This window comes from Planktothrix serta PCC 8927 (assembly GCF_900010725.2).
Taxonomy (GTDB): domain Bacteria; phylum Cyanobacteriota; class Cyanobacteriia; order Cyanobacteriales; family Microcoleaceae; genus Planktothrix; species Planktothrix serta.
Genome location: NZ_LR734871.1, coordinates 56168 through 221358 on the forward strand (window position 1 = coordinate 56168; position 165191 = coordinate 221358).

At 39.7% G+C, this 165191-nt stretch carries 140 protein-coding genes, 1 tRNA gene and 2 pseudogenes; 70 read left to right on the forward strand and 73 right to left on the reverse strand.

Annotated elements, in window-relative coordinates:
* Positions 1-1133: WD40 repeat domain-containing protein (locus tag PL8927_RS13565; protein ID WP_197047412.1), on the forward strand; the 1133-nt coding region annotated here is incomplete at its 5' end.
* Positions 1134-1213: 80 nt separating this feature from the next.
* Here the strand turns inward: PL8927_RS13565 and ureC are convergent.
* From ureC to PL8927_RS13585, 4 genes are read right to left on the reverse strand one after another with little or no spacing between them, the layout of a single operon-like run.
* Entirely contained in the window at positions 1214-2932 is a 1719-nt protein-coding gene (gene ureC / locus PL8927_RS13570) for an urease subunit alpha (protein WP_083622349.1), read from the reverse strand.
* Positions 2929-3615: a DUF4276 family protein gene (locus PL8927_RS13575; protein ID WP_083622351.1), complete on the reverse strand. Its 687-nt coding sequence runs from the start codon at positions 3613-3615 to the stop codon at positions 2929-2931. The genes ureC and PL8927_RS13575 overlap by 4 nt, the downstream gene beginning before the upstream one ends.
* A complete protein-coding gene (locus PL8927_RS13580; RefSeq protein WP_083622354.1) occupies positions 3612-4790 on the reverse strand; it encodes an AAA family ATPase in 1179 nt (392 codons plus the stop codon). Before PL8927_RS13580 ends, PL8927_RS13575 begins: the two co-directional genes overlap by 4 nt.
* A gap of 49 nt (positions 4791-4839) precedes the next feature.
* Positions 4840-5220, reverse strand: coding sequence for an urease subunit beta (locus tag PL8927_RS13585; RefSeq protein WP_083622357.1), 381 nt, complete (start codon positions 5218-5220; stop codon positions 4840-4842).
* Between the two features lie 178 nt (positions 5221-5398).
* On the opposite strand from PL8927_RS13585, the gene PL8927_RS13590 reads away from it, so the two are divergent.
* Positions 5399-5821, forward strand: a complete 423-nt coding sequence (locus tag PL8927_RS13590; protein ID WP_083622359.1) for a DUF433 domain-containing protein — start codon at positions 5399-5401, stop codon at positions 5819-5821.
* 117 nt (positions 5822-5938) lie between these two features.
* Positions 5939-6337: a hypothetical protein gene (locus tag PL8927_RS13595; protein WP_156093195.1), complete on the forward strand. Its 399-nt coding sequence runs from the start codon at positions 5939-5941 to the stop codon at positions 6335-6337.
* A 119-nt stretch (positions 6338-6456) separates the two neighbouring features.
* On the opposite strand, the gene PL8927_RS13600 is transcribed toward PL8927_RS13595, so the two are convergent.
* From PL8927_RS13600 to bchB, 4 genes are all read right to left on the reverse strand, one after another.
* A complete protein-coding gene (locus tag PL8927_RS13600) occupies positions 6457-6663 on the reverse strand; it encodes a superinfection immunity protein (protein ID WP_197047413.1) in 207 nt (68 codons plus the stop codon).
* A 236-nt stretch (positions 6664-6899) separates the two neighbouring features.
* On the reverse strand, positions 6900-7460 hold the full coding sequence (locus PL8927_RS28990; protein WP_083622363.1) for a type II toxin-antitoxin system Phd/YefM family antitoxin: 561 nt from the start codon (positions 7458-7460) through the stop codon (positions 6900-6902).
* A gap of 21 nt (positions 7461-7481) precedes the next feature.
* Positions 7482-7880: a hypothetical protein gene (locus PL8927_RS13610; RefSeq protein WP_231506009.1), complete on the reverse strand. Its 399-nt coding sequence runs from the start codon at positions 7878-7880 to the stop codon at positions 7482-7484.
* Positions 7881-8183: 303 nt separating this feature from the next.
* Positions 8184-9710, reverse strand: a complete 1527-nt coding sequence (bchB, locus tag PL8927_RS13615; RefSeq protein WP_083622367.1) for a ferredoxin:protochlorophyllide reductase (ATP-dependent) subunit B — start codon at positions 9708-9710, stop codon at positions 8184-8186.
* 341 nt (positions 9711-10051) lie between these two features.
* Between bchB and PL8927_RS13620 the strand changes: the two genes are divergently transcribed.
* From PL8927_RS13620 to PL8927_RS13630, 3 genes are read left to right on the forward strand one after another with little or no spacing between them, the layout of a single operon-like run.
* Complete coding sequence (locus tag PL8927_RS13620) at positions 10052-10498, forward strand: DUF29 domain-containing protein (RefSeq protein WP_083622370.1); 447 nt, start codon at positions 10052-10054, stop codon at positions 10496-10498.
* A gap of 14 nt (positions 10499-10512) precedes the next feature.
* Positions 10513-10959 carry a DUF29 domain-containing protein gene (locus tag PL8927_RS13625; RefSeq protein ID WP_083622372.1) on the forward strand — a complete coding sequence of 149 codons (447 nt, stop codon included), beginning with the start codon at positions 10513-10515 and terminating at the stop codon, positions 10957-10959.
* A gap of 13 nt (positions 10960-10972) precedes the next feature.
* Positions 10973-11419, forward strand: a complete 447-nt coding sequence (locus tag PL8927_RS13630) for a DUF29 domain-containing protein (protein ID WP_083622375.1) — start codon at positions 10973-10975, stop codon at positions 11417-11419.
* A 734-nt stretch (positions 11420-12153) separates the two neighbouring features.
* On the opposite strand, the gene trmB is transcribed toward PL8927_RS13630, so the two are convergent.
* Entirely contained in the window at positions 12154-12792 is a 639-nt protein-coding gene (gene trmB, locus PL8927_RS13635; RefSeq protein WP_083622377.1) for a tRNA (guanosine(46)-N7)-methyltransferase TrmB, read from the reverse strand.
* Positions 12793-12823: 31 nt separating this feature from the next.
* Positions 12824-13864, reverse strand: a complete 1041-nt coding sequence (gene csaB / locus PL8927_RS13640) for a polysaccharide pyruvyl transferase CsaB (RefSeq protein ID WP_083622379.1) — start codon at positions 13862-13864, stop codon at positions 12824-12826.
* Positions 13865-13995: 131 nt separating this feature from the next.
* Here csaB and PL8927_RS13645 point away from each other — a divergent pair, with 131 nt between their 5' ends.
* The 13 genes from PL8927_RS13645 to PL8927_RS13705 all read left to right on the forward strand — a co-directional run bounded on the left by PL8927_RS13645 (position 13996) and on the right by PL8927_RS13705 (position 28961).
* A complete protein-coding gene (locus PL8927_RS13645) occupies positions 13996-14310 on the forward strand; it encodes a DUF2499 domain-containing protein (protein ID WP_083622381.1) in 315 nt (104 codons plus the stop codon).
* Positions 14311-14367: 57 nt separating this feature from the next.
* A complete protein-coding gene (locus PL8927_RS13650; protein ID WP_083622385.1) occupies positions 14368-14664 on the forward strand; it encodes a DUF3593 domain-containing protein in 297 nt (98 codons plus the stop codon).
* Positions 14665-14669: 5 nt separating this feature from the next.
* Positions 14670-15890: a phosphate/phosphite/phosphonate ABC transporter substrate-binding protein gene (locus tag PL8927_RS13655; RefSeq protein ID WP_083622388.1), complete on the forward strand. Its 1221-nt coding sequence runs from the start codon at positions 14670-14672 to the stop codon at positions 15888-15890.
* A gap of 78 nt (positions 15891-15968) precedes the next feature.
* A complete protein-coding gene (locus PL8927_RS13660; RefSeq protein ID WP_231506010.1) occupies positions 15969-16562 on the forward strand; it encodes a hypothetical protein in 594 nt (197 codons plus the stop codon).
* A 108-nt stretch (positions 16563-16670) separates the two neighbouring features.
* Positions 16671-18833: a serine/threonine-protein kinase gene (locus tag PL8927_RS13665; protein WP_083622389.1), complete on the forward strand. Its 2163-nt coding sequence runs from the start codon at positions 16671-16673 to the stop codon at positions 18831-18833.
* 92 nt (positions 18834-18925) lie between these two features.
* On the forward strand, positions 18926-19744 hold the full coding sequence (locus PL8927_RS13670) for a tetratricopeptide repeat protein (RefSeq protein ID WP_083622391.1): 819 nt from the start codon (positions 18926-18928) through the stop codon (positions 19742-19744).
* A 137-nt stretch (positions 19745-19881) separates the two neighbouring features.
* Positions 19882-20400, forward strand: a complete 519-nt coding sequence (locus tag PL8927_RS13675) for a cyclic nucleotide-binding domain-containing protein (protein ID WP_083622393.1) — start codon at positions 19882-19884, stop codon at positions 20398-20400.
* 117 nt (positions 20401-20517) lie between these two features.
* The gene (ribD, locus tag PL8927_RS13680; protein WP_083622395.1) at positions 20518-21600 is read left to right on the forward strand and encodes a bifunctional diaminohydroxyphosphoribosylaminopyrimidine deaminase/5-amino-6-(5-phosphoribosylamino)uracil reductase RibD; all 1083 of its coding nucleotides are present in this window, start codon (positions 20518-20520) and stop codon (positions 21598-21600) included.
* A gap of 8 nt (positions 21601-21608) precedes the next feature.
* Positions 21609-22211, forward strand: coding sequence for a hypothetical protein (locus tag PL8927_RS13685; protein WP_083622397.1), 603 nt, complete (start codon positions 21609-21611; stop codon positions 22209-22211).
* A gap of 100 nt (positions 22212-22311) precedes the next feature.
* On the forward strand, positions 22312-25038 hold the full coding sequence (locus PL8927_RS13690) for an ATP-binding protein (protein WP_083622399.1): 2727 nt from the start codon (positions 22312-22314) through the stop codon (positions 25036-25038).
* Between the two features lie 108 nt (positions 25039-25146).
* Entirely contained in the window at positions 25147-25536 is a 390-nt protein-coding gene (locus PL8927_RS13695; protein WP_083622401.1) for a response regulator, read from the forward strand.
* A gap of 58 nt (positions 25537-25594) precedes the next feature.
* Entirely contained in the window at positions 25595-27538 is a 1944-nt protein-coding gene (locus tag PL8927_RS13700; protein ID WP_083622404.1) for a response regulator, read from the forward strand.
* A complete protein-coding gene (locus PL8927_RS13705) occupies positions 27522-28961 on the forward strand; it encodes a diguanylate cyclase domain-containing protein (RefSeq protein ID WP_083622406.1) in 1440 nt (479 codons plus the stop codon). The genes PL8927_RS13700 and PL8927_RS13705 overlap by 17 nt, the downstream gene beginning before the upstream one ends.
* Here the strand turns inward: PL8927_RS13705 and PL8927_RS13710 are convergent.
* Positions 28945-29967 carry a cysteine hydrolase family protein gene (locus PL8927_RS13710; RefSeq protein WP_083622409.1) on the reverse strand — a complete coding sequence of 341 codons (1023 nt, stop codon included), beginning with the start codon at positions 29965-29967 and terminating at the stop codon, positions 28945-28947. The genes PL8927_RS13705 and PL8927_RS13710 overlap by 17 nt on opposite strands.
* Before the next feature lie 281 nt (positions 29968-30248).
* On the opposite strand from PL8927_RS13710, the gene PL8927_RS13715 reads away from it, so the two are divergent.
* The 7 genes from PL8927_RS13715 (at position 30249) to secA (ending at position 41081) form a co-directional block, all read left to right on the forward strand.
* Entirely contained in the window at positions 30249-31970 is a 1722-nt protein-coding gene (locus PL8927_RS13715; protein WP_083622412.1) for a hypothetical protein, read from the forward strand.
* A 73-nt stretch (positions 31971-32043) separates the two neighbouring features.
* Complete coding sequence (locus tag PL8927_RS13720) at positions 32044-33321, forward strand: ATP-grasp domain-containing protein (RefSeq protein WP_083622414.1); 1278 nt, start codon at positions 32044-32046, stop codon at positions 33319-33321.
* Between the two features lie 121 nt (positions 33322-33442).
* Entirely contained in the window at positions 33443-34474 is a 1032-nt protein-coding gene (locus tag PL8927_RS13725) for a sulfotransferase domain-containing protein (RefSeq protein WP_083622417.1), read from the forward strand.
* Between the two features lie 54 nt (positions 34475-34528).
* Positions 34529-35296 (forward strand): sulfite exporter TauE/SafE family protein, encoded by a 768-nt coding sequence (locus tag PL8927_RS13730; RefSeq protein ID WP_083622420.1) that lies wholly within the window; start codon positions 34529-34531, stop codon positions 35294-35296.
* A 62-nt stretch (positions 35297-35358) separates the two neighbouring features.
* Positions 35359-36195: a DUF3050 domain-containing protein gene (locus PL8927_RS13735; RefSeq protein WP_083622423.1), complete on the forward strand. Its 837-nt coding sequence runs from the start codon at positions 35359-35361 to the stop codon at positions 36193-36195.
* Between the two features lie 195 nt (positions 36196-36390).
* Entirely contained in the window at positions 36391-38160 is a 1770-nt protein-coding gene (locus PL8927_RS13740) for an ABC transporter ATP-binding protein (RefSeq protein ID WP_083622426.1), read from the forward strand.
* A 137-nt stretch (positions 38161-38297) separates the two neighbouring features.
* Positions 38298-41081 (forward strand): preprotein translocase subunit SecA, encoded by a 2784-nt coding sequence (gene secA / locus PL8927_RS13745; RefSeq protein WP_083622429.1) that lies wholly within the window; start codon positions 38298-38300, stop codon positions 41079-41081.
* Positions 41082-41305: 224 nt separating this feature from the next.
* Here secA and PL8927_RS13750 read toward each other — a convergent pair whose 3' ends face one another.
* Complete coding sequence (locus PL8927_RS13750; RefSeq protein WP_083622432.1) at positions 41306-41992, reverse strand: manganese catalase family protein; 687 nt, start codon at positions 41990-41992, stop codon at positions 41306-41308.
* 209 nt (positions 41993-42201) lie between these two features.
* Complete coding sequence (locus PL8927_RS13755; RefSeq protein ID WP_083622435.1) at positions 42202-42387, reverse strand: hypothetical protein; 186 nt, start codon at positions 42385-42387, stop codon at positions 42202-42204.
* A 375-nt stretch (positions 42388-42762) separates the two neighbouring features.
* Between PL8927_RS13755 and PL8927_RS13760 the strand changes: the two genes are divergently transcribed.
* Both PL8927_RS13760 and PL8927_RS13765 read left to right on the forward strand, forming a co-directional pair.
* Positions 42763-48153 (forward strand): trifunctional serine/threonine-protein kinase/ATP-binding protein/sensor histidine kinase, encoded by a 5391-nt coding sequence (locus PL8927_RS13760; protein ID WP_083622438.1) that lies wholly within the window; start codon positions 42763-42765, stop codon positions 48151-48153.
* A 63-nt stretch (positions 48154-48216) separates the two neighbouring features.
* Positions 48217-48426, forward strand: coding sequence for a hypothetical protein (locus PL8927_RS13765; protein WP_083622441.1), 210 nt, complete (start codon positions 48217-48219; stop codon positions 48424-48426).
* Here PL8927_RS13765 and PL8927_RS13770 read toward each other — a convergent pair.
* The 3 genes from PL8927_RS13770 to PL8927_RS13780 all read right to left on the reverse strand — a co-directional run bounded on the left by PL8927_RS13770 (position 48421) and on the right by PL8927_RS13780 (position 51772).
* Positions 48421-49014, reverse strand: coding sequence for a DUF6658 family protein (locus PL8927_RS13770; RefSeq protein ID WP_083622444.1), 594 nt, complete (start codon positions 49012-49014; stop codon positions 48421-48423). The genes PL8927_RS13765 and PL8927_RS13770 overlap by 6 nt on opposite strands.
* Positions 49015-49355: 341 nt before the next feature.
* Positions 49356-50219, reverse strand: coding sequence for a universal stress protein (locus PL8927_RS13775; RefSeq protein WP_083622446.1), 864 nt, complete (start codon positions 50217-50219; stop codon positions 49356-49358).
* Between the two features lie 71 nt (positions 50220-50290).
* On the reverse strand, positions 50291-51772 hold the full coding sequence (locus PL8927_RS13780; RefSeq protein ID WP_083622449.1) for a SulP family inorganic anion transporter: 1482 nt from the start codon (positions 51770-51772) through the stop codon (positions 50291-50293).
* Positions 51773-52358: 586 nt separating this feature from the next.
* Between PL8927_RS13780 and PL8927_RS13785 the strand changes: the two genes are divergently transcribed.
* Both PL8927_RS13785 and PL8927_RS13790 read left to right on the forward strand, forming a co-directional pair.
* Positions 52359-53357: a PRC-barrel domain-containing protein gene (locus tag PL8927_RS13785; RefSeq protein ID WP_083622452.1), complete on the forward strand. Its 999-nt coding sequence runs from the start codon at positions 52359-52361 to the stop codon at positions 53355-53357.
* A 295-nt stretch (positions 53358-53652) separates the two neighbouring features.
* The gene (locus PL8927_RS13790) at positions 53653-55059 is read left to right on the forward strand and encodes an ammonium transporter (RefSeq protein WP_231506011.1); all 1407 of its coding nucleotides are present in this window, start codon (positions 53653-53655) and stop codon (positions 55057-55059) included.
* A 169-nt stretch (positions 55060-55228) separates the two neighbouring features.
* Here PL8927_RS13790 and PL8927_RS13795 read toward each other — a convergent pair whose 3' ends face one another.
* Complete coding sequence (locus PL8927_RS13795; protein ID WP_083622455.1) at positions 55229-56164, reverse strand: serine hydrolase; 936 nt, start codon at positions 56162-56164, stop codon at positions 55229-55231.
* 72 nt (positions 56165-56236) lie between these two features.
* Between PL8927_RS13795 and PL8927_RS13800 the strand changes: the two genes are divergently transcribed.
* Together PL8927_RS13800 and PL8927_RS13805 are read left to right on the forward strand one after the other, a co-directional pair.
* On the forward strand, positions 56237-56965 hold the full coding sequence (locus PL8927_RS13800; protein WP_083622457.1) for a C40 family peptidase: 729 nt from the start codon (positions 56237-56239) through the stop codon (positions 56963-56965).
* 13 nt (positions 56966-56978) lie between these two features.
* A complete protein-coding gene (locus tag PL8927_RS13805) occupies positions 56979-57989 on the forward strand; it encodes a lysylphosphatidylglycerol synthase transmembrane domain-containing protein (protein ID WP_083622460.1) in 1011 nt (336 codons plus the stop codon).
* 200 nt (positions 57990-58189) lie between these two features.
* Here the strand turns inward: PL8927_RS13805 and PL8927_RS13810 are convergent, their stop codons facing one another.
* Complete coding sequence (locus tag PL8927_RS13810; RefSeq protein ID WP_197047414.1) at positions 58190-58879, reverse strand: N-acetylmannosamine-6-phosphate 2-epimerase; 690 nt, start codon at positions 58877-58879, stop codon at positions 58190-58192.
* Between the two features lie 157 nt (positions 58880-59036).
* Positions 59037-60935: a hybrid sensor histidine kinase/response regulator gene (locus tag PL8927_RS13815; RefSeq protein WP_083622463.1), complete on the reverse strand. Its 1899-nt coding sequence runs from the start codon at positions 60933-60935 to the stop codon at positions 59037-59039.
* A gap of 172 nt (positions 60936-61107) precedes the next feature.
* On the opposite strand from PL8927_RS13815, the gene PL8927_RS13820 reads away from it, so the two are divergent.
* A complete protein-coding gene (locus PL8927_RS13820) occupies positions 61108-62415 on the forward strand; it encodes a CBS domain-containing protein (RefSeq protein WP_083622466.1) in 1308 nt (435 codons plus the stop codon).
* A 2-nt stretch (positions 62416-62417) separates the two neighbouring features.
* On the opposite strand, the gene sbcD is transcribed toward PL8927_RS13820, so the two are convergent.
* Positions 62418-63641: an exonuclease subunit SbcD gene (sbcD, locus tag PL8927_RS13825; protein ID WP_083622469.1), complete on the reverse strand. Its 1224-nt coding sequence runs from the start codon at positions 63639-63641 to the stop codon at positions 62418-62420.
* Positions 63642-63916: 275 nt separating this feature from the next.
* Here sbcD and mgtE point away from each other — a divergent pair, with 275 nt between their 5' ends.
* From mgtE to PL8927_RS13840, 3 genes are all read left to right on the forward strand, one after another.
* Positions 63917-65326: a magnesium transporter gene (gene mgtE / locus PL8927_RS13830; RefSeq protein ID WP_156093196.1), complete on the forward strand. Its 1410-nt coding sequence runs from the start codon at positions 63917-63919 to the stop codon at positions 65324-65326.
* Positions 65327-65408: 82 nt separating this feature from the next.
* A complete protein-coding gene (locus PL8927_RS13835; RefSeq protein ID WP_083622472.1) occupies positions 65409-66053 on the forward strand; it encodes a hypothetical protein in 645 nt (214 codons plus the stop codon).
* Between the two features lie 397 nt (positions 66054-66450).
* The gene (locus PL8927_RS13840) at positions 66451-67755 is read left to right on the forward strand and encodes a glutamate-5-semialdehyde dehydrogenase (RefSeq protein ID WP_083622475.1); all 1305 of its coding nucleotides are present in this window, start codon (positions 66451-66453) and stop codon (positions 67753-67755) included.
* 392 nt (positions 67756-68147) lie between these two features.
* Here the strand turns inward: PL8927_RS13840 and PL8927_RS13845 are convergent, their stop codons facing one another.
* The 34 genes from PL8927_RS13845 to rplC all read right to left on the reverse strand — a co-directional run bounded on the left by PL8927_RS13845 (position 68148) and on the right by rplC (position 89950).
* A complete protein-coding gene (locus tag PL8927_RS13845; RefSeq protein WP_083622478.1) occupies positions 68148-68351 on the reverse strand; it encodes a hypothetical protein in 204 nt (67 codons plus the stop codon).
* A 163-nt stretch (positions 68352-68514) separates the two neighbouring features.
* Positions 68515-70215, reverse strand: coding sequence for an ABC-F family ATP-binding cassette domain-containing protein (locus PL8927_RS13850; protein ID WP_083622481.1), 1701 nt, complete (start codon positions 70213-70215; stop codon positions 68515-68517).
* A gap of 217 nt (positions 70216-70432) precedes the next feature.
* Complete coding sequence (locus tag PL8927_RS13855; protein WP_083622484.1) at positions 70433-70840, reverse strand: response regulator; 408 nt, start codon at positions 70838-70840, stop codon at positions 70433-70435.
* Between the two features lie 215 nt (positions 70841-71055).
* Positions 71056-72165: a peptide chain release factor 1 gene (gene prfA / locus PL8927_RS13860; protein ID WP_083622487.1), complete on the reverse strand. Its 1110-nt coding sequence runs from the start codon at positions 72163-72165 to the stop codon at positions 71056-71058.
* 196 nt (positions 72166-72361) lie between these two features.
* Positions 72362-72589, reverse strand: coding sequence for a 50S ribosomal protein L31 (rpmE, locus tag PL8927_RS13865; RefSeq protein WP_083622490.1), 228 nt, complete (start codon positions 72587-72589; stop codon positions 72362-72364).
* Between the two features lie 87 nt (positions 72590-72676).
* Complete coding sequence (gene rpsI, locus PL8927_RS13870) at positions 72677-73087, reverse strand: 30S ribosomal protein S9 (protein WP_083622493.1); 411 nt, start codon at positions 73085-73087, stop codon at positions 72677-72679.
* Positions 73087-73545 carry a 50S ribosomal protein L13 gene (rplM, locus tag PL8927_RS13875; protein ID WP_083622496.1) on the reverse strand — a complete coding sequence of 153 codons (459 nt, stop codon included), beginning with the start codon at positions 73543-73545 and terminating at the stop codon, positions 73087-73089. The genes rpsI and rplM overlap by 1 nt, the downstream gene beginning before the upstream one ends.
* 562 nt (positions 73546-74107) lie before the next feature.
* Entirely contained in the window at positions 74108-74914 is an 807-nt protein-coding gene (gene truA, locus PL8927_RS13880; RefSeq protein ID WP_083622499.1) for a tRNA pseudouridine(38-40) synthase TruA, read from the reverse strand.
* A gap of 160 nt (positions 74915-75074) precedes the next feature.
* Positions 75075-75425, reverse strand: a complete 351-nt coding sequence (rplQ, locus tag PL8927_RS13885) for a 50S ribosomal protein L17 (RefSeq protein WP_083622502.1) — start codon at positions 75423-75425, stop codon at positions 75075-75077.
* 138 nt (positions 75426-75563) lie between these two features.
* The gene (locus tag PL8927_RS13890; RefSeq protein WP_197047420.1) at positions 75564-76523 is read right to left on the reverse strand and encodes a DNA-directed RNA polymerase subunit alpha; all 960 of its coding nucleotides are present in this window, start codon (positions 76521-76523) and stop codon (positions 75564-75566) included.
* Between the two features lie 134 nt (positions 76524-76657).
* The gene (rpsK, locus tag PL8927_RS13895) at positions 76658-77050 is read right to left on the reverse strand and encodes a 30S ribosomal protein S11 (protein WP_083622508.1); all 393 of its coding nucleotides are present in this window, start codon (positions 77048-77050) and stop codon (positions 76658-76660) included.
* 93 nt (positions 77051-77143) lie between these two features.
* Positions 77144-77524: a 30S ribosomal protein S13 gene (rpsM, locus tag PL8927_RS13900; RefSeq protein ID WP_083622511.1), complete on the reverse strand. Its 381-nt coding sequence runs from the start codon at positions 77522-77524 to the stop codon at positions 77144-77146.
* 283 nt (positions 77525-77807) lie between these two features.
* The gene (gene rpmJ / locus PL8927_RS13905) at positions 77808-77921 is read right to left on the reverse strand and encodes a 50S ribosomal protein L36 (protein WP_071782548.1); all 114 of its coding nucleotides are present in this window, start codon (positions 77919-77921) and stop codon (positions 77808-77810) included.
* A gap of 104 nt (positions 77922-78025) precedes the next feature.
* Complete coding sequence (gene infA / locus PL8927_RS13910; protein ID WP_008191178.1) at positions 78026-78250, reverse strand: translation initiation factor IF-1; 225 nt, start codon at positions 78248-78250, stop codon at positions 78026-78028.
* 312 nt (positions 78251-78562) lie between these two features.
* Complete coding sequence (locus PL8927_RS13915) at positions 78563-79135, reverse strand: adenylate kinase (RefSeq protein WP_083622513.1); 573 nt, start codon at positions 79133-79135, stop codon at positions 78563-78565.
* Positions 79132-80439, reverse strand: coding sequence for a preprotein translocase subunit SecY (gene secY, locus PL8927_RS13920; protein WP_083622516.1), 1308 nt, complete (start codon positions 80437-80439; stop codon positions 79132-79134). The genes PL8927_RS13915 and secY overlap by 4 nt, the downstream gene beginning before the upstream one ends.
* A gap of 103 nt (positions 80440-80542) precedes the next feature.
* Positions 80543-80995, reverse strand: coding sequence for a 50S ribosomal protein L15 (gene rplO, locus PL8927_RS13925; protein ID WP_083622519.1), 453 nt, complete (start codon positions 80993-80995; stop codon positions 80543-80545).
* A gap of 39 nt (positions 80996-81034) precedes the next feature.
* Positions 81035-81574, reverse strand: coding sequence for a 30S ribosomal protein S5 (rpsE, locus tag PL8927_RS13930; RefSeq protein ID WP_083622521.1), 540 nt, complete (start codon positions 81572-81574; stop codon positions 81035-81037).
* 81 nt (positions 81575-81655) lie between these two features.
* Positions 81656-82018 (reverse strand): 50S ribosomal protein L18, encoded by a 363-nt coding sequence (rplR, locus tag PL8927_RS13935; RefSeq protein WP_083622524.1) that lies wholly within the window; start codon positions 82016-82018, stop codon positions 81656-81658.
* 3 nt (positions 82019-82021) lie between these two features.
* Positions 82022-82570, reverse strand: coding sequence for a 50S ribosomal protein L6 (rplF, locus tag PL8927_RS13940; protein ID WP_083622526.1), 549 nt, complete (start codon positions 82568-82570; stop codon positions 82022-82024).
* Between the two features lie 112 nt (positions 82571-82682).
* Positions 82683-83084, reverse strand: a complete 402-nt coding sequence (gene rpsH / locus PL8927_RS13945) for a 30S ribosomal protein S8 (protein ID WP_083622529.1) — start codon at positions 83082-83084, stop codon at positions 82683-82685.
* 22 nt (positions 83085-83106) lie between these two features.
* Complete coding sequence (gene rplE / locus PL8927_RS13950) at positions 83107-83652, reverse strand: 50S ribosomal protein L5 (RefSeq protein WP_083622531.1); 546 nt, start codon at positions 83650-83652, stop codon at positions 83107-83109.
* Between the two features lie 154 nt (positions 83653-83806).
* Positions 83807-84160: a 50S ribosomal protein L24 gene (gene rplX / locus PL8927_RS13955; RefSeq protein WP_083622533.1), complete on the reverse strand. Its 354-nt coding sequence runs from the start codon at positions 84158-84160 to the stop codon at positions 83807-83809.
* Entirely contained in the window at positions 84160-84528 is a 369-nt protein-coding gene (gene rplN / locus PL8927_RS13960) for a 50S ribosomal protein L14 (protein ID WP_072719720.1), read from the reverse strand. The genes rplX and rplN overlap by 1 nt, the downstream gene beginning before the upstream one ends.
* Before the next feature lie 74 nt (positions 84529-84602).
* Positions 84603-84860, reverse strand: coding sequence for a 30S ribosomal protein S17 (gene rpsQ, locus PL8927_RS13965; protein ID WP_083622535.1), 258 nt, complete (start codon positions 84858-84860; stop codon positions 84603-84605).
* A gap of 78 nt (positions 84861-84938) precedes the next feature.
* Complete coding sequence (gene rpmC, locus PL8927_RS13970) at positions 84939-85145, reverse strand: 50S ribosomal protein L29 (protein ID WP_083622537.1); 207 nt, start codon at positions 85143-85145, stop codon at positions 84939-84941.
* Positions 85146-85202: 57 nt separating this feature from the next.
* Complete coding sequence (gene rplP / locus PL8927_RS13975) at positions 85203-85628, reverse strand: 50S ribosomal protein L16 (protein ID WP_083622540.1); 426 nt, start codon at positions 85626-85628, stop codon at positions 85203-85205.
* 72 nt (positions 85629-85700) lie between these two features.
* Complete coding sequence (rpsC, locus tag PL8927_RS13980; RefSeq protein ID WP_083622542.1) at positions 85701-86429, reverse strand: 30S ribosomal protein S3; 729 nt, start codon at positions 86427-86429, stop codon at positions 85701-85703.
* 95 nt (positions 86430-86524) lie between these two features.
* Positions 86525-86884 carry a 50S ribosomal protein L22 gene (rplV, locus tag PL8927_RS13985; RefSeq protein ID WP_083622545.1) on the reverse strand — a complete coding sequence of 120 codons (360 nt, stop codon included), beginning with the start codon at positions 86882-86884 and terminating at the stop codon, positions 86525-86527.
* Positions 86885-86940: 56 nt separating this feature from the next.
* Entirely contained in the window at positions 86941-87219 is a 279-nt protein-coding gene (gene rpsS, locus PL8927_RS13990; protein ID WP_083622547.1) for a 30S ribosomal protein S19, read from the reverse strand.
* Between the two features lie 124 nt (positions 87220-87343).
* Positions 87344-88207, reverse strand: coding sequence for a 50S ribosomal protein L2 (rplB, locus tag PL8927_RS13995; RefSeq protein WP_083622549.1), 864 nt, complete (start codon positions 88205-88207; stop codon positions 87344-87346).
* A 105-nt stretch (positions 88208-88312) separates the two neighbouring features.
* Entirely contained in the window at positions 88313-88618 is a 306-nt protein-coding gene (locus PL8927_RS14000; protein WP_083622552.1) for a 50S ribosomal protein L23, read from the reverse strand.
* The gene (gene rplD / locus PL8927_RS14005) at positions 88608-89246 is read right to left on the reverse strand and encodes a 50S ribosomal protein L4 (RefSeq protein ID WP_083622554.1); all 639 of its coding nucleotides are present in this window, start codon (positions 89244-89246) and stop codon (positions 88608-88610) included. Before rplD ends, PL8927_RS14000 begins: the two co-directional genes overlap by 11 nt.
* Positions 89247-89260: 14 nt before the next feature.
* On the reverse strand, positions 89261-89950 hold the full coding sequence (gene rplC / locus PL8927_RS14010; RefSeq protein WP_083622556.1) for a 50S ribosomal protein L3: 690 nt from the start codon (positions 89948-89950) through the stop codon (positions 89261-89263).
* Positions 89951-90643: 693 nt separating this feature from the next.
* On the opposite strand from rplC, the gene ndhN reads away from it, so the two are divergent.
* From ndhN to PL8927_RS14060, 10 genes are all read left to right on the forward strand, one after another.
* On the forward strand, positions 90644-91120 hold the full coding sequence (ndhN, locus tag PL8927_RS14015) for an NAD(P)H-quinone oxidoreductase subunit N (protein ID WP_083622558.1): 477 nt from the start codon (positions 90644-90646) through the stop codon (positions 91118-91120).
* 146 nt (positions 91121-91266) lie between these two features.
* Positions 91267-92553 (forward strand): circadian clock protein LdpA, encoded by a 1287-nt coding sequence (gene ldpA, locus PL8927_RS14020; protein WP_083622560.1) that lies wholly within the window; start codon positions 91267-91269, stop codon positions 92551-92553.
* A 34-nt stretch (positions 92554-92587) separates the two neighbouring features.
* Entirely contained in the window at positions 92588-94327 is a 1740-nt protein-coding gene (locus PL8927_RS14025) for a R3H domain-containing nucleic acid-binding protein (RefSeq protein ID WP_083622562.1), read from the forward strand.
* A 98-nt stretch (positions 94328-94425) separates the two neighbouring features.
* Positions 94426-94629, forward strand: a complete 204-nt coding sequence (locus PL8927_RS14030; RefSeq protein WP_083622564.1) for a four helix bundle protein — start codon at positions 94426-94428, stop codon at positions 94627-94629.
* Between the two features lie 115 nt (positions 94630-94744).
* Positions 94745-96316 (forward strand): CheR family methyltransferase, encoded by a 1572-nt coding sequence (locus tag PL8927_RS14035; protein WP_083622566.1) that lies wholly within the window; start codon positions 94745-94747, stop codon positions 96314-96316.
* 77 nt (positions 96317-96393) lie between these two features.
* A complete protein-coding gene (locus PL8927_RS14040) occupies positions 96394-97482 on the forward strand; it encodes a chemotaxis protein CheW (protein WP_083622568.1) in 1089 nt (362 codons plus the stop codon).
* Positions 97483-97602: 120 nt separating this feature from the next.
* The gene (locus tag PL8927_RS14045; RefSeq protein WP_083622570.1) at positions 97603-99048 is read left to right on the forward strand and encodes a methyl-accepting chemotaxis protein; all 1446 of its coding nucleotides are present in this window, start codon (positions 97603-97605) and stop codon (positions 99046-99048) included.
* A gap of 74 nt (positions 99049-99122) precedes the next feature.
* Entirely contained in the window at positions 99123-101621 is a 2499-nt protein-coding gene (locus PL8927_RS14050) for a hybrid sensor histidine kinase/response regulator (protein ID WP_083622780.1), read from the forward strand.
* 66 nt (positions 101622-101687) lie between these two features.
* Positions 101688-102776, forward strand: coding sequence for a chemotaxis-specific protein-glutamate methyltransferase CheB (cheB, locus tag PL8927_RS14055; protein WP_083622572.1), 1089 nt, complete (start codon positions 101688-101690; stop codon positions 102774-102776).
* 74 nt (positions 102777-102850) lie between these two features.
* Positions 102851-103600, forward strand: coding sequence for a hypothetical protein (locus PL8927_RS14060; protein ID WP_083622575.1), 750 nt, complete (start codon positions 102851-102853; stop codon positions 103598-103600).
* Between the two features lie 138 nt (positions 103601-103738).
* On the opposite strand, the gene PL8927_RS14065 is transcribed toward PL8927_RS14060, so the two are convergent.
* On the reverse strand, positions 103739-104758 hold the full coding sequence (locus PL8927_RS14065; RefSeq protein WP_083622578.1) for an ABC transporter ATP-binding protein: 1020 nt from the start codon (positions 104756-104758) through the stop codon (positions 103739-103741).
* Positions 104759-105282: 524 nt separating this feature from the next.
* Between PL8927_RS14065 and PL8927_RS14070 the strand changes: the two genes are divergently transcribed.
* On the forward strand, positions 105283-105951 hold the full coding sequence (locus PL8927_RS14070; protein WP_083622782.1) for a response regulator transcription factor: 669 nt from the start codon (positions 105283-105285) through the stop codon (positions 105949-105951).
* An 811-nt stretch (positions 105952-106762) separates the two neighbouring features.
* Positions 106763-113608: a hypothetical protein gene (locus PL8927_RS14075; RefSeq protein ID WP_083622582.1), complete on the forward strand. Its 6846-nt coding sequence runs from the start codon at positions 106763-106765 to the stop codon at positions 113606-113608.
* Between the two features lie 231 nt (positions 113609-113839).
* On the opposite strand, the gene PL8927_RS14080 is transcribed toward PL8927_RS14075, so the two are convergent.
* A complete protein-coding gene (locus PL8927_RS14080) occupies positions 113840-115084 on the reverse strand; it encodes a tRNA nucleotidyltransferase/poly(A) polymerase family protein (protein ID WP_083622586.1) in 1245 nt (414 codons plus the stop codon).
* Positions 115085-115193: 109 nt separating this feature from the next.
* Here PL8927_RS14080 and PL8927_RS14085 point away from each other — a divergent pair, with 109 nt between their 5' ends.
* The 7 genes from PL8927_RS14085 (at position 115194) to PL8927_RS14115 (ending at position 126598) form a co-directional block, all read left to right on the forward strand.
* Positions 115194-115445 carry a Ycf34 family protein gene (locus tag PL8927_RS14085; protein ID WP_083622589.1) on the forward strand — a complete coding sequence of 84 codons (252 nt, stop codon included), beginning with the start codon at positions 115194-115196 and terminating at the stop codon, positions 115443-115445.
* A 126-nt stretch (positions 115446-115571) separates the two neighbouring features.
* A complete protein-coding gene (locus PL8927_RS14090) occupies positions 115572-117314 on the forward strand; it encodes a serine/threonine-protein kinase (protein WP_083622591.1) in 1743 nt (580 codons plus the stop codon).
* Between the two features lie 16 nt (positions 117315-117330).
* Positions 117331-117993: a tRNA (adenosine(37)-N6)-threonylcarbamoyltransferase complex dimerization subunit type 1 TsaB gene (tsaB, locus tag PL8927_RS14095; RefSeq protein WP_331281823.1), complete on the forward strand. Its 663-nt coding sequence runs from the start codon at positions 117331-117333 to the stop codon at positions 117991-117993.
* Positions 117994-118221: 228 nt separating this feature from the next.
* A complete protein-coding gene (locus PL8927_RS14100) occupies positions 118222-119145 on the forward strand; it encodes an undecaprenyl-diphosphate phosphatase (RefSeq protein ID WP_231506012.1) in 924 nt (307 codons plus the stop codon).
* A gap of 76 nt (positions 119146-119221) precedes the next feature.
* Positions 119222-120550: a TIGR03279 family radical SAM protein gene (locus tag PL8927_RS14105; RefSeq protein ID WP_083622596.1), complete on the forward strand. Its 1329-nt coding sequence runs from the start codon at positions 119222-119224 to the stop codon at positions 120548-120550.
* A 105-nt stretch (positions 120551-120655) separates the two neighbouring features.
* Positions 120656-125650, forward strand: coding sequence for a PAS domain S-box protein (locus tag PL8927_RS14110; RefSeq protein ID WP_083622598.1), 4995 nt, complete (start codon positions 120656-120658; stop codon positions 125648-125650).
* 3 nt (positions 125651-125653) lie between these two features.
* On the forward strand, positions 125654-126598 hold the full coding sequence (locus tag PL8927_RS14115; RefSeq protein WP_083622600.1) for a diguanylate cyclase: 945 nt from the start codon (positions 125654-125656) through the stop codon (positions 126596-126598).
* A gap of 11 nt (positions 126599-126609) precedes the next feature.
* Here PL8927_RS14115 and PL8927_RS14120 read toward each other — a convergent pair whose 3' ends face one another.
* The 4 genes from PL8927_RS14120 to PL8927_RS14135 form a co-directional block, all read right to left on the reverse strand.
* Entirely contained in the window at positions 126610-127572 is a 963-nt protein-coding gene (locus PL8927_RS14120) for a TIGR03885 family FMN-dependent LLM class oxidoreductase (RefSeq protein WP_083622603.1), read from the reverse strand.
* Positions 127573-127595: 23 nt separating this feature from the next.
* Complete coding sequence (locus PL8927_RS14125) at positions 127596-129233, reverse strand: alpha-amylase family protein (protein WP_083622605.1); 1638 nt, start codon at positions 129231-129233, stop codon at positions 127596-127598.
* A 60-nt stretch (positions 129234-129293) separates the two neighbouring features.
* Positions 129294-129689: a sensory rhodopsin transducer gene (locus tag PL8927_RS14130; protein ID WP_083622608.1), complete on the reverse strand. Its 396-nt coding sequence runs from the start codon at positions 129687-129689 to the stop codon at positions 129294-129296.
* A gap of 256 nt (positions 129690-129945) precedes the next feature.
* Positions 129946-130596 carry a hypothetical protein gene (locus tag PL8927_RS14135; RefSeq protein ID WP_083622610.1) on the reverse strand — a complete coding sequence of 217 codons (651 nt, stop codon included), beginning with the start codon at positions 130594-130596 and terminating at the stop codon, positions 129946-129948.
* A gap of 306 nt (positions 130597-130902) precedes the next feature.
* On the opposite strand from PL8927_RS14135, the gene PL8927_RS28030 reads away from it, so the two are divergent.
* The gene (locus tag PL8927_RS28030) at positions 130903-131397 is read left to right on the forward strand and encodes a DUF6335 family protein (RefSeq protein ID WP_197047416.1); all 495 of its coding nucleotides are present in this window, start codon (positions 130903-130905) and stop codon (positions 131395-131397) included.
* Between the two features lie 1237 nt (positions 131398-132634).
* Positions 132635-135430 carry a hybrid sensor histidine kinase/response regulator gene (locus PL8927_RS14145; RefSeq protein WP_083622612.1) on the forward strand — a complete coding sequence of 932 codons (2796 nt, stop codon included), beginning with the start codon at positions 132635-132637 and terminating at the stop codon, positions 135428-135430.
* A gap of 33 nt (positions 135431-135463) precedes the next feature.
* Here PL8927_RS14145 and PL8927_RS14150 read toward each other — a convergent pair whose 3' ends face one another.
* Positions 135464-135874, reverse strand: a complete 411-nt coding sequence (locus PL8927_RS14150) for an allophanate hydrolase-related protein (RefSeq protein WP_083622615.1) — start codon at positions 135872-135874, stop codon at positions 135464-135466.
* Positions 135875-136157: 283 nt separating this feature from the next.
* Between PL8927_RS14150 and PL8927_RS14155 the strand changes: the two genes are divergently transcribed.
* Both PL8927_RS14155 and PL8927_RS14160 read left to right on the forward strand, forming a co-directional pair.
* Positions 136158-137399, forward strand: a complete 1242-nt coding sequence (locus PL8927_RS14155) for a Zn-dependent hydrolase (protein ID WP_083622617.1) — start codon at positions 136158-136160, stop codon at positions 137397-137399.
* Between the two features lie 71 nt (positions 137400-137470).
* A complete protein-coding gene (locus PL8927_RS14160; RefSeq protein WP_083622619.1) occupies positions 137471-138451 on the forward strand; it encodes an aldo/keto reductase in 981 nt (326 codons plus the stop codon).
* Positions 138452-138584: 133 nt separating this feature from the next.
* On the opposite strand, the gene PL8927_RS14165 is transcribed toward PL8927_RS14160, so the two are convergent.
* Entirely contained in the window at positions 138585-139007 is a 423-nt protein-coding gene (locus tag PL8927_RS14165; protein ID WP_083622621.1) for a putative toxin-antitoxin system toxin component, PIN family, read from the reverse strand.
* Positions 138998-139255 (reverse strand): hypothetical protein, encoded by a 258-nt coding sequence (locus PL8927_RS14170; protein WP_083622622.1) that lies wholly within the window; start codon positions 139253-139255, stop codon positions 138998-139000. The genes PL8927_RS14165 and PL8927_RS14170 overlap by 10 nt, the downstream gene beginning before the upstream one ends.
* 739 nt (positions 139256-139994) lie before the next feature.
* Between PL8927_RS14170 and PL8927_RS14175 the strand changes: the two genes are divergently transcribed.
* From PL8927_RS14175 to PL8927_RS14190, 4 genes are all read left to right on the forward strand, one after another.
* The gene (locus PL8927_RS14175; protein WP_083622624.1) at positions 139995-141365 is read left to right on the forward strand and encodes a CmpA/NrtA family ABC transporter substrate-binding protein; all 1371 of its coding nucleotides are present in this window, start codon (positions 139995-139997) and stop codon (positions 141363-141365) included.
* A gap of 119 nt (positions 141366-141484) precedes the next feature.
* Positions 141485-142333, forward strand: coding sequence for a nitrate ABC transporter permease (gene ntrB / locus PL8927_RS14180; RefSeq protein ID WP_083622626.1), 849 nt, complete (start codon positions 141485-141487; stop codon positions 142331-142333).
* Between the two features lie 72 nt (positions 142334-142405).
* On the forward strand, positions 142406-144412 hold the full coding sequence (locus PL8927_RS14185; protein ID WP_083622628.1) for an ABC transporter ATP-binding/substrate-binding protein: 2007 nt from the start codon (positions 142406-142408) through the stop codon (positions 144410-144412).
* Positions 144413-144570: 158 nt separating this feature from the next.
* Positions 144571-145425 carry a nitrate ABC transporter ATP-binding protein gene (locus PL8927_RS14190; RefSeq protein ID WP_083622630.1) on the forward strand — a complete coding sequence of 285 codons (855 nt, stop codon included), beginning with the start codon at positions 144571-144573 and terminating at the stop codon, positions 145423-145425.
* Positions 145426-145579: 154 nt separating this feature from the next.
* Here PL8927_RS14190 and PL8927_RS14195 read toward each other — a convergent pair whose 3' ends face one another.
* A complete protein-coding gene (locus PL8927_RS14195; RefSeq protein WP_083622631.1) occupies positions 145580-146551 on the reverse strand; it encodes a LysR family transcriptional regulator in 972 nt (323 codons plus the stop codon).
* 482 nt (positions 146552-147033) lie between these two features.
* Here PL8927_RS14195 and bicA point away from each other — a divergent pair, with 482 nt between their 5' ends.
* Together bicA and PL8927_RS14205 are read left to right on the forward strand one after the other, a co-directional pair.
* On the forward strand, positions 147034-148761 hold the full coding sequence (gene bicA / locus PL8927_RS14200) for a bicarbonate transporter BicA (protein ID WP_083622634.1): 1728 nt from the start codon (positions 147034-147036) through the stop codon (positions 148759-148761).
* A 130-nt stretch (positions 148762-148891) separates the two neighbouring features.
* Positions 148892-148963, forward strand: a tRNA-Gly gene (locus PL8927_RS14205).
* Positions 148964-149000: 37 nt separating this feature from the next.
* Here PL8927_RS14205 and PL8927_RS14210 read toward each other — a convergent pair.
* The 3 genes from PL8927_RS14210 to PL8927_RS14220 are packed head-to-tail and all read right to left on the reverse strand — an operon-like array spanning position 149001 to position 151780.
* Positions 149001-149681 carry a response regulator transcription factor gene (locus PL8927_RS14210; RefSeq protein ID WP_083622637.1) on the reverse strand — a complete coding sequence of 227 codons (681 nt, stop codon included), beginning with the start codon at positions 149679-149681 and terminating at the stop codon, positions 149001-149003.
* Positions 149678-151132, reverse strand: a complete 1455-nt coding sequence (locus PL8927_RS14215) for a sensor histidine kinase (RefSeq protein ID WP_083622641.1) — start codon at positions 151130-151132, stop codon at positions 149678-149680. Before PL8927_RS14215 ends, PL8927_RS14210 begins: the two co-directional genes overlap by 4 nt.
* A 36-nt stretch (positions 151133-151168) precedes the next feature.
* Positions 151169-151780: a cysteine dioxygenase family protein gene (locus PL8927_RS14220; protein ID WP_083622643.1), complete on the reverse strand. Its 612-nt coding sequence runs from the start codon at positions 151778-151780 to the stop codon at positions 151169-151171.
* A 194-nt stretch (positions 151781-151974) separates the two neighbouring features.
* Here PL8927_RS14220 and PL8927_RS14225 point away from each other — a divergent pair, with 194 nt between their 5' ends.
* Positions 151975-152583, forward strand: a complete 609-nt coding sequence (locus PL8927_RS14225) for a YHS domain-containing (seleno)protein (RefSeq protein WP_083622645.1) — start codon at positions 151975-151977, stop codon at positions 152581-152583.
* 234 nt (positions 152584-152817) lie between these two features.
* Here the strand turns inward: PL8927_RS14225 and arfB are convergent, their stop codons facing one another.
* The 5 genes and pseudogenes from arfB to PL8927_RS14250 form a co-directional block, all read right to left on the reverse strand.
* Positions 152818-153234 carry an alternative ribosome rescue aminoacyl-tRNA hydrolase ArfB gene (gene arfB, locus PL8927_RS14230; protein WP_083622648.1) on the reverse strand — a complete coding sequence of 139 codons (417 nt, stop codon included), beginning with the start codon at positions 153232-153234 and terminating at the stop codon, positions 152818-152820.
* 333 nt (positions 153235-153567) lie between these two features.
* Positions 153568-154650 carry a DNA methyltransferase gene (locus tag PL8927_RS14235; protein WP_083622650.1) on the reverse strand — a complete coding sequence of 361 codons (1083 nt, stop codon included), beginning with the start codon at positions 154648-154650 and terminating at the stop codon, positions 153568-153570.
* 392 nt (positions 154651-155042) lie between these two features.
* Positions 155043-156784, reverse strand: a pseudogene (gene ltrA, locus PL8927_RS14240) (group II intron reverse transcriptase/maturase).
* Positions 156785-157424: 640 nt separating this feature from the next.
* The gene (locus tag PL8927_RS14245) at positions 157425-157715 is read right to left on the reverse strand and encodes a hypothetical protein (RefSeq protein WP_083622654.1); all 291 of its coding nucleotides are present in this window, start codon (positions 157713-157715) and stop codon (positions 157425-157427) included.
* 279 nt (positions 157716-157994) lie between these two features.
* Positions 157995-159524 carry a carboxypeptidase M32 gene (locus tag PL8927_RS14250; RefSeq protein ID WP_083622656.1) on the reverse strand — a complete coding sequence of 510 codons (1530 nt, stop codon included), beginning with the start codon at positions 159522-159524 and terminating at the stop codon, positions 157995-157997.
* Positions 159525-160017: 493 nt separating this feature from the next.
* Here PL8927_RS14250 and PL8927_RS14255 point away from each other — a divergent pair, with 493 nt between their 5' ends.
* From PL8927_RS14255 to PL8927_RS14270, 4 genes are read left to right on the forward strand one after another with little or no spacing between them, the layout of a single operon-like run.
* Positions 160018-160713 carry a hypothetical protein gene (locus PL8927_RS14255; RefSeq protein ID WP_083622659.1) on the forward strand — a complete coding sequence of 232 codons (696 nt, stop codon included), beginning with the start codon at positions 160018-160020 and terminating at the stop codon, positions 160711-160713.
* Between the two features lie 46 nt (positions 160714-160759).
* The gene (locus tag PL8927_RS14260) at positions 160760-162658 is read left to right on the forward strand and encodes a hypothetical protein (RefSeq protein ID WP_083622662.1); all 1899 of its coding nucleotides are present in this window, start codon (positions 160760-160762) and stop codon (positions 162656-162658) included.
* 40 nt (positions 162659-162698) lie between these two features.
* Complete coding sequence (locus tag PL8927_RS14265) at positions 162699-164120, forward strand: DUF1802 family protein (RefSeq protein WP_083622788.1); 1422 nt, start codon at positions 162699-162701, stop codon at positions 164118-164120.
* A 41-nt stretch (positions 164121-164161) separates the two neighbouring features.
* The gene (locus PL8927_RS14270) at positions 164162-164764 is read left to right on the forward strand and encodes a cyclin-dependent kinase inhibitor 3 family protein (RefSeq protein WP_083622664.1); all 603 of its coding nucleotides are present in this window, start codon (positions 164162-164164) and stop codon (positions 164762-164764) included.
* A gap of 238 nt (positions 164765-165002) precedes the next feature.
* On the opposite strand, the pseudogene PL8927_RS28035 reads toward PL8927_RS14270, so the two are convergent.
* Positions 165003-165191 (reverse strand): annotated as a pseudogene (locus PL8927_RS28035) (alternative ribosome rescue aminoacyl-tRNA hydrolase ArfB); the annotation flags it as partial.

A 165191-nucleotide genomic window follows, 5' to 3' on the forward strand; every position in this document is an offset into this window, starting at 1 on the left:
TAGATGCAGAAGGAAAGGTAATTGGAGTTAATGGAATTGTTCAGTTAGGTACGAATCCTGACAAAATTGTTTCCGCCGGAATTCCGATTAATTATTTTTCAGATTGGCGAAAAACGGCGAGATTATCTTCAATTCCAACTCCCCCAAATAATTCTGCACCTATTACAACTAATCCCGATCTCAATTCTTCTCCTTCACCCTCAAACTCTTCTAATACAATAGCTGCGGTGAATAATTCTTTTACTTTAGCCACCACTTTAACGGAAGAGTCAGGAGAAATTTTAGCCTTAGCTTTATCCTATCCTTATATTATTGTTGGGAATAGTAACGGAAGCCTTTCGATTTGGAATATTACCACCAGTGGACTGACTCGAACTTTACCCGCTCATCAAGGTTCTATTCCTAGTATTACCCTGAGTCAAGATCGTAAATATTTAGTCACTGGAGGTGAAGATGGATTGATTAAAATTTGGGATTTAGCCATCGGATTAGAATCCCCTACTTTACCCTTAATTAAAACGATTTCAGCCCATAATAATCCCGTTTTAGCTGTTGCATTGAGTCCCGATGGTAAAAAAATTGCGAGTGGAAGTTGGGATAAAACAATTAAACTTTGGGATGCGGAAACAGGTCAACTTTTAAAAACTTTTATCGGACATGAACAGTTAGTCGATGCGATCGCAGTCAGTCCCGATGGTAAAATTTTAGTCAGTGGCAGTAAGGATAGTAGTATTAAACTCTGGAATATCGAAACCGGGGAATTAATTCGTACCTTAAAAGGTCATGAATTATCCGTTTTATCCCTAGCTATTAGTTCCAATGGTGAGATTTTAGCCAGTGGAAGTGCTGATGGAACTATTGCTTTATGGAAGTTAAAAACAGGTCAACCCATTCGTCGTTTAAGTGGTCATACTGATGGGGTTTGGTCAATTACAATCACCAGTGATAGTAAAACCTTAATTAGTGGAAGTTGGGATAAAACTGTGAAACTTTGGGATTTAGCAACAGGTCAATTAAAAGGAAATTTAAAAGGGCATTCTGGTTATGTCAATGCTGTTAGTATTAGTCCCGATGGTAAAACCTTAGTCAGTGGGGGATGGGATGGACAAGTAAAGGTTTGGAAGCATCCTTAATCTTAACTAAAAGCTAAATTTTCGACGGCTATAATTCTAGGTTAGGTTAAGAAACAAAACCTAACCTAAAATCTCAAAAATTAAAACAAGAAATAACGCTGCGCCATCGGTAAAACCTCCGCAGGTTCACAGGTTAATAATTGCCCATCGGCTTTGACTTGATAGGTTTCAGGATCAACATCAATTTTCGGTAAAGCATGATTTAATTTCATATCGGCTTTACTAATATTTCGAGTTCCTGAAACTGCGACACATTGTTTTTTTAACCCTAATTGTTCAGGAATTTTTGCTTCTAAAGCTGCTTGAGAAACAAATGTTAAAGACGTAGATGAAATTGCTTTTCCAAAACTCCCAAACATCGGACGACCATAGACAGGTTGAGGGGTCGGAATACTCGCATTTGCATCCCCCATTTGCGCCCAAGCAATTAACCCGCCTTTAATGACTAATTCCGGTTTAACTCCAAAAAAAGCGGGTTTCCATAAACATAAATCCGCTAATTTTCCTTCAGAAATTGACCCCACATAATTAGCAATTCCATGAGTAATAGCCGGATTAATAGTATATTTAGCAATATAGCGTTTTACCCGAAAATTATCATGGGTTGCTTGAGTGTTTTCAGGGTCAGTTAATATCCCCCGTTGCACTTTCATTTTATGGGCGGTTTGCCACGTTCTAATAATCGTTTCTCCCACCCGTCCCATCGCTTGAGAATCAGAAGCAATCATACTAAATGCCCCTAAATCATGCAAAATATCTTCGGCGGCAATGGTTTCTCGACGAATTCGAGATTCAGCAAAAGCAACATCCTCTGGAATATTGCGATCTAAATGATGGCAAACCATCAACATATCCAGATGTTCTTCTAAGGTATTCATCGTATAGGGACGAGTGGGATTTGTAGAAGAAGGTAAGACATTTTTCTGACCACAAACCTTAATAATATCGGGTGCATGACCGCCTCCAGCCCCTTCGGTATGATAGGTATGAATTACCCGATTTTTAAACGCTTCAATGGTCGTTTCTACAAATCCAGCTTCGTTTAAAGTATCCGTATGAATGGCAACTTGAATATCATATTCATCGGCAACTTTTAAACAAGTATCAATTGCTGCTGGCGTAGTTCCCCAATCTTCATGTAGTTTTAAACCCATCGCCCCCGCCACAATTTGTTCCACTAAACCTTGGGGTTGACTACTATTTCCTTTGCCTAAAAATCCTAAATTCATCGGAAAAGCTTCCGCCGCTTCTAACATCCGATAAATATTCCACGCCCCCGGAGTACAAGTGGTGGCATTTGTTCCCGTGGCGGGGCCAGTTCCACCCCCGATCATTGTCGTAATTCCTGATGCAATGGCAGTCTCTATTTGTTGAGGACAAATAAAGTGAATATGGCTATCAATTCCCCCGGCGGTGAGGATCATTCCTTCCCCTGCGATCGCTTCTGTGGCAGGGCCGATAATAATATCAATATGATCTTGAATATAGGGATTTCCTGCTTTGCCAATCTTATAAATTTTTCCATCTTTTATCCCCACATCTGCTTTAACTATCCCCCACCAATCTATAATTAAAGCATTCGTAATCACTAAATCAACAGCCCCATCCTCACGAGAAATCGGAGACTGTCCCATCCCATCCCGAATCACTTTTCCGCCCCCAAATTTTACCTCATCCCCATAGGTTGTATAGTCCCTTTCCACTTCAATAATTAATTCCGTATCCGCTAACCGAATGCGATCGCCCACCGTCGGCCCAAAGGTTTCTGCATACGCTTGTCGATCCATTTTATAACTCATAAGTCTTCCTGGGGTAATGATAAGTTTTCTAGGAATTCAACGAAGGGTTTAAAGCATTGAGGACATCTTTCAGCAATATCCTGATAATTAGCTTGTCCTAAAATCAACGCTGAATCAACTGTTTTTTGATAGGTTTTATTATACGCTTTAAATAATCTTTCAACAATTCTACTCGGTGGCTGATCATGATTTTGCTCTTCTACGGGAATTGTCCAAGAAATCAAGAAGTTCTGCTCCTTTTTCAAGCCTAGACGGTTTCTGAGTTGATTTTCCGAGGCTAACACTAAGGCTTCTAGGTCATGTTTGTAGCAAAAGACTTTAAACCTTTGTTTTAATCGATGATCTTCTATTGCTTTTTTTGTTAATTCCTGTTCAAATTGATTAATAATTCCTTCCTTAAGTTCATCATAAGTTGTATGGGGAAACCCTATATTTTTAGGATATAAATCGGGAATAACAACAACAATTGCTTGGCAATCATTCTGTAAGATAGAAATCGCTTTTTTAGGAATCACTTCTAAAAGTTCTTTTTTAGCATTTCCACCTCTTTGATTATCACTACCTTTGGCTGCAAAGAATTCAATTTTAATTCCTTGGATTTCCTGATTGTCAATTAAATCTTTTAACAGGGATTCCATTGCTAATTTATCTGACTTTCCTTCTACATAAACAATCACCTTCATATCAGTTGCTCCAATTCATCAGAACGATGTAATTTTTCAATTTCATCGGTTCCAAAATCTTCTAAAATATCGGTTAATACCTTAAAATTACTAGGCTTTATAAATTTTGCTTCTCCCTGTTCTTTACGCATCACGGCAATTTTAGATAAATCAAACTGACTTAGGAAATAGGAAGAATGGGTTGCTAACAAAATTTGAGTCCGTTCTGATGCTTTCTCAAACAGTCCTGCTAAAATAGATAATGTCCGGGGATGTACTCCTTGATCCGGTTCATCAATACAGATTAAACTGGGAGGATTAGGATGTAAACAAAGGCAAACCCAGCAAATCAAACGTAAAATTCCATCGGATAAATCCGCTAAACTAATAGTTTCATCAACTCCCTTTTCTTGCCAAAATGCAATAACCTCGCCAGGGCCACCTCGCGCTTTTACCATTAAATTTTTAAACCCTGGAATCATTAATCTTAAAAACAACTGCAATTCATTAAAAATTTCTTGATGTTCTGTTTGTAAATAAAATAAAACAGAACTTAAATTTCCTGCATCTTCATGAAGAATCGGTTCCTGCTCAATTAACACTGATTTACGGATTTTTTGATTAGCAATATTAAAAGAGCTATAAAATCTCCAATTCTGAATATATTCTCTCAAATCGAATAATAATTCTAAACGTGGATTAGTGATTGTACTTAAAGCTAGTTGATTGCGTTTAGATTGAATATCCTGCTCAATTATTGTGTTTTCAAACCTCCCCGTATCTGGATTTTGAACTTGTCCTTGATTCCCTTGAATATCCATGAAAATATAAGGGTTTTTATATTGATCGCTATAGGGTTTAGAGGAAACAACTTTTTCATAGGTAATTTGTGTTTTCCCCACAGGGCCCATTAGTTCACCTTGATAGAGCATAGAAACAGGTCTATTGATATCAATTTCTAAGTTCCATGTAAACTTTTCTGGCCCGGTCAGATGAAAAATTTGTTGACCGATTGATCCCTCTATAATTTCAGTGGGTATCTCTCGATACATACCATCTCGGAGAAATTTCAAAAATTCAAACAAACTGGATTTTCCAGCCCCATTAGCACCTACAATCACTTCCAAAGATTGAAAGTTAGCTTGAAAATCTTTAAAAGGACGATACCCTTTAATGTTAATCGATAATAATCTCATAATCAAGATTTCCTGAGACAATCAATCATACAACTTTCACTCATCTATTCTACTTTTTTTTACTTTTTTTGGTTTTATCTTTCTCTTTCTTAGATTTTTTCTCGGAGGGTTCTGATGGAATAGCTTCTAGTTGACCTTCCACTAACCCATTAAACCCATATATTTCTCGACTTCCAGCCATTGTCACTAACTCAACTTCCTGTTCATCTCCGGGTTCAAATCTAACCGCAGTTCCAGCCGGAATATTTAACCGCATTCCTTTGGTTTTTTCTCGTTTAAATTTCAGGGCTTCATTAACTTCATAAAAGTGATAATGTGAGCCAATTTGAATTGGGCGATCGCCTGTATTCCCCACTTTAACCTTTAAAGTCGGACGACCCACATTGAGTTCAATTTCACCTGCTTTAACAATCAGTTCACCTGGAATCATTTGTTTTGTCCTCTGATGATGATTAACATTCCTAATCGAATCATTATTATACAAGAATTATATCCCATTGAAAACATCCCTTGATATCATTATCTAGGATTAGTCCTCAATTAGCAAGAATATAGGGATAAAAATAGATTGACAGCAAGATTTTATTGATTTACAATATAAATTAGCTATGGTATCAATACTAACATTTTTTAAAAGAATGAATGCTCAACAGTTAGAAAAACAACTCAATAATTTAAAACCTGCTGAAAAACTGCAATTGATTCAAACCCTGGCTCAAAATTTAAGTGATGATTTTTTACCCAAAGAAACCTCTGAACCTGACTCAATTGCTAATGTGGGGCGTGTTCCTATTCCGGTTTGGAAATTAGTCGGTTATCGCCGTTTAGGTTGGAGTGATTTACAAATCTTAGAAAACTTTCCGCATTTACAAGCTGAAGATTTACAAACCGCTTGGAACTATGCAGAAAGTTACCCAAATCAGATCAATCAAGACTTAGAAGTCTATCAACAGAATCAACCTTTATCCGTGAATGATTCCCCTTGGGATGAACTTATAAACTTGATTGATCGTTGTACTGTTGATACCTGAATTACAGATTTAGCTGAACAATATGATCATTAATAAGCCTTACTTGTCATTTTGAAAGTAGCGAAGTGCTTAAGTGTAATGTTTTGTATCCTGTAATAATTAATTATTTAAAAATCAGTGAAAACACGCATGACAAGTTTTGTAAACTATGCTTATAATAGTCGAGGACGTTACAATACTATCTTAAAAACTATGATAGAAGCATTAAATATAACTATGTTTTCACACATTATAGGGATTTTTCCAATTATCTTCGGTGGATTGGGAAGTTGCTCTAATCCTAATCCTGTACAGTGGTTGCTCATTATTTCATTAATTGGTGCTTCTGGCCTATTAGCTGTTGCTAGTAGCTCTGCATTTGTAGCTGTAGCTGCTACAATGATTCCTATGATTATCGCAGGTGAAACTATTGCAGACATATTAACAGCAATTACAGGTAGTGTTGCTGTATCAGCAGGAGGGTTAGAAATTTTAACTGGATTGGTTTTGACTATAAAAAATATGCTAGGTTGCTAAGTCAGACAAGAATTAAATTTTATACCCAAAAGTTTATTAATCAATCAAAGTAGGTGCGTGCGGCTTCGCCTTACGCACCCTACTTGAAATAGAGGATATCAAGCCTAAAATTTGTTCAATTAGTCTTTTTCATTAGTGGCTGACCAAATCAGCGCTATAAACCATCCGATAACTGTCCATCCTAAAAAGATGTTGAGCAAAAATATCGCGGTTGTATTTCTTTTGGACTTAAACAGAGCAATAATCCAGGGAAGAAAATACAATACTAAGGAAACTCCCACAGTTATAAGTTGTTCTGTACTCGTCATGTTCTCAATATCGTTCATCAATCGCTCCTAAAACAAAAGTTTAACTTATGCTAAAACAATAATATATTATTTTTTTTTATAGCCAAGCAAGTTTTTGTAGGGTGCGTAAGCACAGCGCACGCACCAAAAATTTGTTAATTAATAAAAGTCGGTGCGTGTGGCGAATTTTCAGTTATTGAATTTACCCATAAATTAATTCCGCCTGACGCACCCTACGAGTTTTTTAAGGATGCGATCGCGTAGCCCCTACAATTCTAATAATTTTTTGTTCCAATCGTTTGTTTTTCATTTTCTAAATGAGCAGTTGCTATTAAATGATTTAATTCCTCTATCGCCATTAAAACCACACTTTCCCCTTCGGGACGATTAATAACAATAATATCTCGATTCGCCACAACTTGCTCACATAATTGAGTGATATTTTCCCTAGCATCTTCCCAAGAAATTTGATTAAATTTCATCAGATTTAGCTTTAGTTTCTCCTCTAATTTAGCCGGATCAGTAAAAACTTGATGGAAATGACTACTAAAATAAACTACTTCATAATTAGGGTATAATTCCTGATTTAACTGTTTCCATAAACTTAATCCTTCCCATTCAAAACGTTCTACTTCTTCCGGTGTAACTTCAGGAGAATCAGAAGGATCAGCTAAGTTTAATCGAGCTTCAAAAGCATCAGCCCAATTATACAAACGTTGAATGGTTTCTTGAGTTAAAGGTAAAGATTCTGGATCTAAATCACCCACTTGATCAGGTTCATTCCACCATAAGGGATAACATCCATAATCTGTCATTAGTCTAATTTTTTTAGGCATATAATTCAACCTCTATAAAGATTATTTTGGTTTTGTTCTCGGATTTGCCCCTACAATATATCCATTATTACCTATTGTAACTGCAATATATTTAATCTCACCCTTATGAATAAATTGATAAACTGGACGGGGGTTAACAGTGTCCCTACCTTGGAAACTAACAATGCTTCCTTTGGTAATTGCTCCCATAACAACATCAACAATTTCATCTGCATTAATTCCTATTCTAGCAAATTGATCGGCTTTCGCTAAAATATGCTGTAAACCTCGGTTTTCATCTCCCGTTTCTAAGAATACAATTTGATCATCCGCACATTTAGTGATTCTTACAATCTTTTCAGGATTATGCTTGATTTCTCTGGCTTGAAGTTCTGCAATTAAGGCAGATCTTTCAGTTTCATAATCTGGCGTTTGAGTCAAGGGCTTACCTACTATAATGTTAAAAATATACAAGAACATTATAACCGATTAAAAAGCACCCTCAAACTTTTATTAATCAATCAAAGTAAAGTAGTAGTAGGGTGCGTAAGCACAGCGCACGCACCAAAAGTTTATTAATCAATCAAAGTAAAGTAGTAGTAGGGTGCGTAAGCACAGCGCACGCACCAAAAGTTTATTAATCAAAGTAAAGTAGTAGTAGAGTGCGTAAGCACAGCGCACGCACCAAAAGTTTATTAATCAATCAAAGTCGGTGCGTGCGGCTTCGCCTTACGCACCCTACAATTAGGCTCCGACGGCTTCTTTGGCCGCATACATCACTTCTAACGAAATTTCGTTTAAACCTCGTTCACGGGCAAATTTTTCGGTATTGCGTTTAACTTTACCCCGAACAAACCCAGGAATTTTATTCAGTTCGGCTTGGGCTTCTTTTGTCCAATTCAAATCAGATCCCGCAGAAATTCCTTTGGTAATCACTTCTTTGGTATCGTGTCCGCCAAAGATTTCTAAGAGGTGATCTTCCATTCCCAAGGTAAACGAATTATAGATTAAATCCGTCAGTTGATTCGTTCCTTCATAGCCTAAAAAGGGTTTATAACCGATGGGGAAATTCTGAATATGAATGGGGGATGCAATCACACCGCAGGGAATATCTAAACGTTTCCCAACGTGGCGTTCCATTTGAGTTCCAAAAATAGCAGAAGGTTCAATTCGAGCAATCATATCTCCGATTTGAGCGTTATCTTCACTAATCAGAACTTCATCGCAATATTCACTCACTTGTTCTTTAAACCAATCGCCATCATATTTGCAATAGGTTCCGGCACAAACGACATGAATTCCCATTTCCCGCGCCAGAATTTTTGTCATTGCGGCAGCATGGGTATTATCCCCAAAGACAACGGCTTTTTTTCCGGTTAAATTCTGACAGTCAATGGAACGGGAAAACCAAGCGGCTTGAGATACATACAGGGTTTGATTATCAATATATTCGCTATAATCAACATCAGCCCCTTGAGCATTAATCACTTGTTGAATTTTGCGAATACAACGGGCTGTTTCCACGACTCCCATCGGCGTAATATCAACACAAGGCGTGCCGAATTCTTCTTCTAAATACTTTGCCGCCATTAACCCTAATTCTCGATAGGGAACTAGGTTAAACCAAGCGCGAGGCAGGTTTTTTAAGTTGTGAACTGATGCTCCTTCGGGAATCACTTCATTAATTTCAATCCCTAAATCTACCATTAACCGTTTTAACTCGGTACAGTCATGATGGTTATGGAAACCGAGGGTAGAGATTCCAATAATATTAACGGAAGGTTTTTCGGTTTTGCCTTCAGGAATATCGCCTTTTTTCTTGGCTTTTTCCAGATAAAACTGAACGATTTGTTGTAACGTCCGGTCAGCGGCTTGCAGTTCATTGAAGCGATAATGATTAACGTCGGCTAACATAACATCGCCTTTAGAATCCAGTTGAGCGCGTTCAACAAAATTGTGTAAATCTTCTTGTAAAATACTAGAAGTACAGGTAGGAGTTAATACAATTAAATCGGGGTGTTCTTCTTGATCTTTTCTAACAATATTATCAACCACTTTTTCTTGAGAACCCCGTGCTAAAACGTTGCGATCTACAACACTCGCAGTAACGGGTGTATAGTCCCGTTCCCGTTCTAACATAGACCGCATCACGTTGAAGTAATCATCTCCTAAAGGGGCGTGCATGATGGCGTGAACGTTTTTGAAAGAACTCGCAATCCGAAGAGTGCCAATATGGGCAGGGCCAGCATACATCCAATAAGCCAATTTCATAGCGTGATTCTCCGTTGATGGGTGATTAGGATAGGCTTGTTTATGTTCTCAGAAATTGTGCTGATCGTGAGTCGTATTTATACTCAGCGATCGCATCCAGAAACCGGGTTTCTCAGCCCTAAATCTTGATTTTAGACCCTAGGGGAGAACTAGAAACTCGGTTTCTTAAATCTATATCAGCATTTATTTTGACACTAAAACAATAATAATGTTGTTTAATTGCAATGATTCTTAAATTTTGAGCAATATTTTGTTAAATTCTATCTAAATGTTAAGTTAAATCCCAAAGACTTGACATAAAATTACAAATATGATCTGAGTTATTTCTATATGAGGGAAAAATGCGAACATCAGAAGATTGGGAATGGTTAGCGGCGAGTTCTGAATATTTAGCGGCGATCGCAGTTCAAGAGTTATTAGAGGAAAAAAAATTAATGGAAGCAACAGAAGGGTTAGCGGTTTTAATTGAATCTATAGGAAAATCTAAGAAATTAGCCTTAAAAAGTCAATTAACCCGGTTAATGATGCACATTATTAAATGGAAATGTCAACCAGAAAAACGGACTCCCAGTTGGGAAACTACGATTATTTCCGCCAGAGATGAAATTGCCGATATTCAGGAAGAAGTTCCTAGTTTAAATCGAAATTACCTAGAATCAATTTGGGAAACTTCTTTTAAAAAAGCAGTCAGACAAGCGGAAAGTGAAATGAGCAAAAGATGTCAATTAATATCTTTATCTTGGCAAGAAGTGTTTGAACAAGAATATACTTTATTTGATGACCATTAAATTCAGGAGTAATTATGCGAACATCAGAAGATTGGGAATGGTTAGCAGCGAGTTCTGAATATTTAGCAGCGATCGCAGTTCAAGAGTTATTAGAGGAAAAAAAATTAATGGAAGCAACAGAAGGGTTAGCGGTTTTAATTGAATCTATGGGAAAATCTAAGAAATTAGCTTTAAAAAGTCAATTAACTCGGTTAATGATGCACGTTATTAAATGGAAATGTCAACCGGAAAAACGGACTGGGAGTTGGGCTGTTAGCATTCGTTCAGCCCGTCAAGAAATTGCTGATATTCAAGAAGAAGTTCCCAGTTTAAATCGAAATTTTATTGAGTCAATTTGGGAACAATGTTTTAAACGATCAATTAAAGATGCTGAGGATGAAATGGGTAAAAAATGCTCGTTAATCTCTTTATCTTGGCAAGAAGTATTTGAAGACGAATATAGTTTATTTGATTATAATTAAGGAGAAGGGGTTTATGTCAACTCAAATGGATTGGCAAGATCTAGCCATGAGTTCTCATTATCTGACGGCTTTGGAAGTTAAAAACTGTTTAAAACAGGGAAATATTATGGAAGCTACAACAGGGTTAGAAGCGTTAATTGAAGCAATGGGACGATCTGATAAACGAGCATTAAGAAGTCAGTTAATTCGGTTAATGGCTCATGTTATTAAGTGGAAATGTCAACCCAAAAAAAGGAATTCTAGTTGGTCAACAACAATTTTATCAGCCCGGAATGAAATTGAAGCAATTCAGGAAGATACACCCAGTTTAAACCAAAATACTATTGATTCAATTTGGGATAAATGTTTTGAAAAAGCGGTTAAAGAAGCGGAAACAGAAATGAATCAAAAATGCTCATTAATCTGTTTATCTTGGCAAGAAGTATTTGAAGAAAAATACAGTTTGTTTGATGAAAATTAACCGTGTAGGGTGCGTAAGCGAAGCGCACGCACAAAATCAACAAAATTGAAAGCAAAAACCTAATAATTTTTAATACTAATTAAGGCGGGTTACATCGCACAAAATCAACAAAATTGAAAGCAAAAAACCTAATAATTTTAATGCTAATTAAGGCGAGTTACATCGCACCAAATCAACAAAATTGAAAGCAAAAATTCTGAGGATTTTGAAGGCTAATTAATGGGACGGGTATCCCCAGGGCTGTTTCAAAGTCGGATCTAAAATGCGATCGCTGCTCAGAAGAAAGGGCGGGTTTAGGGAGATAATTACTGATCATTAAAGCTTGTCTCGGAACCCGCCCCTACGGTTTAATTGTGGATTATTGCTCAGATGCGATCGCTAAACCTTTGATCTGGGGCAAGTTTTAGACAACATTTAAACAGAAAATATCAAAACTGTTGAAATCATTCTCCTTTTCTTTACAGAGAAAGGCTTTTAGAGTTTAGCGATGCCGCAAGGCGGCGGCTACGCCATCGCATTTTAGATCCGACTTTGAAATAGCCCTGCGGGTATCCCAGCAAATAAACTTAATTTAAAGCAAAAATTCTGAGGATTTTGAAGGGTAATTAATGGTGCGTGCGCTGCGCTTACGCACCCTACGGGGATTTCCTGAATGTAGGGTGTAAAAAGTATTTTATGATCCAAATTTTTGCAGAAAGCTTGACACGAGTGGATTATAAGCGGGCGTTATCACCCTAAGTACAGGAGAGCCTAAATAATGCTCGATAAACTGGTTCATTTCGTTCTAAAGTTGACTGTTCTCGTTCTGTGAGAACCGGAAGGGGATTTTCAGCTAACCAGTCTTTTTCAGTGCGATAAAACGCCGAATGTTCAGCAAAGCGATCGCACATTTCTCTAGCCACTTCTTCAACATCCGACTGTACAAATACTTCTCCCCCTTCCCCTAAATAACGAGCTAAATTATTTACTAATTTCGGTTGAACGACTCGCCGCTTTTGATGCCGTTTTTTAAACCAAGGATCAGGAAATTGAATACTCACCCGTTTTAAAACTCCAGAGGGTAAGGATTCTAAAATCGGTTCAATTGAAGTATTAGCATTACAAAATAAATAATGTAAATTGGTTAATCCTTGTTGATCTCGTAAAATATTGGCTTCATCTACTAAGGTTTCTCGAATTTCTAAGCCTAAAAAATTCCCTTGGGGTTGTAATTGAGCACATTGCCATAAAAATCGACCTTTCCCGCAGCCAATATCTAAATGAAGGGGTTGATGCAAATTAACATAAATCTTAGACCAGTCGGGAGGAATAACCGGGGTTTGATATTTTTGTCCCAAAGGATTAACGTGTTGACGAACTCGAACGCGAACCATAAATTAATTACTGAAAAATGAACAAAATCGTTTAATTGAATTGGGAATACAGCAATTCTTGATGAACTTTTGCACGATCCACTAAAAACTCAATTTTTCCCTTTGATAAGGGATCATCATTAGCATAACAATCGATCCAAGTTTTACTGATAACATTCGGATCATTCGGGAGTTGATCAATTTCCCATCCGGGTAATTCTAATTCTTCCATTAAACGGCTAACTTTAGGATCATAACTCAGCGCAAAACAGCGACATTCTTCCGTTGCTGCCATAATTAAACTATGAAATCGCATCCCAATGACGAATTCAACTCCCCGAAATACACCTTTTAATTCTCGCGGATCTTCTAAGATTAAAACCTGACTATTTCCAGGTAGGGCTTGATGGAGAATTTGAGCGATCGCTAAGTCTTGAACAGGTTGAAACGGAATCAATAAAATAAACGTCTGGGTTGCTTTTTGAAACGACACTAACGCCCGAACAATTAACGATAACCGTTCTGCTGTAAGTTGGGGATGGGGTCGCAACGTTAAGGCCACTCTGGGGGCGGGTAAATCCCACAACCGATCTACAGGTCGAGAGTCCAAGGCCCAAACCGGATCGGGAGCGAGGGTAAAGGGAATATTCCAGTCAGACAATAATCTGGCTGAACCCGAATCCCGCACACTGACGACATTACAGCGAGAAAAGGTTTTTTTTGCCAACCCTTGAGAAATAGAACGGTTCAAGGGGCCAATACCCTGCGCCCAAGCGATCGTTTTGAGTCCCATCTGTTGCGCCAATCCCATCAATCCCCCATAATAAAAAGGACTGATGGCGCTGGTGACATCTTGCATTAGGCTGCCTCCTCCCCAAATCAAGCCATCGGCGCGACGGAGGGCGTTGAGGACTTGTAGGCCATTCATGCGATCGCAGACTTCCACCTGATAATGATTTTGGGTTTGGGTCGGATTTCCAGACAGGACAATGGGTTCAACGGTAGGCGGTAGCATTTGCAACAGCGATGCTAACAAGGCTTCATCCCCACCATTGCCTTTTCCATAATATCCACTACAAATCACCCGTTGCATGGCTTACCGTCCCTCCCCCGATTCCCCTTTTTAACTCGACATCTAACTTTATATGAGATTGCACACTGATTAAATTAACATAAATATCGGACTGAAATCTTAATTAACTTCCTGTTATCGATTGTCAAATTATGCACGCTTTATCGATTCCGACTTGGATCATTCATATTTCGAGTGTGATTGAATGGATCGCCGCGATTTGGTTTATCTGGATTTATGGAGAACTGACTCAAAATCGAGCTTGGTGGGTTCTTTCCTTTGCCATGTTACCGTCTTTAGTCAGCGCTATGTGTGCCTGTACCTGGCATTATTTTGATAATCCGGCATCCTTAGAATGGTTAGTAATGCTACAAGCAACCATGACCGTTGTAGGAAATACTACCCTTTGTGTGGCGGCGTGGTGGATTTGGCGCAATGCAAATTCAGTTAAAAATATAGGCAAATAGTCTATATTTAGCTTGATTCTAAATCAATCCTGTATTCCCTCTAATTGTTGATCAATGATGTTATCAAAAGACACCTTATTTGCTGTTTCTCTGTTTCCCTATTTAGGGTTTTTGTGGTTCTTAACTCGTTCGGGACAAATGCCTCGTTTAGCGTTAATTGGATTCTATGGAACCTTAGTGTTTGTTGCGATTACAATTCCAGCCGGAATTTATGCAAAAGTTGTTTTGGGGGAAGCTTTAGCCAATGTTGATTGGTTACATGGTGGCGCTGAGGTTTTTTTAACCCTGTCTAATATTTTACTGGTTTTAGGCTTTCGTCAAGCGGTGATTGAAAAACAATCCTCCCAGCAATAACCAATATGGGTTCTTACAAAACTAAAACTCACCAAACCGTTGTTTTAATTCTTAGTGCCATCTTAAGTTTATCTTTATTTGGCATTATGGTTTATCTGTTTGTTAATCCTAAAAATGGTTTAATTCCCTTAGTTTTTTCAGGAAATAAAAACCCGATGAACCGTTTAGAGGCAAATTCTCTGACCATTGGAATATTAGGAAAACCAGAGGATTATACCCCATTAGTTGAATATTTAAAACAACAGTTTGGTGATCAGGTAACGATTACTATTGATGGCAACTTACAAACATCTTACCAGGAGGCAAAAAACAAACTAGCGGATCAAAAATGGGATATTGTCTTTACTCTTTCCCCGATGATTTCTGTGGCGGCTAAAGATAACAGATATGATTGGGTTGCGCGAATGTTTCCCCAATCTTCTCCCTATTATCAATCGGCATTATTTGTTAGAGATAATAGTCCAATTCAGTCTATTTCTGATTTTAAAAATACCACCGTTATTGCTTTAGGAGATTTTAATTCCGCCTCTAGTTTTTATATGCCTACTTATGATTTATTTGGCAAATCTCTCCAGGTAACAATGGGACATCGAGGAGAAATGATTCAAGAATTAGTGAAAAGTGGAAAAGCGGATGTTGGTGCTGCTGCTTATGAAGCGGTTAAAAACGATCCGAGTTTTAGGATTATTCATATTAGCAGAAATATTCCAGGTTCAGGCGTATATCTGTCTCCTAATTTGTCAGATAATGATCAAAAAGCGATTACCCAAGCGTTAGTTAATGCACCTGAAAAAATTCAAAAAACAGCGAATTATGGTATAGATAAAGAACCCGATTTTTCTTACTTTATCCAAATCAGTCAGAAAGCAGAAGAAGTCTTAAAATGTGCTGATTTTACTCGAAATCCCGTTAATTTTTTCTGTTCTCAAGCAACAACTACGAGTCGAAGTCCTCTAACAACAACCTTCACTGAAATTGTAGGAACTGTTAATGGTTTAACTAAAGTAGAAAATCAAATGACTCGATTAACATTACAAGCAAAAGATCAAAGGATTTATTATGTTTTCCTCACCCCTGGGATTTTGAATCAAATTCCTAATGCGGGAAGTGGGTTAAATTTACAAAATAAAACCCTGAGCATTACAGGCGTTATTCCTCAAAAGCAACCCCATAAAATTGATAAACTTGTGATTACTGATTCTAAGCAAATCAAGGTTTTAAACTAACTAAAGCCTAATTTCTAAAAGTATTAATAAAATTAATTCCCCAAATCAAACCAGAGGAGGTTAACTATTATTTTAAAATTGTTCTTAACAGGTTTATTACCTATTGTTCTCTCTCCTGAAACCTATTATCCACCCATCATCTGTTTTTCTTTAGGAGAAAGCCAAATCATTACAGTTAACATTATCCCCGATTTTTCCCTTCCTAAAATTCCTCAAATTACCCCTCCTAAAATAGACCTTGACCAATGTAATGAAATTCCTGATGGCTATGGAATTCCTGGGTTTCGACCTGGTATTGATAAAAATAAAGTCTTTCAGATGTTTGGGACTCCCACCGGAACAACAACAGGATATTGGCCTAATACCCAAGCTGTGTTTTATGATTTAGTTCCCAACCGTGTTAGTGTCGGCTTTTTATTTGATCAAAAATCAGGAAAATTACGACAAACTGAAGCCGCTTTTTCTCAAGAAGTTGATTTTCAAACGATTTTATTCACCCTTAATAGTATGTCCGGTTGTCGCTTAAACCCCAGCTTAGAAGCGGGGTTAAAAAGCGTTCATAACCGTCAAAGCCAGTATTATTTATTTGGAGTTGATTCTCTCAAAGGTATTATTGAACGCGATCAATCTGATCGAATTTATATTGGAATTTGGGAAGCGGATTTACATTAACTCGCTTAACCCAAAAGCTAAATTATCCTTAAGATTTGGATTAATTTTAATTTGATCAGCTAATCTAATAAAATCCGTTAAAACTGTCGGTACTAATCCCTAAATCCGATGAGTTATTGTCTAAATCCCTATTGTCGAGCACCTCAAAATCCTTCAGGGATAAACGTTTGTCAAACCTGTGGTACTACGTTAGTTTTAAAAGAACGTTATCGTGCTGTACAGGAACTTGGAGGAGGAGGTATGAGTCGCACCTTTTTAGCCGTTGATTTAGATCGGTTCAATACCTCCTGCATTATTAAACAATTTTCGCCTCAATCTCATAAAACTTCCCTAATTCAACAAGCCATTGAACGCTTTAATCAAGAAGCATTACGCTTGAAAGAATTAGGATCTCATCCTCAAATTCCCGGCTTATATGCCTATTTTGAACAAGAACAACACCTCTATTTAATTGAAGAATGGGTAGAAGGGAAAAATTTACTCCAAGAATTAAATGAAAACGGCGCGTTTAGTGAAGATAAAATTATTCAACTCTTACAAGATATTTTACTGATTTTACAATTTATTCATCAACATCAAATCATTCATCGAGATATTAAACCCGATAATATTATTAGAAGAAAAACAGATAAAAAATTAGTTTTAATCGATTTTGGAATTGCCAAACATAGCCTCAATTTAGTTCAACCCCACACAGGAACCTTAGCAGGAACGATTGGTTATGCACCGTTAGAACAAATGCGAGGAGGAAAAGCCTATCCAGCGAGTGATTTATATAGTTTAGGGATGACTTGTATTCATTTACTCACTCAAATTCCTCCTAATCAATTATTTGATCCTTTTAGTGGGGAATTAATTTGGCGATCGCATCTCCCTGACCTCAATCAAAACTTAAGTCTTCAATTAAACCAAATATTAGATAAATTACTCAAAGATTTAGTCAAAGAACGTTATCAAACTGTTGAGGAAGTTTTACAAGATTTAGAACCCAATCAACAGCAACCTATAACTCCACTTCAGATTAACACAGCCATCCCGCCACCTTCCCCTTTAAATATTATCGTAGCGACTGAACTACAAGCTATTACTTCCCACCGCTTTGATCAAAAGCATCTATTTTTTACTGCTAACCCGATATCCTTCTCATCCCATAATTCCTTATTAAAAGAGCAAAATTCTGTCTTACCTTATGCTGTCAATTCTAGCTTGATAGCGACTCTAAACCCTCCCTTATTTCCCGATAAATTTATCCCAAAAACTGAAATTAAATTCAAACCCCTATTTCCCATTTCCTCAACTCCCTCTCATCTTTCCCTAGAATGTATTAATAGTTTATCCGGTCATCAAGATACCATTCAAGCCTTAACAATTGGCCCCAATGGATATATTTTAGTCAGTGGAAGTCAGGATAAAACCTTAATAATATGGAATTTAAAAACCGGACAATTATTATATCGATTAAGGGGTCATGAAGCTGCCATTTGTGCTGTTGCTATTAGTCCTAATGGTCGTAAATTAGTCAGTGGCAGTTTAGATCGAACTTTAATTTCATGGAATTTAGATAAAAGAGCGATCGCCGACCGTTTTTTTAGTCATTCAGGTTCCCCCTATAGTCATCGGGATGGTGCTGTTTATGCCGTTGCTTATAGTCCCGACGGTTGTATTATTGCCAGTGGTAGTGAAGACCATAGTATTAAACTTTGGAATCAAAGAAACGGCGAATTACTTTATCGTTGTTCTGAACATTTAGAGGGAGTTTTATCGGTTCAATTTATCAATAATTCTATTCTAAATCAATCTTTAGGAAATGTCAATAATATTCATGCTTATCATCATTTTTTTGTCAGTGGAAGTAGCGATGGAAAGATTAAAATTTGGCAATTTAATCGTTTAAAAAGTCTACAAACCTTAACGGGACATTTAGATCAAGTTTCTTCAATTTTTGTGAGTCCAACTCAACCTTTATTAGTCAGTGGAAGTGCTGATCATACCGTCAAATTGTGGGATTTGAACACCGGAGAATTAATCAAAACCTTAACCCAACATTCCGATCGGGTTTCATCAGTTGCCATTAGTCCCGATGGTAAATGGTTAGCGAGTAGCAGTGGCGATGGTACAATTTATCTTTGGGATATCAGTCAACCTCACCACTTAGGAATTTTATCCCATCGTTTAGAGGGATATCCTCCGATTATTTTCAGTCCTGATAATCAACGGTTTATTTGTTGTGGAGAAGATGCTCAAATTAAGGTCTGGAAATTCAAGGTTTGACAGGAAGGAAAGCAATTTTTTAGGTGTGCTGAGATCTAACGCTGAATATTTAGGATAAAATAGGAAACGAAATTAATCGGAGTATTGATCAGATGGGATATTCAATTGACGTTCATCAATCTAACTTTGAGCAGGAAGTTGTTAAAATTTCCTATGAAAAGCCTGTATTAGTAGACTTTTATGCAACTTGGTGTGGCCCTTGCAAAATTTTAAAACCGATTTTAGAAAAATTGGTAACAGAATATGATTTTATTTTAGCGAAAGTTGATATTGATCAAAATCCCGAATTAGCGAGTCAATATCAAGTTGAAGGAGTACCCGATGTGAGAATTGTTGATCAAGGGGAAATACAGCCGGGTTTTGTAGGAGCATTAACGGAAGCACAAATTCGGCAAACTCTCAGTCAACTGAATTTAAAATCTAATTTTGACCAGAGTTTGGAAGGGGTAAAAATTGCGATCGCTCAAAAGAATTTCCCCGAAGCAAAACAATTATTTGATCAATTATTTTCTCAATATCCTGATCGTCCTGAAGTGGTTTTAGAAGCAGCTAATTTTTTAATCGCTCTTAACCAACTTGAAAACGCCGAAAAACTGTTAAAGACAATTGGAGAAGATCAGCGAGACTTTTTTCAAAAAGCTCAAGCTTTGAAACAATTAATCCAATTCAAAAAAGATGCTATTACTTTGGGGGATAGCGAATTGGAACAGAATTATGCAAAAGCTTGTCAATTCACTTTAGCTGAAGAATACCCAGAGGCTTTATCTTTATTTTTAGAGATTGTAAAAACGAATCGTAAGTTTAAAGAAGATGGAGCCAGAAAAGCGATGTTGACTATTTTTAACTTACTAGGAGATGAACATCCCCTCACTAAAGAATATCGCAAACAATTGATGTTACAATTATATTAAGGGAGAGGGAACAGGGAACAGGGAACAGGGAACAGGGAACAGGGAACAGAAAAGAAGCCGTTTGATTTTTTTTGATTAAATAAACGTTAATTTAAAGGCTTCTGAATAGATTATTTAAAAAAAAAATTAATACATTTATGACAAATGCTTTACTGATTTTAGGGGAATTAAGCGATCGGGATATAGACTGGATGGTTACAGAAGGTAAACGAAAAACCATTCAAGCTGGTGCAATTCTGATCGAAGAAGATCAACCCTTAGATGCTCTATATATTGTGTTGAGTGGAACTCTAAGTGTTTCCGTGGCTACATTAGGAAATCAAGTTGTCGGAAAAATTGGTAGCGGTGAGGTTTTAGGAGAAATGTCTTTTGTGGATGGACGTTTACCTTCGGCTACGGTAAAAGCGGTTGAAGATTGTTGTGTATTATCTATTTCCAGAACTATTTTATCGGAAAGATTAGAAGAGGATGTCTTATTTTCTTTGCGGTTTTATCGAGCAATTACTAAATTTTTATCTTCTCGTTTACGCGCAACTGTCAACAATTTTAGCTATGAAGAAAACGCCAATTTATTATCTGTCCAAAACAGTCAAAACGCTATAGAAACTGAGCCGGATTATCGTTTAGATTGGATTATGCAACGTTTAAGCGGATAATATAGCAATCCGTGTAGGGGTTGGGTATCCCAAACCTCTTTGCGCCTGGGTTGGGATACCCAACCCCTACAGATTTTTTTGATAACTTAATTAGGATTGCTATAGATATTTTTTAATATGACCCTAAATTTTGATCAACAAATGATGCAACACTGCTTACAATTAGCGCGTCAAGCATTAGGAAAAACTGCACCCAATCCCTTAGTCGGGTGTGTTATTATTCAGGATAAAAAAATTATCGGAGAAGGGTTTCATCCGGGGGCTGGTCAACCCCATGCGGAAGTTTTTGCTCTGAGAAATGCCGGAGAACAGGCGCAGGGAGCAACGGTTTATGTTAATTTAGAACCTTGTAATCATTTTGGGCGAACTCCTCCCTGTACAGAAGCTTTAATTCAAGCCCAAGTTGCTAAAGTTGTGGTGGGAATGGTTGACCCCAATCCCTTAGTTTCAGGAACAGGAATTCAACGCTTAAAAGAGGCTGGAATTGAAGTTATTGTTGGCGTTGAAGAACAAGCTTGTCAATCCTTAAATGAAGCATTTATTCATCGAATTTTACATCATCAACCCTGGGGAATTTTGAAATATGCGATGACATTAGATGGAAAAATTGCTACCACAACGGGTCATAGTTCTTGGGTTACGGGAACAGAAGCCAGACAGAAAGTTCATCAATTGCGAGTAGCTTGTGATGCGGTTATTGTAGGAGGAAATACCGTCCGACGAGATAATCCTTGGCTAACAACCCACGAAGCCGGAGAACCGAACCCATTGCGAGTGGTAATGAGTCGAACATTAAACTTACCCAAAGCAGCCCATTTATGGGACACTCAGGATGTGAAAACTTTAGTTATAACAGAGGAGGGTGTAAATCCAGATTTCCAACAGTTTTTGCAGAATAAGGGGGTAGAGGTAGCGGAATTGTCGCCCTTGACACCTGCCCAAGTCATGGCTTATTTGTATGAACGTCAGTTTTTATCGGTGCTGTGGGAATGTGGGGGAAACCTCGCCGCTAATGCTATTGCAGATGGTAGCATCCATAAAATTTTAGCGTTTATTGCTCCTAAAATTATTGGGGGAAAAATAGCACCTTCTCCCGTGGGAGATTTGGGATTTACCCTAATGACAGAAGCGCTTTCTTTAGAACGAATAACCTGGGGTTCTGTAGGCTGTGATTTTTGGATTGAAAGTTATTTATCTTAAAGTTAATTATGAGCGAAATTGCCCTATTAAGTCTCATGGTCAGTAGCCTAGGGATTGATGCGGTTTTACTCGCAAGTTGGATCTGTTCCATACAAACTGATGTAGAATTAGAACAGGAGGAGGAAGAAACATTGACTCGCTACGACTCAGAAGATACCAAACAAATGCCTGTAAAATCTATACAACCTAACGGTTATTCTAACGCCGAATCTCCTGAGCATTTAGTTCGGGAATGGGAGTATAAAATTGTGCGGGCTAATCGAGATGTATTTCGGAATCCAACTATCTTTAAACGGTTATGTCAAGAAGAAGCAGAAATGGGTTGGATTTTAGTGGAAAAATTAGATGATCGACGGGTTAGATTTAAGCGTTCAAGAGGACTAGATCATTCAGAAAATCCCTATCAAATTAAAGCTGATCCCTATCGTTCAACCTATGGAACTTCGAGTAATTTAGCTTCTTGGTTAACGGTATTTGCTTTTATTTCTGCCATTATTTTACCCGCTTATTTAGGATTTTCATTAGTTGCTATGACGTTTAATAAATCCTCTCAAACTTCTCCTACAATCATGCAATCTCCCGAACCTGAACTGGCTCCTTCTTCTCGTTAAAACGTCCTCAAAACCTTTCTAATCATTACCACTAACCTCACCCTTACCCTTTTTTAGGGTTTGGGGAGGTTAATAGTTTTACTCTTTTCTGGTCAGAATAATGTTACTTTTACTCTGGAATCAATTTGTAGCCAAAACGATTGGTAAACTTCCGTTAAGGACGGTTTTAATTTTACCTTTTGTTGTACAAATTACCGCTACGGTTGGATTAGTAGGTTATTTTTCGTTTAAAAATGGGCAGAAAGCTGTTGAAAATTTAGCCCAACAGTTAATGAATCAAGTTAGCGATCGCGTCCAAGAAAATTTACAGTTTTTTTTAGAAACTCCCACTCAGATTAACCAAACGAATTCTAATCAAATTAAATTAGGTTTTTTAAACACAACGAATTTATATCCTTGGGAAAAATACCTTTGGCGACAAGTTCAATTATATCCTGATATCACTTTTATTGCTATTGCGACCAATCAAAATACACAACGGTCAGGTGAAAAACTCCTGAATGGGAATTTCCAAGTTAATGTTGTTGGGGATGATGTCGGAAATAATTTCTATGCTTTTAAACTCGATCCTTTAGGAAATCGAAACCAAGGTAAATTAATTAAAAAAGACTATGATTTACGTCAGCATCCCACTTACTTAAAAGTGATTAAAGAACGCCGAGGTTCCTGGAGTAATGTATTTGTTTCGATCTTAGAACCTAGCTTATTAATTAGTGCCTTAGAACCGATCTACAATCAGAAACAAGAAATCGAAGGAATTTTTCTAGCCACCTTACGCCTTGATCAAATTATTACTTTTCTAAAAGGCTTAAAAATTGGAAAATCAGGACAAGTTTTTATTCTTGATCCTGAAGGTCATTTATTAGCTAGTTCTACGGGAGAGCAACCGTTTAGAAAAATTGAAAGTCAAAATCAACTCTTTTTGGGAATAGAAAGTAGAAATGACATCACCCAATCAGCTACACAACAATTATTGAGAAATTTTAAAAGTCTTCATAAAATTGATCAGCCCACAAAAATTGATTTTTCGATTGATCAAGAAAAATATTTTTTAAATGTTATTCCTTTTACCGATAACAAAAAATTAGAATGGTTGATTGTTTTAGTCGTTCCTGAAAATGATTTTTTGGATGAAATTAAAGCCAATAATCGAACAACGTTACTCTTATGTTTAGTCACTTTAATTGTGGCAATTACGATGGGGATTTTAACAGCTAGATGGGTAACATTACCCATTATTAAACTGAATATAGCGTCAAAAAATATAGCCGCCGGACAATGGGATCAAGCTTTAGAAACTAATCGCCAAGATGAATTAGGAGAACTGACCCGTTCTTTTAATTATATGATCCAACAATTGCAAACTACTTTGACTCAAATGCAAGAACTAAATCAATCTTTACAAATTAGTGAACAACGCTATGCGAGTTTAGCTCAAGCTGCTCCCGTGGGAATTTTCCGCACGGATATTGAAGGAAATTTTATCTATGGAAATGACCAAAATTTTGCCATGATGGGTCTGAGTCCAGAGGAAACGATGGGGATGGGTTGGACAAAAACGATACACCCAGAAGATCGAGATCGTACCCTTTCAAGTTGGTTAGAATTTGTACAAAAAGACGTTGCTTTTCAGTGTGAATATCGTTGTATTAGACCCGATGGAACTACAATTTGGGTCTATGGAAAAGCACTAGCTGAACGAAATACTGCGGGTGAAATTACAGGATATGTCGGCACAATTACCGATATTACTTCTACCAAAGAAGCCGAACGTATTCTCGCTGAATATAACCAAACTTTAGAACGTCAAGTTCAAGAACGGACACAAGAATTATCTCAGGCACTTCAACAGTTAAAAGCCACCCAAAGTCAACTAATTCAATCGGAAAAAATGGCAGCATTAGGGCAATTAGTGGCAGGAATTGCCCATGAAATTAATACCCCATTAGGGGCGATTCAAGCTGCTATTAATAATAACAATCAAGCTTTGATTGAATCTTTAAGCGAATTACCTAAACTCTATCAAAAACTAGATCTAGATCAACAATATTTATTTTTTAGTTTGTTAGCGCGATCGCGTGCCAATCCTCAACAACTTTCCACCAGAGAACAACGTGAATATAAACGTCAACTCAATCAAGTTTTGAAAGATTATCAAATAGAATCTCCCCGAAAAATAGCTGATATTTTAGTAGATATTGGCATTTATCAGCATCTGGAATCGATTTTACCTATTTTGCAACATCCCGAACAAGAATGGTTATTAACTTTAGCCTATAATCTAGCGAGATTACAACGGAATAACCAAACAATGATCACCGCCATTGAACGAGCTTCTAAAGTAGTTTTTGCTCTCAAAAGTTATGCCCGTTATGATAACAGTAATCTTAAACAATCGGTGTTAATTACTGAAGGAATTGATACGGTTTTAGAACTCTATCATAATCAACTCAAACGCGGTATAGAAGTGAATCGTCTTTATCAAATTACCCATCCCCTAGACTGCTATCCTGATGAATTGATGCAGGTGTGGACAAACTTAATTCATAATAGTATTCAGGCGATGAATGGTAAGGGAAATCTCAAGATTTTAGTCCAAGAAGAAGAGACTGAGTTTGTTGTTCAAATTACTGATTCGGGCGGTGGGATTTCGGCTGACATTCAAGACCGAATTTTTGAGCCCTTCTTTACAACAAAACCCAGGGGAGAAGGTAGTGGTTTAGGCTTAGATATTGTTAAAAAGATTATCGACAAACATCAAGGTCAGATCAGCGTTCAAAGTCAACCGGGAACCACAATTTTTAGAATTTCTTTACCTCGCTCCTAAACCTGTTAAAGGTTAGACAATAAAATTTATGTTAAAATTAATAAAATCTGATCCTAAAGCAGGAATTAATATCCTAGAATTTAGTTAAAATCAGGTACAGGAGCGGCGATGGTAGAAAAGGCAATTCTCTGTGTTGATGATGAACAGTTTATCTTGGAAAGTATCCTCGAACAACTGAAACGGCGATTTGGAAATGAGTATATCTATGAAGGAGCAGAAAGTGCTCCCGAAGCCTTAGATATTCTGGAAGATTTACAAGAGGAGGCAATTGAAGTATTAATTATTGTTTCTGATTGGTTAATGCCTGAAATGCGAGGGGATGAATTTTTAATTGAAGTCCATCGTCGGTTTCCTAAAATTATTAAAGTCATGTTAACTGGACAAGCCGACGAAGAAGCGATACAACGGGCGGAAAAATTTGCTAATTTATATCGTTGTATTTATAAACCTTGGACGGAAGAAGAATTAGCACAAACCATTGCCTCAGCCTTGGGATAAGCACAGAAATTTTCCTGTTTTTATTTGTTTTATTCATCTCGATTATAACCTCAAAATAATGGATCAACAACTGGCAATTTTATGTGTAGATGATGAACCCGTAATTTTAGAAAGTCTTAAAGAACAACTCAAACGTCATCTTCCTGAACATTATGAATTAGAATCGGCAGAAAGTGGGGAAGAAGCCTTAGAAGTAATTGCCGAATTACATCAGGAAGGGTTGGAAGTGGCGTTAGTAATTTCTGATCAAATTATGCCCGGTTTACAAGGGGATGAGTTATTAATTAAAATTCATCAACATTATCCCCAAATGTTAAAAATTATGCTCACAGGACAGGCCGATATTCAATCCGTTGGTAATGTGGTGAACCAAGCCAGTCTCTATCGTTATATTAGCAAACCTTGGGATGAAACCGACCTGATTTTAACCGTTCAAGAGGCATTGCGATGCTATACTCAAGAGCAGAAACTTTTAGAACAAAATCAAAAATTACAAGAACTTAATATACAATTACAACAGTTAAATATTTCTCTGGAACAAAAAGTAGCAGAACGAACAGTGCAATTAGAACAAGCGAAACAAGCGGCTGAAGTTGCTAACCAAGCTAAAAGTACCTTTTTAGCTAATATGAGTCATGAATTGCGATCGCCTTTGAATGCGATTTTAGGTTTTGCTCAACTGATGAATCGAAGTACAAGCCTTTCTCCTGAACATCAAGAACAAGTTGAGATTATTTTACACAGTGGAGAACATTTATTAAATTTAATTAACCAACTTTTAGATTTAGCTAAAATTGAAGCCGGGAAAATTACTCTGAATGAAGCTAATTTTGATCTCTATCATCTGCTTCAGGATTTAGAGGATATGTTTTCTCTCAAAGCCCAAAATCAGAACTTAGCCTTAACCTTTACCTGCTTGGAAACCGTTCCTCAATATATCTGTACGGATGAAATTAAACTTCGTCAAATTTTAATTAATTTGCTCAATAACGCCCTAAAATTTACCCCAGAAGGAGGAGTTTCTGTAACTGTCAATTGTGAACAAATTGAACCGCCACAAGTCCGACTCATTTTTGCAGTTAAAGATACAGGAGTAGGAATTTCCCCTGAAGAAATTAATCAATTATTTGAGGCTTTTAGTCAAACTCAAATGGGACGAAAATCTAATGAAGGAACGGGGTTAGGTTTATCAATTAGTCAAAAATTTGTACATTTAATGGGAGGTAAAATTCAAGTCGATTCCCAAAGGGGAAGGGGGACAATATTTAGCTTTGATATTCAGGCAAAATCCCTTAAAAATACTCATTTATCAAGTCAATTTTCTCAAAAGCGAGTCATGGGTTTAGCTCCGAATCAACCCGCCTATAAAATATTAATTGTTGATGATAAATTTTCCAATCGTAAATTATTAATCCAATTGCTGAAACCCTTAAAATTACAATTAAAAGAAGCCTCGAATGGTCAAGAAGCCGTGGAAATTTGGCAGGAGTGGGAACCCGATTTGATTTTAATGGATATGATTATGCCGATTCTGAATGGTTATGAAGCGACGAAACAAATTAAAAGTAGCTTAAAAGAACGTGTTCCGGTGATCATTGCCATTACTGCTAGTGTTTTAGAAGAACAAAAAGTGCAGGTACTCTCTATGGGTTGTGATGATTTTGTTAGGAAACCCTTTCAGGAATTTCAGATTTTTGAGATGATAGAAAAATATCTAGGTCTTGAATATATTTACTCGGAGGAAACCCCCCTAAACCTTTTAAATCCGTCAAACTATGTTCTCAGCGATGAAAGTTTTAAGGGAATGTCCTCTGAATGGATAGATGAACTTTATCAAGCGAGTCTTGACTTAGATTATGATTTAGTTTTAGATTTGATTCAAGAAATTCCCTCGGAACAAGCTGATCTGTCTCAAGCGTTAATGGATTTAGTCTGTAATTATAGAGTTGATCAAATTTTTAACTTAATTGAACAAATAAAGATTCATGAATATTCGACCTAAAAAAGAACAACCGGGTGGTATTTTAATTATAGACGATAAACTTGAGAACTTAAAGGTTTTATCAGAAATTCTCAAGCAACAAGGCTATAAAATTCGTCAAGCTGTCAATGGAATATCGGCGTTAAGAGCCATACAATCTTTTCCCCCTGATTTAATTTTATTAGATATCAAAATGCCCGAAATGGATGGGTATGAAGTTTGTCAAAAACTGAAACAAGATGCTCAGACTCAGGAAATTCCGATTATTTTTATTAGTGCTTTAAATGAAGTCTGGGATAAGGTAAAAGCCTTTCAAGTAGGCGGAGTCGATTATATTAGTAAACCGTTTCAAGTGGAAGAAGTAATTGCCAGAATTGAAACGCAGTTAATTATTCAAAGACAGAAAAGACAGTTACAAGCAGAAATAGAATACCGTCAAGCACAGGAAGAACGGTTAAAAGTCGAAATTCAACACCGTCTAGCCAAAGAACAACAATTAAAAGAAGAAATTATCCGGCGCAAAGAAACTGAAGAAATTTTATATCAATCTCGCGCTTTAATTCAAAGTGTTTTAAATACTTCAATGGATGGAATTGCTGCTTTTCAGGCTGTCCGAGACACATTAACAGGACAAATTATTGATTTTCGCTGTTTAGTTGTAAATCCAATTATTAGCCAAATTTTAAACAAAGATCGCTCTAATTTAATGGGTAAAATTATTTTAAAAAGATTATTAAAAAAAATAGATGTCACCCTATTTGAAAAGTTCGTTCACTTGGTAGAAACTGGAATTCCTTTAATTGATGATATTTTTTATCGAGGCAAAAATACTCAAGGTTGGTATCATTTTATTGCTGTGAAGTTAGGGGACGGATTTTCGATTGCTATTCGAGATATTACCGAACGAAAACAGATAGAACTTGATTTATCTCGTTGGGCTAAATTAGATGGGTTAACCGGAGTTGCAAACCGTCATTATTTTGATCAATTTTTAAATCAAGAATGGCTGAGAAATCAACAGGAAAAACAACCGATTTCCTTAATTTTATGTGATGTTGATTATTTCAAAGCCTATAACGATACCTATGGTCATTTAGAAGGAGATGATTGTTTAAAAAAAGTGGCTAAAGCCATTGAGCAAGTAGTTCAACGTCCAGGGAATTTACTCGCTCGTTATGGGGGTGAAGAATTTGTTATTATTCTCACCCAAACTAATCTTTTAGAAGCACTGCAAATTGCCACAGAAATTCAAGCTTCTATTCAAGCGTTAAATATTCCCCATGCTCAATCTCAAGTCAGTGATTTACTCACAATAAGTTTAGGAATATCGAGTTTAATTCCTACAAAAGAAAACTCAATTCAAGTATTAATTAAAGGAGCAGATGAAGCCCTATATGAAGCCAAACAAAAAGGCAGAAATCGCATTATTACGAAAGTAAACTAAAAGATTGAATCATCTGCATCCCTGCTGCGACGAACCGTTGAAATGCGCTATTAGCTTGTTCTGTATAATCCACAATACCAGGGATCACCACCGGAGAGGTACAATCTTCTAATAAATAAACCTTTTGAGCTAAATTAGAATCTCTGGCTTGAATTTCTGTTAATAAATTATCAACCGTCCAAGCCACACAATGACTTTTGGCTTGACCCGCAATCAAAATTCGATCAAATGTTAATATCTTTTCAATTAATGCTATATTTTTAGGCGAGATCATATTTCCTTCAACATCTTCTAAAACTTCCGGTTGCAAAACCGAATAATTTTCTGTTAAGGGATGATTACCTTTGATCTCAAATTGAACTTGAGAACACCGAGATATTGTATGAAAAAATAAAGCTTCTTCAACGGCTGAAACTAACCCATGACCGATCCCCCCTAACATCGAATGATAGGGCCATATCGTCAAGGGATATTGACCTTTTGCCGCTAAGGTTTGGGCATAATATAAAGCGTGTTTTTCTAGGGTTTTATAATTTCCTGCGGTAATACTATTGGCTACTTTTGGATTAACTTTCCAGATCTGATTTTGAATATCCTCAACCGAAATTAAAGTTGCAGGTGTGGGATGTTCCCCTTGTTGATTAATCCAAAAAATCGGATGAAAAATTTGCAACGCCGTATGAGTATCCATCGTGGCAACAATCTGAGTGATTTGGTTTAAATTCCGATAGATAAACTCACATAATCTAATATTATCTTCTACTGCACCGTTTCCTGATCTTCCACCAACAAATAATTCAAACTCAGGAATACAAAAAGTGTTTTGAACATCAATTAAAATTAAACAAGTTTTAAGCTGATCTTGACTCGCAGGTTGAATTCCATACTGTTTTGCCCATTGTTCCGCTTCATCAGCCCGAATTTGATAGGGAACACGCCAAACTTCCCCGACTCGCTGCGGTTGAAAATGGGGAGGAATGGGTAAACTATTGAATGCTGCTTTCATTAGTGATCCGTTAGGTGGGAAATGAAACTTTATTATAAAATAAAAGATAATGATAGTTTTCCTGAAATATATTGAGCTATAAATGAAAGGTGAATTCTGATGATTAGGTTTCTTAATTTTTTCTTAACCCATTAATATTAACAAAAATTAACATAATTTTGAATTGGTAAAATACTTCATCCGTATAATTAAATAATTAAATCAGGATATTCGCCAAAACTTTTTGGCTTGATGATCAATTAATTATCCACCCTAACGATAAAAAAATAAAGGTGAAAACGATGCCAACAACCACTGAGATCAAAAGTCCCAGAACTGCTGAAAATGATTTACAGGGAGGGAACCCACACGGAGCCGATCCCAGCGAGGCAAATCTGAGTAATGAAATATTAACCGATCAATTGCCTCCAGAATTGCTGAGTGCTTATCGAGGCATGACTCAAAGCGCATCTCTGTTGTATGGAGTTCCTAATATTTGGGAATCCTCAGAAGTTCAGTACGATCCGGCTCGATCTGTTCCTGACTCTGTACGACGGTATAACACCCCTGACAAACAGCGAACCCAAAAGCTTGCGATCGCAATTCATGATATTTGTAAGGAGTTCGCTACAAAACCGCAAGTATCAGTTGAGGATGAAGGCGGTGAATTTTTGCTCAAAGGATTCCTATATTTGCAAATTCTGATTAAATCAATTACTGCTACTGATTTTATTCTGGGTCTAGGTGGAAAAGCAATAGTTGAACGGGGGGCTCAACGCTCAGAGCGCAAAGGTGAACTGAGCGCCATTTTGCAAAAAATACAAGTAAGCGAATCTAGTTTGGACTGGACAGATCTCAGCAATGATGAACGTTTTTTAATGGCGGCTCTTTCCGTTTTTGCCCTAAAAGGTAGTGATAAAACCATAGAAGAAATTAACCGAACCGTTGACCCCGTGCATCTGCCATTAGAATTAGCAAAACGCTTATCAATTTTAGAAGTAAACCTCAAGCAAGGCGATTGTTTTCTAGGTTCTGGAAGTCAACTTCTGGCTAGTATTACTCGTTATCCAGAATTCCAAAATCAAATGCAGCAGGTTTGTCGTCTAACATCGATTCATATTTCCCAAGGACTGCGGAAGGAACTATTTTTACCAGAGGAAATCATGATTCCTGATCCTTCAACACTGCGGATGGCCGCAGATGTACTTGGTATTAGTCCCAGCATTAACCTCTCTCAAGCTGATCAAGAAACAAAACGACACATTTTTACAGAAGTTATTCAACGCTTAGGTAGCCTTGATCAAGCCGTTGCACGGGTGATGAAGCTAATTACAAATGAATTTTGTGATGATTTTACCGTGATGCAACGAACAAAGAATCGTCCCTGGCAAGTCGGTGATACGATTATGGGTTTTGCTTGTATTTTAGGAGTACCTTGGCGCATTGACTCCTACTGTGCGGCGGTTGATCCGGCTAAAATTAAAGCGGGTGATTTAAAAATGATTCCTGTTGAGGCTAATAAAGCCCCTGAACAGATTTGGCAACGCCGACCCGAAGATTTACAGGATTCGTTACAAGATGGTGATAGCCAACGTTTAGCCGTCTTGCGCGAACGCCAAGCCTGTATTCGACTGGAGCAGAAAATCAAGTTGGAGGGTGTAGCTCCCACAGCACTTAATGATGAAGAACTGAGTTTACTGCAATCAGCCGCAAAGCGTTATCAAAGTCGATTGTGGGTTTATAATCAGGGTGCTGTTGCTGCCGGAAAGCAGACTTCCATCAATGGACTCAACCTGATTTTTAATGCCTCTTTCGATGCCACTGGGGATATCAACAACCAACCTCACGCCATCTCAGGAATACAAAGTGGTATCCGAATTCCCTTTGGTAATATTGGCAATATTCGCTTCTGGAATGAGGCTCGGCGTCCTGAATGCGAAATGGGCTTAGGACATATCCCCATTACCAAGGCTTACACCTTGATCATTCACGAACTTTATCAAGCTGCAACGGTTGACGGTTGATTGTTGACAGTTGGCGGTTGACGGTTGACGGTTGACTGTTAACCGCCCTTAAAGATAGTTACCCTCAAGAATAATGACTCAAAAATACATTCTCTATATTGGAACCCGCTCTGTCAATTTAGAAAGGGATGCAGAAATTAATGCGGCTCGTAATAACGGACTGGATATTGTTTTAGCAGATAGTGCGATCGCAGATTACAAAGCTTATGAGTTAACCCATTTAATTCAAACACCCCTCACGGATGAGGATCAAGCATTTAACGATATCTTGGCTTATGTTAAACAGCATGATCTTCAAATCGCAGGGGTGATCGGATGGACTGATCCCATTGTTGCTTTGGTAGCGAGATTATCAGCAGCCTTGGGTCTTCCGGGTACCTCCCCAGATCTAGCCCATAATGTTCGTAATAAAGCGAATACCCGTCGCCTTTTTGAGCAATATCTCCCAGAAGCTAACCCAGTTTTTGCGATTGTAAATGATAAAAATAGCATCTGGGATGCTATTGAAAAAGTTGGTTTTCCCTGTGTTTTAAAGCCGCCAGGTTCTTCTTTTGGACGGGGGATTTTTAAAATTCGTTCTGCTGAAGAAGCCGAACAACAGATTGCTAATTTTTATCGAACTGTTCGACCTGAAAATGATCCAACTTATGGCTTTTATCAACATGAGTTTATTGTCGAACAAGAACTGATTGGAAGTGAACACTCCGTTGCGGGTATGGTTGTTAATGGTCAGCCGATTATTCTTTCAATTGTTGATAAAGAAAACGACTTGACGCTTCCAATTCAGTATCAAAATATTACGCCATCTTTATTATCCACTGAAATTCAATACAAAATTGTTGAGATGGCAAAACAGGCTATTCCCTTAACCGGAATTAATTGGTGTGGATTTCACATTGACATGATGGTTGTTAACGATCAACCTAAAATTTTAGAGATTGGCGGTAGGTTAGGAGGTGAATGTATTAACTCTCATCTGATTCCCCTGTCTAATCCTGCTTTAAATCCCTACGATTGCATCATGGAAGTGATTCAAGGACAGAATCCCTTTACAAAAGATGAGTATTATCAAGATACCATGTTTAGAGCGGGGTTAAGAGCATTACTTCCACTCCAACCGGGATGTATTTCTTCTATTAATGGCATTGATGCAATTAAAACCCATCCCTGTTTTCGAGAATTTACGCAATTACGTTACGTTGGAGATCAAGTTTATTTACCTGCTGAAAAGTTTAACAGTTATGTCCTTGGATATGTTGTTGCCCAATGTGAGCAAACGCAAGACATTGGAGAGATTCTTGAAGCGATCGCCGATCTTTTGGATGTAAAAGTTATTCCACCTGGAGCTTAACACTTGAAAGACAGAAACAGAAACGTCCGTAAACAACATTTAGTATGACAGGGGAAAATTTGTCATTCTGAGTGAAACGAAGAATCTCTAAATTTAGTATTCTATTAGGATTAACACCAAAATGGAGCAAATTGTTGGCTTAACGCCCACCCTAATTCATTTAAAAAAACCGCATCCGTTAGTGCAATGGTGCGATTTGAGTAATATCGTTTTCTCCGACCCATTTTTTAATCAAACAATAGCCCGTTGTCTTCGTGAAGATCCCAGCCGTTTACGGTTTCAAACTCAGTTAGACGCACTGGCTGATTTATATGAAATTAACCCAGGTTTGAAACCCACTGGATTTATTTTTCATATCTCAAAATGTGGTTCAACTTTGGTTTCTCAAAACCTCTCTAAATTACCTCAGAATCTGGTCATTTCTGAACCCGCCCCGATGAATTCAATTTTGATCACCGATTTGGTTGGTATCTCTGAAGAAGACAGAATTAAGTGGTTAAAATTACTCGTTAGTGCGTTAGGACAACAGCGACGGGAGACGGAAACCAACTACTTTATTAAATTCAAAAGTTGGAATATTAGGAAACTCAGCTTAATCAAAAAAGCATTCCCAGATGTTAAGTGGGTTTTCGTTTATCGTAACCCAGTTGAAGTCATGGTTTCAGTGCTGAAAGCACCTGCGGAATGGATGGATCTTAAGAGTAACAATGTTACCGATGATCCGATCTGGACAGATCTTAAAAATACCCCTGGAATTTGTGAAAGTATCACGGGTTTTTCTGCATCGGAAATTGAACAGATGACCTCTGAGGAATACTGTGCTAGGATGTTAGCTAGTTTTTGCCAAATTGCTCTCCATAACGCAGATCACAATACTTTAATGCTGAACTATAATCAGCTACCAGAGGCTACATGGTCTTCTGTTTTAGACTTTTTTCAAGTTAATTTTTCCGAGGAAGAAAAAGAGCGGATGCGTGACACATCACAGCTTTACTCAAAAGATCCAACAAAGAAAAGGGTTTTTGTTAATGATAGTGAAGCCAAGCAAAAACAATGTTCAAAGGAAGTTCAGGAAATGACAAACCAGTGGTTAGATGAATTGTACAAAAACCTTGAATTATACCGATTAGGATTGTATTCCCAACAGACTTAATTGTGGAAGAGGGCGAGAAAACCTCGCCCCTACAGTAGTCGGGTTTCATAAGCCATGAGTTTTATCCAAGCTGGTCTTCTGTTTCTAATTGGCTGCGTCTGTGGCGTTTTGAATTCGATTGCGGGGGGTGGTGGCATCATTATTTTTCCCACACTGATCTTAGCAGGTCTACCCGCTATCACTGCCAACGCCACAGGGACAATCATTTCCTTACCCGGTCATCTCGTTGCTGCTGTTGCTTACCGCCAAGAATTGCAGAGGGAGAAGTCACTTTGCGGGCTCTTGATTAGTGTCGGTCTGCTGGGTGGTGCCTTGGGTGCCCTATTGCTTCTCTGGCTTCCAGCCAACCGTTTCGACCAACTCGTCCCCTATTTGTTACTGGTGGCCATGTTGCTGTTTAGCTTCAATGACACAATTACAGCGCGAGTGTTAGCAAACTCCAAAGAAACCAACCCAGACCAAAGGAAAAATTGGCTGAAAGTGGCAATTCTACAGTTTATTGTAGCAATTTATGGAGGATTTTATGGCTTGGGTATCAGCTTCTTAATCCTTGCGACCTTACAAATTCTGGGGGTGAAGGATATACAGTTAATCAACGGCCTAAAACTTCTGCTGATTAGCTGTATTTATAGTTTAGCCACAGCTATATTTATTAGGTCTGGAATCGTCGCTTGGGAGCAAGGACTCGTCATGATGGCTGGAACAATAATCGGGGGTTACATGGGGGCTAAATATGCTCGTCAGCTACAGCCAAAATTAATGAAACAGTTGATAACAATTATTGGTTATTCAATAACTTGCTATTTTTTTATGCGACCCTAAGCATTGACCTGATATAATCAGGTGAGTTTTAAATGTTGAACTAACTAAAGGTTCATTGATCAATGAGTCATTTAACAAATTCCGAAAATCCTGTGATTCAAGATACATCTATTCCCCCAGAAATAGATCCCTACTTGCAACTGACTGAAGAACTTTCTCCCCTGCGTAACGCGCTGATAAACCATCCAGTATATGAACAACTCAATGATGTTTTAGCGGTGCGTATTTTTATGGAATCCCATATTTTTGCTGTTTGGGATTTTATGTCACTGATCAAAACATTGCAACGTCGATTAACCTGTATTGATGTTCCTTGGCTTCCTCCTAAAGATATTCTTTCCGCTCGGATGGTTAACGAAATTGTACTACTTGAAGAAACAGATGAACCCATCCCAGGGGAATACATTAGCCATTTTGATCTTTACCTAGCGGCGATGGCAGAAATTGGAGCGAATACAAATCCAATTCGGTCTTTTATTCTTTCTCTTGAGCAAGGTTGCTCTGTTGAACAAGCTATAGCACCTTTACTGATACCCGAATCAACAAAAGAGTTTGTTTTGTATACTTTACAAACAACAACCCTATCTAATCACGAAATTGCTGCTGCTTTTCTACTCGGTCGAGAGGATATTATTCCCGCTATGTTTAGACGGATTATCACCTATTTTGAGAGTTCCAATGCTCTCAGTTGTAATTCGTTACGTCTTTATCTTGAGCGTCATACCTTTCTCGATGAAGACCAACACATCCCGATGGGAAAAAAACTGCTCAAAAATCTTTGTGGTCGTGATCCTTTGATGTGGAAGCAAGCTATAAATTCTGCTCACAGTGCCCTTAACGCACGCTATTCTCTTTGGAGTGGGGTATCTCAATTGATTCAAGCAACATCAATCAAATGATCCCCCCTAACCCCCCTTAACAAGGGGGGAACAGGAAATCAAAGTCCCCCTTTTTAAGGGGGATTTAGGGGGATCTAATCTCGGCTGTAATCAGGGGTTTTCGGCTGAAGTTGACACCTATGGGTTTCCTCGCCCTCTTCTTAGCTTAAGTCCTGAAGGATTTCTATTTCAACAGTCTATTTCTTAATAATTGTAATGTCTAAAATAATTCATCCTTTAAAACGTCTTCTCCAGTATGCTCGTCCCTATCAAAAAACAATAGGGTTAGCAACAGTTTATTCAATTTTAAATAAAATCTTTGATTTAGCTCCTCCAGTATTAATTGGCTGGGCGGTTGATGTTGTCATTAACCCCAAAACTTCTTTTTTAGTCAACTGGGGAATTCAAGGAGCGTTTAATCAACTGTTAATTTTATCGATATTAAGTTTAATCATCTGGAGTTTAGAATCGGTTTTTGAATATGCGTATAAAATTCTCTGGCGGAATTTAGCCCAAACCTTACAACATGATTTAAGATTAGACGCTTATGGGCATTTACAAGAATTAGAATTAGCCTATTTTGAAGAACGCAGTAGCGGCAGTTTAATGTCGATTTTAAACGATGACATTAATCAATTAGAACGATTTTTAGATATTGGGGCGAATGAAATTATCCAAGTGATTACAACGGTAATTGTGATTGGAGCCGCTTTCTTTATTTTAGCACCCACTGTGGCATGGTGGGCAATGTTTCCGATGCCGTTTATTGTTTGGGGTTCGGTTTGGTTTCAAAAATTACTCGCCCCTCTTTATGCAGATGTTCGGGAAAAAGTGAGTTTACTGAATGGACAATTAGCGAATAATTTAGGCGGGATTACAACCATTAAAAGTTTCACAGCCGAAAACTATGAAAGTCAACGGATAAATTATCATAGTGAAGCCTATCGCCAAAGTAATAAACGGGCTATTACCTTATCTTCTGCTTATGTTCCCGTGATTAGAAGTTTAATTTTATTTGGATTTATTGCAACTCTATTATTAGGCGGTCTACAGGTTACTTCAGGACAGTTAGCCGTTGGAACCTATAGCGTTTTAGTGTTTATTACCCAACGGTTATTATGGCCGTTAACCCGGTTAGGCGATACCTTTGATCAATACCAACGGGCGATGGCTTCTATTAACCGAGTGATGAATTTATTAGATACACCAATTGAAATTCATCCGGGGGATATTGCCCTTTCGGTTGATTCAGTTCGCGGAGAAATAGAATTTAAAAATATCTATTTTTCCTATAAAAATCGCTATCCGGTGATTCAAGATTTATCCCTAAAAATTCCCGCCGGGAGAACTATTGCCATTGTCGGTTCTACGGGATCGGGAAAAAGTACCTTAGTTAAATTATTATTGCGATTGTATGAAATTAATGCCGGGGTAATTACCTTAGATGGTATTGAATTAAATCGTTTGAAATTAGAGGATTTACGGCAAGCTATTGGGTTAGTGAGTCAGGATGTTTTCTTGTTTCATGGAACCGTTGCTGATAATATTGGTTATGGAACCTTTGATGCGTCTTTAACCGAAATTATTGAAGCTGCTAAAGTAGCAGAAGCCGATGAATTTATTAACGATTTACCATCAGGATATGATACAATAGTTGGAGAACGGGGTCAGAAATTATCCGGCGGACAACGACAACGCATTGCGATCGCTAGAGCCGTGTTAAAAAATCCTCCGATTCTCATCTTAGATGAAGCCACTTCTGCGGTGGATAATGAAACCGAAGCCGCCATTCAACGTTCCTTAGAAAAAATTACCAAAAACCGGACAACAATTGCCATTGCTCATCGCCTTTCAACGGTTAGAAATGCCGATTGTATTTATGTAATGGAACACGGTAAATTAATCGAATCAGGAACCCATGAAAACCTCTTAGAACAACCGGGTATTTATGCGGGTTTATGGCGGGTGCAGTCCGGTTTAAATTAGGCTGTGTGGAACAGGCATCTTGCCTGTTAACCTGTTAATTAGGGTATCAAGTTAACAATACCGAACCAGGGAATGCTAGAATAAACAATGATTTATTCAAACTCTATAAATTTTCGTAACCATATCCTGTTCTTGCCATGTTAAAAGCTCTGTTGGGTGATCCGAATGCGCGTAAACTTAAAAAATATCAGCCTCTTGTCACGGATATCAGCATTTTAGAGGAAGAAATTCAAAGCCTCTCGGATGATCAGTTGCGGGCCAAGACAGGAGAATTTAAGGAAAAACTCGCTAAAGCTAGAAATCGAGACGACGAAAACCAAATCCTCGATGAAATTCTCCCCGACGCCTTTGCGGTAGTCCGAGAAGCCGGAAAACGAGTTTTGGGGATGCGACATTTTGATGTCCAACTCCTCGGCGGTATAATTCTACACACCGGGCAAATTGCCGAGATGAAAACGGGGGAAGGAAAAACCCTGGTTTCCACCCTTCCCGCCTATCTCAACGCCTTGGCTGGAAGAGGGGTGCACGTCATCACCGTTAACGATTATCTCGCTCGTCGGGACGCAGAATGGATGGGACAAATCCATCGCTTCCTGGGCCTGAGTGTGGGACTCATCCAGCAAGATATGAGTCCCGACCAACGCAAGAAAAACTACAACTGTGATATTACCTACGGGACAAACAGTGAAATGGGGTTTGACTACCTGCGCGACAACATGGCAACCTCAATGGATGAAGTTGTGCAGAGGGTGTTTAACTATTGCATTATTGACGAAGTAGACTCGGTTTTAGTCGATGAAGCTCGGACACCGTTAATTATTTCTGGTCAAGTTGAACGTCCGAGTCAAAAATATATGCGGGCGGCGGAAGTTGCTCAAATGATGGAAAAAGAAGAACATTATGAAGTCGATGAAAAAGGCCGTAATGTTCTGATGACCGATGAAGGATTTGCCAGAGCAGAAGAACTGTTTGGCGTTCAAGATTTATATGATCCTAATGATCCTTGGGCACACTTTGTTTTTAATGCCTTAAAAGCCAAAGAATTATTTATTAAAGACGTCAACTATATTATTGGCAATGGGGAAGTAATTATCGTTGATGAATTTACCGGGCGGGTAATGCCCGGTCGTCGTTGGAGTGACGGGTTACACCAAGCGATTGAAGCTAAAGAACGGGTCGAAATTCAACCGGAAACTCAAACTTTAGCGACGATTACTTATCAAAATTTCTTCCTATTATATCCCAAATTATCGGGGATGACCGGAACGGCAAAAACTGAAGAAGCGGAATTTGAACGCATCTATAATCTGCAAGTTACCATTATTCCGACAAACCGGATCACCGGCCGTCAAGATTTACCCGATGTCGTCTATAAAACTGAAGAAGGAAAATGGATTTCCATTGCTGAAGAATGCGCCGATTTACATAAAGAAGGTCGCCCGGTTTTAGTGGGAACAACTAGCGTTGAAAAGTCAGAAATTCTTTCTAATTTATTACAACAACGCAAAATTCCCCATAATTTATTAAACGCTAAACCGGAAAACGTAGAACGGGAATCGGAAATTATTGCCCAAGCTGGACGCAAAGGAGCGGTAACTATTTCAACTAACATGGCAGGACGGGGAACGGATATTATTTTAGGGGGGAATGCGGAATTTATGGGACGGCTAAAAATGCGCGAGTATTTGATGCCAAAAATTGTTAAACCTGATGATGAACGGGAATTAGCAGTAGTGGGTGTACCCGGTAGTCGTCGTCCGGCGGCGCAAGGGTTTGATATGAATAAAAAACCCAAAACCTGGAAAATAGCAACCCAATTATTCCCCACAGAATTATCGAAATCCACTGAACAAAAGCTTAAAGAAGCGGTTGATTTTGCCGTAGGGGTGCATGGAGAACGCAGCTTACCGGAATTACAAGCGGAGGATTTATTAGCTGTGGCGTCGGAAAAAGCCCCGACCTCTGATCCGGTAATTCAGAAATTCCGCGAAGTCTATAACCAGATTGTTAAAGAGTACGAAAACTTCAGTAAACGGGAACATAATGAGGTTGTAGAATTGGGGGGACTTCATGTTATTGGAACGGAGCGTCACGAGTCTCGACGCATTGACAATCAACTGCGGGGACGAGCCGGACGTCAAGGCGACCCCGGTTCAACGCGATTTTTCCTGAGTTTACAGGATAATTTATTACGAATTTTTGGAGGCGATCGCGTAGCCGGATTAATGGATGCGTTTAATGTGGATGAAGATATGCCCATTGAGTCTCGATTATTAACGCGATCGCTCGAAAATGCTCAACGAAAAGTTGAAACTTACTATTACGATATCCGTAAACAAGTCTTTGAATATGACGAGGTAATGAACAACCAACGGCGGGCAATTTATGCCGAACGTCGCCGGGTTTTAGAAGGGCAAGATTTGAAAGAACAAGTGATTAAATATGGGGAACAAACGATGGATGATATCGTAGAAGCCTATATTAATCCTGATTTACCTTCAGAAGAATGGGATTTAGAAAGTCTTGTTAGTAAATCGAAGGAATTTGTTTATCTTTTAGCCGATTTAACCGCCGATCAATTTGTGGATTTATCAGTGGATGAAATTAAAACCTTTCTCCATGAACAATTACGCAATGCTTATGATTTGAAAGAAAATCAAGTTAATCAAATTCGCGCCGGGTTAATGCGGGAAGCAGAACGCTTTTTTATTCTGCAACAAATTGATACTTTATGGCGGGAACATTTACAACAAATGGATGCCCTGCGTGAGTCCGTAGGCTTGCGGAGTTATGGACAAAAAGACCCCTTAATCGAATACAAGAGCGAGGGCTATGAATTGTTCTTAGATATGATGACGGATATTCGCCGAAATGTCATCTATTCCATGTTCCAATTTCAGCCTCAACCGATGACGGCTTAGGGTTTTGAGTCGGTTTTGGAATTTCTTCCGATTTTAATTTTTCACTTTTTTCTTGACATCCCCAAATAATCGTGTATATTTGAGGAGTGTGAGGAGTGAAGTCTGAAAAGAAAAAGCATCTGGGGTCGAAACTCGGCCAGACTCCCAGATGCTTTTTCTATTAATAATTCTGCCAAAAATGCTTAAAATTCGAGGGTTTTCAGCCAGCCAAAAGTCTGACAGAATTAATGACTGGCTTGGGGCTCAGGAATATATTGAAAATCGGGTTCCGAATTCCAAGGGCCGCGACTATCTTGACCGTTACTAGAGAGATTATAGTAAATATTAACCGTATCGTCAGGTTTAATATTTCCAAATAACGGATCAGTTAATTTCCCTAATGAATCTAAGGCTTTCATAAACATTTTGGTGTGGGAAATTTCACGGGTTAATAAATACACTAAGGTATCTTTTGTACCGGGGTCAGGAGCCAATTTAATTAACGCTTCATAGGTTTGTCGTGCCCCTGCTTCTGCCCCAATATTCGCCCGTAAATCTCGAACAACATCCCCACCTTCATTCACATAGGCGGCTGTCCAAGCTTGACCTTGAGAATCTAATAAATGGGGGCCCATTCCCCGGACTGTAAATAAGGTACTTTTAAAAGCTTCTGTTTGATCCACATTTTTGGTATGGGCTTCTATCAGTTTGCCCACCATTTCTAAATGCCCAAATTCTTCAAGGGCAATGTCTTGAAGCATATCTTTAATCCCGGCATTTTCCACATGAAATGATTGCACCCAATATTGCAATGCTGCCGTTAATTCACCCGTTGCACCCCCAAATTGTTCGAGAAGTAATTGGGCAAAACGAGGATTCGGCTCATCAATCTTGATTGCTTTTTCAATCGGTTCTTTCTTATGAAAAAACATGAAGTTCTCCTAGTAGAATCAGCCAATAAAACTCAGAAATCACATTAAAAATTGCTAAAATGTGTTCTATCTATGGAGTAGTGTATCAACTTCCTCTTGACCTAACCTCTGTCTCAATACCGAGTTAAATTTTTCCTGATTTATACCCAATGAAAGAGGATGGTTTGATCCATCATCCCTTGGTAATACGGTCTTGACAGGGGTGATTTTCAAGGCAAATCTCCGGGTTCAGAATTAGGTTTTCCTTCCTTCAAAACCATGAAAATTGAACCCCAAACATAAAAAATCCCGGTTACTAATAACAACAGCATTAAGGGGGCTAAACCCGCAAACGGAGTGATCACCAGCATTAATAACAAACTGAACATTAATAGAGGAAACGCTTGATTTTTCATCGGAATTTTTTATAAACTTCTAATCAGTTTGTCTGAAATTAATCCAATTCCCCTCTATCTATTGGAAGAATCCTGGTACAACTAGAGTTTGTTATAAATCTTAAATTTTATTAACTATTCTTTTTTATCATCCTCTTGTTTTTAATCTCTTTCTGCTCTCAAATCACGCTAGAATAGAAACAATCTGTTATGATCCTCATACTCCCTAGGATGATCCGTGCAACTATCAGGTTAATATAAGTTCAGTCCCTAAAATCACTCACAGAACCTAATCCTTTAAGGTGTAGCATCTCTCATGTCTGGGTTATATTGATCTTTTTATTTATCACTAAAGCTTAACAAACTCACCCTAAATCAGTGCATAAGGAAACCAATATGATTGCTTTGCCGGGATATCAAATTTTAGCACAAATCTATGAAAGTATTAACTCCGTTGTTTATCGAGCGATTCGAGAAAAAGACAACTTACCCGTAATTTTTAAAGTGCTCCAAGGCGACTTTCCGCCTCAATCTGATCTCCAGAAATATGAGCGAGAATATAAAATCCTGCGCCAGTTTAATTTAGACAGTGTGATTAAAGTTTATGAACTTCAAACCTATCAAAATACATTAGTCATGACCTTAGAAGATTTTGGCGGAGAATCGTTAAAAATCTTACTATCTACCCAAAAATTTACCCTTTTAGGATTTCTAACAATTGCGATTAAAATTGCTCAAGGATTACGAGAAATTCATGCAGCCAACTTAATCCATAAAGATATTAATCCCTCTAATATTGTTTTTAATCCTGCCACCGGACAAGTTAAACTGATTGATTTTAGCATTTCCAGTGGATTAACTCAAGAATCTTTACGCCTGCATCAGCCTCAAAATTTAGAAGGAACTCTCGCCTATATGTCTCCAGAACAAACGGGAAGGATGAACCGTTCTGTAGATTATCGGACAGATTTTTATTCCTTGGGAGCAACCTTTTATGAACTATTAACTCAACAGGTTCCTTTTCCTACCACAGATGCAATGGAAGTGGTACACGCTCACCTCGCTAAACAACCTGTTCCTCCCCATGAAATTAACCCTGAAATTCCCCCAATTATTTCTCAAATTGTGCTGAAATTACTCTCGAAAACTGCCGAAGAACGCTATCAAAGCGCCTGGGGATTAATTGCAGATTTAGAACAGAGTTTAAAACAAGTTCAAACCACAGGAACCGTCAGCAATTTTCCATTAGGAATGCAGGATATTTCTAATCAATTTAAAATTCCCAAAAAACTCTATGGTCGAGAAACTGAGATTGATGCCTTAATGCAAGCCTTTGACCGGGTGAGTCAAGGGAACATTGAAATGATGTTAATTGCCGGATATTCTGGCATTGGAAAATCAGTTTTAGTTCAAGAAATATCTAAATCAATTGTTAACAAAAAAGGCTATTTTGTTAGTGGAAAATTTGACCAATTTCAACGCAGTATTCCCTATTCTGCTTTAGTGAGTGCTTTTTCTGAACTCGCCAGATTAATCTTAAGCGAAAGTCAGCAGCAATTAGATCAATGGCGGGAAAAACTCTTAGGAGTTTTGGGGCCAAATGGACAAATTATTATTGATGTAATTCCCGAAATTGAACTGATTATCGGCCCTCAACAGACGGTATTAGAATTAGGTTCTGCGGAATCTCAAAACCGTTTTAATTTAGTCTTTCAAAACTTTATTCGTCTGTTTTGCCAAGCCGAACATCCTTTAGTAATTTTCTTGGATGATTTACAGTGGGCTGACTCAGCAACTCTGAAATTAATCAAATTAATGTTAATGGATGATTCCACCTCCTATTTATTTTTAATTGGTGCTTATCGAGATAATGAAGTCAGTCCCACCCATCCGTTAATGATGATGTTAGAGGGGCTAAAATCCGAGTCCTTTACCTCAGAAACCGAACCACAAGCTAATCGCTTAATTCATGAAATTCATTTAACGGCTTTAAATTTAGAGCAAGTTACTGAACTGGTGGCGGATACCTTACATAGCGATCGCAACACCGTTCTACCCTTAGCAGAATTAGTCATCAGAAAAACTCAAGGAAATCCATTTTTTGTGAATGAATTTCTCAAAACTCTATATCAAGAAAAACTCCTCCATTTTAATTCAGAACGCATTGCTTGGCAATGGAGTTTGGCAGAAATTCAAGCCCTCGATATTACCGATAATGTCGTTGAATTAATGATTGGAAAACTCCAGAAACTTCCCCAGGAAAGTCAACAAGTTTTACAATTAGTCGCCTGCGTTGGGAATCAATTTGATTTAAACACCTTATCGTTAATTTATGGCAAAGAATCCCTCGGCACTTTTCGAGATTTATTACCCGCTTTAAAAGAAGGTTTAATTAAACCTTTGTTCGATGCTGACAATTTAGAACCCGAACAAATTAATCCCTATTTAGTCTTAAATTATAAATTTCTCCATGATCGAGTCCAACAGGCTGCCTATTCCTTAATTGCTGACTCTCAAAAACAATTTGTTCACCTCACTATCGGTCGGCTATTACTAGCAAATACACCGCCTCAATATTGGTTAGAACGGGTTTTTGATTTAGTTGATCACCTCAATGTCGGTCGGTCTTTAATTACAGATGAACAAGAAAAATTGCAACTGGCAAGTTTAAATTTAGAAGCCGGAAAAAAAGCAAAAGATGCCACTGCTTATAGTGCCGCCCGGGAATATTTAATGGCAGGAATTGAAATTTTACCCGGTGAAATTTGGATTGAACATTATCCTTTAGCCTTTTCGCTATATCGAGAACAGGCAGAAGTTGAATACTTGAATGGGAATTTTGCTGAAAGTGAAACCCTAATTCAATTAATTTTAGAACAGTCTCAATCAATTTTAGAAAAAGCCGAAGTTTATAATCTTCTCCTGATTCAATATACCTTACAACTAAAGGATGAATCTGCCATCAATGCCGGGACAAAAGCCTTAGCTTTATTTGGGATAGAGTTACCCACAGAAAATCTACAAACGGTAATTCCCCAGGAATTAGAGTCTTTACAAAACTCCCTAAATATTAATAATTTATCTGCTTTATTGGATCAAAATTCAATTGTAGAACCCGATAAAAAAATTATTTTAAAATTACTCAATAATTTAGCACCTCCCGCCTATGTAAGTAATCCTAGTTTATGGACAGTTATTATTCTCAAAGGCGTAAAAGTTTCTATTGAATCAGGTTACACTTCAGAAGCCGGATTTTTCTATGCGACCTATGGAATTTTACTCGCCGCACTCTTTGGTCAATATCAAACTGCTTATGAGTTAGGTCAACTGGGATTAAAATTAAATAAAAAGTGGAATTATCCGATTTATAAAGTATCAGCATCCTTAATTAGTTGTCTCAACTATTGGTTAGAACCCCTTAAAAATTCAAACGTCTTGGGTCATGAGGGCTATCAATCCGCTTTAGAATCAGGAGATTTACAATATGCAGGTTATTTGTTAAATAATCAATCCTTGAATTTAATGGCGCAAGGGGTTAACCTGCCTAAATTCTTAGTTGAAGTTAAAAATTATTTGAAATTTGGCTATAAAACCGAAAATCATTTAGTGATTGATAGCTTAACGGGACTGCGAGGAATTCTGCTCAATTTAATCGGTGAAACTGCTAATTTAGTATCCTTTGATAGTCCCGAAATTACCGAATCTGATTATATTAATAATAGCCAACAAAAACAAAAATTCTATTCTCTGTGTCTTTATCAAATTTTAAAACTGCAAGTGTTATATTTATATGGAGAAGTCGAACTCGCCTTGGAATTAACCTGGGAAATAGAAAAATCTCTGCAATTTATTCAAGGTTTAATTTCGGTCACAGAATATTATTTTTATTCTTCGTTGGTTTTCATCGCCAATTTAGATCGAATTTCGGCATCGGAACAAGAACAATTTTTAGAAAAAGTTAAAACTAATCAAGAAAAATTCAAAACTTGGTCAGATAACTGTCCCGCAAATTTCTTGCATAAATATCTTTTAGTAGAAGCTGAAATCGCTCGATTTTCTCAACGTTCCTTTGAAGCAATTGATTTATATGAACAAGCCATTTCTACAGCCCAAGAAGCCGGATTTATTCAAAATGTTGCCTTAAGTCATGAACTAACTGCTAAGTTCTGGATGAATCACGATAAATTAAAATATGCTAATATTCACCTGCGAGAAGCTTATTATAGTTATCAACGTTGGGGTGCAATTCGTAAAGTCGAACAGTTAGAAACTCAATATGCTCAACTCAAACATTTAGCCTCTCTCAAACCTTCCTTATTTGAAGCGCAATCTATTACCCTAAATACCTCTCACGGTAGCCGTTTAGCTTTATTGGATTTAAGCACGGTGATTAAAGCGTCCCAAGCCATCTCGCGTGAAATTGTTTTAGAACGATTGTTAGCAAGCTTAATGAAAATTGTGATTGAAAATGCCGGGGCGCAAAAAGGGTTTTTAATTCTATATCAGGGGGAGCAATTAGTAATTGAAGCGGAAGCTTCAACGAATTTAGAAGACGTGATTGTACATCCCAAAATTCCGGTTGAAACCTGCAACTATTTACCCTTGACTGTAATTTATTATGTGGAACGAACAGGTCAAGATGTAGTGTTAATGAATGCCACACTGGAAGGACAGTTTACCCATGATATTTATATTAATACTCATCAAGTTAAATCGATTTTATGTACACCGATTATTAGTCAAGGCAAACTCTTAGGAATTTTATACTTAGAAAATAACTTAACGGCTGGAGCTTTTACTTCCGAACGAATTGAAGTTTTAAACTTACTTTCTTCTCAAGCTGCTGTTTCCTTAGAAAATGCCTTGTTATATGCCTCCGTTGAAAATAAAGTTCAAGACCGTACCCAAGAAATCAACGAGAAAAATTTACGTTTAGAACAAACTTTAAACCAATTGCAACATACCCAAGCCCAATTAATTCAAAGTGAAAAAATGTCTTCTTTAGGACAAATGGTAGCCGGAGTTGCCCATGAAATTAATAATCCTGTTAGTTTTATTTATGGTAATCTCACCCCCGCCAGTGAATATGTTCAAGATTTATTACGATTAATTCAAGTCTATCAACAAGAATATCCTCAACCTAATCCCTTAGTTGAAACCACAATTTCCGAGATTGATTTAGAGTTTTTAGTTGTAGATTTACAAAAACTATTAGTCTCGATGAAAGTAGGAGCCGAACGCATTCGTAATATTGTTTTAAGTCTGCGAAACTTCTCTCGTTTGGATGAAGCCGAGATGAAACCTGTAGATATTCATGAAGGCATTGATAGCACCTTAATGATTTTACAACCTCGACTCCGGGCTTCTACCCATAGTGCAGAAATTGAAATTATTAAAAACTATGGTCAACTGCCAAAAATTAACTGTTATGTGTCTCAATTGAATCAAGTTTTTATGAATATTATTAGTAATGGAATTGATGCTTTAGAACATCGTCGCCATCTGATGAATCAGGCTGATTTCCCCCCCACTATTATTATTTCTACTGACTTAATTGAGAATAGTAAAGTTCAAATTTCCATTTCCGATAATGGTTCCGGCATGAATTCAGATATTTTACAACGAATTTTTGATCCCTTTTTTACCACAAAACCCGTCGGTAGTGGGACGGGCTTAGGTCTATCGATTAGTTACTCAATTATCGTCGATCGTCATCAGGGCGAGATGAGTTGCAATTCTACGCCCAGCGAAGGCGCGGAATTTATCATCCTCATCCCAATCGATTAGAAATTTTGGGGACTGAACGTTGGCACTTGATGACACGGGTGTAAAAATTAAAATACAAAAACAATGGGAAAAAAAGTGATGAAATTTATCAACCGTGTCAACTTCAAAAAGGGTAAGTCAGTGTTTATGAAAAATCCCCAGCTTTTGGTTGACTGGGGAAAGCGCGAATTGAGAACGTGCGATAGTATTTATAATTTAACCGGACAAGATTTGCTGACACATCTACCTTTAGATAGATATGGCAACAAAGTTGATTGTTTGGCCAATTTATAGGGATTTATCGATCGCCCGTCCCGCATCTTCTGCTTTTTCTTGGAGGTGTTGAGCACCCTTAGAAGCCTGACGTTTAAGACCCATTGAGGTGTCTTCTGCCTGATTTTTGGCTGTATCTAGGGCATCTTTGGTGTTATTTTTGACGTTCCGCATACCTCGTTTGGTGCCTCCCATCCAATCGTCCGCGACTTCACTGGCAGACTCACCGACTCTTTCGGATAAATCTTTCACCCGTTCTGGCAAAGGCTTGCCATTTTTATAATTTTCGACGAATTCTTGAGGGTTGTTGACTTTATTGATATTAGATTTTGCACTATCAATTAATGCTTTAGCTTTGGCATCTGCTTTAGGGTTGGAGACGTCGGTATCGCTGTAAGGATACATTCCCCCTTTCTGTTTGTCTTGAACTGGGTGATAAAGTTCCTTTTTGTATCCTTGCGTTTCATTGTAACTCGCATTGTCAGACACCTGAGCAGTCGGAGTTTTATTACTACAAGCGGTACTGATCAATAGTAATACTCCAGCTAAAAAGACACCCATAATACTTTTTAGGGAAACTGAGCGCAGGGCTTCAATTAATTTCTTCATTTTTATTACTCCTAAACTAGCCTTAAAACAATTGAATTTGTTTTTATTACTCTCTTAGCTTAAAAAAAATCAAAGCTTTGAACCTCTAACTCAGGGATGAATTTTGATGAGTTCCTAAAATCCGATTCTACTCATTTCGGTTTAAATAAGATTAAAACCCGATTCTATCGAGTTTGTGTTAATCCAACTTATTTAATTAAGGGAAAAACGTAGAATTTGATGGATTTTATTTTTTTAAACATCTATCTAAAGTAATAATTGGGATGAAATTGACCTCAGATTTAGAGGCAACTCTGGGGTGATGTCTAGTTAAAGTTGCGGTCAGTTTAATGCTATTAATGTTAGCGGAACAGCAACACGGGAATATGGCTACTGCGGAGAATTTGAGCCGTTGTACTACCGATAACCAGATGACGAATGCGGCTATGTCCATAAGCCCCCATCATCAGCAGACTGATGTTATTTTCTTCTGCATACTGAGCGATCGCAATTTCTGGATTACCCTCTACAATGCAACAAGTTGGCTCAAACCCTGCCTTTTGTGCTTGTTGTTTGACATCATAAATTTGAGCTATTGCCGTTTCATCTTCTGAACTTTTAGCAACCGTAATAATATGCAATTCTAAGCCATTAAATACCTTGGAATTTCCCAGAAATTCTATAATTTTTTCACAGCTTGCACTACCATCATAGGCCAGTAACAACCGATAAATAGGCTGATATTGGCGAGAGGTAATTAAACAAGGTTTATGACTAGCACGGACAATTCGTTCCAGATTTGCCCCCAAATGTCCAGAGGCAAATTCCGCAGTTTCTCCTCGTTTTCCCAAAATAATTAAATCGGTTTGAGCTTCAAATTCATGCAAACAATCAACTAAAAATCCGGTTTCATGAATCAACTTAACTTCCTGAACTCCATAACTAGAAAGCACTTGATTTGCATTTTGTAAAATCAGTTTAGCCTGTTGATGGTTTAGTTTAGCTTTTTCCCGTTCTAATGCCACTAATTGATTCAGGAGGGCATCAGAAGCATCGATACCAATACTCCCACTTAGATTTTTAGCTTTTGCCGCCGTCTTATCCCTTGTATCGGTGACATACAGAACGTCTACACTTGCTTCTAATCGAGTTGAAAACCAGGCTGCATATTGATAGCTACTTTGAGAAAAAATAGAGCCATCAGTACATAATAAAATTCGTTTCATTTTGATTTGTCTCCGTTTTATTTGAATAATCGACAATGGAGCCGATACTGATAACTGAGCAATAATAACTGTTAATGACCTGGCATTTTTTCTGTTGCATCAGGTTGATTGTGAATCCCTAATTTCTCGATTAAAGTAGCACTGGCTTCATTGAGCCCTACCAATTCCACATCAGCCCCAGCCCGACGAAATTTGATCACGACTTGATCAATTGCAGCCACCGCCGATTGATCCCAAATATGGGCATAGCTAAAGTCTAGGGTGACTTTTTCTAGTTCTTCGTGAAAGTCAAAATTTGCTAAAAAATCATCAACAGAAACAAAGAAAATTTGACCTGCAATTTTGTAGGTGCGGTGCATCCCATCAGGACTCAAGAGTTGATCCACAAACACCACTTTAGCAATTTTGCGGGAGAAAAAGACCGTACTCAAAGCAATACCAGCCACAACTCCGATCGCTAAATTATGACTAAAAACGGTAATCAATACTGTTGTAATCATGGCGGCAGTTTCACTACGCGGAATCTTTTGAATCTGTCTTAAAGATGACCAATTAAACGTTCCAATGGAAACCATAATCATCACCGCAACGAGGGCAGCCATCGGAATTTGCCGTACCCAATTCCCCAAAGCCAAAATAAAGAAAAGCAGCAAAATCCCGGCACTAAATGTTGATAAACGTCCCCGTCCCCCAGATTGAATATTAATCACCGATTGTCCAATCATGGCGCAGCCAGCCATTCCCCCGAAGAAACTGGTAATAATATTAGCAATTCCTTGTCCTTTGGCTTCTTGATTTTTATTGCTGGGTGTATTGGTTAATTCATCCAACAAAGAAGCTGTGAGCAAGGATTCTAAAAGCCCAACAATTGCCAAGGTAATCGCGTAGGGAAAAATAATATTTAGGGTTTCTAAATTCAGAGGAACTTGGGGAATTAAAAAAGGCGGAAAAGTTGTTGGTAAATCTCCCATATCCCCAACAGTGGGAACCTTAATTCCAGTAATCAGAGAAATTGCGGTTATTGTAATAATTGCTACTAATGGCGAGGGCACAATTTTAGTTAATCGGGGTAGCAAATAAATAATTGCTAAAGCTGCTGCTGTCATCACATATACAGCAAAAGGAACATTGGTCAGTTGGGGAAGTTGGGCTAAAAAAATTAAGATGGCTAGGGCATTCACAAAGCCTATCATCACCGCACGAGGAACATATTTTAACTGTCGTCCCAACTTTAGCCAGCCAAAAATAATCTGAATTATTCCAGTCAAAATACCCGCAGCAAATAGATACTGTAAGCCATGATCTTTGACTAGAGAAATCATCAGCAGTGCCATGGCTCCAGTAGCAGCAGAAATCAATCCCGGTCGTCCCCCACAGATAGCAGTAACTACGGCAATGATAAATGAACTATATAGTCCGACTTTGGGGTCAACTCCGGCAATAATAGAAAAAGCGATCGCTTCTGGAATTAGGGCCAGTGCAACAACTGTTCCCGCTAAAAGATCACCTCGAACATTAGAGAGCCACTCTCGTTTCCATGCTGTAATATTCAATTTCCCTCCGTTAGACAATCAAATGTTTAAAGCCCCCTTGGATCATTTTGGTGATCACAAAGTTGACTTATCGCTATCATCAGTAATTAAAATTTCTCACTCAGGGAGAATAAAATTGTTGCCTAGTCTGCTTTTCTAGATTTGCTCTAAACAACCCTTGAAGAGATGTTCCCCATTTTAGGGTGGACAGGTTTGCTTGAAGCTAGATTTAAAAATACTGGCGAACATTAACATAGCTAAGGTATAAAGATTTCTAAGATGCCCAAATTTTAGATTTGATTGGGTTCAAAAAAGCATACCATCAAACCCAAGTAGATCGCTATCACCGATTGGCATGATCTCGGACGGATGACGGAAATTTGGGTCTAACTATATAATTAAGGCAGCAGATTAGCCATGCTCTACCCCCTGATAGGAACCAAAAACGAAATATTCTGATAGCATCAAAGAAGAGTGGATCATGGGTGGACTATCCACCCCCAGTAGAGGAAACCCGAAAAACTAATGGCATGGATACGCATCTACACCATTAGAATTTGTAGAGTAATCTGTATTTTAACAGTTAAAACTGAAATTCGCTATTAGCATGACATCTGAACATATCCGCCAACGCTCCGAAATTCTCGGCACTCAAGTAATCACCCGTGACAGAGGTAGACGACTTGGGATCGTCAGTCAGTTATGGGTAGACGTAGATCAGCGTGAAATTGTAGCGATCGGAATCCGCGATAATATTCTGGCGATCGCTGGAATGCCAAAATTTATGTACCTGAGTAGTGTCCGCGAAATCGGTGACGTAATTTTGGTGGATGATGATACCGTCCTCGAAGAAGACGTGGATGTAGAAGCCTACAGTACCCTGATCAATAGTGAAGTGATCACCGAAACGGGAGAACCGTTAGGGCGAGTCCGAGGGTTCAGATTTGATACCCGTGATGGCAAATTAGAATCCTTAATTATCGCCTCCATTGGTCTACCTCAAATTCCTGAACAAGTGATTAGCACCTATCAATTGTCCATTGAGGAAATTGTCAGTAGTGGCCCTAATCGCTTAATTGTATTTGAGGGTTCAGAAGATCGTTTACAACAGCTTTCTGTCGGTTTGTTAGAACGTTTAGGCTTAGGGGAAGCTCCTTGGGAAAAAGAAGAAGAGGGAATGTATTATCCGCCAACGGTTAAACCCGCTAACCAGTTAGGAACTGGGCTACCCCAAACCCCTCCCCAACGAGCGGGTCGCGCCCCTGCTGTGGCTCAGGAAGAAGCTTGGGACGAAAACGATGCTTGGGAAGAACATCCCGCCCCTGTTCAACCCCTGCGTCAACCCCAACCGATTTATGATGACTATGAAGAAGAGGATAACTGGGGCGATGTCGAACGGGATGAGGATGATCGCTATCGAGAACGGGAATTAGTTCCCATTGACCCTCCCCGTCAAGATCAAAAGCTCTACGCCAGAGAATTAAACTATGAATACGAAAATGAAGTAGATGCTAACGCTTGGAATGATGACGAAACTCCTCAACCCTATCAACCCCCCCGAATTAATATTCCAGAGAAGAAGAAAATGCCGGAATATGAGGAGTAAGACACCCGATTTAACAGGCAAGATGCCTGTTCCACACACCTGTTAACTAATCAACAAAAAACCCCCGGCATTTAGCTGGGGGTTAACTATCAGGGTGCATCTGATTTATTTATTCTCTAAGTTGGGAAATAATCCGGGTATTTTCCCAAAAGCTACTCTTGACGGTCTTCAGCAACGGTTAAAAAATTTTGATTCCCAGGATTTTGTATTTTAGAATACAGAATGACGATAAGAGTCAATGGGCAAAATACTAATTCATCTATTCAAGAGTAGTGGGTTATAGGGAAAGAGTAACGTGCTGAAAAAATTATTGATCGTGGGATTAGTTGCATTAGCTCTTTTGGTTGGGCCTTTGACGGGAACAGCCTGGGCGCAAGAGGCAGTAGAAAACCCCATTAATGTAGGGGATACAGCATTTATGCTGGTTTCTGCTGCCTTAGTGTTGTTTATGACACCAGGGTTAGCTTTCTTTTATGGTGGATTAGTGCGATCGCGCAACGTTCTCAACACGATGATGATGAGCTTCATCTTGATGGGAATTGTGGGTGTGACCTGGGTATTCTGGGGATATAGCCTCGCTTTTGATGTCTCTACTCCCGTCTCAGCAGGCTTTGGCCAAGGGATTGAACAGTTTATTGGCGGATTAGATTGGGTATTTTTAAATAAAGTCACAGCCGATGCGCCTGACCCCATTGGCTATGCCGGAACCATCCCCCACCAGTTATTTATGGTGTATCAGATGATGTTCGCCATCATCACCCCGGCCCTAATTTCTGGGGCGATTGTAGAACGGATGAGTTTTAAAGCTTATTTTTGGTTTGTCTTATTGTGGTCTACGTTCGTTTATTCTCCCTTAGCCCATTGGGTTTGGGGTCGGGGTTGGTTACAAGCCATTGGTTCCTTAGACTTTGCGGGTGGAACGGTGGTTCATATCAGTTCTGGTGTCTCGGCGGTGGTTATCGCTTGGATGATTGGCTCTCGTAAGCATTTTATGGTGCTTCCCCATGTTCCCCATAATGTTCCTTTTGTGCTGTTAGGAATTGGGATGTTATGGTTTGGCTGGTTTGGCTTTAATGCGGGTAGTGCTTTAAGTGCAGGTTCTTTAGCGACCGTTGCCTTTGTCGCCACGATGGTCTCAACCTCAGCCGGAGGGTTGACTTGGGCAATTGTGGAATGGATTTTACGCGGTAAACCCACAGCCGTTGGTACTGCTAGTGGTTTCTTAGCAGGATTAGTGGGTGTTACTCCCGCAGCCGGATTTGTTACTCCCGTTGGTGCAATTTTAATCGGTTCTATCACTGCCGTTTGCTGTTTCTATGCAGTCAGTTGGCGGGTGAAATTACAATTTGATGATTCTTTAGATACCTATTCTGTTCATGGCGTCGGTGGAACTGTTGGCGCTATTTTAACCGGAGTTTTTGCTACAAAAACTGTTAACCCTGCTGGATTAGATGGACTTCTGTATGGAAATCCAGGACAATTAATTCCTCAAATTATTGGGGTGATTGCTACTTATATTTTTGCAGCGGCTGGAACTTTTGTGATCATGAAAATTCTCGGTTCCGTGATGGAACTACGAGTTAAATCGATGGTCGAAGAACAAGGTTTAGATATTGATCAACACGGTGAAGAAGGGTATGGTGAAGACTTTGCTTCTGGTTTAAGTTTTGCGACTGAAACTTATACAAGAAAAGAAGGTTAGTTTCTAGCTATAGGAGGGAACAGGGAACAGGGAACAGGGAACAGGGAACAGGGAACAGGGAACAGGGAACAGGGAACAGGGAACAGGGGGAAATAACAATTCCCAATTCGTAATTCGTAATTCGTAATTCGTAACTCGTAATTCCTAATTCCCAATTCCCAATTCCCTACTATAAAGTTTTCATCGCTTCCACAACCTTTTGTGAAATAAAAGGCAACATTTCTTGATTTTTACTTTGAGCTTTTCCTTCTGTAAATACAACTAATATATAAGGTCGAGTAGCAGGAAGTTCAATATAAGCCGCATCATGACGAACTTGACTGGTATGTCCTGCTTTTGACCAGATTTTTGCAGTTTTAGGCAATCCATCTCCTAAAAAACCATTGACTTGATTCTCTGGATTTTCTGCTAAATCAGTGGGGTCAAGACTGCGTTTAATTAACTTCATCATTTGCAAGGAAGCAATAGAAGAAACCGCAACACCGCCGATAATACTATGCAATAATCGAGCCGTTGCATTTGTTGTTAACATATTGCGATTTTCCATTAATTCCCCTAAAAAAATTCGTTCTCGACCATAAGCGCCGTCACACCAGGTTTTTTGATTAACATTAATCGATTCAAATTCCGGCCAGTTGAGGGTTTGCAAATAACGGTTAACTAAATTGCGTTGACTTTTCCAAGTTTCAAACGGCCCTGTAGATAATTCTGGCCCGCTTGTGCTTCCCGTTAACACATCCACTACTAAACTGGTGGCATCATTACTAGAATCAATGATCATATCTCTAGTTGCTCGTTCCAATTCTGGGGTTGTTCGTAACATCCCCTTTTCTTTCCATTCAAAAACAGCCACCAGATAAAATAATTTCACAATACTGGCGGGATAAATTCGTTCAATTCCGCGATAGTTAAATCCCCGAACAGGATATTTCCAAAATTCTTCCGGGGTTAACGCGCCTCCGGTATTGACAGAAATCGGGGGGTCATAAACTAACCAGGTTATCGCCAATTGATTTGCAGCTAAACCTGGAAATTGTGTGCGCGTTGCATCTATAATGCCTTTGCCAAGGGTTTCTAATTGTTCATCGGAATGGAAAAAAGTCATTTCGGTTGACAGTTGACGGTTAACAGTTGACAGTTGACAGTTGACACCTATTCCTCTATCGGCTTATCTAAGATGGTTGAATGTTTATCAAATCCGATTGAGTATTCCTGTAGAGAGAATTTAGATCTCTATGATGCGACCGAGTGCCAAACTTTAGCAACACAAGCGAGGAAAGGTCGTCATTTACGTCTATTTCCTGAACCCCAAAATCATATTAGTAATTCACCCAGTATTTTAGTACAATTATGCGAAGATGATTATACTGCTTGGTTAACCACTTCAGATCGGAATCAGCTAGAGATTGCTACTCAACCCTATCAAGCCCAAATTTGGTCAGAAGATCAAATTCAAGCTGCAATTCCCCAGATTATTCAGTTTACACAAGCCGCAATGGCAATCCCCAATTATTACCTTTGGGGAGGAACAGTCGGCCCTAATTATGACTGTTCGGGTTTAATTCAAGCTGCGTTTGCTGCGGTCGGAATTTGGATACCCAGGGATGCTTATCAACAGGAAGCCTTTACAAAATCAATGGCTTTTAATCCTGAACAATTAGATTTTTCTTGTCTTCTCCCCGGAGATTTAATATTTTTTGGAACAGCCCAAAAAGCCACTCATGTTGGATTGTATCTCGGAGGAGGAGAATATATTCACAGTTCAGGAAGAGAACACGGTCGGAATGGAATTAAAGTTGATATCTTATCACCCGAAGGAGATGCCTGTATTCAATATTATTTTCAACACTTGCGGGGAGCAGGGCGAGTTATTGGTAGTTATCAACCTGCTTCTGTATTTCATTAATTAGGACGCTAAAATGCAACCCACAAAAATTAAAATTCAGCCCTCCCAGCCTTTGGTAGAACCTCAATCCTCTGGAGGTTTATTTAAACCCATTAAAGTTATCCTCGGTTTCTTAAAACCTTACTTAAAATGGATGATTTTAGGGGGGACGTTATTTTTCTTGGCTGCTAATTTTAGAACCCATTGGCAAGCTATTTCAGAAATTGAAATCACTTCAACGGGATGGATGTATCTTTCCTTAGCCTTATTGGTGACGCTTTTGGCTCACCTTTGGTCGGGATGGGTTTGGTTAATTATTATTCGGATGTTCAAACAACCCGTTAGAACCCGTTGGGGATTACAAGTTTATTTAATCACAAATATTGCTAAATATCTACCCGGAAATATTTGGCATTTTTATGGGCGAATTGTAGCGATGAAGGATTCGGGTGTGGCTCTGGGAGTTGCAACTTTGAGTGTATTACTCGAACCGTTAATGATGGCAACAGCAGCATTAGGAGTGGCTTTAATTAGCTATCATAGCCCCTTTTGGATGTTGCAAATTCTCGGTTTAATTGCTTTGGGAATTGGGATTCATCCTCGAATTTTAAACCCTATTCTTAAATATTTAGAAAAATCAAAATTAAAAAAGAAACCGCCTAATCTCCCCGAACCTCCTTTCTGTCAATTAGAGTCTTATCCGATTAAACCTCTCCTCGGAGAAGTGGGATTTATTGGATTAAGATGGTTAGGGTTTATGTTCACTTTATTGGCATTACAGCCCCTGCGTTTTGATCAGATTCCCCTATTATTAGGTGCTTATAGTTTAGCGTGGTTATTAGGGTTAATCATTCCGGGTGCACCAGGAGGATTAGGGGTGTTTGAAGCCACGGCTTTAGCCTTATTGAGCCATCAATTTTCTACTCCTATTTTATTAAGTGCGATCGCTTTTTATCGTTTAGTCAGTATTATCTCTGAAACCGTGGCTGCATTATTAGCACAATTAGATCGAAAATTCTTCGACAATTCTCATCCCATTCAATAAGATGGAACAGGCATCTTGCCTGTTATGTTATCAGAAACCGGGTTTCTTCAACGAGATTTCTGTTATTCAGCAAAGATTAAGACAGAAACCCGGTTTCTTATTCCCTACTATCTGTCAGCGATTTTTCCTAATATCAGAAACCGGGTTTCTTCAACGAGATTTCTGTTATGCAGCCAAGATTAAGACAGAAACCCGGTTTCTTATTCCCTGTTATTAATAGCTTTTTGATACGCTTGAACAAGGAGATCAATTCCTGTAATCGCCGTTCCAACAACTACTGAATGGGCTCCTAAAGTTAAGGCTTTTTTAGCCATTTCGGGTGAGGAAATTCCGCCTTCACAAATAATAGGAACTTGCAACTGATTAACCATTTGGGTTAATAAATCAAAACCGGGAGGAGATTGATCTTGGGTGGCTTTTGTATAACCATATAAGGTGGTTCCCACACAATCTGCACCCGCTAATTCTGCTTCTATAGCAGCCTCTAAACTATCTACATCCGCCATCACCAATTTGCCTAATTCTTGATGAATTTTGGCAATTAAATTCTTAACCGTTTCTCCTTGGGGACGTTCGCGGAGGGTGGCATCAATGGCAATGATATCAGCCCCCGATTTTGCGATCACTACGGCATCTTCAAATCGAGGTGTAATATATACATCAAACCCCGGAATTTGTTGTTTCCAGAGTCCAATAATCGGTTGAGAAACCCGTTGACGCACCGCTTCAATATGCTGAGGAGTATCAATTCTCACCCCTACAGCACCTCGATTAATAGCAGCTTTAGCCATAGCTGCAATCACAATAGGATCATGCAAAGGAGAATCAACAGGTGCTTGACAGGACACAATTAATCCGTGAGTTAATGTTAACAAAAGATCAGATTTCATGGTTAAAAATAAACCCTAAAGGACAAAAGTTGTTAATATAGCAATCCGTGTAGGATTTGTGAAAAAATTCTGTAGGGGTTTGGTCTCCAAACCCTCTTTATATCTGGGTTTGGAGACCAAACCCCTACGATAAAATATTACAACCTATTTAGGACTGCTATATCATTTTATTGAGTAACTCATCCGGTTGAATTGGTTTTGTTAAACAATCATAATTTTTAAAAGCGGAATTAAACTTAGATTCAGAATAACAGCTTTCATGAGTTAATGCTAAAATTTTCATCTTTTGGGTGTGGGGTTGATGATGGAGTTGCTTCAGAATTTCATAACTGACTTGTCCCGGTAAATTCAGGTCAATAATTACCGCATCCGGTTGTAATAATTCAATTTGTTGAACGGCGGTAAACCCTTCCATTAACCAAACCATTTGATATCCGGCGGCGGTTAATAAATCACAAATTAAAGTCGCGGTTTCTTCATCCCGTTCAATTAAAACACACTTGCGGTGAGGAGAATTCAGAAACCGGGTTTCTGTCTTAATCTTGGCTGAATAACAGAAATCTTCTAGAGAGGTTTTAAAGGAGGATTCAGTCATTTTACCTTGAGATTTTTTAGAGATCAAGGGTAAAGCGGGTAAATGTACTGTAAAGATTGAACCCACTCCAATTGTTGATTGAAATTGAATCACGCCGCCATGTAATTCTACTAATTGTTTTGTTAAAGCTAACCCCAAACCTGTACCTCCATACTGACGATCATAACTCGAATTTAACTGCTGAAATTTTTCAAATAAAAGGGATTTTTTATCATCAGGAATGCCGATCCCTGTATCTTCAACTTGCAAAATAGCAATATTATTCTCTACTTTTAGTTTCAAAGTGACTTGTCCCCCATCTGGCGTGAATTTGAGCGCATTTTCTAATAAGTTAAATATAATTTTTTGAATGCGCTTTCGATCTCCTGTAAACCGAGTTTGATTTGATTTAAGTTTCAGATCAATCGTGAGATTTATTTGCTGAGTTTGAGCTTTTTCTTGAAAACTTTTTAACGTTTGGCGCACTAATTTGGATAGAGAAAATTCACTAATTTGGAGAACAGTTTTTCCCGCTTCTACTTGAGATAAATCCAAAATATCATTAATCAATTCTAATAACTTTTCCCCACTATCATGAATTATTTTTAAATAGCGCTGTTGCTTATCGGGGGACATTTGTTGATTAGTTTGTTGTTCTCCTGAGTAACGTAATAATGTTTCGGAAATTCCAATCACACAGGTTAAGGGGGTGCGTAATTCGTGGCTCATCGCTGCTAAAAATTGGCTCTTAGCCCGGTTTGCGGATTGGGTTCCTAATAAAGCATCCTGAAGGGCTTGGGTTCGTTCTCGGACTCGTTGTTCTAGGGTTTGTTTTTGTTGTTGAACTTGAGCATAAAGTTGCGCCTGGTGAATCGCAATTGATAAGTGTTGGGTAATTTGGTTTAAAAACCGTTTTTCCATTGTTTCCCACTGACGTTCTTCTAAACATTGATGAGCAATTAATAAACCCCATAATTCCTCCTGAACAACAATCGGAACGACTAATATTGATTGAACTTGAAATTGTTTTAAAAACTCAATCAAACAAGTGGAGGAATGATAAGCTTCTTCAAGATTAGAAACGGATTGAATCAAGCCTTGGCGATATTTATTCTGAAAATCACACCCATATTTTAAACAATACTGATCTTCGGATAAATTTAAAACCGAAAGAATCTGATCACAAGAACGCGCTTCGTAGGTAACTTTTCCGAGAGGACTCCCTAAAGCACCTTTTCTAAGGGACTTGGGTTGTTTTTTTGTTGTTGTTTCTCCTTCAAAATCAATCCTATCTGTCTTTAATATCGATGAGTGGTGTATATTAAATTGATAGATTAACAACCGATCCACTAATAAAAATTGGCGCAACTGCTCAACCGCCGTTGACAAAATCACCGATAAATCCAAACTCTGGCGAATCTGAGTTGTGACTTGATTCAGGAGTCGCTCTTGTTGAAGCTGCTGATATAGGGGATCGTCCACAGGCTTATATAATCGTCATTCTAAGGAATAAGGGGAGGAAGAAACAAAGCAAAAAGATTGTAGCCATTTTTGTAGCTATTAACAAGTTTATGATTCTAAACTTGACAGAAAAGTCTTACCTGATCAGTATGATCTTGGAATAACCTCTGTTTGCGTTGAACCGCCAAAATGAATGAGCAGCCAATCTCCCATAACTTTCGATTCTACCTTAGCTTATGTCCTTTCTCATGACTTTCAAGTCAGTTCTACCACTTTAGGACTGATTGTTGCTAAGAAGTTCGCCCAAAACCCTGATTTACCTGGAGTGATTGTCATGGATGGGGATCACTTTTTAGGGATGATTTCACGCGCAAAGTTTCGAGAACAGATGAATACCCCGCAGCGAGAAAATGTTTATTTCAATCGTCCAATTCAGATGCTTCTCGATTATCTCAGAATTCCTGCTTTGATGCTGGATCAAAATTGTAAGATTACCAATGCTGTCAATAGTGTATTAAATCGAGCTAAAGAATTGATTTATGAGCCGATTGTTGTGGTTTTTGAAAATAATATATTTCGGATTCTGGATGTTCAAGCTTTGTTGTTAGCTCAAAATCAACTCTTAAATTATTCTCAGAATATAATTCAACAACAACAATCTCAAATTGAAAAATCTTTTCAAGGGATTGAAAAGGAAAAAAACAAACTTAAAGAGTATAGTAAATATTATAAAGATAAACAGGAATTTGTTAAAAAAAATTATGAGGATTTTTTAAAAGTTAAGCAGCAAGAAATTTTTGAAACCGCCCAAAAAATCACTGAAATCAACGAAGACTTTTTACAAATTAGTCAGTTAGTAATTACCGAAACTAGCAAATCTTTTCATTCAATTTTTTTAAATACCCATTCTATCAATGCTAATACCAATCAAATTAAAGAGATTAGCGAATTGATTTCTAAAGATTTAGAATCGATTGACTCAGCTTGTAATTTAAGTGGTAAGATTCTTCAACAAATTCGTCATCTGGCTGTACAAGCATCTATTATCGCCTATCAATCTCAATCAGCCCCCCAAGGATTTAGTAGAATTAATGCAGAAATTAATCAAATGCTCAATCAAATTTTAAATGTGAATCAGCAGATGAACAAAGTTGCTAATCATTTTAGATTTCATGTTCAAAAGCTTCAAGATATTTCTGAAAGTGAAACCAGTATCGCTCGCTCTATTCTCCTGAAAGTAGAACGAGCAGAAATGGTGGTTAAGGAATTAGAACACCTGATTGATAATTATGACCCAAATTTGATTGTTTTAATCGTAGAACAAGCGAAAAATATTAGTCCTGAATTGATTCCAGCCTTCGCTCCTAAACTAGAAAAATTAGAACTTTCTCCCGAAGAAAACCTAACTTCAGACTCAAATCCTCAACATTTAATTGGGTTAATTGAACGCACCTTAAAACACCGAAATCATTCTCATTCTTCTCAAGGATCTCAAGAATAATTCTATTTTTCTCCCGCTAACAAAAGTTGAGCGGCTTCCATCATTTCAGATTGAATTAAGCCCAAATCTTCTCGACTCGTTAAATAGGTTTTTAAAGCTTCTAAAGGATCAATACTACTTCCCCCATCCAATTCAGGTAAACGGGGTCTCGCTAATTGACTCACTAATTCCGGTTGAATAGTATAGGTGTGTGCGCTACTTAAAAGCTGATGCAATTCGGCGGTATTAATCAAATCTAATTGATCTGAACGCAGTTGATAAATTAAGCGGACAACGGCTTCTTGAATCTGATGTTTTTGAATCGCCTTAATTAATATTTGTTGGGGATCATCGGTTTTAGAAAGATCAACTTTAATCGTACAAAAAGCCCGGACAGGTAAGACACAAAACTCCCATTTGACTTGACCTTTTTCAATTTCAATTAATACAAATCCTTTATCCTCTTTCTCTTCACTGAAATCAACTCGTTCAATACTCCCTGGATAAATCACAGGGGGATCATTCGTCCGGTTGAGATTTTGATGTTTGTGAACATGACCTAATGCTACATACTCAAAACACGATCGCGTTAATAACGAAAGCGGAATATTAAATCCTTTACCAACCGCTAAAAATCGTTCCGCCCCTAAATTCGCTTTATCTGCCATTAAATGGCCTAATAAAACCGTTGGTAATTCAGGATTTAAACGCCGAATTTCTCCCTCTAACGCAACCGTTAAACGATCAATTAACAGTTGATTCACCGCTTCTAAAGATAGTCCTTCGGTTTCAGGACGAGTTAATAGAGTTGAACGAGTTAACCAAGGTAAAGTAATCACTTGAATAGCGCCATTTCGAGTTGAAATGGTATGGGTTTCTAAGCTATCACCCACCACAAACCCTGGAACCCCTAAAGTCCGATAAATTCCTAAACTAGCACCTCCCTGTCCCTGAGAATGTTGATCATGATTTCCGACTAATAAAACCGTCGGAATTTCTGCATCTACTAACCGCCGAAATTGTGCCGCAAAAGCTTGTTTAACATAAGGAGCAGGAGTCGCATCAGGAAAAGCATCTCCTCCAAATAATACTAAATCAACGGGTTCTGCGATCGCCCGATCAATACAACGTCCCAAGGTCGCCTTAAAGTCCTCTAAGCGAGTATTTAACCCGGTTTCAGGATTAATTCGTCCATGGGAAAAACTACTCCCTAAATGAATATCCGAAAGATGCAATATTTTAACCATTGCTGAGTCTACTTAAACTGATTAATTCTAGTATAATCGTCCTGGAGATAATTGTGATTTAAAATATAGGGATAATCGAGCGATCGCCCTGAATCAAACAGCTTTTATACCCAACAAAGATGATTTTCTGCCATTGAATTGATCCTCGATAACCCCATCAAAGGGGAAAAGGTTTTAACTGCTTTAATTTTTAACTGTTTTATGCTTTGGACAAAACAACAATCACCTGTTAACCCCTAACGCTTTAGACTGAATGGAGAACCGTTTTAGGAGGGATGCCTTTGACTGAAGCCAATCACTCGATACCCCCAGCGTCAACAATCTCTCGCAAAGAGTTACGCGAGTTAGTGCGGACGCAACTGCAAATGTTACTGGAAATAGGGGACTTGACGGCGGCTAAAAGCATTCTCAAACCTGTACAACCGACGGACATCGCTGAAGCCATCGAAGGTTTACCCGAAACTATGCAGGTGATTGCTTTCCGTTTGCTGTCTAAAGATGAAGCCATCGAAGTTTACGAACAGCTTGACTCCAGCGTCCAACAATCCCTGTGCGAGAAATTCAAGCGCCAAGAAGTCATCGACATTGTGGATAAAATGTCGCCGGACGACCGAGCGCGTTTATTTGAGGAGTTACCCGCCTCGGTAGTGCGCCGCATCGTGGCGGAGTTAAGCCCCACAGAACGTCAATCTACGGCGTTGCTATTGGGCTATGAAGCGGGAACCGCCGGACGGATTATGACGCCGGAGTATGTTTCGCTGAAAGAATATTTTACCGTTAGCCAAAGTTTAGAACGAATTCGCAGTTTAGCCCATGTCACAGAAACGATTTATTCACTCTATGTTACGGACTCAGATCGGCGCTTATTAGGAATTTTATCATTGCGAGATTTAGTTACGGCCCAACTGGATCAAAGTGTCGGTGAAATTATGAATCAGGATATTGTTTCTGTACAAACCGACACCGATCAAGAAGAAGTAGCTGATATTATTCAACGGTACGATTTTTTAGCAATTCCAGTTGTCGATAGTGAACGGCGATTAGTGGGAATTATTACCGTTGATGATGTGTTAGATATTATTCAACAGGAAGCGACGGAAGATATTTATGCTTTGGGGGGTGTACAAACCGATGGTGATAATTATTTTCAGGCAAACTTGCTCACAATTGCCCGGAGACGGGTGGTTTGGTTGTTAGTTTTACTGTTAACAAATAGTGTAACAGGTTCAATTTTGAAAAGTCAGCAAGATCTGTTACAACAGGTTGTAGCCTTATCGTTTTTTATTCCTTTACTAACGGGAACAGGAGGCAATGTGGGGGCACAATCTTCTACCGTTGTGATTCGGGGGATGAATACCGATGAAATTCGGGCAATGGGGCCATTACAAGTGATTGTACGCGAAGGATTAGCCGGAGCGTTGTTAGGTTCAATTTTAGGAATTTTAGCGACAATTTGGGCGGCTATATTTGTGGTACAAGGAAATTTATCCGTTGCTTTAGCGGTGGGGATCAGTTTAGTAGCGATTTCTATTTTAGCATCGGTGGCGGGTTCATCTTTGCCGTTTTTATTCCGTTCATTAAAATTAGATCCGGCTTTAATGTCTGCACCGTTTATTACAACGGCTGTTGATGTTTTAGGGGTTTTGATTTATTTTAATTTAGCTCGATTGATTTTGCAAATTTAGGGGAAATTATCATCGGAATTTTCCAAGTTGATTCCCCTGATCAAGCTAAAAATATTATTTAACTTAAATTGAGATTACTAATATGTTAAGTCAGAAACGATGGCCTGAAATAGTTGAATTGATTTTGATTATTGCTGCAATTATTGGTTCTTTTAGTGTGTTAAGCGGACAAGCCGTAACCTATGCTTTGATTCCGGGATCTTTAGCTTTAGGATTAAATTGGTTAAATCGCCAATTATTAGCTCAACAAACTCGGAAAAGTGCCACAAATACAAAAAGTTTAGTTCAGCAACATCAAGCGGATTTAGATCAATTAATGACTCAGTTACAGACTACAATCAATACTTTAAATATTTCTTCAGGACTGGCTTTTACTCCTAATCCTCAATTGGCTCAGGAATTACAGTCTTTAATGATCGTGATTCAAAATCTTTTAGAACGTCAAAATTTATTAGAAAAAACTTTAAATATGATGCAATCAGAGTTAGAAATTATTGTTCAAACTTTCCAAAAACGCCCAGAATTAGAACAAATCAATAGCTTAACTCATGTAATTGTCGATCTGCAACAATTTATTAATCAATTACCCCAATGGGGAAATTTACAACAACATCAAATGAACGAACTACATCAAAAAGTTGAACAATCACTACAACAACTTTCCGCAGAAATTGCTAACATTCCTAACCAAATTGAACAAGAAATTAAACGACAAGTCAATTCATAATTGAGAGTTGATGCTTAATACTATGATTTCTTAGTTAAAATGCGGAACTAACCGAAGGGAAACAACTGTTACCGCCGCTATCAGTTAGGGTTTAGCCAGCCGTTATCCTCATGAGAAAATTCAGAGGATTTCTATTTGATGCTACCCATCCTTTAAGGGATGCCTTTGTTAACCTCTACAAATATAGCAGTCCTAAATAGGTTGTAATATTTTATCGTAGGGGTTTGGTCTCCAAACCCTCTTTGCGCCTGGGTTTGGAGACCAAACCCCTACANAATGGAGGAGGGACACAAGCCCCTACTCCCCTGTTCCCTGTTCCCTGTTCCCTGTTCCCTATTCCCTGCTATATCATAAAAAATAGTAATTTTTTTCCAGATTTAGGGGTTAAATTTTAACAATGACAGTTTCAGAAACTCGTTCTATTCCTCTGGTTGATCTCGCTGCAAAAACTCGGTTAGCGGCGCAAAAATTAGGAATATTATCAACAGCAGAAAAAAATCAAGCCATTGAAGCGATCGCTCAAGCCTTAGAAGCAGCAGCACCGGAAATTATTGCAGCCAATCAAGCCGATTGTCACACCGCAGAAGCCGAAGGAATTCCCAAACCGTTATACAATCGCCTTAAATTTGATGCCACTAAATTAAATAGTACAATTACGGGATTACGAGACGTTGCTAAATTGCCTGATCCGGTGGGAGTGGTACAAATTCATCGAGAATTAGATCAAGGATTAACGCTTAAAAGAATCACTTGTCCGTTAGGAGTTTTAGGAGTAATTTTTGAAGCCCGTCCTGAAGCCGTGATTCAAATTTCAGCTTTAGCAATTAAATCAGGAAACGGGGTAGTTTTAAAAGGCGGAAAAGAAGCCATTAATTCCTGTCAAGCCTTAGTAAAAGCAATTCGTCAAGGATTATCCCAAACGGCTGTTAATCCTGATGCGGTGCAACTGTTAACCACACGGGAAGAAATTTTAGAATTATTGCGATTAGATGATTATGTTGATTTAATTATTCCGCGTGGTTCTAATTCTTTCGTTAAGTTTGTTCAGGATAATACTCGAATTCCAGTATTAGGTCATGCTGAAGGGATTTGTCATGTTTATATTGATAAATTGGCGGATATTAAAAAAGCCATAGCCATTACCGTTGATTCTAAAACTCAATATCCTGCCGCCTGTAATGCCGTAGAAACTTTATTAGTTCATCAAGAAATAGCCTCTCAATTTTTATTAGAAGCGGTAACAGCCTTACAAGCTAAAAATGTGGAATTGCGAGGAGATGCTAAAACTTTAGCAATTGTTAATATTAAGTCTGCGACGGAGGAAGATTGGTTAACGGAATATACCGATTTAATTTTATCGATTAAAATAGTCGAGAATTTGGAAGCTGCGATCGCTCATATTAATACCTACGGTTCCGGTCATACCGATGTCATTGTAACAGAAGATCAAGCAGCTGCAAATACCTTTTTAAATCAAGTGGATGCGGCCGGAGTTTTCCATAATTGTTCCACTCGTTTTGCCGATGGATTTCGTTATGGTTTCGGTGCAGAAGTGGGAATTAGTACCCAACAAATGCCTCCCCGCGGCCCCGTTGGTTTGGAAGGATTAGTCACTTATAAATATCAAATTGTTGGGGATGGACATATTGTAGCAAGCTATTCCGGCAGTAACGCTAAACCATTTACCCATCGAGATTTATAATATAGGAGAGAATAGGCAATAGATGTAGGGTGCGTAAGCGAAGCGCACGCACCAACAATCAACAGTTAAAAATCAACCCTCCACACCCCATTTAATGGCTATGGATATTATTATTTTGTTTTATCTAATTGCTTTTGAATTGGGTTATTGTCTATTATATAATTTTTTAAAAAAATGCGATCGCATTCCTGAACTTACTTATAAGCACCCCCTCTATAATCGATCTCATAAACCCTTAACTCATCATCTTGAATGTTACCACCAAGACACAAAGACACAAAGAAGTTGTAAATTAACCTACTCATTGCTATAACTCTTTTAATTTTTGTCTAATTTTTTCTTGTTCCTTTTTAGATAAACTATTTAAAAATTTAACAGAATTTTTACTCAATTTAACTTTCATTGTTTACCCATGTCGTCATATCAACGAAATCCTGCTCATCATATTTTTCTGGGGAATCAAATTTTTTAATAATTTCCTTCATTTCTTGATCACTCACATCAGGAATTAAAACTTGCATTAACGAGAGACGTTCTTCTCTAATAACTTCTCGAATGCTTTCTTTCATCAATTGTTTTAAGGTTTCCATTTCCATAATTTTAGAAACTATATTGTAAACTAGGTCTAATTTTATTTTACAGTACAAAGGCTGATTCTGAAAGTGTCAATCAAGAGCGATCGCACAACTTCAAGAAACCGGGTTTCTAATTAAGGGGGTTGGGGGGGATCATCTGTAGCGTTGATAATTGGATTTCATATTATTTCCCTTTAGCCTTAGTTTTTTTCTTCGCATCCTTAGCCGCCTTTTTAGCTGCTTTCTCTGCTTCCAATTTAGCTAAACGCGCTTGTTCTTTTTCTTCTTCCAGTTTATCGAGATAATAATGATAATCCCCTAAATAAACCCGAAACTCTCCATCTCGAATTTCAACGATTTTATTAGCAACACGAGAAATAAAATAACGGTCATGGGAAACAATTAAAACCGTCCCATCATAATGTTGTAGAGCTTCCTCTAACATTTCTTTTGCGGGAATATCTAAATGGTTTGTGGGTTCATCTAAAATCAAACAATTCACAGGTTGAAGTAATAATTTCGCTAAGGCTAAACGGGCTTTTTCCCCTCCACTTAAAGCATTAACCTGTTTTAAAACTGTATCTCCACTAAATAAAAACCGCCCTAATAAGGTTCTAACTTCTTCATTTTTCCAGTCGGGAACTTCATCATGAATAGTATCCATCACGGTTTTTTCTAAATCTAAAGCCTCCGCTTGATTCTGTTCAAAATACCCCGGAATCACGTTATGTTGTCCTAAAGAAACCTCTCCTTCTGTGGGTGCTTCTAAGCCCATAATTAAACGCAGTAACGTTGATTTTCCGCAACCATTCGGCCCTAAAAAGGCAATGCGATCGCCTCGTTCAACTAATAATTCTGTCCCTAAAAATAAGATTTTATCATCATAAAAATGAGTTAAATCTTTAATATTAACCACTTCTCGACCACTTCTCACCGCCACCGGAAATCGAAATTTCAGGGTCGGAGATGAATAACTGGGGGCTTCAATTCGTTCTATTTTATCAAGTTGTTTTTCTCGGCTTTTGGCTTGGGTACTGCGGGTCGCACTGGCGCGAAATCGCTCTACAAAAGCCTGTTGTTTTTCTAACTCTTTTTGTTGCCGTTCATAGGCACTTAATTGAGCTAATTCAGCTTCTTCTTTTTGTTGTAAATAAGCCGAATAATTTCCTAGATAAGTTTTAGAAACACCCTGTTCTGTTTCCACAATTTGAGTACAAAGACGATCTAAAAATTCGCGGTCATGGGAAACAATCACCATCGGTGTTGTTAACCCTTTAAGATAGGTTTCTAACCATTCAATGGTTTCTAAATCTAAATGGTTTGTGGGTTCATCTAATAATAATAAATCCGGTTCTTGAAGTAAAATTTTTCCTAAACTCATTCGCATTTGCCAACCTCCACTAAAAGCGCTAACTAAGCGATCGCCATCTTCCGAATCAAATCCCATTTCGGGTAATATTTTCTCAATTTGAGATTCTAATGTATATCCTCCAATGGCTTCCAATTCTCGATGTAAACGATCTAATTTTTTAATTAATTGATCTAACTCCTCTGGAGTTGCGGTTTGCATTTCATGTTGCACTTGAGTCAAAGATTCATGGATCTGATTTGCGGCTTGAAACACTGTCCAAAATTCTTCCCGCACCGTATGAGTCGGGTTAACTTCAAATTCTTGAGTTAAATAGGCAATTTTCAAACTTGATGGTCGAATAATTTCCCCAGAGGTCGGTTCAATTTCCCCCGCAATAATTTTTAATTGGGTTGATTTTCCGGCTCCATTTACCCCAACTAAACCAACGCGCTCTCCCGATTTTACTTCCCAGTTAATATCTTTAAGAACTAAACCCGTAGAATAGATTTTACTAATATGTTCAAGTCTTAACATTATCAATCTCCTTTAGATAGCCAGGGAACAGGGAACAGGGAACAGGGAACAAGCCCGATCAAGTATTTGTAGCAAACATTTAAGAACTTCATATTACCTTAATAAATTCAATCAATTTTAATTGTATTTACCCCCAGTGGCAGGATTTTATTAGGGATAAAATTTGAGCAAAACAAATCGGTGATTTCCATGTTTTTGAACAATTTAAGTCTAGTGGTTAATCACGTCCTTGTTTAGTGGCTTTATAGATTTCTACTGCATTTTGAATAATGGCTTTAAAAGCTTCAGGCTCCCAGGGCTTAGTAATACACTTAAAGATATGAGCCGATGTCATCGTTTCCGCATCGAGATCTAAAGCATCTTCCGAATAACCCGTCAGTAGAATCCTAATTGTATCAGGGAAAAGCTGGGTGACTCGGCTTAAAAATTCAATTCCCGTCATTTCAGGCATACTTTGATCAGAAATAATCACCGCCATTTCTCCTTCCTTATCGAGAATATCCATCGCTCCTGATGGACTATCGGCTCTAAATACCTGAAATTCCCGCCGAAATGTCCGATAGAGCAGATCGAGATTATCTCGCTCATCATCAACCACCATAAGTTTTAGTTTGCTTTCAGGCATACCTTGATCTCTATGCAACTAAAAAATAAAATTAGATAAAATCCTGGGTTCAAGAGTGCAGCCCGGAGCATAAAAAATTCACTGTAACTGTTATTCTATCTTAATCGGTAGAGTGTAAAAAAAAGGCGAGACTCAAACAAGTTCTCGCACTTTCTACAGAAATGGCTTACTCTATCCTGAACCCGATCACAACATAAAAGCCAAAACCGATTTGATTACACCGAAACTGGATTAGATGTGGAGTTCGCTAATTCAGCTAACCGTTCTTCTTGATCTTTAACAATACAAGCACTGAGTACACTGTCCAAACTTCCTTCCAAAAACGTACTCAGAGGGAAGTTTTCGCCTAAGCGATGATCAGTGACTCGATTGTCTTTATAGTTATAGGTACGAATTTTTTCCGAACGTGACCCCGTTCCCACCTGGGAACGTCGCATAGAAGTTACAGCTTCCTGTTGTTCCCGCAGTTTGGCTTCATACAACTTAGCGCGTAAAATTTGCATCGCCCGTTCTCGGTTTTTTAACTGACTCCGTTCTTCTGTACAGAAAATCCGAATCCCCGAAGGTTTGTGGAACAGGTCAACAGCCGTTTCTACCTTGTTCACATTTTGGCCACCAGCACCCCCAGAACGAGCCGTGGTCATCTCAATATCCTTGGCGTCAATAGCGATTTCCACTTCATCAACTTCAGGCATTATAGCCACCGTTGCGGTGGAGGTATGAACCCGACCCCCGGCTTCCGTTACCGGAACTCGTTGAACTCGATGAACCCCAGCCTCAAACTTGAGTTTACTGTAAACGCTGTCCCCTTGGATTTCTAAAATTGCCTCCTTAAAGCCACCCATATCGGCGACGGACTCACTGACCATACTCACCCGCCAGCCTTGGCTTTCGGCATATCGGGTGTACATTCGCACTAAATCCCCCGCCCAAATACTCGCTTCTTCCCCTCCTGTTCCCGCCCGAATTTCCAGCATGACGTTTTTATCATCGTTGGGGTCACGGGGTAGTAACAAGACTTTCAGGAGAATTTCCAGCTGACTAATTTTAGTTTCCAAATCAGCCACTTCCAAGCAAGCCATTTCCCGCATTTCGGGATCATCTCCGGCTTCCTTCATGACTTGACGAGAGCCTATAAGTTCTTCTTGAGCAATTTTCCAGTCCTGATAAGCTAAAACAATTTCTTCCATGGAGGAGCGAGCCATCGCCACCCGTTGAAATTCATCGGGGTCAGAAGCAATATCAGGATCAGCTAAACGCAGGGTTAATTCGTTGAAAGTTTGTTCAATAGATTTAAGTTTATCGACAAGATAAGCATCAGCCATGATCTCAGTTGTCCTTTGTCAGTGTCAGTTCTCAGAAATTCAAAATTTAGCCGTTCAGGTTATCTAAACCGACTCAGGGGCTAAGGAGGGCTGAATCCAGCTTGAAATCAGCCGTATTTGCCCTGCCTGAGTTGAAAAAGTCAGTTGTCAGCAGAGAAAGCCACAGACAATTGACCACAGACAAACGACAACCTCGCTATTCCTGGGATTGCTTATCATCGATCATGCCGTATTTCCGCAGGAAGCGTTCAACTCGTCCTTCGGTGTCTAGAATTTTCTGAGTTCCGGTGTAGAAAGGATGATTTCCTGACCACACATCAACATAAAGCCGAGGCTGAGTGGAACCAACGGTTGTGACTAATTCACCGTTGCAATAGACTTCAGCCTCTGGATACCATTCAGGGTGAATACCAGGTTTAGGCATGGTTTTGATCTGCTAAATTCTACAAGGTCTTTGATAATCATTTTAACGGGGATTAGCCCCGGATTAGACGGTAAACCCAGTAGGGGTTTAACGTTTGGAGTATTGAGGTGCTTTACGCGCTTTGCGTAAACCATATTTTTTCCGCTCTGTAGCACGGGGGTCACGGGTTAAGTAACCTTCAGTTTTGAGCGGTTTGCGGTTATCCGGGCTGAGTTCACACAAAGCACGGGCCACACCTAAACGGATGGACTCGGCTTGACCCGTTAAACCTCCCCCTTTGACACTGACTAAAATATCATATTCATTTTCCAGGCCTAGGGTGTCTAGGGGAGCTTTGGCAGCAGCCAGATAGCCCATGTTGTATTGCAGATACAACTCGCCTTCTTTGCCATTAATCGTCAATTTGCCCGTACCAGGGACGAGGCGAACTTGAGCCACAGAGCATTTACGACGGCCAGTTCCCCAGTAAACGGCAGCGCCAGTATCAGTTGCTTGCATTAATTACCTCCTGTTGGAATAGTATTGATTGTTAAGGTTTCGGGTTTTTGAGCTTGATGAGGATGATCCGGCCCTGTGTAGACTTTGAGTTTAGTAAACAGGTTCCGTCCCAGGGCATTTTTGGGCAGCATCCCCTTAACGGCTTGCTCAATAATTCGTTCCGGTACACGGGCCTGCAATTTGTCAAAAGTTTCGATTTTCATGCCCCCCGGTCTACCGGAGTGACGGCGATACAGTTTTTGAGTCCGCTTTTTACCCGTCACTTGAATTTTTTCCGCATTCACAATAATCACAAAGTCACCTGTGTCTATATGAGGGGTGTAAATGGGTTTATTTTTTCCCCGAATAATGCGAGCGACTTCGCAGGCTAAACGACCTAAGCGTTGGTCAGCCGCATCAATGACATACCATTTCGGTTCTAAGGAAGCTTCCGAAGGAAGGAAGGTTTTTGTGCTCATTCTTGATTGTCCTTAAGTTTAAGATTGACACTCTCGGCGCGTAAACGCGCGGAGATTCTTAATTCAGCAACTGACCTTTAAGCACCGTATCTCTTTCGAGCAATACTCAAACCTTTCAATCGTGAAAAGTCACCAATTGACGAGCCTGACTTACGGCAACTCCAGAGGGTCTATCTCCAAAAGCTTACTAGGATACGACCTAGAGTTTGGGCGTGCCCCGCCCTACCTTAATTGCTCAAACCCAATTATGTGTTTTCTGGTCATGAGAATGCGTTGATTCTCGCTTCTGTGTTTTACAAGGTTTTCGCTACCCTTGTTGTTACTCTCAAGGAGTTTTCAGGTTCGAGGGTGCCGACTAAAAGCCGCTTCACAACCGCCCACCTTGGGGATTTCAACCATCTTTATCTTAATCCAAAGCCGATGCTCAAAGCACGGGGTTTTAGACCCAAATTCTCGATAAATCGGGTGTCTGTTGTCTGTTGTAGGGGCGGGTTCATCAGAATTTTGGTGCTTTACACATAGATCTCACTAAACCCGTCCGTACCCGTCAACCGTCAACACCTCAACCAACAACAAATTTAGGAAAGGTATCAAACCAAATGTCGGGATCAAAGGGAAACTCTGGATAACCGACACGCAAGAGGCAAAGGCCTTGGGCGGGGGCTGCATATTTAACGAGTTCTCGCCGTTCTTCAGCCCAGATGTCTCGAAATTCCTCTAGGGATCGTTCCCCGTTGCCCACCTGTACCAGCAACCCCACTAACAGCCGCATCATTCCATATAAAAATCCACTGGCTTGTACTTCAATATGGATGAAGGGTTCTTGGCGTTGACAACTGACGAACTGTACATCTACCCAAGCATGGGGGCGGGATGTGCCACTGCGTTGAAATGCAGATAAATGGTGATATCCCAGTAACTGTTCTAAGGCAGCTTGGATTAACTGTTCATCCAGAGGATGATGATAGTAATGCCAAGTGAACGGACGGACAAATAGGTTGGGTCGAGCATCTGTATACAGGGTGTACCGATATCGACGCCATTTTGCCGAAAACCGAGCGTGCCAAGAGGAGGGAACGGAGGCTGATGCCCGAATTAACACATCCTCTGATAAGCGGTTGTTGAGAATGGTCGCCCAACGATAAGCCGGAATATAGTCCGGTGCCTGAAAGTGCGCCACTTGAGCCGCCGCATGAACTCCCGTATCTGTGCGACCCGCCCCGTGCAGTGTCACGGGAGTTTGAGTTACCGTTGCGATCGCGGTTTCAATTTCCTGCTGTACTGTGCGTTGATTCGGTTGTCGTTGCCAACCTTGAAAGTGAGTTCCCTGATACTGAATCACCAAGGCAATACGCTGTTGATCCATCACATAAATCAGTTGTCAGTCAACAGTTATCAGTTATCAGTTAAGACGTTATCAGTCATCAGGTAAGAATTAAAAATAGCTCATTAACTCTTAACTCCCGCACTGATAACTGTTGACTGTTAACTCTTACACTGATAACTGTTAACTGATTACTGATTACTGATTACACCAATTCAATAATTGCCATGTCTGCATTATCTCCCCGACGGCTTACTGTTCTAACAACACGGGTATAACCCCCATTGCGCGAGCCATAACGTTCTTGCGCCCCATCAAATAAGGCATGAACCAGTTGTTTATCATAGATATATCCCATGGCTTGGCGACGGGCAGCTAGGGAGCCGTCTTTAGCCAGGGTAATCATTTTTTCCGCTTCTGATTGTACCGCTTTCGCTCTAACTTTAGTGGTGGTGATTCGGCCATGACGAATCAGTTCGGTCGCCAGCGATCGCAGTAACGCTTTACGCTGATCAGCAGGTTTGCCCAGTTGGGGAACACGACAACGATGACGCATAATTACCTTGAGGTAGAAAATGATTGAGTGGGTTTTATCAGTTATCAGTTATCAGTTATCAGTGTAAGATTTAAGAGTTATATTTTCTCTTTAACTGATTACTGATTACTGATTACTGAATTCGGTCAAACTGACTTCTCAAGATGATGAAGCCGTGGATTTAGAGGCTCGTTCTTGAGGTAGCGTAATTCCTAAGCGTTTTTGTAACGCTTCGATCACTTCTTCCGCAGACTTCTGACCGAAGTTTTTAATTTCTAATAGGTCTTCTTGAGTATAATCTCGTAAGTCTGCGACTGAGTTAATTTGGGCGCGTTTGAGACAGTTGTAAGCTCGAACCGACAACTGTAGTTCTTCAATCGGGATTTGGCTGGTGGGATCAATATCATCATTCAGGTCACTTTTAATCGATTCCAGCGTGATATCTTTCAACGGGGTGAACAAGTCCACCAGAATTGTCGAAGCTTGGCTGAGGGATTCTTGGGGTGTGAAACTCCCATTTGTCCAAATCTCCATGATCAGGCGGTCTTTTTCTAAAGACCCACCCACCCGTGCATCCTCAACGGTATAATTCACTTTCCGTACAGGCATAAACACAGCATCAATTTGGAGAAAATCCAAAGCCATTGCTTCATCCCGGTTGCGCTCAACGGCTCGATACCCCGTACCCTTGTCAACTTGGAATTCCATTTCCAAGGTTGCTCCTGGAGCCAGAGTAGCGATATATTGGTTTTTGTCTACAACCTCAACTTCTGGAGGTAAATTAAAATGACCCGCCGTTACCGTCGCTGGGCCTTGGACGAGTAAGCGGCCAATTTGTTTTTGATGGGTATAGCTCTTGAGTACAACTTCCTTGAGGTTGAGCAGAATTTCCAAAACATCTTCTCTTACCCCTGGAATCGTTGCAAACTCATGATTAACACCAGCAACCCGTACTGATGTAATGGCTGTTCCTTCTAAGTTCGAGAGTAAAACCCGTCTTAGAGCATTGCCAACCGTTGTCCCTTGACCCCGTTCCAAAGGTTCCAAGACGAATTTCCCGTACTGACTCCGGTCTGTATCAGTGCTCGATTCAATACACTCAATCTTAAACTGCGCCACCGATGGACCTCCCTTCTCCATTGAACCCCAAAATGAATTGACAATATCAGGTAGAGAATGAAACCCTAGGGAGTGTTCATTCTTCCTAGAAGAGACGCGAGATTCCGCGCCTGTAACGTTCATGAGCGCTGTAATTAAACGCGGCGTCGTTTGGGGGGACGGCAACCATTATGGGGAATTGGAGTAATATCTCGAATCAGGGTAATTTCTAAACCAGCCCCTTGCAGCGCCCGAATCGCCGTTTCTCGACCTGCACCTGGCCCACTGACCATGACTTCTACTTGACGCATTCCTTGATCATTAGCTCGGCGTCCGGCATTTTCTGCTGCCGTTTGAGCGGCGAAAGGAGTTCCCTTTTTTGCCCCTTTAAATCCCGTAGACCCGGCGGAAGCCCAGGAAATGACCTCTCCATTGGGGTCAGTAATCGTTACAATCGTATTGTTGAAGGTGGATTGAATGTAGGCTACCCCATTCGGAACGTTACGTTTTTGCTTTTTAGGCCCTGTTTTTTTCGTTTGTCGCGCCATAGTAATCTCGTTTACAATTTTCGCATTCGGTGAGTTTAAGAGACCTGCTGGTCTTAAATCAGCAGTTCTTGTCGGTTGAAACGCCCTGGCTATTTATTTCTTGGCCGCAGCTTTTTTCTTACCAGCAACGGTACGGCGAACACCCCGACGGGTTCTAGCGTTCGTTCTCGTGCGCTGACCCCTCACAGGCAGACCTAAACGATGGCGACGCCCTCGATAGGTGCCGATATCCATGAGGCGCTTGATGTTCATCGCCTCCATCCGTCGCAAATCCCCTTCCACCTGATACAGTTGAATGGCTGCCCGTAGGGCGGCAACATCAGCATCATTTAGATCTTTAATCCGGGTATCAGGATTGACACCCGTGTCTTTGAGAATTTGTTGAGACCGTGAAAGTCCAATTCCAAAAATGTAAGTTAGACCGATTTCAACACGTTTATCTCGTGGAAGGTCTACTCCGGCTATCCGTGCCACAATGAACGTCTCCCTTTAAAATGTACAACCACGACAATGCCTAAATCATGCAGTAAAATGATAGGCAATTAGTTGATCCCCAATCTGCTGAATGGCTTGGGCTACTTGGCAGGTTGAAGCTACTGTACTGATTTCAACTGCACACTCTTTCACGTTGGAAGGAATGATCTTGTAGCTACTCCTTAAGACTTAACAAGGGATGGAGGCTTGTTCAAGTGTAAACTTGAAGCACAGCATTTTAAGTTGTTGAGTCTGTTTCCCATTCTCAGGACGACCTAGGTTATTAGCCTTGGCGTTGTTTATGCTTGGGGTTAGAACAAATCACCATTACCCGCCCTCGACGACGGATAACGCGACATTTTTCACAAATCTTGCGGACTGATGCTCTAACTTTCATGCCAATTTGAGCGACACTACAACAAATTTATTATTATATCACTGAAAGCCTGATTTTTATCTAGTTTAACCCTTACCCCAAAGGCTAAGGGATAAGATTTCAATCTATTTTTTCCGTAGACGATAGGTGATTCTGCCTTTGGTCAAGTCATAGGGGGTTAATTCAACTTTGACTCGATCTCCGGGCAGAATCTTAATATAATTCCGACGAATTTTTCCAGAGATATGCGCCAAGACATTAAACCCATTATCCAAATCTACGCGAAACATAGCATTGGGAAGGGATTCAGTGACTGTCCCTTCCATTTCAATGAGATCTTGTTTAGCCAAGTTGTTTTTACCTCAATTCAACAATCTATCCCCTCGATCAACCAATGACCGAGATTTGCTCATCTGATGATGTTCAGAAATCCGAGTTTAAACGCATTTCTTAACATATTTTATCAAAAATTCGAGCGTAATCTCTGTTTTTTGTCAATCTCTTGGTTGTAATTTTTATTCAAACCGAGGGTAAACAAACGGGTGAGGGGAGATGTTGACTTGACTTTATTAGTAACTTCAGCCCGATCACTTCCAACTTAGCACTCCTAGCTGAGGATGACTGCCAAAAATTACTAAAACTTTCTGGCTCAAAAAGATTTCCTAAGCAGAAACAACCTGTCTCAACTCCTGAGTAACTTCATCCATAGAACGATTACCGTCAATATGGTGAAGTTGCTGGCGTTCCCCATAGTAATCAATTAAAGGAGCCGTTTGTTCCCGATACACTTGTAAACGGTGACGAATGATTTCCTCATGATCATCCTGACGTCCTCTAGCCAATAATCGCTCTACTAGAATCTCATCAGGAACATCCAGATTAATCACCCGAAGCTCTCTCGCCTCTTTTTCAGCTTGGCTATCCCCAGGGAGTACAGTCGTTGCCACAAAATCAGCTTGAAAAACATTTCGGGGAAACCCGTCTAAAACCCAACCGTTTTGAGCATCGGATTGTTCCAGTCGATGCTGCACCATATCCAAGATCAGTTGATCAGGAACCAATTCGCCGCGTTCCATATAGTCCTTGGCTTTTTGACCCAGATCTGTTTCTTGAGTAACATGGGCGCGTAAAATTTCACCCGTTGAGATATGAGGAATCTCAAAACTCTCAGCGATTATCGCTGCTTGAGTGCCTTTACCTGCCCCTGGAGGGCCGAGAAAAATCAACCGCACTATTTTTTCACCATTCCTTCATATCGTTGAGAAATCACATAGGTTTGCACCTGTTTAGCCGTATCAATCGCTACCCCGACCAAAATCAGGAGAGAGGTAGCTCCAAAGCCTCGAAAAGTCGGGACTCGTGTGGCACTCTCAACAATGGTTGGAATAATGGCAACTAAACCTAAAAAGATAGCGCCCAAAAACGTCAAGCGATTTAAAACTCGCTCAATGTACTCACTGGTGGCGCGACCTGGACGAATACCGGGAACACTAGCACCCATTTTCTTCAGGTTCTGTGCCATATCTACAGGGTTCATAATTAATGAAGCGTAGAAATAGCTAAAGAACACAATCAAAAACAAGTAGAAAAGGGCATACACCCAAGGCGTTGAACCACTAGGCGTGAGAGCCGTTGCAATTTGAATCAGAATCGGATTGTTCGTAAATTGAGACAAGGAGGCAGGCAAGATCAATACCGCCGAGGCAAAAATAATCGGCATCACACCCCCTTGATTTAATCGCAGAGGCAGATAGCTGGTTTTTTCTCGGTATAATTTCCGGCCAACTTGACGACGAGCCGAAACAATCGGAATTCGCCGAGTCCCTTCCTGAACAAACACAATCCCAACAATCATCGCCAGGAAAACGATTAACAGCAGAATCACCCGACCGACAATTGCCTGATCACCGCTTTGAGCTAACTCAAAGGTATTTCCTAGGGATGTGGGTAATACTGCCACAATTCCTAGAAAAATCAGTAAAGAAGCACCATTCCCAATTCCGCGTTCAGTGATCAGTTCCGAGAGCCACATCACAAACATCGATCCCGCCACTAGAGCCAGAACGACTTGAACTTGGAACAGGGGGCCAGGATTATTCGCAAAGGGATTAATCCAAATGGCAATTCCCACGCTTTGTAATACGGCCCAGCCTAATGCCACATAGCGAGTAATTTGGGAAATCTTGCGCCGTCCGGCTTCTCCCTCGTTTTTCTGGAGATCTTCGAGACTCGGTAAAGCAGCCGTCATCAATTGCATGATGATGGAGGCATTAATATAGGGCAAAATTCCTAGGGCAAAAATTCCCAGAGCCGAAAGTCCGCCTCCAGAAAATAAATCGAGAAATCCAATTAACGGACTACCTTGAATAGCCCCCGAAAAACTGGCGCGATCAATACCTGGAATCGGGAGGAATACACCTACACGCACCAGGATGAGTAAGCCAATGGTGACTAAAATCCGACCTCTTAGACCAGCAGCTTGTGCCATCTGCAAGAAGGTTTCCTGTGCAGTTGGCGCTTTGTCTCGACTAACGACCATGAAGGACTACCTCAATCAGTAATCAGTAATCAGTTGTCAGTTGTCAGTTGTCAGTTAAAGATCAACAGTCAACAGTCAACAGTCAACAGTCAACAGTCAACAGTCAACTATTTCCTGATAACTCACAAGTCCCGCCTGCGGCTTCAATTTTGGTACGGGCACCTTGAGTAAAAGCAGCTGCTTCTATCCGTAGAGCCACATTCAGTTCCCCATTCCCCAAAATTTTCAGAGGGCCACGACTTGCGGTCAGGAGTCCTGCTTCTAGTAAGGAAGCTAGAGTCACCTCTGTATTTGCAGACAGGGATGCCAACTGACATACATTAATCGTAGTGTACTGTTTCCGATTAACGACAGGGAAGCCCTTGAGTTTAGGAAGACGTCGATATAAAGGATTTTGACCGCCTTCAAAGCCGGGGCGAGTGCTGTGACCGGAACGAGAGTTTTGACCTCGCATCCCTTTACCACAGCTTGCACCTTGACCAGCAGAGATCCCACGACCTAGGCGACGACCGCGTTTGCGAGAGCCCGGTTTGGGTATAGCATCGTTGAGTCTCATGATTGCTTATACTTAAACAGTTTCAGATGGTTAACGGAATTAAGCGTAAAGATGCTCAATGGGAATTCCCCGCTCTTTGGCAACATCCGCGAAGGTTCGTAATGATTGCAAAGCGTTAATTGTGGCTCTGGCATTATTCAGAGGGTTGCTAGAACCGAGTTGTTTCGCTAAGATATTGCGAACGCCAGCCAGTTCTAAAACGGTACGCACGGCTCCCCCGGCAATTACCCCTGTCCCTGGAGCAGCCGGACGCATCATGACTTGAGCGCCTCCTCCTGCACCGTTGACGGGATGGGGAATTGAATTAGCTTTGGTTAAGGGAACCTCGACAACGTTTTTACGACCGTCAGCGACCCCTTTTCTCACGGCTCCAATCACATCGGCGGCTTTACCGACACCGACACCGACTTGGCCTTTTTCATTGCCGACAATCACCACAGCCCGAAAGCTGAGTTTTTTACCGCCTTTTACCACTTTAGTCACACGACGGATTTGGACAACCCGTTCCTGCCACTCGACTTCTTTTTCTTTGGTGCGGCTACCTTTTTTGCTGTTGCGCCGCTGTTGCTGCTCTGCCATATTTTTAATATCCTGATCAACATTGAGATGTTAACTATTGACCGTTAACGGTTAACCGTTAACCGTCTACCGACAACCCAATTAGAAGTCTAAGCCAGCTTCTCGGGCTGCATCAGCTAAGGCTTTGACGCGGCCGTGATAGATATATCCGCCCCGATCAAAAACCACTTTTTTGATCCCCTTAGCGACCGCGCGTTCAGCAATTAATTGACCGATTTTCACCGAAGCATCGCAGCTTGAGGCTGATAAATCTTCCGATTTAAAACCGGGTTCGACAGTAGAAGCGGCTGCTAAAGTATGCTGTTTCGTATCATCAATCACCTGCACATAAATATGCTGGTTGGAGCGAAACACCGCTAATCTTGGCCGTTCAGCCGTTCCAAACACCTTAACCCGAACTCGCCGATGACGACGATCGCGGGATTCTTGACGAGTTAGTTTCATAATTTATTTTTTCCCACCCTTACCAGTTTTACCAGCTTTGCGTCTGACCACTTCGCCTTGATAACGAATGCCTTTACCCTTATAGGGTTCTGGGGGACGTACAGCACGAACGCGGGCTGCGGTATTACCGACAATTTCTTTGTCAATCCCGCTAATAATGACGTTAGTGTTGTTTTCAACAGCAACGCGAATACCTTCCGGGGGTATGATTTCCACAGGTTTGCTGTAACCCACGTTTAAAATCAGGTTTGTACCTTGCACGGCTGCACGATAACCGACCCCTTGGATTTCTAAGCGACGTTCAAAGCCATTGGAAACCCCTTCAACCATATTGGAAACCAGGGTTCGACACAGACCATGACGCTGACGAGCGGTGCGAGACTCGGAAGCCCGTTTGACATTGACGGTTTCTCCTTCCTGTTCCACCACCACTTCCGGGGGGAGTACACGCGAGAGTTCACCCTTGGGGCCTTTAACCGTAACCTCTTGACCATTAATGGTGAGGGTGACTTGCTTGGGTACAGAAATTGGACGTTTACCAATTCTAGACATAGTTATCTCATTTGTTGGTACTTAAACTGTTGAGGTGTTGACTTTTAGCCGTCGGCTGTTGAGGTGTTGACTGTTGACTGTTGGCCGTTAACCGTCAACCGTCAACCGTCAACTACCAAATGTAACAAAGCACTTCACCACCAAGTCCTTGGCGTCGAGCTTCGCGGTCAGTCATTACACCATGAGACGTGGAAATAATCGCCACGCCAATACCACCTAATACGCGAGGGAGTTCTTTGCGGTTGCGATACACTCGCAAACCCGGTCGGCTGACTCGCTGTAATTTTTGAATGGTGGGAGCCTTGGTTTTGGAGTTGTACTTGAGAGAGACAACCAAGAATTTTTTAATGCCTTCGCCTGTTTCTTCAAAATCTGCAATAAAGCCTTCGTGTTTTAGAACTTGGGCAATACTACGAGTCATTTTTGTAGCAGGAATTTGTGTAGTTTGATGCCGCGCCATGCAAGAATTGCGAATGCGCGTCAACATATCCGCAATGGTATCGTTTGCCGCCATAGTTTCCTCGTTACTTTACTCCTCAGTTGTCCCGGAAGGGCATTCCCATTTCTTTGAGCAAGGCTCGCCCTTCTTCATCGGTTTTAGCTGAGGTGACAATTGCAATATCTAAGCCTCGAATTTGATCAATACTGTCATAACTAATTTCAGGAAAGATCAGTTGTTCTCGGACACCCAAACTGTAGTTACCCCGACCATCAAAACTTTTGCCACTAACACCCCGAAAGTCACGAATCCGAGGCAGGGATAAATTGATCAGTCGGTCTAAGAAGGCATACATCCGTTCTGAACGTAGAGTTACCATCACACCAACGGGCATTCCTTTGCGAATTTTGAACCCCGCAATGGCTTTTTTGGCTCGTGTAACCACGGGTTTTTGTCCCGTAATTACCGCCAATTCACTAATGGAGGACTCTAAAGCTTTGGCGTTTTGAGAAGCTTCGCCTAAACCCCGGTTGATAGTGACTTTAACAATCTTAGGAACTTGATGGATATTCTCATAGTGGAATTGCTCCATCATTTTGGGGACGATTTTGTCCAAGTAGACAGTCTTGAGTTTAGCTACCATAGTTGTTGCTCTTTACGAATCCTGGGCTTGGTCAGGATAGTTGATCGTTGACAGTTGGAATTACGAATTACGAATTACGAATGGGTAATGGGTAATGGGTAATGGGGGTAATGGGCAATTCCCTGTTCCCTGTTCCCTGTTCCCTGTTCCCTCTTTAATCAATAATTTCACCCGTTTTTTTCAGCATTCTCACCTTGCGTCCGTCTTCAGTAAAGGTGTAAGACACCCGACTGGCTACGTTTTCTTTGGTGGAATACAGCATCACGTTAGAACTATGAATCGGAGCTTCAAAGGTCATAATTCTGCCAGATTCGCCTTCTTGGCGGGGTTTAACGTGCTTAGTTCTGACGTTAACTTCCTTGACCACGACTTTACTGGCTTTGGGTAGAACCCGCAGGATTTCTCCGACTTTCCCCTTATCGCTCCCGGTAATCACTTGCACAGTGTCACCTTTTTTAACGTGCATTTTATAACGTTCGGGTCGATCGGATGTGGTTTTTTTGGACATTAAAGAACCTCCGGTGCAAGAGAAACAATTTTCGTGAAATTTTTATCCCGTAGTTCCCGCGCTACAGGGCCAAATACACGAGTACCTCTGGGATTACCATCTGCGTTAATAATCACAGCCGCATTGTCATCAAACCGAATGCTCATGCCGCTATCCCGACGTAAACTATGACGAGTACGGACAATGACAGCCCGAACCACATCGGATTTTTTCACCGCCATATTGGGAATAGCATCCTTGACCACCGCAATGATGACATCGCCGATTCCACCATAGCGACAGTTGCCGCCTTTTAAAACGCGAATACACATTAATTTTCGTGCACCGCTATTATCAGCAACATTGAGGATCGTTTGGACTTGAATCATAGTTTTATTTTTCCCCCTCTCAAGTATTACTATTCTTTATAAAAACGTAATGGGAGGGACAGCCATGGCCGTCTCTACAGATTAGTTTTTCCACTACCGCTTAGGATTTCGACCACATTCCAGCGTTTTGTTTTACTTAAAGGGCGAGTTTCGGAAATCCGAACTCGATCCCCTTCTTGACATTGGTTGTTTTCGTCGTGGGCTTTATATCGTTTAGTTTTAACGACAATTTTGCCGTATTTAGGATGGGGAGAACGGTTTTCGACCGTCACAACCACTGTTTTATCCATCTTGTTACTAACGACTAAGCCAACTCTTTCTTTTACTGCCATAGTGCAAGTCTCTTCAAAAAGTGAATGTTTGGGAAAATCCAGAATCCAGAAATTGATTATAAATCTAAATTCTCCTTCTTACTCCCCCTGCAATTGGCGCTCCCGTTCCACCGTTTTTAATTGAGCTAAACGATGGCGCGTATGCTTAAACTCATGGGGTTTTTCTAAACGCCCTGTCGCTTTCAGTAAACGGAGGTTAGCCAGTTGTTTTTTGACTTCTAAGATTTGCTGGGACAGTTCTTCATCATTTAACTGTCTCGCTTCTTCGATTTTAGGAAAAGACATAATTGAGTCCTTTAGGATTGACAGTTAACCGTTAACCGTTAACCGTTAACGACACATTTACAGAGCTTCTTCCTCAACGGAACGGGCAATAAATTTGGTTTTAATCGGTAATTTAAACGCCGCTAACCGCATCGCTTCCCGGGCAATTTCTTCCGAAACCCCAGCAATTTCAAACAACACCCGACCGGGTTTGACCACAGCCACCCAATATTCAGGTGCTCCTTTCCCAGAACCCATCCGGGTTTCAGCCGCCCGCATGGTTACAGGTTTATCTGGGAAAATCCGAATCCAAATTTTGCCACCCCGACGAATATAACGAGTCATCGCTCGACGAGCCGCTTCAATTTGGCGAGAGGTAATCCAACAGGGTTCTAAAGCTTGCAGTGCAAAATCACCGAAGTTTAGATCATTACCGCGAGTCGCTAGACCTCTCATGCGACCCCGCTGTTGTTTGCGGAACTTTGTTCTTCTGGGACTTAACATGATCGAATCAGTTATCAGTTATCAGTTATCAGTTATCAGTTATCAGTAAATAGATAACGGACAACAATTTCTTTATCCTTCGTTAGAACGGTCGTCATATTTTTGACGACGAGGTTGCCGATTACGACGGGGTTGAGTCGTCGGTGAGGCAGCGACCTCTTCCTGTCCCGGAATAATCTCTCCCTTAAAGACCCAAACTTTAACACCCAGAATGCCGTAAATTGTCAACGCCGTACAGTAGGCGTAGTCAATATCAGCCCGCAGGGTATGCAGAGGGACTCTACCTTCGCGTGTCCATTCTGTCCGGGCAATTTCTGCCCCATTCAACCGACCACTTACCTGGATTTTGATCCCTTCAATTCCAGCCTTCTGCGCCCGCGTAATCGCCTGACGCACCACCCGACGGAAGGAAACCCGTTTTTCCAGTTGTTGGGCGATATATTCACCAATCAAAGTAGCATCGGCATCAACCCGTGCCACTTCTACAACGTTGATCCGAATTTGGCGATTATTACCCAGTTTTTTCTGGAGGCCTAGGCGCAGAGATTCAATCCCTGTACCCCCACGACCAACCACAACACCGGGTCTAGCCGTTTGGACTTCTAAATCAATTTGATCCGCTTTGCGTTCAATTCGGACTTTGGAAATCCCAGCGTTATGCAGTTCTTTGCGAACAAACTCCCGAATCGTATAGTCTTCCTGTAACAGTTCAGGATACTGTTTAGAATCAGCAAACCAACGGGATCTGTGCTCTTGGGTAATTCCCAGTCGAAACCCAACAGGATGAATTTTTTGTCCCATAGCAGATTAAGGATGAGGTATTTTGATGAATTTTGATTCTCCCGCGAGAATAGAATTTAGACGTTTCTTGCCATTCCAGGATGTCCTGATCGCCCTTAGCTATCCGCTTGAGGGGCCACAGCAACAATAATATGACAAGTCGGCTTGCGAATTTGGTAGGCACGGCCTTGGGCGCGAGGTCTAAACCGTTTAATGCAAGGCCCTTGATCGGCGTAAGCCTGAGAAATCACTAAATCCTTTGGATCTAAGCCAGAATTGTGTTCGGCGTTAGCAACCGCCGAGCGCAAAACCTTGAGAATCGGTTCACAAGCCCGATAGGGCATGAATTCCAAAATGATCAAAGCTTCTCGGTAGGATCGTCCCCGAATCTGATCCAAAACTCGTCGTACCTTGAAGGGTGACATCCGAATGTAACGGGCGATCGCTTTTACTTCGGAGCTAGTATCTATAGCCATAGTTCATTTTAATTCCTAGTAGGCATTCAATGGAATTGAATGGCAATGCAACTATCCTAACGGCGGGCTTTTTTATCACTTTTAGCGTGACCTCGGAAGGTACGAGTGGGAGCAAATTCTCCTAATTTATGACCAACCATTTGTTCAGTAACGAACACAGGAACGTGTTGTCTGCCGTTATGGACGGCGATCGTATGACCCACCATTTGGGGGATGATCGTGGATGCCCTTGACCACGTTTTGATCACTTGTTTCTCTCCCTTGGCATTTAATTTTTCAACTTTGCTCAGGAGATGATCCGCTACAAATGGGCCTTTTTTGAGTGAACGAGACATAGTTAATTTGTTGTCGGTTGTCAGTTGTCAGTTGTCGGTTAATCAGGAATCAGCAACAGTCAACAGTTAACAGTCAACAGTTAACAGTCAACAGTCAACAGTCAACAGTCAACAGTCAACAAGATTAAGTTTGCCGTCCACCTTTACCCCGTTTCGAGGATTTACGACGACGACGAACAATTAAAGCGGTACTCCGTTTTTTCTTGTTGCGGGTCTTCGCACCTAAGGCGGGTTTACCCCAAGGCGTAACCGGGCCAGAACGACCAATCGGTGCCCGTCCTTCTCCACCACCATGAGGGTGATCCACCGGGTTCATGACGCTACCGCGAACTTCAGGACGACGACCTTTCCAACGGTTGCGACCCGCTTTACCGATACTGATGTTTCGAGCATCAATATTGCCGACTTGTCCAATGGTGGCGTAGCATAGAGCCGGAATCTTCCGTTGTTCGCCAGAAGGCAGTTTCAGGGTGACATAGTTCCCTTCTTTAGCCATGACTTGAGCCGTTGTTCCCGCAGCCCGAACGATTTGTCCGCCTTTACCGGGGATTAATTCGACGTTATGTACTTCTGTCCCTAACGGAATTTTCGATAGGGGCAGAGCATTGCCGACTTCGATGGGGGAGTCAGGGCCAGAAACAATCAGGGTTCCGACTTTGAGTCCTAGCGGGTGCAAAATATAACGCTTTTCACCATCGGTATAATAAACCAGGGCAATCCGCGCATTACGGTTGGGATCGTATTCAATCTCAGCGACTTTGGCGGGAATATTGTGCTTATCCCGACGGAAATCAACAATTCGATACAGTTTTTTGTGTCCGCCACCCCGATGACGACAGGTAATCACGCCTCGGTTATTCCGTCCTTTATCCCGGTGTTTGGAAACCGTTAAGGAAGGTTCCGGTTCAGAACGAGTAATCTCGGCAAAATCGGAAACAGTATGTTGGCGAGTAGCGGGAGTATAGGGTCGGTATGAACGAATTCCCATATTTGATCCTTAGATTCTAAACACATTGGTTGAGGTGTTGACAGTTGACGGTTGACGGTTGACTGTTAACCGACAACAGACAACAGACAACGGACAACAACCTTTCTACACATCTGGGAACAGGACTTTCCGCAGGGGGTCTCCATCTACTAGGGTGATGATTGCCCGTTTGTAGCCAGGTTTGTACCCAACAAATTTACCAACCCGACGACGTTTGCGTGGCGGAATATGGGTATTAACAGCTTTGACTTTAACGGGAAATAACAGTTCAATGGCTTGTTTGATCATCGGCTTAGTCGCCTTGCGATCAACATCAAACGTAAACTGATTCAGTTCCATTAACATCGTGGCTTTTTCAGTCACAATCGGACGCTTCACCAAATCAATCAGATCGCCGGGATTATACTCCATCTCCGTAAACCTCCTGAATTTTGGCGAGGGCCGCAGCCGTTGTTATAATTTTGTCAGCAGCCAGAACGTCATAAACGTTGAGGCTATCAGCCAAGCACATTCTCAGTTTCGGGATGTTGCGACCCGATAAATAAATATTGGGTTGTTTCTCGGCTAACACCAATAAAACTTTAGATTCGGGTTCAATTCCCCAACGGGTCATCGCCGATACTAAGTCTTTGGTTTTGGGTCGAGAAAACTGATCCGCAAATTCTTCAACCACAATTAGATCTTCAAATCGGCTTTGAAAAGCAGTTCGCAGGGCTAACTGTCTTTCTTTGCGGTTCATTTTTTGGGAATAGTCTCTGGGTTTGGGCCCAAAAATCACCCCACCGCCTCGCCACAAAGGAGAACGAATCGAACCCGCCCTAGCACGGCCTGTTCCTTTCTGACGCCAAGGTTTCCGACCACCCCCCCGAACTTCAGCACGGGTTTTGGTGCAGGCTGTGCCTTGACGAGCATTCGCCATTTGCCGAACTAAGGCTCTATGGACAATGTGACTGGCATTTTCTTCGGATGCTACTTTCAGGTCAAGGGTCGCTTGTCCTACGCTTTCACCCTGCCAATTTCGGACTACACAATCAACCATGGTTGTTTCCTCCTCTACTTGCCACCGACTATGTTAGCGGGTGCGATACTCAACAAACCGCCGGGTTTGCCAGGAACAGCCCCTTTTACTAACAGCAGGTTACGTTCAGGATCGACACGCACAACGATTAATTTGCGAGTGGTGACTTGGCTGGCTCCGTATTGTCCGGCCATGCGTTTCCCAGGATAAACCCGGCCTGGGGTGGTTCCAGGGCCGATAGAACCGGGCTGACGGTGGTTTTTTGAACCATGAGCCATAGGGCCACGTTTAAAGTTATGGCGTTTTTGATAACCGGAGAAGCCACGACCCATGCTGGTTCCACTCACATCTACCAGTTGTCCTGGGGTGAACATATCAGCTTTGAGTTGTTGGCCTAATTCAAAGTTTCCGGCTTCATTGACGCGGTACTCTTTAAGGTGGCGCATAGGAATGCCGCCAGATTTGGCTAAATGTCCCTGTTCCGCATTGCTGAGATACTTATTGACCTCTTTGTCGGGAGATTTTTTTGTATTTAGCTTGCGTTTTTTATCAGGAACTTCACCGTACCCTAATTGGATGGCGGTGTAGCCGTCCGTTTGTTTGGTTTTAATCTGGGTAACAATGCAAGGCCCTGCTTGAATGACGGTGACGGGAATCGCTTTCCCGCTTTCGACTTCAAACACTTGGGTCATGCCGACTTTTGTGCCGAGGATACCTACAGACACTTAAACTAGCCTCTCTTTTCTACGCATTACAATAAAGTTTGGATCGACCGTGAGGAAGAATCCCCTTGCTGAAAACCCACAAGACCTTGATTAAAGATGAGTTGTGGATGTTTAAACACACCAAAACAGTCTCCCGCCATTAAAGGAGGATAAACCCTGGGGAGCTTAGAACGCTTTCCGGCTATCAACAAGTTTTAAGCGGTTTGTGGATCGAGGATTGCCCTCGATACTGCTTTTATGTCGCTGGGACTTGAGCAGCAAGCTACTCAGTATCCTTTCCTGACCGGTTGTTAAACCTTATGCAGATCACTGGGCTTACGCCGAATTTGTGTAGGATTTAACGTCAGTAGGGTGCTGTTTCCTTGCGGATTCGGCTTCACTGATTTCTGTCCAATCACTGACTCCTTGAGGGTGAACACCGTTAACGCGATGTTCTCACCGCCGGGAAAATCAGTCTTTTGGAAGTCAACAGCATTTGCCCGATTAGCGACAATTTTTGATTGTAGGGTAATTTTAACAAACTGTCAAGAGTCTATCCCAAGTCCGATAAAATTTGTAATTGAACTTTAGAGGCGTTCGGTTATTTCCCAAAGTTAAAGAACGCTTTCTATGCGTGGGGAGTGTCAAAAATCTATAATGTTTATTTCGAGCGAAGATAAGCAAGATTTAGTAAACGAGGTTAATTATTGAGTTATGGCACTGATCACAACCGGGAGCAAGCTCCTTCGAGATTTAGAAACCTACGGAGCTTTAGGAATGTATGTTCCCCTGGAAGGGGGATTTGAAGGACGATACCGTCGTCGGTTGCGGGCGAATGGATATACAACCTATAACCTATCGGCGCGGGGTTTAGGAGATTTAGCAGCTTATTTAACTGGGGTTCATGGGGTTCGTCCTCCCCACTTAGGTAAAAAAAGCAGTGGGAATGAAGCGGCTGTTGGTAACATCTATTATGTTCCCCCGATTTTAAATACCCAGTTAGATCAACTTCCGCCCAAATCGAAAGGTTTAGTCCTGTGGATTATTGAAGGTCATATTTTGTCGAGTCAAGAAATTGCGTTTTTGACTCAACTCCCCCAACAAGAACCCCGTGTCAAATTGGTGGTAGAAATGGGAGGAGCGCGGGTTGTACAATGGACACCCCTTAAGGATGTCAATGTTGCGGCTTGAACACTGTTCTTAACTTTTAAGTCGAACTTAAGTTGGGTTAACCCAACTTATTTTTTTGACCGTTAAGAAAGGCACTCTTGCAATAGGCAATAGTAATTATTTTGACCGGTTTCTGGATTGCTGATTCTTGTGTCACCATAGAAAGAGTGAACACTTATGATTCCCCTTTAACAGCCTTACAACGGGGTAACTGGTTCAAACTCATTTGCGGAGCCAGTTATCAACATCACGGCGCGGTGAGAAGTTTAACCTTGGCATACACCCTAGCCGGCGCCGACTGCATTGACGTGGCGGCTGATCCGGCAGTAATTGCGATCGCTCAGGAGGCCTTAGCAGAAGCCGAATCTTTAGGGCAACAAGCCCAAGCATTAGGATTTGGCTATCGTTATCGTCCCTGGTTAATGGTCAGTCTCAATGATGGAGAAGATCCCCATTTTCGCAAAGCCGAATTTGAGGCGACGGCTTGCCCATCCAGTTGTTGGCGACCTTGCGAAACGGTTTGTCCGACGGATGCGATCGCATTTTCCTCGATGAAATCCGGTGTCATCGATCAACTCTGCTATGGCTGTGGACGCTGTATTGCGATTTGTCCCAGTGATCTAATTTACGCTCGATCTTATGTCTTCCGCCCCGATGAGATAGCACCGTTAGTGTTACAAACCGGAATAGATGCCCTAGAAATTCATACCCAAATTGGACGCGAAACCGACTTTAAACGGCTATGGAATAGTATCCAACCCCATTTAGACAAGCTCAAACTGGTTGCCATTAGCTGCCCTGACGGCAAGGGTGTAGTGGAATATCTGCAAACCTTATCCGAACAGATCACACCCGTTGAATTGCCGTTAATCTGGCAAACCGATGGACGACCCATGAGTGGAGATATTGGGGCGGGTACAACCGTCGCCAGTGTGAAACTTGCTCAAAAAATTTTGGCTGCCAATTTACCGGGATATGTACAACTTGCGGGTGGCACAAACGATTATACTGTAGCCAAGCTCAAATCCCTTGGGCTTTTACGCTCACCTGTTCCCGATCATCCTTCCGTGGTCAAACCCGTTTTTCCAAATCCCTATAGAACACCAACGACGACAAATTTTGAAAACGGTATACAGTCTACAGACGAGTCGGGGGCAGCAGTCTCTACTGACCGTCATCGGGTAGCAGGTGTGGCGTATGGTAGCTATGCCCGTGTGCTGTTGTCACCAATTTTAGAGCAGTTAGAATCCCTCTCCCCTCCTAAATTCCAGGGGGTATGCCCTTCTGGGGAGGAATTGATCACCCCTAAATCTCAACCCTTGAGTCAGGACGAGACGTTTTACCGGGTAGAGAGACAGAAGAATGTGTCCCTACTCGAAGCTAACCCTGACTTGCTGTGGCAAGCAGTGGCTAAAGCCTCAACCCTCGTTTCCCAACTCAAATCAGTTAGATGACTGTTCCCTGTTCCCTGTTCCCTGTTCCCTGTTTATGCAAATTACAGACGACCTGAATAGATTACTCGAAATTGTTCCCGATGAAATTCGGCAGAAATTGCAGCAGCATCCCCAACGAGACAGTCTGATTGAGATTGTCATGGATTTGGGCCGTCTTCCAGAGGCTCGTTTTCCGTCCCAAGCCGAATATCTCTCAGACACACCCGTCTCTTGGGAAGATCTGGAGCATTGTATCTCGCAGATCGGAGAGTTTAGTGGTGACAACCGAGCCGGCTTATCTCAAACTTTGCATCGCATTAGTGCAATTCGCAACCGTACCGGAAAAATTATCGGCTTAACTTGTCGGGTAGGTCGAGCCATTTTTGGGAAAATTGGCATGATCCGGGATTTGGTAGAAACGGGTCAATCCATCCTACTTCTGGGTCGTCCAGGGGTGGGAAAAACAACAGCACTGCGAGAAATTACTCGTGTGTTAGCGGATGAGTTAGAGAAGCGGGTGGTGATTATTGACACCAGTAATGAAATTGCTGGGGATGGAGATGTTCCCCATCCTGCCATTGGTCGAGCGCGTCGGATGCAGGTGGCTCGTCCTGAACTCCAACATCAAGTCATGATTGAGGCAGTCGAGAACCATATGCCCCAAGTGATTGTGATTGATGAGATTGGAACAGAATTAGAAGCTTTAGCGGCTCGAACCATTGCTGAACGGGGGGTACAGTTGATTGGCACGGCCCATGGCAACCGGATTGAGAATTTAATGAAAAACCCAACTTTAGCCGATTTAATTGGGGGAATTCAAGCGGTGACGTTAGGAGATGATGAAGCTCGACGTCGGGGTTCTCAAAAAACCGTGTTAGAGCGCAAAGCACCCCCAACCTTTGATATTGCTATTGAAATGTTGGAGCAACAACGCTGGGTTGTGCATGAATCTGTTTCGATGACGATTGATCATCTCTTACGGGGACTGCAACCGACGTTGGAAGTTCGCACGATGAATGATGAGGGTGAAGTTAGTATTTTTCAAGAACGATATACTCCCACGGCTCAAGTTTCTTTGGAGGGACGCGCGGCGATGAAATCCCGTGAGCCGGTGGCGGCAATTCCCGGTATTCGAGGGTTGCGAGGTTCGGGGAAAATGATGCCTGTTCCTACCGAAAGCACGGTATCGGAATCTCAATATTTTGAACAACTCTTAGAACAGTCTTTTTCTGCTGTTACACCCCTACACGCTGATGAAGAATTCCCTTTTATTAAAAATATTGGGGAGGGTTCGTCTTTAAATATTTATCCTTATGGGATTCCTCGCCATCAAATTGAACAGGTGATTCAAACGCTATCTTTACCTGTAATCCTGACGAAGGATATTGATAGTGCAGATCTAGTGTTGGCGTTGCGATCGCATATTCGGAATCAATCCAAGCTGCGACACATGGCAAAAACTCGTCAAGTTCCGATTCATACAATTAAATCAGGAACTGCACCTCAAATTGCACGAGCGTTGAGGCGTTTATTGAACATGGAAGATCCCAGCACCCCGGAAATTGCGGATTTGACTTTGTTTGCGGCGAGTGGTTCTTCTGATGAAATTGAAGCTTTAGAGGAAGCGCGTTTAGCTGTAGAACAAATTGTCATTCCGAAAGGACAACCTGTAGAGTTGCTTCCCCGGTCTCCCCAAGTTAGAAAAATGCAACATGAACTGGTAGAACATTATCGGTTAAAGTCTAATAGTTTTGGGGAAGAACCGAACCGTCGTTTAAGAATTTATCCGGCTTGAATCAGTTATCAGTTATCAGTTATCAGTTATCAGTTGAGGGTTAGTATAATCAATTGGATGTTAGGAAATGAATAATTAGTTAATGACAAGAGGTATTGATGAGTGATGAAGGATTATGTCAAAAAAGCTTGGTTTATGATAAAGCTTATAAATTTGCAATTCGGGTTGTTAATGCTTATAAATATCTGACTCAAAATAAGCAGGAGTGGGTTTTGTCTAAGCAGTTAATTAGAAGTGGTACATCAATCAGTGATCAGTTACCAGTTATCAGTTATCAGTGCAATAATTGGCTAATTCCTTAACTGTTAGCTATTAATTTTTGACTCTTAGTTCTTAACTGATGACTGATAACTATAACCAATAACCAATAACTGATAACCAATAACTGATAACTGATGACTGATAACTGATAACTATATGGAACCAGAACTAATCAAACTTTTTATTCAACTGATTGCAACTCAAACGGGGTTATCTATTCGTTTGCAAGACTATGCTGGATTAGCTCAAAAAATCAAGATGCGAGTTAAAGCTTTAAAGCTACCCAACCCTCAAGCTTACTTAAATTTATTAAGCACCGATACCCCTACAAGTCAACAGGAATGGAAACAATTAATTCCTTTAATTACAACAATTGAGAGTTATTTTTTTCGAGATCAAGGGCAAATTAATCTTCTGCGAAAGGTGATTTTACCCGAATTAATTGCCTCCCGACATCAAACCAAAACCTTAACGCTTTGGAGTGCAGGTTGTTCGACGGGAGAAGAACCCTATACCCTGTCAATTTTGTTGCAACAGTTAATTCCAGATTGGGTGAGTTGGAATATTCATATTTTGGCAACAGATGTCAATGAAGAAGCCTTACAAAAGGCAAGACAAGGGTTATATACACCTTGGTCTTTTCGCATGGTTGACTTAGAATTGAGAAATCAATATTTTTTGCCCCAAGGACAGAATTGGAAAATTAATGCACTGACTCAGTATTCTGTTGATTTTTTTAATTTGAATTTAGTTAAAGATATCTATTACTATCCCAATTATACCCCAATTCAAGACGTTGATTTAATTATTTGTCGAAATGTTTTTGTTTATTTTGCTAAAGAGTATATCAACCAAGTTATTTCTAAGTTTTATAATGTTTTGAAACCGAGAGGTTATTTAATAACAGGTCATGCGGAATTACAAAATCAGGATAACCTGAAACTATTTCAAGCTAAAATTTATCCTGAGTCTATGATTTATCAACGACCTACTATTGATTTGGTACAAGAATCTTTAAGAGGTCAAGAAAATTTAATTGTTGACCGGGTTAATATTTTGGATAATCTATTATCTTCATCTTGGAAAAGTCAGGTACATACGCGCTTAGATCAGCATAGCGATAATCATCAATCCGAAACTTCAAAATTACCCCAAAAAAGTTTAGAAGAGGCAAAACGATATTTTAAGAACAAACAATATGGAATAGCTATTCAAAAGGCTGAACAATTCCTTCAAACTCATAACTCTTATTTGAGAAATAGGGAACTGGAAATTGCCAGACAAGAAGAAAGAACTGAAAACACCAAAAACCTTAAAGCTGAAACTCAATTTGATGCTTATTATTTATTAGCACAAGCATCAGCAAATCTAGGACAATATGAACAAGCAACCTTTTATTGTCAAAAAGCAATTGAAATAGATTCCTTATCTATTCTGACCTATTATTTACTGCTGCATATTGCCCAAGAACAGGAAGATTTAGCCGGAGCAAAATTATTGTCAAAACGAATTATTTATCTGCTTCCCTCATCGATTCCAGCCTATCTGGAACTCGCATCAATTTATGAGATGGAAGAAGATTACACCAGAGCAGCTAAAATGTACAATACCGCTTTAGAACTTCTTAAATCTTTACCTCCCAGTATGGCAATTGAACATTTAGAAGGAGTAACGGCTCAAGATTTAATTGTTTTTTTAGAAAAGAAACACATAGTTGTTGACTGTTGACTATTGACTATTGACTGATTACTATTTATTCCCTGTTCCCTGTTCCCTGTTCCCTGTTCCCTGTTCCCTTACTAATTATGTCTTATCTAATTTTTGCATTAAAGTTGATGCGTTATGCGATCGCCGCTTCTGTGGTTCAAGAAATTTTCTTTTTACCTGAACTAACGCCAATTCCCTCAGCACCTGCTGATTTAGTCGGTTTAATTAATTTACGAGGAGAGTTACTTCCGGTGATTGATCTAACGATTCGATTGGGTTATCCTCAACCGAATTATACGTTATCCAATAGCGTGATTATCTTAAAATTTAATAACATTAGATTAGGGATTATTGTTAATCAAGTCTATGAAGTTCAGAGGATTGCTACCGATGCAATTCAAACAGAACTGGCTGATCACCTTCAACAGGAATATAATTCCGTTCATCCCTCCTATTATCTTCAAGGAATTTCTCAAGTCGATGAGCATTTGGTAATGGTTTTGAATCCCGAAACATTAATCCAATATATGAGTCACTCCCTCACAGATTTTAATTTAGATATAGAGGGGATCAATTTGGAAGAAAATCAACAGCATTTACCCCCAGATTCTTCTACAAAAATTAACTTCAGAAAACCCCAAAATTTGGTTTTTTGTCCCGATGCAACCCCAGAAGAACGGACAATTTTTCAAGAACGAGCTAAAAATTTAAGGCGTTCTATTGATAACCAAGATTTTGCCGGGTTAGTTCCTTTAGCGGTAATTGGCTTAAGCGAAGAATATTTTGGTGTTAATTTAGAGATTATTCGAGAATTTACGGATATTCATCATGTTACACCGATTCCTTGTACTCCCCCTCATATTGTGGGGAATATGAATTTACGCGGGGAAATCTTAACATTAGTTGATATTCGAGGCTTGGTAAATTTACCGTTAGAAACCTCTCAGGGATTATCCAAAGCTATGATTGTTAAAATTAATGATATTGTAGCGGGAATTATCGTGGAAGGAATTTTTGATGTCATGTACTTAAAAGAATCCGAGATTAAAACCATTCCCACGGCTATTCATTTAAAACAGGATGAATACTTACAAGGTACGGCTTTTTATCAAGACAAAATGATGAGTATCCTTAATGTTACAAAAATTATGACTCAAGGCGAATTAGTTATTGATCAAGAGGTTTAGTTGTGTTCTAATAAGAGTAAATTTTAGATATCAGTTAGCCGTCAACAGTCGTAGAGGCGGGGTAACCCTCCCCCTACCCGTCAACCACCAACTACCAACCTCCAACCCCCAAAAATCATAATGTTTAACAATTTAAAATTAAGAGAACGGTTATTATTGGGATATAGCATACCTGTACTTTTGTTTATGGGATTAACTGGGTTAGTTTATACCAATATTAATCAAGTTGCTAATATGTTTAAAGAAGCTGAACGGGTTCAAGAAGTGATTTTAAAAGTTAACTTGATAGAACGAGGTTCCCAAGGAATGATTCGGAGCTTAAGAGGATACTTGGTGTTAAAAGATCAAGAATTTTTAAATGAATATAGTTCCGCTTTAATCACTTATCGAGAAGCCGCTAAAGCCCTGGAATCTTTAATTTATATTCCAGAGCAAAAACAACGCTTAGAAAGACTTAATACCTTAGTTAATCAATATGATCAAATAGCTCAACAAGGTTTTGCACTGGTGAATGAAGGTAAATTGCCTGAAGCTATTGAAAAAGCTCGAATTGGAACTCAATATGTAGTCGAGTTTGATCGGATTAGCGATCAATTTTCTTTAACAGAATCTAATCTATTAACTCAGGAAAGGGCGAGAACAAAAGAAGCATTGCAGGGGTTATTATATGTGCTGGTTATAGGAGCATTAATAATTTTAGTCACAGTTGTTATTATTGCTTTATTAATTGCGATCAATATTGGGGGAACAATTCATCAAGCCACACAAGTTATAGCCACTTCTTCAACAGAAATTGCAGCTACCTTAGCAGAACAAGAACGAACGGCTAATCAACAAGCAGGTTCTGTTCATGAAACCACAACAACAATGGATGAATTGAGTGCTTCATCTCAATCAACGGCTGAACAAGCAGAGTCAGCGACTTATGGAGCTAAACAAGCTTTAGGATTAACAGAAGGAGGTAAAAAAGCTGTTAGTAGTACCTTAGAAGGGATGGGAAACCTTCAACAGAAAGTCGAAGCGATCGCCCAGCAAATTATTCGCTTAAGTGAACAAACCAATCAAATAGGAAATATTTCTGAATTGGTGAGTGACTTAGCTAATCAAACCAATATGTTAGCACTTAATGCCGCCGTCGAAGCCGTTCGAGCCGGAGAACATGGGAAAGGATTTGCTGTTGTCGCGACAGAAATTCGTAAATTAGCGGATGAAAGTCGAAAATCTGCTTTAAAAATAAATACCCTTGTAGCGGATATTTTAAGGGCAATTAATTCAACCGTAATGGCAACGGAAGAAGGGACAAAAACAGTTTTATCCAGTGTGGAATTAGCCAGAGAAACAGCCGATACTTTTGCTGGAGTTGCTGAATCAGTAAATAATGTTGTTTTAAATAATCAACAAATTTCTCTCAATGTTAAGCAACAAGCGATCGCCATTGGACAAGTTTTAGAGGCGATGAATGCTTTAAGTCAAGGCGTCGGTGAAACCGCAAATGGATTAAGCCAAGCCAAAATCGGAATGCAAAAATTGAATGAAGTCGCCTTAGATCTCAACTCCATTGTTTAATCAGTTTTCCATAAAAATCTATTCTATATCAATCATTCAAAATTAAATTAAAGTCAAAGGATGAAGTACCCATGATGATTGAAGATGATGAACTGCGAGAAGTTTTTAAAACCGCAAGTGAAGAACATTTGCAAAATTTGGATGAGGGATTGTTGTATCTGGAAAAACAACCCAATGACACGACAAAACTTGAAGAATTATTGCGAGAAGCCCATAGCCTGAAAGGGGATGCTGGGATGTTAGGGGTAAAAGATGTTGCCACTTTAGCCCATCAAATTGAACATTTATTAGGCGGTTTAAAACGTCAAGAAACCACCCTATCTGCTGAATTAGTAGACCGAATTTCTCATGGCATTGATGCGATTCGTCAATTGGTTCATGCTGCGGTTACAGGGGAACCTAGTACAATTAACACCTTTCATAGTTTGGCTTATTTGATGGGGGCGAAACCCGCAGAATCAACCCCTTCCGTCTCTGTTCCCTCGGAGGTGACGACTGAACCTCCCCCCCCTGTTGCTGTCCCGACCCCGGAACCAACTCCCGCCCTGATTAGCGTTGATTCCGTTCCGGCTGATACCAGAGTTCCTGTCACCGCATCCCCCGAATCTATTTATAAAATTGAAACTATTCGAGTCCCGACTCGAAATTTAGATGGATTAATGACTCAAACCGGAGAATTAACGGTAACAAAAATTCGCATTGCTCATCGACTAAATGAAATTGAAGAAATTACCAGTTTATGGGAAGAATGGAGCCGAGATGCTTTTGTTAATCGTTTTGTGGTCAATGACTTAGAAAATCACCTTAATCGTCATATTTCTGGCAATGGAACCATCGGACAACTGCAAAATTATTATCATCGCAGTGCTGAACGTTTAGAACAGTTTGGAACGTTAATCAATCAACTCAGAAATACCTTTGCTGAAGATATTGCCCGCTTAGAAATAATTGGTGATGAACTCGAAGACGGTATTAGAACACTGCGATTATTACCTTTATCTACTATTTTTAATTTATTTCCCCGAATGGTACGGGATTTAGCTCGACAACAAGGAAAAGAAATTGAATTAGTGATTTCGGGTGGAGATACCCGTGCGGATAAACGGATTTTAGAAGAAATGAAAGATCCTCTGATGCACATTTTAAGAAATGCTATTGATCATGGGATTGAAACTCCAATAGAACGGGAGAAATTTGGCAAACCTGCGATCGCAACTATTCAATTACGCGGGTATCAAACCGCGACCCATGTTGTCCTAGAAGTACATGATGATGGCCGGGGATTAGATTTAGAAAAAATTAAACAAACCGCTTTAAAACGGGGAATTTGTCAACCTGAAGAATTATTAGGAATGACCCCGCAACAAATTCATGCTTTAATTTTTGCCCCAGGTTTTACGACCCGAACCGTTGTTACAGAAGTATCAGGACGGGGGGTAGGAATGGATGTGGTGCGGACTAATGTGGAACGTTTAAAAGGTCTGATTCAAGTTGAATCTTTCCCATTAAAAGGCTGTTTATTTCGGATTCAATTAGGAACAACCTTAGCAACGGCTCACGTTTTAATTGTGTCCGTTCAGGGCATTTCCTATGCTATTCCTGTTGAATTTGTACAAATGACTCGGTTAGTAATGTCCCATGAAATTTTTGCAATTGAAGGGCGAGATACGATTATTTTTGAAGACCAACCGATTTCAGTCGCTAAACTTGCTGATTTATTAGAAATTCGTTTAATTCAATCTCAGGTTGACTCGGAAACAACACCTTCTTTAGATGCCAAATCTCGCCCTTCTAATTCCTCATCTTTTCTTCAGTCCTTTGCCCAAACTTCTACCTCTGTCGGGGTAAATTTGTCCCGGTCGTCTGCTGCTGATATTGGTACGCATGGTTTACCGAATAATATACAGAATAAAAATGAAAATTCTTCCCTAGTAGATGTGTCTTTACCTTGCATTATTTTGAAAGTAGGTGAAGAAAAATTAGGATTGTTTGTAGATGCTTTAATTGATCAGCAGGATGTCGTTTTAAAACCCCAAAGCCAATTGTTGAAACGGGTCAGAAATGTTGCTGGGGCAACAATTTTAGGAACGGGGGAAGTCTGTATTATTTTAAGTCCCCAAGATTTAATTAAATCCATTCGTAAACAAGCGGGTGTAATTTCCTCTCCAATGGTGCGATCGCCCTTAAATATTCAGGAGCCTTCCTCCCATAAACCTGTTATTTTATTAGTGGAAGATTCGATCACAACTCGCACCCAAGAAAAACGAATTTTAGAATCTGCGGGTTATGAAGTCGTGACAGCAGTTGATGGGTTAGATGGGTTTAACAAGCTCACCACTCGTTCCTTTGATGCGGTGGTTTCTGATATCCAAATGCCCAATCTTGATGGCTTAAGTTTAACCGCAAAAATTCGACAACATCAAGAATATAGTGAACTACCGATTATTCTTGTCACCTCTCTCGCCTCCGATGAAGATAAACGCAAAGGAGCAGAAGCGGGAGCCAATGCGTATATTACTAAAGCGTCTTTTAATCAAGAAGTTTTGATAGAGACTTTAAAAAGACTGGTATGATCAGTTATCAGTAATTCGTAATTCGTAATTCGTAATTCGTCAACCGTCAACCGTCAACATTTGAAAATGCCAATTCGAGTTCTCCTAGTAGAAGATTCGACCGTTGCTTTAATTATTCTGAAACGAATTTTATCGACGTCTCCAGACCTTTGCGTTGTGGGAACTGCTCGAACAGGTAAGGAAGCATTAGCATTAGTTCCAACTGTAGAACCAGATGTTATTTGTACAGATTTTCATATGCCCCAAATGAACGGACTGGAATTTATTCAGGAAGTCATGGTCGATTATCCTCGTCCTATTTTAGTAATTAGTGCCTCCGTTCAAGCTGATGATACTCAGAATGTTTTTCAACTGTTAAATGCTGGGGCGGTTGATGTATTTCCGAAACCTACAACTGGTTTAGCATCCGATTATGAGTTAATTGGACAGGAATTAATTCATAAAATTAAAGTGCTTTCTGGGGTAAAAGTTTTTACTAAACATCGTAAATCTCAACCCTCCTTAAACCCGGTTCAGTCCGACAAACGCTTGTCTATTCCAACCCTTTCACCTATCAGCAGAACAACTGTTTCCCCGGTTTCCTCTAAAACGATTAAAATGCTGGCTATTGGTGCATCGACGGGTGGCCCCCAAGCCTTACATACGATTTTGACCCAACTTCCGAGGAATTTTCCCGTTCCCATTGTTTGTGTTCAGCATATTAGTGAGGGGTTTTTGCAAGGGTTGGTGAGTTGGTTAGATGGGGAATGCCATTTAGCTATTAAAGTTGCGACGCCGGGAGAACTTCCCCAAGCCGGATCTGTTTATTTTGCCCCAGAAGGGCGTCATTTAGAATTTAGCCGGAATGGTCGCTTTGCTTATTCCAATGCACCCCCACTTGCGGGTCATCGTCCTGCGGTGACAGCAACTTTAGAATCTGTGGCTCAGTTTTATGGTGCGAGTGGTGCTGGCGTTTTGTTAACCGGAATGGGGCGGGATGGGGCTGATGGGATGAAAGTGATTGCGGAAAGTGGAGGGTTAACCATTGCCCAAAATCAGGAAAGTTGTGTGGTCTTTGGAATGCCCGCAGAAGCGATCGCATTAGGTGCAGCCCAATATATTCTATCCGTTAATGAGATAGCACCGTTTCTATTAAATCGAGTCAAGAATCAGTAAATAGTTAACTGTTGACTGTTGACTGTTGACTGTTGACTGTTCCCTTCTATATTATTAAATCAAGGAGGATTAAGATGAAACTTAAGTTGAATTTAAAACAAGAAGAAAATCAGCAAAATACACTGTTAAAAAGCTTAAAAATTTTAAGTTTATTAGGAGCATTCTTTTTAATTGATTTTCCGGCTTTGGCGCAAATTAATCTAGCGACTTTAATTGATATTATTGGTAATAATAATCAGGTGTTTATTGAAGATCAAGTCGCAGAAGTTAAGGAACAAGCCGCATTAGGACAAACAATCCGAACCGAACAAGCTCGCGCTCAAATTGATTTTAATACAGGTGCGGCGGGACGAATGACTGAAAATTCTCAGATTATCGTGGGTCAATGTGTGGAAGTACAAGAAGGGGCTTTAATGGCTTCTGGCGCTGCTAATGGCTGTATTTTGGGGTTTTCAACCGCCGTCCAAGGAACAATTTATATGTTGGATGTAGAAAATAATAATAATACGAATACCAATACAGGAACAATTCGGGTTTTGGAAGGCCAAATTCAATTATCATTAAGAAATAATCCCAATGATCCCAATCCTATAACAATTCAAGAAGGACAAAAAGTTGCCAGTTTAACGCCCACTTTAGCGCTGTCTCAAGTCTCTGTTCAACGGATGACGAAACAAGAATATGAAGGGATAATTACAGGGCCATTATTCCAAGGGTATAAAACACCCCTTCCCAATCAAGATAAAATTAACGAGGTTTGTAAACGACTCTATGGTGACTGTGTGACCGTCGGCGGAAATGTCCCAGTTCGAGGGTTATGGTAAGACCGGAGAAGCAGGGGGAAGCAGGGGGCATCGGTGTCAACTTAAGTCTAAAAGCCTTGAAATAAATTTCAGGCTCAAAGCTAAAACCCGTTAAAACGGGTTAATGAAGAATNACTATAAATCTGGGAGAATCTAATTCTAACGCATACTTTTCTTTTTCTCGGCTTTTAAATCTCGATTACTGGCGGCGGCAATTTCAGCATCGAGTAAGGTGCGACCTGTTGCCGCTAAATAGACATCATCTAAACTCGGTCGAGATTGAGCGATCCCAAAAGTAGGTAAACCTGCATCTTTTAACGCCTGTTGAATGGTAAACAACGCATCGCTTTGAGATTTGACGACTAAATTCAAAGAATTACCTTGAGCATTATTAATAATAATCTCTTGGACAAAGGGCAAAGGTTGTAATAATGCTTTGGCTTTTTCGGCTTCTTCCACAGGCGAAAATTCTCGAATTCTCAGGGTAATGCGATCGCCTCCTACTTGGTCTTTTAATTGTGAAGGTGTACCCGTTGCAATCACTACTCCTTGATCAATAATTGCCACTCGATCTGCTAAAGCATCCACTTCTTCTAAATAATGGCTAGTAATTAAAACTGTTGTGCCATTTTCCCTTAATTGACGGAGGAAATTCCACACCGCCACCCGACTTTCAATGTCTAAGCCAACGGTGGGTTCATCTAACACTAATAAATCCGGTTGATGCAATAACCCCGATGCCAAATCTAAGCGTTTACGAATTCCCCCAGAATAGGTTCCGGTTTTTTGATCAATCCAATCTTGTAATCCTAATAAATTTGTAACCTGATGAATTCGTTCGGCAATTGTGTTTCGAGGAATATGATAGAGGGCTGCTTGTAATTGTAATAACTCAAGCCCGGTTAAAACTTTATCTAAAGCCACTTCTTGAGCGACATAACCTAAGCGTTGACGAGCTAATCTGGGTTGATCAATCACAGAAATACCCGATATTTCTAAACGTCCTGCATCGGGAGTAATTAACGTACACAACGCCCGTAGAGTTGTGGTTTTTCCGGCTCCATTCGGCCCTAATAAACCAAAGATTTCCCCCGGTTGGACATCAAGAGACACATCTTTAAGGGCTGGGACAGAGCCATAGGATTTTTGTAGATTTTGGATGAGAACGGCAGGAATCATATTGCACGTTTAAATAAGGATATTTACTATGTCCAGACGTGCCATGGCGCGTCTCTACTGACTGTTGACTGTTGGCAGATACGGTGTTAACGGTCAACGGTCAACAGTCAACGGTCAACCGTCAACTGATCGACTGCCTTAACACTTCTAAACAATTTCCTATTTTTACACTTTCTATGCTCTAACGGGGTAGATAATTTGGGTTTTCGTTGCCAATTCTGGGAAAATTTGGCAACCCCGACTCAACAGGATGCTTTCTCTTGGCTGCTGTTATGGCTTGCAAAGAGAACTGAGGTTCACTACAATCAAACATTAAAACCCGACAAAAATAATAATTGATAGTCCTTGTTTTTTGATCACAGGTTAACATAATTATGGGGGTGCGAAGTTGGGATAAACTGTTATACAGCATCCTTGCTGATTTCAACAATGGTGAAACCGTTAACTCTAACTCTGTACAGGATCTCAATCAATTTCTTATTTCTTTCGGGCCAACAGATCCTCTCATTCTTATAGGTTATCGAATGAGTCGAATTCTCATTGCTGAAGATGAACCCCGCATTGCTGCCTTTCTGGAAAAAGGACTGCGAGCGAATGGGTTCACAACAACACTCGCCTGTAACGGACGAGAGGCGGTAGAAAAAGCACTCGCCCATGAGTTTGACTTGTTGATTCTTGACCTAGGGCTTCCCGATCAAGATGGGTTTCAAGTTTTAGAACAATTGCGGGGACAAGGAGAACAAATTCCCATCATTATATTAACGGCTCGTGATGATGTCACCGATAAAGTGGCGGGGTTAGAAGGGGGAGCCGATGACTATGTGACGAAACCCTTCCGGTTTGCTGAACTCTTGGCTCGTGTTCGTGTCCGTTTACGACATCATCCGACATCTGGGAATAAAGAAGATAAAGCGTTAACGGTGGGTCAAGTAACACTGGATTTATATACCCGTCAAGCTTGTTTAGGAGAAACACCAATTACTCTATCGGCTAAGGAATTTCAGCTTTTAGAAACCTTCTTGCGCCATCCGGGTCAAGTGTTGAGTCGAGAACAACTACTGGATCAAGTTTGGGGATATGACTACGATCCCGGATCGAATATTGTTGATGTTTATGTCGGTTATCTCCGCAAGAAGTTGGGGAGTGAGCGAATTGAAACAGTACGGGGGATGGGATATCGTCTGGTTTCTTAAAAACTCTGGGAACTTTTGAGTTGGGTTAAACGTCAAGGGGCGCAACTCCTCCAGAACGTGCGATTGAGAAAGATTACAGTCATAACAATCAATAGTTTTGAACCCATTTCTAATTCAATCCTTAGAAATATTTGATCACCCGAAGTTGGGACTTTAAGCTGAAACTAAAGTCCAACTGATAAGTTTTTGGGAAAACCCAAAGAATTACTTAGCCATCTCTTCTTTATAAGCCATCACGTTGCATCTATAGATTCAGTTATAACAATAATTTGGGAAACAGTTAATTATTACCCCAACTTAGGGAATTCTAAAGTTAGAGGGGTGAGGATGAATAACATTAGTGCAAACAACAATCAAGATTGAGTAATCCGTCGGTATTTTACTAAAAAGATGGGAGTAAATCTCTATACTGTGGACAATTTCTAACCCAATAAATTTTACTTGATTGTTATGTTAAATAGGGATTAGAAGTTAAGTTTAATTCGGATTAATCTGGGCTGATAACCCGAAAAGGGTTAAGGAATTTATTTGTGATTTTTTTCCTAAAAGTTCGCCGAAAACCTTTATTGGTTTTGGGATTTTTTACGTTTTATTTCAAAAATATAAAATCATAAAACCTAGATATTAAGATTTTTCTCATACAGACTTAATGCCTATCTTAAATCGGTTCTTTAAGCTTAAGATAAGTAGAAATAAACCCTCGGAACTGGATGTGCTTTTAAATCTTGATAGTGCTTCAGTTCTATAGGTTCAGAATCAGTCTGCAAAAACATCACTTTTCTGTCTTAAATATTACAAAGTTGAGAAAGCTATGGATGACTTAAATAAGTTTGTCAAAGAATTTGAGAAGTTGGGAGATAAACTCGGTAAGTTAGCCGATAAACCGGAGAAGTTTTTCAAAAAACTAGAGAAGATCTTTGATAAGGATGCTTATCTAAAACTAAACCCTGATGTTAAAAAAGCCGTTGAGGACGGTCTTTTGACGGCTGAAGAACACTTTTTACTCTATGGTATTTATGAAAACCGGGAATGCAGTAATATCTTCAGTGTTCGTCAATACTTACAACTGAATATAGACATTAACATTGCCCTTGAACAAGAAGGTTTCAGTGTCCTTGAGCACTTTATAGATATTGGACAAGCGGAAAATCGACCCTGGAACCCTCTATTTAATATTAAGGACTACTTAGAACTGAATTTAGATGTTAAGGAAGCTGTTCAAGATGGCTTAACAAATGCCACTGAACATTTCTTGGACATTGGAATAGATGAAAAACGAAACTTTAGTTTTGTTTTCAATCTTCAAGATTATTTGGCTCTCAATGCTGATATTAATTTACAAGTTCAACAAGGTTTAATCAATCCGATTCTGCACTTCTTTAATTTTGGTCAATTTGAAGACCGAGAATGTAGTAAATCATTCTTCAATGTCAAGCATTATCTAGCAGCAAATCCAGATGTTCAGCAAGCGGTAGAAGCAGGTCGAATTAGTGCGATCGCTCATTTCTTTGCATTTGGTCTTGCAGAAAACCGTCCGTTTAACCCGAACATTTCTGTCACCCAAATTTTGCAAGAATTTAATGTTACCAACCTCTCGGTAATTAGCATTCAGCAAATCCAACAATTTATTCAGATATCGCTATCAACACCGATACCCACACCGCAACCAACTGTTGCGCCCACACCTGAACCCACACCGCAACCAACTGTTGCACCCACACCAACACCCACACCGCAACCAACTGTTGCACCCACTCCTGAACCCACTCCAACACCAACTGTTGCACCCACACCGCAACCAACTGTTGCACCCACACCGCAACCAACTGTTGCACCCACTCCAACACCAACTCCTGAACCCACACCGCAACCAACTGTTGCACCCACTCCAACACCAACTCCTGAACCCACTCCAGTTCCCTCTCAAGAGTTCTTCAATCTTGACTATATTAAAATCACCTACGCTTCTGTACTCAAAATTGGTTTAAATGTTGAGGATCTCAGCACTGTTTCAGACGATGACATCATCAACTTTTTAAATGAAAATGGATTAGAACTGGGAATTAATCCATCTTTGTATGTTGACCTTGATGTCTACATTCAAACTTACAGTCTACAACTGATCAGTTTCTATCAAGTTACCTCTGTTTCCGAACTAACCTTTGTGCAAATCCTCAACTATATTAGTGGGGAAGGTTTAGATGATGGGAATAGCCCTTCTTTGTTTATTGACTTTGATTTTGTCAAGAAGAATCATATCAAAAAATTAGAGAAATTCTTCAATAAAGCCATTGATAAAATCACCAATGTAGAGATTTTAGAATACATTGACAAAGAAGGAATTGAGAATGGCGATCAACTTTGTGGTTGCTTAGACTTTGACTATATTCGGTTCACTTATAGTGTTGAATTGACGGCTAAATTTGGGATTAGCATCGAACTGATTAGCAATCTGCAAATCTTTGAATTTATCAACAGTGAAGAAGGATCTGAAATTATTACAAATCCTTCAGCAACCGTTGATATTAACTTTGTGAAAGTGGTGTATGCACAACAGATTGCGACTTACTTCAATATTTCCATTGAGCAAGTCATTACTCTGTCGAATATTCAGATCCTCCTGTTTGTTAATAACGTTCCACCGGAACAAAATATTGATACCTCTTGGACAGTCTCTTTAAATTACCTGGAAACGGTTTATGGTACAGAGTTAGTTGCTGCATTAGGAGAAAATCCATCCGTTGAACAAATTCTTGAGTTCATTGAAGAACAAGGAATTAAAAATGGAAATACCGTTTCTCCGTTCATGAGTTTGGACTATGTGAAACAGTTGCATCTCGATAAAATTATCGAGAAATACGACATCACAGAAACAACAAACATTGTCGATGAAGATGTCCTCGAAAGCATCAATGTAGATTACTCGATTGATATTGAATATTGTCGAGTTAAATACGTTACTCAACTAGCGGCTTACTTCAAAGTTTCTGAAGAAGAAGTTATTAACCTAACGGATGCAGAAATCAAAGTTTATATCCTAGGAATTGGATTAGAACTAGGATTAGCCGGAAGTGCTATTGACTTTAAGAAAGTTGAGAAATTGCTAGAAACAGAACTCAAAGATTTCTTTAAAGTCAAAGACGTTAAAGACTTAACTGATGGACAAATTCATGCGTTTCTATCGGGTGAAGGCAAAAAACTCGGACTGATTCAACAAATTAGTACCGCCGTTGATGTTGAATACTACAAAGAAATTTACGGGACAATCTTAACGGCTGAATTTGGAGAAGATGTCACGGCGGAAGAAATTGTCGAGTTCTTATTTGGTGATGAAGCTCCCGTTATTGATGTCGAATTCTGCTTTGATAAATATGCAGATGAACTGACAGATTATGCGGAAGAGCTAGGAAAAGATCTCGACAAATTAACGCAAGAAGACCTGAAAAAATACTTCTTCAGCAATGAAACATTTGACGAGAATAAAAATCTCACAGCTTTTGACTTAGAAGCGTTCAGTACCCAATATTCATCACAGTTAATTACGTTCTATAATGTAACTTCTGTTGAAGAACTGACTCAGATCCAAGTTTATCAGTTCATCACCCACGAAGCCTATAAATTCAGTCTCGATCTTTCTGAATTTATTTCTGATGATGATCTGGAATTCTATCGTGAACAATACGCTGAGAAAATAGCAGTTAAATATAGTGTTGAAGTCAGCGTTGTTCAGGAACTAGATGCTAATATTCTACTCGATGTTGTCTTTGGTGGATGGTCGGATGATCTCGACTCTGACTATTTCAAAGGTAAATTTGAAGGAGATGTTCAGGCGGTCTTTGGTGTAGAAACCATTGCTGAAGTTACGGATTTACAAATTCTCCAATACCTGCATGAACAGGAAACTGTTGATATTAAAACAATCAACTGGTTTGATACCGATGAATATGTCAAGAAATACGGTAAAGAACTGGAAGATGCGCTGAAAGATTGTTACCATGTTAAAGATATTAGTGAACTCTCAAGTCAGCAAATTATTCAGTTTGCCTTTAGCCTTGAAGCCAAAGCGTTTAGTGTAGAAGGATTGATTGATTTAGAGTACGTTAGTAGCACCTTCGGAGCCGCCATTGTAGCTGGTGATCAAGTTACTGAAAAATGGGTTAGTCAATATGTCAGCCTTGATGCTGGATATGTTGAGTTTCAACTCAGTAGTTTGATTGAAGCGGGAACAGTTACCTTAGAACAAATTAATACAGTTCTAGGAACTGAGGTTGCATCCGTTGATTTGTTGAGTAAAAAACAACTAATCGACTTAATTAATAATAGCGAATTCCAGACTGCTTTAGGCGAAGGTGTTGAAATTAAACTGTTCCAAGATACTCCCAATTTGGATTATATCAAGGAAACCTTTGCTCCCGCTTTAGCAGACGTTTTAGGGGTGAATATTGCCTCTATTACGGGTGAAGAAACCAACGTTGTTTCTAATCAAGAAATCCTAGACTATTTCGTTGAAAATAAAAAAGCAGAAATCGCTGCATTTGCGAAAGTTACTGAAGCGGAAGTTACACCGGAATTAGCACAACAATGGTTACTTGAAGCTAATGTCATCTCATTAGATGATGATGGGACTACCGATGATGGTACAACTGATGATGGTACAACTGATGACGGGACTACCGATGATGGTACAACTGATGACGGGACTACCGATGATGGGACTACCGATGACGGGACTACCGACGACGGGACTACCACTGAAATCGACTTAGTTTATGGCCGTTATCAACTGGAACAGTTAGTTACGGAGGAAACACTCACCCTCGATACTGTTAATGAATTCTTACCTACACCCATTGAGTCTTTAGACGATATTACAGATGAAAATCTCACGGATTTATTACTCAATGAAGAATTCCAAACTGCATTAGGTGAGAATAGTATTGAGTTAGTTCAATCTAGCAGTTTAGATTTAGCTTTTCTAGTTTCTGAATATCAAGATGAACTGTCAGCATACTACAGTTTACCTATCGAAACTGAATTCACTGAACAAGAAATTAAGGATTATTTCAGTACCGAATATGCTGAAGAAATTGTAACCGAAGGTGTGACGGTTGAAGAATATATTCAGCAGTTTACGGTGACAGAAGTTCCAGAAACTGACCCAGAAACTGACCCAGAAACTGACCCAGAAACTGACCCAGAAACTGACCCGACGGAAGACTTTGATCCAGAGTATGTGAAATTCCAACTTCAAGAATTATTGGATGATGATGTAATTACTCTGGACGATGTTAATGGTGTTCTGACTACTGATATTCAGGCGTTAGATGCGTTAACTAATGAACAAGTTAAAGAGTTAATTCTGAACGCAGCCTTTAACACAGGACTGGGTGACGATAACGCTCTAAAACTGACACAAACAGAAAGCGTTGATTATAACTATATTCGTAGCGTTTACGCTGAAGAATTAGCCGATGCTTATGATGTTTCAGTGGATGATGTTTTAGCCGGAGAGGTTGTCGAACTCACGGACGAACAAATCCTCACCGCCTTTACAGAAAGTCTGTCAACTGTTGATGTGGGATACGTCAGTTATCAACTTGAACAATTGATTACTGATGGAACATTAAATTTAGATCAAGTCAAACAATTCTTAGGAACTGAAGACGCGACTTTTGCAACGGTTGAAGACTTGACAAATCCCCAAATCATTGACTTGGTTTACAGTTCAGAATTCCAGGCGTTGTTAACAGCAGAAAATCAGAAGCTGGAACTTTCCCCTGTTGATTATGAACAGTATATTAACGACAATTCCGATGCTTTGAAAACTGCCTATCCAGATGTTACTAATATCGAAGCGTTAACTCTGGAACAAGTCAAAGAGTTCATGTATGGCGAAGGTGTTGAACAAGGTATTCAGCTTGACAAATATCTGGCTTTTGATTATCTGGGAAATACCTACAGCAGTGCCATTAATAGCGTTGAAATTGATGATCAGGTCGTGTTAGATTGGCTGAAAGATGACTACAATCAACTTAATGTCAACTATCTGCGTTATCAATTTGAACAGTTAAGTGTTGAAAAACAAACACAGTTATTAAGTGAACTGGAAATTGAGAAAGATGTTAATTCTCTGACGAATCAAGACATCATTTCTATTGCTTTTAGCAGCACTTACAAACAAGTGTTGAATATTAAGAGCGTTCAACTGACAGCTATTGATGTTGATGCTTATCGGGAAGAATACGCCGAACAGCTTGTTGATTATTACTTCCCTGATGATGGTACTACAGACGATAATTCTGATGATGGTACTACAGACGATAATTCTGATGATGGTACTACAGACGATAATTCTGATGATGGTACTACAGATGATGATTCTGATGATGGTACTACAGATGATGATTCTGATGATGGTACTACAGACGATAATTCCGATGATGGTACCGATGATGGCGGAGGTACTCCACCTACTGATGATCCCGAAGATAGTGATAGTGGAAATGGCAACTTAGTTGATAAAATCAGCGACAAAGATGTCATTAAGTTTGCCTTTAGTGAAGGGATCAAACAAGGAATTGATCCTCTGGAATTCGTTGATAAAGAATACCTGAAAGCGACTTTTTCCGCAGAACTAGCAACCTATTATAACGTTGAGGTATCGACTGTTACTCAACTCGATGATTCCTTAGTGGCTGACTATGTGTACGGTGGAATTTTGGGTGCAGAAATTGACTACAAATTCTATAGCCAAACCTACAAAACAGAGTTAGAAACCACCTTCAGCAAATCTGTTGAACAAGTGACAGATACCGAAATCCTGCAACACGCTTTAGACGTGACAATTCCGCAAGGAAAAGCGATCGCACCTGTTGATGTTGATGGGTTTGTTAAGGAATATAAGGAAGAACTGTCTGATATTTTTGGACTCGAACCCAAAGACCTCAAAAAACTTGATAAAGGCTTCTTGAAAGACTTTATTCTTGAACAAGCCAAAGATTATGATTTAGATGGGGTCAAATACACCAATCTTGACTACTATCGCAGTCAAAATGGGGAAGAATTGTTAGACAACTACCGCGAGGAAAATGTCTACAATATCGATCCCAAAAAAGTCTTTGATTACGCGATTGAAAATCCAGAAGAAGTTCCCAGTACGGCTCCAACAATTGACTTGGTTTGGTATCAAGAACAATATGCGGATGATATTGCGACAGATCAAGCGAAAATTGATACCAATGGAGACTCCCAAATTAGCAATGATGAGTTGTCTGTCTATGCAACCAGTGAAGGTTTAATTAAAGGAAATAAACCTTCTGAATTGTTGGAAGACTTCGATCAATACATTGCTGATTCTCAAGTGCAAGAAGACCTCTTAACCTACTACAATATCGAGTCGGTTGATGCACTTACGAATCCTCAAATTGTGAACTACATGGTCAGCCAAGGTTTGTTAGATGGTCACGAACCCTTCAGCGATGAATTCTTAACGAATAATCCTGAATTGGAATTGGAAACTTTCAAACAAGCCAATGCTCAAGCCTTAGTTCAATATACAGGAATCCAAATCGAACAAGTGACCTACTTGAATGTTTTCTCCTATCAAGCCAGTGTAGGTTTGTTCAACTCAACAACCACTAACAATGGTTTAGCTTAGTCGTAAATTTTACCGCCTAAACAGTCTTGGCTCCTGATCAGCCAGGACTGTTTTTTTTAGAGATTAAGGGAAGTAATATTATATTCCATCCCTTAATGTTGGCTACAAATCCCCCCTGTAGAGACGTTGCATGCAACGTCTCTACAGGGGGTTAGAGGCGATCATCTCTACACGATACAGATATGTAGCAAACTTTTAATAATTTCATAATACAAACATATAATTATTGATTTATAATAATTTTTGAGCATAAGCGATCGCTTCTTCAAGCGTTGTTATTTTTCCTTCAATTTGTCCTAACTGAATCTCTAATAAAAGTTGTCCAATTTTTGGACTTTGACGTAAATTTAACGCTTCCATTAATTCATTTCCAGTTAATAATAATTTAGGGTGAGCGATAGGATCAGTGGGGTTAAGATAACGATTAATTAAAGGGGAAAGACTCTCTAAGGAAAACCCATCGGCTATTGCACTCACAATTAAAGCCGGAAATAATAATCCTAACTCTTGGAATAAAAAATATTGTTCTCTTAGGGATAAATCTCTAGTTTTCAATAACTCCAATTGAGATAAGCCTTTTAAAATTGCTAAAGCACTTTTTAATTCTATTTTACTAAATTTTAACTGTAATAATTCTGCTTCAGCTAAGGAAGTATTCTGATTTAATAAACAAGTTAATTTAGCTATTGATAAACGAGATATTTTTAAAGTATCCCGTAATTCTTGAGATAATTCAACCCATAATTGAGGGTAAATTTCTGCTAATTTTATGGCGGATACATCTATTTGTGATAATCGCTGAAACTGCTGATTTGCACTTTTAAACCAGGGAGAAATTAAACCCGTTTCCCAAGCTTGTTGGATCAAAGGGATTGCATTTTCTGTATTTAATAAATAGACTAACTCGGTGCGAATACGTTCAACGGCAACCCGACTCAACAACGGTGCAAATTCTTGAATGGCGGCTTGGGTTTGACCTTCGATTTCAAATTCTAATTGGGCGGCTTGACGATATCCCCTTAATAACCGTAAAGGGTCATCTTGTAAATTTTCAGGAGAAATCATTTTAATTAAACGCCGTTGTAAATCCTCTTGACCGTTGTTAAGATCAATAAAGGTTTGTGTAAACGGATCAAAAGCGATCGCATTAATCGTAAAATCCCGTCGGCGTAAATCCTGTTCTAAACTATTTCCTTGGGCTTGAGCAAAGTCAACCGTTACCTGGTCAAAAACAACCCGTGCAATCTGCCGTTGAGCATCCAACAAAACAAACCCAGCGTCATAATATTGAGCCAGGGTTCGCGCCGTTTTCACCGCATCCTGTAACAGCACAAAATCTAAATCTAAAACGGTTACAGTGCGACCGATTAACCCATCTCGAACTGCACCCCCGACTAAATAAGCAGGTTGAGGCAAATCACTCAGTTCAAACGGCCAACTGGCGGGAGAGAAGACATCGGCTAAAGCTTCAGGCATTGCAACAAAAATCAATGAGATTGTCAAGCAGGTTAAGGCCTACCTAAGTTAAATTAACATCAAAGGGATGGACAAGTTTCACCCTTGGCAATCACCGAGGAATCAAATTATGTGTATTTGTGTGAATTGTCATTATGTTGATCGCTGTACCACCTACCACGCCGTAGAAATACAGCATGAAGAACGCCATTTGACCGAAAACCCCACCTTTGAACCCACCGAACCCACCATTAACGTCAATATCCGCACCCCTAATGACCATGAAATCGAAATGGAATGGGATGTAGTCGGATGTTTGAGTTTTAAAGAAGAAAAGGGTAAATGGGCAAAATTAAGACCAGGGGAATTAGTTCCGACTTAAACAGTTATCAGTTATCAGTTATCAGTTATCAGTTAATGGTTGAGTTTGAACTGTTAGCTTTTTCGTAATTCGTAATTCGTAATTCGTAATTCCCTGTTCCCTGTTCCCTGTTCCCTTCTATAAAAAATGAGTTATTGTTTTAATCTGAATTGTTCTCATCCACAGAATTCTGGTGATAGCAAGTTTTGTCAAAATTGTGGATCTAAATTGTTGTTGAGTTCTGTTTCTGATGATGCTGAGTCGGTAATTTATCGAGGAATTCAATTAATCGGACAGGGGGGATTTGGTCGGACATTTTTAGCGGTTGAGGAGAGTCAACCGTTAAAACCCTATTGTGTGATTAAACAATTTTTACCCCAAGGTCGTAGTGCTGTCAAAGCTACAGAATTGTTTCAACAAGAAGCGCAACAATTACAAAATTTGGGTCAACATTCCCAAATTCCTAAAGGTTTAGCCTATTTTGCCCAAGAGGGCTATCAATATTTAGTTCAAGAATTTATTGAAGGTAAAAACTTAGCCCAAGAATTGCAAGAAAAAGGAGTTTTTAATGAAGACAAAATATTGTTTATTTTAAAAGACTTATTACCTGTTTTGCAGTTTATTCATGAACGAAAAGTCATTCACCGAGATATTAAACCAGAAAATATTATTCGTCGATTTAATACCAAAAAACCCATCGGAAATTTAGTTCTAGTGGATTTTGGGGCAGCTAAATTAGTTACAGGCGGGATGCTTCCTAAAACGGGAACAATTATTGGTAGTGCTGCTTTTACTGCCCCCGAACAATTAATGGGAAAAGCGGTTTTTTCGAGTGATTTATATAGTTTAGGGGTGACTTGTATTCATTTATTGACAAGTATTCCTCCCTTTGATTTATTTGATAGTACAGAAGGAACTTGGGTTTGGCGAGATTATTTGAAAGCTCCTATCAGTGATCAACTCGGACATATTTTAGATAAAATGTTGCAGAATGGAACCCGTCATCGTTACCATTCGGCGGCGGCAATTTTACAACAAATTAATCCTAAACCCGATTATGTTCAGGTAATGCCGGGATTAACCCTTAATCCTGAAATTGGGTTTCAAGCTTTACCTGAACAGAAGGAAATTATTCCTCCTGCTCCTCCTGTTTCTATTGCTTGTGAATCAACGGTTAATTCACAACCTATTGCTGAAGTTTCTCCAGCAAAACCTCTGGATAAAATTAACCAAATTCAAGACATTTTGCAAACCCGTTTAGAGAAGTATGGGATTCTTCAGGTACAGGTCAATCAAACCCAAAGACAGCAGTTAACAATTGTTTTAAATCGAGATGAAAATCGACAAATTAAATATAAAGAATTGCTGCCTATTATTGGTTATGAATTAACTAATTTCCAAATCAATAATATTGAGAAAGTTAAACTTTTAGGACGGCTCAATAATCGAGGGGTTCCTGAGTGGCAATCTTCGTTGAAAATAGATCGAAAAACTCAGTTAAAAAACAAAATTATTCGCTTTCAAAATAATTCTTTTATTTTCCATTTAGAGCAACTCAAATCTCCCCAGTTTTGGATTCACCAAATTCAAAGGCGAGAGTTCTGGCTAGATGGATTAATGATAGCGATGATTGTGTTTATCTTTACCGATAAAATTATTATCTTCAAACCGATAATAGCATTATTGATTGCCGCAGGATTTTGGGGCGTTAAACATCAAGTCAATCGCCGGAATACTTTAAACATCAATCAACTCTTTGCCACCATTACCACCCTATTTTTGATGTTTGGCTGGTTACACTTAAGGATTTGGGTGGAGGGATCATTTGGTATAATCTTAGCGGGCTTGTTTATTTCCATGCCCATCTTTTTTTCCCGTCATCCCTCTTAACCTGAGTTTAAATAACGTGCAGTCAATTTCCTCCCAACCTCGTTATGGTTTAGCCATTCATACCAGTAGTCCTGATTTGGGATTAGCAATTAGTAATTTTCAGGACGTTCATCGCTGTCAATCTTGGGCTTTGGGGCGGGATTTATCCACCCAATTGCATCAATATTTATCAGAGTTTATTCAACCTCAAACTTGGTCAGATTTGGGCTGGATTGCGGTTGCTAAAGGGCCAGGAAGTTTTACCGGAACTCGCATTGGGGTTGTCACCGCCCGAACTTTAGCCCAACAGTTAAATATTCCTGTGTTTGCCATTTCTACTTTAGCCGCGATCGCTTACAAAGAACAGTTTAAATTGATACAAAATCAGGATGAAAATTCAGTCATTGCCTTAGAAATGCGGGCGCAACGAGGTCAACTTTTTGTCGCAATTTATGGTAGAAATAAAGACACCCCTTTCGAGTTAATTCCCCGATTAGCGGATAGCGTCATGTCCCCTCAACAGTGGGCACAAACCTTAGCCTCTTGGCAAACTCCCTATCATCAGGTACAGATAGAAGCAGGGTTAGGAGAAACTGCAATGCAATTACTGGAATTAGGGCATTTAGACTGGAAATTGGGAAAACAACCCCACTGGTCAGAAGCCTTACCCTATTATGGACAGCACCCGGTAGAACTCTAAGAAAATTATTTTCCCTAAAATCAAGGCTTCACTTCCTTAATCAAACGCTAATGAATTAATAACCATTCATTGTTAAAGTTAAGGCAAGGTTTTTTCTTAGATCGGGAGTTCATCGGTTAGGAAATCAGGCTATTATTCTTTTGATAATAGATGGCATCCTGAAGTTTTCTTAATTCAGTAAAATGACAAGATTTGATGTTTGGTAAGATATTTTATCCTGAGTATTTTATGGTTTTTATGACAGGTTTTTCTTGGAAATTAGAAGCAGCTAATCTATTTCTTCAAACTCCAACGCCCCCTCCAGTAGATGCCCCAATTAATATATTAGAGGCGTTTCTTTTAGGATTAATTCAAGGGGTGACGGAATTTTTACCCATTAGCAGTACCGCCCATTTAAAAGTAATTCCGGTGATGTTAGGTTGGGGAGATCCGGGTATTGCGTTTACGGCGATTATTCAGTTAGGTAGTATTGCGGCAGTAATTTGGTTTTTTTGGCAGGATTTAGCTCAAGTTACCCTAGGATCATGGCGAGCTATTCAAAAAAAAGATTATGATTCTGTAGACTTTCGTTTAGCTTTAGCAATTGCTTTAGGAACGATTCCAATTGTATTTTTTGGGCTTTTAATTAAACTTTTTATTCCTGATTATGATAATTCTCCATTGCGGAGTATGGTAGTAATTGGATTCGCTTCTATTGGGATGGCATTCTTATTAGGATTAGCCGAAAAAATAGGAACTAGAAAACGAGATTTTGAACAGCTAAAAGTCCGAGATGGGATATTAATGGGATTAGCCGAAGCCTTAGCCTTAATTCCCGGAGTATCTCGATCTGGATCTACCATTACGGCTGGATTATTTATCGGTTTAGAACGAGCAACGGCCGCCCGCTTTTCTTTTCTATTAGGAATTCCAGCGATTACTTTAGCCGGAATTGTAGAATTAAAAACCCTATTGATCGATGATATTGGAAATATACAAATCCTACCTCTCCTCGTGGGTTTAATTTCTTCCGCAATTTTTTCCTATTTATCAATTGCTTGGTTAATTCGTTATTTACAAAGAAAAAGCACTTGGATTTTTGTCTGGTATCGTCTCGCCTTTGGAGTTGCTATTCTAGCCGCAGTCTGGGGGGGTGCGTTAAAAAATATTTAGAATTATAATCCTATAGTAGAGACGTGCCACGGCGCGTCTCTACGGAGTCTATGATTGTTAATATTTAATTCCTCCTATGATTCATCCTGCTAAAATTACAACGGTATTACCCGACTCTCTCGCGGAAGAAATTGGCTTTGAAGCGGGAGATGCGATTATTTCGATTAACGGACAACAACCTCGTGATTTAATTGATTATCAATTTTTATGCGCCGATGAAATCTTAGAATTAGAAGTTTTAGATCGTTACGGAAAAACTCATCAAGTCGAAATTGAAAAAGATTATGATCAAGATTTAGGATTAGAGTTTGAATCCGCTTTATTTGATGGATTAATACAATGTAATAATCGCTGTCCGTTTTGTTTTATTGATCAACAACCCCCCGGAAAACGGGAAACCCTTTATTTAAAAGATGATGATTATCGCTTGAGCTTTTTGTATGGTTCCTATTTAACCTTAACCAATTTATCTCAACGAGAATGGGATAGAATTGCTCAAATGCGTCTTTCTCCTCTGTATATTTCCGTTCACGCCACCGAACCAGAGATCAGAATTCAATTATTAAAAAATCCCCGCGCCGGACAAATATTAGATCAGTTAAAATGGTTTAAAAAGAACCGTTTACAAATTCATGCTCAAGTGGTAGTTTGTCCGGGAATTAATGATGGTCAACACCTAGAACAAACCCTCTTAGATTTAGCTCAATTTCATCGCGGAAGAATCCCTACCGTTGCTTCCGTTGCGGTTGTTCCCGTAGGGTTAACTCGCTTTCGTCCCTCTGAAGATGAATTAATCCCGGTTACTCCTAAAAAAGCGCAAGAAATTATTACTCAAGTTCAGAATTTACAACAAAAATTTCAACAAGAATTCGGATCAAATTGTGTTTGGATTGCGGATGAACTGTTTTTAATTGCAGGTGCAGAATTACCTCCCGAATCCCATTATCAAGATTATCCTCAAATTGGCAATGGAGTCGGTTCTATTCGCAAATTTATTAAAGAATTTGAACAAACCGTCAAAGAATACCCGACTCAATTTTGTTCTACTCCCCGTCAGTTCACTTGGGTTATGGGAAATGCCGTTGAAAAAGCCTTTAAACCCCTCGTAAAATCTTTAAATGATATTTCAGGACTAAAGGTTAATATGGTAGCCTTAGCGAGTCAATATTGGGGTCAAGAGATTACGGTTACAGGTCTATTAACCGGACAAGATTTGCTCCAAGAATTAACAGGAAAAATGTTAGGAGATGGGATCTTATTACCCTCGGTGATGTTAAAACAAGGGGAACCTGTGTTTCTGGATGATATGACGGTGGCGGAACTTTCCGAACAACTTCAGGTTCCTATTTTTCCGGTGAGTAATGTTGAAGAATTAATCTCAATTGTGATCAAAGATTCAGATTAATTTGTACAGGCGCGATAGAGCATCTTTCGACACAGACTTGCGGCTTGCTATAACTGATAGATATATAATGATCAAATCCTTTTTTTTAGAGGGGACGAAGGCACTATGGTATTCTCAGAGGAAATTATATTTCCTGTTTGTAGCGACTGTATTGAGCGTGATTTTTTGATTGTTTCTCCTGATACTTCTCTGCTGAATGTTGTTCAACAGATTGCTCAAAGCCAGAGGGAAGTCACGGATATTGAATTAAAACTTAACCTTAAATCACAGCATCCCAGTTGTGTTTTGGTGTTAGAAAATCAAAAGTTAGTGGGTTTACTAACAGAACGAGACTGTGTGAAACTGGTAACTCAGGGGAAATTTTTTGATAATACCCCAGTTTCCGAGGTGATGACTCGGCGATTAATTACCTGTTCCGAAAAGGATATTCAAGACCCTTTACAGGTGATTTCAATTCTACATCAACATCAGATTCGTCATTTACCGATTCTTAACGAAGCCGGACAACCGATAGGAATTGTCACCCCTCATAGTATTCGCGGTGTGTTGCAACCGGCTGATATTCTTAAGTATCGCTCCCTTCAAGAAGTGATGGTTAAAACGGTGATTGTGGGAGCACCAAAAACAAGTGTATTAAAGTTAGCACAACTGATGACGAAACATCAAGTAAGTTGTGTGGTGATTGCAGAAAAAATGACGGCTGAAAAAATTCGCCCTTTGGGAATTATAACAGAACAAGATATCCTCAAACTCCAAGCTTGGCAACGTAATTTGAGCAAGTTAAAAGCCGAACAAGTGATGAGTAATCCGTTATTATTTATTACTCCTAACGCTTCTCTTTGGGATGCTCACCAAGCCATGCAACAAAACAAAGTTCGGCGGTTAGTGGTAGCAGATGAGCAAGGATATTTAGCGGGATTAGTCACTCAAACTACGATTTTACAAGCCATTGATTTGAAGGAGTTGCAAGAGATTATTTCAGGATTGCAGCAAAAAGTTAAACATCTTGAAAACGAAAAAATTAATCTTTTAAACAGTCTTAATTCTAATTTAAAACAAGAAGTTAAAATCCATACAACTAAATTGAAAGAACAAAGCCAACGACATCAACTGTTAACAGATATAGCTTTACGAATTCGTTCCTCTTTAAGTTTAGACCTAATTTTAAATACAACGGTGACAGAAGTTTGTCAATTGTTGGAATGCGATCGCGTGATTATTGAACAATTTGAAGCGGATGGCAGTCGAAAAATGATTGTTGAAGCCGTGGAAAACGGGGAAGGGTCAATCCTCAATTCTGGGATGATCAATCACAATTTTTCCTCAGATTTAGTGGTGCAAATTCGATTAGAAGACCATTTATGGGGATTATTAATTGCTCATAATTGCAGTAGAAATCACCACTGGGAACCGGAAGAAATAGAATTTTTAGAAAATTTATCGGTTCATGTTGCTTTGGCGATTCAACAAGCGACTCTACTAGATCAAATTCAAAGGTCTAATCGAGAATTGGAAGCTAAAGTTCAAGAAAGAACGGCTGAATTAGAGCAAGCCAATCAACGTTTACAACTTGAATTAGAACGAATTAAAACCACCCAAAAGTCATTAAAACAGCAAGAAGAAATTCTCAGTAGTTTTTATAATTCATCCCCGATGATGATGGGAGTCGTTGAACTGTTTGAAACGGATATTTTACATTTATCCGATAATTCAGCAACGGCTCAATTTTTTAGAAAAACCTCAGAGGAAATTAACCATCAATTTGCTAGTCAAATATGTGGAAATCCCGACCATATTCAAAATTGGATTAATCATTATCGAGAGAGTCAACGCTTAGGAAAACCCGTACAGTTTGAGTATCAATCTGAGCAAAATGAGGGTCAAAAACAATGGTTATCAGTAACGGTTTCTTATATTGGGTTATCAGAACAAAATCGTCCTCGGTTTTCTTATATTGTTGAGGATATTAGCGATCGCAAACGTTATGAAGAATCTCTACGACAATATGAACGCATTGTTGAAGCCACTGGAGATGCTCTTTGTTTAGTGGATCAGAACTATATTTATCAAGTCGCTAATCCCGCTTACTTGAAATTGGTAAATCGACCCTTAGAAAAGGTGATTGGTCATTCTGTTGCTGAAATTTTAGGGACTGAAGTTTTTAATTACATCAGCAAACCTCATCTGGATAAATGTTTAACTGGGGAAGTTATTCAAGATGATTCCTGGGTAGATATTCCTGGCGTTGGAAAACGATATTTAAGACGCACCTATACCCCCTATTTAGATGAACAGAAAACCATTTGTGGAAGTGTTGGCAGTATTAAAAATTTAACGGATTTCAAAGAAGCTGAAAACGCCCTGAAACACAATGAAGAACTATTCGCTTTAACGGTGCAACACGCTCCTGATGTCTTCGTAATTTATGATTCAGAACGTCGATTTGAGTATGTCAATCAACGAACATCGGAATGCACCCAAATTCCCATTGAAAACTTTATCGGTCGTCGAGATGAAGATGTTTATCCCCCGGAAGTTTATTCTAAATATCTGCCCTTACTTGATCATGCAATTGCCACAAAAACCGTACAAATTGGAGAATTTACATTACAAATACCGGGGATGGAACCTTATATCGTTGTTATCAAGTACGTTCCCCTTTTAGATGATAACGGAGAGGTTCAACAAATTTTAGGCATGACCTTTGATATTGGTGATCGCAAACGGATTGAAGAAACCCTACGTCAACGAGAAGAACAGTTAAAAGCCGTTGCTGATAATATTCCAGGAGCAATTTATACCTATATTAAACGCCCCGATGGATCTGGTTTTTTGGAATATATGAGTGATGGTTGCTTTGAAGTTTTTGGCTTAACATCTCTGGAATTAATGAACAATCATAAACTTTTAGAAACGGGATTTGATCTCGAAGATCTCCAGGGTCATCGAACCGCAATTTTAAACAGTGCAGCCACCCTTACCCCACTGTTTTATGAGTTGCGATATCAGATGCCCCAGGGGGATTTAAAATGGATTGCAGAAGCTTCCCGTCCTGAACGTCGAGATAATGGAGATATTGCTTGGCGAGGGGTAATTTTGGATGTGAGCGATCGCAAAAAAGCCGAATTAGAATTAAAGGAAACCAGCGATCGCTTAAATTTTCTGCTCAATTATTCTCCCATTGTTATTTTAAGTTGCAAACCCGAAGGCAATTATCCGATTACTTTTGTCAGTGAAAATGTTAAAGAAATAGTAGGTTATGAACCCCAAATCTTTTTAGAAGATTCGAGCTTCTGGATTAAACAGATTCATCCTGATGATGTAGAATGGGTTTTAACTAACTTAACCACGAAATTTACCGAAGATTCTTATATTCATGAATATCGCTGGTTGAAAGCCGATGGAACTTATAGCTGGTTTTTAACACAGTTAAGGAAAATTCGAGATCAAGCGGGAAATGTCGTGGAAATGTTGGGATATTTAGTTGAAATTAGCGATCGCAAAATCTTAGAACAGGAATTAGCAACCTTACTCGAACAAGAAACCCGTCGGAGTCAAGAATTAACCCAAAAAAATATTGCTCTCGAACAAGCTCGACGGGAAGCAGAAATGGCAAACCAAGCTAAAAGTGAATTTTTAGCCAATATGAGTCATGAAATTCGTACACCCATGAATGCCATTTTAGGATTTACAGATTTGCTACAATCTGTTGTTCATGAACCCAGATCTCTGTCTTATTTAAACGCTGTGATCACCGCTAGTCGAACCTTACTCGCCTTAATTAACGATATTCTGGATTTGTCTAAAATTGAGGCGGGGAAACTGGAACTCGATTATGTTCCCGTTAACTTACGGATACTGATTCAGGAAATTCAAAACATTTTTAAACATAAAGCCACAGAAAAAGGGTTAGTTTTACATATCCAAATTGAAGATCATGTCCCCGAATTGATTTATATTGATGAGATACGATTACGTCAAATTTTATTTAACGTTGTCGGTAATGCGCTGAAGTTCACGGAAAAGGGATATATTAGCATTTCTGCACGAACTCAAACCTATTGTGACTGCAATCGAGAAAAAGTTTGGTTAGAAATTGCGATTGAGGATACAGGAATTGGGATTGCGACCCATCAGCAGACTCGTATTTTTGAAGCCTTCGTTCAAAGTGCCGGACAAAGTAATCGTAAGTATGGGGGAACAGGTTTAGGATTAGCCATTACTCAACGCTTAACTCAAATGATGGGGGGGAGTATATTGCTTCAAAGCCAATTGAGACGAGGCAGTATTTTTACCTTTGTATTTCCAGAGATTTCTCTGGTTAAAAATCCGCTCTCAGTGAAATTAAATTCTTGTCAAGATCGCAATCTCAACCAATTTCAAGCCAGTACAATTTTGATTGTTGATGATGTGGCATCCAATCGAGAATTAATTCAGGGATACTTTGCTGCAACTCACCATTTATTATTTCTGGCAGAGAACGGAAAACAAGCGATTCAGATGGCAAATGTTCATCAACCCGATCTGATTCTTCTGGATTTACGGATGCCGGAGATGGACGGAAAAACCGTAGCTCAATTTCTCAAACAAGATGAAAAAACTCGACAGATTCCGATTGTCATTTTGACCGCATCTTGTCAAAGTGAAGAACAAGCAGAAGTTCAATCACTTTGTCAAGGATTTTTGCGAAAACCTGTCAGTTTGCCACAATTAGTCAGAGAAATGAAGCGACATTTAATATACCCAGTCTCTCCAGAAAATACCAAAATTGATCCAGAAATTATAGAGGAAAAACAAGAAGTTTATCCCGTTTTAGTTCCCGGTTCTGCTGCGTGTAAAGAACTATTGTTTAAACTTAAACAAGAAGAAGAACAGGTTTGGAATACGTTGAGAAAAACATTAAGAACCAGAGATTTACAACATTTTGTTCAACGTCTGGCTACCTGGGGACAACAGTATCAATATCAACCTTTATTAGATTATGTGCAAGTTTTAGACACTCAATTAGAAGCGTTTGATTGGAATATGATTCCTCAAACTATTGAAGATTTCCCTCAGATTCGAGAAACCTTAAAACTTTATCGCCAAGAAGGACTTTAATTTATGCAACTCAAAACATTTATTCCTGAAAACTTTCTGATTTTAATTGTTGATGATATTACTCAAAATCTAAAATTGGTAGGACAAATGCTCGGTGAAGCCGGATATAATACCACCTTTGCGACCAGTGGTTTTCAAGCATTAGATCGGCTAAAAAATAATAAAACGGATTTAATTTTGTTAGATTTAATGATGCCAGAAATGGATGGTTTAGAGGTTTGTCAAGTCATAAAAAATGATTCCAAGTTTCAAGATATTCCGATTATTTTCCTCACCGCTAGTCATGAAGAAGAGAGTTTAGTTAATGCCTTTGAGATGGGGGCGGTTGATTTTATTACGAAACCGTTTATCAAAACCGAATTGTTAGCACGGGTTAAAACTCATTTAACCTTAAAACATACAACCGACATCTTAAAAAATACGTTGTTACAACTCGAAGAATTATCCCAACTTGATTCCCTGACCCAAATCTTAAATCGTCGCTGTTTTTTTAAAGTGGCTGAAGTCGAATTGAATCGAGCAATTCAAGAGGGAAAAATTTTTTCTTTATTAATATTAGATTTAGATCATTTTAAAAATATTAATGATCAGTATGGTCATCTTATGGGCGATCGCGCTTTAATCACCTTTACATCAGCGATTAGGAATTACCTCAGAGAAGGAGATTATTTTGGACGCTATGGGGGAGAAGAATTTGTGATTTTGTTATTAGATACGGATCTCGAAGGTGGCGTTAAAATTGCCCAAGATATTTGTCGTTTAATTGCTAATGTGTCTATCCCAACAGAAAAAGATGATTTAAAAATGACGGTGAGTATTGGGATCGCTATTTCTGAACCCCAGGATAGCCGCATTGAGGATATTCTTTCTAGGGCGGATAAATCCCTATACCAAGCGAAAGCTCAAGGACGAAATACTTGTTTTGCTGATTCATTAAAACCGACTTAACTATCTTTTAATCAGCTTAAAACTGGAATCACTTCTTTTCCAAATACTTCAATAAACTGTTTGTGCTCTCGATTAACATTATGTAAAATAATCTCATTAAATCCTAGTTCTATATCTTGTTTTAACCAGTTAATATGTTGTTGGGGATCGGAGGAAATTCGGACATTGTTTTCAACTTCTTCTAAGGTAACAAATTCTCCCAACGCATCAAATTGTTCAGGATTTTTTAAATCCGATAAAACCAGACTTTGAAAAACATTATTTCGCCATTGATCAAACGCGCCTTGTTTAGCAATTTTTTCATCAGCATGATAAGATAACTGTACTTTTAAAATCATAGGTTTTCCCTCTCCTCCTCCACGCCGAAAGGCATCAACAACCTGTTTTAATTGTTCAGGGGGACGAGATGTGGTAATTAAACCATCCGCCCAACTTCCTAACCATTCTGCGGTTTTAGCGGTAATTGCAGCCCCAATTATTAACGGATTAATTACAGGGCGAGTATAGAGTTTTGCTTCTTCAATGGTAACTAAACCTTTATGGGTTACGGTTTCACCCGCCCATAATGCCCGAATAATATCAACACACTCTTTTAAACGGGTATTGCGATCGCTTTTACAAGGCCATTTATCCCCGGTTATATGTTCATTTAACGCTTGACCACTGCCGACCGTTAACCAAAATCGATGGGGAAAAAGTTCGGCTAAAGTTGCCGCCGCTTGGGCAATAATTGCCGGATGATATCGTTGACCTGGGGCGCAAACAATTCGATAGGATAAATTCGGTGTCGCTTGCATTGCCGCCCCTAACCAAGACCAAGCAAATCCACTTTCTCCTTGCTTTTCACTCCAAGGATAAAAATGATCCGACGATAAGGATAAATGAAACCCCGCTTGTTCAGCTTTTTGAACATAATTTAACAATTCACTGGGTTTAAATTGTTCGTGGGACGCATGATAACCAATTTTAACCATGATAAATTCTCCCGACAATCATTTTAGTTTTTTTGATTGACTCTCAACCAACGATATCCATAAGCTGATAAAGGAATAGGAGTTAATCCTTGAACGAGCGGATCATAATATTGATCGCCAAAAACATCCATTAAATATTGATAATTTTCACTCGATTTAAGGGTGATATGACAAGCTTGATCCCCTAAATTATGCAACACTAAAATAGATTCATCGTTGCCTTGACAACAGTGAGCAAAGACAGAAGGGTGATCGGTTTCTAATAAATGCCATTTTCCCTGACCGAGTTGGGGGCATTGTTTGCGAATACGGATTAAACGTTCTGTCCAATTAATCAAGGAATTCGGATCACGTTGTTGTTCACAAACATTAACTAATTTATAACTATATTTTCCCTCACTAATGACAGGTTGACTGAGTTTTTCAGCCGGAGCATTAGAAAATCCGCCATTAGGTTGATTTGACCATTGCATCGGAGTTCGGACGCTAGTACGACCCTGCAAAGATAGATCATCTCCCATGCCAATTTCTTCGCCATAACGCCATAAAGGAATTCCGGGTAAACTCATCATTAAGCTATAAATTAGTTCAATTTTTTGGCGATTTCCATTCATCATCGGTGCAAGTCGCCGTCGAATTCCTCGCCCAAAAATTTGCATATTTTCTTCCGGTGCAAAGACTTCAAAAACTTCTTGAAGTTCAGAAGGACTTAACGCATCTAAGGTTAATTCATCATGATGACGAACAAAATTTAACCATTCTCCCGTGTCGGGAATAGGAGGTAATGCTTTTAAACTTTGCCATAATGTTGATGCCTCTTGACGTGCTAAGGCTAAAAACATCGATTGATTGACTAAAAAGTTAAACAGAATTTGCATTCGATCATTATTTCCAAAATAAATTGGAATTTGATCTGGGGGAACATTTGCCTCTGCTAATAACACCCCGTCCGTGCGATGGGAGATCACAAAATTTCGCATTTCCTCTAAAAAATGCTGTAAATCTTCTTGATTTTCACCCTCTACTCCTATTCCTTTAATTAAAAAAGGAGCCGCATCAATTCTAAAGCCAGAAACCCCCAACTCTAACCAGAAACCCATGATTTTACAGATTTCTTCTTGAACGTCTGGGTTAGCAATATTCAAATCGGGTTGTTCTTTGAAAAAATGATGTAGATAATAGGCTTCTGCTTGTTCATCATATTCCCAAATACTATCTTCTATAGTGGGAAAGGCAATTAATTCCGGCTGATTTTTGGGTGTTTTTTCTGACCAAACATAATAATTTCGATACTTAGAATTTTTATCAGTTCTTGCATCTTGAAACCAAGGATGTTCAATGGAGGTATGATTCACCACTAAATCAATAATCACTCGTATACCTTGGCTTTCAGCTTTATGGATAAATTGAACAAAATCTCCTAATGTTCCCAGACGAGGATCAACATTATAATAATCCATGACATCATAGCCATTATCTCGATTGGGAGAAGGGTAAAAAGGCAATAACCATAAACAAGTGATTCCTAATCCTGATAAATAATCTAAGCATTGGGTTAAGCCTGCAAAATCTCCTACTCCATCGCCATTAGCATCTTTAAAGCTTTCGACATCTAAGGAATAAATAATGGCGTTTTTATACCAAAAATTTTGTTTAACCATGAGGAATCATTACTAATAATTTAATTTTCCTGAAACTAAAGCTTTGTTCCTGGTGATCAATTACCGATAGGAATAAGCAATGGTACTGAGTAAAGCGTTTTCTGACTGTCGAGAATCGAGGCGAGTATGTTGGACAACAATCGGAACATCCGACTCAAATACACTGGCATAATCGGTATCACGGGGAATGGGTTCAGGGTCGGTTAAATCGTTAAATCGCAGGTGTTTTGTTCGTCTTGCGGGAACCGTCACACAATAGGGGCCAACGGGTTCGCGATCGCTAAAATAAATGGTAATTTTGACAGAGGCATCTTGATCAGAAGTATTTAAAATACAAGCGGTTTCATGGCTAGTAAATTGAGGTTCTGGGCCGTTACTATAGTCAGGAATATAGCCTTCTGCGATCGCCCACTGAACACTTCCAATCGGTAAATTATCTCCAATTTGTAAAACCATACTCAATTCTTCCTTAATCCTTAAAGCTTAATATTCATGGAATTTCAATTATTGATCTCCCTCTAATAGAAGTTAATCATATTTAAAAATTACTTTCTTCATCCTTAAGATGGAGTTGACACTCTCAGGTCTGAAGACACGCTCGTTTTCAATCTCCCATCCTGGCTTTATAAAAAATCAAGAGTAAAAACCCAGCTTTTTGTAGAAACTGGGTTGACAAAATCATGGGTTTGAATACCATAAAATCTAAGGAATTTTATCGAGCATAAGGTCTACCGACTCCGGGTTGTGCCGTAGCATTGGTATGAGGTTTATGAACACCGACGGATGAGCCAACCAAAGTTGAAATTAACCCTAACAAAGAACCAAAGGAAAATGCCCAACTCGCTTTAGCAGCATTTGAGGCAATATCTTGAGCCTCTTGTGCGGTGACATTGGGGTTATTGAGTGGAACATTCACACCCCCTTCTTGAACTTGATTAATCACTTCTCCAGCATTAGACCCAACGATGCCAAAAATACCGGATACCCCACTTGAAAGCAACCAAGCGCTAATGGCTAATGTCGTAGCCCACAAAATAGCACCATTGAGGAGGGCGGTGGTACGATTCATTGGCCCACAGACACGAGCCATTAACCAACCTCCAACAAATAGAGCAATTAATAAACTAATAATTGACCAAATTCCAACGGCTGTCCCCGTATCTCCTGCATTAGAACGAGGTGCGCCGGAGTTGGCAAGTCCAGTTAAACCAATGGCTGCACCAATTCCACTTAATATGAGTTGAGTTCCAATGGCAATAACTAAACCTGCAAAAATCGGCCCCCAACGGACACGATCATGATAGTCTGTTCCCACAGCAACGGGATGATCAATAACTCGGCCGGATTCATCAGTGTATGCCATTTTTTTAGTTTCTCCTAAAATTAATCCGTTGACACAGTGTTTTTAATACAATCATCGACTGGATACAGATTAACCTTTCGACAGAGAACTCATCGTCTAGCCAAAGTTATATTATTAATTGTGTTTGGTGGTACGTTCTCTAACTTGAGGAAGATTTTTAATCGGATTTAAGTTTTAATGATTAATTTCTTACTTTCGGTAGATGAATTATTTGATAAAGATCATTGAAGTGGGCTGTTTACTGTTAATTGAAAAAACCCTAAAGGTTTGACTACAATTATGATCATATCGAAAGAGGAAAACATAATGGCTAATCAAACTGATCCCTTAAAAAAGGGAAAAAAGCAACCCCATAAAGATCAAATGTTAATTAATCCGATTAAAGATGAGATGGCATTGGATCAAAATCAAGAACCGACCTTAGCAGAATTAAAAATGCTGGAAGAGGAAATCGATGCAACAGAAATTCTTGTTCAGCCAGAAGGAGTGAATAGGATTACACTTGATGAGACGGATGATAATACCGATAAATTTAATCAAGCCAGTGCTATTTTAACAGGTGGAGATATTGATGCTAATTTTGAAGAAGCAGATGCGGTTGGTGATGAAGCGGTTGGGGGAACTGTCGCTATACCGGATCATAATATTGTAGAGGAAATTGGGGCGGCGGTGGGTTTGGAAATGCCTGATCGAGCTTCCCTTCGGACAACAGAATTTTTAGAAAAACGAGATGATCAACGATGGGAATTAGATCCCACTTCTTCTGAAGATTATGAACAACGTGAAACCGAAAGTTTGTAATTAATTTAACAAATTATCAAATTATTATCATAAAAAAAAATGGGAAGTTTGGAAACCGCGTCTATAAGCGAGCGGGGAGGAAAAACGACACTTCGGCAAGCTCAGTGGGACACATCAGGAGAATTTATTCTCCGTGAATATTAGATTAGGAATCGACAAAAATTTTTGTATTTGCCGATTCCCGGTTTTTTTGGTATTTCTACCCCACTGATTTCTCAGGTAATGTTAGCTTCGCCAATGTTATCGGTCGGTACTATCTTGAAAGCACTGTCTTACCCCTCGTAAAACTGTTTAACTTTCGAGTTTTAGAGCTTGGGACTAGCTACGCATCCCAAGGTAAGAACTTTAACGCTTACCGATAACGGAGTCAGTTAAGACTTAGGCTGGTCAACTAACTAAAGTTAGAGGCATGAAGCCCCGTCACTTTAGTGCGGGGTGCTGACCTTATGGATAGATGACTATCGCTGACTCAAAGTCCCCTATCTTCGGATGGGGGATTTCAATTTTTAACTGTAATGTAATTTTACCATACTTGAGGATTTAATCTTTGTGCTGAGGCTTCCCATTTTTCTTTCATAAGTTAGATGATCATCAATGGGATTAATTGCTAAATTAAAGAGTATAAGGTTAGTACCGGATGGAAGTTATGCCGCTGTGTTCTATGATCGCAAACCGAAGAAGAGCGAATTGTCAGGGATGCGAACGGTACAATAACCAGTCAGCTTAAACGGCGTGGAGTTTTTATCGCGTCCTCCACTTTGTTACGACCAAGGGAAGGCTAAACCCTTCACCAGAGCGGTCTGAGGTCGTAAACGTTACGGGTTGATTTGAAAACACAATTATAATAAATATAACCCGCCTGAGTTGTGGCCAACTGAGGCGGGTTTATGCGTCCCAAGATTCTCAAATAACCGATTGAGAGTAAACACTAGAAGACCCAATTAAAATAACTAAATGAGTCGCAAAAAATGCCAAGAATAAAGACACGGGGAATATTTTTATCAGGGGAGCAAATTAATCCTGTATGACCAGATTTAGCATTTCCGTCATATTAACTCATGAGTTAACAGCCTGAAGCAGTAAACTGAGAACTTTGAGCAATCAAAGGTTATTGGTTAGACTATAATTTTTAAAGACATCCCCCCTAAGACAGGAAATTGGCCCTCGTAAGGAATTTCATCTCGGCGAGAGCCAAAAATAGCAACAATTACTTAGATCTCCCAATCGGATTGTTAAAATGCAGAACTCCCAACAGTCTGAATACCGATTGAGCCATAGACGGTTGCATCTGGAACCAGACTCAAAACCAGAACCCTTTTCCCTCAAAGCCGAGGGTGAAATTGGGATGATCTTTCAAGACACCGAGGGTAAGATTCAAGGATGCAATCCCACGGCTGAACAGATTCTCGGATATCCAATTCAGCAGATGATCAACCAAACCTTCTCGGCATCTCCTTGGCAGTTTATTGATCAAGCTGGATCTATCATTCCAGTGGAGTCTTCTCCGGTTTTGAAGGCTTTGAAAACTGGACAACCTTGTTTAAATGTTGTTGTCGGTTTCCATAAATCCAATGGTGAGTTGATTCAGCTATTGCTGAACTCTCAACCTCTGTTTCAAGCGCAGGAAACAACAGCATGGGCCGTTGTCACGACTTTTACAGAAATTACGAAACCCAGAGAGACTGATCTGCAAAATCCGGCTTTACAAACCCTTCGGGATCATGAAGAACAATTTCGGATTGCTCTCGATAGTATTCCCAATATTTTAGTGATTTATGATGCTCAACGACGATTTCAGTTTGTGAATGCGGAAGGAATTCGTCGCAGTGGGAAGTCATGGGAAGAACTAATCGGTTATCAAGATGAGGATATATTTCCGGTAGATCTCACTCAAACTTATGTACCCACTCTCAAAAAAGCGATCGCTACTCGCACAATTCAAAAGTTAGAAGTAACTAGAACCGTTTCTGAGTTAGGAACCTACACCACGATTGTCAATTATGTTCCCGTTCTCAATGCTGAGGGTGAAGTCGATCAGGTTTTGGGAATTACTTATGATATTACCGATCGCAAACGGTTTGAAGAATTTTTAGAAGCCAAAAATCGTCAAATTACTAATATCTTTAAAAGTATTACCGATGGTTTTGTCAGTATTGATCATCGTTGGCGCTATACATCTATTAACGCAAAGGCAGAGGAACTTTTAGGCAAATCGGCCCAGGAGCTAATTGGTCACAACATCTGGGAGGTATTTCCTGAATTAATCGAATCTCCAACCTATGCTTACGCTCATCAAGCCTTAAGCCAACAAATTCCGATCGAATATGAAGAGTTTTATCCCTTATTTAATCGCTGGTTTGCAGTGCGTTTGTATCCTTCAACTCAGGGATTATCAGTTTATTTCCTTGATATTACCGAACGTAAACAAACAGAAGCCGCCTTACGCGAAAGTGAAGAAAGCTTCCGAAATTTAGCAGAGTCTATGCCCCAAATTGTTTGGAGTGCTAATCCTGACGGTGCAGTTGATTATTATAATCAACGATGGGCCGAATTTAGTGGCATTACTCAAACTGATGGTCAAGGATGGGGATGGCAACCTGTTCTTCATTCAGAAGATCAGCAGCGAACCCTAGACGCTTGGCAACAATCAGTGCAAACGGGACAAATCTATGAATGTGAACATCGCCTCCTGCGGTTTGATGGGGAATTTCGCTGGTATTTAAGTCGCGGTGTCCCGGTACGAGATCAACAGGGACAGATTATTAAATGGTATGGAACCGCTACTGATATTCATGAGCAGAAACACTCCGCCACCGAACGAGAAAAACTCTTAGCACGGGAACAAGCCGCCAGGGCCGAGGCTGAAACCGCTAATCGGATTAAAGATGAATTTTTAGCCACGCTCTCCCATGAATTGCGGACTCCGATGAATGCGATTATGGGGTGGGCGAGTTTACTCCGCACTCGTCAGTTGAACTCCTCAACCATAGCCCGTGCCTTAGAAACAATTGAACGGAATACGAAGTTATTGAATCAACTGATTGAAGATATTTTAGATGTATCGCGGATTATTCAGGGCAAACTTTGCCTGAATTGTTATGCGATTAAATTAATTCCGATGATTGAAGAAGCGATTGAGATGGTACGTTCTACGGCTATTAATAAAGGCGTCGAGATTGTAACGATCTGGGAAACCTCAACCGCAGCATCGGTTTTTGGGGATATGAACCGTTTGCAACAAATTATCTGGAATCTGCTCTCGAATGCGGTTAAATTCACACCAACGGGAGGACAGATAACAGTGAAGATGTCGGTGATTTGGGAGAATTCAACGCTACCAATGGCCCAAATTCAAGTGATTGATACCGGGTGTGGGATTAGTCCTGAGTTTTTACCCTTTGTGTTTGAACGCTTTCGTCAAGCGGATGGTTCCACCACGCGATCGCATGGAGGATTAGGATTAGGATTAGCCATTGTTCGTCATTTGGCCCAAATGCACGGGGGACAGGTACAAGCGGAGAGTCCAGGTTTGGGACTGGGGGCAACTTTTACTGTTAAACTGCCTTTACTAGAACCAGAATCCTTTAAGGCACCGACGACCCCATCTCCTGCCTCTGATCGGGAGTTAGTAACCTCTCAAGTTTTGCTATCGGGTTTGCGGGTGTTAGTGGTGGAAGACGAAGCCGATACCAGAGAGTTAATTCGGGTGACGTTGCAAGAATATGGGGCAACGGTGATGGCTGTTGAAACTGCCTTAGAAGCGTTGGAATTGATTCGGAAATCACCTTTTGAGGTGTTAGTTAGTGATTTGGGAATGCCTGAAATCAATGGTTATGAGTTGATCCAACGGGTGAGAACCTTAGCACCAGAAGTTGGGGGTCAGATTCCGGCGATCGCCTTAACTGCCTATGCTAGTGCCGAAGATCGCCAAAAAGCACTGGATCTTGGGTTTGAACAACATATTTCTAAACCCGTTGATCCCTTAGCCTTAGCGTTAATGATTGCCAAAATTGTTCGAGTTGTTGACGGTTAACACAGTTATCAGTTATCAGTTATCAGTTATCAGTTAAGAGTTAGACGAGGTTTTAACCCCATTTTTCTGATAAGCAACCCAACCGCCAAAGTTAGAAATATCAGGCCATTGATAGTGTTCAATTAATTCACGGGGATACAGCATGGCGGTTAAAACTTCCCCATCTTCTAATTCCACATCCCCAGGATACATATTCGGGGGTTCGGTGGAGACGAGGTGTTCAAACTGTTCTAAGGAGAGTTCATAGACTTCCCCAGGAATGGAAATTCCTCCTACTCCAAATTTATAAATCGCCGGATGCGAACTATTTGCCGCCGCGTGTAACCGATAAAGGGGGCTGGTTTTGGCAGTTTTAATAAATTGCGCGTCTCCCAAATTACCATGATCCGGTTGACCCCGCAGAGCAGAACCACAAATGAAGATGCGTTTAGTTGTGTTAGCCATAAATAATAGGTGGGAATAGGGAACAGGGAACAGGGAACAGGGAACAGGGAACAGGCTAATAACTTTAGCCTCTATATCCCAGTCAGTCGTCAGGAGTAAACATTTCAGTATTTCATATTACTATTTTTGACTTCTCGACGCTTTAAAAAACGTCTCTATATTTCGATTATTGATATAAACTAATAAAAAAATCAAGGGTTGTGAACTTTTTGTGTCCCAATGCCCAATTCGTAATTCGTAATTCGTAATTCGTAATTCGTAATTCCCAATTCCCTATTAAATTATGGCTGTGATCACAAAACTGAGAATTAATAGCGATCGCCTTCACAACCGTATTAATCACTTAGCTGAGATTGGTCAACAGCCTTCTGGAAGTATTTGTCGTCTTGCTTTTACCCCCGAAGATTTGCAAGCGCGTCAACCCGTGAAACAATGGATGTTAGAAGCGGGAATGGCGGTCAGAATAGATGCGGCTGGAAATCTCATCGGTCGTTATCCGGGTAAAAATAATACTGCTCCAGTTTTGGCGACAGGCTCCCATCTCGATACTGTGCCCACGGGAGGACGCTACGATGGCGTGTTAGGGGTATTAGCAGGTATTGAAGTCGCACAAACTTTAAAAGAAAACGGTCTACAACTGCACCATCCCTTAGAAGTGATTGTATTTACCGATGAAGAAAGTACAATGATCGGGTGTCAGGCGATGGCGGGAACGGTATTACTCGATACCCCAAACCGTTATCAACCTAAGACGGGAGAGTCGATTCAATGCTGTTTAGAACGGTTGGGGGGAAGTTGGGAACAATTGCGAACAGCAACACGCTCACGGGCGGATATGGCGGCGTTTGTGGAACTCCACGTTGAACAGGGAGCGATATTAGAACGAAATGGGGTTTCTATTGGTATTGTACAAGGAGTTGTGGGAATGCAGCGCCAAAAAATCACGATTATTGGACAAGCTAACCACGCCGGAACAACACCAATGGAAATGCGCCAGGATGCGTTAATAGCGGCGGCAGAATTAATTTTAGGGGTGCGAAAAATTGCGTTAAAAATGCCATCTCAACCCGTCGCAACGGTCGGATATATTAATGTATTACCGAATGCGGTTAATATTATCCCCGGACAGGTAGAACTTTCTGTAGATATGCGAGATTTATCTCAGAATTGTTTAGAAGAAATGTTAGCACTATTGCAAGATAAAATCATAGCGATCGCAGATTCAACAAATACTCAAATTTTGATCCAACCTTTACTTACCGTTAAACCCTCCTTAGCTGATCCTGAAATTCAACAAAGTATGAAATCTGTTTGTCAGCAATTAGAATTGAGCTATTTATCTCTCCCCAGTCGTGCCGGACATGATGCCTTAGAAATGGGAAGAATTACCGATATGGGGATGATTTTTGTTCCCTCTCAAGGGGGAATTAGTCATTCTGAAGCCGAATATACTTCCCCCGAACATTGTACCCAAGGGGCAAATGTCTTGTTACAAACTTTATTGTTATTAGATCAAAGCCGTTAAACAATATTAGATTTTGAAATAATCATAGAATTAGGATATAATGCCCTCGGTTATTATTATAAGTCATAATTATGAACAATCATCAACCCCTGTCTTTACCTAAAATGGGATGTGGAACTTGGGCCTGGGGAAATCGCCTATTATGGGGTTATGATCCCAGTATGGATGCACAATTACAACAAGTATTTAATCGGTGTGTCAGTCAGGGTGTAACGTTATTTGATACGGGAGATTCCTATGGGACAGGTAAATTAAACGGACGCAGTGAATCACTTTTAGGACAGTTTTCTCAACAATATCAAGGAATTAATCAAGACCAGATTTGTATCGCCACAAAATTAGCCCCCTATCCCTGGAGATTAACTCGCAAATCGATGATTAATGCCTGTGAAAATTCAGCTAAACGATTAGGAAAAAATGTTGATTTAGTTCAGATGCACTGGTCTACAGCTAATTACGCACCTTGGCAAGAATGGAATTTATTAGAGGGTTTAGGAGATTTATATGAACAGGGATTAGTTAAGGGAGTGGGGTTATCAAATTATGGGCCGAAACGGTTAAAAAAAGTGTATCAAAAATTAGCAGATCGAGGAATTCCGATTTCAACTTTACAGGTACAATATTCTTTATTATCAACTTATCCCGTAACCGAATTAGGGTTAAAACAGGTTTGTGATGAATTAGGAATTCAATTAATTGCCTATAGTCCGTTGGGGTTGGGATTATTAACGGGAAAATTCTCGGAAAATACTCCTTTACCTAAAGGCATTCGGGGAGGATTATTTAAAAAATTATTACCTGGAATTCAACCAATTTTAGGTTGTTTGAAAGAGATTGCTGAATTTCGGTCTAAAACCTTAACACAAGTTGCTTTAAATTGGTGTATTTGTAAAGGTACAATTCCAATTCCTGGGGCAAAAAACCTAGAGCAAGCGCAAGACAATTTAGGGGCGTTAGGGTGGTATTTGGACTCAGGAGAAGTGGCAGGGTTAGATAATGCTGTGATGCGTTCTAATCAACAAATGGTACAGAATATTTTTCAGACTTCTTAGTGTTTCTAAATTTTTTATTAATTCAATGATAATGATATTCTGTCAAAAAAAATGGAAACATATAGCACTAGCAATCAAACCATCTCGTAGGGGCGGGTTCTGCAATAATATTAAAATCCCACCCTTAACCTACCTAAACCCGCCCCTGACCCATTAAACTTAAAAAATCTGCCGCATTCACAATTTCAATTCCTTGATAATTTTTTAAAGGAAGTAAATGTTTCTTATCTCCAGTTACGATATAATTTGCCTGACCAATAACTGCACATTCTAACACCATATTATCATCAGGATCAGTAATAATTACATTAAGAGTATTAGAAATGATAGCCAACTCTGAACAGTTAGCTATCATTTCAACTTCTGACTCAACTTTTTCTAATGAATAGCGAAATTTAAACTGTAGTTTTTCTCGAAACTCATCCAGAATTTCTTGACAAGTTACAGATTGAATTTGACCTAAATGAGCAAGTCGCAAACACTGATAGGGACTACCTCGTTGCGAGAGAACAGTTGCAATCAGAATATTAGTATCAAACACAACTCTTATTGACACTTTCTATCCTCATGCACAATATCATTAATAAAATCTAATCGTTCTTCATCATTCATATTATCCCAATCTTTCCCCCTTTTCCAAGCTAAAAGTCGCCCATGTTCTTCTCCCTGTTTCGTAAACTGATCGAGGGAACCCCAACGAGACTCGATTAAAAATCCGACTAATTCCGCTTGACAATCAGAAGGAAGTTGCTTGACTAAATCTAGGACTTGTTCATAAGTTAACGTTAAGGTTGATGTTGACAATGGTTTTACCTCCAGTCTTGAATCTTGCGATCGCTTTTCTATTATAACTTGAAATCTCAACTGACTGATTAATTGTTATCTAACAGACCAATCCTCTGATGATAATCGCCTATGGTATTATAAACTAAAGATTAAACTAACCCTATATGAATCAATTTATCAACCTACAATACCATTAATTTGTAAGGGCGGGTTCCGTAGGGTTTTTGACATCCTACCGTTAATCTTTGTAAACCCACTCCCAACCCATTAAATCAACTTCTCTTAATTATTGATCTTTTTCTATGTCAAGTGTATTCAATATTGTTTCCCGTCAATGCTTTTAACAGGATGCGTTTATTCAACTAAAACAACAGATAAATTGTTTTAGTGTCTATTTTAAGCTAAAATCCTCCTCTACAATAAGATTAACTTATGTTTTATACAATCTAAGCCAGCTAAAATAATGAATGATAAGCTAAACTTGATCATTGTATTTAAGAAAAAATTAAAACTTAACACCATAAAGTAGTGACAGATTGCAAAAAAGCTGTTATCTTTATAGACAAGAACAGTGTTAACACGACTTCTTCATTGACTAGGCTCTATTCTAAGTCACTCTAACCCTAGGGTGATGTTTAATCTAGCTTATTGCCTTTCAGGACAAGCTAGATCCCTTGTGTTCAATGATTTAACTACTACAAAACCTATTTTGTAAGTAGCAACCTATTGTTTTAAAGGCAGGTTGTTAGGAGGTTTTATGTCTCAATTTTCAAACGGTTATTCTCGCAGAAAATTTTTAATTACCGCCGGAGTTTCAGCCGCTAGTACCCTCTTTTTAAAAGGATGTTTAGGCAACCCACCCGAACCCACCGCTAACGCTGGAAATTCACCTAGTACAGTTGTTCCTGTGGCAAATATTAGCCCAGAACAAGCTCCAGAAGTCACAAAAATTAAACTCGGTTTTATTCCCATTGTGGAATCTGCCCCATTAATTATTGCTAAAGAAAAAGGCTTTTTTGCTAAGTATGGAATGAGCGATGTTGAAGTCTCCAAACAAGCAAATTGGGCTTCAGCACGGGATAACGTAACCATTGGGTCAAGTGGGGGCGGAATTGATGGCGGACAGTGGCAAATGCCCATGCCTCATTTAATGACAGAAGGCATTATTACCGGGGGCAAAAAAGTTCCCATGTATGTCTTAGCCCAGCTTAATACAAATGGTAATGGGGTGGCAGTTGCTAACCTTCATACGGGTAAAAATGTCGGGCTAAATCTGCAATCTGCGGCAGAATATATTCGCAGTTTTCCAAGTACCAATGGACGTAAATTTAAAGCGGCTCATACCTTCCCCAATGTGAATCAAGATTTTTGGATTCGTTATTGGTTCGCAGCAGGTGGAATAGACCCCGATATTGATATTGATTTGATTGCAGTTCCTCCCGCAGAAACGGTTCAGGGAATGCGGAATGGAACGATGGATGCCTTTAGTACAGGCGACCCTTGGCCCTATCGAATTGTTGCTGATAATATCGGTTATATGGCTTGTATTAGTAATGAAATATGGCCCTATCATCCTGAAGAATATTTAGCCATTCGTGCCGACTGGGTTGATCAACATCCCAAGGCAACAAAAGCTGTATTAAAAGGCTTAATGGAAGCCCAACAATGGTGTGATAAACCGGAAAATCGAGCCGAATTAATAGCGATTGTTTCTGGACGAAATTATTTTAATATTCCCAAAGATGTGATCACTCCTCCCTATCAAGGAAACTATCAGATGGGAGACGGAAAACCCGCCATTCAAGACTTTAATAAAGGCCCCTTGTATTGGAAAGATCCCATTGGCAGTGTTTCCTATCCCTATAAAAGCCATGATTTATGGTTTTTAACTGAAAGCATTCGTTGGGGTTTCCATAAGGGTCAAATTCAAGATATTGCCCAAGCTAAAGCCTTAGTTGATAAGGTAAATCGTGAGGATATTTGGCGGGAAGCGGCTCAAGAAGCGGGATTTACGGCTGATATTCCCACTTCAACTTCACGAGGGGTTGAAAAATTCTTTGATGGCATTACCTTTGATCCCGCAAATCCTGAAGCTTATCTTCAAAGTTTAACCATCAAAAAAGTATAGTGATAACCTCAGAATTAAGAATAAAGCTATAGGAATTATAGATAATTCTTAATTCTTGAAAACCAAATTTTCCCCATTCTTATTGTAGACAGAAAAAACTTTCAAGGAGTTGTAACAAAATGACAAGTACCGCCAAAAGAAGAACGAGTGGAAATAGCTTTGTTGACAATTTGGGTGAATATTGGAAAAAGAACTCTCAAAATATTATTCTTCCCTTAATAGGAACCCTGGGTTTTTTAATAGTTTGGCAACTTTTATATCTATCAGGAATTACCCGTTTACCAGGGCCATTAAGTGTAGTTACTAATGAACAAACCCGCATTTTATTAATGTATCCCTTCTATGACCGAGGAGGTTTAGATAAAGGCTTATTCTGGCAAACCTTAGCCAGTTTAGGACGGGTGGCTCAAGGCTATTCAATTGCTGCCATTGTTGGCATTAGCGTCGGTATTTTAGTCGGAACAAACCCCATATTAGATAAAGCCTTAGATCCCTTATTTCAATTCTTACGCATGGTTGCACCTTTAGCCTGGGTTCCCATTGCCTTAGTTGCCTTTCAACAAAACCAACCCGCCGCGATTTTCGTGATTTTCATTACTTCCGTTTGGCCGATTTTAATCAACACCAAAGAAGGCGTTAAACAAATTCCTGATGATTACAATAACGTTGCCCGTGTGTTGCAACTCTCTCGCAAAGAATATTACTTAAATATTCTGTTTCCCTCTGCTTTACCTTACATTTTCACGGGATTAAGAATTGCCGTTGGTTTAGCTTGGTTAGCGATTATTGCTGCTGAAATCGTGATGTCTGGTATCGTCGGAATTGGTTTCTTTATCTGGGATGCTTACCAACAAAACTATATCAGCGACATTCTTTTAGCCGTCGTTTATATCGGTGCAGTTGGTTTAATTTTAGACCGAGGAATTGGTTACATTCAACAATTAATTGTTCCCGGTGAAAGAAAGTAAACCCGTAGGGGCGGGGTTCCCCCGCCCAACCCCCACACACCATCCCCAAATCATTACTAAGGAGTTAAAATCATGGCAAAACCATTAATTGAAGTTGAACAAATTGATAAAGTCTTTCCTTTAGCCGGAGGCGGTCAATATATAGCCCTCAAAGGCATTGATTTACAAATCAAAAAAGGTGAATTTGTTTCCTTAATTGGACACTCAGGGTGCGGAAAATCCACCTTATTAAATATGGTAGCCGGGTTAGATTTACCCTCAGAAGGAATTGTCACCATTGAAGGACAAAAAATAACCAAACCAGGGCCAGATCGGATGGTGGTGTTTCAAAACTATTCCTTATTACCCTGGCGAACAGTCCGAGAAAATATTGCTTTAGCGGTTGATTCTGTCATGAAAGGATTACCGTTAGGAGAACGAAAAACTATCATTGAAAGTCATATTGATATGGTAGGATTACGTCATGCTGTTGATAAATATCCCGCCCAATTATCCGGGGGAATGAAACAACGAGTTGCGATCGCTCGTGCCCTAGCTTTACGCCCGAAATTACTATTATTAGATGAACCCTTTGGAGCCTTAGATGCCTTAACACGGGGGAATCTTCAAGAACAATTAATGAAGATTTGCCAAGATAATCAAATCAGTGCCTTAATGGTGACTCACGATGTCGATGAAGCAGTTTTATTATCCGACAGAATTGTGATGTTAACCAACGGCCCCGAATCACAAATTGGGCAAATTTTAGAAGTAGATATTCCTCGTCCCCGCCAACGGATGCAAGTGGTAGAACACCCCAGTTACTATCGCTTACGGAGTGAAATGATTTATTTCCTCAATCAACAAAAACTAATCAAAAAAATGCGGGCGAAAAAGAATAAAGTTATTGCCCGTCATGGCCTAGAAAAAATTAATTTAGAACTCGGTTTTGTTCCCCTCACTGCCTGTGCCCCCATCGCCGTTGCTAAAGAACTGGGATTTTTTGAAAAACATGGTTTAGATGAAGTCCATCTGGTGCGAGAAAGCAGTTGGCGTGGCATTAGCGATGGCATTGCAGGAGGCTATTTAGACGCGGCTCAGATGCCCTCTGGGATGCCTCTGTGGATGACATTGGGGGGGGATGACACCAAACCCGTAACGGTGATTACATCGCTTACTATGACCCGCAACGGCAACGCCATTACCCTCGCCCGTCGCTTCTATGACCAAGGAATTTACAGCCTAGCCGACTTCAAACGGATGTTGCTGTCTTACCCAGAACAACAGCATCGCATGGGGGTTGTCCATCCCAGTTCCATGCACAACCTGTTACTGCGGTATTGGTTAGCCTCCGGGGGGATAGACCCTGACCATGATGTCGAACTGTTGACCATTCCGCCTGCCCAAATGGTGGTGGACTTACAAGCTGGCACTATTGATGGGTTCTGTGTTGGCGAACCTTGGAACCTGCGGGCGATGATGGAGGACGTCGGGTTTACGGTGGCGACGGACTTAGAAATTTGGCCGGGACACCCTGGAAAAGTCTTAGGGGTGCGGGAAGACTGGGCCGCAGCTTACCCCAATACCCATATTGCCTTAGTGAAATCGTTGTTAGAGGCGTCCGCCTATTGTGCTGACCCCGAAAATGCTAATGAAATTCGGGAAATTTTGGCCCAACGTACCTATCTGGGCACTCGCGCCGAATATATTCAGTTGGCTGATCCGAATGATACCGCGTGCAACCTGGATCAACCGATGCGTCAATATGCCCATCATCAATTTTTTGGTGAAGGCGTCAACCGTCCTAGTCGCACTGAACAACTTTGGCATATTGTTCAAATGGCACGTTGGGGGCATACTCCCTTCCCCCGCAACTGGGTAGAAATTTTAGAACGCTTATGTGCGGTGGGCGCTTTTAGTACCGCCGCCCGTGAATTAGGACTTTCTGAAATTAGTTATAGTCGGGGCACTATTCAATTATTTGATGGCACAAAATTTGATACTGAAGATCCCATTGGTTATCTCAATAGTTTGAAAATTAAACGGGATTTTACTGTGACAGAAGTTGTCTTAGATACGCCTCGCTTGAAAGTGGCTTGACTTCAGAAACCGGGTTTCGAGCTTCGATTTTTGAGTTCTTCAGAAACCGGGTTTCTCCCTTGATTTTTGCTAATGAGTAAAAATTTTTGCTAAGAAACCCGGTTTCTATATCTTGAAGTTAAAACTATCGTGAAATTTAAAATTCAGGAAAAATAACCATGACTACAACTAAAACTTCTGCGTCTACCTTTGGTAAAAAATTTACTAAAACATCAAAAATAAAAAATCAGCCTTATTTAGTGTTTGATCACGTTTCTAAGGTTTATCCGACTCCTAAAGGGCCGTACACGGTTTTAAAAGATGTTAATCTCACGATTAATGAAGGAGAATTTATTTGTGTGATTGGACATTCTGGGTGTGGAAAATCGACGTTATTAAATATGGTTTCGGGGTTTAATATTCCTTCTGATGGTAAGGTAACATTACGCTCAAAACCGATTTTAAAACCTGGCCCCGACCGCATGGTAGTGTTTCAAAACTATGCCTTATTACCTTGGCGAACGGTATTTGAAAATGTTTATTTAGCGGTTAATGCCGTTCATCCGAATAAATCTCAAGTCGAAAAAAATGCTATTGTTCGAGATCATTTAGCGATGGTAGGCTTATCAGAAGCCGCTGAGAAAAAACCGCCTCAAATTTCAGGGGGGATGAAACAACGGGCGGCGATCGCACGGGCTTTAGCCATTCGTCCTGAAGTGTTAATTTTAGATGAACCTTTTGGGGCGTTGGATGCAATTACCAAGGAAGAATTGCAGGAAGAATTGTTAAAAATTTGGAATGATCATCGCTGTACGGTGTTAATGATTACCCATGATATTGATGAGGCATTATTCCTAGCAGATCGGTTAGTGATGATGACAAATGGCCCCTCAGCAACCATTGGAGAAATTTTAGAAATTCCCTTTGAACGTCCGCGCGATCGCACTCAAATTATGGAAGATCCCGAATATTATAACCTCAGAAATTATGCCCTCGATTTCCTCTATCGTCGGTTTGCCCATGATGATGAATAAATAATTGTTGACACACCCTAAAACCCCGGTTTCTTGAAGAAACCGGGGTTTTAATTAGGGAAATTTCAAGCAGTTAAGGGCGAGAAAACCTCGCCCCTACAGGTTATTTTTAGATGAAGTAAAATGTCATTTGCTTTTCTAAAGCTAACGGATTTTATCCCATTTTAACTAAATCTCCCTGATGATTTCCGAGCAAAGTTCCACTCTGTAAAGCCAGGGTTCCTAATAAGGGAACATGATTACTATTTTCTAATAAAAATTGTAAAAAAGTCTCGGCAATAATAGACAGTTGTTTTCCTTCTAAATGAGTGACATACCAGCGCAGATGAATCGGAAAATGTTGTACATCTAAAATGGTTAATTCTCCCATTAACTGTTCTGCAATCAGGGTATGTTGAGATAAAACCGAAATTCCTAAACCTCCGGCGATCGCTTGTTTAATCGCTTCATTACTGCCTAATTCTAACCGCACTTTCACCGCAACTTTATAACGTTCAAATAGTTTTTGAACCGAGAGTCGTGTTCCTGAACCTTGTTCTCGCATAATAAAAGGTTCTCCCGCTAAAGATTTAATCGGAATATTTTTTTCTCCCGCTAAAGGATGATCTTGTCGCGCCACAACGACTAAAGGATTATCTAAAAATGGTTGAGTAGATAACGCCAGATCTTCAGGCGGTTGACTGAGAATATATAAATCATCTTGATTATCGTGCATTCGTTGAATTAAGGTGGCATGATTAGTCACCTGTAAAGCAATATCAATCCCTGGATATTGTTGACAAAAATGCCCTAAGACTCTGGGGACAAAATATTTAGCCGTTGAAACAACTCCTAACCGTAACCGTCCTTGTTTTGTACCTTTTAATGCTGCAATTTGCATTTCTAAATTATCTAACTGTTCAAAAATATTCTGACAAGTAGATAACAACGCTTCTCCCGCTTCAGTCAGATACAGTTGCTTGCCAATTTGTTCAAATAACGGTAAACCGATGGTTTGAGTTAGTTGTTTAACTTGGGTTGAAACCGTTGGCTGTGTAATCATCATTTCTTCGGCGGCTTTAGTAAAGCTACTATGACGCGCCACCGCCTCGAATACTTTCAGTTGATGTAAGGTTGCCTGCATCAAGATTCTATCCCTCCTTAAGTCCTTATGGTTATGAAATCAAAAGCTGTGCAACGTTGCCTGTTGTTTATATTATAGATATAAATCAATAATTTTATCGTTTTCTATAATACTAAGGCAATATAACTAAAATTTATCTACACAGGTTCGGGGTGATAATTGCAGAAAACCCTTGCACAGTCGGGATTTTGAGGAAATTGATCTTAAATCGATCAGATTAATGACTTTATAAATTATAACTTCCTGTGTCATTGTCAGCATTGTTTTTTTATTCAATATTTCTAGCCACTAACTCCTTAATGCTCAGATTCCGTAAATTCCCTTCTGGTTGCGCTTCCTAGCGATTCCAGATTTCAGGATAAAATTTTTTCAATTAGAACTTGCGATCGCTGTTTCGATAATGATAAGCTTCACAATAGATAAAAATCAATAGTCCATGTTTTAACAATAGTCAAAAAACAATAACAGGAGTCCAACATTTCTCTATGCAAGTGTTCAACCAAATCAAGTTTGATAATCTACGGGGGGATCTATTTGGGGGACTGACCGCCGCCATTGTCTCTCTACCCCTTGCTTTAGCCTTCGGGGTCGCTTCAGGTGTTGGCCCCGTTGCCGGTCTTTACGGTGCAGTCTGTATAGGCTTTTTCGCGGCTTTATTCGGAGGGACACCCACATTAATCTCCGAACCCACGGGGCCGATGACGGTAGTAATGACCACGATTGTCGCCAGTTTTATGGCAAAAGACCCCGATAACGGCTTGGCAATGGCGTTTACCGTTGTCATGATTGCGGGCTTATTTCAAATTATTTTTGGGGTATTCAAACTCGGTAAATATATTACCTTGATGCCCTATAGCGTGATTTCCGGCTTTATGTCGGGGATTGGGATCATTTTAATCATCTTACAAATCCCACCGTTTTTAGGGCAAGCCACACCCAAGGGCGGTGTATTGGGAACCATCCAAAGCCTACCAGAACTATTGACAAATATCAATCCTGTAGATGCGACCTTGGCAGGTTTAACCCTGGGGATTATTTTCCTAATGCCCTCCAAATTTAAGCGAATTGTTCCGCCGCAGTTAGTGGCATTAGTGATTGGTACAGTCGTTTCTTTGATCTTTTTCCAAGGTGTTGATATTCGCCGTATTGGTGAAATTCCCACCGGACTCCCCGTCCTGCAAATGCCTGTGTTTAGCCTCGATCAACTGACCATTATGTTAGTTGATGGGGTAATGTTGGGGATGTTAGGTTGTATTGATACCTTATTAACAGCCGTAATTGCTGATAGTATTACCCGGACTCAACACGATTCTAATAAAGAATTAATTGGTCAAGGACTTGCCAATATGGTGTCGGGAATTTGTGGCGGATTACCCGGTGCGGGTGCAACAATGGGAACCGTTGTTAATATCCAAGCGGGTGCAAAAAGTGCGTTATCTGGGATTACCCGGGCGCTGATTCTGCTAATTGTGATTTTAGGAGCCGCCAGTCTCACCCAAAGTATTCCGATGGCGGTGTTAGCCGGAATTGCCTTGAAAGTGGGGATTGATATTCTCGATTGGAGTTTCCTCAAACGTGCTCACGCCGTTTCCGCCAAAGGCGCGATTATTATGTACGGCGTGATGCTATTAACGGTATTTGTTGACCTAATTGTTGCTGTGGGTGTGGGGGTATTTATTGCTAATATTCTCACCATTGAACGCTTGAGTGATATGCAAGCTCAAGATGTGAAAGCGATTAGCGATGAAGATGATGCCATTATCATGAGCCCGGAGGAAAAAGAGTTACTCGCGGCGGGTCAAGGTCGAGTGTTGTTATTCTATCTCAGTGGCCCGATGATCTTTGGGGTAGCTAAAGCCATCGCCCGTGAAGAATCCGTAGCCCAAAATTATGATGTCTTGATTTTTGACTTAAGCGATGTTCCGATGTTGGGAGTTACGGCTTCTTTGGCGATTGAAAATGCCATTAAAGATGCCGTCGATAAGGGTCGTCACGTCTTTATTGTTGGCGCCGCAGGTAAGATTAAACAACGCTTAGAACGCTTTAAGATTTTAGATATGATCCCTTCCCATCATTTAATTCTGCAACGGAAGGAAGCGTTACAACAAGCTTTAACACTGATTACTCCTCCGGCCTATAGTGATGAAATGCTGAATACTAGCCCCAGTGATGCTCAAAAACCGATTATCACAACCAACTCCGAATTAATTTAAGCCCTTCCTAACCCGTGATCTCTGCTGCTAATTCTAGCGTTGCTGTTCACGGGTTTTGGCTTATTTTCGATTAGATCTATTGAAAATTAGGAAAATTATGTTATAGTTAACAGTAGTCTGAAATAAATTTGCGGACGTAATTCAGTGGTAGAATGTCAGCTTCCCATGCTGAACGTCGTGGGTTCGAGTCCCATCGTCCGCTTTCGCCTGATCTGCTGAAAACCTTGGCAATAAAAAACCTAAGCATACTCTCTTAACACATAACCAACACCTCGAACGGTATGCAATAAGCGTTTTAACTGATTGACTTCCATCTTAATCCTTAAAGCGCGAATATAGACTTCAATAATATTCGATTCTCCCATAAAATCATAACCCCAAACTTGCTCTAAAATTTGTTCTCTGGTCATGACTTGACGAGGATTTCTGAGCAGAAATTCTAATAAATCAAACTCTTTAGCCGTTAATTCAATTAATTGATTTTCTCGATACACTTCACGAGTTAAACGGTTTAAGGTTAAGTCTTCAAATTGTAAAGTATTGGGGTCATCGGGTCGGGTGCGGCGCAGACGTGCTTTGACTCTGGCTAACAATTCTTCCATACTAAAAGGTTTGGTGACATAATCATCCGCACCCGCATTTAATCCCGTGACTCGATCGGGTACTTCATCCTTAGCCGTTAACAGAATAATCGGAACTTCAACACCCGTTGAGCGCAGTCTTAAACACACATCTAACCCAGAAATACCCGGAAGCATCCAATCTAATATTAACAGATCGGGTTGACGATCACGAGCTATGATTAATCCATCAAATCCATTTTGAGCAACGGTGACTTCATACCCTTCAAGACGCAATTCTATTTCCATAAATTGAGCTAATTTAGGGTCATCTTCAACAACAAGAATATGATCACTCATAGCTGTGAATTCCAGATCGGTAATATAATTGTAAACACACTCCCTTCTCCGGGTTTAGATCGGAGGGTAATGCGTCCTTCCATTCCTTCAATTAAACTTTTAGCGATCGCTAATCCTAACCCTGTCCCATCTCGAGAACGAGTCATAGACTCATCGACTCGATAAAACCGTTCAAAAATTCGGTTTTGATGAGCCAAAGAAATCCCTATCCCGCCATCGCATATATGAATTATAGCGTGCTTTTCTGTTTTTTCTAACACTAAATCAACAGGTTGTTCAGGAGATGAATATTTAATCGCATTATCCACTAAATTAATTAACACTTGTTGTAACCGATTTTGATCCGCAGAAGCAACAACTTCCTGATCGGTTGAAACTAAAGTAATTTCTCGATTACTAACGGTTTGACTCATGGCGGCTACCTCAGCAACCAAAGTATTTAACACCACTGGATTTACAGAAAAATGTAAATTTCCACTATCAGCCCTAGCTAAATCGAGCAAATCTTCTAACATTCTAATGGTTCTTTCTGTTTCCCCAATAGCTGTTTCTAAGGCTTGTTTTTGATAATCACTAAAATTTGTACCCCGTCTTAATAAACTTTGTAAATATCCTAAAACCACCGTTAAAGGAGTGCGTAATTCATGGGAAACATTACCCACAAATTGCCGTTGTTGTTCCCAAGAAGCCGATAATCTTAATAACATTTCATTAAAGGTTTGGGCGAGTCCTAAAATTTCATCCGGTGCTTGATGAAGTTCTAATTTAGCTGCATTCAAATCATCAGCCGATAGGGTACTAGCAACTTGACTCATTTGTTCTAAAGGATGGAGAGCATGACGAATGCGGTTAGCGATCGCTAACATTAATAATAAAATCACTAAACTACTCACCGCAATTAAACTGCGAATACTATGATTTAATTGATGTTTTTCGGTTGTAATATCTTTAGAAAAATAAACTGTACCCTGTAACTGATTTTTAATGGTTAAAGTTCTTGCACAGATGACTAAATAGCGATCGTTGATATGAATTAAACTGGGTTCACTGGGAACTTGGGTTAAAGAAATCATTTGAGTGATCTTAGAAGATTGCATATCCATTCCTGGGGAATTCACTAATAGCATCCCATCATTTCGTTTCACCCAAACCATAACTCCCCCAGTAGAAGATTTATAAACACTGCGGTTTAAACCCACTTCAATTGACCCCATTTCGCTATATAATTCAACCTGTTCAGGAAACCTTGCACTAATATATTCTAGGGTTCCTTTATGGGCGACAATTAGATTTTGAGAAAGTTGCCAACCTGCCCATACTGCTACACTACTTAATCCTAAAATTGATAATACTACCAATTCCAAAGTCAGGCGAAATTGTAGGGAGGAGGTAGAAATTCGTTTCCCTGTAAACGGGTTGATAGGAAATCTAAATCGGCGAGTTGATTTCATATAATTAGTCTGGTTAATGATAATAACAATTTTAGGTTAAAAGTTGTAGGCTGTGTGTAAAATAGGATCAAACTCAAATCTTAGGTCATGATAAGTTTCACCATACAAATTTAAACTAATTGTTGGGTTTGGAGTCATAGCTTCTACTTGATGAATGGCATTAGGCATTAAACAGAGAATATCGCCCGGAGTCAATAAATGATCCCTAATAGTTTGAATGCGATCTGGAAATTTAGCAGTAGGCGATCGCTGCCAAAATGTATTTTTTTCTTCTCCATTTAACAGCGCAACAACTCCCCAACTCCCATGATTATGAATTGGAGAAATAGCGCCCGGAGTCCAAGCAACTAACTGCACTGTTAGGGGAAAAAAAGGTTCATCATAGAGGTTTTGAACAGCCCAACCCGTTTGGGGATCGGGTTCTAAAAATGCAAATTGTAACCAAGAAGAACTCTCTAATAATTGACGCACCAGAGGACAAATCGCTTGGAGTCGTAAACGATCATCACTAATTTTATCTAATATATCTTCAAGGTCAGTTAGAAAGCGATATAAACGATAGGGATGAGTTGTATTTTCCCCAAAAGGAATAGTTTTCAAGAGATTACACTGTCCATCATTACTAACAAACCAGTTTTGTCCGGTCATGGTATTGATTAAGCATTGTTAGGGTTAATCTCTATTTTATAAACAATTTTGCTTCTGAGATGAAGCTTACCTAATTACCAGATTAATTTTTGCTGAAGATGAGGTTTTATCTAATACCCATGTTTTCCTCATCTAGGACTCATTTTCTTAAGTGTTAATGTAAACAACCTCAAATGATCAGCACATTCAACACCATGAAAGTACAATACATTACGACCATCGCTATTGCCGCTATTCTAGGATTAGTAACAGCTAATATCAGCAATGCCAATTCTAATGTTTTAACACGCTCTAATTCTATAACTCTTTCATCTCAGGTTGCACAGTCTAACCCTTGCGCGGGTAAAGATAATCCTTGTGCGGGTAAAGCTAATCCTTGTGCGGGTAAAACTAGCGCTGCAACAACCCGTCACCCTCAATTTTACACGGAAAATGGTATAGCTTTGGATGGTCAGGATGTCGTTGCCTATTTCACCCAAAATAAACTTATGACTGGAATGTCACAATTTAAGCACAGTTGGGGAGGAACAAATTGGCTATTTTCGAGTGCGGCTAACCGTGATCTGTTTGCTCAAAATCCTGAAAAATACGCTCCTCAATACGGTGGATATTGTGCCCAAGGTGCGAGTGAAGCCCATCTTGTAGCGACTCAGCCTGACGCCTGGAAAATTGTTAATGGAAAGCTCTATCTAAATTATGATAAAACTGTACAAGCTCAATGGATCACGGATATTCCGGGTCATATTGCTTCAGCTAATAAAAATTGGCCTGCTATTCTGAATAATAATGATTTGTTTCGTTAGTTGATACAGAAACCGGGTTTCTCGCACAATATTTTGTTAGAGTTAACAAATATAGCAATCCGTGTAGGATTTGTGATCAAAACCTGTAGGGGTTGGGTCTCCCAACCCTCTTTGCGCCTGGGTTGGGAGGGACGCCACCCCTACGATAAAATATTACAACCTATTTAGGGTTGCTATAATAATTNTAACGTCGGTGTTGGGTTAAGCTCCTCCTAGATTTGAACCTCCAGACCGCTACTCTGTAATGACTTTTCCGCGCATCATTTTTAGGTGCGATCGCTTCGTTTTACTATCCATCCGCTTTCTTTGAGAACTGCGAGTGGGTTTACTCGGTTTGCGGGGTTTAGGAATGGCGATCGCACTTTTAATTAAGGTTTGAAGTCGTTGTAATGCTTCTTCTCGATTCTGCTCTTGAGTACGGTATTCTTGAGCTTTGATCACGATCACCCCTTCTTTAGTAATCCGTTGATCATTAATCTTTAATAACCGCTCTTTGTAATGTTCAGGTAATGAAGAAGCGATAATATTAAAGCGCAGATGAATTGCACTAGCGACCTTATTAACATTTTGCCCCCCTGCACCCTGAGAACGAACTGCACTCATCTCAATTTCATTCTCTGGAATGCTCACCATCTTAGAAATTTCTAGCATAGTTTATTAATAATTTTAGAAGAAATTAACTGTATTGGGTTTGGGGAGTTGATGGGGTGCGATCGCAACAACAAAAACAATCAACTCGTAAATATCCCAATTTGGGATAATCCTAAATTGGGTTTATCTTGTCTAAGGTGAAGATATTGGTTAACCAAAGGCAAGATGAAAACCATCTCTAGCCCTGAGTATCACATATTTCGCCAGCGCATGATTTTAGCACGCAAGGCAGCTAAGTTGACTTGTGTGATATGAAGATCGGGGAATGGAATAGACTTTTATCCAGCCGTAAAGAGGAAAGAATTAAGCAAGCTTTACAAAGTTATTTAGATATTAAAGAAGAGAGTATTGATAAAATTCTGGATTAAATCTCTCTGTACCCCAGTAAAAATAGTCAGGGTCAATTTCACAGGAATAGGCTTTTCGATTTAACTGACGGGCTGCCAGAGAAGCACTAAACAAACCTCCAAACGGTTCCCAGATAATATCATTTTCATCACTAGAAGATTGAATAATTAGACTCATGAGATCAAGCGGTTTTTGATTCAGATGTAATGCTTTACCAGATTTAGTTTTAATTCGTTCATTTCCTCGTAAAGCAGAACGTTCCCAAACATTTGTAAACCCATGAGGACATTGAAATTTTGAGCGCATTTTGCTCCATTCTTGTTTCGTCAAAGCGCGTTTATTATCTAAAGAAAAATAAGGTTTACCTTCTGAATTACCCTTTTCATTAGCATAATTAACGAGACGTTCAAACATTTCTGGCGGAGGAAAATACCATAAATGTCCTTGATCAAAATATTTTCTGGTTGCAGCATCAGCAACACCGCAAGCCTCATTTGCGCGTTTGAGGGGTAGTCCTGAACGTTTCCATTCTTTCAGCAACCATGTTTTCAACGGCAAATTGTTAATCGTTACTTCTCTAACATATTGAACACAAACTTCTGTAACAACTGGAAACCTGCGAATTTTTTCGGTATTAACATTTCCTGCAATATGACCTTTGCCTTTATTCCAAATATTGCAATTCACATAACGCCAACCGTATTTTTCAAGAATGGGATGAACAACAGCCCAACCTATTTCTGAATTCCAAAACCAAAGGGTAGTACAAGGTATCGCTGCTTTTGACCAAGCTTGAATATGAGGTTCATACCACTGAGGTAAATCCAAATGATCTGATGTATCTCCTTCAAATCCTAAAACACCATAAGCCCCATCGGAAACAATAACAGTCGGTTGTTCCCATTGAGCATAATATTCGAGGCTATCACCTAAACACAACGTAACAAATTCATCATTCCATTGAGAAAAGCTTGGACTTACATCTAGTTTAACGACTTTTCCACGACCGACTGTACTTGTTGCTTTGGGTTTTAAAGTGTTGTAGGGGGGTTTGTTAGGTAAAGTCATTGACTCAATTGAAAGGCTAAAAAAAGTATAGTTTTTATTGGCTTATCTTATTCTAAAATTTTAGAAAACACTACCTATCCCATCCTGGTTTTTTACCAGCACCACACTTAGCGCATTTAACCCAGCCCTGATCTCGATAGTCCTTCCCATAAACTTCAAAACTCTTTCTACTATCAATTGGTGCTCTGCACTTCCGATTCCAACAGTGACTAATGTAAACATTGTAATTATGCTTGCTGCCATCTAAGCCAGAAGCTTCATCAAATACCGATCGGTCGCTTAGAGGACTATCCGGGCAATGAAAAAGAGTAATCTATTAGGGGTCGAGGGGGGCTTTACAACCCCCGACTCCCATTCAGAACCGTGCTTGCGACTTTCACCGCACACGGCTCCTAGTCTAGTTGACTGTTTTCATCAGAACATCCGGTTTCTTTTGAGTTGTAAGACCCATCAGTTGCCGTTTTAGTATCGTGACAGTGGCGATGTAGTAATTGTAGGTTCTTATATTCGTTTTTCCCGCCTAAACTTGTGGGAAGAATTGTGTCCCGATTTCTACAATATCTTCTGGGCTGAAATATTGTCCACAGAAGTTACATTTGCCTTTCTGCTTTTTAAGCAGTGTTGCCACTCGTTTAGGCACATCAAAGGATGTTCCTTTTCTTGTACTCCAATATGTCCAGTTTCCGTCATAGGGTGATGCTTCAGGTCTTACAGTTACATGGCGGGTAATAGGTGTTTCTGCATGGATTAATAATTTGAGTCCCTCATTGGTTTCAAAACTCCATGCTCTATTACCGTTTTTCTTGTAGTATTTTCTTAGTTTCTTGTAACTTGCTTTACCACATCTGCTGACTGTCCATGCTCTTAATCTTTGCCATGTAGTATGGTCTAATGAGGAAAATGTCTTTTTGGAGACAACTTTGGAATGGTAATTACACCATCCTCTTATGACTGGGTTTAGATTTCTTATTAGTGCGGTTTGAGGTGCTGATTTGTGGGATTTAATCACTTTCTTTACCTGATCCGCATGAGCTTTAATTGACTTTTTACTAGGTTTTATTAAAGTATTAAATCCTAGTAATTTCTGGTTTCGGCTTCCGGTTTTACTTGAGTGGTGTTTTCCCACTGGATATTGTCGGAAGTTCCAACCTAGAAAATCAAATCCTGGTTTGACCTTATTGCCATTTACTTCGATTTCTCTTAGTGTGTGACAAATTCGGATTTTGGCTGGTTTCAGTTCTAATCCGATAGGTTTCAACCATTCTTCTAGGTCAATTTGGCATTGTTGAATGACTTCTACTTGTGGGCTAATCACCACGAAATCATCGGCATATCTGATGACTTTGGCGTAATTTTTATTTCCATTTGTCCCTTTAGGAAAAAGGTTTTCAATTAGCCTAATCATCCCATTCAATGCGATGTTAGCAAGTAGGGGACTGATGACACCTCCTTGTGGAGTGCCTGCCTCTGTTGCTTCAAATATGCCGTTGTCCATAACTCCAGCTTTTAACCATTGTCTGATTTGTGCTTTTATAGTTGATGGACAATCAATTTTGGACAGTAGGTAATCATGGTTAATTTGGTCAAAACACTTTGAGATGTCAGCATCAAGGATGTAGTATTCACCCTGTTTGATGCTGAGAAAGATTCTTGACATAGCGTCATGGGCTGAACGTCCAGGTCTAAACCCGTAGCTTTTGCCCTCGAATCTGGCTTCCCATTGTGGTTCTAACGCCAATTTAACCAAGGCTTGCCTGACTCTATCGTTTATAGTCGGTATACCTAATGGGCGTTTTTCCCCGTTGGGTTTGGGTATCCATTTCCTTCGGAGTGGTTTTGCCTTTTGGTATTTACTCAGGTTTTGGGCAAGTTCTAGTCGTTGTTTGGGTGTGATGGATTTAACCCCATCTACCCCGGCTGTTTTCTTGCCTTGATTATCTTGAGTTACCTTTCTAATTGCTAGAAGTTTGGCGTAATATGACTTGACTAGAAGTCTTTGGAGTTTTCGAGCTTTTGCGTTTTGTCCCGATAATGATGCCTGGTAAATTCGCTTTTGCAGCTTAAAGACTTTTCTCTGAACTTTCGCCCAGTTTATAGTCTTCCATATATCCGTAGTCTTTAAACTCGTTTTCATCGTTTTAACTGCTAATTACAACCTTACCTAACAACTTGACCGGAATCTATCGGCTTATATTGAACATTACATTCAATCATTGGCTTCTGACTCCATCTTTCACCCTCACAACATCCGCTTTAGATTTGTGGCTACCTAACAGTGTTCGACCTCTGTAGGAGTGTATGAGGGGTTTTGACGTTCCTTGAAAATGGGGTTATTGCCTTTAGAATCATCCTATCCACCGGGGTACTTTTGGGAGTCTTGGTAAGTATTAATTAAATAACCTTACCTTTGTAAAAGATTATAAGAAACCTTCTACCTATTCCCCTTGTTCATTTTGAACGCAGCGTATCAAATCATTTCGCTACTCTCAACATCACGATGGTTCATGACAGATGTTCACTTTCTTTATTCTTGGGTAATTGGCTGGAGAACTACTTAGATATTGATTTATATCCGATTTCCCATTACTCCCAGCTTCAGTGTTTTGATAATCAGTCTGACACTGTGGGAGTTGCCGAATCTCTTTGGATTTGGATACCGTATTATTCGGTGATCCTTTCCATTGACTCCGAGATTGACCTTCCTTTAAGGTCACATTTTCAAAGTTAAGGCAAATTTGATTAGTTTATTCAACTGTCTACATTTGCCTCCCTGTTTACGTTTCGGGTATTATCCTTAGACTTTGACAGGAACATCTCGCACCATATATTTGTGAGTGTATAGTATACTTAGGATCGAAATTCATGAACTTCTGGCAAGAACTGCATTTTAATCTGTCAGAGTTTTTGCTTACTAAATCCATCCAGTCTTCAATTTTTTTGATATATTCTTTTGGATTTAATTCCTCACCATCATCACAAACAATCTTCACATTTTTATTATATAGGAAATTTTTTAATATCAAATCATCACTTAAATCGTCACTTAAATCATCATTGTCATCCAAGTTTTGATTAGATTTATTTTCGGAAAATGAATCATCCTGATCATCATTTCCTGAATATATATTATAATCCTGATCATCAAAATCAAAGAAAGGAGACAGTGACTCACGGTTTCCTTCATATTTAATTAGGGCTTGCTGAAAAAAGGGGAAAAGCCAGAACAGGGGGAGGAGAAGACAAGAAAAAATGAATCAGGTGCAAGGAATGGGTGNAGGGACGCCACCCCTACGATAAAATATTACAACCTATTTAGGGTTGCTATAATAATTAGAAATCCGGTTTCATAATTTGCATTGGTAGAGATATTCATATTTATGACGAATATAATGTAAAAATGGATCAATCGTTAAAGATGAACCTGTAACCTGTTCAATTAATTCTTGGGTTGTGAATTTCCGGCCGTGTTGATAAATATTTTGTTGCAACCATTCTAACAACCGTTTTACGCTTCCCCGTTCAATTTCAAAGGGGATTTCAGGATCGAAATGAACAACGGTATCATAAATTTGGGCTGCGATTAAATTTCCTAATGTATAACTTTGGAACATTCCCCCAATTAATCCAATATACCAATGTACATCTTGTAATACTCCCTCGACATCTGTTGTCGGGATAACGCCTAAATCCTTTCTATAGCGTTCATTCCAAGCTTCAGGTAAATCAGAAATTGCTAATTTTCCCTCTAACATTGCTAACTCTAAATCAAAGCGAATCATGATATGTAAATTATAGGTAACTTCATCCGCATCCGTCCGAATTAAAGAGGGTGTAACTTTATTAATGGCTTGATAAAATTGTTGGGTTGTTACCTGTCCTAACTGTCGCATAAATACCCCCTGTAACCGAGGATAAAACCATTCCCAAAACCCCCGACTGCGACCGATCATATTTTCCCATAAACGGGCTTGACTTTCATGTAAACCAGAGGAAGCACCTCCCGCTAACGGTGTTCCTTCTAATTCTGAATTAATTCCTTGTTCATAAAGCGCATGACCCGCTTCGTGAATGGTACTAAATAGCGCTTGTTCGAGATGGTGTTCATAAACACGGGTAGTAATTCTGACATCATCAATCGAGAATTTTGTCATAAACGGATGCAGGGTTTTATCCTGTCGTCCCCGTTTTAAGTCATAACCTAAACAGTGAATTACTCCCAGACTAAATTTAAGTTGTTCTTTTGGAGAAAAGTTTTGATATAAATAAGAGTCATTTAACGGAGTACAAGCGGTGATCGCTTCCACCATCGGCACTAATTGTTGACGCAGGGGCTCAAATAGCGATCGCACCGTCCCCACCGTCATGCCTTCATCCTGTTGATCAATTAAGGGATCGGCAATATGTTCATACCCCGGAAAACAATCGGCATATTCCTGACTTAATTCTAAGGTTGTTTGTAAATAGGGCTGAACGATGGCAAAACTTTCGGCTTCCCGTGCTTTCGCCCAGGCGTTATAGGCGGCAGATTGATGTTGAGATATCTGGGCCATCAGTGTTGAAGGAACTCGCACGGCCCGATCATAATCTCGACGAGTGACACGAATTAAACTGGCTTCTAGGGAAGGGTAGGGAAGGTTGGCGGCTTCTGTCCGTAAGTCTTCTAAGAGTTGTCCCAAAACGGGATCGGTAAATTTTTCATGGGCCAGACGTCGTAACGTTGCCATTTGTCGGCCTCTAGCTTGAGCACCACCAGGAGGCATATAGGTGGCTTGATCCCAATACAATAGGGAAATTGCCGCTTTAATATCGTTAATTTCCGTGAGGCGATCAAGCAGTTGCGTGAATTTTGGGTTTGGGGACGAAGAAGCGGACATGAGGAAACCGATAAATCGGATATTCTAACTTAAGAACAGCTTAAACGATGTTGGACAGATGTTGATCAATCCGCAAAATTATTTCAGGAAAAATTAGGTTTTTGTGCGGTGGTTTCAGCTTAATTTTATCGAGATCACCTTAAAAAACCCGAAAAACCCGATTTCTACATCCGTACTGTTTTGGCTCAGAGAAAAAGGGTTTGACTTTTTGCCAAACGCTGTAACGGCAGGTTTTAGGGGGAATAATTGTTAATCTTTAATTTTTTTTATATTGAAACAATATTAAGTTCTCTTCCTTTCCTGGCCAGCAAGGAGGCAGAAGGGTTAGGTTATTTCTGTGGATCGGGGAGAATTGATCACCCCTGGTATCAAAATTTTTTAACCTCTACAAGAATATACGGATTTGTACTCACTAAAATGAACATCTTAACTTTTAATTAATCCCCATTTGATGTAAAATTTGATCGGTTTATTCAATCCTGTCATCAATAATATGTCATCCACACCTTCTATAGATGCTTCTAGTTCTGTTTCTGCTGCGACTGAAACCGTTGAAAAAACTCGTTTCCTCTTGACATTATGGGCAATGAGTTGTACCGAGGAAACGGTTAAAAAAAGTGAGTTGACCAGTAAAGTTAAGCAAAAACGCAAGGGGAAAAAGGTTGGTGTTTCTCAAAGTCTTTACGACGAACTGCAAGCGGCGGATGTCATCAAAATTTATAAACAAAATCAAACGCCTATGGTATCACTCACCGATACCGGAAAACAAATGTTAATTGATTCGTTAATAAATCCTGACTTTGTGTTTGATGCAACGGTTGTGGCGTCTCGGTTAGCCAATGGGTTAATTGCGTTAATTCGAGAACTGCATCAAGGAGGAATTCCTCTAACATCTGTTAAACAAGTTACCATCGCTTCTTATGAGGAGTTTAAAGCGATCGCCCTTCAGGTGTATGATCAATTAAATAAAGATTATAACTATGATAACTTAGTCCCCATTTATCGCATTCGTCGGACGATTGGGGATCAGGTTACTCGTTCACAATTCAATGAATGGATGTTAGAAATGCAAGCTAATGATATTTTTCAATTCATTGGAGGGAGTGTGGAAGATAGCGCACCAGACAAAATTGAAGATTCTATCAGCACCGAACTGGTTGGCTTACGTTGTTATGCTAAACGGTTATAAAGCTTTTCTAATCCTTCATTATTCACCTATTATTTTTGGTTAAATCATGAATACTTCTGAGTTTAGTAACATTGACGATCTGATTCAACAACATAATCCGTTTGCTGGACATACAGTGGTTAGAAATTCTCAAGTTTGGGGCAAAAGTTTACCTGATGTCCCCTCAATTAATGCTCATGTTTCTGATACTGTTTTTGAGTCGATTCATAAAATCAATCAAAACTCTATGCAAACGGTAGGGATTACAGTTGTTGGTGAAAAAGGATTAGGCAAAACTCAAGTAATTAGTCGGATTCGCCATCATTATAAACAAACGGATCAAGTCTTGTTTATTTATATGGGAGACTATGGAGAAAAACTCTCTAAAATCAAAAGCAAATTTCTGGAAACCCTAACTTCTAGTTTAAGAGCTTATGGTCAATATGAAGGAATCATGCAATGGCAAGAAATAGCTACCCATTTAATTAATGAAGCTAAAGGATGGAATCATACCGCAGAACAATATATTCAAAGATTTCCTGATTGGTTAAATAAACATTCAACTAAGGCTGTAGATCATTTTACAGACTTAATTTTTTCCAAACAAAATCAAATCATTGAAAATCCTTATATAATCAGAGCTATTTTATGGACACTTTCTCGTCCCCATGCTATCTATGCAACCTATTGGTTATCGGGAATGGAGTTAGCAGAAAGACAAGCTCAAGATATGGGATTACCAAACTTCAAAACTGGAGAAAAAGAAGTAGAATCTTTTAAGACAACTTGCCAAATTCTGAATTTAGTTAGTCAATATAAAATTCCGGTTATCTGTTTTGATGAACTTGATACAATTCATGTTGATGAGTTAACGGGTTTTTCTTTAGTCCAAATCACTGCAAGTATGGCTAAAGATTTATTCAACAATATTAAGCGGGGTTTATTGCTTTTAGCAATGTATGAAGAAACTTGGGCACAAGTTAGATCTTTGCCCCAAGCAGAAGCCGTTATTCATAGAATTGCGAGTTATCCTCAATTGGGACAACGGATTTCTTTAAACTATTTAAAGCCAGATGATATCATCGCATTAGTATCTCAATGGTTAAAGGAATTTTACGCCCAGCATCAAGTTGTTCCTCCTCATCCTTTATATCCATTTACGGAAGCTCAACTCATAGAATTAGGGAAGCAAAGACCAATGACTAGAGGTGTTTTAAGTTGGTGTGCTTCCCAGTGGAAAAAAGACAAAATTGATTCTCCAGCTAACCTAGATGTAGTTAAACCTGCTTTTGAAAATGAACTCGCAGAAATTGAACAGAAAATTACCGACCTTTTAGAAGACAGTGATCAACTTGCGGAAACCTTAGCTTTTAGCTTTGAACGAATCATCGGAAAAACGATTGAAAATGTCGAAATTAAAAGTATTGAAAGATTTAAACAGAGAAGCTGTTATCTGCATTTCAAAATCAATGGCATAGAAAACAGCCAACCTGTTAAAATTGGATTAGCTGTGATTCAGCAATCAGGAGGAATTGCCGTTCAAGCCATTCTTAAACAACTTGGAAATTATCAAAGATTTGATTTAACGCGAGGTTGTTTGGTTCGGTCTAAAACAATTGGTCGTAATGCCAGATTAGCACACAAATATCTGAAAGAACTGCAAGACGAAAAAGGTGGAGAATGGGTTCGTATCCCAGAGGAAGATATCAAACCTTTATTAGCAATATACGCAGTTTACAAAAATCAAGAAAGTTATGGGGTAAAACCAGAGCAAATTTTCGACTTTATTGAAAAATCGGAATTAGTGATCAAAAATCAGATCATTTGTGAAATTCTGAGTGACCCTTCCGGTCAAGCACCGGATGGTTTAATTGATGAAGATATCCCCATTAGTATTCCTCCTAGTAGTGATGATCAAGATGTTCTTAAATCGCCCATTGATTTGGGGGGAAATTTTTTCAGTTGAAAAAAAAGGAAAAAGGAGAAAATCAACATCAATACCTATCATGAATCAGCTATCTATAGCAACAGCTTTCTGTTTACCCGCGCCTGATATTGAGGCTTTAAACCAAGGTCGAAATATCTTAGTAATGCCTAGAATATTTATGGGACAAGGGCGACTATTTGCCCTTTATCCGACGGATATTGAATTTAATTCCTTACCGTTAGAACAATATTATCGTCCTGGTTTTATTCCAACAGCTAAACAGAGTATTGCAGAACTCAATCAGGATAAAGTTAAAATAAAAGTTTGGGCTAAATGTGAAGATTGCCAAACATTGGATAAACCAGAAGAGTTGGAAACTTTATCAAAATTAACCGTTTGGACAGCAGCAGCCTTACACAAAACCCTAGAACAACGGGGTCATATTTTTCTCGCTTATTTTCGAGTTTATCGACTTCCCCAACCCCTAGAAATTGATCCAGTTTCTAATAGTCAGTTTATTTCCCTTCCTTATGCCATAACCGTTGATGAAAATCAAGCCATTCTTGATTCTAATCAGTTTGAAACTCTATATCGAAAAATTCTCAATCGTCAACCTCCTGAACATCCTGAATTAGAAGAATTAGAAAATGCGATCGCCCAATTAACCCTAACTGATCCTGATGCTCAATTCTTCAAAGATCAGATTCAAACCTTTTTAGGTTGGAAACCTGAACAACGTTGTAAAATTTCTGAAAATTTAAACTGGATTTATACCATTAATCAATTAGGAACAACAGCCGAAGGAGGAAATTATGAAAAAGGTACAGCCTTTGAAAAAATTGTACATCAAAGTTTAAACTTTTTAGGATTTGAACTTGATCAAAATGCCAAAGGTGGCGCCGGGGGAATGGATTTATATTGTACAAAACCCTATCCAATGGTGGGAGAATGTAAAGCCGGACAAAGTATTCCCGCAGGCGCAACCCAAGAATTAATTAGACTCGGAGGAACCCATCTCGGTCAACAACTATTTAATCAAGCGGTTAAATTAATTATTGGCCCTGGTAAACCCACACCACAAGTACAGAAATCAGCCCAAGAATTTAAAATTAGTATTATTAATCCCATGACATTAGAAAAACTCGTTAAACTCCAAGCTCAATATCCCGGTTCAGTCAACTTATTTGAACTCAAAGACTATTTACAAGCAGGTCAAATGGATGATAAAATAAATGAATATATTGAAATGGTGGTTAATCGTTTAAAATTGCGATCGCATATTATTCAACTGTTTAAACAACTCAATCAACCGATCAATTTAGATAATTTGATCGGGGCTTATTCCTTCTCTAACCCCCCACAACCCTTAGAACGAGAACAATTAAAAGAAATCCTGATAGAACTCTCCTCACCCCTAACGGGTTACTTAGGACGTACACCCGATGAGCGCTTTTACTTCCTAAGAGAACTCATAGTAGACCAAAGCCAAAGTTTTGATTAAAATTTGTAAAGCAGTTTGACGTCAAATCCATTGGCCCAACTATGAACTACGCCAGAACATCCAATAACTTCCCCATTAACGTTGATTTTCTCCCCCCTGACGTCATCCCCTTTAACGGAAAAATCGGCATGACCTACGCCCCCGGAAAATCTCATCAAGGGATGCACGTTCTCTGGGATCGGAGCTTATATCACGACCTAGACCGCCTGCGCTACTTCTATCACACCGATGTTTTGGTATCCCTAATTGAACCCCACGAATTTCATAAAGTCCAAATTCCCACCCTCTTCCCCGAAGCTCAAGCTAGAGGAATGGAAACAATTTGGTTTCCCATTCCTGACTTGAAAGTTCCGACCTCAATGGAAGGCGTCATTAACCTAGTCCCCCAAATTCTCGATCGAGCCAAAGCAGGTAAAACCGTTGTCGTTCACTGTATGGGGGGATTTGGACGCACCGGAACTATTGTGTCTTGCTGTTTAGTGACCTTGGGTTATACTCCAGAAAATGCGATCGCTATTGTCCGCCATACCCGTGAATATTGCGTTGAAACCACCAAACAAGAAGAATATGTCAGCCTATTTTCCCAAGCGTGGAAGCAGTCATCAATTGTCGGGGCGGGGTTACGCTCATCCGTGTCAACTTAACGTTAAAAGCCTTGAAATAAATTTCAGGCGTAGGGGCGGGGTTACGCTTATCCGTGTCAACAATCACGCTAAAAGCCTTGAAATAAATTTCAGGCTAAAAGCTCAAACCCGTTAAAACGGGTTAAGAAAGACAGGTATTTAGTTATCTTTAGATAACTTTAGCTTTCAGCCCGAACTTTAGTTCAGGGCTAACGTCGGTGTTGGGTTAAGCTCCTCCTAGATTTGAACCTCCAGACCGCTACTCTGTAATGACTTTTCCGCGCATCATTTTTAGGTGCGATCGCTTCGTTTTACTATCCATCCGCTTTCTTTGAGAACTGCGAGTGGGTTTACTCGGTTTGCGGGGTTTAGGAATGGCGATCGCACTTTTAATTAAGGTTTGAAGTCGTTGTAATGCTTCTTCTCGATTCTGCTCTTGAGTACGGTA

Coding starts and splice junctions, on each gene's coding strand:
- bchB (WP_083622367.1), bottom strand. CDS start 9,710: ATGAAATTGGCTTATTGGATGTATGCTGGCCCTGCCCATATTGGCACT.
- rplF (WP_083622526.1), bottom strand. CDS start 82,570: ATGTCTAGAATTGGTAAACGTCCAATTTCTGTACCCAAGCAAGTCACC.
- PL8927_RS13710 (WP_083622409.1), bottom strand. CDS start 29,967: ATGAAAGCAGCATTCAATAGTTTACCCATTCCTCCCCATTTTCAACCG.
- PL8927_RS13805 (WP_083622460.1), top strand. CDS start 56,979: ATGCAACCCACAAAAATTAAAATTCAGCCCTCCCAGCCTTTGGTAGAA.
- PL8927_RS13760 (WP_083622438.1), top strand. CDS start 42,763: ATGATTGCTTTGCCGGGATATCAAATTTTAGCACAAATCTATGAAAGT.
- rplR (WP_083622524.1), bottom strand. CDS start 82,018: ATGAAACTAACTCGTCAAGAATCCCGCGATCGTCGTCATCGGCGAGTT.
- ntrB (WP_083622626.1), top strand. CDS start 141,485: ATGACAAGTACCGCCAAAAGAAGAACGAGTGGAAATAGCTTTGTTGAC.
- PL8927_RS14265 (WP_083622788.1), top strand. CDS start 162,699: ATGAATCAGCTATCTATAGCAACAGCTTTCTGTTTACCCGCGCCTGAT.
- rplX (WP_083622533.1), bottom strand. CDS start 84,160: ATGTCCAAAAAAACCACATCCGATCGACCCGAACGTTATAAAATGCAC.
- PL8927_RS14130 (WP_083622608.1), bottom strand. CDS start 129,689: ATGGTTTTACAAATTGGAGATAATTTACCGATTGGAAGTGTTCAGTGG.
- rpsQ (WP_083622535.1), bottom strand. CDS start 84,860: ATGGCAGTAAAAGAAAGAGTTGGCTTAGTCGTTAGTAACAAGATGGAT.
- ndhN (WP_083622558.1), top strand. CDS start 90,644: ATGGCACTGATCACAACCGGGAGCAAGCTCCTTCGAGATTTAGAAACC.
- PL8927_RS13755 (WP_083622435.1), bottom strand. CDS start 42,387: ATGAAAAATCAAGCGTTTCCTCTATTAATGTTCAGTTTGTTATTAATG.
- rplQ (WP_083622502.1), bottom strand. CDS start 75,425: ATGCGTCATCGTTGTCGTGTTCCCCAACTGGGCAAACCTGCTGATCAG.
- rpsC (WP_083622542.1), bottom strand. CDS start 86,429: ATGGGACAAAAAATTCATCCTGTTGGGTTTCGACTGGGAATTACCCAA.
- PL8927_RS13630 (WP_083622375.1), top strand. CDS start 10,973: ATGTCAACTCAAATGGATTGGCAAGATCTAGCCATGAGTTCTCATTAT.
- PL8927_RS14235 (WP_083622650.1), bottom strand. CDS start 154,650: ATGACTTTACCTAACAAACCCCCCTACAACACTTTAAAACCCAAAGCA.
- PL8927_RS14115 (WP_083622600.1), top strand. CDS start 125,654: ATGCAACTCAAAACATTTATTCCTGAAAACTTTCTGATTTTAATTGTT.
- PL8927_RS13705 (WP_083622406.1), top strand. CDS start 27,522: ATGAATATTCGACCTAAAAAAGAACAACCGGGTGGTATTTTAATTATA.
- secA (WP_083622429.1), top strand. CDS start 38,298: ATGTTAAAAGCTCTGTTGGGTGATCCGAATGCGCGTAAACTTAAAAAA.
- PL8927_RS13675 (WP_083622393.1), top strand. CDS start 19,882: ATGACAAATGCTTTACTGATTTTAGGGGAATTAAGCGATCGGGATATA.
- rpmC (WP_083622537.1), bottom strand. CDS start 85,145: ATGTCTTTTCCTAAAATCGAAGAAGCGAGACAGTTAAATGATGAAGAA.
- PL8927_RS13720 (WP_083622414.1), top strand. CDS start 32,044: ATGACTCAAAAATACATTCTCTATATTGGAACCCGCTCTGTCAATTTA.
- PL8927_RS14150 (WP_083622615.1), bottom strand. CDS start 135,874: ATGGCTAACACAACTAAACGCATCTTCATTTGTGGTTCTGCTCTGCGG.
- PL8927_RS14145 (WP_083622612.1), top strand. CDS start 132,635: ATGCAGAACTCCCAACAGTCTGAATACCGATTGAGCCATAGACGGTTG.
- rplE (WP_083622531.1), bottom strand. CDS start 83,652: ATGGTAGCTAAACTCAAGACTGTCTACTTGGACAAAATCGTCCCCAAA.
- PL8927_RS14215 (WP_083622641.1), bottom strand. CDS start 151,132: ATGAAATCAACTCGCCGATTTAGATTTCCTATCAACCCGTTTACAGGG.
- PL8927_RS14120 (WP_083622603.1), bottom strand. CDS start 127,572: ATGGTTAAAATTGGTTATCATGCGTCCCACGAACAATTTAAACCCAGT.
- PL8927_RS13820 (WP_083622466.1), top strand. CDS start 61,108: ATGAGCAGCCAATCTCCCATAACTTTCGATTCTACCTTAGCTTATGTC.
- PL8927_RS14125 (WP_083622605.1), bottom strand. CDS start 129,233: ATGGTTAAACAAAATTTTTGGTATAAAAACGCCATTATTTATTCCTTA.
- PL8927_RS13625 (WP_083622372.1), top strand. CDS start 10,513: ATGCGAACATCAGAAGATTGGGAATGGTTAGCAGCGAGTTCTGAATAT.
- PL8927_RS14025 (WP_083622562.1), top strand. CDS start 92,588: ATGCAAATTACAGACGACCTGAATAGATTACTCGAAATTGTTCCCGAT.
- PL8927_RS13730 (WP_083622420.1), top strand. CDS start 34,529: ATGAGTTTTATCCAAGCTGGTCTTCTGTTTCTAATTGGCTGCGTCTGT.
- secY (WP_083622516.1), bottom strand. CDS start 80,439: ATGGTCGTTAGTCGAGACAAAGCGCCAACTGCACAGGAAACCTTCTTG.
- PL8927_RS13645 (WP_083622381.1), top strand. CDS start 13,996: ATGCACGCTTTATCGATTCCGACTTGGATCATTCATATTTCGAGTGTG.
- PL8927_RS13685 (WP_083622397.1), top strand. CDS start 21,609: ATGAGCGAAATTGCCCTATTAAGTCTCATGGTCAGTAGCCTAGGGATT.
- PL8927_RS14270 (WP_083622664.1), top strand. CDS start 164,162: ATGAACTACGCCAGAACATCCAATAACTTCCCCATTAACGTTGATTTT.
- PL8927_RS13585 (WP_083622357.1), bottom strand. CDS start 5,220: ATGATTCCAGGTGAACTGATTGTTAAAGCAGGTGAAATTGAACTCAAT.
- PL8927_RS13835 (WP_083622472.1), top strand. CDS start 65,409: ATGTTAAGTCAGAAACGATGGCCTGAAATAGTTGAATTGATTTTGATT.
- PL8927_RS13655 (WP_083622388.1), top strand. CDS start 14,670: ATGGGTTCTTACAAAACTAAAACTCACCAAACCGTTGTTTTAATTCTT.
- PL8927_RS13735 (WP_083622423.1), top strand. CDS start 35,359: ATGAGTCATTTAACAAATTCCGAAAATCCTGTGATTCAAGATACATCT.
- PL8927_RS14160 (WP_083622619.1), top strand. CDS start 137,471: ATGAACAATCATCAACCCCTGTCTTTACCTAAAATGGGATGTGGAACT.
- PL8927_RS14060 (WP_083622575.1), top strand. CDS start 102,851: ATGAAACTTAAGTTGAATTTAAAACAAGAAGAAAATCAGCAAAATACA.
- rpsK (WP_083622508.1), bottom strand. CDS start 77,050: ATGGCGCGACAAACGAAAAAAACAGGGCCTAAAAAGCAAAAACGTAAC.
- PL8927_RS14035 (WP_083622566.1), top strand. CDS start 94,745: ATGGAACCAGAACTAATCAAACTTTTTATTCAACTGATTGCAACTCAA.
- PL8927_RS28990 (WP_083622363.1), bottom strand. CDS start 7,460: ATGCCTAAAAAAATTAGACTAATGACAGATTATGGATGTTATCCCTTA.
- PL8927_RS13795 (WP_083622455.1), bottom strand. CDS start 56,164: ATGACTTTTTTCCATTCCGATGAACAATTAGAAACCCTTGGCAAAGGC.
- cheB (WP_083622572.1), top strand. CDS start 101,688: ATGCCAATTCGAGTTCTCCTAGTAGAAGATTCGACCGTTGCTTTAATT.
- PL8927_RS13620 (WP_083622370.1), top strand. CDS start 10,052: ATGCGAACATCAGAAGATTGGGAATGGTTAGCGGCGAGTTCTGAATAT.
- ureC (WP_083622349.1), bottom strand. CDS start 2,932: ATGAGTTATAAAATGGATCGACAAGCGTATGCAGAAACCTTTGGGCCG.
- PL8927_RS14190 (WP_083622630.1), top strand. CDS start 144,571: ATGACTACAACTAAAACTTCTGCGTCTACCTTTGGTAAAAAATTTACT.
- PL8927_RS14080 (WP_083622586.1), bottom strand. CDS start 115,084: ATGCCTGAAGCTTTAGCCGATGTCTTCTCTCCCGCCAGTTGGCCGTTT.
- arfB (WP_083622648.1), bottom strand. CDS start 153,234: ATGCTAGAAATTTCTAAGATGGTGAGCATTCCAGAGAATGAAATTGAG.
- rpsS (WP_083622547.1), bottom strand. CDS start 87,219: ATGTCTCGTTCACTCAAAAAAGGCCCATTTGTAGCGGATCATCTCCTG.
- PL8927_RS14255 (WP_083622659.1), top strand. CDS start 160,018: ATGTCATCCACACCTTCTATAGATGCTTCTAGTTCTGTTTCTGCTGCG.
- PL8927_RS13810 (WP_197047414.1), bottom strand. CDS start 58,879: ATGAAATCTGATCTTTTGTTAACATTAACTCACGGATTAATTGTGTCC.
- PL8927_RS14135 (WP_083622610.1), bottom strand. CDS start 130,596: ATGGCATACACTGATGAATCCGGCCGAGTTATTGATCATCCCGTTGCT.
- PL8927_RS13665 (WP_083622389.1), top strand. CDS start 16,671: ATGAGTTATTGTCTAAATCCCTATTGTCGAGCACCTCAAAATCCTTCA.
- PL8927_RS14040 (WP_083622568.1), top strand. CDS start 96,394: ATGTCTTATCTAATTTTTGCATTAAAGTTGATGCGTTATGCGATCGCC.
- PL8927_RS14185 (WP_083622628.1), top strand. CDS start 142,406: ATGGCAAAACCATTAATTGAAGTTGAACAAATTGATAAAGTCTTTCCT.
- PL8927_RS14225 (WP_083622645.1), top strand. CDS start 151,975: ATGAAAGTACAATACATTACGACCATCGCTATTGCCGCTATTCTAGGA.
- PL8927_RS13650 (WP_083622385.1), top strand. CDS start 14,368: ATGTTATCAAAAGACACCTTATTTGCTGTTTCTCTGTTTCCCTATTTA.
- rplP (WP_083622540.1), bottom strand. CDS start 85,628: ATGTTAAGTCCCAGAAGAACAAAGTTCCGCAAACAACAGCGGGGTCGC.
- prfA (WP_083622487.1), bottom strand. CDS start 72,165: ATGGCTGATGCTTATCTTGTCGATAAACTTAAATCTATTGAACAAACT.
- mgtE (WP_156093196.1), top strand. CDS start 63,917: ATGCCTTTGACTGAAGCCAATCACTCGATACCCCCAGCGTCAACAATC.
- PL8927_RS13600 (WP_197047413.1), bottom strand. CDS start 6,663: ATGAACGATATTGAGAACATGACGAGTACAGAACAACTTATAACTGTG.
- PL8927_RS14030 (WP_083622564.1), top strand. CDS start 94,426: ATGAGTGATGAAGGATTATGTCAAAAAAGCTTGGTTTATGATAAAGCT.
- PL8927_RS14220 (WP_083622643.1), bottom strand. CDS start 151,780: ATGACCGGACAAAACTGGTTTGTTAGTAATGATGGACAGTGTAATCTC.
- PL8927_RS13800 (WP_083622457.1), top strand. CDS start 56,237: ATGGTTGAATGTTTATCAAATCCGATTGAGTATTCCTGTAGAGAGAAT.
- PL8927_RS13580 (WP_083622354.1), bottom strand. CDS start 4,790: ATGAGATTATTATCGATTAACATTAAAGGGTATCGTCCTTTTAAAGAT.
- PL8927_RS13765 (WP_083622441.1), top strand. CDS start 48,217: ATGGGAAAAAAAGTGATGAAATTTATCAACCGTGTCAACTTCAAAAAG.
- PL8927_RS14250 (WP_083622656.1), bottom strand. CDS start 159,524: ATGTCCGCTTCTTCGTCCCCAAACCCAAAATTCACGCAACTGCTTGAT.
- PL8927_RS13855 (WP_083622484.1), bottom strand. CDS start 70,840: ATGCCTGAAAGCAAACTAAAACTTATGGTGGTTGATGATGAGCGAGAT.
- PL8927_RS13845 (WP_083622478.1), bottom strand. CDS start 68,351: ATGGAAATGGAAACCTTAAAACAATTGATGAAAGAAAGCATTCGAGAA.
- rpmJ (WP_071782548.1), bottom strand. CDS start 77,921: ATGAAAGTTAGAGCATCAGTCCGCAAGATTTGTGAAAAATGTCGCGTT.
- rplV (WP_083622545.1), bottom strand. CDS start 86,884: ATGGCTATAGATACTAGCTCCGAAGTAAAAGCGATCGCCCGTTACATT.
- PL8927_RS13840 (WP_083622475.1), top strand. CDS start 66,451: ATGACAGTTTCAGAAACTCGTTCTATTCCTCTGGTTGATCTCGCTGCA.
- rpsE (WP_083622521.1), bottom strand. CDS start 81,574: ATGGCAGAGCAGCAACAGCGGCGCAACAGCAAAAAAGGTAGCCGCACC.
- PL8927_RS13725 (WP_083622417.1), top strand. CDS start 33,443: ATGGAGCAAATTGTTGGCTTAACGCCCACCCTAATTCATTTAAAAAAA.
- sbcD (WP_083622469.1), bottom strand. CDS start 63,641: ATGGTTAAAATATTGCATCTTTCGGATATTCATTTAGGGAGTAGTTTT.
- PL8927_RS14090 (WP_083622591.1), top strand. CDS start 115,572: ATGAGTTATTGTTTTAATCTGAATTGTTCTCATCCACAGAATTCTGGT.
- PL8927_RS14000 (WP_083622552.1), bottom strand. CDS start 88,618: ATGGAGTATAATCCCGGCGATCTGATTGATTTGGTGAAGCGTCCGATT.
- csaB (WP_083622379.1), bottom strand. CDS start 13,864: ATGCAACGGGTGATTTGTAGTGGATATTATGGAAAAGGCAATGGTGGG.
- PL8927_RS28030 (WP_197047416.1), top strand. CDS start 130,903: ATGGCTAATCAAACTGATCCCTTAAAAAAGGGAAAAAAGCAACCCCAT.
- PL8927_RS14260 (WP_083622662.1), top strand. CDS start 160,760: ATGAATACTTCTGAGTTTAGTAACATTGACGATCTGATTCAACAACAT.
- PL8927_RS14085 (WP_083622589.1), top strand. CDS start 115,194: ATGTGTATTTGTGTGAATTGTCATTATGTTGATCGCTGTACCACCTAC.
- rplO (WP_083622519.1), bottom strand. CDS start 80,995: ATGAGACTCAACGATGCTATACCCAAACCGGGCTCTCGCAAACGCGGT.
- PL8927_RS13715 (WP_083622412.1), top strand. CDS start 30,249: ATGCCAACAACCACTGAGATCAAAAGTCCCAGAACTGCTGAAAATGAT.
- rplD (WP_083622554.1), bottom strand. CDS start 89,246: ATGGTTGATTGTGTAGTCCGAAATTGGCAGGGTGAAAGCGTAGGACAA.
- PL8927_RS13695 (WP_083622401.1), top strand. CDS start 25,147: ATGGTAGAAAAGGCAATTCTCTGTGTTGATGATGAACAGTTTATCTTG.
- PL8927_RS13850 (WP_083622481.1), bottom strand. CDS start 70,215: ATGTTAAGACTTGAACATATTAGTAAAATCTATTCTACGGGTTTAGTT.
- PL8927_RS13785 (WP_083622452.1), top strand. CDS start 52,359: ATGACATCTGAACATATCCGCCAACGCTCCGAAATTCTCGGCACTCAA.
- PL8927_RS14210 (WP_083622637.1), bottom strand. CDS start 149,681: ATGAGTGATCATATTCTTGTTGTTGAAGATGACCCTAAATTAGCTCAA.
- PL8927_RS13590 (WP_083622359.1), top strand. CDS start 5,399: ATGGTATCAATACTAACATTTTTTAAAAGAATGAATGCTCAACAGTTA.
- PL8927_RS13700 (WP_083622404.1), top strand. CDS start 25,595: ATGGATCAACAACTGGCAATTTTATGTGTAGATGATGAACCCGTAATT.
- PL8927_RS13690 (WP_083622399.1), top strand. CDS start 22,312: ATGTTACTTTTACTCTGGAATCAATTTGTAGCCAAAACGATTGGTAAA.
- PL8927_RS14075 (WP_083622582.1), top strand. CDS start 106,763: ATGGATGACTTAAATAAGTTTGTCAAAGAATTTGAGAAGTTGGGAGAT.
- PL8927_RS13670 (WP_083622391.1), top strand. CDS start 18,926: ATGGGATATTCAATTGACGTTCATCAATCTAACTTTGAGCAGGAAGTT.
- PL8927_RS14175 (WP_083622624.1), top strand. CDS start 139,995: ATGTCTCAATTTTCAAACGGTTATTCTCGCAGAAAATTTTTAATTACC.
- ribD (WP_083622395.1), top strand. CDS start 20,518: ATGACCCTAAATTTTGATCAACAAATGATGCAACACTGCTTACAATTA.
- rplB (WP_083622549.1), bottom strand. CDS start 88,207: ATGGGAATTCGTTCATACCGACCCTATACTCCCGCTACTCGCCAACAT.
- rpsH (WP_083622529.1), bottom strand. CDS start 83,084: ATGGCGGCAAACGATACCATTGCGGATATGTTGACGCGCATTCGCAAT.
- PL8927_RS13770 (WP_083622444.1), bottom strand. CDS start 49,014: ATGAAGAAATTAATTGAAGCCCTGCGCTCAGTTTCCCTAAAAAGTATT.
- PL8927_RS14110 (WP_083622598.1), top strand. CDS start 120,656: ATGGTATTCTCAGAGGAAATTATATTTCCTGTTTGTAGCGACTGTATT.
- PL8927_RS13575 (WP_083622351.1), bottom strand. CDS start 3,615: ATGAAGGTGATTGTTTATGTAGAAGGAAAGTCAGATAAATTAGCAATG.
- trmB (WP_083622377.1), bottom strand. CDS start 12,792: ATGGTTCGCGTTCGAGTTCGTCAACACGTTAATCCTTTGGGACAAAAA.
- PL8927_RS14050 (WP_083622780.1), top strand. CDS start 99,123: ATGATTGAAGATGATGAACTGCGAGAAGTTTTTAAAACCGCAAGTGAA.
- rplN (WP_072719720.1), bottom strand. CDS start 84,528: ATGATTCAAGTCCAAACGATCCTCAATGTTGCTGATAATAGCGGTGCA.
- PL8927_RS14105 (WP_083622596.1), top strand. CDS start 119,222: ATGATTCATCCTGCTAAAATTACAACGGTATTACCCGACTCTCTCGCG.
- PL8927_RS14065 (WP_083622578.1), bottom strand. CDS start 104,758: ATGATTCCTGCCGTTCTCATCCAAAATCTACAAAAATCCTATGGCTCT.
- PL8927_RS14045 (WP_083622570.1), top strand. CDS start 97,603: ATGTTTAACAATTTAAAATTAAGAGAACGGTTATTATTGGGATATAGC.
- PL8927_RS13750 (WP_083622432.1), bottom strand. CDS start 41,992: ATGTTTTTTCATAAGAAAGAACCGATTGAAAAAGCAATCAAGATTGAT.
- rpsI (WP_083622493.1), bottom strand. CDS start 73,087: ATGCAAGCAACTGATACTGGCGCTGCCGTTTACTGGGGAACTGGCCGT.
- PL8927_RS13740 (WP_083622426.1), top strand. CDS start 36,391: ATGTCTAAAATAATTCATCCTTTAAAACGTCTTCTCCAGTATGCTCGT.
- PL8927_RS14100 (WP_231506012.1), top strand. CDS start 118,222: ATGGTTTTTATGACAGGTTTTTCTTGGAAATTAGAAGCAGCTAATCTA.
- rpmE (WP_083622490.1), bottom strand. CDS start 72,589: ATGCCTAAACCTGGTATTCACCCTGAATGGTATCCAGAGGCTGAAGTC.
- PL8927_RS13775 (WP_083622446.1), bottom strand. CDS start 50,219: ATGAAACGAATTTTATTATGTACTGATGGCTCTATTTTTTCTCAAAGT.
- PL8927_RS14070 (WP_083622782.1), top strand. CDS start 105,283: ATGAGTCGAATTCTCATTGCTGAAGATGAACCCCGCATTGCTGCCTTT.
- bicA (WP_083622634.1), top strand. CDS start 147,034: ATGCAAGTGTTCAACCAAATCAAGTTTGATAATCTACGGGGGGATCTA.
- PL8927_RS14155 (WP_083622617.1), top strand. CDS start 136,158: ATGGCTGTGATCACAAAACTGAGAATTAATAGCGATCGCCTTCACAAC.
- rplM (WP_083622496.1), bottom strand. CDS start 73,545: ATGAGCACAAAAACCTTCCTTCCTTCGGAAGCTTCCTTAGAACCGAAA.